Below are 206,520 nucleotides of genomic sequence, written 5' to 3'. Positions count from 1 at the left end.
CCAGAAAAGGTCGAGTCAACGGGTATTTGGCATTTGACATTGTGCACGCTGTTGAGTTCTCAAGGATCGGATGCTCCCGCTTTTCACCCTTCCGGGCTGCTCCGCAGGGCAACTTCTCTACCCTACCACATGAATCAGCCGGTAAAACCGGCCGCTCCCCGTGACATCCAGCCAGGCTGGGCATCACAAGAGTCGCCGAATTTCTTCGGTTCTTCCTGGGTGGGTTTTATATCCTAAACCTCAAGACAACGACACTCAAGAGTGACGGAGTTGAGGTGAGGATTTGGTCCCGCATGAGGCCGGCGAGCTAAGCTCAGCCGCACCTTTGGGGTGACGAGTAGTTACTCTACGTTGGCTTTCGTCACTCCGGCAAATTGCACGTGCACGCCGGGCGTGTCGCCTCCGGTGCTCGTGCAACCATCACGAAACTAGTGAGGTGTTCGCCCCGCCGGATGCGCCCGGCATCGTCGATTCCCGCACGATCAATTCGGGCTGGAACACGATGTGCTCGCGCGTGAAATCATCCGGTGCCTCCGCCTCCCTCAGGAGAAGGTCGACCGCGGTCGACCCGATGAGGGCGCTCGGTTGCCTCACTGACGTGAGGGGCACCACCGCTGCGACAGCGAAGTCGATGTCGTCGTAGCCGACGATCGCGATGTCGTCCGGTACCGACAGTGTGCCGAGCATGCTGAGCGCCTGAAGGAGGCCCATCGCCACGAGATCGTTTGCGGCAAACAGGCCGTCCGGGCGCTCAGCGACCGACCGCTCCCGTACAGTTTCTCCGACTCTTCTGCCCTGGAGGACAGTGAGGGCGTCAGTTTCGATGTACTCGAGAGTGATCCCTTCCGTCTCTGCTGCGGCGTTGCGTGCGCCGGCGAGCCGATCGGCGACCTGGCGCAGGTGAGCAGGACCACCGACGACGGCGATCCGGCGTCGTCCCGTATCAATGAGGTGCCGCACCGCGAGATACCCGCCGGCGACGTCGTCGACGGCAACCGAAGAGAACCGTTCGTCGGTGGTCGGCCTGTCGACCAGAACAGCCGGGATGCCCCTGGTGTGCAGGCGGTCGAGCCTGTCGACACTGTCGCCGACCGGCGAGATGAGGACGCCGTGGACACGCTGCTTCTCGAAGAGGTCGAGGTATGCCGCTTCACGCTCGACGTTTTCGTCGCTATTGCCGAGGAGGACCGTGAGCCCGTCTTGGGCGGCACGGTCTTCGGCGCCTCGGGCGACATCGGTAAAGAACGGGTTCGAGACATCGAGCACAATCAGCCCGATGCTGAGACTACGTCCAGCCCTGAGTTGCCGTGCCGCGTCGTTGCGCACGAACCCCAGTTCGTCGATGGCTTTTCGTACCCGCTCGACAGTCTGGGGCGATACCTTGTCCGGCCGGTTGAGCACGTTGGAGACAGTCCCCACAGACACTCCCGCACGGTTCGCTACGTCACGAACGCTCATTCCCATAACGCAATCCTCCATGGCCGGTGATGCCAGCGTATAGGCGAACCCGTGGATCGCTGCGCGTCCGGCTGGCGTGATACAAAAGATCCGGTTGAATCATTTCATCCAATTCGCGTGTTGCAGGCCCCGTCGACCCGGCCGGACCCCCAGCGCGTGTACCGACCTCACTGATCAAAGGAGCTCACAGTGTCCACCGAGATCGAACGCGTCTGCTTCCTCATGAACCTCAAGCCCGAACGGGTGGATGACTACCTCGCGGCGCACGAGACGGTCTGGCCAGAGATGCTCGAGGCGCTGAGTGCGTGCGGCTGGCGCAACTATTCCCTGTTCCTCCGCAAGGAGGATGGACTCGTCGTCGGTTACCTCGAAACCGACAACTTTGATCGCGCCAGAGCCGAAATGGACAGGACCGAGGTCAACGAACGGTGGCAGGCAACCATGGCTGGTTACTTCGCGGAGGAGACCGCCCCCGACCGGACCATGCGAACACTGCAGGAGTATTTCCACCTGGCATGATCGCGCCTGGCGAGTGCGCGGGCGCAGCCCGGGGCATCCGTCTCGCCGTGGACGCAGAAGCTACACACGGAAGGCAAGCGGGCTATGCCGGCACCGCCCTTCTCTGATAACTTGGTGCTCTGAGCTGAAACGATTCAGCAACGTGTTCCCACACATGAAATTCAGTAAGGACGAAGAACAATGACGATCGACTCCACGGCACTTGCCACGCTGGAAAAACAGGCCATCGAACTCCCCTCGTGGGCGTTCGGCAACTCCGGCACCCGGTTTAAGGTCTTCGGCACCCCCGGCACCCCGCGCACGATCCAGGAGAAGCTCTCGGATGCCGCAAAGGTGAACGAGCTCACGGGACTCGCTCCCACGGTGGCGCTCCACATCCCTTGGGACAAGGTCGATGACTACGCCGCGCTTCGTGACTACGCGGCCAACCTCAACGTGTCGCTCGGCACCGTGAACTCGAACACATTCCAGGACGACATCTACAAGTTCGGCTCGCTCACCCACACCGACCGCGCTGTCCGCCAGAAAGCCATTGACCACCACTTCGAGTGCATCGACATCATGGGCGAGACCGGCTCTCAGGATCTCAAAATCTGGCTCGCGGACGGTACCAACTACCCGGGCCAGGGTGACATCCGCGGTCGTCAGGACCGGCTCGCCGAATCGCTGCAGAAGATCTACGACCGCCTCGGCGATGACCAGCGCCTCGTGCTCGAGTACAAGTTCTTCGAGCCGGCTTTCTACCACACCGATGTTCCCGACTGGGGAACGAGCTATGCCCAGGTCAGCGCCCTCGGCGACAAGGCCCTCGTCTGCCTCGACACCGGTCACCACGCTCCAGGCACCAACATCGAGTTCATCGTCGCCCAGCTGCTTCGCCTCGGCAAACTCGGCTCGTTCGACTTCAACTCGCGCTTCTACGCCGACGACGACCTCATCGTCGGTGCGGCCGACCCGTTCCAGCTGTTCCGGATCCTCTACGAGGTCGTTCGCGGAGGCGGGCTCGACGACGACTCACCCGTCGCGTTCATGCTCGACCAGTGCCACAACGTCGAGGACAAGATCCCCGGCCAGATCCGCAGCGTACTCAACGTTCAGGAGATGACGGCGCGTGCGCTGCTCGTCGACCGCGATGCCTTGCTTGCCGCGCAGAACGCAGGCGACGTACTCGGCGCGAATGGCATCCTCATGGATGCCTTCTATACGGATGTTCGTGGCGACCTGGCCGCGTGGCGCGAGTCCCGCGGTCTTCCGGCCGACCCGATGGCCGCATACGCGGCATCCGGTTACCAGGAGCAGATCGCCGCTGAGCGTGTCGGTGGCCAGCAGGCGGGCTGGGGGGCGTAAGCGTCCGGCGCCTGTTCGCGACGGGCCCAGGTACGGGGGCTTACTACCCGACCCGATCGAGAAACTGAAGTACGCGCCCGCTGAGAAGCTCCGCGGAATCGGGTTCATAGGACGGAAGACTGGAGTCCGCGAAGAGGTGCGCGTCGCCCGGATAGATAAAGAGTTCACCGTCGTCTGCCTGCTCGATGAGCGTGCGTGCGGCATCAATGTCGCCGGAGTCCACGAACTCGGGATCCCCCTCCGTCGCGTGGATCTGCACGGGGAGCGCAGCCGGCCAGACATCGCCGAACTCGGTGACGGGCAGACAAGCGGAGAAGAACAGTGCACCGCGCCCGCCCGGTCGCGATTGGGCGAGAAGCTGGGCCGGCATCACCCCGAGGGAGAAACCGGCGTAGACGAGGTCGCTCGGCAGGTCAGCGGCCGCCGCGCTCCCCCGTCGCAGAATCTGGGTGAAGCCAATCTCGCGGGCATGGTTCACGCCCTCCTCGAGGGTTTCAAACGTCCGCCCGTCGAACAGATCGGGGAGGTGAACCTCATTACCAGCCTGCCGGAGCAGTTCGGCAAATTCGCGGATGCCCTGGGTCAGGCCTTGCGCGTGATGGAACAGCAGAACCTCGGCCATAAGAATCCCTTTCGTCCGGTTACGCACGCGGTTGGCGTGCCGTCATGGATATCAACCTGCTCGAACCGCCGCCAGTGTCAGATGCCCCCGTACCTGCGCCTGGTGAGCCCGTTGAGGAGAGAAGCAAACACGAGCACGAGACCGAGCGCGAGCAGTTGCACCTGCACACCGTCGTTCCCCGGGAACGCGAGCAGGATTCCGGCGTTGAGCCACACGATGAGGACCGTTGCGAGAACGACTCCGGACACCCGTCCGATGCCGCCGGTGATCGCGACCCCGCCGAGGACGGCGATCGTGATCGCAGGCAGCGCCATACCGTTGCCGCTGGTACCGGCATCCGGACGCGCCGACGCAAACTGCGCGACGGTGACGATCCCGACGAGTCCGGAGATCACCCCCGAGAGCACATACACGGCGAAGCGGTTCGGGCGGACGTTGATGCCAGCCCACGATGCCGCCGTGTCGTTGGTGCCGAGGGCGTACACCCGGCGCCCAAAGGTCGTCTTGTTGAGCAGCACCCAGACCACGATGACGACCGGAATGAGGAAGGTGAAGATCCCCAGCGGAATCAACGGCACGTATGCCCCGATGAGCGGCAGCTCGACAGCCTTCGCTGCGGAATAGAAGGTCTGGATTTCGGTCGAGTTCACCGGCTTCTGGCCACTCCACACGAGCGCGATCGAACGGTAGGCATAGAACGTCGCAAGCGTGGCGATCAAAGGCGGAAAACCGATATACGACACCAGTGCCCCATTGATGCCACCGAGGATGCCACCGAGCACGACGGCGAACACCATCGCGACGATGAGGTTCCAGCCCCAGAGACCGTATGACATCCCGAACGCGATACCCGTCACCGAAACCATCGAACCGACGGACAGGTCGATGCCCCCGCGTCCGGAGAGGATGACCCCGAGCTGCGCGAGACCCAGCATGGCGAGGGGAACGGCGTTGATGAGCGATGCGGCGAGGTAGTCCGGGTTGTATGACCCGCTCAGCACGCCGACACCGTCGAGAACGGTCATCACGACGAGCACGACAACGATGAGGACAGCGAGCAGGACAATGCGCTGGGTGAGGAGCGCTTCGAGCGCACGCGCACCAATGCTTCGCCTGGATTCATCGGGCCTGGTGACCGGAGCCTCGGTCGTGACACTCATGCTTTCCTCCTCCGTGCCCGCTCGCGCAGCAGGTCCGTGCCGACGGCGACGATGATGAAGACCCCGACGAACAGGTTCGCGAGCTGTGAGGGCCAGCCCAGCTGGGTCACACCCGAGTTGACCGTCTGCACAAGAATCGCGCCGAGCAGCGTGCCGATCACCGAGCCGCGGCCACCGAGAATCGAGGTTCCCCCGATCACGACGGCGGCGATGACCGCGAGCTCACGACCGGTGCCGACGCCCTGGTCGAGCGTCGACGTGCCCGCTGCGATGAAGAAGCAGGCTCCGAGGCCGACCAGGGCACCGGTGATCGCGTACGCGAGCACGACGCGCGGCTGCACCTTCACCCCGGCGAGGCGAGCCGCGTTCGCATTTCCACCGATCGCGAAGAAGTGCCTGCCCCCTGCCGTGTTCCTCAAATACCACCACGCCACAAGCACGATGAGAATCGTGATCGCGAAGCTGTGCGGCACCCCGAGCGTCCGCCCGGACTCGCCCCGCCCGAAGACGTCGAGGGTGGACGGGATGTTGTTGACCGTCGATGACCCGAAGGTCCGCAGCGCGAAGAACTGGAAAATGTTCGCGGTTCCGAAGGTGATGATGATGGCGTGCACCCGGCCGTACGCAATCAGGGTGCCGTTGATGAGACCGAGCACCGTGCCGAGGACCATGCTCACGAGCACAGCGACGACGAGCGGAACGTTCACGTCGACGAGCAGCTTTGCGGTGACGACGGCGCAGAGCGCAATTGCCCCTCCCACCGACACATCGATGCCGGCGGTGATGATGATGAACGTCATCCCGACACCGATCAGGGCGATCGGCGCAACCGACACGAACAGCGGCTGGATCGACGACGCGCTCAGGAACGACGGAGTGAACACTCCGAGCAACGCCCAGAGCACGGCGATCACGCCAACGAGAACGAACTCCTGCCCGGTGACCGGTGGCGGCAGGATGCGACGGACCATCGCCTTCTCCGCTGGTCCGGTGGCGAGCGCCGTCATGACGTCTCCTCCCTGCCCGCTTCGCCGGCCGCAGCCGCCAGGATCTCGACCTGGGTGGCATCCGGGCTGAACTCCCGCGCGATCTCGCCGCTGCGGATCACCAGAATGCGGTCGGAGATCCGCAGGACCTCACCCAGGTCGCTCGTCACCACGAGTACCGCGGTCCCCTCGCTGGCCAGGTCGTCGATGATGCGGTGGATCTCTTCCTTGGCACCGACGTCGACGCCCTGGGTCGGCTCGACGAGTACGAGGAGCTCCGGTCGGCTGACGAGTTGTCGCGCGAGAACCACCTTCTGTGCGTTACCACCTGACATGGCGCTGATCGGCTGACGCTCGCTCGGCGTCTTCACCGCGAGCCTGGTGATGAAGTCCCGCGCGATGTCACGTTCGACACGTCGCTCGACCCACCCCCGCACCCGCGACAGCAGGTGAAGCTCTCCGATCGTGATGTTGAAGGCGATGCTCTGAAAAGAGAACGCCCCCTGAGCAGAGCGATCAGCGGGGAGCAGATGGATGCCACGCTTCCTCGCTGAGGACGGACGACTGATCACGACCGGCTCACCATTCACCAGCATCCGCCCCGCTGTCGGTCGCTGCATTCCGTAGATCGTGCTGGCGATCTCGCCGGCACCTGAACCAATGAGGCCGTACAGGCCGAGGATCTCACCCGACGGGACACTGAAGCTGACGTTCTCGAACGCATTCGCGAGGCTCAGTGCGTCGAGTTCGAGCACGACGGCACCGCGAGTCGCCTCACCATCGCCACGCGGCTCGGCGAGAACCCCTCCGACCATGAGTTCCGCAATTTGCCGGACCGTGAGGTCGGCGATCGGCCGGGTTGTGATCGTCTCACCGTCGCGCATGATGGTCACCACATCGGCGATGCGAAACAGCTCGTCGAGGCGATGGGAGATGTAGATGACGGCGACCCCCGTCGCGGTCAGCCTGCGGATCACGCCGAACAGCACGTCGATCTCAGCGTCGGTGAGGATCGCTGACGGCTCGTCGAGGATGAGCACCCTCGCGTCTCCGGCGAGCGCCTTCGCTATCGACACCTGCTGCTGCTGGGCGATGGACAGACTGCCGACGGGCTGGGTCGCGATGCCGACGCTGAGTCCCACTGTGTCGAGAAGCTGACCCATCTGGTCGGCCTGCCCGGCCCAGTCGACACGAATCCCCTTCGTGAGCTCGCGCCCCACAAAGACATTCTCGGCAACGCTGAGTTCCGGAAAGAGCTGCGGCTCCTGGTAGACCGTCTGCACACCGAGCCCGATGGCATCCGTCGTTGATGAAATCGTGACGGGACGACCATCGAATTCGAGTCGACCCGCATCGGCGCGTTCCGCTCCCGCCACGATCTTGATGAGCGTCGACTTGCCCGCGCCGTTCTCGCCGACGAGGGCGTGCACCGTGCCGGGTGCCACCGCGATGTCGGCGTTCCTGATGGCCCGAACGCCGCCGTAGCTCTTTGAGACGCCCGAAAGGGCGAGGCGCGGAAGCACGGCCGCCGGGGTATCGATATTGCCGGGCATGAGATCCCTCCCGGTCGGGACGGGCGACTCTCGTCGCGCCGTCCCGACCACCGCTTCTTGCTGTCAGTAGTCGAACTCGTCGACGTTCTCCGTCGTGATGGTGAGGGGAGGCCCGAGCAGAAGAACCTTCGACTCGGAGTCGTACTCCACCTCTGGCAGGTCATCGCTCACGTTGTTCGTCGCCTCGAGTTCGTTACCTTCGGCGAGCTGCAACCCGGTCCACGCGGTGAGGTAACCGAGTGCCTCGACGTCCCAGAGGATCGACGCACTCGATGAACCGTCTTCCAGGTACGGTTTCATCGACTGGGGGGTTCCGAGGCCGACCGTGAACACCTGGCCGACCTTGCCGGCATCCGACACCGCCTGGGCAACGCCGGGGGCGCTCGACGTGCATTCGCCGACCAGCCCGGTGAGATCCGGGTGAGCATTCATGAGGTCGGTTGCCATCGAGGTCGCCATAGCCTGGTCCTCACCGGCGTAGACGATGTCCACGATTTCGGCGTCAGGGTACTCTTCGGCGGTGTACTCCTCCTGCACCTCGATCCACGCGTTCAGGTTCGCCGCCGTCTCCCCGCACGACACGATGGCGTATTTGCCTGATCCGCCCATCGCGTCGAGCAGCGCATCGGTGAGGCCCTCGCCGATGCCCTCGACCGACGCCTGGTTCACGAACACCTCGCGCACCGAGCTCGGGGCGTCGGTATCGCTCGTCGCTACCTGGATGCCGGCATCAGCGGCCTCCTGCAGCAGCGGTGCCATGGAGTCAGGATCGTTGGGCGCGACGATGAGCGCGTCGACGCCCTGCTGGATGAACGAGCGAACGATGTCTGCCTGCGCCGCGGCATCCGCTGTTGTCGGTCCCTGATAGAGCCATTCGATGCCGAGCTCCTCCGCGGCCGCCTCGCCACCGGCGTTCATCGCTTCGAAGTAGGGAATGCCCTGCAGCTTCGGCACGAATGCAACGGTGACCTGCTCGTCGCCGCCGCCTCCGCCCGCGTCGCCACCACCCGCGTCGCCACGACTCGTGCATGCGGTCATGGCGAGCGCCGCGGTCAGCGCGAGCGCGCCGACCGCCAGTGTCTTCCTTCTCATCAACACAGTTGTGCCTCTTTCTTCTCTGAACCGGGCGACATCGCCCAGACGGTCGCGACACTGCCGCCGCGAGGTGTTTCTCCTGGTTCGTGTGAGCCGCCGGTCACGCCGGTACCTCCTCGGGAATTTCGCGTGCCGGGCCAGGCGCCGGCATCGCGACCACGGTGACGTCCACCCCGGCGCCCTGCCACGCCTCCCGGAACTCCGGACCCACTGCATCGTCGGTGTACAGCGCCGTGATGTGGTCCGGGTCCACAAACGCGTGCAGGCCGAAGCCGGAGGCCTTCGCCGCGGTGAACAGACCGACCACCGAATCGCACGAGCGCGCGAGCCCCCGCTTCGCCTCGCACTCCTCCGTCGACAGCTCGAGCAGGCCCAGGCTCCGCGACACGCTCGATGCTCCAAAAAAGCCCGTCTTCACCCGACCGCGCCCCTCGAGCACATCCGAGAACGCGCCGACGACCGATCGCGATGCGCGGCGCACCACTCCCCCTGGGAGGATGACCGTGGCATCCGTACGCTCCATCAGGAGACTGGCGAGGCGGATGCCGTTGGTCACGACGACCAGGCCGGTGCGGCCGGTCAGTTCGGTCGCGAGGTAATACGTCGTCGACGACGAGTCGATCGCGATGACATCGCCATCCTGCACCAGCGCCGCGGCCGCCCGCGCGATGGCGCGCTTGGCCCCGGCATTGGCACGCAGTCGGCTCTCGAAAGCGTCTTCCTCACGTGGGACCGTTGCGACGGCGCCCCCGCGGACGCGACGGAGGAGCGATCGCTGTTGGAGCAGGTCGAGATCCTTGCGCACGGTGACCGCTGAGACTCCGAGCCGCGTCGCGAGATCGTTGACCGTGACGCGTCCCTTGGCGAGGAGGTCATCGAGAATCGCCTCTTCACGCACGAAGTCGTATCGACTCATCGCTCCTCCGTTCGGCAAGTGACGAACTCTCAGCTTTGTCTCGAAAGATAGGCCGATCGTCAGTTCACGTCAAGAAACGAAATCAAAACGTTGCGGAACGCTTGCGTTGGGGTCCTGCCCTCGCAGGGGGAGCGCGCCCCGCGATAACGCCTGGCTGTAGCATTTCAGTCCAGACCGAGGAGCGGGAACATGGCAACAACATCGACCGTCGACGCGGAGTCCCGCCGGGAGCGCCTGCTCGGCATCCTCACCGCCGACGGAATCATCCGTCTCGACGAGGCAGCGGAAAGCCTCGGCGTCTCGGCGATGACCGTGCGACGCGACCTCGCCGACCTCGAGACCGAGGGCCGCCTTCGCCGGGTCCGCGGCGGCGCGGTGCCCTCCCTCAAACCGCGCTCCTTTGTTGACCGGATGTCGACGGGCGCCGAGGCGAAGCGCGTCATCGCCGACAAGGCGCTTGCATTGATGCCCGCGACCGGTGCTGTCGCATTCGATGCGTCGTCCACCGCGGGAACCGTACTCGCGCGCATGGAGGGATCGGGCGCTGACCTCACCGTTGCCACGAACTCGTACGAGAATTTCCAGAGTGCGCGGCGCCTCGGGGGGATGCCGCTGCTCATCGGCGGTGAGGCCGAGGAACGCACCGACAGCTTCGTGGGCCTGCTCGCATGCCAGGCGGCCGGTTCGCTGCACTACTCGCACTTCTTTACCTCGGCGGGCGCGGTCGACCCCGAACGCGGAACGAGTGAGGTCACCCTCGCGGAGGCGCAGGTCAAGCTCGCGTTCGTCGCGGCGGCGGACGAAACAGTCCTCCTCGTGGACTCCACCAAACTCGGCCAGCGTGCCCTCGCCCGCGCCCTGGACTGGGAGCGGGTGAGCCTCATGGTCACCGAACTCGATCCCGCCGACGCCAGGCTCGATCCGTACAGGAACCTCGTCGAACTCGCCTGACCGGGGGCGCCTCCTTGACCGACGCAACGGCCGGTGTTACTTTCTGTAAGAGTTAACATGAACGAACAACGGGAGACGCGCATGACGAACGAGACCGCAGCGGCACTGATCGCCCGGAGCAACCGGCTGGGCGCCGACCCGAAAAACACGAACTACGCCGGCGGCAACACATCGGCCAAGGGCGTCGACACCGACCCCGTGACCGGCGACGACGTCGAGCTGCTCTGGGTCAAGGGATCCGGCGGCGACCTCGGCACCCTCACCGAGTCGGGCCTCGCCGTGCTCCGCCTCGACCGCATGCGGGCGCTCACTCACGTCTACCCCGGCGTCGAGCGCGAAGACGAAATGGTCGCGGCCTTCGACTACACGCTCCACGGTAAGGGCGGCGCTGCCCCGTCGATCGACACCGCTATGCACGGCCTCGTCGACGCCGCTCACGTCGACCACCTGCACCCCGACTCCGGCATCGCGATCGCGACAGCAGCAGACGGCGAAGAGCTCACGAAGACCATCTTCGGAGACAAGGTCGTCTGGGTTCCCTGGCGCCGTCCCGGCTTCCAGCTCGGCCTCGACATCGCCGAGATCAAGGCGAAGAACCCGGATGCCATCGGCTGCATCCTCGGCGGACACGGCATCACCGCGTGGGGAGACACCAGCGACGAGTCCGAGAAGAACTCGCTCTGGATCATCAACACCGCCGCTGAGTACATCGCGACCCACTCGCGTCCCGAGCCATTCGGCCCCGAGCTCGACGGCTACGAAGCCCTCCCCCTCGCCGAGCGTCGCGCCAAGGCTGCAGCGCTCGCGCCGACCCTCCGTGGACTCGCCTCAACAGACAAGCCGCAGGTCGGCCACTTCACGGACCACGCTGTCGTCCTCGACTTCCTCGGCAGCGCCGAGCACCCGCGTCTCGCCGCGCTCGGAACGAGCTGCCCTGACCACTTCCTCCGCACCAAGGTGAAGCCGCTTGTCGTCGACCTGCCGGCATCCGCTTCGGTGGAAGAGACGATCGAGCGCCTGCAGGTCCTCCACGAGGAGTACCGCGCGGACTACCAGTCCTACTACGACCGCAACGCGACGGCCGACTCCCCCGCGATCCGTGGAGTTGACCCGCTCATCATTCTCGTTCCAGGGGTCGGCATGTTCAGCTACGGCGCGAACAAGCAGACCGCGCGCGTTGCGAGCGAGTTCTATCTCAACGCGATCAACGTGATGCGGGGCGCCGAGGGACTCTCGACCTACGCGCCGATCGACGAAGCCGAGAAGTTCCGCATCGAGTACTGGGCGCTCGAGGAGGCCAAGCTCCAGCGCATGCCGAAGCCGAAGCCGCTCGCGACCCGCATCGCTCTCGTCACGGGCGCGGCATCCGGAATCGGCAAGGCCATCGCCACCCGCCTCGCCGCCGAGGGTGCCTGCGTCGTGATCGCCGACCTGTCGCTCGAAAAGGCACAGGCCGCTGCCGCAGAAATCGGAAACACGGATGTCGCGATCGGCATCGCGGCGGATGTCTCGAACGAGCAGGCGGTCCAGGCCGCGATTGACGCCGCTGTTCTCGCGTTCGGCGGGCTCGACCTTGTCGTGAACAACGCCGGACTGTCGCTGTCGAAGTCGCTGCTCGAGACCACCGAGGCGGACTGGGACCTGCAGCACAACGTGATGGCCAAGGGATCGTTCCTCGTGTCGAAGGCCGCTGCCCGCGTGCTCATCGAGCAGAAGCTCGGTGGAGACATCATCTACATCTCGTCGAAGAACTCGGTCTTCGCCGGACCGAACAACATCGCGTACTCGGCGACCAAGGCCGACCAGGCGCACCAGGTGCGACTGCTCGCGGCCGAACTCGGTGAGTACGGCGTGAAGGTGAACGGCATCAACCCCGACGGCGTCGTGCGCGGTTCGGGAATCTTCGCCTCGGGCTGGGGTGCCAATCGTGCGAAGACCTACGGCATCGAAGAGGAGGACCTCGGCAAGTTCTACGCCCAGCGCACCATTCTCAAGCGCGAGGTTGTCCCGGAGAACGTCGCCAACGCCGTGTTCGTGCTCTGCACGAGCGACCTGTCGCACACCACGGGCCTGCACATTCCGGTCGACGCCGGTGTTGCCGCCGCATTCCTGCGATGAGCGGGCTCGGGCGCGGGCGCGGGCGCGGCGAGAACATCACTTCCGGTCGAGAACATCGCGCGCAACTGATGTGCTCGGCCGGAACTGATGCGTTCGGCGGCACGGCAACCGAGGTGGTCGCGTGAGCGGCACCGGGGCGGCTGGCACGGTCCCGGCTGGCGCGGTCGGCACCGTCGGCACCGTCGGCACGGTCGCGGCCGTCGACCTCGGCGCGACGAGTGGCCGGGTCATGCTCGGCCACGTCGGGCCGAACGAGCTGAGGCTCGAGCCCGTGGCGCGCTTTGCGAACGGCCCGGTCGAGATCGACGGCGGGCTGCGCTGGAACATCACTGGCCTCTACGAATCGGTGCTCACCGGGCTCACCGAGGCCGCGACGCGTGCCCCGAATCTGGCGTCGATCGGCATCGACTCATGGGCCGTCGACTATGGCCTGCTCTCGGGCGGGCACCTGCTCGCCGAGCCGTTCCACTACCGCGACGGTCGCACCGAGCGTGGCGTCGAAGCGGTGCACGCGAAGGTTCCGTTCAGCGAGTTGTACGCCGAGAACGGCCTGCAGTTCCTCGCGTTCAACACGCTCTACCAGTTCGCCGCCGATGGCGATCGGCTCAACGACGCCGACACCGCGCTGCTGATCCCCGACCTGCTCGCGCACTGGCTCACCGGCGCCCGCGTCTCGGAGTCCACCAACGCGTCGACGACCGGGCTCCTCACCGTCGACGGCGAGTGGAACGAGGCACTGATGAGCCGGCTCGGCCTGCCGCGCCGGCTGTTCGCCCCACTCGTTTTCCCCGGCGACCGCATCGGTACGCTCCTGCCGCAGATCGCCGAGCGGACCGGGCTCTCACCGAGCGTGCCCGTGACCGCGGTCGGATCGCACGACACGGCATCCGCTGTTGTGGGTGTTCCGATGACGACGGGCGATGCCGCCTATATTTCGTGCGGCACCTGGGGTCTCGTCGGTCTCGAACTCGACTCACCGGTGCTCACCGAGTCGAGCCGGGAGGCCAACTTCACGAACGAGGGTGGAGTCGACGGGCGGGTGCGGTTCCTGCACAACGTCATGGGGCTGTGGCTGCTGAGCGAGTCGGTGCGCACCTGGGAGCGGGAGTCCGGAGCGCCCATCGACCTGCCGACCCTGCTCGGCCAGGCAGCTGCGGTGTCCGGACCCGTGCCGGTATTCGACGCGAACGACGCACGGCTGATGCCGCCGGGTGATATGCCCGCGCGCATCGCCGAGCTGCTGCGCGAGACCGGTCAGCCGGTCCCGCAGTCACAGGCTGAGTTCACCCGCTCGATTCTCGAGAGCCTCGCGGATGCCTTCGCGCACGCGGTGCAGACGGCGTCACGTCTCGCGGGCACGCACGTTTCGGTGATCCACATCGTCGGCGGCGGCTCGCTCAACACGTTGCTGTGCCAGCTGACAGCGGATCGGGCCGGGCTTCCGGTGCTCGCCGGCCCGGTGGAGGCGACGGCGATCGGGAACGTGCTCGTTCAGGCGCGCGCGGTCGGACTTATTGAGGGCGACCTCGAGTCGCTGCGTGCGCGAGTGGCGGCGTCGTTCGAGCCCGTTCGGTTCGAGCCGCGCGCCCGCCCGCACGGCTGACGCGGGCTCAGGCTCGGCGGCGCCGAAGCCGCACCCCGCCCACCGCTGCACTTCCATGCCCGCGCTGCAGATACTTCTGCAGCGCGGGCATGGAAGTGGCGCGCTCGACGAGGGGCGCGAGCTAGCCGACGAGGGCCGCGATCGCGACGATCGCGCTGGCGAGGGTCAGCACTCCGGCGACAACGAACAGCACGATGTGCACGGTGAGGAACTTCGTTGCCTTGCCGGCGGCATCCCGAGCCCTCGGGTCCTTCACCACGCGCCGGTAGAGCGGCGGCCAGACGATGAGGTTGAACACGACGTTGGCGAGAAGGAGCGCGACGAGAAGCGGTGAATCCATTAGTCGAATCTACCGCGCGCTGTCTACCTCCCTCCGGATGCCGCGGTGCGCACGACCGCCTTCGGTAGGCTCAGGTCATGACTGAACCGTTGCTCGTAAGCGTCCCAGGCAAAACCCTGCGTAAGGCCATCGGCGACATCGATGGCGTCAAGTTTGTCGAGTGGGACATGTCCGGCCCGGCGCCGGAGTCCTCCTTCGACATGGTCATCCTGCCCTACATGGGATCGCCGGAGACGCTGGAGGCGCTTCAGGGCGTGACGACAAAACTGGTGCAGAGCCAGTCGATCGGATACGACGGTATGGACGAGGTATTGCCACCGGGGAATGTGTTCGCCAATGCTTCTTCGGTGCACGAGACCTCGACCGCCGAGCTCACCCTGGCGCTCGTGCTCGCGGCGCAGCGCGGCATCCCGGACTTCGTTCGCGCGGCAGAGAAGGGAAAGTGGGCGCCCGCCAGGCACGCGAGCGTCGCGGACCGGACAGTTCTGCTGCTCGGCTACGGCGGAGTCGGCAAGGCGATCGAGGACCGCCTGCTCCCCTTCGAGGTCAACGTCGTTCGGGTTGCGACCCACGCGCGGAGCGATGAGCGCGGCGAGATCCACGGCATTGACGAGTTGCCCGAGCTGCTGCCCACCGCCGACATCGTCATTGTCGGGGTTCCGCTCACCGAGGAGACGACCGGCCTCGTCGACGAGAACTTCCTCTCGGCCATGCCCGATGGGGCGTTGCTGGTGAACATCGCGCGCGGCGCCGTGGCCGACACGGATGCCATCCTTCGCCACGCTGAATCGGGCCGCCTGCGGTTCGCGCTCGACGTGACCGATCCGGAGCCGCTGCCGGACGGGCATCCGCTCTTCGCCCTCGAGAACGTGCTGATCAGCCCCCATGTCGGTGGCGCATCGACGGCCATGATGCCGCGGATGGCGAAGCTCGCCCGACGCCAGATCGAACGGATGCTGCGGGGCGAAGAACCCGAGAACGTGGTGCTTCGCTCCTAGCATCTGACCCGCTTGCCGGGCGACAGCGTCGAGCTAAGGAAACAACCGTGAGATAAGGATCACCAGCCGGAATTCATCCTTATCCGGCCTCTTCTTCCTTCTCCCGGCGCGAACGCCGGCCGTCATCCGCGTGACGCGCGGACCACTCGGCGATGAGGTCGATCGCCGTCGCGAACTCCGGGAGCGCCGGACGGTTGAGGAACGCGTGGTGGGTCTCGGGGAGAACACGGCGCGTGACATCCGTGCCCGCATCACGAAGCTCAGCGGCGAACCGCTCGGCAGAGGAACGCATGACGTCCCTGTCGGCGTCGATCATCAGCGTTGGTGGGAAGCCGCCGAGGTCATGCCCGCCGGGGAATGCGAGTCGCTCCGACAGCACCGTGGCTGAGCCGGCGTAGTTCCGGTTGACGGCGTCGAGGAGAAAGGGCGCGTGCGTCAGTCTGCGGTGGCCGGTCGGCCGGGATTGCAGCTCGGGCGTGCGGGCGGGAAGAGCCGCGTGGAAGAAACCGTAGGCCAGCACCGTGCCGAGCACCGGCGAGCCCTCGTCCGTCATCCGCAGGGTGGCCGTGGCTGCAAGGCATGCGCCGGCGCTCGCCCCGCCCATGAAGATCGGGCCGCCAGCGCGCCCGCGCGCCCACCGCACGACGGCGGCAACGTCGTCACTCGGCACCGGGTGTCGCACCGCGGCGCGGCCCGCGAGCGCGCCCAGCTGCGCCAGGCCGGGAAGCGGGACCAGCCGATAATCGACGGTCACGACCGTGATGCCCCTGCCCGCGAGGGCGAGCGCAACGTCGTGCGACTCGGGCTGCTCAAGCCCACCCGTGAAGAACCCACCGCCATGAAGCCAGACCAGCACAGGACAGAACCCATCGGATGCCGCCGCCTCGTACCAGCGGACCGGAATGTCGCCGTGAGGCCCGTAAACAACCAGCCCGTCAAACCCCATCGCAGACCCCACCCTGCGCCGTACCCGAAAAACCACGTCAGCTTCCGCTTTCGGTCGCGCCCGAGCCGCTCGCCCCTGACCCGGCGTCGGTTGCGACTGGCGCGCCTGACCTGCCGTCGATCGCGCCCGGGTCGGTGTCGATCACCTCGCGGAGGAAGGCGACGTGCCCGTCGAACGCGGCCCGGCCCTCGTCGGTGAGTTCTGCCCACGTGCGGGTTCGGCCACCGAGGCCAGGCCCCTTGACCAGCTTCAGGTACCCCGCCTGCTCAAGGTGCTTGAGGTGTTTGCTCAGCGTCGGATCGCTCACACCGAGAGTGTCCCGAAGCAGCGCGAACTCGCTGCTGCCCAGGCGAGCAAGGATGCCGCAGACCCGCAGTCGCACGACGCCATGCACCGCTTCATCGAAGCGTGCTTCTGCCGCCATTACTCACCCTCCGCGATGGAGCGAGCGAGCGCGCGCTCCATCGCGATCCCGAGCGCAAGGCTCCCCCCGAAGGCCACCACCACGATCGCACCGAACAGCACGGCGGAATCGGCGAGGGTCGCCAGGAACGGGCCGAGCACCACGAGGGCAACCACGAAGACCAGTTGGGCCGTGCCAACCGTCATCGACCGCCGATACACCCACGGTTCGGCGCGGGTACCGGTGATGGCGGGCCGCAGCACCCCCAGGAGCACCATCGCCACCGCGGCGATCACGAAACCCATGGACTGCCAGTGGCCGAGGCTGAACGAGAAGACGAATCCGGCAATACAGAGCGACTGCGCGATCACATACCAGAGCGGAGCAGTGGTTCGCCCGCTGACCGTTGCACCGTCGGCCGTCAACGCATCGAGCTGCTCCTGGGCGGCCAGGGGACTGAGGGCATCGTCTCTTTCCATGTCGGCAACTCTACAGTTGCCGACATGGAAAGTCGAGAATCTTTTTCGTCGCACTCGCGCGTGAGGTGTAGGCTCTGTGGTCAGACCACACCAATGACGGGAGCAGCGTGACGGACGAACCTCGCGCCTGGCAAGTGGTGCTCGAGTCCATCGAGCGCGACCTGCTCGAGGGCCGCTTGCGGCCCGGCGACCATCTCCCCGGCGAACGCGCCCTCTCCGCCGACCTGGGCGTCGGCCGCTCGAGCGTGCGCGAAGCACTTCGGGTACTCGAGGTACTCGGGCTGATCCGCACCGCGACCGGATCCGGTCCGAACTCGGGCGCGATCATCGTCGCCCTCCCCGGCGGCGGGATGTCGGCACTCATGCGACTGCAGGTCGCGGCAACGGGATTCGCCGTGACCGACATCGTGGCAACGCGACTCGTGCTCGAGACCGCCGTAGCCGCCGACCTCGCAGGCGCGGATCCGCGGCCGAGCCTCGAGGCATCCGTGGCCCTGCTCGACGTCATGGAGTCGCGCACGCTCACCGCCGCCGAGTTTCTCGCACTCGATGCCCAGTTCCACCTGTCGCTGGCCGAAGCATCCGGCAACCAGGTGATCGCGGCGACGATGGCCGGCCTGCGCAGCTCGATCGAGAGCTATGTGCGGGCCGGAGCGGCGACCCTGCCGTCGTGGTCCGCGACGGCGGCGCGCCTCAAGGCCGAACACCGCGACATCGTCGCGGCCATCGAGACCGGTGATGCGGCGAGCGCCCGGTCGACGGTGCACGCGCACATCACGAACTACTACGCGGAGACGGACTTGCCCGCGCATCGAGCGGTTGGTTTGCCAGAAATGGTTCCGGATGCCGCTCCGCGGGGCACGTAGACAACCCTTTGTGGCAGCTCGAACACACCACCCCGACAGAAGGAGACCCCATGGTCGACAGACGAATCCCGAAGGTGCGCGACCTCGCGCCGCTCATGCAGTTCAAGAAGCCTGAGTTCAACGCGCGCACCCGCCGGCTCGCCGCGGCGACGAGCATCGCCGACCTGCGCACAATCGCCAAGCGCGTCACCCCGAAGGCACCGTTCGACTACACCGACGGCGCGGCCGAGGGCGAGATCTCGCTCACTCGTGCGCGTCAGGCGTTCCAGGACATCGAGTTCCACCCGTCGGTCCTCCGCGACGTATCGCAGGTCGACACTACCCGCGAGGTGCTCGGCAAGACGAGCGCGATGCCGTTCGGTATCGCGCCGACCGGCTTCACCCGGATGATGCAGACCGAGGGCGAGCGCGCGGGAGCGACGGCGGCCGAGGCCGCAGGCATCCCGTTCACTCTCTCCACCATGGGAACGACGTCGATCGAGGACGTCGCCGCGGCAGCACCGGGCGGACGCAACTGGTTCCAGCTCTACATGTGGACCGACCGCGACCGGTCGCTCGCGCTCGTCGACCGGGCCCAGGCTGCCGGGTACGACACCCTCATGGTCACCGTCGACACCCCGGTCGGCGGCGCCCGCCTCCGCGATGTGAAGAACGGCTTCTCGATTCCGCCGGCACTTACCCCCAAGACCGTAATCAACGCGCTGCCTCGCCCAGCCTGGTGGATCAACTTCCTCACCACGGAGCCCCTCGCCTTCGCGAGCCTCGACCGATGGTCAGGAACCGTCGCCGCGCTCATCGACACGATGTTCGACCCGACGGTCGGACCCGACGAGGTCAGGTTCATCCGCGAGCAGTGGAAGGGCAAGCTCGTCGTCAAGGGCATCCAGTCCGTCGCCGATGCGCGGCTCGCCGTCGAACTCGGTGCCGACGCGATCGTGCTGTCGAACCACGGCGGGCGCCAGCTCGACCGTGCGCCGATCCCGTTTCACCTGCTTCCCTCCGTCGTTCGCGAGGTCGGCAACGAGGTCGAGGTTCACCTCGACACCGGCATCATGAACGGTGCCGACATCGTGGCATCCGTTGCTCTGGGCGCCCAGTTCACGCTCATCGGACGCGCGTACCTCTACGGCCTCATGGCCGGTGGGCGCCAGGGTGTCGACCGCACGATCGAGATCCTCTCGGAGGAGATCACCCGCACCATGAAGCTGCTCGGTGTCGCGAGCCTCGACGAGCTCGAGCCGCGCCACGTGACCCAGCTGGCCCGACTGGTGCCGTACGCATCACCCGCTGCTGACGCCGTCGCGGCTGCCCAGCGGTAGACCCGAACCCTTCGGGAGGAAGATCCGGCGGCCCATCGTCCATGCGTGGACGGGCCCCGGATTTTCCTCCCGAAGCACCACCCGCAAGAACGCACCAGCTCAACGCTCCCACAACGGCAGGGTGCGTCAGCGCACGAACCGTCGCCGCATCCGACCAGGCAGCGCGCCGATCCCCCACAGCGTGACCCGGAACATCGCCTCCAGGACGATACCCCCGGTCATCTTGGATTCACCGAACTCCCGCTCGACGAAGGTGATCGGCACCTCGACGATCACGAGTCCCGCCCGCTGGGCATGGAACAACATGTCGACCTGGAACCCATAGCCCTGGCTGTGCACATCCTCCAGACGGATGCTGCTGAGCGCGCGAGCGGTGAACACCCGGTATCCCCCTGTGACATCGCGCTGCGGCAGGCCGAGCACGAACCGGGCGTATGCGCTGCCGCCCCGCGACAGCACTTCGCGATACCTCGGCCAGTTCTTGACGCCACCACCGGCAACCCAGCGGGATCCCAAAACGACGTCAGCGCCGGCATCCGCAGCACTCAACAACGATGGAAGCTGCTCGGGCGCGTGCGAACCGTCTGCGTCCATTTCCACGACGCGGCGGTACCCGCGGGCGAGCGCCCACCGAAACGCCTCGCCGTATGCCATGCCGAGACCGTTCTTCGCCGCACGGTGGAGGACAAACACCGCCGCATCGGATGCCGCCAGACCGTCGGCAATATCACCGGTGCCGTCGGGTGAGTTGTCGTCGACGACGAGCACGTCAACCCCTGGCGTCGCAGTGCGGACCCGACCAACGATGGCGGTGACGTTCTCGCGCTCGTTGTATGTCGGAATGACGACAAGCGTTTCGGCCACGTGCGTCCTCCCGGGGCGGCGGGCGCCGCGCGGCTTCCCAGCCTAAACCAGAGAGCGGGCGCCCACGCCGCCTACCGCACCCCGCTCATCAGCCGGAGTACCGGCCTGGCGATGACGGCGAGAATCACGCCGATCACTATCGCGATGCCGCCGAGCAGCCCGAAGTAGACCGACTCATTCACCGTGAGGTACCACTCGGCGAGCAGTCCGGAGACCGCCGATCCGAGCGCCACCGACAGGAAGAACAACGCGACCATCTGCGTACGGAAGGCTTCCGGCGCGAGCTTTGTCGCGACCGAGAGTCCGACGGGCGACAACAACAGCTCGGCGATGGTGAAGACGAGCAGGATACCGATCATGGCGAGCAACGGCGTCGAGTTGGCTGCCCCGCCCGCGAACGGCAGGAAGAACAGGAAGGCAATACCCATAATGGCGGTGCCGGCGGCGAACTTGAGCGGCGTCGATGGCTGCTTCGTACCCCACTTGGTCCAGATCGCCGCAAACACCCCGGAGAGGATGATGATGAAGATCGGGTTGATCGACTGCACCCACGACACCGGCATCACCCAGCCGAAGAGGCTCCGGTCAAGCCGCTCGTCCGAGTAGATCGTGACGACGGTGAACTGCTGCTGGTAGAGCGACCAGAAGGCCGCACTGGCGATGAACAGGGGGATGAACGCGTAAACCCTCTTGCGTTCGGTCGCCGTCACCTGCGCGCTCGTCAGGATCACGACAAAATAGGCGATAGCGGATGCCACGGTGAGCAGGATCACGATCGTCACGAGGTTTTGAGCGGTGATGACTCCGACCATCACGAGAACCACGATGAGGACCACACCGGCCGCAGCGATGAGCCCGTAGGCCAGCCAGCGTGATTTCGGCAACGGATCCGGCACCTGCCGCGCGATTGCCGGAAGCCGCTTGCGGCCGAACGAGTACTGGACGAGCCCGGCGGCCATACCGACAGCGGCGAGACCGAAGCCGAAGTGGAAGCCGAGGCTCTGCTGGAGCAGCCCGGTCAGGATCGGGCCGAAGAACGCTCCGAGATTGATGCCGAGGTAGAAGAGCGAGAAACCGGCGTCACGGCGCGGATCCTTTTCTGAATAGAGCGTTCCGACGACGCTCGTTGCGTTCGCCTTGAGACCGCCGGAGCCGACGGCGACGAGGATGAGACCGATGGCGACGCCAGGGATGCCGGGAATAAGCGCGAGAGCGATGTGGCCGACCATGATGACGACGGCGCTATAGAACAGAACACGCTCGCTGCCGAGGAGACGGTCAGCGATCCACGCTCCGAGGATGGTGGAGAGGTAGACCCCTCCGCCGTATGCTCCGACGATGCCGGCTGCGGTGACCTGCGGGATGCCAAGACCACCGTCAGCTGCGGAGTAGTACAGGTAGATAAGGAGGATGCCCTGCATCCCGTAGAAGGAGAAGCGTTCCCACATCTCGACGCCGAAGAGGTTGGCAAGCGAGCGTGGTTGCCCGAAAAAGCTGCGATCTTCACGCGCCGAGGCCGGAGTTGTGACCTGACTCATAGTTACGACGGTACCCCGCGAACGGGGGCATTGCGAACTCCCGGGCAAACCTCCGCCCTCGCTCGCACCGCGCGGGGAGGCGCTAGACGCTCCCGAGCTCCTGGAGCACCGCCTCGAGCTGATCGACGGCCCAGTCGAGGTCGGCCTCTTCCACAACGAGCGGCGGCGCAAGACGGATCGTCGATCCGTGGGTGTCTTTGGCGAGCACCCCACGCTCCATGAGCCGTTCACACACCTCACGTCCGGAAGCGAGTGCTGGGTCGATATCGATCCCGGCCCAGAGCCCTGCCCCGCGTACCTCGAGAACCCCGTGGCCGACAAGTCCGTTGAGCCTGTTGTGGAGTCGAGCCCCGAGCACCCTGGCGCGCTTCTGGTACTCGCCGCTCGCGAGCATCCGTACTACCGCGCGGCCGACCGCCGCCGCGAGTGGATTACCGCCGAAGGTCGACCCGTGCTGCCCCGGCTGGAGGACTCCGAGCACGTCGCGATTGCCGACGACAGCTGACACAGGCACGATGCCACCGCCGAGCGCTTTGCCGAGCAGATAGAGGTCAGGCACGACCCCGACGAGGTCAGAGGCGAATGTGGTTCCGGTGCGGCCGAGCCCCGACTGGATCTCATCGGCGATCAGGAGCACGTTGTTGTCGGTGCAGATCGTGCGCACCGCCGGCAGGTAGTCCGCGGGCGGCACGACGACGCCGGACTCACCCTGGATCGGTTCGACGAGCACCGCGACAGTGTTCTCATCGATGGCAGCCGCGAGCGCGTCAGCATCGCCATAGGGCACCGTACGGAACCCAGGCGTGTACGGGCCGAAGTCGGCCCGAGCATCAGGGTCGTCGGAGAAACTGATGATCGTCGTTGTCCGTCCGTGGAAATTGCCGGACATCACGATGATGTTCGCCTGACCATCGGCGACGCCCTTGACGCGGTAGCCCCACGCTCGCGCCACCTTGATCGCCGACTCCACGGCCTCGGCGCCCGTGTTCATCGGCAGCACCATCTCTTTGCGGCTGAGTTCGGCGAGCGCCTGGGCAAAGGAGCCGAGCTGGTCGTTGTAGAACGCACGGCTGGTCAGTGTCACCCGGCGCAACTGATCACGTGCTGCCTCGACCAGTGTCGGATTCGAGTGCCCGAAGTTCACTGCCGAGTACGCGGCGAGGCAGTCCAGGTAGCGCTTGCCCTCGACGTCGGTGACCCAGGCACCATCGGCGGATGCCACCACCACCTCGAGCGGGTGATAGTTGTGCGCAACGTACTCTTCTTCGCTCGCAATGGCGCGTCGCGCATCGGTCGTCATCACGTTCAGCTCTTCGTTCACGATGCTCATGCTCTCCGCAGCTCCAGTGTGCAGCACTTCACTCCGCCGCCGCCGAGCAGCAGCTCGGACAGGTCGACGCCGATGGGGTTGTAGCCGCGTTCGCGCAGCTGGCGTTCGAACCCGACAGCACGTTGTGCGATCACGACGTTGTATCCGTCGGAGATCGAGTTGAGCCCCAGGATCGAGGCATCCTCTTCGCTCACGATGATGGCATCCGGGTAACGGTCACGGAGGATCTCGAGTGAGCGGGCGTCGAACGCGCTTGGCAGGTAGGCGATGTTCGCCGGCGTCTTCCCGGCGACCGGGTCGAGAACGGCGATCGCTGTGTCGAGGTGGTAAAAGTTCGGGTTCACGAGTGTGAGCGTGACCACCTCGCGGCCGAAGATCTCGGCAACCTCGCTGTGGCTCTGTGATTCGCTTCTGAATCCGGTTCCCGCGAGGATCGTCTCCCCGACCAGGAGGAAGTCGCCCTCACCCTCGTTGACGTTCCGGGGGACCCGGACGTCGAAGCCGTTGCTGCGGAACCACTCCATGTACGCGGGGCCCTCCGGCATCCGCTCGGGGTGAGTGAAGCTCGCGCCGTACGCGATGTTGTCGATCACGAACCCGCCGTTGGCCGAGTAGACCATGTCGGGCAACCCGTCGATCGGATCGATGAGCTGTACGTCGTGGCCGAGACCGACATACGTGTCGTAGAGCACCTGCCACTGGGCGAGCGCCCTGGCGGTGTCGGTGGGCTTCGTCGGCTCCATCCACGGGTTGATCTTGTACGAGACGGTGAAGAACTCGGGTCTGCACATGAGGTAGCTGCGGGTCGTCGGCACCCGGGTCCCGGTCTGTCCTGCTGCCATGGTGTCGATGTTCGTCATGCTGATCTCCGTCACGAAGAAGCGGCGGACGGTGTCCAGGGAGGCCGGCAGCTCGCGAGAGGCGATCAGACCGGCACGCCGTAGAACCAGTGTCGCACGCAGTCCCGTGATGATGTCGACAGTTGTGCGCACGAATGCTGCGTGAGTTTCGCTCTGGACGCAAAATCCTGCCGTAGACTGCGGCAATGGACAACCTCGATCGCGGCATCATCGATCTGCTCAGACAGAACGCGCGCGCCGGGTATGGCGACATCGGAAACGAGGTCGGCCTCTCAGCTTCCGCGGTCAAACGCCGCGTCGACAGGCTCGTCGCCGACGGCGTCATCCGCAGTTTCACCATCCAGGTCGATCCAGCGGTCGACGGCCTGCACACCGAGGCATACGTCGAGATTTTCTGCCGCGGGACCGTCGCGCCCGATGACCTCCTTCGAATCCTGGCCGATGTCCCCGAGGTCATCGACGCCGGCACTGTCACCGGGAGCGCCGATGCGATAGTTCACATGCGCTCACGGGACATCCCGAGCCTGGAAGCCGCACTCGAGCGAGTCCGCCACGCCCCGCACGTCGACCACACGCGGAGCGCGATAGTCCTGTCCCGGTTGATCTCCCGCGAGGTCGACTAGCGTCGAGCCCTGTGGCACGCGTCGGTGGCTAACCCGCGGGCGTTAAAGCAGAAAGGCCACGCCCCCGAAATGCTGTGATCGGGTCCGCATTGCTGCGGTGGCGTGGCCTTGCTGTGTCGTTATATTCGGCTCAGCGAGCCGAATCAGACAGAGTATTGCTTTTGGTTAGATGTTCTTCTTGCCTGTGACTACACGGAGCAGCCAGGCGATGATTGCCAGAACCAGGAGGACGACGCCAACCCACAGCAGGAAGTTGAGGGACTGCACGAAGCCACCGGTGACAAGAAGAATGATGGCGATGATTGCGACCACTACAAGGAGAATGTTCATGGCAACGACGCTAACAGCGGGCGTCACCATCTTCCGCATCGAGGGAAGGGCCTTGACGCGGGACCCGGCTTACTGATAAAGCGGTGGGAATTGCTTGTGATTCTGCCTCAAACAACCCCGCCGACCCCGTTCCGGGAGTAGTGGACTCTTTGGTACACGCTACTCCTCAACCGTCGGCGGTGAGTGTTCTTCGAGAGGAGATCCCGTGGTCACGATTGTCAAAAGTGCCGACCTGATCGTCGGAACCGGACGCACCGGGCGATTCGAGGGAGCGTCGCACGGCGCCGGGATTTCATTCTTTCTTGTCGACAACGACCCGGGCCAGGGGCCGGTTCTGCACCGTCATCCCTACACCGAAACGTGGCTGGTCTGGTTCGGATCGGTGCGCATTACGGTGGGTTCGGAGTCAATGGATGCCGTTGCGGGCGACATCCTCACCGTCCCTGCCGAGACCACGCACAAGTTCGTGAATTCGGGCACCGGACCGCTCCGCATGGTGTGCATTCACGCTTCACCACGGATGATTCAGGAAAATCTCGAATAGATCGCTCGGAGAAACGAGTGGAAGCCGCAGGCACGGAGATGTCGTCGCACCTGCAGCATCCGCTCGCGGCTATTTCTTCGCTGCTACTTTTTCGCAAAGTTCAGCAGCGCCTCGGTCACCTCATCGGCGTGCGTCCAGAGCAGACCGTGCGGAGCACCCTCGATCTCGATGTAATCGGCGTCGGGAAGGAGCTTCGAGAACGGCCGCCCGGTCGAGTCGATCGGAAGGATCCGGTCGGCCGTGCCCTGGAGAATCAGAGTCGGCACATCGATTTTGGGGATGTCTGCACGAAAGTCGGTCAGCCAGGTGGGAACCGCAGCGGATGCAGCGAGCCAGGAGGCCGCCGCAGCGACGTTCCAGCTGCCACGAACAGCGGCCTCACTGATCCGCGATCCGCGCGTCTCGTCGAGGTTGTAGAAGTTGGCAAAGAAATCGTCGTACCAGGCGAACCTGTCGGCAGTGGCGGCCCTGGAGATGCCGTCGAAAACGTGCTGCGGCACACCGGCCGGGTTGTCCTCTGTCTGCAGCAGGAAAGGTTCGAGCGACGCGAGGAACGCGGCCTTCGCGACCCGTTCAGAGCCGTAGGTGCCGAGGTAGCGGCCCACTTCCCCCGTGCCCATCGAGAACCCGACGAGGATCACATCGGTGAGGTCGAGTGTGTCGAGAAGCGTATTGAGGTCAGCGGCATAGGTGTCGTAGTCGTGGCCGACGGCTGGCTGGCTCGACTGGCCGAAGCCCCGGCGGTCATAGGTGATGACACGATAGCCGGCGTCAAGAAGAGCCGCCGACTGCTTCTCCCAGGAGTGACCGTCGAGCGGGTAGCCATGGATGAGCACGACGGGCTGGCCCGCGCCATGGTCTTCGTAGTAGAGGTTGATGTCAGTGGAGTTCTCTGTGCCGACCGTGATGAAGCTCATTGCAATCTCCGATTCTCTAACCGCCTTACGGCGCTTGTCAGGTTATAGCGATAAGAAAACCACAGGCCACCCAACCTGTCAAGCGCTTTGATATGGTTAGAAGATGAACGGAACCACTGGCACCTCAAACACGCCCCTGCTGCTCGATCTCGTGAACTCACGACTCGAGCTTCCCGACGCCGTTTATGACGAACTTGGTGACCAGGCCGCGGCGCGGCAGTGGCTTCGTGAGCACGGCGGAACGGGAAGCCCCGCCGAGGTGGAGGGCGCGAGGCGGGCGAGGTCGGCTTTCGTGCCGTTTCTGCGCGGAGAAGCGTCGGTCGCGGTGCTTGAGCCCTGGTTGAGCGCGATGCACAAGACCGCTGCCCTGGAGCATGGCCGTCTGGTGTGGTCGCTGAGTGTCGATGATGACCTCGCGATTGGTGCCCGCGCTCTTGAGGAGTGGGACGCACTGCAGACCCCAACGGGCTCACGGATCCGACCGTGTGCGAACCCAGAGTGCCAGCACTTCCTCGTCGACCACAGCAAGGCAAATTCGCGTAAGTGGCACTCGATGGAATCGTGCGGAAATCGCATGAAGTCCAGGCGCCACTACGCTCGCACCAGGGAAATCTCGAGCTGAATCCCCGCGCCGATCTCTCGGGTGACAACCAGCGCCCGGTGGCAGACTGAACGACGGCGGACGAACCCCGCCAGTGGAAGGAACAAGCCGTCATGCCAGACGCCCCCGACCTCAGTGGCCTCCGTGCCCTGAACGGCGATTTCACGCGGTTCATGATGTCGTACAAGTTCGGCATCGACGAGGTCATGACGAAGATCAACATCCTTCGCGAAGAGTTCAGCCACCGGCACGACTACAGCCCGATCGAGAACGTGAGCTCACGGCTCAAGTCGGCGGAGAGCATTCTCGCCAAGGCGGATCGCAAGGGCTCGGAAATGACGCTCGACGGCATCCGTTCCGACGTTCAGGACATCGCGGGCATCCGAGTGACCTGCAGCTTCATCTCCGACACCTACAAGATCTTCGACATGATCGCGGCCCAGCGGGATGTCACGGTGCTGCAGGTACGCGACTACATCGCCCAGCCCAAGGCGAACGGCTACAAGAGTCTGCACATGATCATCGAGGTGCCCGTCTTCATGTCCGATCACGTCGAGCAGGTCAAAGTGGAGATCCAGATCCGCACCATCGCCACGGACTTCTGGGCGGCGCTCGAGCACAAGATCTACTACAAATACAACCGCGCGGTTCCTGAGCGACTCCTCGACGAGCTCCGTGACGCGGCGCTCACGGCGAACCGCCTCGACGTGAAGATGGAGCGGCTCCACGATGAGGTGGTCGCACTCCGCGGTGTGGTTGGCGCTGATGACGGCGTTATCGACACCCGTGATATCGGCAGGGATGCTGTTCCTGACGCGATGCTGCGGATGCTCGCGGCCGCGCGCGTGAAACAGCGGTAACCGGCGCGGAAGCGCCTAGGGTCGCAGCTCGGCCAGGAAGCCTGTTTCGAGCGCTGCCCACACGGTGCCGTCTGCGGCAACGGCAATGCCGTGCGGCTCGCTGTCCGGTGTCGGCAGGCCTGTCACGGCAATTGTGCCGTCGGCGGCGATGAACCCGATCTGGCTTGAGCCCCACATCGTGAACCAGCACCCGCCGGACGGGTCGGCGGCGATCGCGTGCGGCTTGCTGGAACGGTCGGGCAGCGGGAACTCGGTGAGGACTCCATCGCGATCGAGTCGCCCGATCTGTCCGGCGGCGATCTCGGTGAACCAGGCGGCGGCATCCGTCGCAACGGTGATTCCGACCGGGCCGGCCTTGCTGGTGGGCAGGTCAGTGACGACGACCGCAGAGTTGCCGCCGCGAATGTAACCGATGGCGTTGGCACCGTTGAGCGTGAACCACACGCTCTCACCGGAGCAGGCGATCATCGAGGGGTTGCCATGGTCGACACCGGCGGTGAACTCGGTCACTTTGCCGAGAATGTCGACCTTGCCGATCAGGTCGGTGGTCATCTCGGTGAACCACACCTCCCCCGATTCGGCGGCGGCGATACCGAACGGGCGTCCACCGACGCTCGGCACCGGAATCTCGGCCCGGATTCCCTCGGGGCCGATGCGGACGATGCGGTTGCGTGCGGCATCCGTCACCCAAATGGAGTCCTCGGTTGCCGCAGCGAGGAGTGACGGCTCGGAGCCCTCACCGAGTCCGATCGTGTCGAGTGTGCCATCGGCGTCGCGGCGCACGACCGCCTGCCCCCGGATAAGGGTTGCCCAGACGGCACCGTCGTCGGTGAGCGCAACGCCATAGGGTGCGGCCTCTGCGTCAGAAATCCTGTGCTCAGTGAGGTGCGTTCGCTCGGTCATTGTTCAAGCCTAAGCGCCGGTCGCGCTGGCAGCACCCCTCTCGGCGTTTGCTCAGACAGCTTTGTATTGCTACGTTGGGCCGCACCGCCATTGCTTCGCCGACCGTTCAGGACGAGGACACCGTGCCCCAGAAGTTCACCATCGATGCCCGCTCGGCCGTTCCGCCGTTTGAACAGTTGCGGGTACAAGTCATCAACGCCGTGCGCGACGGCACCCTCGTCCCCGGCGACAAGCTGCCGACGGTGCGGACCCTGGCCGCAGACCTCGGTATCGCCGCCAACACCGTCGCTCGCGCCTACCGTGAGCTCGAGCGTGACGACGTGATCGAGACCCGCGGTCGCAATGGCTCTTTTGTTTCGGCGGTCGGCGATCCGACCCACAAGCAGGCCCAGCTCGCCGCTGTTGCCTACGCAGACCGCGTGAAGTCGCTCGGTATCTCTCCCGATGACGCCCTGTCGATCGTGACGGCTGCACTCGGCATCCGTTCGTCCTGAACCCGCCCGAGGTTACGCGGGCGCCGACGTCCCATCGCGCACCACAGGGTTGCGGATGCCGATGAACGAGACGATCCCGCCGAGGATGAGCGCGATGGCGGTCACGCCCATTGCACGGTGGAAGCCGCCGAGATCGAGCACCGAGCCGAGGATGAGACCGGCACACGCAACGGCGACGAGCCCGGCAACCCGGGCGACCGCGTTGTTGATGGCCGATCCGATGCCGGCCTGGGACTCATCGATCGCACCGAGGATCGCGCTCGTCAGCGGTGCGACGGTGATCGAAAGACCGATGCCGAAGAGCACGAGCCCTGGCAGGAGCTGAGACCAGTAGTCGACGTCAGCGCTGACCGTGAGCATGAGGAGGAATCCGATCCCGCCGACGATCGGACCGATGGTCATGAACATCCGCGGCCCGATTTTTCCGGCGAGCGCGCCGATCCGGCTCGAGAGCGCCAGCATCACGAGGGTCGGCGGGAGCGTCGCAACGCCGGCCAGGGTAGCGGGCCAGCCGGCCACCTGCTGCAGGTAGATGGCGATGACGAAGAAGCCAAAACCGAGCGCGCCATAGATGAACACTGTGGCGATATTGCCCGCTGAGAAGTTGCGTGACCGGAACAGCGAGAGCGGCATCATCGGGTCGGTTGTGCGGCGCTCCCACCAGAGGAACGCGCCGAACGCCGCGATCCCCAGTACCAGCGGGAGCCACACCACCGGGCTCTGCCAGCCGAACCGCCCCTGTTCGATGAGCGCGAAAACCGGACCGCCGAGTCCGATCGCGCCGAGCACAGCGCCGACCAGGTCGACGCGCGGCCGGCGCGAACGCTCCGGCTGCTTCTCCATCTTCACGAGCAGCCAGAGGGTCACCGTGATCGGCAGGATGTTGATGCCGAAGACGAGCCGCCAGCTCACCGTGTCGACGAGCAGACCGCCGACGAGTGGACCGACGATCATCGCGGTACCTGTCCATGCCGTCCACGTGCCGATGGCTTTCGCCTGGGCCTGACCCGAGAAGGTCGAGATGATGATCGCGAGCGAGCTCGGAACGAGCAACGCCGCCGTCCCACCCTGCAGGGCACGCACGACGATGAGAAACTCGGCGCTCGGGGCAACCGCGCAGAGCAGGGAGGTCGCTCCGAATCCGGCCAGGCCGATTGCGAGGATGCGAACGCGACCGAAGGCATCCGACAGCGAACCGGCAAGGAGGATGAATGCACCGAGCGTCAGCAGATACGCATCGACCACCCATTGCTGAACCGACAGGCCGCCACCGAGTTCCCGCGAGATCGCCGGCAGGGCGACGTTGATGATCGTGCCATCCAGGAAAGCGACGAATGACGCGAGGATCGCGACGAGTAAAACGATTCGCTGGGTAGCGGATTCGGTGCGGGGGGCGGATGCCATGCACCCCAGTATGCGCCGGGGCACCCCGTCGCGGGAGGGGTTACGGCGCGGGTTCGGAGGGTTCGGGAATCACGCGAAGACCAGCTGGCGAGTTCGCCAACCGGACCAGCTGCTCGACCCAGGCGCGGTTGAGGCGTGGCTCCCTGCTGCCGGCGAAGTCGAACTGGAGCGGAATCGCCGGGTGGATCCAGATGGAGCTGTGTCCGCTGCCCGAGGCGACCGTGTACTCCCACGAGAACGAGAAGCTCTCACCCCGCCGAACCTTCGACAGGATGACGACCTTGAGGTGCGCGAGCACGCGGTCGTCGAAGTCGACGGAGATCGACGGCGTTCCATAGATGAACTTGCCCATGACCTACTCCCCCAGCCCGGCGTCGATGTCGTTCATGACCGCGTTGAAATCTTCGGCGGTTTTCTCGGCTGCCGTTCCTTCTTCGACCTTGCCCTTGATGCCCACCTGCGGCATCTCCGGGACCTGGAAGCGCTTGGCTTCCTCTTCGCTGCTCACGCCCCCGACGTCGGCGACGTCGAACTGACTGGCCGGGCTGAGCAGGAACTCGTGCACGGTGATCTCCCCGTTCTCCTCGAGAACAGGGATGTCCACGGTGACGCTGTGCTCTGCGTCAGCGACAGTGGTTGTGTACTTGAGAAGCGCCGCCGTGATGGCGTTGCCCGTCACGATTGATCCGCCGGAGTATGTGATGCGCTTCATAATTCGACCGTACTGCAGTCTCGAGATTCGTGAGCACCGCTGGACCGCGTGCGCCCGCCGTGATACACGCGAACGCCCGTGGATCCTCAGCTCACCGACGGCGACTAAATGACCGCTTCGCTCCACGGGTCAGGGTTGCCGAACCGGTGCGCCGTGATCGAAATAGCCTGCTCGTGCAGGAACGGCAGCAACTCGATCCGGCCAGCCGGCGTCACAGCGCCCGCGTAGATCGCGAGGTCAGGGTTGCCCTCTGCCGCTCCGGCCAGGGCCGTGTGCAACCGGCGCCGCGCCTCAGTGCTGCCGACGAGCCGCACCCGGTGAGCATCCGCATCGAGCGCGGCGGCCCGCTCGATCCACTCGGCATCCGTCTCGACAGACACGGGAACACCGAGGTCGGCAAGCACACCACGGATGGCTGCGGGCAACCCGGATGCCACGCTCAGCGTGAAACGGGACCGCGAACGCACACCGGCTATCACCACGCGAAGCACCTCACCGAGGTCCGCGTCTGCGGTGCCGCGAACGGCGACGGAAACCGGGCGGTAGCGGAAGAGGTTGCGCTCGACCTCGAGCGCCGAGGCATCCTTCACCTCGCCGTACTCGTTTCCCCAGGCGATGGCATCCGAGAGCGCAGAACGGCGGAGGACGTCGAATTCCTCGTACCCGAGCGACGGCTGGGCCGACTCGATGATGCGGGTGACGCGCGAGTCGAGGCCGCGCAGGTGGAGCGTCGTGCTGCTTGAACCGGAGTCAGGCACCCACGAGCCCAGGGTCAGCAGGTAGTTGGGGCCACCGGCCTTGGCTCCGGCGCCGACGGCGGAACGCTTCCAGCCGCCGAACGGCTGACGCTGCACGATCGCGCCCGTGATGCCGCGGTTGACGTACAGGTTGCCCGCTTCGACGGTGGCGAGCCATTCCTCGAGGTCGTCGGCGTCCTGGGTGTGCAGTCCGCTCGTCAGCCCGTAATCGATGGCATTGGTGTACCGGATCGCCTCGGCGAGCGTCGAGGCGTGCATGACGCCGAGCACAGGCCCGAAGAACTCGGTCAGGTGGAAGTACGAGCCGGGGGCGACGTCGCCGCGGATCCCCGGCGACCAGAGGCGACCGGTGTCGTCGAGCTGGCGTGGCTTGACGAGCCACTTCTCACCGACGCCGAGTTCGGTGAGCGCATGCAGCAGCTTGCCGTCGGCCGGCTCGATGATCGGGCCCATCTGGCTGGTGGGGTCGTCGGGGTAGCCGACGCGGAGCGAGGTTGCCGCGTCAATGAGCTGGCGACGGAACCGGTCGCTCTTCGCGACCGAACCGACGAGGATGACGAGGCTTGCCGCCGAGCATTTCTGGCCGGCGTGGCCGAACGCGCTCTTCACGACGTCGGCGGCCGCAAGGTCGAGGTCGGCGCTCGGAGTGACGATGATGGCGTTTTTGCCGCTGGTTTCCGCGTGCAGTGCCAGCTCCGGCCGCCAGGACCGGAAGAGCTTCGCGGTTTCCCACGCGCCAGTGAGGATCACCCGGTCGACGCTCGGGTGGGAGACGAGCTGCTGGCCGAGGCCGTCTTCGTCGAGCGAGATGAGCGTGAGAAGCTCCTGCGGGATGCCGGCTTCCCAGAGCGCTTCGGCGAGGACCGCGGCCGAGCGGCGCGCCTGCGGTGCCGGCTTGAGGATGACCGCTGAGCCCGCGGCGAGCGCTGCGAGCACTCCACCGGCCGGGATGGCGACGGGGAAGTTCCACGGTGGTGTGACGACGGTGAGCCGGGAGGGCACGAACCGTGCACCCCGGATCGCGTCGAGTTCACGGGCCTTTGCGGCGTAGTAGTGGGCGAAGTCGATGGCCTCGCTGACCTCGGGGTCGGCCTCGGCGATCGTCTTGCCGGTTTCGGATGCCATCACCTCGATCAGGCGGTCCCGGTTTGCCGCGAGCGCAAAACCGGCACGGTCGAGAAGGGCGGCGCGTTCCGCCGCCGGGGTTGCACCCCAGGCCGTACCGCGTTCCCGGACGCCGGCGACGATGAATTCGAGGGTTTCGGCATCCGTCACCGTGCACGCGGCGATCGTCGCAGCCCCGAGGTCGCTGCCGGGAACCCTGGCGAGAATGCGGCGCGCCCACGCGCGGTTCGCCGGCAGGGCCGGGTCGGTGTCGCGGGTGTTGACGAAACCCGGCGCGCCGATGTCGGTCGCCGGCACCGTGTTGAGGGTCGTTGTATCGAACACCCGAACGGTGTCGAACGGCGACTCGGTCTTCGATCCGCGGGCAAGTCCAAGCACCTGCTGGGTCATGCTCACCTCGTCGTCATCGACCGCGACAGGTCTCGTGATCGATTGATCGCCGGCCGGCGCCTTGCCCGGTACGAGTTCAGCGACTGGCGCGAGCGTCCATTCCGTTTCGCGGTTCTGCAGGCGGCGAGGCGTTGGAGCCTCGCTCGCCGTCGCATCCAGTTGCGTCACGCTCGCGAGGAAACGGCCCTTCTCCCTCTCGAACAGTGCGGCGTTGTCGTGGAGCTCGAAGACCGCCGACATGAAGTTCTCCTGCGACGCGTTCTCTTCGAGGCGGCGGATCAGGTACGAAATCGCCACATCGAACTCGCGCGGATTCACGACGGGTGTGTAGAGCAGCAGATCGCCGACGTCGCGCTTGACCGCCGCGGCCTGTCCGGTGGCCATACCGAGGAGCATTTCGAAGTCGACGGCGTCGGTAACGCCGCGGTCCTTGGCGAGGAGCCAGGCGAAGGCGACGTCGAAGAGGTTGTGACCGGCGACGCCAACGTGAACGTTTTTCGCGCGCTCGGGGGTGAGCGACCACAACAGGACTCGTTTGTAATTGACGTCGGTGTCTTGTTTCACGTCATACGGCGCTGTCGGCCAGTCGTGGAGTTTGGCTTCGACACCCTCCATCGCAAGATTGGCGCCCTTGACGAGTCGCACCTTGATCGGGGCGCCACCGGATGCCACGCGCGTGGCCGCCCAGTCCTGGAGCGTTTGCATCGCGGAGAGCGCGTCGGGCAGGTACGCCTGCAGAACGATTCCGGCCTCGAGGTTACGCAGCCGCGGGCGCTCGAGCACGCGCATAAAGACCGCGAGGGTGAGGTCGAGGTCGCGGTACTCCTCCATGTCGAGGTTGATGAACTTGGGCGTCGTGGACTCAGCCGCCAGCTCATACAGAGGCGTCAGTCGCTCGACGATGCGGTCGACAGCCTCGTCGAACGACCACATTGACAGCTGTGAGGCGATGGCGGAAACCTTGATCGAGACGTAGTCGACATCGTCGCGGACGAGGAGATCGCGGGTACCCTCGAGCCGCTTGTGTGCCTCGTTCTCGCCGAGCACTGCTTCGCCGAGCAGGTTCAGGTTGAGCTTCGAGCCACCCTCGCGGAGCGACGCGATGGCCGGTCCGAGCTTCTCCGATGTTGCGTCAACCACGAGGTGACCGACCATGTCGCGCAACACGCGGCGAGCGATGGGGATCACCACGCCAGGGATGACCGGGCCAAGCACACCACCAGCGGTGATCGCGGCGCGCAGGTACCACGGCAGGAACGCCGGGGCGAGCTTCGCGACGCGCTGCAGGTTATAGCCGGCGACGAAGAGGTCTTCCGGTCGCATGACACCGTCGACGAAGCCGACGGTAAAGGCCAGCCCATTCGGATCCTTCAGCACATCGGCGAGTCGCTGGGCGGCAGGATCCACCGGAGCGTCAGCGCTCTCGTCCACCCATTTGCGGGCGAGAACGACGGCGTCGGCTGCGAGTTGAGTGGCGCTGAGTTCGGCGCCGGCCGAAGTGTGAGGCATGATCACGAGACTATTCCCTCTGTACCTGGTGCGAAGGGAGCGGAACGCGGGTTGCGTCAACTCTCAGCTTCAGTGTGTGGGAGAACCTGAGTTCGGAAAAGCGAATGTTTCTTACCAATATTGATCAGTTTCTCCGATGAGTAGGCTGGCCCCATGCTCGACATGAGAAGACTTCGACTGCTGCGCGAGGTTCAGTTGCGGGGCACGCTCGCCGGCGTCGCCGAAGCGCTCGCATTCAGTCCGTCGTCCGTGTCGCAGCAGCTGTCACAACTCGAGCGCGAGGCGGGCGTCAAACTGCTGCAGAAGAGCGGCCGCCGGGTCCAGCTCACGCCACAGGGAGAGCTCCTGGCCACGCGCGCCGCCGAACTGCTCGACGGGCTCGAACGCGCCGAGGCCGAACTCGTCACGTCGCTCGACGCGGTGATCGGCACGGTTCGCGTCGCTGTGTTCCAGTCGGCCGCGCACGCGGTCATCCCTGAGGCGCTGTCGATCCTCCGCTCAGAGCACCCGGATCTCCGTGTGGAAATCGTTGAACGCGAGCCGGAGGCCGGCCTGTTCGACCTCGCGGCGCGTGACTTCGACCTGGTCCTGGCCGAGCAGTACCCCGGTCACACCCGGCCGCATCTGCCCGACCTGGATCGCGAGTTCCTCGCGACGGATGCCCTCCGGCTCGCTGTGCCGTCGGCATCCGCTGTTTCCTCGCTGACGGATGCCACGGACCTCCCGTTCGTGATGGAACCGGAAGGAACTGTTGCGCGGCTGTGGTCGACGCAGCTGTGCCGTGCTGCCGGTTTCGAACCGGACGTGCGGTTCGAAACGGCTGACCTCATCGCGCACATCCGGCTGATCGAGTCGGGCAACGCCGTCGGTATGCTGCCCGATCTGGTGTGGGCGGGCCGGGAGCCCGCGTTGCGATTGGTCGACCTGCCGGGGATGCCGTCACGCACGGTGTTCACCTCGGCGCGGCGCGTGAGTGCAGCGCGCCCTGCCGTCACCGCTGTGCGCGGGGCACTGGCGAGGGCGACGGGCTTCCTGGTGGCGCAGCCGGGCTGACGGTCCGCGGCACGGCATCGTCGCTACACAGATGCCCTGAGGGGCTCGAGGGCAGCCAGGACGAGGTCGAGGCCGAAGATGAACTCCTCCGCCGGGTCGTAGCCGCCAGCGACGAGCGCCGCGGCGGACTCGTTGAGGTAGGGGAACTCGTCGGGAGGTAGCTGGGGCACGTAGACGCCCTTGGCCATGTCCGCGAACTCATCGGCGGTACCGAACGGCAGGCTGGTTTCCTGCAGGGCAAAACCGTAGACATAGCTGTCGAGCAACCAGTTGGCGTGCGTCGCCATCACGACCGTGAAGCCAGCCTTCCGCAGGCAGGCGGTGACCGCTTCGTGGTGGCGGAGGTTCGCGGGCCCCGCCGACGTCCGCGATTCCATCAGACCGATCGCCCACGGGTGGCGGGCGAGAACCTGTCTGGCGGATACCGCACGCTGCCGAATCGCGGACTGCCAGTCGGCGTCTTCGCGCGGGAGCTCGATCTCCTCGAACACGATGTCGACCATGGCGTCCAGCAACTTCTCCTTGCTCGCCACGTAATGGTAGAGCGACATCGCGCCAGCGCCGAGCGCGCCAGCCAGCCGACGCATGCTCAGCCCATCGACCCCCTCGCGGTCGGCGAGTCGGACTGCCTCGGCCACCACCCGCTGCTTGCTGAGCCCCGCGTCTGACGCGACCTGGCGTTGTTCTCTCGCGGACACGGGACTCCTTGCTCGTTCGAAAAAGGCTTGACAATCGTCCAGCGTACGACGATAGTACGGTGTACGACCGTAGTACAGCGTACGAACGAGCCACAGGTCACATATGAGGAGGTTTCCGTGAGAACAGAACTGCAATCGAATGGCGTAATACGCCGAGTGGGGGGCGCGAGCCGAGCCGGGAGGGCGACGATGCGGGCCGCCGTCCAGCACCGCTACGGCCCGCCCTCAATACTCGAGTCGTCCGAGGTCGGGATGCCGTTGCCCGGTCGAGGCGATGTGCTCGTCCAGGTGCGCGCGGCCTCGGTGCACCCTGGCGACTACTTCGTCATGACCGGGGAGCCGTACATGGTGCGCCTGGTGTTCGGGCTCCGCCGGCCGCGCCACGGCATCCCCGGCAGGGATCTCGCTGGCGTGGTGACAGCGGTCGGGAAGCATGTCACCGCTCTCCGCCCCGGCGACGAGGTATTCGGGTGGAGCACCGCTGGAACGCTCGCCGAGTATGCCTCGGTCCCGGCGGACAACCTCGTGCCCGTGCCAGGCAATGTGTCGCTCGTGGACGCGGCAGCGGTGCCAACGTCGGCCCTGACGGCGTTGCAGGCGTTGCGCACGATCGCGAACGTCCAACCGGGCCAGACGGTGCTGGTCACGGGCGCGTCGGGCGGCGTTGGCTCCTTCGCCGTACAAATCGCCAAGGCTTTCGGCGCAGAGGTGACGGGGGTGTGCAGCACCCGCAACGTCGAGCTGGTCCGCTCGCTCGGCACCGACCACGTCGTCGACTACACGAAAACCGATTTCACCCGCGCCGATGAGCGCTACGACATCATCATCGACAACGTGGAGGCCCAGCCGCTGGCGGCTGTCCGCCGAGCGCTGATGCCCACCGGCACCCTGATCCCCAACAGCGGACACGGCGGCCGCTGGCTCGGCCCGCTCGGTCGGGTCGTCACAGCGCGCGTGCTGTCCGGGTTCACCCGTCAGCGGTTGAGGCCCTTCACCTCGGTCGAGAAGCGCCAGGACCTGCTCACGCTGGCCGACCTGCTCACGACGGGGCAGGTCACACCCGTCATCGACCGCACCTACCCCCTCGATAAAGCAGCGGACGCCCTCCGCTACGTCGGGGCCGGCCACACCCGGGGGAAGGTCGTGATCACCGTCTGACGACCGGACCGACGAGAACGACTCAACCCGTGCGTATGCACGCCCACACCTGCCGCCACTCCGGCGGACGGGCCCGCTCCACTCGAAAGGAAAGACCGATGACCATCCGAACGACTACCCCGAAACCGCTCGATAGCCCGCCCATCCCGGTGCAGGCCAAGATCGCCGCCGCCTGGGCCAGCTTCATGTTCCTCTACATCTGCGTCGACTTCTTCAACCTCTACAAGCCAGGCGTCGTCGACAGCATCCTGAATGGCCTCGTCTGGAGGTTCGACGTCAGTTCCACGTTGTTGACCGTGATGTTCGCGTCCGTGGCGATCCCGGCCCTGATGGTGATGCTCTCCATGGCCATGCCCGCCCGGATGAACCGCGGCACGAACCTCGTCGTGGCATCGCTCTACATCCCCTACTCGATGTTCAACGCGGCGGGGGCGACCTGGGAGTGGGCCTTCTTCTACGCCCTCTCCATCGGAATCGAGGTCCTGCTCCTGGTCTTCATCCTGCGCTCCGCCTGGACCTGGCCCCGAACTCCCGCCGCCCCAGCCGGTCCCGCGCCGATCGACCTTCGACAGGAGGCATCCGTGACAGAATCGGCCGCATGACGACTCCAGAGACCTACGACGCGATCATCGTCGGAGGGGGCCACAACGGCCTCACCGCGGCGGCCTATCTCGGCAAGGCGGGCAAGCGGGTGCTGGTACTCGAGCGGCTCGATGCCGTTGGCGGTGCCGCGGTGTCCGCCCAGGCATTCGACGGCGTCGAGGCTTGGCTGTCGCGCTACTCCTACCTCGTGAGTCTCTTCCCTCAGCGGATCATCGACGACCTCGGCCTCGACATCACGCTCGTGCGGCGACGGTTCTCGTCGTACACCCCCGACCCCGAGGATCCCACCCGCGGCCTGCTCGTCGACAACGACGATCCGGCCGCCACCGCGGCGTCGTTCCTCCGGATCGGAACCACCGACAGCGAATTCGATCTCTTCGAGCGTTTCTACGGGAACTGCCGCATCCTCACCCAGGCGCTCTGGCCGACTCTGACCGGGCCACTGCTCACCCGCTCCGAGGCGAAGCGCCTGGTGACGGATGCCGGCGGAGCGGCCGTGTGGGACGCGATGGTCGAGCGTCCGATCGGCGAGATCATCGCGCGGCACCTGCAGAACGACGTCGTGCGTGGCGTGGTCCTCACCGACGCCCTCATCGGCACCTTCTCGCGGGCGACGGATGCCGACCTGCAGCAGAACATCTGCTTCCTCTACCACATCATCGGCGGCGGGACCGGGGACTGGGACGTTCCCGTCGGCGGAATGGGCGCAGTCACCGCTGAGCTCGCGCGGGCCGCGCGGGATGCCGGCGCGACTCTTCTTACCGGAGCAGACGTGACGGCCGTCGACCCGGCCGGCGTCGTGCGATATCAGCGGGACGGCGCCGAACTCGAGGTGCACGCTGAGTGGATCCTCTCGAATGTCGCCCCCGCCGTGCTCGACAAGCTGCTCGTTGCCGGAACGAGTGTCAGCTACGGGCGCGAGCAACTCGCGGCAGGTGAACCGTCGGTCGGCGTCTTCGAGTCACGCCCATTCGGCGTGCGCTCGGCCGCCCGTGCAAACCCAAATACGTCACGCGAGGGCGCCCAGGTGAAGGTGAACCTCCTGCTCACGCGGCTGCCGAAGTTGCGGGACGCGGCCGTAACCGGTGAAGCCGCGTTCGGCGGCACCTTCCACATTAACGAGTCGTGGTCGCAACTCGACGATGCGTACCTCACCGCCGCCGAGGGCAGCATCCCGACCCCGCTGCCCTGCGAGATCTACTGCCATTCCCTCACCGATCCGACGATCCTCTCGCCCGAACTGCGCGAGGCCGGGGCGCACACGCTCACCGTGTTCGGGTTGCACACGCCAGCGCGACTCGTCACCGGCGAGAACAACGACGAGATGCGCGACAGGCTGCAGGCCGCGGTGCTGGCTTCGCTCAATTCGGTGCTCGCCGAGCCGATCGAAGACCTCATCATGACGGATGCCGTCGGCCGGCCCTGCATCGAGACCAAGACAACGCTCGACATCGAACGGGCGGTGGGGATGCCGCTCGGCAACATCTTCCACGGCGGGCTGGACTGGCCGTTCGCCGAGGATGACGCTCCGCTCGATACCCCCGCCGCTCGCTGGGGGGTCGCGACGGAGCACCCTCGCGTTCTGGTGTGCGGTTCGGGAGCGCGCCGGGGCGGAGCGGTATCGGGTCTCGGCGGACACAACGCCGCGATGGCCCTGCTCGAGTCCGAGTAGGGGTACCCGGCAGGGGCGAACCCGGCCACGCCGCACTCAGTGTCGGCGGTGATCCTGGATCGTGATCCTCGGGCCGCGCCGTGGCTTCGCAATCCCGCTCGCGAGAATGAGCCTCACAACCCGCTGCCGCTGCCCCTCCCACGGCGCAAGCAGCTCGAGCATGCCGTCGTCGTCGACCGGCGCCCCGGTGAGCGCCATCCCGACCGTCGACGCGAGGTGGTAGTCGCCGACACTGACGGCATCCGGGTTTCCGTGCGCCCTCGCGGTGACCTCCGCGGCCGTCCAGACGCCAATTCCGGGCAGGCTGCGCAGTCGAGTGGATGCCGTCGCGGACTCCTGAAGGAGATCCTCCCCCGTCGAGAGGGTGCGTTCGAGAGCGTCGGCGACCCGGCTCGCGCGGACCGCGGTGTCTGACCGTTGCGGGCCGACGCCGGCCTCGTGCCACTCCCAGCTGGGGATGAGGCGCCAGGTGTCAGGCGCTGGCGCGACGGTCATGCCCTCGGGCGCCGGACCGGGTGCCGACTCGCCGTGTCGTCGCACGAGCCGGCGCCACGCGCGCCACGCCTCGACAACGGTGACCTTCTGCTCGAGGACCGCAGGCACGAGCATCTCGAACACGAGCCGGTTGCGACTGAGCCGCAGGCCGGGATTGCGGCGGCGGACCTCGGTGAGTAGTGGACTTCGGCCCAGGTCGAGGTCGTCCCAGTCGTCGCGGCTGCCGAGCAGCTCAGGCACACCATCCATCGCCCACTCAGCGCCATCTCCCCACGCAGCGACGTCGATCTCATCCGTCCGCTGGACCAGGTGAAGGGTTGCTGGACCGGTCGGGGTGCGGAGCGTCAGCCACGAGCCGTTCGCCGTTCGCCGGAAGCACGGGCCATCGACGCCACGCGAGAGCGGGCCGAGCGTTGCGGAAATCGAGAGCGGATGCCGTGGGCGGTAACGCGAACGCAGCACGGTGTCGCTGGCCGCGAGGGTGTCCATGCGCACCACGATACGTGACGGGCACCGACACGCCGGCATTCCGAGCCCCGCCTGGCCCGGCCCGGTGCTTGTTCTGGTTTGTCCTGTGGCGGCCGGACTGTGGCTGATTTCGGGCTGGCGGCACACCGGGACGCCTGCGTAGAGTTCGCGCATGACATTTTCGACAAGCGACGTCTCGGCCCTCCGCGCTGCCGTGACCGGTGAGGTCTTCGAGCGCGGCGACGCCGGGATGGCCGAACACGTAGCCGCCCAGAACACCCTTATCGTGCACGAGCCAGAGCTCGCCGTACTCGTGGCCGATGAGGCCGACGTTTCCACCGCCGTGCGGTTCGCCGCCGAGCACAACCTCCCGGTCAGCGTGCAGTCGACGGGTCACGGCGCGTGGAAGCCGATCACGTCGGGTCTGTTGATCCTCACCTCCCGCCTCGACGCGGTGTCGATCGACTCGGACGAACGCATCGCGACGATCGGGGCGGGGGCGAGGTGGAGTGCCGTCATCGACGCGGCCGCGCCGTACGGACTCGCCCCGGTCACCGGCTCGTCACCACACGTCGGCGCCGTCGGGTACACCCTCGGCGGAGGACTCGGTCCACTCGCCCGAAGCCACGGGTTCAGTGCGGACTGGGTCCGCGGGTTCCGGGTGGTCGTCGCGGACGGCACAGTGGCGGTCGCGACAACCGCGGAAAACCCCGAGCTGTTCTGGGCATTACGCGGCGGCAAGGGCGGCCTCGGCGTCGTCACCGAGATGCGGCTCGAACTCGTGCCGCTCGTGAGTCTCTACGCCGGCAGCCTCTTCTTTGACACGCCCGACGCCGAGACTGCTCTCCGGGCGTGGGTGGACTGGACCGCGACCGCTCCCGATGACGTGACGAGTTCGGTCGCACTGTTGTCGATGCCGCCGATCGAGGAAATCCCCGAACCCTTCCGCGGCCGGTTCGTTCTGGCTTTGCGATTCGCCTACCCGGGCGACGCCGAGGTCGGGGCCCAGCTCCTGCAGCCACTCCGTCAGGCGGCACCGGTCTACGTCGACGGCGTCGCCGAGATTCCCACGACGGCGATGGGCGCCATCCACGCCGACCCCGATGACCCGAGTCCCCTGTGGGACCTCGGTGTCCTGCTGAAGCCCATCGACCAGGACTTCGTGACCGAACTCCTCGCGAGCTTCGGACCGGACGCCGACTCGCCCTTCGTCTCGGTTGAGATCCGCCAGCTGGGCGCAGCGACCCAGAACGACGTTGAGGGCGGTTCGGCGGTCGGTGGTCGCAACAGTGCGTTTACCTTGACACTGATCGGTGTCGTGCCGCCACTCTTCGAACGGATGCCCGTGGTTGCGAACGCGTTCCTCGAGCGTGCGGCGCGGTGGATCTCACCGGAGACGAACATCAACTTCTCGCCGTACGTCGAGACCCCTGAGCACTTCGCCCAGGCGTGGCCGCCCGAGACGTTCGAGCGGCTGGCCCGGGCTCGGAAGACCTACGACCCCGATGGCCTGTTCGCCTTTGGGCCGGTGGAGCCGGTGCCGCAGGCCTGACCGCGCACCTCGAGTTGCTGGTTTTGCACGGGTTAGGGCGCGCTCAACCCGTGCAAACCCAGCAACTCGCGTGGTCCGCCTACAGGTGGCGCTCGTCGGGGCCGTTGTACTCCGACAGCGGCCGGATCAACGCGTTGGACGCCGCCTGCTCCATGATGTGTGCCGTCCAGCCCACAACCCGCGCCGCCACGAACAGCGGAGTGAAGGTCAGCGTGTCGAAGCCCATCAGGTGGTAGGCGGGCCCGGACGGATAGTCGAGGTTCGGCTTGATGTTCTTGCGGCTCGTCATAGCGTCGTTGAGCGCGTCGTACAACTCGACCATGTCGTGGCGGTCGTAGTACTCGGCGAGCGTGTCGAGCGCCGCCTTCATCGTCGGCACCCGCGAGTCACCGTTCTTGTACACGCGGTGGCCAAAGCCCATGATCTTGCGCTTGGAGGCGAGCGCCTCCTCGAGCCAGGCCTCGGCCTGATCTGCAGTGCCGATCTCGTCGAAGGTGTGCATCACCGCTTCGTTTGCGCCGCCGTGCAGCGCACCCTTGAGTGCGCCGATGCCGCCGACCACAGCGGAGTACAGGTCACCCAGGGTCGAGGTGATCACGCGTGCGGTGAACGTCGAGGCGTTGAACGAGTGCTCGGCGTAGAGGATCATCGACACGTTGAACGCGTCGACAACGGCATCCGCCGGCACCTCACCGAACGTCATATAGAGGAAGTTCGCCGAGTAGCCGAGGTCGTCGCGCGGCGGGATGAGGTCTTCGCCGCGACGGCGACGCTGGTCGTACGCCACGATGGCCGGGACCTGCGCGTACAGCCGGGCCGCCTTGTTGAGGCTGGATTCCTCGGTGGCGACGTCGGCATCCGGGTCGGTGGCACCGATGGCCGAAACCGCGGTCCGCAGTACGTCCATCGGGTGAGCTGTCATCGGCAGCAGGTCGACGACGGCCTTCACACTGTCGTCGAGAGCACGCTGCCCACGCTCGACATCCTCGAATTTCTTGAGTTCGGCATCCGTCGGCAGCTCACCGTGCCAAAGCAGGTAGGCAACCTGCTCGAAGCTGCAGTTCGCGGCGAGTTCCTGCACCGGGTAGCCGCGGTACAGCAGCGAGTTGGTCTCAGGGTTGACCTTGGACACAGCCGTGTAGTCGACAACGACTCCGGCGAGGCCCTTCTTGATGTCGGTGTCTGTCATGCCGTGCTCCTTTGCGTGGGGTGGTGCGAAAGTCTGGGCGGACCAGCGGTCGGGGATGCCGCACCGCTGGTCCGAGGAACCCTACCGTTCAACGGTGAAGTTGAACACCGAGGTGTCGAACTGGTTGTAGCCCTCGTAGTCGACGAGTTCGTAGAGATCGGCGCGGTGCTGCATCTCGCCGAGCTTCGAGCTGAGGCTGCCCTCGTCGTTGAGCGTGTCGAGCGCGCGGCCCGCTGCACCCATGGCGGTGCGGAGAAGCGACACGGGCCAGATCACGATGTTGATTCCAACATCGGCGAGCTGCGCGCTCGTGAAGAGCTCGCTCTTGCCGAACTCGGTCATGTTGGCGAGGATCGGCACATCGACGGCCTTGCGAACGGCCTCAAACTCGCCGAGGTCACGCATGGCCTCGGGGAAGATGGCGTCCGCGCCGGCGTCGACGAGTTTCTTTGCCCGGTCGATCGCGGCATCCAGTCCATCAACGGCACGGATGTCGGTGCGCGCCATGATGAGGAAGTTGTCGTCGCGACGCGCATCGGCTGCCGAGCGAATCCGCTTGAGCGCTGTCGACTCATCGACGACCTGCTTGCCGTCGAGGTGACCGCAGCGCTTCGGGTTGACCTGGTCCTCGATGTGCATGCCGGCCAGGCCTGCATCCTCGAGTTCCTGGATGGTGCGGGCGACGTTCATCGGCTCGCCGAAGCCGGTGTCGGCGTCGACGAGTGCGGGCAGTTCGGTCATCCGGGCGATCTGCTTCGCACGGCCGGCCACCTCGGTGAGGGTGGTCAGGCCGATGTCGGGCAGGCCGAGGTCAGCGCTCAGGACAGCGCCGGAGATGTAGACGCCGTCGAAGCCCTTCTGCTCGATCAGCCGTGCGGAGAGGGGGTTGAACGCCCCGGGGAAACGGAGCAGTTCACCGGTGGCGAGGCGGTCACGGAAGATCCGGCGCTTCTCCTCCGGTGTGGTCTTGGCGTACAGCATTTAGAACAGTCCCTTCGGTGATTCAACTCCGGCGAGAACACCGGATGCCGCCTGGATGGTCAGCCCGCCGAGCTCGTCAGCGGTGAGTTCAGGCAGGCGCTGAACTGTGGTGAGGAAACGCTCGATCTCTTCGGGCTCGAGCACAGGCTCCGCCAGCATGCGGAACTTGGCGATGTAGTCCTCGCGCACGAACGGCCGGGCGCCGAGCGGGTGCGCATCGGCGACGGCGATCTCGTCGACGATCGTGGTTCCATCGGTGAGGGTGATCTCGACGCGCCCGCCGAAGGCCTTCTCAGCGGGGTCGATGGAGTGGTAGCGGCGCGTCCACTCGGCGTCTTCCTCCGTGCTCACCCGATTCCACAGCTCGACGGTGTCCGGTCGTGCTGCCCGCTCGGGAGAGTAGGAGTCGACGTGGTGCCAGCGGCCGTCCTGCAGCGCGACGGTGAAGATATACGGGATGGAGTGGTCGAGGGTCTCACGCGACGCCGTCGGGTCGTACTTCTGCGGGTCGTTCGCGCCTGAGCCGATGACGTAGTGCGTGTGGTGCGAGGTGTGGAGGACGACGCGGTCGATGGCGCCGGGAACGAGCAGTTCAGGGTGCTCGTTGTGCAGTTTCCGCGCGAGGTCGATCCAGGCCTGGGCCTGGTACTCGGCGGAGTGCTCCTTCGTGTAGCTGTCGAGGATGGCGCGCTTGGCCTCGCCGGCCTCGGGGAGCGGCACGTCGTACGAGGCGTTCGGTCCGTCGAGCATCCACGCGACGACACCGTCTTCGCCCTCGTAGATGGGTTCGGGCGAGGTCTGGCCGCGCATCGCACGGTCAACGGCTTCGACGGCCATCTTTCCCGCGAACGCCGGAGCGTGCGCCTTCCAGGTGGAGATCTGGCCCTTGCGGGACTGGCGGGTCGCCGTCGTGGTGTGCAGCGCCTGGCCGATGGCCTGGAAGATGGTTTCGACGTCGAGTCCGAGCATGGTGCCGATTCCGGCGGCCGCGGATGGGCCGAGGTGAGCAACGTGGTCGATCTTGTGGGCGTGCAGGCTGATCGCCTTGACGAGATCGATCTGGATCTCGTAGCCGGTCGCGATTCCTCGGACGAGGTCGTGGCCGGTCGCGCCGACGTGCTGGGCGACGGCGACGAGCGGTGGGATGTTGTCACCGGGGTGCGAGTACTCGGCAGCGAGGAACGTGTCGTGGTAGTCGAGTTCGCGCACGGCGACGCCGTTTGCCCACGCCGCCCATTCCGGGCTGACGCGACGCGCGGCATCCGGACCGAACACCGTCGACCCGTTTCCTCCCGTGGTGACGGGATGCGCGAGCGCCTGCGACCTGGCGGCGACGACGGGGCCGCGGGTGAGCGACGCCGCGGCGACAGCGGCGTTGTCGATCATCCGGTTGATGATCATGTCGGTGACCTCTTCGGTGACCTCGACCGGGTCGGCGGCAACCTCGGCGAGAGCCCAGGCGAGCTGGCCCTCGCGGGAGAGGTTCTCTTCGCTCGTGTGGACGCGCAGGTGGTGGGTCTTCATAGTGTTCCTTTCATCGAAGACTCGGGGGCGCCGGCATTCAGCGCGGCGGTGTCAAGCAGGTTGGTGAGGCTCTTGCGCAGGTGCACAGCTGTGGCCTGCGCGGCAAGGATTTCGTCGCGGTCGAGGATGGCCTGCACGATGAGCAGGTGTTCGCCGATGCTCTCGATGAGTCTGTCGGGGTTGTCCTGCGCGAGCCGGCGGGCGCGGGCGAGGTGACCGCGAAGGCCCCTGAGCGATGAGAGGAGAAACCGGTTCGCCATAGCGTCGTCGATGGCGGCGTCGAGCCGCGCCACGACGGCGTAGTAGCCCGCCGTGTCCTCGGCGACTGTGGCGCGCGCGTTCTCGAAATCGACGCGAAGTGCTTCAAAGACCGTCGCACTGCGGCGTCGGGCGGCGAGTCGGGCTGCCTGGGTTTCGAGTGCTTCGCGAAGCTCGAAGAGTTCGGCGAGGTTGGCTGCTGAGACATCGGTGACGACGCCGGCGCGGCCACGCTGGGTGTCGACGAGCCCCTCGGCGGCGAGCCGGGTGATCGCCTCGCGCAGCGGAGTCCTGGAGATGCCCAATCGCTCGGATTGCTCGGTCTCACCGAGGACAGTGCCAGGGCGGAGCTTCCACGACAGGATGTCCTCCTTGAGGACGTCGTAGGCCTTATCGCTCGCTCGCACAGGCCCAGTATACGCGGATGCCGCGCTGCGGGTATACAGAAGGCGGAGATTTCGCGCGGTTGGCGGTTGTTTTACGCTCTTCGGTATACCGATGAGGAAATGGCTCAATGCCGAGGGGGACGGTGCCCGAGCGCCGTAGCCGCAAGGGATGGCGGAACAGCGGCCAGCCTGGATGGCAGCCACTTCGGTGAGCGATCCTTGTCGACCACCTGTGCCCGAATGCCCTCCGCGAGGTCCGGCTGCTCAGCGAGCCACGCCGAGGTGCGGTATTCCTGCGCGAGAGCCTCCCGAAGGGAGCCGAGTTCACGAGCCCGGCGGAGAGCGGCGAGCGCGACGGTGAGTGCCATCGGCGACAGCGCGTCCAGTTCACCGGCCGCGTCAGCGGCTTCCGGCCCGGGTTCCGCGCGCAACCGGTCGAGGATCTCGGCAACCGAGTCCGCCGAATAACACCGGTCGATCCACTCGCGCTCGGCCTCAAGCGTCGACGTCGGCGGTTCCTCCGAGAAGCGGAGAGCCACGTCGGAGGGCGAGCCGGAGCCCGCCTGGTCACCGAGGGCCTCGATGAGCCGGGGCAGCCGGTCGGATGGCACGTAATAGTCCGCGAACCCGCAAGCGACAGCATCCGCACCGCTCATCGTCTGGCCGTTGAGGCCGAGGTAGGTGCCGAGTTCACCCGGGGCGTGCGCGAGCAGCCAGGTGCCGCCGACGTCCGGGCTGAAGCCGATGCGCGTTTCGGGCATGGCCACGCGGCTGGATTCGGTGACGATCCGGATGCTGCCGTGCGCGGAGACGCCGACGCCCCCGCCCATGGTGATTCCGGTCATGAGAGCGATGTATGGCTTGGGATACTCGTCGATCGTGGCGCAGAGCTCGTACTCGTCGCGCCAGAACCGGCGGGAGAGGTCGTTGCGTCCGTCGAGGGCGTGCTGGCGAAGGCCACGGATGTCGCCGCCGGCGCAGAGGCCGCGGTCGCCAGCGCCATCGATGAGCACCATCGCGACCTCGGGATCGGACCGCCAGCGTTCGAGCGCGTCGGCGATACCGCGAATCATCTCGTGGGTCAGGGCGTTGAGCACCTGAGGCCGGTTGAGAGTGATGCGGCCGATGCCGTTGGCCACGCGGGTGTCGAGGTCGTCCACTGCTGACTCCTTCCGTCGATCAAGGGTATGGCGCTCGGGCCCGAGTACACCCGGTGCGGGGGCGGTGGTGCCCGAACGCATCAGTTCCGGTCGAGTACATCGGTTGCGCGCGATGCTCTCGACCGGAAGTGATGCTCTCGCCGGGTCGGCTCGCGCCCTACAGGAAGATGTCGGGGAACAGGTCTTTCTCGTCGACACCCGGTGAGTACTGCGAGAAGTCGGTGACCCCAGCGGCAATCAGCACGTCCTCCACGATCAGGGACTGGCCGGTGTACTCCCGTGACGGCTTCGTCAGGACCTCATAGGCGGCATCCGCGTAGATCTCCGGCGTGCGGCTCTTCGCGAGCAGCGCCTCACCGCCGAGGATGTTGCCGACCGCGGCCGTCTTGATCGTCGTGCGCGGCCAGAGCGTGTTGGCGGCGATGCCATCGCGGGCGAATTCGGCGGCGAAACCGAGGGTCGCCATCGACATGCCGTACTTCGCGAGGGTGTATCCGGTGTGCGCGCCGAGCCACTTCGGGTCGAGGTTGATCGGCGGGCTGAGCGACAGGATGTGGGCGTTCGGCGCCTCTTTGAGGTGCGGGATCGCCGCGCGCGAGAGCATGAAGGTGCCGCGCATGTTGACGTCCTGCATGAGGTCGAAGCGCTTGGGCTCGAGCTCGAGCGTGCGGGCGAGGCTGATCACGCTCGCGTTGTTGACGACGATGTCGACACCGCCGAAGGTGTCGACCGTTTGTGCGACGGCGTCGGCGATCGAGGCATCGTCGCGCACGTCGCCGACGACGGCGAGCGCCTGCCCACCGGCCTGGCGGATGGCATCCGCTGCGGTGTGGATGGTGCCCTCGAGGCGCGGGTCTGGAGTGTCGGTCTTGGCAAGCAGCGTGATGTTGGCGCCGTCGCGAGCAGCGCGGAGGGCAATGGCGAGGCCGATGCCGCGGCTTCCGCCCGACATGAGGAGGGTCTTTCCGGCGAGTGGTGCGGTCATGGGGTCACTTTCGTTCTGAGGGGAGACGTGGTGGATACCGTTTGGCTGGATGGCGGGGTGGCGGGGTCGGGCGGTCTGTCGCGCCGAGCGCATCAGTTCCGGTCGAGAGCATCAGTTGCGCGGGATGTTCTCGACCGGAAGTGATGCTTTCGCCGGGCGTGACACGAGCGGGCGCGACGCGGCGACCGGGCGAGCGGATGCTATCGGCGGGCCGAGCGGGCAGCGAACGCGGCGATCCGCGCACGGGCCTCGTCGGTGGCTGCCGCAGCGTTGATGGTGCGTGACTCGTCGTCGAGGTTGGACTGGAAGTCGCGGAAGGCACCGTCGCGGAGAAGGCGCTTTGCCTGCCCGAACGCCGCGGTAGCGCCCGAAAGCCAGACGTTTGCGACTTCGCGCGCACGGGCATCCGTCTCGCCGTCGGCAACCACTTCGGCGACGAGTCCCCAGTCGAGGGCTTCGGCCGCGGTCAGCAGTTTGCTGCTGAGGGCGAGCTGTAGCGCCCGCCGCACGCCGATTGCCTCTGGCAGGAGGGTGGAGACGCCGCAATCTGGGGTGAGGCCGATATCGGCGTATTTCGAGACGAACTTCGACGACTCCGCGGCGACAATGTAGTCGGCGACGAGCATGAAACCGAGGCCCCCACCGGCGACGGCGCCGTGAACTGCCGCGACCATCGGCTTCGGGGTGGTGGTGAAGATCCGGTGCCCCTCGTGGATGATGTCGGCGATGCTGCCAATGGTTGAGCCGGTGTCGCCACCGAGCGCGCTCATCTCGGCGACGTCGCCGCCGGCGCAGAACGCGGGTCCTGCGGCGTCGAGGAGCACGGCGCCGATGTCGTCGCGGTCAGCGACCTGCTGGGCGATGTCACGCCAGGCGCGCGCAGCGTCCTCGTTGACGGCGTTGAGCCGGGCCGGACGGTTGAGCGTGACGTGGGCGAGCCCGTCGTCGACGGTGAGAAGGATGCTGTCTGTCATGCGATCACTTTCGTTGTGAGGTCTGTCGGTGTCTGGGGCGAGGTGTGCCTGGGAGAGATGTGTCTGGGCGAGATCATCCGTTGCGGTCGAGAACATCAGTTGCGCGGGATGTTCTCGACCGGAAGTAGTGTTCTCGGCGGGGTCCGGCGGGGTGCGCCTACTTCGGCGCCATCCGGATCGCTCCGTCGAGCCGAATGGTCTCACCGTTGAGGTAGTCGTTTTCGGCGAGGTGCTGGACGAGCGCGGAGTACTCGTCGGGGCGGCCGAGGCGCGACGGGAACGGGACCTGGGTGCCGAGCGAGTCCTGGGCTTCCTGCGGCAGGCCCATCAGCATCGGCGTCTCCATGATTCCTGGCGCAATCGTATTCACGCGGATGCCGTACCTCGCCAGTTCCCTGGCAAGCGGCAGCGTCATCGCGTGCACAGCGCCCTTCGACGCGGCGTAGGCCGGCTGGCCGATCTGCCCGTCGAAGGCAGCGACGGATGCCGTGTTCACGATGAGTCCGCGGCCTCCGTTCTCGTCCGGTGCGTTCTGAGACATCGCAGCAGCGGCGAGCCGCACGACGTTGAACGTACCGACGAGGTTGATCTGGATCACCGTGTTGAAGGTCGCGAGGGGGAGAGTCCCGTCGCGACCGAGCACCTTGCCGGGGGTAGCCACCCCCGCGCAGTTCACGACGATGCCGAGCGGGGCGAGGGCGGTGGCTGCATCGACGGCCGCCTGCACCTGGTCTTCGTTCGTCACGTCGGCGGCGACGAACCGGGCATTCTCGCCCAGCCGCGACGCGGCATCCGCACCGTTCGAACCGGGCAGATCGACGATGACGACGGCAACGCCGAGCGCCGCGAGCCTGGTCGCTGTCGCGTTGCCGAGACCTGATGCACCACCGGTGATGAGTGCCGAAATTCCGTCGAGCTTCATTGCTTGATCCTCCAGAGAACGAGTCACGTGCAGCCTATGGGTGCGCCGCCAACCGCGGTGGCCGGCTTGTCGTGGCAGGTGGCTGTCGCCGGGCGCAGGAGCGACGCCGTTGTACTGAGTCCACAACTCTCGCCGAGGCTACAACCGCTCGATGATCGTGGCGTTCGCCATGCCGCCGCCCTCGCACATCACCTGAAGCCCGTATCGGCCGTCGCCGGTCTGCAGCGCGTTGACGAGGGTCGCGAGGATCCGGGTGCCTGACGCGCCGAGCGGGTGGCCGAGTGCGATCGCTCCGCCCCAGGGGTTGAGCTTCGACTCGTCGACGTCGAACTCGCGCTGCCAGGCGATCGGCACGGACGCGAACGCCTCGTTGACCTCGAACACGTCGATGTCATCGAGGGCGATCCCTGTGCGGTCGAGGATGCGGCGGGTCGCTGGGATGATTCCGGTGAGCATCTCGAGCGGATCACTGCCGACCGCCGTGAACCCGACGAACCGTGCGCGGGGAGTGAGCCCGAGCTGTTCGGCCTTCTCCTCGCTCATGATAAGTGCCGCGGATGCTCCATCGGTAAGTGGCGACGAGTTGCCCGCCGTGATGCTCCAGCCGATTTCCGGGAATCGTTCGGCAACGGCATCCGTGTGGAATGCGGGCGGCAGCTGCGCCAGGGCATCCGCCGTCGTACTACGGCGGACCGTTTCGTCGACGCCGAAGGTCGTTGTGGATCCGTCGAGCGCCACGAGGGTGATCGGGACGACCTCGGAGCTGAACAGGCCCCGATCGAGGGCGGCCGTCGCGCGGGCGTGTGACCGCGCGGCGAACGCGTCGAGTTCGGCGCGGCTGATGTTCCAGCGGGCGGCGATGAGTTCGGCGGCGATGCCCTGCGACACCAGGCCCTCCGGGTAGCGGTGGGCGACCATGGGGCCGAGGTAGTCCTCGCCCAGGGTCGAGTAGCCGATCGGCTGCTGGCTCATCTGCTCGACACCGCACGCGATGACGATGTCGCTTGTTCCGGCGATAACCGCCTGCGCCGCGAACTGGGCGGCCTGCTGGCTCGAGCCACATTGCCTGTCGACGGTGGTGCCCGGGACCGTCTCGGGGAATCCGGCCGCGAGCACGGCGTTCCTGGCGATGTTCGTTGACTGCCGACCGGCCTGGGTCACACAGCCGGCGATGACGTCGTCGACCAGCGCCGGGTCGAGGTCGACACGCTCGACGAGGCGCTGCAGTGTCTGGGCAAGCAAATCGACGGGGTGGATTCCTCTGAGTCCTCCCCCGTGCTTCCCGCGCCCGGACGCGGTGCGAACAACATCGACAAGAACTGCTCGTGACATGGGGATCTTCTCCGATCGGCGAACGTGCCCTTCGAGCGTACGACGGATGCCTCCTGCCGGACCACCGCACGAGGGCCCGGCTTCTCGAGAGTAAGCGCGGTGAGAGCTCGTTCGCGCCAGTCGTTGGAGATGCGGTGTCGCCTGCCCGCCGTGCCTGACCGAACGCGAACTTCCTGTTCTATTTGAGGCTTTTCTTCTGCTTCAGGCTTTTCGCGTGGTCAGCGACGAAGTTGGTTTGATCGCGGGAGGGTCGTTCGTACGAGGCAGCGACCGGGCGTTCGGGGATGGTCACCTTCTCCGGCTCACGACGTTCGTACGGGATTTGATCCAGGAGATGTTTGATGGAGTTGAGGCGTGCAGCGCGCTTGTCGTCGCTCTCGATGGTCCACCACGGCGCGGAGGAGTGGTCGGTCGCCGCGAACATATCGTCTTTGGCTCGCGAGTAGTCTTCCCACCGGGTGATCGAGAAGAGGTCAGTGTCGGAGAGTTTCCAGCGGCGCATCGGGTCTTCCAGACGCGAGTGAAACCGTTGTTCTTGAATGGTGTCCGACACGGAGAACCAGTACTTCACGAGAATGATCCCGTCGTCAATCAGCATCTTTTCCACCTGGGGGACCTGCTCGAGAAAGCGGTGGTACTGCTCATCGGTGCAATACCCCATGACCCGTTCAACCCCGGCACGGTTGTACCAGGAGCGATCCATGAGGACGATTTCCCCGGTGGTGGGCAGGTGTTCGATGTACCGCTGAAAGTACCATTGCCCCTTCTCGCGTTCACTCGGCGTTGGAAGCGCGACGACCCGTGCTGAGCGTGGATTGAGGTACTGGACGATCCGTTTGATCGCGCCACCTTTACCCGCGGCGTCCCGGCCCTCGAAGATAACCAGAACACGAGCGCCGGTCTCAATGATCCATTGCTGCATGCTCACCAGCTCGGCTTGCAATCGCGCAAGTTCTTGCTCGTACAGTGGCTTGGAGACGCGTTTGATGGCACCCGACTTTTTCGACTTCGACATGGTTGTCCTTTTCGCTACACCACTGACTTTCAACACCGATCGCACGATCATAGGGTCTGCCTGACCTCTGGCGCGCGGCGAGTGAGGGTGCGGGTGCGGTCGCATGCAAAGGCCCCTGCCCGCACATGCGCGGGCAGGGGCACCTCACTGCACAAGCGGACTCAGTCGAGCGGCTGCCCGGAGCGGTCCTTCGACACTCCGACGGCGATGATCGAAACCACGGCGCACGCCATGATGAACATGCCGATCGGGACGTAACTCCCGCCGAAGCCTGCGAGCAGGGCCGTCGCGATGAGGGGCGCAGGTCCGCCGACGAGCGCCGCACCGATCTGGTAGCCCAGTGAGACGCCCGTGTAGCGCACATCGGCCGTGTAGCTCTCGGCGAAGAAGGTGCCGAGCACCGCGCCGTACATCGACCAGATGAAGCTGAAACCGACAACCACCGCGAGGGTGAGAAGGAGGAACGAGCCCTGGTTGACCAGCCAGAAGTACGGGACGATGTAGATCATCACGAGAACCGAGCCGATGATGAACATCTTCTTGCGGCCAAGACGGTCTGACAGGCTGCCGACGCCGAGCATCACCGGGATGGCGACGACGGCCGCAATCAGAACGGCGTTGAGCGCTTCACTGCGCTCATAGCCGAGGCCAACGGCATACGACACGGTGAACGTCGCAAAGATGAAGAACGTCGAGGTCTCGATGAACTTCGCACCGATCGTGATGAGCACGGCCCGCCAGTGGTGACGCAGCGTCGTGAGCAGTGGCACCTTAGCCGTTGTGTTGGTCGCGACCACGTTCTTGAACGACGGCGTCTCGGCGACGCTGTGACGGATCCAGAGTCCAATGGCGACGAGAACAATCGAGAACAGGAACGGAATGCGCCAGCCGAAAGCGAGGAAATCTTCGTTACTGAAGATCGAACTGGTTGCGGATGCCGCGAGGTTTCCGAGCGCCAGACCGAACAACGCACCGGTCTGCGGCACTGCACCGTAGAGTCCGCGCTTGTTTCGTGGCGCGTACTCGACCGCCATGAGGAGTCCGCCACCCCACTCACCGCCGAGGGCCAGGCCCTGCAGCAGCCGGAGCACCGTGAGCAGAATCGGTGCCCACATTCCGATCATGTCGAACGTCGGCATGAGGCCGATGGCGACTGTGGCAACACCCATGATGGTCAGCGTGATGACCAGCGTCTTCTTCCGGCCGATCCGGTCGCCGATGTGGCTGAACAGGATGCCGCCGATCGGGCGGATCAGGAACGCAAGCGCGAAGGACGCGAGAGCGAGCATCTGGCTCGCCACTGGGTCATCCGACGGGAAAAAGAGAGGCCCGAAGACGAGTGCGGACATGGTGCCGTAGAGGAAGTAGTCGTACCACTCGACGGCGCTGCCGACCGCGCTGCCGAAGAGCGCGCGCCTCCTGGTCGGTCCGTCGATCAACTCGGATCTGTCAAGCGGGGCCGGGTTCTCCGCAATGGTCGTCATAGTTCTGGCCTTTCATCGTTGAAGGGTACTGCGTGAAAAGTCGCCGACGCGTTGCCGGCGAGGAAGGAAACATCTGTGCCGATGAGCAGCAGGCGCACTCCGCGGTCCCGGAATCGCGCGGCTTCGTCGGCATCCGCACAGTGGATGGCGGTCTGGCGCCCAGCGGAAAGGGCTGCCTGCAGGATCCGCGAGACGGCATCCGAGTGCTCCTCGCTGCCGATCGGCGCGCCCAGGCTCGACGCGAGGTCGGCCGGGCCGACCATGATCACGTCGATACCGTCGACCGACACGATCTCGTCGAGCGCGGCGAGCCCGGCACGTGTTTCGATCATCACAACGACGAGGAGGTCGTCGTTCGCGCGGTCGCGGTGGGTGACGAGGTCGAGACCGAACGTCGTGGCCCGGGCTGGGCCGAGCCCCCGCGCCCCAAGCGGCGGAAACCGGGTGGCACGAACGATCGCACGGGCGTCATCCGCGCTCTCGACCCTGGGAACGACAATTCCCGCTGCACCCGTGTCGAGCGCGCGGCTGTGGTCAGCGCCGACTCCTGGTACGCGGATGAGAACGGGGGTTCCGTGCGCATCGCCCGCGCGGACGAGCTCCTCCAGGCCAGACGGGTTCAGCGCGGCATGCTCGGCGTCAGCGACAATGACACCGGCACCCGTCGCCGCGAGGACCTCGGTGACCGTTGCGCTCGCGATGACCTGAAAGGTGCCGACGACGCTCGTCTCCCTGAGTCGTGCGCGCAGCGTCCCGGAACCACCCCCCGATGCCTGAGGCAGCGAGCCGTATGACATGGCTAGGCGGCCTTCTGCTTGAGCAGGTCGAGGGCGACGTCGACGATCATGTCTTCCTGCCCGCCGACCATCTTGCGGCGGCCGAGTTCGAGCAGGATTTCGATGGTGGGGATGCCGTACTTGGCCGATGCCGTCTCGGCGTGCAGCAGGAAGGAGGAATAAACGTTCGCGTACCCGAGCCCCAGAGTCTCACGGTCCACCTGCACCGGGCGGACCTGGAGGGGCCGGACGATGTCGTCTGCGGCGTTCATCAGCGCCATGACATCGGTACCGTGGTTCCAGCCGAGCTTGTCAGCGACGGCGATGAAGACCTCGAGCGGTGCGTTTCCCGCACCAGCGCCCATTCCGGTGAGGCTCGCGTCGACCCGGTTTGCCCCGGCCTTGACCGCGGCAATCGAGTTGGCGACGCCGAGCGACAGGTTGTGGTGAGCGTGGATACCGATCTCGGTGTCCGGCTCCAGGACGTCGCGGAGGGCGTTCACACGGTCGGTCACGTCGTCCATCGTCTGGGCGCCGGAAGAATCGACGACATAGATGCACTGGGCACCGTAGCTCTCCATGAGCTTGGCCTGCCCGCCGAGCTCTGACGGCGTTGTCAGCGCGCTCATCATGAGAAAGCCCGTCGTGTTCAGACCAAGCTCGCGAGCCGTGCCGATGTGCTGCGCCGAAGTATCCGCCTCAGTGCAGTGGGTGGCAACGCGCACGTAGCTGACGCCAGCGGATGCCGCTCGCTTCAGGTCGGAGATGGTGCCGACACCCGGAAGCAGGAGCGTGGCGATGGCGATATTGGATGCCGTCTCTGCCGCCGCTTCGATCAGTTCGACATCGGAGTGGCGCGAGAACCCGAAGGCAACGCTCGACCCGTTGAGGCCGTCGCCGTGAGCAACTTCGACGCTGTCGACGCCAGCGGCATCCAGTGCCGAGACGATATCGCGGACGTTCTGCACCGTGTACTGGTGGCGGACCGCGTGGCTGCCGTCACGAAGGGTGACGTCTGAGATGAAGAGCTTGTCCGGGACGAGTGAATCGGTCATGGCTTATGCCACCTCCAGTGCGAGCGCGTGCGTTGCGATTGTCTCGGCGGTGCGGAGCGCGGCCGAGGTCATGATGTCGAGGTTGCCCGCGTAGGAGGGCAGGTAGTGCGCTGCGCCCTCCACCTCGAGGAACACGCTTGTCTTGAGGCCGGTGAACTCACCGACACCCGGCACGTTCACTGGCTCGGTGATGTCATCGAACTGGACCCGCTGCTTGAGCCGGTACCCGGGGACGTAGGCGTTGACCTTCTCCACCATTTCAATGACGGATGCTTCGATCGCGTCGCGGTCGGCGGCATCCGTCAGGACGTACACGGTATCGCGCATCATCAGGGGAGGCTCGGCGGGGTTCAGGATGATGAGGGCTTTGCTGGATGTGGCGCCGCCGACGGTCTGCAGGGCCTGGGCGGTGGTCTCGGTGAACTCGTCGATGTTCGCGCGGGTACCTGGCCCTGCCGAACGGCTCGAGATAGAGGCGACGATCTCGGCGTAGTGCACCGGCGTGACCGCTGACACCGCCGCGACGATCGGAATGGTCGCCTGCCCGCCGCAGGTCACCATGTTGACGTTGGGTGCATCGAGGTGCTGCTCGAGGTTCACGACGGGGACACAATACGGCCCGATCGCCGCTGGAGTGAGGTCGATGAGCCGGATACCCGGCTTGGCGGCACGCAGCTTTTCGGCGTTGTGCCGGTGGGCACCGGCTGAGGTCGCGTCGAACACGATCTCGATGTCGGTGAACTCGGCCGACGCGATGAGTCCGTCCACCCCTGTCGAGATCGCGGTGACCCCGAGGCGGGCGGCGCGCGCGAGCCCGTCGGATTCCGGATCGATTCCCACCATCGCCGAAACGGAGAGGATGCCGCTTCCCCGGAGGATCTTGATCATGAGGTCGGTGCCGATGTTGCCTGACCCGATGATGGCTGCGGGAACGCCCTGTGGCATTGTCCGCTCCTTTCACTGCGCTGTGGAGCGCCTCCGTTTCGCTGTTCGAAACTTCGACGCTTGTTCTAGATATCGAACACGCTGAGGGGGAGTTTGTCAACCGGCCGGGTTTCGCAATTTGCGCCCCTCAGGTTTCACGGGTATTCATAAGGCATGCCCCGACTCACCCCGGCCGTTCTGCGAACCCTCGATATCCTCGAGCTGTTCCTCGAGGATGACGCGCCGCTCACCGCGCCGGATGTCGTGAAGCGGACGGGCCTTCCCCGCACGTCGGTGCACGAGCTTCTCGCGACCCTCGTGGCGCGCGAATACCTGCAGAAAGACGAGGCAACCGGGACATTCCGGCTGGGCGTTCGACTGCTTCAGCTCGGCAACGCCTATTCAGCGCGGTTCGACATGCTGAGCGCCGCCAACGATGTGGCCAGGCAGGTGGCTGCCGAAAGCGGTGAGACCGTCAGCGTTGCACTCCTCGAGGGCGGCGACGTGTTCTACCTGGCCAAGATCGAGAGCCGCGACAACCTCCGGCTGCCGTCGAGCATCGGACAGAGGCTGCCCGCGAACGTGACCGGGCTGGGCAAAGCGCTCCTCGCCTACGCGTCGCCGGCATCCCTCGCCAGCCGGTTCGAAGACCCGGAGAACCTCCCCAGGATGACGGAGCACAGTATCGGCACGTTGTCCGAGCTCGAGGATCAACTGGCACAGGTGCGCCAGACGGGTGTGGCCTTCGAGAATCAGGAGTCGACGCCCAACATTCGCTGTGCCGCCGCTCCCGTGCGCGATGGCACAGGAGCCGTTGTCGCTGCGATCAGCGTCTCGGTTCCGACAACGCGGTGGGAGCAGCATCCCGAAAGTCACTGGGTCAACCTCGTCCGTGCCGGCGCCGCGCAGTTCTCTTCCCGGCTGGGCTTTGCGGCCTGACCTGACCCACGGGCCGACGCCCAGCGAACCACGGGTAAAATCGGCGAGTGGCCATTTCGAAGATCCTCCTCTACTACGTCTTCACTCCCCTGGCCGACCCTGACGCGATCCGCCTCTGGCAGCGGGACCTCTGCGAATCGCTGAACCTGCGTGGCCGCATCCTCATCTCGAAGGACGGCCTCAACGGAACGGTCGGCGGCGAACTCAACGCGGTCAAGAAGTACCTGCGGAAGACGCGCGAGTACCCGGCGTTCAAGAACCTCGACATCAAGTGGTCGGAGGGAACCGGGCTCGACGACACCGGCGCGAGCGTCGACTTCCCGCGCCTCGTCGTGAAGGTGCGCGAGGAGATTGTGTCGTTCGGCGCTCCCGGTGAACTCGAAGTGGATGAGAACGGCGTGGTTGGCGGCGGGACGAAGCTGCAGCCGGCCGAGCTCCATGAACTCGTCGCCGAGCGGGGCGATGACGTCGTCTTCTTCGACGGGCGCAACGCCTTCGAAGCGGAGATCGGTCACTTCAAGAACGCTGTCGTTCCTGATGTATCAAACACCCGCGAATTCGTCGCCGAGCTGGAGAGCGGCAAATACGACCACCTCAAGGACAAACCGGTCGTGACCTACTGCACCGGCGGCATCCGTTGTGAAGTTCTCTCCGGCCTGATGAAGAGCCGTGGCTTCGGTGAGGTCTACCAGCTCGACGGTGGCATCGTTCGCTATGGCGAAACGTTCGGCGATGAAGGGCTCTGGGAGGGCTCGCTCTACGTGTTCGACAACCGGCTGTCGATCGACTTTACGGACTCGGCCGTCGTCGTCGGCGAGTGTGCCGTGTGCGGCACGCCGAGCAAGCGAATGCAGAACTGTGCGGATGCCTCCTGCCGCGTACAGATGGTGCTGTGCGATGAGCACGCTGCCGCTGCCCCGCTCTGCGAGGAGCACGCCGCCGCGAGCGGCGTCAGCGCGTAGGTTCGCCGGGATTTGTGCTCGGGAGGCCGCATCAGGCCGACGCGTTCAGCCGCCGGGTAACGCACAACGCCGCCGTGGCCAGCCCTGTAAAAGGCATGCCACGGCGGCGAATGGCGTGAGCAACCTGACCGAATAATCGGGGCGGCTCAGCGGGTTTCCTAGCCGTCGGTGCGTCCGTCGATCTGCTCATCGAGGATCTCGTCGGCAGCCTCAGGATCGGCATCCGAGTTGTTGTAGTGCTCCTTGAGGACCGGGTTGTCACCCTCGTAGTCCTGCGCACGGATCTCGGGCGAGGAGACAATGTCCTCGCTGTATCCCTGTTCGACGAACTGAGCGTCAACGACCTCGGGGGTCGCGGCCAGGCCGTCGGGAAGGGCGTTCTTCGGCGATTCTGCGTCAGTCATGCGTATCTCCTTCGTGTTGCGTTACATCGACCGTATGCCGGAGCCGTATAACGCAGCAAGGGCCTTGCGAGCACGGCCCGAGTACGACAGGGGTCAGCGCAGCACCGACTCCGGGCGGCCACGGGCCACGGGCCACGGGCCACGCCTAGCCTGAGCGGTGCCAGCTCTCCAGTTGTTCGATGTCCCTGATGCGGCCAAACGCAGTCATCAAGGGAATCGGCGACAGCACCATCAGTCCGCCGGCGACAAAGAGCGTGCCGCGCAGTCCAATGAGCTCCCCGAGCACTCCCCCGACCACAGCGCCGAGAGGGAACAATCCCATGATGAGCACTCGCATCGTCGCATTGACCCGACTCAGCATCGCGTCCGGACAGAGCCGCTGCCTCAGGCTGACGTTCGTCACCGCGTAGATGATCTGTCCCAGTTCTCCCACCGACATCCCGACCACGGCGAACAACACCAGCCACCCCGGCTGAGAAAGCGGCGTCAGAAGCGCGAACGGACCGGTGACCACGAGCGAGAGCCAGATGATACGGACGCTCCCCGCCCGGCGGGAGAGCCGCGGCGTGAACGCTGCGCCGATCATTGCCAGGACCGAGCCCACCGACACGATCACCCCGATGGCAAGCGGCGAGAGCTGGAGTGTCCGGGACGCGAAGATAAATGTCACCGCCGATGCGATGGCGAACGAGAAGTTCCCCGCGGCACTCGCGAGCGCCGTCGCCCTGAGTATGCGGTTGCGTGCGACGAAGACGAGCCCCTCGCGGATTTGCGCGCCGAGCCTGGGGCGGTCACCTCGAACCGGAATCGGCGTCTCCCGGGTGCGGATGGCGAGAAGGCAGACGGCAGAGATCGCGAATGTGACCGCCTGGGTGAGCACGACGTTCGCCGCGCCGATCAGTCCGACAAGCCCACCCCCCAGGCCGGGACCGATCACCTGCCCGGACGCCCGGATGGCCTCCATCGACGAGTTCCCGGCGAGAATGCGGTCTTTGCCGAGCACGACCGGAAGGTAGCTCTGGTAACCGACGTCGAAAAACACCCGGGCAAATCCCGTGAGCACGGAGACGACCACGAGGTGGGTGATGGTCAGGATGCCGGCCAGTGCGGCGAGGGGAATGGTCGCGAGCAGGAGCGCCCGCGCGATGTCGCTCGCCACGAGCACGGGGAGTTTGACCCAGCGATCCAGCCACGCTCCCGCTGGCAGACCGATGAGCGCGAAGGCAAGCGTCGACGACGCGGTGACGAAGCCCAGCTCGATCGGCGAAGCGTCGAGCGTGAGAACCGCGAGCAGAGGGATGGCGACGCCGCTGACCTGGGAGCCCAGCTGACTCGTCGTCTGGCCGATCAGAAGCAACCGGAAGTCCCGGCTCCGGAACAACCGCGCATCCGACATGGGCCCCTATTGTGCTCGCGAGCGGTAAACCTCACAACCGCCGTTCTGCTGTCGCTGGTGCATCCGCCGGCTGGTCCCGCAGCGGGCACTCCGCGGCTCAAGTGACACCTGACGTGGGTGCGGCACCCGAACACCCGCACGAACTGTCACCCGAGCATCCGGGCATCCGGGCGTCGGTCGCCTCCTTCACGGGCACTCCGCGGCTCAAGTGACACCTGACGTGGGTGCGGCACCCGGACACCCACAACAACTGTCACTCGAGCGGCCGGGCGTCCGCGCATCCGACCACCGGCGGGCATTACCGCCGCGCGGCGACCTCGGCGCCGGCGGAGGCAGACATCCGCCACGCCTCGACGGCGGGAACGAGCAGCAGCACGGCCAGCACGGCAAACGCCCACCGATACCCCAGCCCGACAGCACCAGCATCGACGAGTGCAGCGCCGGCGGTCGTCGCGCGCACAACGAGTGCTGCGACCGCGATCCCGAGCCCGACGGCCACCTGCTGCAGCGTTGACGCGAGCGTGTTCGCCCCCGAGGTGAGCGCAGCGGGCACGTCGGCGAACTGCACCGAGTTGTAACCGCTGAACCCGATCGACCGGAACACCCCGCTCGCAAAGAGCAGTGCGGCAATGAGAACGACCGGGGTCGACGGCTGGACAAACGCGCACAGTCCGAAGACGACGGCGCCGCACAGGTTGCTCCCGATGATCACCGTTCGGAACCCGAACCGGCGAATGAGCGGACTCGTCGCCGGCTTGATCACGACGTTGCCCACGAAGACGGCCATCACCAGGAGACCGGCCTGGGAGGCGCTCCAGCCAAACCCCGACTGAAAGAGCAGCACGAAGAGGAACGGCGCGGCGCCGATGAGCAGCCGGTAGAGGTTTCCGCCGACGTTACCGACCCGGAAGGTCGAGATCCGAAGCGCCGACAGGTCGAGCAGCGGGTGCGCCGCCCGCCGAAGCCGCACGAGGGCAGTGATTCCGGCGACGACAGCGAGAACGAGCAGCCCCGCCGCCCAGAGCCACTCGGTCTGGCTCGCCCCGAGCTGCTCCATACCGAGAACGAGCGCGGCAAGCGCCACTCCGACGAGGGCAAACCCGGCCCAGTCCAGCGGATTCCGTGCGGTCGGTTCAATGAGGGGCACGAGCTTCAGCGCCGCCACAAACGCGACAATGCCGATCGGAACATTGATCAGGAAGATCCAGTGCCACCCGACCGTGTCGGACAGAACCCCACCGATGACGGGCGCGAGCACCGGCGCAAGCAGCGCCGGCCAGGTGAGGTACGCCATGGCATCCAGCAGGTCTCGCTTCTCAATACTGCGCAGCACGGCGAGGCGTCCGACCGGCACCATCATCGCGCCGCCGACGGCCTGCAGCACCCGCATGGCCACGAGCATGGGCAGCGTCGTGCTCAGTGCACACAGCACCGACGCGAGAGTAAAAATGACGATCGCGAGCAGGAAGATGCGTCGCGTCCCGAATCGATCGGCCAGCCAGCCGCTCACCGGAATGCCGACGGCGAGGGTCAGCAGGTACGCCGTCATGGCGATGTTGATGTCGACGGCGCGAACACCGAGATCGATGGCCATGGCCGGAGCGGCGGTCTGAATGATTGTGCCGTCGAGGTTTTCCATAAAGTACGTCGCGGCGACGAGAAGGGCGAGGGGCCTGTTGAGCGTCGCCGATCGGGTCATCGTCCCATTCTGCACGACGGGCATCTTCGACCGGTCATCGCAAAACCACCTGAACCGGGCACACTCTAGGCTTGGTCGCATGACAACGACGTTCCGCGCCTGGCTGGTCGAGAAGCACACGGATGCCTCCGGCTCCGCTTCGCAGACAGCATCCGTTTCAGATCTCACCGACGATGACCTGATGCCGGGCGACGTCACCCTCGACGTGTTGTGGTCGAGCATCAACTACAAGGACGGCCTCGCGCTGCGTGGCAGGCCGGGAGTGGTTCGGACCTGGCCGCTCGTTGCCGGGATCGACGCTGTGGGAACGGTGACCGCGAGTGAGACCGACCGGTTCTCGGTGGGCGATGAGGTGCTGCTCAACGGTGCCGGACTCGGCGAGACTCACCACGGCGGTCTCGCAGAACGGGCGAGGGTCGACAGCGCGTCACTGGTTCGCGTTCCCGGTTCTCTCGGGGCCCGACGGGCCGCAGCGATCGGCACAGCGGGGTTCACGGCGATGCTCTCGGTCCTCGCGGTCGAACGGCACGGGGTGACCCCATCGGAAGGGCCGGTGCTCGTCACCGGGGCGGCCGGAGGAGTCGGGTCGATCGCCGTCACCCTGCTGTCACGGCTCGGCTTCGACGTCGTCGCCTCCACGGGGCGGGTCGACAGTAAGGGCGACTTCCTCCGCCGCCTTGGTGCAGCAACGGTGATCGACCGTGCAGAGCTGAGCGAGCCGGGCAAACCGCTGCAGTCGCAGAAGTACGCGGCTGTCGTCGATCCCGTCGGAAGCACCACCCTCGTCAACGCGATCGCGCAACTCAACTACGGCGGTATCGCGGCGGCGAGCGGCATGGCGCAGGGCACTGACCTGCCCGGGACGGTGATGCCGTTCATCCTGCGCGGGGTAACGCTCGCCGGCATCAACTCGGTCGACGCGCCGCTCGCGCTGCGGGAGGAAGCGTGGTCACGACTCGCCACCGACCTCGACACGGAACTTCTCGACGGGCTGACCACCGAGATCCCGCTCACCCAGGCGCAGGCTGCCGCCTCCTCGATCCTCGACGGCCAGCTGTCCGGGCGTACCGTCGTCAACGTGCGGGCTTAGTCGGTTCGAACGGCTTTATCCGCGAGCTCAGCCAGAGTGGGTCGACTGCCTTCGGCGGGGCCGCACGCGTCAGTTGGTTGCGGCCGCTTCGGTGGGCGGTTCGAACGACTCTGGCTGTTCGGTCGCTTCCGACAGCTCAGCTGCCTCAGTCGCCTCAGCCGCTGCTTTCGCGGGGGTCACTGCCGCCGCGGTCTTGCTGCGGCTGGTCGTTTTCCGGGGTGCGGCCGGGGCCTTGCGGGCCGACGCGGCCGGCTTCCTGGCTGCAGCGGCCTTTGCGGGAGTGACGGATGCCTCGGCACCCGACGCGTCGACAGCGGACGCTGCCGTCTCTGCCGGTGAGACGCCCTCACTCCCCGGCGCCGGAGCATCCGTCGCCAGCTTCGCAGCCCGCTTCGGCTTCGGCGTCACCTGCGGCGTCGTCTTGCGAGCCCTCGGCTGCTTCTTGGCCGGCTTCACGTCGACCTGGAGCTTGGCCACGAGCTCGAGCCCGTGCTTCGTCGTGATGATGACGCGTGAGAATTCCTCGTCGGCAATGTCGATCACGACAGAGGGCTTCGTGCCCTTGAGTACGAGAAAGTCCTTACCGCCGTGGAACTTCCACTGCCCGACGGCAAGAGTGAGCGGAATGGCGGCCCCTGGAGCACGGATGCCGCGGACCCAGATCCATGGATCGTCGGTCAGCGTCGCCGAGCGAATGGCCGAGCGCGGGATGACGATGTTGTCTTTGCGTAGCGCGAGCGTCTTCTCAGCCGTCGACAGTGCGATCTCAAGTCGGTCAGGGTGAAGGTGAAGACGAGCCATGTGTCCAGTCTGCCGGTAGGGGTGGCGAATTCGGGTGGTGAAACCTCACAAAGAGGTAACAGCGGCGTTGTTTTGCGGGCGCGGAGCCGCGAGCGCGCCAGATCCATGCTCGCGCTGCAGATACTTCTGCAGCGCGAGCATGGATGTGCAGCGGTCGGCGAACGGATGCTGCCGCGCCGGCGCGGTAACCGGTTAGTTCGGTTTCGCGGCTGCGGCAGCCCGCGCTGCCGCGGGAAGCGCCTCGATGATGCGCCCAAGCACCGCGTCGTCGTGCACGGCTGAGACGAACCACGCCTCGAAAACGCTCGGCGGCAACGACACCCCGCCGTCCAGCATGGCGTGGAAGAACGGCGCGTAGCGCCAGGTCTCCTGCGCCTGAACATCGACGTAGTTGCGCGGTGCGTCGGCGGCAAAGACGAAGCTGAACAGGTTGCCGGCGCGCTGCACAACGTGGGCAACACCCTCCCGTGCGAACGCATCGGAGACAGCGTTCGAGAGGGTGACGGATGCCGCGTCAAGGCGCGCATACACGTCGGGTGTCGCGCGTTCGAGGGTCGCGATTCCCGCGGCGACAGCGACAGGGTTCCCCGACAGCGTGCCGGCCTGGTAGACCGGGCCAGCCGGCGCGAGGTAGTCCATAATCTCGGCACGGCCGCCGAGCGCTGCGAGCGGCATGCCACCGCCGATGACCTTGCCGAAGGTGAAGAGGTCGGGCTGGTACGCGGGACCGTCGGTCACCGAGAGACCCCAGTAGCCGGCGGCGCTCACACGGAACCCGGTCAGGACCTCGTCGAGAATGACAAGGGCGCCGTACTGGTGCGCGAGCTCGACGAGCGCGGCATTGAAGCCGGGAAGCGGTGCGAGAACTCCCATGTTGGCCGCGGCCGATTCTGTGATGACAGCGGCGATCTGGTCGCCGCGCTCCTCGAACACGACCCTGAGCGCGTCGAGGTCGTTGTACGGCAGCACGAGGGTCTGCCCGGCGGTCGCCTCGGTGACGCCGGCCGAGCCCGGGAGCGCGAGCGTTGCGAGGCCGGACCCTGCCTGGGCAAGCAGGCCGTCGGAGTGACCGTGGTAGTGGCCAGCGAACTTCACGAGCAGGTCACGACCGGTGTAGCCGCGGGCAAGCCGGATGGCCGTCATGGTGGCCTCGGTGCCCGTTGACACGAGCCGGAGCTTCTCGATCGGGGCGATTCCGCCAGCGACGACCCGCGACTTCACGAGCTCGGCAAGCTCGGTCTCGGCGGGAGTCGACGCACCGAAGGAGAGTCCGAGCGCCGCGGCATCCTGCACCGCACGCACGACATCAGGCTGGGCGTGACCGAGGATGGCGGGACCCCACGAACCGACGAGGTCCACGTATTCGGTGCCATCGGCATCCGTCACGTATGCCCCTGACGCCTTCACCAGGAACCGCGGTGTTCCACCGACCGACCCGAAGGCGCGAACCGGCGAGTTCACGCCGCCGGGAATGGACGCTTTCGCGCGGGCGAAGAGTTCGTCGTTGTTCACTTGAGCCACCCTGCAGCCTCGGTTGCCCAGTAGGTGAGAACGGCGTCGGCACCGGCACGGCGGATGCTGACGAGCGATTCCTCGATCGCCCGACGGCGGTCGATCCATCCGTTTGCGGCGGCGGCCTCGATCATCGCGTATTCACCGGAGACCTGGTACGCCCAGACCGGGATATCGCTCATCGCGGCGACGTCCGCGAGCACATCGAGGTAGCTCATCGCCGGCTTCACCATCACGACGTCTGCACCCTCAGACATGTCGAGGGTCGCTTCGCGCATACCCTCGCGACGGTTGCCTGGGTCAAGCTGGTAGCTGCGGCGGTCACCGGTAAGCTGCGAGTCCACGGCCTCACGGAACGGTCCGTAGAACGCGGAGGCGTACTTCGCCGAGTAGGCGAGGATCGCGGTCTCGGTGAAACCTTCCTCATCGAGGGCGGCGCGGACGGCGTCAACCTGGCCGTCCATCATTCCGGACAGACCGAGCATGGCCGAACCGGCGTTCGCCTGCGACAGTGCCATGTCGACGTACCGCTCGAGGGTCGCGTCGTTGTCGACCGCACCGCGGGAGTCGAGCACGCCGCAGTGGCCGTGGTCGGTGAATTCGTCGAGGCAGAGGTCGGTCTGCACGACAAGCGCGTCACCCACCTCAGCGACGAGCGCCTCGGTCGCGACATTGAGGATGCCGTCGGGAGCGGATGCCTGTGAGCCCGTCGCGTCGCGCCTGAGCGGAACTCCGAAGAGCATGACCCCGCCGACGCCAGCCTCGGCGGCCTCGGTTGCGGCCCGCTTCAGCGAGTCGAGAGTGTGGTGCATGACGCCGGGCATCGAGCCGATGGGCGTTGGCGCTGTCGCGCCCTCACGGACGAACAGCGGAAGAATCAGTTCGGCTGGATGCACCCGCGTCTCGGAGACGAGGCGGCGCATTGCCGGGGATGAACGAAGTCTGCGGGGGCGGATTACGGGAGCATTCACACAGTTCAGCCTACGCTTTCGAGGCTGGGACCTCGCCGGGTGCAGGCGCGCTCCCGCCAGAGAAATGCGCTGCTAGTAGTCGGTGTCCTGCGGCTGCGCTGCCTCGACCGTGGCGACAATCGAGTCGAGGAGAGCGGACACCGTCTGGTGCCCGGAGACGATGTCGACGGTCAGGCCGTAGCTCGTGGCATCCTTCGCCGTTCGCGGGCCGATCGCGGCGACGAGCGTTGCATCGGGCAGCTCGCCGAACTGCTGAACGACCTGCTCGGCCACCGAACCACTCGTGACGAGGATCGCGTTGATGCGGCCGGACCTGACGTCGGCGATCACGTTCTCGGCGACCGGTTCACCGATGGTGCGGTACGCGACGACGGATTGCACGTCGTGCCCGGCGGCGGCGAGCCCCTCGCTGAGCAGCGGTTTCGCGATCTCCGATCGAAGGGTGAGGAAGCGCTTGGGTTTCGGTTCGAGCTGCATGAGCTCGGTGACCATTCCGCGCGCGGAGTTGTCCCTGGCCGGAACGAGGTCGACGCGATACCCGACGGCCTGAAGCGCCGCAGCGGTTGTCTCACCGACAGCGGCGACGCGGGTGCGCTCGGGGATCTTCACGCCCTGCGAGTACATCACGTCAACTGTCGTCGCGCTCGTCACGGTGAGCCAGTCAAATTCGCCGTTCGCGAGAGCCGCGAGCGCCCGTGTGAGGTTCTCAGGATCCTCGGTCGGGGCGAAATTGATCATCGGTGCGACAACCGGCGTCGCACCACGGGCGCGCAGGTCGGCTGCAACACTGTCACCCCACGGGCCTCCGCGCGGGACGAGAATGCGCCACCCTTTCAGGGGCTTGGGTGTCTGTACTGCAGGCTTCATCGCGTCCTCAGTCTTGCGTCAGGGGGGCAAGTTGAGCTGCTCCCCCTGCCAGCAACTCGTCGGCAAGAGTGCTGCCGACGAACTCGGCAGTCTCTATGATCCTCGATTGGGCGGGACCGGAGAAATCGTCCGCGTCGCCAGCCGCGGGGTGACTGGCGTCGAGGTTTCCCGAACCGGTCAGAACAAGCTGGCCAGAACCGTCGGGTGCATAGACGGCACCGAGCAGGGTGATGGCGCTCTCGCTCACCGTCGCGTGCGCACCGATCGGTGCCGCACAACCGGCTTCGAGCCGGAACAGGATGCTGCGCTCGGCGACGGCCGCAGCCTGGGCCGACGTGTCGTGAATGGCCTCGAGCGCCCGGAGAAGGTCGTCGTCGTGTTCTTCGTCGCGAACTTCGATCGCAAGCGCGCCCTGCGCAGGGGCCGTCGGCCACGACTCGAGATCGAAGTACTCGGTCACCTTCTCGGTCCTGCCAAGTCGGCCGAGGCCGGCCGCGGCGAGAACCACGGCGTCGAGCTCGCCGGAGGCGACGAAACCGAGTCGTGTGTCGACGTTGCCCCGGATATCGATGATCGCGAGGTCTGGACGGCGGGCGGCGAGCTGCGCGGCACGTCGCGGCGAACCGGTTCCGACCCGAGCACCCTCCGGCAGGGTGTCGAGGGTGAGTCCGTCACGGGCACACAGGGTGTCCCTGGCATCGGCGCGGGGCGGTACGGCACCGATCCTGAGCCCGTCGTACTTCTGGGTGGGCAGGTCCTTCATCGAGTGCACGACCAGGTCGCACTTACCCGCGAGCAGGAACTCGCGCAGCGCAGACGCAAATACGCCGGTGCCGCCGAGGCTCGAGAGAGACTCCCGTGACACGTCGCCGTGCGTCGTCACGGGCACGAGCTCGGTCGCGACTCCCGTGCGCTCGGTGATTTCCCGCGCGATGTCTCCCGCCTGCGCAAGCGCGAGAGCGCTTCCGCGCGTCCCAATGCGAAGTGTCACGGCTTGAGGCCCGCAACCGCCGGCTTGAAACCGAGCCTCGCATTTTCGCAGCAACCGGGACGACACACGTCGTACCAGGGGCCAAGGTCGGTCATCGCCGGCCGCTCGGCAACCGGCACGCCGTCGCGGCGCTCGAGCACGAGGTCAACGAGGCCGGTGACGTACGCCTTGTGGGTGCCAGGGGTCGGAACCCGCACCGAGTACAGCCCCGCTTCCTGCGCGGATTCCGCGGCCTCGTTGTCGAGGTCCCAGAGGACCTCCATGTGGTCGCTGACGAAACCGAGTGGAACGATGATCACCGCGCGGATGCCCTTCGCCGGCAGTTCAGCGATGGTGTCGTTGATGTCGGGCTCGAGCCACGGCATGCTCGGCGGGCCGGACCGGGACTGGTACACCAGCTGCCAGGCGAGTTCGGCCTCGAGGCCGAGTTCCCGCTTAACCGATTCGATAACCACCTCGGCGACCGCGTTGTGCTGGGCCGCATAGGCGCCGCCCTCGCCGAAGCCGCGTTCGGCAGGACCGGACCTGGCGGCATCCGTCGAAGGAATTGAGTGCGTGGAGAAGAGGATCTCAACCTCTGTGGCGAGGTCGATGCCAGGGTTGTCGTTCTGGATCTGCAGGAGACCGTCGCGCACTCCGTCGATGAACGGCGTAACAAATCCGGGGTGGTCGAAGAACTGGCGCACCTTGTCGATGGCGATGTGCCCGAACAGGCTGGTCTCGTCGAGCGCGATGGCGAAGTCCTCGCGGTACTGCCTGCAGCTCGAGTACGAGGAGTACGCGCTTGTCGCGATAGCGATGAGCTTGGTATAGCCGCGGTCGTTCGCCTCAACCAGCGCGTCGCGCAGGTACGGGTCCCAGTTGCGGTTGCCCCAGAGGACGGGAAGGTCGATGCCACGGGATGCCAGCTCGGCCTCGAGTGCTGCCTTCAGCTGTCGGTTCTGGTCATTGATCGGGCTGACGCCGCCGAAGTGACGGTAGTGGTGCGCGACCTCCTCGAGTCGCTCCTCGGGAATGCCCCTGCCACGGGTGACATTACGCAGGAACGGGATGACGTCGTCCTGTCCCTCAGGGCCGCCGAAACCGGCGAGCAGAATCGCGTCATACGCGACGGGCTCGGTGATGTGCGGCTCGCCGGATGCTGCAGCCGGCGTTGCGCCGAGAACGAGATCGGTCACTGGATTACCTCGGGGATTTCTGCCGTCGAGATGCGACGGCCTGTGTAGAACGGAACTTCCTCGCGGACGTGGCGACGGGCATCAGTGGCACGAAGGTCACGCATGAGGTCGACGAGTTCGGTGAGGTCGTCCGATTCGATCGGAAGAATCCACTCGTAGTCGCCGAGGGCAAATGCGGACACCGTGTTTGCGATGGCTCCGCGGAACGCCGCGCCCTTGCGTCCGTGGTCGGCGAGCATTTTGCTGCGCTCGGCGTCCGGCAGCAGGTACCACTCGAAGCTGCGCACGAATGGGTAGACCGTGAGCCAGTTCTTCGCCTCGATGCCACGGAGGAAGCCGGGCACGTGGCGCTTGTTGAACTCAGCCTCACGGTGGACGCCCATCGCGTTCCACGTCGGAAGAAGGCCGCGGAGGATGCTGGTGCGGCGCAGTTCTCGCAGCGCCCGCTGGAGCGCATCGGCCGTGTCACCGTGCAGCCAGATCATGATGTCAGCGTCGGCCTTGAGGCCGGAGACGTCATAGAAGCCGCGGACGGTCACGCCGTCGCTCTCGACCCGCTTCACAGCGGAGTCCAACTCGAAGACAGCGTGGTCGCTGAGTGCGATCGGCGCCTGGGGTCGACGCAGAACCGCCCAGAGCGCAAATCCTGTCGGGTTCTCTTCGGGTTCGGAAATGTTGTGGGGCAGGGATGCCTCGGCAGAGGCCGGGTGAGTCATACCTAACATCATCACCCCTTAATCTCTCCGCGCCAAATGAGCGTGAGTTCCGCTGTGCATTGGCTCAACGCTCTTCCCTCCGCGACCGATTCCGGCGCAGCAGGGGATATACGTGATCGAATCCGCTAGCGGTTCGCGATGCCGCGGACGATGGCCCATGCGGCAAGGCCCGCCACGGATGCCACTGCAGCGATTCCGGCATAGATCGCCGTGGGGTTCTCGCGCTGAAGCGTCGCGACCTGCTTCTTCCCCTGCACAACGAGGCGATTGAACTTGCGGGGAACATTGAGCTTGTCTTCGATCGCGTTGAGAGTCGCTACGAGCTCAGCCCGTGCTGCTGCCGGCGATCCTGGGTTCGCTCCTGGGTTAGTAACGGTCATATTCGCCCTCCCCCTTTACCGCACGGATGTCTTTCTTGACGCTCTCGACCGGGTTCGGGTCATCGCCGAGCTTCTTGAAGTACTTGAGCCCGATCAACGCCAGAATCACGGCGATCAGCACGAACACGACAAACACGATGAGCGCACTCAGCCATGCCGGAAGAACCAGCGCGAGCGCCAGAATGGCAACGGCGACAGCTGTGCCGATGGCGAAGAACAGGAAGATCAGCGCGAGCACCATGAAAATGGCGCCCTTACCCGCATAGCTTCCGAGGTGCTTGGCCTTGGTCTTGACCTGCTCGATCTCCGCCTGGATCAGGTTAGTGATCAGGTTGGGGAGGTCAGCGAGCAACTCAAAGAGCGATTCGCGGCTCTTATCGCTGAGATTTCGGTCCGTCATGGTCAGACGCTCCAGGTGCTACTTCGAGGGTGTTCCGGTTGACGGGTTCGACGGCTCGTCGTGCGGGAGGACCCGCTCAGCGACATCGTCGACAGCGTCCTTGGTCTTCGCGATCGTGCGGTCGAGCTTCTGGCCGGGGGTGCCTTCACCGCCGACAGCGGTGGATACCTTCTTGACTCCGGCGAACACTGCTCCGGGGACCTCGCTCAGGCGTGCCTTCGCGAAACCCTGCACAACCTCGACCTTGTCCTGAACCACGTCGGTGTTCCAGACCTTCAGCCAGTTCTTCTTGATCTGGTTGTACCGCTCGCGGCCCGCACGGGATCCGAGCACGTATCCAGTGGCAATTCCTGCCACAAAAACCAGCTTGCCCCTCATGGGTAACTCCGTTCGATCGGCCGTCAGTGGCTCAAGCGTAGTACCTATGACGGGTTCTCGTCCGGGCTGGTGTCGTTTATGCCTGTTCTGGTATGCGGATCGACCACAACACCGTCCGCGAGATAGCTTGCGGCGACGAGGTGACGAATCCGCGCTGAGGCCGCAAGCGCATCCGGGATTACGGAGGCAAGCCCCGTTCCCGAGAGCCAGCCGCCCGTCACATCGAGATCCCCGATCGCCACGGCGGCGTCGCGGATCCGTTCGGCGCGTTCCCGCTGTCCGATTGCCGCTCCTGGAAGGGTCCCGACCCACGCGGTTCGGGTGAATCCGACCACCTGCGAGGCGTCGAGGGGCACGCCGAGAATCTCGGACGCGTCAGCGACGGCGAGTGCGAGAAGCTCATCGTCATCGAGCCCCAGCGTCGGGTTGGCCTGGCCAAGCCTTCCGTAGGAAAGCCGGACGACGTGACGGTGCGGATGCTCACGACTTGCCTCGTCGGCGAGCCACTGCCACTTGGCCGTCGAGTGCGTCAAAGCCTTGGCCGTGATCGGACGTCCGGCTGGCTTCGAGCCTTCTTCTCGGTCGGCAATGAGCACGCCGGTACCACGGGGCTTGACGTCGAGGGATGCGGCATCGACAACGAGCGTCGCGAGTTCGACGGTCGGTGTCTGGATCGGCTTCTCTGCGGCGAGTTCCGCCGAGAGCGGTGCGAGCAGCCGGAGCGCTTCGGCTTCCGGTGTTGCGACGATGACGTAGTCGGCCTCGATGGTGGTCTCGTCATCGAGGATGGCTCGCCAGGTTGCCGGCTGCGCGCTGGCCGCTGCCTCGGCGCCGTCGACCGACGCGTCCGGTCGCTGCAGCTCGGTGACTGTCCTGCCGAGGAGCACCGTCGCCTCGCGGCGCGTGAGGTCGGCGAGCATCGCCTCAACCAGCGTGTACATGCCGCCGGCGAGGCCTTCGACGTTTGATCCGGCCGGGGCCGCGGCCCTGAGCAGTGCGACAGCGCCCGAGAGCGAGCCGGCCGTGGTCAGCGCCTTATTGAGGCCGGGCGCGGCACGCGTCACGTCGAGGTCAGCCGGATCTGCCGAGTACACGCCCCGGGTCACCGGAGCGACGAGTGAGTCGAGAACGGCCTTACCCATGCGCCGCTCGACCAGGTCGCCGAGGTTGTGCTCGCGGCCGATCGTGAGCACAGGGCGGATCCGGTCGAGGTAGGCGCGGATCGCTCCGCTCCACCCGATCACCCGGCGCACGTCATCCGCGAGCGGGTTCGATGGGATGCCGAGAAGGCCGGCCTTCGGGAGCGGCGCACTGACGCCGTTCGGCAGCCGCACCCAGGCACCGGCCGAAGCCGGGGTGACAACCGCGTCAGCGAGGCCGAGCTCGTCGACGAGCTTCCGCACCGTGCCTTGCCGTGTTGCGTAGCTCTCCGCGCCTGTGTCGACACGGATGCCGGCGACGGTTTCGGTCGCGACGGAACCACCGGCCCGTTCGGCGGCCTCAACGAGCGTGACCCGGATGCCTACGCGAGCGCAGTCGAGCGCCGCGACGAGCCCGGCGATGCCACCGCCGATGACGAGAACGTGGCGCGGCTCGATCACTGTGCGTGCACGAATTCGACGAGCCGGGTGAGCACGGCGGGGTCGGTCTCCGGCGGCACGCCGTGACCGAGGTTCAGGACGTGGGATGGCGCCGTCTTGCCGCGATCGAGGACGTCGAGCACGTGCGCCTCGAGCACCGGCCACGGTGCCGCGAGGAGCGCAGGGTCGATGTTGCCCTGAACGGGAACGAGTCCGCCGAGCCGGCGCGACGCCTCATCGAGCGGGACGCGGTAGTCAACGCCGACCACGTCAGCGCCGATGTCGTGCATGGCCTTGAGCAGTTCGCCGGTCCCAACACCGAAGTGGACGATCGGCACCGTGCGAACGTCGCGGGAATCCGCCTCGCCGGCAACCGTATAGCTGAGGTCGCGCACGTGTTCGAGAGCGCGAGCGGATGCCGGCGCAACGTAGCGCACGTAATCATCGAGCGAGAGCGCACCGGCCCACGAATCGAACAGTTGCGCTGCCGACGCGCCCGCGAGCACCTGGGCACGGAGGAAACGGCCGGTAACCTCGGCAACCCACTCCATCAGGCGTGCCCATGCTTCGGGTTCCGCGTGCATCAGTGTGCGGGCGTGGATATGGTCCTTCGATGGGCCACCCTCGACGAGGTAGGCCGCGAGCGTGAACGGTGCTCCTGCGAAGCCGATCAGCGGGGTTTCTCCGAGCTGGGCGACGGTGAGCGCAACTGCATCACGGACCGGCGCGAGTGTCTCGTCGAGCACAGACGGATCGTGCGCGATGAGTTCGTCGACATCGGCGGCGGTGCGGACGGCCTTGCCGAGCACAGGTCCCTTGCCGGGAACGATGTCGACCTCGACACCGACCTGCTTGAGCGGGACGACGATGTCGCTGAAGAAGATGCCGGCGTCGACACCGTGGCGGCGCACGGGCTGCAGGGTGATCTCGCTCGCGAGTTCGGGGTTGAGGCACGCGTCGAGCATTGCGGTCCCGACGCGCAGGTCGCGGTACTCGGGCAGCGACCGGCCGGCCTGCCGCATGAACCAGACGGGTGTGGTCTCGGGGCGCTCACCCCGGTAGGCGGTGATCAACCGTGACGAGGGGGTCAGTCCTGCTTCAAGCGGGTGGTTCTGAGAAAGCTGCACCAGACAATCCTCTCAAATGAAGCGCTCGTTCGAGACTTTTGCACAAATGCTCACGGCCGCACCACTACCCTCGACACGGAGCAGCTCCAGCACAGCTCCAGCAGACGAGACAGAGAGACGGGTACCGCGGGGTGGAGACAGTCGAGGAACGCAGGACTGGCCTGCGGACGCATGCACTCACGGCTCGAGTGAAGCGACGAGAAATCCGCGCGTTCTATCGGGCGTTTGCCGTACAGCATCCGTCAGTCCACAACCCCGTCGAGGCCGCACGGCGCATCATGCTGCCGCTCGGCGCCCTCTCCATTCCGATCGGGCTGCTCGCCCTGTCCTTCGGGATCAGCGAGGAGATCGAGGAGGCCAATCCCGACATGGTGAGTGAGCTCGTCGCGCAGTTCGCCATCCTCGGGTTGTTTCTTTATGCCGGGGTACTGCTCTGCTGGGCAAGTTTTCGGCACCGGGCGCAGCGCGGAAGCCCCGAGCGGCACTACCGCCTCGCGCAGTTCGGGTTCGAGAACGGAATGGCCTACCTCCCCGGCCCTCTTCCCGGCACTCACCTGACGCCGTGGAAAGAGCGGGGGCAGCTCATGCTCACGCGCGTAATGCGACCGGTCTCTCCGCGAGCGGTCGAGTTCGCGAACTACGTCCTCACCACGGAGACCAGCGGCAGCCGCAACTCCGGCTTCGGTGGCATCGTCTCACTGAAGCTTCCGAACAGCCTTCCCCACATCCTGCTGGTGGCGAAGAATGACCGCCGCGTCCTGCCATACGCGGTACCCGCACGGGCGCAGGTGCTCTCACTCGAGGGCAATTTCGACGATCACTTCACGCTGTACTGCCCACAGGGCTATGAGCAGGACGCCCTCTACCTGTTCACCCCCGACGTCATGGCCGAACTGATCGACCGGGTGAACAGCTTCGACGTTGAGATCATCGACGACTGGCTCTTCCTCGAGTCGAGCCGCGACGTGGTCACCCTGGATCCCGGGACGTGGCACACCGTCGTCACCGCGACGGCCGCCATCACCGCGAAGATCGACCGCTGGGCACAGTGGCGCGACGACCGGCTGTCAGCGGGACCTCTCCCCCGGGGCGACGCGCGAGCGAGGATGCTGCCGGGCGGAAAACAAGTGGCTCCACGCGGCCGTCGACTGAAAATGGTCGCCGGCAACGGCGCAATCCTGACCGGTATTTTCGTCGCCGCCTACGTTGCCGCAGTTGTCATCGCCAATAGTGTCCTCTGACCCTGGCCTTCAGCGCCGTGGTGATCCCGAACTCGTTCCACTGGAGCGGCTTGCACAACAACCGTACGGATTCAACACCCAGAATCCAGCGGTACTCTTAAGCGGTGCTCATGTGTCTGACGGCGAGTCACAAAAACGCCTCCTTCGATCTGCTCGAGCGACTCTCAACGGGTTCCGAGAGCGTCGGCCGACGCATCACCGAACACTCGGAGTGCGTCGCCGGTGCCATTGTCATTGCCACCTGCAACCGGTTCGAGGCGTACATCGATCTCGATGAGCCGGTCACCGCCGGTGCCCAGGTCGCACTTCAGGCTGCGACGGATGCCGTCAGTGCGGCCACAGGAATCCCCACGGACACGCTGCACCAGACCTGGCAAACGCACACGGACGAAGAAGCTGCCCGCCACCTGTTCGCCGTTTCTGCCGGGCTCGAATCCGTCGTTGTCGGCGAGGGTGAGATCGCCGGTCAGGTGCGCCGGTCGCTGCAACTCGCCCGCGAATCAGGGACGACCACAAGCGACCTTGAACGGCTCTTTCAGCGCGCCTCCCAAACCTCACGCGGCGTCAAGAACAACACACCGCTCGGCCGCGCAGGTCGCTCGATCGTGCGGCTCGGCCTCGATCTCGCCGAGAGCCGCATCACCGACTGGTCAGCGGTCAGGGTTCTGCTCATCGGAACCGGCGCATACGCTGGCGCCAGCCTCGCCGCACTCCGCGACCGCGGCGTCACCGACGTCGCCGTGTACTCGCCGTCAGGTCGCGCGGCGAAGTTCGCCGCTGGCCATGACATCCGGGCCGTCGACGCTGATATGTTCCCGCGGGAGGCCGCAGAGGCGACCATCATCGTGACGTGCACAACGGCATCCGGCTTTGTGGTCGATGCCGAGGTCATTGCGGCAGGGCGTCGCGACCTCGAGGCGGCACTGCCCGCCTTCCCGTTCGACGGCACGCCCGGCTGCCCCGTCGACCACTCTGCCGGCCAGCTCGTCATCGACCTCGGTCTGCCGCGCAATGTAGACCCTGACGTCGCCACCCTCGCCGGTGTCGACCTGCTCGACCTTGAGACCATCCGCATCCACGCCCCACTGGAAGAGCTTCAGGCCACAGATCACGCACGTCAGATCGTCAACAAGGCAGCGCGCAAGTTCGCCTCGGTCACCGACGAGCAGAGCCTTGCGCCCGCTGTCGTTGCTCTCCGGTCTCGCGCATCTGAAGTGCTCGAGCAGGAGATCGCCCGGGCAGCTCCCCGCGATTCCGACGGGAGCGTGGAACGCGCGCTCCGCCACATGATGGGCCGGCTCCTGCACACGCCGACGGTACGAGCGCGGGACCACGCCAGGGCCGGCGACCACGACCGTTACGTCGAGGCGCTCGACACCCTGTTCGGCATCACGCTCGACGAGGAAGCGGTATCCGCCCCGGATCTTCCCGCGCCGACCGCCGAAACCGCGGATATTACCCGGGCGCGCGGGGCTGCACCCCACCTCGACGACGACCTCGAGCTGGACGCAGAAGCCTCCTAGACCAGCAGGCCGCGGGCATCCCCTGCGCGAAGAAACCCGCTTGCACGAAGAAGCCCGCCCCACGAATTCGTGGAGCGGGCTTCTCTCATCTCCGGCGGATGCCGGATCAGGACGTGCTAGCCATACATGTACGGGTCGCTGTTCAGCAGCGCGATGAACGTGATGATCGCGATGATGTAGCCGATGGTGGCGAGTGCGCCGATCACGATTCCGACGATGGCGAGAACCTTGCCCTGCTCGCCGGTCTTCTTGATCTGGTTGAGCGAGATGAATCCGAGAACGATCGAGATGATCGAGAACCCGAGAACCGAGCTCACCAGGGTGATGATCGACAGAACATTCCACTTCGCCGGCTGGCCCTGCGGAGCTCCGTACTGGCCCTGCGGAGCTCCGTACTGGGCCTGCGGGGCTGAGTACTGCGGCGCCTGCTGGCCGTAAGGCTGATTGGAGCCAGCGTTGGGCACTGGCGGGGTGTTGCTGTAATTGTCGTTCGACATGGTGCTCCTTCGTAAGCCGGATTACAGACTGGCAGCCTGCTGAATGAGAGTCAATTACACGCGCCGCTCGCGCTATGGGGAGAAGTCCCCCCTTTCGCGGCACTTCGGAGAGTACGACAACGGCCGCCCCTGCAGCAGAGGCGGCCGTTTGTCACGACGGGAACGACAGGGGTCAGGCGCCCTTGAGCCGCTCCGCGAGGTAGATGTAGAGCTCGTCGATCGGCACGCGCTCCTGGGCCATCGTGTCGCGATCGCGAACCGTCACCGCGTTGTCCTCGAGCGAGTCGAAGTCGACGGTGATGCAGAACGGGGTTCCGATCTCGTCCTGGCGGCGGTAGCGGCGGCCAATGGCGCCGGCGTCGTCGAAGTCGATGTTCCACGATTCGCGGAGGTCTGCCGCGACCTTGCGCGCGAGCGGCGAGAGGGCCTCGTTGCGGCTGAGCGGAAGCACGGCCACCTTCACCGGCGCGAGGCGCGGGTCGAGCTTGAGCACTGTGCGCTTGTCGGTGCCGCCCTTCGCGTTAGGCACTTCCTCCTCGTGGTACGCGTCGACGAGGAACGCCATGAGCGAGCGGGTAAGCCCCGCCGCTGGCTCGATGACGTACGGCACCCAGCGCTCGTTCTTACCCTGGTCGAAGAACGAGAGGTCCTTGCCCGAGTGCTCGGCATGGGTGGTGAGGTCGAAGTCGGTGCGGTTCGCAACGCCCTCGAGCTCGCCCCAGTCGCCGCCGGTGAAGCCGAACTTGTACTCGATGTCGACGGTGCGCTTCGAGTAGTGCGAGAGCTTCTCCGCCGGGTGCTCGAACAGGCGCAGGTTGTCGGGGTTGATGCCGAGGTCCGTGTACCAGTTGAAGCGGTAGTCGATCCAGTACTGGTGCCACTCTTCGTCCGTGCCCGGCTCGACGAAGAACTCGAGTTCCATCTGCTCGAACTCGCGGGTACGGAAGATGAAGTTTCCCGGAGTGATCTCGTTGCGGAAGCTCTTGCCGATCTGGCCGACACCGAACGGAGGCTTGACGCGCGCGGCCTGGAGGACATTGGCAAAGTTGACGAAGATGCCCTGGGCGGTCTCGGGGCGCAGGTAGTGCATGCCTGACTCATCCTCGACCGGGCCGAGGTACGTCTTGAGCATCATGTTGAAGTCGCGGGGCGGGGTCCACTCACCGCGGGTGCCGCAGTTCGGGCACGCGATCTCGAGCATGCCGGTCTCGGGCGCACGGCCCTTCTTCTCCTCGAATGCCTCGAGGAGGTGGTCTTCACGGAACCGCTTGTGGCAGTGCAGGCACTCGACGAGCGGGTCGGTGAAGACGCCGACGTGGCCGGATGCTTCCCAGATCTTCTTGGGGAGGATGACGCTGGAGTCGAGGCCGACAACGTCGTCTCGACGGGTGACCATGTACTTCCACCACTGGCGCTTGATGTTCTCTTTGAGCTCGACGCCGAGGGGCCCGTAGTCCCAGGCGGATCGCGATCCTCCGTAGATCTCACCGGCCTGGAAGACGAATCCGCGGTGGCGGGCGAGGGCGATGACTGAGTCGAGACGGCTGGATGCGGCCACTGTGGCTCCTGATGCGAAAGGGGTACCGTGCCGGCTGCACGGACCATTCAAGCTTAGCCGCGCCTGTCTGGGCGCCCGGCCAGAGCGCACGTCCGTGCAACGTCCCGTCGCAGGATCGCGCAGCATCCGTTCATCCGGCGCAAATGCCGAGAACCGCGACGGAAACCCGACACGTGCGACGGATGACCGCGCGAACCGCGTGCGGACCTCCGTTCATCCGGCGCAAATGCCGAGCAACGCGACGGAAACCCGACACGTGCGACGGATGACGGTGCGAACCGCGTGCGGACCTCCGTTCATCCGGCGCAAATGCCGAGAGACGTCGCACACACCAGGCATCCGCGACGGATGACGGCGCGAACCGCGTGCGGACCTCCGTTCATCCGGCGCAAATGCCAACAAACGCGACGAAAACCCGACACGTGCGACGGATGACGGCGCGAACCGGCTGCGAACCTCCGTTCACCCGGCGCAAATGCCAAGAAACGTCGCACACACCAGGCATCCGCGACGGATGACGGACCAGAGTCGGAAGCCCGCCCGAGCGCACAGGCGGCGTCCGTAGACTTGCCGCATGCCCACACCCCGCGCCCAGGAGTTTCGAACGCGCGAGCGAGTGACGGTGGTCGCCGAGAGCGGCCTCCACACCGGACCGTCGTTCATCCTGCTGCACGGGATCGGCATGGGCAGGCGATACTGGGGCACCCTCACCGACACGCTCGGCGCCCATGGCCGGGTGTACGCACTCGACCTCCCGGGATTCGGCGATGCACCCGAACCGGAAGCCCCGCTCACCATGGCGCAATCGGGCGACCTCATCGCCGAACTCGTCGAACGCATGCGGCTCGAGCGGGTCGTGCTCGTCGGCCACTCCATGGGTTCGCAGGTCGCCGCCGAAGCTGCCGCGCGGCATCCGGATCTCTTCGAATCGCTCGTGCTCATCAGCCCGACGGTGAACCCCGATGAACGTCGGGTCTCGACCCAGGCCAGGCGACTCGCGCAGGACCTGTGGGGTGCAAAGCGGCGGGTGCTCGGGTTCGGGGTGGTGTATTACCTCAAGGCCGGGCCGCGCTGGTACACCAGGACGCTCCGGATGATGATGCGGCACGAGGTCGAGAAGATCATGCCGCAGATCCGCGCGAACACGCTGATTGTCCGCGGCAGCGACGACAGGTTGTGCCCCCGCAGCTGGGTTGACCGCATCGTGGCGGCCATCCCGCGCTCGCGCTACGTGGAGGTGCCGGGAACAGGACACGAGGTGATGATGACGAACGGCAAAACCGTCGGCGCGCTCATCGTCCGTCACGCGGAAGGGCGAGTGTGAATCTTCTCGAGAAGGCTGGGATCTGGGCTGTCGACTATGTCGACGCCGCTCAACTGCACATGCGTGCCATTGCAGGGGGCTGGCGTGTGCCGGAACACTACGCGCACGGTGAGCCGGGCAAACCGACCGTCGTGCTCATCCCCGGTGTCTACGAGCGCTGGAACTTCCTCAAGCCCATCGCCGATCGCCTGTGGGAAGACGGCTACCCGATCAGTATCGTGCACGGACTCGGCTACAACCTCCGGCCGATCATCGACACCTCCGACCGGCTGGCCGCCGCGCTCTCGCGGGTACGGGCAAACCCGGCGGGACGCATCATCGTCGCGCACAGCAAGGGCGGACTCGTCGGCAAGCACCTCATGCTGACCCACCGCGAGAGCCTCGGTATCCGTGGGCTGGTCGCCGTTTGCACCCCGTTCGCCGGCTCGCGTTATGCCAAATACGTGCTCGGCCAGACCCTGCGCGCGTTCTCCCCGACCGACGACACGATCGTGCTGCTCGGCCGTGACTCGAGCGTCAACTCCGAGATCGTCTCCATCTTCGGCCCGTTCGACCCGCACGTGCCCGACGGCAGTGTGCTCGTCGGTGCGACCAACGTTCAGGTCCCGGTGAGCGGCCACTTCCGCATCCTGCACGCGCCGGACACCATCGATGCGGCAGCGGATGCCGTGGGGTTGCTGGCAAGCCGACCGCCGGGCCACGGCGATGATCCGGTTGCGAGCGCCGATGACGCGTCCGGTTTCGATGACCGCACAACCGTTATCGACGACAGCCCTTCCTCCGACGCAGCTCCGGCCTCCGTCTCGACACCGACCAATGCCCACGCCGGCGCACCGCCCCTCGCTCAGGAGCACCCCGACATTCTCGTGTCAGCTGTCGCTCTCGTGCGCGACCGCCGCGTGCTCATGGTGCGCGCACGCGGCCGTGATGTGCTGTACATGCCCGGCGGAAAGATCGACGATGGCGAGACCGCCATGGATGCTGCGGTGCGCGAAGCGCGCGAAGAGGTCGCGGTCGGCCTGGTTCCCGGCACCGTGCACCAGCTCTTCACTGTTGTGACCCAGGCGCACGGCGAACCCGACGGCAGGCAGGTGCGCATGGTCGTGTTTTCGGGTGAGCCTGACGCCGAACCGCGACCGAGTGCCGAGGTCAGCGAGGTGCACTGGGTGACAACGGCAGACGCATACCGCTGCCCGCCGGCCGGCACCGAAGTGCTCAAGCAGCTCGCCGCACTCGACCTGATCGACTAGCGGCTCTCAACCGTGGCGCGGTTGTTCACCATCTGAATCTGCTGTTCCTTGACCAGCGGGTAATCGGCGAGCTCGTCTGAATCGAGGTCTTCGTTGTGCATGTCGACCGCGGTGACCTGGCTGTTCTCGTAGGTCGTGTAGTAGTAGATCCCCTTGTCGGTGTTGCAGCACGAGGAATAGATCGTGATCTCGAACTTCCCAGGGGACACCTCGACACATCCTCTTTGCTGCGCGACGGAGCCGAGGATCTGGAAGAACTGGCTGATCGATTCCGACTCGGAGTCCCCGGAAACCGAGTTCATCTTCGTGAACACGGCCTTCACAAAGCGTGAAGCGGATGACAGATCTCCGGGAAGGCCGATGGCGCCCATTCCGCGGCTGTAGACGTCGAACTCGAGTTCATCCGAGAAGAGCGGTGTCGGCGGATTCTTCGACAGGTGCATGAAGTTGTTGAGGTTGAAGGACTGGATATCGAAAGTGGGGTTGTTGGTGAGGACCCCGACCGGGTTGTCGTAGACCTTGAGTCCCTCGCGCACGCTCTCCACGGTGATGGAGGTCTCTCTGTCCGAGATGATCCAGTGCAACGGCGACAGCGGGAATGACTCACTGAAGTTGATCTTCACGAGGTTCAGCGTTTCGAGAGCGGTCCTCACCTCGGCGACGGTCTCGAACTGTCCCAGCACCCACGGGATGAATTCAAACGGCGTGATGTTCGTCTTGCCTTCAGCCTCCGGCTTGTAGTCGGCGTTCTCCGGGAAGTTGAGCCCGGCCATGCTGAGCCCTTTTTCGTTGGTCGCGTCGTAGTACAGGGGATATCCGTCGGCGATGGTTGCCATCCCGATAATGGCGTGGTGGGTCTGGAGGGTGTCCTCCTTGCGAAACTCGAACGCAAAGTTCCTCGGCGTGACGGTCACCGTCTCGTTATAGGAGAACTCCAGATCAAGATTGCGACCGAAGTAGTGATCCCGCGTGGTGTAGTTCGCTCCCGTGCACATACGACTTGCCTCCGTTACGACGATGTCCAACCCGCTTGGTGACGCGAGGTTGGATCAGTGACGCGAGGCTAGACCGGGAACAGAAACGGCAATGAGTGCCAAAGGTCCTGTACGCGGGACCTTTGGCACGGCTCGACTCGACTAGCTGGTCGGGCCGGGCCGGGTTCGCGCGGCGTCGCCGAGTTCCTCGAAGAGCGTGACCTGCAGGCCCGCAGGCGCATCGAGGCGCGAGTTGAGGGAGTTCCACGGCGTCACCGTCGGCGACGCCACCAGCTCAGCGCCTTGCCCGGTGAGGTGCGCTGTCTGCTCGTCGGCATCCGTCACCTCGAAGGCAACACGCAGCCGCGGCGCGACCTGCCTGCCGACTTCAACCTCGTCGATCATGCGCTTCTGGGCGGGATTCGCGAGTTCGAGGGTGGCGCGACCGGCGTCGAGGATCATCACCCTCGCGTCGCCGTCGCCCTCGAACGCCGCCTCCTCCGGGAGGCCGAGTGCGTCCCGGTAGAACGCAACGGCCGCGTCGAAGTCCTCGGCTTCGACGACGAGTCTCATCTGCAGGACTTTGCCCATGGTGTCTCCTCCGGTGTCGTGCAGGGTGTAACCGCGGGGTGGGGCGCACTCTTCCCGCCGGTCGCTACCGCTGGTCGGAGCTACGGCCCGGCCACAGATCGGCCTCGAGGCCCTGCTCGAGCCTGGCCACCGTGTACAGATCGGGCCACGTCCGCCCCTGCAGGATCGCCTGGATCGTGCTGTGGTCCACCCCGGCAACCTCTGCGGCCGCGCGGAGACTCCGATTGCCGATGGCTGCGCGAAGGTTCAGGGCGAGCTGGCGTGCGACCTCGCCGACCGGATCAGCCGATCGAGAATCGGGCCATCCCTCGGCGAGTTCTCTCGGTGATGGTCGCGACGGTCGAGGCATATGTCGAGGGTAGATGACGCTCGATTCATCCGCACTCGAACTAGTGCACGTACTCCACGAGGTCGAGCCCGATGGTGTGCATCGCATCGAGCACGGCGAGCCGCGGCGGCAGGCCAGAGTCGGTGAACGACGCTGACACCGCGTAAGCGACACCAGCCCGCGGGCCGCGCACGGCTCCGACGTCGGTGCGCACGCCGACATCCGTGCCCGTCTTGTTGAAGATGTGGATGCCGTGATCACCGCCGCGATGGGCCAGCGGGTCGAGGCCGAACGCCGACGCGACCATCGAGAGGTCGGTGTTGAGCGAGAGCCAGCTGGCCACCCGCTGGCTCGTCGCCTGGTCGACGACCTCGCCGCGGGCAAGCGCGGAGAACAACCAGGTGAGCTCCTTCATGGAGCCAACGGAGAGGTGGGGCGCGTCGTCAGGTCCGCGGCTGTCGCGCACCTTGTCGAGGAGGGCGAGCCGCTTGAGGCCGATCGACTCGGCTCGGTGTCGCACAGCGTCCAGGCCGACGAGGCGAAGGAGCACGTTCGTGGCGAGGTTGTCGCTCGTCGCGGCGACGAGGGCAGCGAGGTCGGCGACCGGGAATGACGGCGCCTGGAGGTGCTGCCACAGGCCCGAGTCTCCGACCGAGTCGTCTGATTCACGGTCGAGAATGGTCAGCGCTGCGAAATCGTCGTCGGAGAGCCTGGCCGCGACATCGATGAGCAGCAGGACTTTGCCGATCGATGCGGTCGGCATGACGACATAGTCGTCGACGCTCAGGAGCTCAGCACCGCTCGCGAGGTCTGTGACCCGAGCCGACACCTGAACACCGTTCCTGGCGAGGTAACCGAGCGCCTTGAAGCTGCGCGTGAACGTGTCGCTCGGCTCTGCCGAGCTGTGCTTCGCCCGCCGACGATCCCGCGCGCGCAGCCTGTCATGAGACTTCGGCGCTTGGGGGGTCGGCGGTACCACGGTTCTCCATCACAAGGGTCGACGCATCCGTGACCACTCTCTCCCTGGGCCGCGGACAGTGCATCGACGTCGATATCGGTCGAGTACTGCAATGCAACCCGCCTGACGAGCGGCTCGACCGCTTCAACGGTACCTCAATTGCATCGTCGGTGACGGAAAAACTGACCCTCTCCCGTCAGGCCAACCCACCGCGAGAGCACCACTTCCGGTCGAGAACATCGCGCGGAACTGATGTGCTCGACCGGAACTGATGGTTTCGGTGACGGATGCCGCGCGCTGGGCGCGGGCGCGCGGCTACCAGATCGTGACGCGGTCACCCTCGTCGAGCCACAGCGCGTCAGACGGCGTCACACCGAACGTCTCGTAGAACTCGTCGATGTTGCGCACGATCTGGTTGCAGCGGAACTCGTTCGGCGAGTGTGGGTCGATGGCGAGCAGGCGAATCGCCTCAGCATCGCGGCTCTTCTGCTGCCAGGCCTGCGCCCAGGAGAGGAAGAACCGCTCAGCACCGGTCAGCCCGTCGATCACCGGGGGCTCCTGGCCGCCGAGCGAGAGCAGGTACGCCTTCCACGCGATCGACAGGCCACCGAGGTCGCCGATGTTCTCACCGATGGTGAGCGCACCGTTGACGTGGTGGTCGGGAATCTGCGCGGGCGCGAGCGCATTGAACTGCTCGATGAGGGATGCCGTCCGCGATTCGAACGCGGATCGATCCTCCTCGGTCCACCAGTCGGTGAGCCGGCCGTCGCCGTCGTACTTCGAGCCCTGGTCGTCGAAGCCGTGCCCGATCTCGTGCCCGATAACCGCACCGATCGCGCCGTAGTTGGCCGCGGCATCCCGCTTCTCGTCGAAGAACGGGTACTGCAGGATGGCCGCGGGGAACACGATCTCGTTGAAACCCGGGTTGTAGTACGCGTTGATCGTCTGCGGGGTCATGAACCACTCGTCGCGGTCGAGCGGCTTGCCGATCTTGCCGAGTTCGCGGTTGAACTCGAACTCGCTCGCCCTGCGTACGTTGCCGAGCAGGTCGCGCTTGTCGACGGTGAGTGTGGAGTAGTCGCGCCACTTCACCGGGAACCCGATCTTCGGAGTGAACTTGTCGAGCTTCTCGAGTGCACGGGCACGGGTGGCCTCGCTCATCCAGTCGAGGGTCGAGATCGACTCGCGGTACGCTTCGACGAGGTAGTCGACGAGCACGTCCATCTGCTCCTTGGCCTGTGGCGGGAAGAATCGCTCGACGTAGATCTTGCCGACAGCCTCACCCATGACGCCCTCGACGAGCGAGACGCCGCGCTTCCAGCGTTCGCGAAGCTCGGGTGTGCCGGAGAGGGTACGGCCGTAGAAGTCGAAGTTCTCGTCGACGAACTCGCCGGACAGGTACGGCGCCGCGCCATGGACGACCTTCCAGGCGAGCCAGTCCTTCCACGCCTCGAGGCGCGAGGGGACCAGGAGCGGCGCGAGCTCCTCGAAGAAGCTGGGTTCGCGAACCACGACCTCGTCGAGCGCGTGCTCGGGAGCGCCGAGCGCGGTGCGCCAGGTTTCGAGGATGCCGGCGGCCGAGCGTGCGACGTCACGTTCGTCGCTGACGTCGACGGCGGTCCCCGCGAACAGGGCAGCGGCATCCGCCCACGAATACAGGTTGTAGGTTGCCTCGCTGTCGCGGGTGCGCACGTTGTCCCAGTGCGCGGCCGCGATGCTGGTCTCAAGCTCGAAGACCCGCTGCGCACGCACGTCGGCTGCGGTGAACTCGTCACCATCGGCGATGCCGTCAGCGGCGAGCTGGAACATGCGCTGGACGTGGGCGAGGTAGGCCTCGCGCACCGACGCGAAGGAGTCCTCGCGGTAGTAGCTCTCGTCTGGCAGCGAGATGCCGCCCTGCTCGATGAGCACGAGGTAACGCTCGGGGTTGCCCGGGTCGTTGTCGACGTAGAGCTGGAAGAAGCCACTGACACCAACGCGTTCAAATGCGGCAACAGCCGACACGAACTCCTCGATCGTCTCGATGGAGTCGATCGAGGCGAGCTGCTGGGCGATCGGCGCTGCACCGAGCGCCTCGATGAGTTCGTCGTCCATGAAGCTCGCGTAGAGGTCGCCGACCTTGCGCTGCTCGACGGCCGTCTCGCCCGTCGTCTCGGTGGCGCCCTGCGCCTCGAGGATGATGTCCTTCACCGCTTTCTCGGCCTCTTCGGCGAGCTGGTGGAACGATCCCCAGCGGGCCTTGTCTGCAGGAATTTCGGTGCGGTCGAGCCACTTGCCGTTGACGTGGCGGTAGAGGTCGTCCTGCGGACGCACCTCCGGGTCGAGTTCGTCGAGTGCGATGCCGGAGTGGAGCGCTGCGTCAGTCATGGTTCCACCCTAGTTCCGCTGCCCGCCGTTCAGACAGGAATGGGTGCTCTCGCGACTGCGGATGCCGTCGGCCGGCGCTGCGCATTCCCACCGGTTCAGGATGCGGCAGTCTCCACCGCGAACGTGCGGGCGAATCCGACGACGAGTTCCCGGTAGGTGAGCTCATGGTCGCGATCGTTCTCCTGTGCGCTCGAGTGCCACCGTTCGCAGAGCGCGATGATCGCCTCGACGATCGTCGTGGCATCCCACCGCGTCGTCACCCGGCCGGCGTCCTGCAGGCCGGCCACCACCGAAATCGGAGTACGACCATTCGCGCGGGTTCCCATCAGGCGGAAGAACTCGTCCTCACGTTCGAGCCGCGCCCAGATCATCGTGCGGGTGCTGTCGGGGTTCTGCGTGACGTAGTCAAACACCGCTGTCGCGAATGCGGTCAGGTCGGCGGGTGAACCGATCGCAGTGACGAGGTCGTCTGCGGCATCCTCAACGACAGCATCGAACAGGCCCTGCTTGTCCGTGAAATACGCGTAGATGCGCTGCACATTCGCGCCCGCCAGTTTCGCAATGCGGTCGACCCGCGCGCCAGCGAGGCCGTGTGCCGCAAACTCACTCCGCGCGGCGTCGAGAATGACAGCTTTGGTGCGAACGGATGCCACGGTCATGCCATCATATTAGAGCTAAAAGCAAATACTTATTTGGAAAAGGTAATCCCTGTGTCACTTCCGTCCGAAGCTCCGCTCTCCAACAAACGCCGCTGGTGGGTGCTCGCCATCGTTGCGCTCACCCAGCTGGTGGTCGTCCTCGACGGAACCATCGTCAACATCGCCCTGCCAGAGGCGCAGGCCGACCTTGGCCTCACCGACGTCGAACGCCAGTGGGTCGTCACCGCCTACGCCCTCGCGTTCGGCGCCCTGCTCCTCCTGGGCGGCCGCATTGCCGACTACTGGGGACGCAAGCGCTCGTTCATCGTCGGCATGATCGGGTTCGGCATCGCCAGCGCATACGGCGGGCTGATCGGCACGGGAATCGAGCTGATCGTCGCGCGTGGGCTGCAGGGCGCGTTCGCGGCACTCATGGCGCCAGCCGCACTCGCCATCCTCACCACAACCTTCCCGTCCGGCCGCGAGCGCAACACGGCGTTCGCCGTGTTCGGTTCGATCGGTGGCGCGGGAGCTGCCGTCGGCCTCGTTCTCGGCGGAGTGCTCACCGAGTTCTTCAGCTGGCGCTGGTGCCTGCTCGTCAACGTCCCGGTGGTTCTCATCGCGATCGTCGCGGCGATCTACCTCCTCCGCGAGAGCAAGGCCGACGGCGACAACAAATACGACTTCCTCGGCACCGTCCTCGTCGCACTGGGTCTTGGCTCGCTCGTCTACGGCTTCACGCTCGCCGAACAGGGCTGGGATTCGCTCGGGGCCTGGGCGTGCCTTGCTGCGGGCGTCGTGCTGATGGCGCTGTTCTTCTACTCTCAGTCGAGGGTCGCGCAGCCGTTGCTCCCGCTCCGCGTCATCGCGAACCGGGTCCGTGGGGGTTCTCTGCTGCTTCAGATGGTGTCGGGCAGCGTCATGATCGGCATGATGCTCTACCTGACATTCCACCTCCAGATCGTGCTCGGGTTCTCACCGCTTCTCGCCGGGCTCGCGTCGCTGCCGATGACCATCGTGATCAGCATCGTCGCCCCGATCGCCACCAAGCTGCTGCCGAGGATCGGCCCCAAGCCCCTCATGGTTGTCGGACCACTCATCGCCGCCGCGGGAATGCTCTGGCTGAGCCGACTCTCCGTGACGGGTAACTACTGGACCGAGATCGTGCCAGGGGTTGTTCTGCTCGGCATCGGAATGGCCATGCTCTTCGTGCCGTTGCAGAACCTTGCCCTGCTCGGCGTCGAACCCCACGATGCCGGTGCGGCGAGCGCGGCCAACACTGCCGCGATGCAGATTGGCGGATCGATCGGACTCGGCATCTACACAGCGCTGTACACGGCGGGCAGTGCGACTGGCACGGGCTTCGAGGCCTTTGTCTCGGGATACTCCGCGGTATTCATCGGCACAGCGGTTGCGCTCGTGATCGGCTCGATCATCGCCGCCACGTTCATCCGCGGGTCGAAGGAAGACCTCATGCCGATGGGCGACAAGGCGGAGAAGGCACTCCACCTGGGCTAAGTGGCTGTGGCCACGGCCAGGACACGGCCACGAGAAAAGCGGGAGGGGTTCGCCCCTCCCGCTTTTCTGTGCCGTCGTCTCGATTTTGTCGGCGCGATTAGTCGTCGCTGTCGGGGTCGTCGTAGTCGGGACCGTCGCGATCCAGCGTGCCGATCGGCACACCCTCACCGTTGAGGAAGGCCAGTTCGTCGTCATCATCCGGCTCGACGACGGCTGTAGCTGCTGTGCTCAGCCAGGTGTTGACGCCAGCGCACGCGACGAGGGTCGTGGCGAGCTCGGAAAACACTATCGCCTCGTCTTCGATCGTCCAGGTCCCCGCGAGGTCGTTGCATCCGTCGCTGCCGGTCACGGTTCCGTCCTGGGCAAATTCGAGGTACGGGTCATCGGCGTCGTCGGGGTCGCCCCACGTACCGACAACAAACTCTTCGGTGAGGGTGGGTATGCGACCGCTGTCCTTCGGGCTCCCGGTATCACGAGTGCCACCGCCGGCACCGCCGTCGCGCGGCGGTGCTCCGTTGTCCGGGCCCCCTCCGCACCCCGTCAATGCGAGCGCGAGCGCAAAGACCGCGACGATCGCAGAGATGCCTCTTCTGTTGTGAGTCTGGCTGATCATGACACCCCTCCAATAGCCAGTGCGCGGGCTGGCACCGGGTTGATTATGGCGAGGTTAAGCCGGGCATCGGGCGCCGACCAGAGTCGTCCGACCCCGCAGGAAGAACCACCCCACGATGTGCCACGTGAAGAGGGCGCCGCGATCCGACCCGGGTTGTGGCCGCAGGTCACGCCGCTGCCAGGTCTCGCCGGTTCAGAACGACGGATGCCGCGATCCCCGCTGCGATCGCGAGCGCGAGCATCCCGAATCCACCGCTCCAGTCTGTCTCGCTCCCGAGGGCGATCGGGGTGTGAGAAAACGGTGAGAGGTTCTCGGCCCACTCGGGCAGGCCAACGAGCTTGCCGAAGAGCCCGAGGAACGCGCCGGCCACGAGAAGCGCCCAGCCGATCGGGCCGGTGAACCGGGGCAGGAGCACGAACACGAGGGCGACGACGCCCAGATAGAGCAGTGCGGCGGGAAGCTGGGCAGCACCAGCGGCGAGCGCGTCAGCCGTCGTGACATTCTCCGCTCCGACCAGGGCAGCGGAGAGGGCGGCTGCCACCACCGAGGCGGCGAGCACGAGCACAACGGCGACAGTGCCAACGAGAAGATAGTCGGCGAGCCATTTCACGCGGTGCACCGGGGTCGCGAGGACGAGTTCGGCGGTCGTGAGCGCCTCTTCCTGCCGAGCACGGACGACCGCCTGGACAGCACAGCCCGCGGCGAGAATCCCGACGACGGTGAAGATCACCGACAGGAAAGCCTGGCTCAGCGATTCCCCCTCACCCGACAGTCGGCGCAACTGCTCGGCGACCGGGTTGCTCGCTACGTCATTGTTCCCGGCGATACTGCCGAGCGCGCCGCCGAACACGCCGAGCAGAACCCCGCCGGCCGCCCAGCCGATCACCGACGGCCAGTGCAGGCGCCAGGCCAGGCCGAGCGAACCCGACAGGGTTGCCCGCGCCCGCGGCCGCCCCACGCCTGCCCCGAACACGCTTGCCCCGCTGTCCCTCGCCACCTGCAGCAGGCAGGCGGATGCCGTCAGCACGGCCGCGAGGGCGACGTTCAGCAGCAACGGGGTTGCGTCATCCGCCGTGAACGGGTGTGTCGCCAGCCCCCAGCCGATCGGCGACAGCCAGCTCGGCCACGCACTGTCGACCCTGAGTCCGTCCTCGGAGACCGCCCCGAACGCATCGCCGATTCCGCGAGCGAGATAAGCGAGGAGCACGAGACCGGCCGCCGTGCCGTTCGCCGCCCGAGAGGTGAGCATGAGTTCCGAGGCGACCAGACCGACGGCCAGGAAGCTGACGCCAACGGCCGCGAGCGACAGACCGGTGAGCCAGGAACCTGCCGCGTCCAGGCCTGCGGCCAGCAGGCATCCGCTCACCACGATGACGAGCAGAAGATTGACGATCACTCCCCAGGCAAGTGTGGCGCTGAGCGGAAGCAAGCGCGGAATCGGGGTCGCCGCCACCAGCTCGGCCCGGCCGGTCTCCTCCTCGGCGCGGGAGTGACGGACGGCGAGGAAGGTGTTGACGAGGCCGACGAGCAGGCCGAGGAAGGCGAAGATCGTGAAGATGAAGAGGGCGTCGACCGCAGCGCCCTGCGGTGGCCCGCGCAGGATAAGGATGGCCGGGTTCGCCGTCGCCAGCCTCAGCAGCGCGGCCCGCTGCGTCTCGTCGCCGAAATTGTCGCCGAGCGCCGCCGCCGTGAAGAAGACCAGTGCACCGATCGCGGCGAGCCAGCTCAGCGTCTGGACCCGATCCCGCCTCGCCCGCTGCCCGAGCAGCGCGACAAACTCGGTCATCGTCGGTCTCGGGCGTGGCGGGCCGGCGGGTGAACCACGGCCGGGTCTGCGGGGACCGCGCCTCGGGCGACGGCGGCCTTCCGCGGCGGTCCAGGGGTGGCCGCGTCACGCCCCGGCCGAGGGGGTGACGCAAGCGCCGACGCTGCCTCGGCGCCTGCCCCATCGCCGTAGTGCCGGAGGAAGAGCTCTTCGAGGGAGGGTGGCGTAATCGTCAGCCCCGTCACCCCGAGCGCCGCCAACGCGGGCAGGAGATCCGTGACCGAGGCGGTCTCCGCGGTGAACGCGACCCTGCCGTGCTCGATCCGAAGGTCTTCGACGCCGGGAAGGGCCGGGAGATCAGCGTCGCTGAGGCCGGACGCAGCGAAGCTGATCTCGGTGCGGGTGAGGCGCCGGAGATCGCTGAGCGTTCCCTCTTCGACCCGCCGACCCGAGCGGATGATGCTGACGCGGGTGCAGAGCTCTTCGACTTCGCTCAGGATATGACTCGACAACAGCACTGTGGCACCGTCGGCGACCCGGTCGGTGAGTTCCGCCCGGAACACGGCCTCCATGAGGGGATCGAGCCCGGACGTCGGCTCATCGAGCAGGTACAACTCGGCGGGCACGGCGAAGGCGGCGACCAGCGCCACTTTCTGCCGGTTCCCCTTGGAGTAGGTGCGCCCCTTCTTCGTGGGATCCAGCTCGAAAACATCGAGGAGACGCTTTCTACTCCGCTCGTACTCGGTGCGGTCACGGATGCCGCGGAGCCGGCTGAGCAGATCGATCGCCTCGCCGCCGGTGAGGTTGGGCCACAGGCTCACGTCGCCGGGAACGTAAGCCAGCCGCCTGTGGATGGCGACGGCATCCGCCCGGGGATCCAGCCCGAACACGGTCGCGCTTCCGGAGGTCAGCCGCGCGAGGCCGAGCAGGATGCGGATCGTCGTCGACTTTCCCGCCCCATTTGGCCCGAGAAAACCGTGGATCTCGCCGGCTTCGACGTCGAGGTCGAGGCCATCGAGTGCGTGCACCTGGCCAAAGTGCTTGCGGAGATCACGAGCCTGAATCACGGTGCTCATACTGCGGAGGCTACGCTTCGCGGGGCGCGTTGACCAGACGGGAGCGCAATCTCAGCGCGGACGAGGACAAGGACAAGGGAAGTCTCTACCGGCGGTCTCCCCTCCTTGCTATACCTAGCCCGATGAGGCGATACACGACGAAGCGACTGGCAGGAATGGCGATTGTGGCCGGAACGGTTGGCGTTCTGGCGGCCGCCACAGTTCTTGCTGCGGGGTCTCTGCCCGCTGAGGGAGCGACCATCACGGTCGGACCCGTCAACCCTGTCACCGTGACGGTGAGCGGGCATCCGGCGAATAGCGGTTTCACCGTGTTTGTTGAAGGCGACGTTGCTTTGAACGCCGACGAGACCGAAGGGACAGTCGCCTTGGGTGGTGATCTGAGCTTCGGCGCTAGCTATTCAATCGCCGGTGCCGGGATATTTCCCAACACCTTCACAGCACCCGGTGACACTCAACCGACGTACCTCTACGTCGGAGGAGGGGTCGACTTCGCAGCGAGTGGCGCCAACGTGCTCAGGGTGCTCAACAACGGCTTCACGAAGATCGCCGACGCATCGACATATCTGGCCCTGGACCGCGACAACAACAACGCGACGGTCAACTACAACATTGTCGAGCCCGGAGCAGCATACGGTTCCGTTCCCCGAATCGAGGGAACGGTTATTGAGACACCCGCCCAGGTCTCCGCGCCGGTTAGCGCCGACCTGATCGACATCCCGGGAGCGTTCACCGCATATCGCGGGCTCACCACTCAACTCGCCCAATGCACCCCGAACGCCACACTGACCGACGACGCGGGCACGCCTCTCACCTCGCCCATCGCTCCGGGGACCCGGGGTCACCTCTCGCTTACTCCCGGCGTGACGAACGTACTGAACATCCCGGCATCCGACCTCGAAGCGCTGAGCGAACTCGTTGTCGACTCACAGCCCGCCGAAGATACTCCCGTGCTCGTGAACATCAGCGGGCAAACGTTCAACGGCTCCATTCCGAATCTGCCGGGTGCGACCTCGGCCCAGGCACCGTACATCCTGTGGAACTTCCCAGAGGCGACATCTGTGACCGTCGCCGGCGGTGACAGCCTCGAAGGCACGATTTACGCCCCAAACGCCAACCTGAGCTGGCAAGTCACGCAGAACATCGAAGGAAACGTGATCGCGGCGCAGTTCACGCACGGCACGCCAGCCATTCCGGGCGGGGCACCGAGGGAAGTGCACAGCTTCCCGTTCAATACCGAACTCACGTGCACCTACGAGGACGGGTCGACGCCAACGCCGACGCCAACGGACACCCCTACGCCCACACCAACGGACACGCCAACGCCAACTCCAACGCCAACGCCAACGCCAACGCCAACCGTTACGCCGGACCCGACTCCCACTCCGACGGATACCCCAACCGCACCCGCGCCAGGTCCCGGCTCGGATCCGACACCGGATTCTCAGACGGGGACATCGTGGGGAGATGACCGGGACCGTTTGCCGGGCACAGGAGGGGACGTTTCCCTCGCAGCGACACTCACCGGCATTGCGACTGCTGCCGCCGTGGGTGGCGCGCTCCTTCTCTTCGGACGGCGTCGCACGAGCAAGGACTGAGACCGGGTCGGGTCCCTCCCGACGTGGCGGACAGCGTGATGGGTCAGTGGCACCAGGACCGCCCAGCGCTGGGCCGTGCTTAACTCACGAGACAGAACGGGTGACCGGCCGGATCGAGGTACACCCGGAAATCGTCCTCCCGGCTCCCGGCGTCACGCGCCCCGATCGCGAGTACTTTTGCCTCCCCTGCGTCGAGGTCGGCGACTCGAATGTCGAAGTGTGACTGCTGCGGGACCACCTGGCCCGGCCACTGCGGGGGCGTGTAATCGTCGACCTGCTGGAAGGCGACCCTGATTCCGCCGCCGGGCTTCTGCAGGGCTACCCAGTCGTCCTCATTGATGATGCGCTCCATGCCAAGGAGCTGCTCATAGAACGAGGCAAGGGAGTCGGGGTCAGGGCAGTCGAGCACAACGCTTCGAAGTTCACCAATCATGTCCGTGAGGATACGACGAGAGTTCGGGCAGCGAAAGCCCTCCCCTTGCTCGCCTGGTGTCGGGAAACATCCGGTGAGGAATATCTGGACCCACAATAGTTGTTCGGCATAGTATTGCCCATCAACCGCTGCACAGGCGGCAAGCCGGCGCTCACCCGAGAGGAGTGCACCACAATGTCATTCAACGACCGGATCATCACCGAATTCAGAACAAACAACGGAGTCGTCGCCTCTGCGGGGTTCGGATCGAGCCTCGTCCTGATTCATAGCGTCGGCGCCAGGACACGGGAGCCCCGGGTCAACCCCGCCCTGTCACTCCGCGACCCAGGCACGTGGCTCGTTGTGGCATCCGCGATGGGGGCAGCACGAGACCCCGCTTGGGCCGTGAACCTCAGGGCGGAGCCCGAGGTCGAGATCGAAGCGTCCGTTGCAGGCGATGTCAGGACGTTCCCCGTAACGGCGGAGGAACTCGACGGACCAGAGCGCCAGGCGGCATTCGCGCGCTTTACCGAGCGAGCGCCATCGTTCGCGGCCTATCAACAGCGCACGGCACGCCTGCTCCCCGTATTCCGCTTCACCCCGCGATGAAACGCGTGGCCAGGCACGATCCACCTTCCGATAATCAAGGAGACACCATGACAGATCCATCCACCGCCAACGCTGTGCCACCGGATGACCTCAGCAGGTCGCTGAGGATCCGGCGGCCGGACACGGACGAAACTCTGCCCCACTACGGAGTCGTGGGTGACAACTACACAATCCTGCTCACGGGCGCGGACACCGACGGCAGGTACGGGCTCATCGACATGCATGTGCCACCCGGCGGCGGGCCGCCCCCGCACCGGCACAATTTCGAGGAGATGTTCCACGTGCTCGAGGGCGAAGTGGAGATCACGTTCCGCGGACAAACGACAGGGGTCCGGGCGGGGGAAACGGTTAATATCCCCGCTGGGGCACCCCACCGATTCCATAACGCCTCTGACAGTGACGCACGGATGCTCTGCATGATTTCGCCGCCAGGGCTCGAAGAGTACTTCACGCTGTGGGGAAAGCCGCTCCCGACGCGGACTGCCCGGCTCGAACTCTCCGATGACGAGGCGCAGGATGCCATCGGCAAGGCTATCGAGCTCGGTCCCCGCTACGCGATCGAGAACCTACCCCCGAGCTGATTGCGCGGCGGCGGTCAGGTTCTGCTCCAGCGACGTCAACGAGGCAAGGACCTGTGCCCGCTCGTCTTCCGAGAGCGAACCGACCGTCGCCGCCTCCAGCTCCGACCAGATTCGGTGCACAGCTTTTCTCAGCGGCATACTCGCGCGCGTGGCCTCGACCACGGTCGCCCTCTTGTCCGTCGGGCTGACGCTGATCCGGACGAACCCTGCTCGCTCCAACCGTCGAACGGTGCGCGCAACGGTCGGAGCGTCTGTCTCCAGATGGCGAACCAGATCCACCTGCCGCTGCGGCCCCTCGTCCCAGAGTCGCATCATCAGGAGTTCCTGGTTGGGATAGAGACCGGTCTCCCGGAGCAATTGCCCCGCCATCGTCTTGTGCAGTCGAGCAACCCGAAAGATCGCGTGGCTCACCGGGCCCTGCCCGGCAACCGTGCCCGCAGCATCGTCCGCATTGCTCATGAAACACCCCTTCACCATCGTCACTCAATGGTAGTTGTTCGAGCAACGTTATGACCCGACCGTGGGCATACCCGAGGTCGGGGGGTGTCCATCGACGCTGATTCGCGCTGGGCGTCAGCTGTCCACGACGAGGCAGAACGGGTGGCCTGCCGGGTCGAGGAAGACGCGGAAGTCGTCTTCGCGGTAGCCGGCGTCGGTGGCCCCGATCGCGAGCACGCGCTGCTCGGCGGCGTCCATGTCGTCGACGGTCACATCGATGTGCAACTGCTGCGGAACGAGCTGGCCCGGCCACTTCGGCGGGTTGTAGTCCTCGATCTGCTGGAACGACACCCGCGGGCCGCCCTCGCGTTTCTGCAGGGCAACCCAGTCGTCACGGTCGATGATGCGCTCCATACCGAGCAGCTCCTCGTAGAAGGACGCCAGGGAGCGTGCGTCGGGGCAGTCGAGCACGACGCTTCGAAAATCTCCGATCATGTCGGCGAGGATACGACGAGGGGCCCGGCATCGAAAGCCCTCCCGTTGCCCTGCCCTGCTCGGCCTCCCTTAGGCTCGAGAAGTGAAAACGGTTGACCGCGACATCCTGCGCCTCGCCGTCCCCGCGCTCGGCGCCCTCGTCGCCGAACCGCTCTTCCTCCTCGCCGACTCCGCCATGATCGGCCACCTCGGCGTGACCCCGCTCGCCGGCCTTGGCCTCGCCGGCGCCGTACTGCAGACCATCATCGGCCTCATGGTCTTCCTCGCCTACGCGACGACCCCCGCCGTTGCCCGCCGTCTCGGCGCGGGCGACGAGCGCGGCGCGGTGTCCGTCGGCATCGACGGGCTGTGGCTCTCACTCGGCCTCGGCGCTGTGCTCGGTCTCGCCGGAGTGGCCGCGACACCCACCCTGCTCTCCTGGTTCGGTGCGTCGACGGATGTCACGCAGCAGGCATCCGTCTATCTCTCGATTTCGATGGCCGGCATCCCCGCGATGCTCCTCGTCTTCGCCGCGACCGGGCTGCTCCGCGGCCTGCAGGACACGAGGACCCCGCTCTTCGTCGCCGGCATCGGGTTCGCCGCGAACATCGCGCTCAACTTCGTCTTCATCTATCTGCTTGGCCTCGGCATTGCCGGCTCGGCGATCGGCACCGTCGTCGCGCAATGGGGCATGGCCGCTGTCTACCTCGTCGTTGTGCTGAGCCACGCCCGCCGCACCGGCGCCAGCATCCGGCCCCACCGCGAGGGCATCTCGGGCTCGGCAATGTCGGGGGGCTGGCTCTTCGTACGCACCGCGAGCCTCCGCGCCGCGATCCTTCTCGCCACCTTCGTCGCGACGGGGCTCGGCACGAAGGAGCTCGCGGGGTTCCAGGTGGTCATGACGATGTTCACCCTCACCGCGTTTGTGCTCGACGCCCTCGCGATCGCCGCCCAGGCCCTCATCGGTAAAGGACTTGGCGCGGCGGACACAGCGGGAGTGCGCGCCGTTCTCACCCGCTGCCTGACCTGGGGCGTCGGCTCCGGCGTCGTGCTCGGACTCGTCATCGTCGCCACGTCCGGCGTCACCGGCCTGCTCTTCACGAGCGACCCCGACCTCGCGGCCCTGCTCGTGCCGAGCCTCATCGTGCTCGGCATCAGCGCCCCGCTCGCCGGATTCGTCTTCGTGCTCGACGGCGTGCTGATCGGCGCCGGCGACGCGCGCTATCTCGCGCTCACCGGCATCCTGAACCTCGCCTGTTTCGTTCCGCTGGCACTCTGGGTTCAGCTCTCGGCGCCGACGGATGCCGCTGGCCTGGCATTCCTGACCGCCGCGTTCACGCTCGGTTACCTCGCGGCGCGCGCACTCACCCTGGGGCTGCGGGCACGAACGACGGCCTGGATGCGCACCGGGGTCTGAGTTCGCCGCAGTCGGAGACTGGACACGAATCGTCCCTCGTACACGTCTGGCGCGACAAAGTGCGCCACCCCAGCCGGCGGCACCAGCCGGAATGCCAGAATCGTCGCATGGCACCCCGCATCGTCGTCGCTCATGGATACAACGCTGCCCCCGACCGGCACTGGTTCCCGTGGCTGGTCGACCAGTTTGACCCCGGCGTTGTGAGCGTTGCCGCACTGCCAAACCCCACGGAGCCTGAACCCGAAGCCTGGCTCGACGCCCTCGCGGTGACGGTCGGCGGGGTCGACGACGAGACGATCCTCATCGGTCACAGCCTCGGCTGCATCACGACGCTGCGTTACCTCGAACGGATGCCGCGGCCGTGGCGGCTCGGCGGCCTCATCCTGGTCGCCGGGTTCGTGTCACCCCTACCGAACCTGCCGCAGCTCGACGGGTTCACCGCCCCTCCCATCGACGTGCCATCCCTCGCCGGAACCATCGAGCACCGCCACGTGTTCGGCTCGGACAATGACACGACAGTCGCTCCGGAGTTCACCGCCGAACTGGCCCGCGAGCTCGACGCACCGCTCACCATCGTCCCCGGCGCGGGTCACTTCGTCGACCGTTTAGGCTGCTTCTCCATACCCGAACTGCTTCCCGTGGTCAACGGGATGATGCATTCCCGCGAGCCCTGACACCATCGAGGGACGGCGCTGAATTCTCGCGCCGTTCCACGATCAAGCAGGAGAGGTCACCATGTCGCCCGACCAGCACTCGTTCGAAGATCCAAGCAAGAAGTACGCAGACATCGACACCAAGGCACAGTCGCAGGACGGGCCGGGCCTCGACGCGGACCTCGTCCAGAAGGCCGACCGCGGCGAGAAGAGCTACAAGGGTTCGGGCCGACTCGAGGGCCGGAAGGCGCTCATCACCGGCGCTGACTCCGGAATCGGTGCAGCGGTCGCCATCGCCTTCGCCCGCGAGGGCGCCGACGTCGCCATCGCCTACCTCCCGGAGGAAGAAGAGGATGCCCAGGGTGTCGTCGCACTCATCGAGGAGGCCGGTCGCACCGCGGTTGCCATCCCCGGCGACCTGACGGACGTCAACTACTGCCGTGAGCTCGTCGAGCGCGCGGTCACCGAACTCGGCGGCCTCGACATCCTCGTGAACAACGCGGCGAAGCAGCAGCACGTCGAGGACCTCCTCGACCTCACCGACGAGCAGTTCGACGAGACCTTCAAGACCAACGTCTACGCGACGTTCTGGGTCACCAAGGCCGCGCTCAAGCACATGGGCCCGGGTTCGACGATTATCAACACCTCGTCGATCCAGGCCTACCAGCCGTCGGAGAACCTCGTCGACTACGCGACAACGAAGGCAGCGATCAACACGTTCTCGAAGGCGCTCGCCCAGCAGCTCGCGCCCAAGGGCATCCGGGTCAATGTCGTCGCGCCAGGCCCGATCTGGACCCCGCTCCAGACCGCCGGCGGCCAGCCGACAGAGGCACTGCCCGACTTCGGTACTGATACGCCGCTCGGTCGCCCAGGCCAGCCGGCCGAACTCGCACCGGCCTTCGTGTTCCTGGCATCGGGCGAGTCCAGCTACGTGTCTGGTGAAACCCTCCACGTCAATGGCGGGATGCCGACGCCGTAACCCACGTGCCGCCCACCAACCGGTGGGCGGCACCTCTGTGTGAGGCAGGCGTTCGATTTCGGGAGCGGCAGGGGAATCGGAGAGACAGTGCGAGAACACCAGTCCACCGGGCGGGGAGCGCTGGCCGACCGCGCTGGCGCGCTCGATCGCCAGAACGGCTACGCCGACCTCCGCGGTTACGCCGGCATTGGTGACGGCCGCACCGTCGCGCTCATCGCCCGCGACGGCGACGTCGACTGGCTGCCCATCCCGGCGCTCGACTCGGTCCCGGTGTTCGCCGCGCTGCTCGACGCCGAAGACGGTGGACGGATCAGGCTCTCGCCGGTCGAGCCGTTCACGACAACGCGCTCCTACGTCTCGGGAACCAACGTGCTGCAGACGACGTTCGAGACGGCATCCGGTGTCGTCCGCGTCACAGACGCGCTCGTCACCGGTGTGGCTGGGCGGCTGCCGTGGACCGAACTGGCCAGGCGGATCGACGGCGTTCGGGGAACGGTCGCCATGACCTGGTCGGTCGAACCCGGTCGTGCTCTCCGGACCGCGATGCCGTGGGTAGACCAGACCGTGCACGGCCCGGTGATCAGGATCGACGGAGTGATGCTGTCGGTCACGGGCTTCGAGCACGGGCCGAACGAGCCCGGCACCCACAGCCTCGACGGAGCGTTCACCACCAGCCAGGACTCCCGCCACCTCTTCGCGGTCTCCGGCACGTCACGCGAACCGGTGCACCCGCCCAACCCGAGGAACGTCGACCGGGGCATCGACCGCACTGTGGAGAACTGGCGGGCGTGGTCCCGCGAATTCTCCTGGGAGGGCCCGTGGTCGGATGCCGTCGAGCGCAGCGCTCTCGCGCTCAAGCTCCTCATTCACAGCCCGACCGGTGCCATCGCCGCCGCGGCGACAACGAGCCTTCCCGAGACGATCAACGGCGGCAAGAACTGGGACTATCGGTTCGCCTGGGTTCGCGACGTGGCCTACACGCTGCAGGCCATGATCCGCTTCGGCCTGCGCGAGGAGAGCCAGGCGGCCGTGTCGTGGATGCTCACCACCATCCGCAGGCACGGCCCCGAGCTCGAGATCTTCTATACCCTCGATGGCCGGATTCCCGATGACATCGTCCATACCCAAGCGCCGGGCTGGCGCGAACTGGGCCCGGTCGTCTGCGGCAACGATGCCAAACACCAGTTGCAGCTCGGACCGTACGGTGACCTCTTCGACGTCATGCGCAGCTACGTCGACGCGGGCAATATCCTCGACGCAGAGACCGGGCGGTCGCTCGCGGCGGTTGCCGACCAGGCCTGCGACGACTGGCAGAAGCCCGATTCCGGCATCTGGGAACTCGAGGGAGCGCGCCACTACACTACCTCGAAGCTCGGCTGCTGGCAGGCGCTCTCGAGCGCCGTTCACCTGGCTGGCCTCGGGCAGATCCCGGGCGATCCGGCGCGCTGGGAGGCAGAACGCGACAGGATCGCCGAGTGGGTGAACGAGAACTGCTGGTCGGACGACCGGCAGGCGTACACGATGTATCCCGGCTCGGACGAGCTGGACGCGTCGATCCTGCTCCACGCGCCGAGCGGATTCGATCGGGGCGAACGGATGTCACGGACCATCGATGCAATCACGGCCGAGCTGGGCAGCGGTCCGCTCGTTTACCGGTACTCGGGCATGCGCGAAGAGGAGGCCACCTTTGTCGCGTGTGCCTTCTGGCGTGCCGGGGCGCTGGCGTGCGTCGGCAGGATGGACGAGGCGAAAGCTCTCATGGACGAGCTCGTTGAGCTGTCGAACGACGTCGGAATGTACTCGGAAATGATCGAGGCCGACACCCTGGACTTTGCGGGCAACCTGCCACAGGGACTCAGCCACCTGTCGCTCATCTATACGGCCATCCTGATCAGCGAACTCGACGGCTGACGTTCGCTCGCATCAACCGGTCGGTTGACCTGTGAATCAGCCGAACCACCTCTGTTGCGGGGATGATTACGGCGCGATCCTGTAGTCATGACATTTTCGACGAGCCCGCCACCGGCATCCGCAGAACCGTCGGGCCCGCCCGTCGTCGAGGTTCGTGACCTCATCAAGCGCTACCCCGCACACACCGCCGTCAACGGCGTCAGCTTCGACATTCAGCGCGGAGAGACCTTTGCCCTGCTCGGACCGAACGGCGCGGGCAAGTCGACCACGATCGAGATCCTCGAGGGATACCGCGACCGAACCAGCGGCGAGGTGCGCGTGCTCGGCGTCGACCCGCACAAGGGCGACCTGGCGTGGAAGGCCCAGCTGGGCATCGTCCTGCAGTCGAGTGCTGAGGCCGCACACGTCACCGTGCGTGAACAGGTGGAACAGTTCGCGGCGTACTACCCGTCGCCACGGGACGTCGACGAGGTCATCGCCGCCGTGGGTCTCACCGACAAGGCGAAGACCCGCATCGGCAAACTCTCCGGCGGCCAGCGCCGCCGGGTCGACGTCGCGCTCGGCGTCATCGGGCGCCCTCAGCTGCTTTTCCTGGACGAGCCAACGACGGGTTTCGACCCCGAAGCGCGCCGCCACTTCTGGGACCTGATCCGGTCGCTCAAGGCCGAGGGCACCACGATCCTCCTCACCACCCACTACCTGGACGAGGCAGCCCAGCTCGCCGATCGCGTGGCTGTGATCGCCGCAGGACGGCTCGTCGAGATCGGCCCGGTCGGCTCGATCGGCGGCGCCGACGCCCGAGTACCGGTCGTCCGCTGGCGCGACGGGGCCGGGCTCCACGAGGAGCGAACCACACAACCCGCCGCATTTGTCACGGCGCTGACACAACGCACGGGCGGCGAGCCCCAGGGCCTCGAGGTCATCCGGCCGAGCCTCGAAGACATCTATCTCGGCCTCGTCGCAACGGCCAATGCCGAGGCGACGGAACAGGCCGAACCGACAGGAGCAGCGCATGTCTGAATCAACCCTCACGAGGCCGACGGTCGCGAACCCGGTCCCGGCGCTCCCGGCGGGGCGCGGCATCCGCCTGGGCATCAAGCGCATCGGATACGAGGTCAAGACCTACTTCCGGGTCGGCGACCAGGTGTTCTTCACCTTCCTGTTCCCCGTGGTGATGCTGGCGATCTTCGCAACAGCCTTCAGCACGTCGGGGAACATCGGGACGAACCCCGACGGTAGCGGCGGCATCACCCAGGGCGCGTATTACCTGCCGGGCATGATCGCGGCGGGCATCCTGCTCTCGGGAGTGCAGAACCTCGCGACCGACATCGCGACGGAGAAAAGCGACGGAACGCTCAAACGGCTCGGCGGCTCGCCGCTGCCGGTGATCAGCTACTTCATCGGCAAAATCGGCCAGGTCTTCGTCACGTCACTCGCACAGATCGCACTGCTTCTCGTGGTCGCTCGCGTCGTTTTCTCGATCGAGCTGCCCACGGAGCCGGAACTCTGGGCCCGCTTCGCGTGGCTGTACCTGCTCGGCATCATCACGTCGGCCGTCCTCGGCATTGCGCTCTCCGCGGTGCCACGAACCGGCAAGAGTGCGACGGCCGTCGTCATCCCCATCGTGCTCGTCCTTCAGTTCATCTCCGGCGTCTACCTCATGTTCACGATGCTGCCCGAGTGGTTGCAGAACATCGCGAGCGTGTTCCCGCTCAAGTGGCTGGCCCAGGGCATGCGCTCGGTGTTCCTGCCCGAGAACTTCGCCAGCCTCGAACAGAACGGCGGCTGGGAACTCGACTGGGTTGCCATCATCATGCTGATCTGGTGCGTCGTCGGGCTGCTGCTCTGCCGGTTCACCTTCCGCTGGATCCGCAAGGACAGCTGAACCCGAACCGTCGCGCGACGGGAGGAAAATCGTGCGGGTCGTCGCCCTGGTGGCAACGGACCCCATGTTTTTCCTCCCCAAACCACTGTCAGCGGCCCCGGTCGCGATGCGAGAGAGTAGTCCAGTGAACAATCCGAAGTGGTGGGACATCGCGGTTGCCGCCACCGCGGTGGTCGTGGGGATCACCGTCGTGTACACCTCCGACGGCTTCCACGGGTGGGCCGCCCTGGTCTCGCTCGCACTGCTGTGCGCCGCGTATTACCTGTTCGGCCGTCGGCTCGTTGGCGCCGGCCACCGCGGACGGCCGACACTGACACTGGCGCCGAGCCTCGCTTTTCAGGCGCTGCTCGCCGTCATCGTCGGGGTCGGTGCCGCATTCGAACCCAACGTCATCACCGCGCAAACCATCGCGTTTCCGCTGATCTGGGTGGTGTCGCTGACCACGACGCAGGCCGTTCTCGCCAACGTCGGTGCCGCCGCCGTGATGGCGTTCGGCTTCGGTCTCGGCCTCGGCGGTGGGGCGGATGGAGTGATCCAGACACTCTTCGTCGGCGGTCTCTCGCTCGCGTTCAGCCTCGCTCTCGGCCTCTGGATCACGAGCATCGCGAGTTACGGCGACGAACGCCAGCGACTGCTCGCGGAACTCCAGTCGGCACAGGGCGAACTCGAACTGCTCCACCGGGATGCCGGGGGCACGGCCGAGCGCGAACGCATCGCTCGCGACATCCACGACACCATCGCGCAGAGCCTCACGAGCATCGTCATGCTCGCCCAGCGGGCCCGCCGCGAGCAGCCCGCCCACGAGTCGACCCTCGAGCTCATCGAGTCCACCGCACGCGACGCACTCAGCGAGGCGCGAGCGCTCGTGACGGCCAACGCCGGCCTTCCCGCGAGCGACGCCTCACTCGCCGTCACCCTCGCCCGCCTCGGCGAGCGCTTCTCGCGCGAGACCGGTGTCGCTGTCACCACGAACGTCACCCTCGGCGAACTCCCCCGTGACATCGAGGTGGTGCTGCTGCGGTGCGCACAGGAAGGCCTCGCCAACGTGCGGAAGCACGCCTTCGCGCGCACAGCATCCGTCACCGTGATCCAGGATGACGACGGCGTCAGCCTGCGGGTCAGCGACGACGGGCGGGGCCTCGACGGTTACCAGCCGGACGATGAACGCGGCTTCGGCCTCAGCGGCATGCGGGACCGGGTCGGGCTCGTCGGCGGGTCGCTCGTCGTGACGGATGCCGGAACAGCGACGGGCACGGGCACGGGCACGGAGCTCACCGTCACCATCCCCCTCGCGAAGGAGAGAACCGCATGACCGATGCTCCGATCAGGGTCGTCGTTGCCGACGACCACCCCATCGTGCGATCGGGGATCTCTTCGCTGCTCTCTCTCGCCGACGATATCGAGGTCGTCGGCGAAGCCGCGAGCGGCGCCGAAGCCGTAGCGCTGGCCCTCGAGCTCGAACCCGACCTCGTATTGATGGACCTGCGGATGCCGGTCGCGAGCGGTCCGGAGGTGGACGGTGCGGCGGCGACCGCGCAGATCGTGGCGACGCTGCCGGGCACTCGGGTGCTCATTCTCACCACTTACGAGTCGGACGACCACATCCTCGGCGCGATCGAGGCCGGCGCGAGCGGTTACCTGCTCAAGGCGGCGCCGGAGGGCGAGATCATTGCCGGAGTGCGCTCGGTGGTCGGCGGCCAGACCGTGCTCGCGCCCGCCATCGCGGCCAAGCTCGTGGACAGGATGCGACAGGGCGCCGCACGCGCCGGACCCAGGCTCAGCCCGAGAGAGCTCGATGTGCTCAGGCTCGTTGCGGCTGGGCACAGCAACCCGTCGATCGCGAATCAGCTGTTCATCAGCGAGGCAACGGTGAAAACGCACCTCATCCATGTCTTCGAGAAGCTGGGGGTCTCTGACCGCACCCGCGCCGTCACGCTCGCGCTGGAGCTCGGGCTGCTCTGAGCGCGGATGCTGAGAACCCGGCACTGGCCGACCGAACCGGTGCTGGTTAGCATGAGGCATGCGCGCGACCGAGTTCACCCGCCCTATCCAGACCGAGCGGCTCACCCTGCGGCTGCCCATCATGGACGACGTCGACCCGATCCATGCGTTCCAGTCCCGTGAGGATGTCTGCACCTATCTCCTCTACGAGCCGCGCGACCGAGCCACCATCGAGGAGAAGATCGCCGAAGCGTCGACGAAATTGCGACTGGAGAATTCGGGCGACTGGATTCAGCCCACCATGGAGCGACGGGACGACCAGCAGGTCATCGGCCTGATCTACCTGAACATCGACGACGCCGAGAACCAGAGTGTCGAGGTCGGCTGGATCCTGCACCCCGACTACTCGGGCCAGGGCTACGCGACGGAGGCCGCGACCGCCGCTGTCGACTTCGCCTTCCGCAGGATGGGCGCCCACCGGGTGATCGCGAAGCTCGACCCCGCCAACGACGCCTCGGTGCGCCTGTGCCGTCGACTCGGCATGCGCAAGGAGGCGCACTACCTGGAGGACATCTGGGTCAAGGGCGAGTGGGGCGACACGGGCGTCTACGCCGTGCTCGACCGGGAATGGGCAGCCCAGAATCGCTGACGCGCCAGCCGCGACGGGGCGCGAGTGAACCGGCGCCGTCCTGGCTGGCGCGACCCTAAGGCGACAGGGCAGCCCGCCGCCTTCCCAGCGGGGTTTGTGATGATGAACCAATGACGTCAGCAACACGCACCGCGGTGCAGACAACCGGTGCGCGCCTGAGAGCCTGGCTCAGACACCCCAGGTTCCTGCTCGCCGTGAAGACCTCGATCGCTGTCGCCATCGCCTGGCTGGTCGCTCCCCTGGTGCCAGGGGTCGCGGAAGAGTACCCGTACTACGCACCGCTCGGCGCGCTCATCAGCATGTATCCCACGCTCATGAGCTCCCTGCGAACGAGCGTCGAGACACTCGCATCGCTCGCCATCGGCATCCTGCTCGCCGCCATAGTGCTCATCGTCGCGGCACCGAACGTCGTCACGATTTCGCTCGTGATCGGCATCGGCGTGCTCATCGCCGGCAGCAAGTGGCTCACGACCGGCGGCGATTACGTTCCCGTTGCTGCATTGTTCGTGCTCATCGTCGGTGGCCCGAACGCTGATTCATACTCGATCGGCTATATCGTCCAGATGAGTGTCGGCGTTGCCGTCGGTCTCCTCGTCAACTTCCTCATCCTGCCACCGCTCAACTTCAACGGCGCCGTCGTCAAGCTCGCCCAGTTCCGCAGCCTGCTCGCGAAGCACCTCGAGGAGGTCGGTGATGCCCTCGTCGAGAACTGGCCGCCAGAGCACGAGGGGTGGGCGAGCCGCAGCAATACACTCGCCGAGACGGCAACCGCCGTTCGGGTGGCCGTCGGTGAGGCGGACGAGAGCAGGAAGGGCAATCCCCGCGCACGCCGCCACAAACGGAACCTCGACGACGACTACCGCGACCTCGCCGACCTCGAGCGCATCACCTTCCACGTGCGCGACCTGACCGAGGTGCTCGCCGCCGCGATCTGGGATGCTCCGTTCCACTCCGAGGTCCCTGAACCGCTGCGCGAGCCGTTGTCCGAGGCGCTCCACGCCGTCGCCGACCCCCTCAAGAAACGGAACTCCGACCGTGATGTGGCGGATGCCGTCGAGGCGGCGCGCGCGGCGGTCGACGCGCTCACCGATCGCATCGATCAGCAGACCGAAAGCGCACCATCGGCGCTCACGCCCGTTGCCGCTGTGGCGATGGACCTCAACCGGATCCTCGCGGTGATGGTGCAGGACGGCGAGCGGGCCTAGACCACGCGGTCAGTGCGGTGCCGGGCCCGTCGTGTCGCCCGGCTGGAATCGCACGTCGAACGCAACGGGGTCCGCCGGCCGACCCGCGAGCATCTCGACGACTGCCCTCCCCGCGGCCGCGCCCTTGTCCTGGGACGGCTGCCAGATCGTTGTGAGCCGTCGTTCGAGTCCGTCAACCCGGATGCCGTCAAAGCCGACAACGCTGAGATCGTCTGGCACGCGAAGGCCGAGTTCCTCTGCCGCTGCGATCACCCCCGCGGCGAGCACGTCGCTCTGGGCGATGATCGCGGTTGGCCGTTTCCCCGGGTCGACATCCAGCAGGGCGAGAGCCGCTTCACGCCCGGCGTCACTGCGACTGCCGCCGGCAGTCATCCCCGAGACCTCCGGATAGACGTCGCGGACCCCTGCGATCCTGTCGACGGTCGTCGTGACCGTGGCGCGAGCCTCACGCTCGGGCGTCAGCGGCGCCGGCGTGGAATCCCGGTCAAGCCCGAGGGTGACCAGCGCGACTCGTGAATGACCGAGGTCCTTGAGGTGCTGTGCCAGCTGTCTCGACCCGCCCCGGTTGTCGACGCTCACCGTGAGGACGCCATTGTCACCGGGGCCCTCGATTTGAACGATCGGGATATTGCGGCGACGAAGCACATCGAGCGTTTCGACGGCATCCGCGTTGCACCCGACGAGAACCACCGCGTCGACCGGTGCCGTGGTGACGCTGACAACCCCATCACCGAGGTCCGGCATCAGGAGGAGACCGGCACCGATGCTCGAAATTTCCTCGGCGAGGCCGTCAAGCGTCTGGATCAGAACGGGGTCACGGAAGGAGACACCGATTCGCGCGGGGATGAGGGCGCCAACGATGCCGCTCCTGCCGCGGCGCAGCGACTGGGCGAGTGGATCAGGCCCGCCGTAGTGCAGCTCGCGGGCGGCCGTCAGCACCTTCTCCCGCGTGGCATCCGACACCGGCCCCTGACCGCTGAAAGCGAGTGACGCCGTCGAGGGCGACACGCCGGCACGTGCCGCGACCGCGGCGAGCGTCGGGCGCCCTCCGTGTGGAACCGAAGCGGATGCCGCTGGCTGGTTGGTCATTCGTCCTCGCGATCGCCGGGCCGAACGGTGTGGGCACTGCGGCCTTGACCGGGCGGTGTTGTCTGGGGTTAGCTTAGGCGAAGCGGATGGTCGAATCGATTCGATTCCATTCACCGGTTCTCCCGCTTTCTCACCCGCACACACCCCACTGGATCTGCATGTCGCCCCACGCACCCGCCCTCCGCCCGCGCTCTGAGCTCGTTGCCTGGCGCAACGCGATCTTCGTGATCTTCACGCTCTCCGGGCTCAGTATCGCCACCTGGGCGGCCCGGCTGCCTGAGATCAAGCAGAACCTCGACGTCACAACCGGGTCGATCGGCATCCTGATCCTCGGGATGAGTGCCGGATCGATCCTCGGGCTCATGGCCTCAGCGTGGCTGATGGCCCGTTTCGGCGCCCGCACGGGAATGGTGTTCTCGCTCGGCTGCGTCGCGGTCGGACTCGCGGTCATCGGCGTCGGCGCTGGAGTGGTGTTCTCACCGGTGCTGGTCTTCGTGGGGCTGGCGCTGTTCGGCTTCGGCAACGGCAGCGTCGACGTGATGATGAACGTCGAGGGCGCCGCTGCCGAGACCGAACTCGGCAAGACAGTGCTGCCGCTCATGCACGCGTTCTTCAGCGTCGGAACCGTTCTCGGCGCGGGAATCGGCGCAGCGGCATCCGCCCTGGAAATCGGGCTGGTCTGGCACGCCATCGCCATGGCGGCGATCATCGCTCTGGCCGTTGTGGTCGCTGTGAGGTACGTGCCCGTTCGTGAGGACCTCGGCGACTCCACCCAGGCACACGCGCACAAGCAGGACTGGAAGGCCAGGCTGCGGTCGAGCCTCGCGGTCTGGGCCGACCTGCGGCTCATCCTCATCGGCGTCATCATGCTGGGCATGGCGTTCGCGGAGGGCAGCGCGAACGACTGGCTCGCCCTGGCGAGCGTGGAGGGTCACGGTCTGACGGAGCCCACCGGAGCGCTCGTCTTCGGCGTCTTCGTGTCGGCGATGACCGTCGGCCGGGTGGCGGGAGGCCCGCTCATCGATCGCTTTGGTCGCGTGCGCGTGCTGCAGGTCTCCGCGGTCTCTGCGGTGGTCGGCCTGCTCGCCTTCATCCTCGGTGCTGACCTGTGGATCGTCATCGGTGGCACCATCCTCTGGGGCCTCGGCAGCGCCCTTGGCTTCCCGCTCGGGATGTCAGCGGCAGCGGAGGGCGCAAACGCCGCGGCGCGGGTCAGCGCCGTCGCCATGATCGGATACCTCGCCTTCCTCGTCGGACCGCCGCTCATCGGCCTGCTCGGCGATCAGGTCGGACTGCTCAACGCGCTCTTCGTCGTGCTTGTGCTCGTCGTGCTCTCCGGCCTTGCCTCGCCCGCAGCCCGCGAGCGCCACGCGGAGCCGGCGGCACCGGTGCACTCCGCCTGAGAATCGGCTTCGCCTGCGCCGGGTTTTCTGCCCAGCCCCGACACTCGCGGCGGTCGAGCGCGCAAACCGGCCTCCGGGCCGGGCTACACTTCTCGAGTGCGTTTGGTGATTGCGAAGTGTTCCGTTGACTATGCCGGACGACTCTCGGCGCACCTTCCGCTCGCCACCCGCCTGCTCATGGTGAAGAGCGACGGCAGCCTCCTCGTCCACTCGGACGGCGGCAGCTACAAGCCGCTCAACTGGATGAGCCCGCCGTGCACGCTCGCCATCGGCGAGCCCGATTCCGACCAGGCGGATGCCGGCGTGACGGAGACATGGAAGGTCACCCACGCGAAGACCGGCGACATGCTCATCGTCTCGATTTACGAGGTGCTGCACGATTCGGCCCACGAACTCGGCATCGACCCCGGCCTGCAGAAGGACGGCGTCGAAGCACACCTGCAAAAGCTCCTGGCCGAGCAGATTGAGCTCCTCGGCGACGGACACACCCTCGTCCGCCGCGAGTACATGACAGCCATCGGCCCCGTGGACATCCTCGCGCGCGACGAGAAGGGCGCATCGGTTGCTGTCGAGCTCAAACGCCGCGGTGACATCGACGGTGTTGAACAACTCACCCGCTACCTCGAACTGATGAACCGCGACCCGCACCTCGCCCCGGTTTCGGGCGTCTTTGCCGCGCAGGAGATCAAGCCGCAGGCCCGCACGCTCGCCGAAGACCGCGGCATCCGCTGCCTCGTCCTCGACTACGACGCGATGCGCGGACTCGACAACGCCGACGGCCGGCTGTTCTAGCTCTTCCAGCTGGGAATCAGGCAATTGTTGTGATGATCGACAGAGTGCCTATCATGGAGTCCCTATGTCTATTACCTCACCCGAACTGACGAGCACTGGCTCGATCATCACCCGCAACTGGTCGTGCGTCCTCTTCGACCTTGACGGAACGATCACCGATTCCGCCCCCGGAATCGTCGCGCGACTGGTCAAGACCTTCGAAGAGCTTGGCCGGCCGGTGCCATCGGAAGCGGAGCTGCTCGGGTGGGTGGGCCCGCCCATGCTCGAGTCACTCGAACAACGCGCGGGCATGACCCCTGACGAGGCGCAGAACGCCCTCATGGTCTACCGCGCGATTTCAGCGGTCGAGGGGCCGTGGACCGGTTCGGCGGTGTACCCGGGGATTGCCGGGATCATCAAGGCTCTCTCTGCCCAGGGCATTCCTCTCGCCATCACGAGCAGCAAGCCGGAGTCGCAGGTCCAGGCGGTCCTCGACCACTTCGCGCTCAGCCGGTACTTCACCGTGCTGTGCGGTGCTTCCGAAGACGAGGTTCGCAGTTCAAAGGCTGACGTCATCGAGGAGGCACTCAAGAGGCTGACGGCGAAGGATGTCGACCTCTCGAAGGTCGTCCTCGTCGGTGACCGCCACCACGACGTCGAAGGGGCGGCCGCTCACGGGATCCCCACGATCCTCGTGGAGTGGGGTTACGGCTCGCCGGCCGAGGCTGAGCACGCGCTTGCCGTTGTACATTCGACGGACCAGCTCGCCAAGCTCCTCATCGGCTAGCACCGGAGCGCGCCGGTTCTCGGCTGGCTCCCACCGGCCGCAACTACACTCGGGACATGCTCAACGGACTCTGGTGGCTCCCGTCCCTCATTGTCTTCGGCACCGCCGCGATCGCGGTGATTCTCGCGGCTCGGGTGATGCGTGCGCGGCAACGCAAGCGCGGTATCGATCCGGTCTCCACCCTTCGGGCGATCGAACAATCGGCGGCGGTCGAACTCGTTCGAGCGGATGATCTCCTGCGAGAGGCCGAGGATGAGGCCGAGTTTGCACGCGCCCAGTTCGGTGACAGTGCCGCCGCCGAGCTTCAGCGAGCGGTGACGAGTGGCCGGGCACAGCTCCGCGAAGCATTCGAGCTCCACCAGCAACTTCACGACGCTATTCCCGACAGCGAGTCCCAGCGGCGCCGCTGGTCCCAGCGCATCATTGAATTGTGCGGGCTCATCACCGAGTCCGTCGGCGGGCAGACGGCGACACTCGACGGCATGCGGGCCCTTGAGCGTTCCGCTCCTGAGCAGTTGGCCGAGCTCGAGGTCGCGGTTGCCGCCGCAGAAGCACAGGTACCGGAGGCCGAGGCCACACTCGACAGGCTCAGCGAGACCTATGCTCCCGGAACATATGCCGGCGTCGAGGGCGCCGTCGAGAGCGCCAGCGGATCTCTTGCCGAAGCGCGAACGTCGCTCGAGACGGCCCGCACCCGGGTCGCGGCAAACGAGCCGGCCACGGCTGACATCGAACGCGCATCGGGACACCTTGTCACGGCGAGGCACGCCCTCGAATCGGTGGCCAGAACGGCATCAGGTCTGGATGCAGCGAGCGCCGAACTCGCGACCGCCGTTGCGAAGACCCGCCGGGCGGTGAGCGAGGCGACGGCCAGGCGCGATCAAGCGCCGCTTCCGGAATCCGCCGACGAGATCTCGCGCGCGCTGGATGTCGTGACGGCGACGATCGCGCTCGTCACCGACCGCAGGCAGTTGCCTGACCCGCTCGCCCGCCTCGACGAACTCCGCGACGCCGTCTCGCGCCTCGACGCCGCACTCGCCTCAGCCCGGAGCAGAGAGCAACGCATCGAGAACGCCAGGGAAGCCCTGCGCGGTGCGCTCTTTTCGGCGAGGAGTCACCTCGACGTGGCGGGCGGCTTCATCGAAGACAATCGCGGACGGGTCGGGGCGGATGCTCGGACCCGACTGGCCGAGGCGCAACGGCAACTCGCGCTGGCCGAGGCCGCCGACGATCCGGTCGAAGCGCTCGACACCGCGCGCAGGGCCTCCCGCCTCGCCCAGGATGCCGACGCCCTCGCCCGTTACGACGCAGGACCGCGCACAGCCCCGCTCAAGCGCTGATCAGACTCGGGTTCTGAGGAGACCGGTGCCGCAGGGTATCTCGCGCACCGGACCTAACCCGCCGGGGCCGACCCCTGGCCCACTGGCGTGAACGATTCGAAAACGCCATACGCGATGATGCGCTCCGCCGTGGAGAATAACGGGTTGCACGCGACAAAGGTGATGACCTTTTCCTGGTCGACGGATGCCTCCTGCCGCGGGACCGGATACGTCACGTCAATCGCGGACGGCGGCACATATTCGGACGATCGGAATCGGTAGAGGTACTGGCCGTCCGCGGTCTCGACCACGATCGGATCCCCGATCACGAGGCTCCCGATCAGGTGAAACGGCTTGCCGTGGGTGACGCGATGCCCGGCGAGAGCAAAGTTGCCCGGCTCGCCGGGCAGAGCGGTCTCCGGAAAATGGCCGATCATCGAGTTGAGCACCCTGGACTCACTGACGCCTTCGCCGATCGGTTCGGCATAGTCCGCACCGAACCGCGGAATGCGCAGGGTGGCGATAACCGTTCCCGTCGCGGGAGCGGCCGGAACGGACGTGGTGGCGCTGGTCGCCGGCAGTACGTCCGCCGTTGCACTCGCAGCATCCGAGGGCAACAACACGGCCGCGGAAAGTGTGGCGGTCAGCACGGCGAGCGGCAGACGCCAGGCGCGCACGCCCGATGGAACTCCGGCGATTACGGCTGACCATGGCATGTGCTCAGGCTAGGCCAGCGGGCTCACGATATCGAGAGGCTCGCGCTCATGAGCAGCTCACGATATCGAGCCACTCACGACATCCAACTAGAGCTGAAGGCCCCGGTTCGCGAGGAAGGGTACGGGGTTCGTGAAGCTGCCGTTGACGCGGATCTTGAGGTCAAGGTGGCATCCGGTGACAACGCCGGTGGCACCGATCCCGGCAACAACCGTTCCCGGGTCGACCATGTCGCCAACCGACACGCGGTATGACCCGCCCTGCAGGTGGCCGTAAACCGACTCGACTCCGCCGCCGTGGTCGACAATCACGCGGTTACCGTAGCTGCCGGCAGCACCAACGAACGTGACACGTCCCGCAGACACGGCCTTCACCGGGGTGCCGCAGCTACCGCTGAAGTCGACGCCGTCGTGGAACGAGTTGGAGCATCCGGCACCGTTGCAGATGAGTCCGCGGGGGCCGTATGACGATGAGATCTTTCCGCCGACCGGGCGCACCCAGGCGCCTGCCGGGCCGGTGTATGGCTCGACACTGATCGAGTTCGAACTCGAGTTCGAGCTTGTCTTGTTCGCGGCCCTGGCTGCTGCTGCAGCCGCCTCGGCAGCCGCGGCGGCGAGCGCGGCCTTGGTCGCCTGAAGCTCCTCAGGCGAGGTCGCCGAGTAGCTGTCGCGGCTCACGGTCTCTGCGGTCCAGTCGTTGACGATGAGCGACTGAGCGCCGGTGTCATGGACCGGAGCGACAGTGGCGTCCGGTGTCGTCTCAAACGCATATGCGGGCAGTGCCATCGTTCCGAAAATACCGGGAACGACGAGCGCCATGATGACGGTCGACCTGATGTTGCGCCAGCGTGATCCGCTCACAGCCGGCTTCTTCGCGGCCGGCGTTGCGGTTGTCGCTGCGCGAGGTGCTGGCTTTCCGCCAACCTCGCGCATCGCTGGTCGGGGTTCGCTCGAAACGGGCGCTGCTGCCTGAAGCCCTGCTGCCTTGCGGAGGCTCGCCCTGGTCGGGAAGGAGCCAGCTGAGCCAGCGGGGTCACCCGTGCCGCCCTGTGGGGCGAGGTCGGGGTTCTGGTCACTCATGTAGTCTCCAGCCGCACAACGGGCACAGAGGTAACGTGCGCGCCGGGGCAGTGTTGATTCGATCGGACGACCGGATAGGGCCGAAGTCGTCATACGGGTCCAACCCACACTAACGGCCAAGGCTGGGAAATTCATTGCCGCCGCCCCAACTGTGGATAAATCGGTAACCGTGGAGAGGCGCCAACGGCCACCGATTATCATTAAGCGACATGGTTACACGCAGAGAAGCCGCACAGCGACTGGACATTCCGCTTGAAATGGCGGTGCGCCACGGCATCCCCTCGCGAATGAGCGAGCAGGAGCTCGACGAGCTCGACGCGACCCCACCGGCCTGGCTTGCCCAGTCCCGCGCCAACCGCACCGGCAAGAAGGCGGTCTGGGTGGAACTCAGGTGTGACGTCTGTGGCTTCACCGAGACGGCACGGCCGAAGAAGTGGTGGCCGACGTTCAGCTACCTCACCTGTTCGCACCACGATCCGGACGAACTGCCGGAACCGGGCCATGGCATGAGCAGGTCGGAGATCGACGGGATCGGCAGCGGATTCATCGGCATTGTCGACGAGGCGCCGTCGACCAGCTGACACGGCAAGCGCTGCCCCATCCGGCGCACACCGAGCGCAAAACCCCACTACCACGGATGCGGTGGCACAATGTCGGACACGTGTCCGAGAAGTGGTAGACTGGTCTGATGTTGCGCGCAGAGACCCCGATGGAGTCCCTGCGCGTTCTCAATTCTGAGCGCATTCTCAAATCGGAACGCATGAGCAAATCCGACCCCCGCGCCGAGAAAACCAGGCGGGCGATCTTCTCGGCCGTCGAGTCACTCGCCACCGCCAGAACCTCACCACTCACCGTCAGTGACATCGTCAGGGCCGCGGCCATCAGCCGCAGTTCCTTCTACGCCCACTTCAGCGGCCTCGATGACCTGGCCCGTGAATACCTGCACGTGCAACTCGCGGAGGTGCGGGCATCCGTCACCGATGTGATCCGAACGGACGCCACCAGCCGGCACGACGCCGCGCGAGACGGATACCGTCGGCTCCTCACACACATGGTCAAGCACTACCCGGTCTACGCGAGTGTCCTCGACCTGTCGTTGTCCCGTCGGGCGTACGACGAGGTTGTGAACGGTTATGCGAGCCTCTGGCTTGACTCGATCGACACGCTCGGGGGCCTTACCGGACCACGACCGGAGCTCACCGCGACATTCGTGGCGGGCGGAGCGCTCACCCTTATCGGTTCGACGATGAAAGGCCGCGTCTCGATCTCCGACGACGACCTGGTGGATGAGCTCGTGCGGCTCCTGCCGGAAACACTCGTCGAACCCCAGTTTTGCTGAATCCCCGACCGGTCGCTCACCGCGCCGACCGGCATCCACGTTGTCCTTCGTTGAAGGACCGATTGAAAAAAGAGGTACACCGGAAATGAATTTCACCGTCGGAGAAACACTCGTCTACCCTCACCACGGCGCGGTCACCATCACCGAAATCTCAACCAGGCTGATCAAGGGTGTTGAGAAGAAGGTCATGACCCTCAGCGCTCACACCAGCGAGCTCGTCATCAAGCTGCCCATCGACAACACCGAACTCGTTGGAGTCCGTGACGTCATCGACGCCGCCGGTGTACAGGCCGTTTCTGACGTCCTGCGCGAGCCGTTCGTCGAAGAACCGGGCAACTGGTCACGCCGCTACAAGGCCAACCAGGAGAAGATGGCCAGTGGCAGCGTGTACCGCGTCGCCGAGGTCGTCCGTGACCTGTGGCGCCGCGACCAGGACCACGGAGTCTCGGCCGGTGAAAAGCGACTGCTGATGAAGGCCCGCCAGATCCTCGAGTCCGAACTCGCCCTCGCACAGAAGTTCACCCCGGAAGAGGCATCCGCCGCCCTCGAGAAGGTTCTCGCGAGCGCACACGCCGAGGCCGCTGTTCCTCAGGCGTAGAGCCACCCACGCACAGGAGCAGATCGGCAGACCCTCGGTATTCGGCGAGCCGATAGGTTCCTGGCGTGCGGTGAGGCACGATTGACTTAGAAAGCGCCACTTTCCGGTATCTCGCCGGGTGCCGTGGCGCGGGGGGCAGGGAACCATGCGTAGAACGCGCCAGCAGTCGATTCGGAAGACCCCGGATTCGAGCGACCTGAAACCCGATATCGCCATTCAAACCGGCGGTGGCGCGCCCGGCTTCAGCATCAATGCGTTCAGGATCGGCCTCGTCGGGGGGCTCGGCGTCCTCACTGCCCTGCTCATCGGTGGCGTGATCAGCCAGCTCAGCACCGTCCTCATCTACATCGGTGTTGCCCTGTTCCTCGCGCTCGGACTTGACCCGCTTGTGACCTGGCTCGAAAAGCGGATTCCGCGTGCCCTGGCTATCCTCCTCGTTGTTATCGCCGTGCTCGGCGTGTTCGCAGGATTGCTCTTCGCGGTGATCCCCGTGCTCATCAACCAGGGCACGAACCTGATCAACGACCTGCCGAAGCTCGAGAAGGACCTGACCAACAGTTCCCTCATCAAGGACCTCGAGAACACTTTTGGCGGCACGTTCAGCATCCAGAGCGGCATCTCGGGCGCGATCGACTTCATCAGTGACCCCAAGAACCTCGTCGCCATCGGTGGCGGAATCGCCGCGGTCGGTGCCGGCGTCGCGAGCGGCGTCACCGGCGCCACCATCGTCCTCATCCTCACCCTGTATTTCCTCGCATCGCTCCGCTCGATGAAGGGCATCACCTACCGGTTCGTGCCCGCGTACCGCCGCGTGAACTTCGCACAGATCACCGAGGAGATCACCGGCGCTGTCGGCCGCTACGTCGTCGGCCAGGTCTCGCTCGCCCTCGTCAACGGCATCCTGAGCCTGATCTTCCTGTCCATCATCGGTGCGCCGCTGCCGTTCCTGCTGGCCGTCATCGCGTTCCTCGGCTCGCTCATTCCCCTCGTCGGAACCCTGACCGCGTCGATCATCAACACGCTCATCTGCCTCTTCGTCTCCCCCCTGACCGCGCTCATCGCCGGAATCTGGTACCTCGTCTACATGCAGATAGAGGCATACGTGCTGAGCCCGCGGATCATGAACCGCGCCGTCGCCGTGCCGGGAGCAATCGTCGTGATCGCGGCGGTGGGTGGCGGGGCCATCGGCGGCATCCTCGGTGCGCTCGTGGCGATTCCGGTCGCCGCTTCGGCCATCATCATCGTGCAGAAGGTCGTGTTCCCGCTGCAGGACGCGAAAGAGACTCCGGCAGGGCCTGGCGCAACAGCGCGCTAAGCGCTTTCCCGTTCGGAACGCTCCATCGAGGTTGGCAGAAACGCGCCGAAAACCAGCGTCTGAGCCCTTGACGCCTCGCGGCGTGAGGAGAAAACTCGACCGAAATCCTGACGCTGTGGAGCGCAATCATGACGACGGTCGACTCTTCTTCCCTGCACCCTGACGCTATCGCCGACCTCGCCCAGGCCGTTGCCGGACGCGTGGTTGTGCCAGCCGACCCCGACTATGAGGCGGCAAGCGCTACCTACGGCAACGTTTATGGCCGGGTTGGCGCGCCCGCCGTCGTGGTGCAGGTCTCTGACGCGGATGATGTCGCTGTGACCGTCGCATTCGCGCGGTCGCACCAACTCGAGCTTTCGATCCGCAGCGGCGGCCACAGCTCGAGCGGGTTCAGTTCGAACGAGGGTGGCCTCGTCATCGACCTTCGGCGCCTCAACCGGGTCGAGGTGCTCGACCCCTCTCGGGGGCTCGTGCGAATCGGTTCCGGTGCCGTGTGGGGGGATGTCGCGACGGCGCTGGGAGCCGAGGGGCTGGCGCTCAGCTCGGGCGACACGGTGTCGGTCGGAGTCGGCGGCCTCGGTGTCGGCGGAGGAATCGGCTGGCTGGTTCGCACGGTCGGCCTTACCGTGGACAGCCTGGTGGAGGCATCCGTCGTCACCGCCGGAAGCGAACAGGTGCGGGCGAGCGCCGACGAGAACCCCGACCTGTACTGGGCCATCCGGGGCGGAGGAGGCAACTTCGGCGTGGTCACGAGCTTTACCTTCACAGCCGAGCCGATCAGCCGCGTCTTTGCAGGAACGCTCCGGTTCTCCGGAGGAGATCTCGCCGAACTGCTGGCCCGGTGGAGCGACATTATGCGCGAGGCGCCGGAGGCCCTCAACTCGACCTTCCTCGCGATGCCGGACTTTCCGGGAATGCCCGGCGGCGTGCAGATTCTCGTTTGCTACGCAGGCGACGACGCACCAGAGGCCGAGGCGGCGATCGCTCCCCTCCGCGCGCTACCCGGCCTGAACGGCGATGACATCGCGCCGCAGCCCTATGCCGCCGTACTCGAAGAGGCGCACCCGCCCGAGGGAATGACGATCGTCACCCACAACGCTTTCGCGCGGGAGTTGAGCGACGAGTTCATCGGCCCGCTGGCCGCTGTGTACACCGAGCTCGGCGGTTCGGTGCTCATGGTCAGGAGCCTGACCGGCGCCTTCAACCGGGTCCCGAACGACGCCACCGCCTTTGCCTTCCGTGACAGCGAGGCACTCATCATCTCCGCGGCGTTCCTGCCGCCTGACGCGCCCGCTGACGCCATCGAGCGCACCCATCAGCTCTGGGGCGGGCTGGAACCTCACCTCCAGGGCACGTATGGTGGCTTCTCGACCGCGCCCAAGGGTGAGCATCCGTCTCGGCTGTACCCACCGGAGACCCTCGCCCGGCTCGTGACGATCAAGCGGAAGTACGATCCGGAGAACCTGTTCAGGCGAAACCACAACATCCCACCAGACCTGTCGCTCTGACACGTCATCACCGCTCGGGCGGGACGAACCTCAGGATGCCGGATCGCCGGCGTCGCCCGACTCGTCGCGGAGCCGGCGCTCTCGCCTGGTCAGGGGTTCGTCGTCAGCTGGCGGCGCGTCCGACGCGTCGAGAAGGCCGGTCGACCTGACAACACCGGGCGCGGTGACAATCGATGATTCGAACGGTGACACAGAGACCGTCGTCGACACATGTGACCTGCCGGTGGTGCCAGCCGCCTGCGCCTGGTGACCTTCGGATACCGCGGTGCCAGCGGCATCCGTCGTCACAGGCATCGGCGAGGGGGTCTGTGAAGCCGCCGATGAACCGGCCTGTGGAGCCGCCTGTGAACCGACGGCCTTGACCACGAGAACCGCGATGCCCGTCGTGACCGGGATGGCGAGAACGAGCCCGATGGAGCCGACGAGGGTGCGCACGATCTCCTCAGCGAGCTCGCCGCTCGAGATCGTCTCGAGGAACGGCCGGTCCTGCAGCGACAACAGGATGAGCAGCGGGAGCGCAGCACCCGCATAAGCGAAGACGATCGTGTAGACGGTCGAGGCGATGTGGTCGCGGCCCACCCGCATCGCACCGGCGAAGAGGCGCCTGGCACTCGACTCGGGCGCCAGCTCGTGCATTTCCCAGACCGCCGACGACTGGGTGATCGTCACGTCGTTGAGCACACCGAGGCCGGAGATGATGAGCCCGCATAACAGGATGCCCGACAGCGAGATCGAGTCTGTGGCGTACGACAGTGTGTAGTCGGCCTCGTCGTTGAGCCCGGTGAGGTTCGCGGCGCCGGTTGCCCAGGCCGCGACGAGCGACGTGATCACCAGCCCGAAGATCGTGCCGAGGAGCGCGGTCGATGTCCGCGCCGAGAACCCGTGCGCGAAGTACAGCACGGCGATCATGATGAGGCTCGACCCGACGAGGCCGAGCAGGAGCGGTGGTTTGCCCTCGACGAGTCCGGGCAGGATGAAGTTCGCCACAACGAGGTAGGCGCCGAACAACCCGAGCAGCGCCCGGAACCCGCGCCATCGGGCCACAACGATCACGACGAGGGCGTAGACCGCCGCGAGAAGTGCCATCGGAACGCTGCGCACGAAGTCGACGAATGAGTAGCGCGCGGCCGGGTCGTCGACGCGTTCGCCCAGATCCAGGTAACGGATGCGGTCACCGGCGGACAGGTCGACCTCACGGCCCACCTCCGGCGGCACTTCGACGGAGACGGTGCCGTCGCCTGCTGTGGCGCCCTGGTCGGCATCCGCATCATCGGGTATGAGGCTGACGACGATGCATTGCTGCCCCTCCGGTGCGTTCGCTGAGGGATACAGGCAGGGCGCGACACTCATACTTTCCACGGTTCCCGTTGAAAAACCGGTGCCTCCCGCTACCGAGTATGGGTTGCCGACCTCGACGTCGTCGCTCGAGCCGTTCGGCCAGAGCAGCGCCATCCCGAGGATGGTCAGGAGGGTGAGCGGGATCAGGATCGCGGCGAGGAGGCGATTGGCGCGGCGGCGGGTCGCGATGGCGTCCGAAGTGGGCGCGGCGGATGAATGCGAGTGCGAGTGAGTCACGTGAATCCCGGGTTTCAGACGGTGAGGGGCCGACGCGCGCGGGCAGCGCGAATGGCGTCACTTCCCACGAGCAGAAGGAAGCCGACGGCGATGAAGATGACGTGGGCAATGGGAAGTGATTGCAGGCCCCTGGTGTCGAGCAGGAACCCGCCGATGAGCGCCCCTCCGCCGATACCGATGTTGAACGCTGTGGTCTGCAGGGCTGCTGCGAGGTCGCGCGTGCGGAACGAGGCGGTGTGCAGCATCCGGGTCTGGAGCATGGCGGGGATCCCGCCGAAAGCGACACCCCAGACCACGAACGCAACCACGACGACGACGGGGTGCGTTGACCACAGAGCGAGCACGAGAACCGCTGCCATGATCGCGATGAGCGCCACGGCGAAGCCACGCTTCGGGAACCGGTCAGAGGCAAAGCCAGCGAGGACGAGCCCCACCGCACCCGCACCACCGAAGATGAAGAGCAGGAAGGCAACCGAGGTCTCCGGGAACCCGGCAGCGTCGATCAGCCACGGCGCGATGTAGGTGTAGTAGATGTTCTGCCCGGTGATGATGATGACGATGACGGCGCAGAGCAGTGCAATGCCCCGGATGCTGCGATCCTTGCGCAGCGGCACCGGGATCTCACCCGTCTTGACGACGACGTGGTGGTTCACCGGTGGCAGGAACTTGATGACGGCCAGAGCGAGGATCACGATGATCACCGCGATGATGCCGAACGCCATCCGCCAGCCGAGGGAGTGGCCGAGCGCGGTCCCGACCGGGACGCCGAGGACGAAGGCGGCCGATCCGCCGCCGGCCGTGATGGCGACGGCTTTGCCGAGCTGGTGCCGGGGAACCAGATGGGCGGAGTATGCGGCGACGACCGCCCAGAACAACCCGTGGGCGAGACCGCCGAGAATTCGCGCTCCGACGAGGATCTCGTAGGTCGGCGCGAGGGCGGCGAGCACGTTACCGAGCGCGAGCACGAGGAGCACGACGACGACGAGGCTTTTGCGTGAGTACTTCCTCGTGAGTGCGGCGAGCGGTGTTGTCGCGATCACGACGGTTCCGGCGAACACCGTGACGAGGAACCCGGCCGTCGAGAGGCCGACGTTGAGGTCGCTGGCCATCTCGGGCAGAAGGCCCGTCGGCAGGAATTCGCTCGTCACCGACACGAATATCGCCCCGGCGAGGGTCAGCAATCCGATCCAGGGGAAGGCCGGGCTGTCAGTCGGTGCTGTCGTTGGTGAGGACACAGGCGTCGCCGATCGAGGTATGTGGGAGTGAGTGGCCGACGGCAGTGTGCGGCGCGCGATTTGCCCAGCCTATGCGACACGGCGCGATGGGTCAGAATTCGAGAAGCGGATGCCGCGCTCGGTTCCTAGCATGGAGCGAGGCACACAACCCGGGAAGGAACCCCCGCACATGAGCAACACAGAGAAGGCAGCGCCAGGCGGCACGACGGGCGAGGGATTCTCGGCCGAAGAGCGCGAGGCGATGAAGGAACGCGCGCGCGAACTCAAGGCCGAGGCGCGACGGGACGAACGCGATGCCAAAGCTCGGGAAAAGGGCGAGGCGGAGCTGCGTGCGAAAATCGCCGAAATGTCAGACGCTGATCGCGCCATTGCGGAGCGGGTGCACGCGATCATCGTCGAGCACGCGCCGGAGCTCCTGCCGAAGACCTGGTACGGCATGCCCGCGTACGCCAGGGACGGAAACGTGCTCTGCTTCCTCCAGCCGGCCGACAAATTCAACACGCGCTACGCCACGCTCGGCTTCAACGACAGTGCGGCGCTCGACGACGGCACCATGTGGCCGTCGGCCTTCGCGATCACATCGCTGACGCCGGCGGATGAGAAGCGGATCGCCGAGCTCGTGACGCGCGCGATCGGCTGAGTACCGCGTGGCGGCCAGCGAGCGGATGCCGCACGCACCGTTATCAGGAGACCGCACGGTTAAGTGAGCGGATGCCGCACGCGCGGTTAACAGGAGATCGCACGGTTATCAGGACCAAACTGCCCACAGCATCCTGTAACTCGTGCCATCTCCTGATGATCGTGCGAGCCGAGCCAGGGCAATAGCGCCCGGACAAGGATGGAATCGGAGCTTTCGTCCTTGCCTCGGGCCGATGTCCTTCTGTCGCGCAGCCCGGGTGAGCGACTTCGCAGCGCTCACGCGCCGGCCGTCACGCCCCGGACGGCGGCTCCGCGAGCAGCTCGACCCGGTCATCGAGGTACGACGCGAAGTCCACGGCATCCGCACCGGTACTGCTCCAGCGCACCAGCGCCCGGCCTCCCTCAAGAAACAGCCGCCCGGAAGAGCTCGCGAGCACATCGGCATCGAGCTCGACGGGAACCGCGTCGAAGTTCACCGTCTCGCCGTTGGCGAACCGGCCACGGGATGCTGCGGCGCGATATGCCCGGCGCTGCTCGGCCGACTGCGACTGGTAGGCCGGGCGACCCGGCTCGAGTGCGCGCGTCGTCAGCCCCGTTTCGTAAAGGGTGCCATCGGTACCGAGCAAAAACACCCCGAGCCGCCAGACGCGTCCGAGCGAGCGCAGCACCGGCGGTCGCGGAATGAGCAGGACCCGGTGCTCGGGCACCCACTCGGCGAGCGCTTCATCCCGAGCCCCAGCAGCACTCAACCGCTCGACGGCGCGGTCGAGAACCGCGCGAATCTCGGCGACGATTGCGTCGTTGTCAGCGGGCGGCATCCGTCATCGTCCTGATGCGAGGAGCTTAACGACCCTCTCGGGGTCGGCGAGTAGTTGGCGCGCCTCCGGGTCAGTGCCGAGCCGGTTCAAGAGGGCGGTCGCTGCCCGCACGCTCTTCGCCCAGTAGCCACCGACGTGGTGCCGGGTGATCGGCATTTCGACGGGGTCTGCGCCCGTAACCGACACGTGCAGTGTGCCGTCGTCGATCTCGCCCGCGACGCCCATGTCACCGGTCACCCCGCCAAGCACCGCAAGCCCGACGGTGCCGACCAAACCCGGCAGCCGAAATCGAGTCTCTGGCACCGAAAGGGTTATCCGCTCGACGCGAGACCAGTCGATCGAGACGGGCTCCCCCTGGAATTCGCGCAGCACAAGAGCGGATGCCGTCAGTTCGGCGTGGTGACCGCCTGCGTCACCGAGAACGAGGGTGCTTCCGCGGGCTTCGAGGGGACCGAATCGGGTCATGATTCTCAGCCTAGCGAGCGCCAGTGCCTGACTCGGGCCGCACGGTTAACAGGAGATCGCGCGCTTTACAGGACGAAGTCGCCCACTGCATCCTGACAACGGTGCGATCTCCTGCACGAGGCGCGCGGAGGAGTTCCCTGCTGAGGGTGTGGCCGGGCGCCCATGGGCGCCGGCAGGGAACTCCGCCGCTCGCCGGCCCGAGGAGCTGGCTCATGCAGCCCATCAGGCGCGCGGTGGCATCGTGTGCCGAGGGTGTGGTCGGGCGCCCTTGGGCGCCGGTGCACGATGCCGCCGCTCGCCGGCCCGAGTACCCGCCTATAGCTCGCCGCCCCGGACGAGACAACCCCCTGTCACCGATCCAGCACTGATGTGAACCTAGCTGTCACAGACAACGACGGGAGATCTGATGAGGGCGATGGTGTACCGCGGACCATACAAGGTTCGAGTCGAGGAAAAAGCGATGCCGCCGATCGAGCATCCGAATGACGCCATCATCCGTGTGACTCTCGCGGCCATCTGCGGCTCCGACCTGCACCTCTATCACGGCATGATGCCCGACACCCGGGTCGGGATGACGTTCGGGCACGAGTTCATCGGCGTCGTCGAGCAGGTTGGATCGTCCGTCCAGAACCTCAAGGTCGGCGACCGCGTCATGGTGCCGTTCAATGTCTACTGCGGCTCCTGTTACTTCTGTGTGCGCGGCCTCTACTCGAACTGCCACAACGTGAACCCCAACGCCACGGCCGTCGGCGGCATCTACGGCTACTCACACACCTGCGGCGGATACGACGGCGGACAGTCCGAGTACGTTCGGGTCCCATTCGCGGATGTCGGGCCCTCGGTCATTCCTGACTGGCTCGAAGACGAAGACGCCCTCATGTGCACCGACGCACTGGCGACCGGCTACTTCGGTGCCCAGCTCGGCGACATCAGCGAGGGCGACACCGTCGCCGTCTTCGGAGCGGGCCCCGTCGGCCTCTTCGCCGCAAAGTCCGCGTGGCTCATGGGCGCCGGCCGGGTGATCGTGATCGACCACCTCGAGTACCGCCTCGAGAAGGCACGCACCTTTGCCCACGCCGAAACCCGCAACTTCGCCGAGTACGACGACATCGTCGTTGAGATGAAGAAGGCAACGGACTTCCTCGGCGCAGACGTCGTGATCGACGCCGTCGGTGCTGAAGCCGACGGCAACTTCACCCAGCACGTGACGGCAGCGAAGCTCAAGCTGCAGGGTGGCTCTCCCGTCGCCCTGAACTGGGCGATCGACTCGGTCCGCAAGGGTGGGACGGTCTCGGTGATGGGTGCATACGGCCCGATGTTCAGTGCCGTGAAATTCGGCGATGCGATGAACAAGGGGCTCACCCTCCGCATGAACCAGGCGCCTGCGAAGCGCCAGTGGCCGCGCCTGTTCGAGCACATCCAGAACGGATACCTCAAGCCGAACGACATCGTCACCCACCGCATCCCGCTCGAGCACATCGCCGAGGGGTACCACATGTTCTCCGCGAAACTCGATGACTGCATCAAGCCCGTCATCGTTCCTGGCGCCTGAGAGGAAAACGAGAATGCCGTACACAGCTGAGCACCCCACGCCTCCCGAATCGAGCGACGAACTCCGCGCCCGCATCCCCGGCTGGGGTGCCGACCTCGACCCGAAGGACCGCCCGTCTGTTCCACGCGAGCGATTCGACCCGGGCGCGACCGGCGCCCACTGGGACTTCCCCGACCGTCAGGAGGAGAAAGTGCCGCGCGAACGCTCGATTGAGCACAAGTTCCTGACCCCGGTCTTCGGCACGTCGGCGCCGCTGCACGGACTGTCGGGCGTGCTCCGGCGGTTCGCGTACGCCAAATACAGCGAGGGTCGTGCCGCGCACTGGCTGATCCTTCTCGGAGCGGACCGGGTGGATGCCGTCGGGAGCCACCTGCGTTCACTCGCGACCCTGCATCCAGACAACCCGATCACCGAGACCGGGGTGCTGAGCGAGTTCACCCGCGGCGGCATTTCATCGCGCTTCGGTAAAAAACGGGTTGACCTCAACCACCAGTGGATCGACCCGATCCTCGTCGCCGGTCCGTGGATTGCCGCGGCGGGCGCTGTCATCTGGGGCGTCAAGGCAATCGCCAAACGCTGAAACTCCCGTACGCAATCGCGTACGGGAGTTGGTTCTGCCCGGCTGGCCGGAGTGCCGAAGGCATTCGGCCAGCCGGAGGGGGGCGTTACGCCCCCGGGATGAGCCGGTCGGCCCGGTAGCGGTCGAAGAGCGCGGTGAACGAATCGACGGTGCGGTGGTGCACCCCGAACCCGGCCAGCCGTGACTTGCTGATGTCGGTGACGACCTCGATCTCGCGGCCAAGGTCAGCGTCGGTGTGCCACCAGGAGGCGATCCGGCCGAGGTCCGGTTCGACGAGCCCGTTCTTCTCCACGATCCGCTGCCAGACGTCCTGAGCGTCGACCATCTGCTGCTCAAGCGGGTTGGGCTCTGCGACGGGCCCAACGGGCTCGACTCCGAAGTACTCGGCGAGACGCGTCCACATCCAGCGCCAGCGGAAGACATCGCCGTTGACGACGTTGAAGGGTTCATTGCGCCCCGCGGGCGAGGTCGATGCCCAGAGCATCTGCTCGGCGAGCACCGTGGCATCCGTCATGTCGGTGAGGCCGTTCCACTGCGTGAGCGATCCGGGGAACACGAATGGGGTGCCGAGTTCGCGACAAATTGACGCGTAGACGGCGAGGGTGAGTCCCATGTTCATTGCGTTGCCGACGGCGTGACCAATGACCGTGTGCGAACGGTGCACCGACCAGGTGAAGTCGTCTCGCTCAGCCGCGGCAAAGAGTTCGTCCTCCTGCGCGTAGTAGAAGTTCGGGGCGTCGAGTCGCGCCTCCTCCTCGTGGAACGGAGTGTCGGGCATGTTCCCCTGCCCGTAGGCCTCGAACGGGCCGAGGTAGTGCTTGAGTCCGGTGACGAGGGCGACATGCTCGAGCGGCGCGTGAGACAGCGCCGCGAGCAGGTCGCGAACCATTCCGCCGTTGACGGCGATGTTCTCTTCCTCGGTCGCCTGCCGGGACCAGGCGGTGAAGAAGACGTGAGTCGGCCGCTCATCGGCCAGTACGCGAGCAAGGTCGTCGGCGGAGCGAAGATCGGCGGACAGCGGGCGGACACCCTCACGTTCAGCGCCGGGGCGCCGCGAGAGTGCCGTGACCGGCCAGCCCTGCTCCGTGAGCAGATCGACCAGTGCGGATCCTCCGATCCCGGTCGCGCCGACCACGAGCGCGCTGCGTCCTTCGGTGGCGGTGCGGTCAGAGGAAGCGGGCTGCGGGGTAATCGAAGTCATTCAGAGGGATAACGCCGACCTCCCCCGCGCTATTCCCCGGCCGGCGACACTCGGGCCGCCGAACGCCCATCCCCACCTGACGAGACCTGTCGAATTGACCAACCCGCGCGATCAGGCGCTCAGCGCCCTCGGGGTTTTCACCGCTCGGTTTCTCCCCCAGAGCACCAGGGGATGCATCAGGGTGATGAGCCTTCGACCATCCTCTGTCGGGGTGTAACTGATCATCACTGGCGTAGTCGGAGTGACGTCCCGCTCGATCAGGCCCTCGAGTTCGAGTTCGCGAAGGCGAGCCGAGAGCAGGCGGTCAGAGATGCCATCGATACTCTCGCGGTACTCCGAGAAGCGCCGCGCCCCGCGCGCACCCGCGAGCAGGATCGCTGCGTTCCATTTGCGTCCGGCGAGTTCGACGGCATCCTGAAACTGTCGGCACTCGTCGTCATTGATGTGTTCAATATTCATTGCTCGCATGATCCCCACTTACTTGAGGTAAGTAGCTTACCTGCTGTTGGTGGCGATGTCCATGGTCCGTCAGAGTATGACCATGAATTACGGCCACCCCCTTATCTTCGGCGTCGCCCTCGCAACCGAGAGCGACGGCCCCGACTCGCTGGTCAACCGTGCCCGGCTCGCGGAGCGCCTCGGATTCGACCTCCTTGCACTCGACGATTCGGTGTCCGACGATCCCGCGCCCGACGATTCGTCACCCAGGACCGCCGGTCTCGATCGAGCGACGCTCCTGGCCTGGATCGCCGGAACCACAGACCGGATCGGCCTGCTCGCGCAGCTCGAGGTCGATCCCTCCGGCTTTCCGGCGGTTGCCGCGCGGGCTGCCGCAAGCCTCGACCTCCTGTCCAGCGGCAGAGTCACGGTGGCTCTCGGCGACGAGAACACAGCGGATGCCGCCGAATCGGCAGAGAGCGCAGAGGTCGCCGGGGAGACACTGGACATCATCCGGCGCATGTGGGCCGTCGGCGAGCGCGGCACTGTTCGGTACACGGGGGACGTCTTCCGGGTCGACGGAGCACAGCCCGGCCCCGCGCCAGCGCACGACGTACCGATCCTGATCCGCGGCGGGACCCCGCAGCTGGTACGACTCGCGGCAGAGAGAGCCGACGGCTGGCTTTCCGAGGTCGACGGCTCGGGCCTCGACGGCTTTGCGGCACGCAACCGGCTCCTCGACGAGACGGCGAGCGCTGCTGGTCGCGATCCGCGGGAGGTGCGCAGGCTCGTGACGATCCGCGGAACATTCGGAAACACCAACGACGGCTTCCTCTCCGGAACCGCCTCGGACTGGGTGAACGACCTGCTTCCCCTGGTGGTCGACCAGGGCGCGAGCGCCATTCTCCTGGCGTCGAACGACGACGCCGTGCTGCAGCGATTCGCGAGCGAGGTCGTCCCCGCCCTGCGCGAGGCCGTGACCTCGGCGCTGCCCCGGCCCGCCAGTACCGCCCGCGTCCGCGGGTCGGCGGCGATCGCGAAACGGCGTGAGGGCATCCGTTATGACGCTGTCCCACGGATCCTCGCCGACGCCGCCATCGAGCCGGGTGACTTCGCCTATGCCCGGGTGAAGTCGACCTACCTGCGCGGCGGGTCCCCCGGACTCGTCCTGCCGGTTCACACCCCGGCTGAGATCGCCGCGGCCCTCGAGTTCGCGCGCGAACACCCCGAACTCCCGCTGTCGATCCGGAGCGGTGGGCACGGCATCAGCGGCAGGTCGACCAACGACGGCGGCATCGTCATCAACCTCTCGGGAATGAACCGCATCGACGTCCTCGATGAGAAGACGCGGCGGGTCCGCATAGAGCCGGGTGCGCGCTGGATGGATGTCGCCGCTGCGCTGGCGCCGCACGGCTGGGCGCTGAGCTCGGGTGACTACGGCGGCGTCGGTGTCGGCGGGCTGGCCACTGCGGGCGGTGTCGGCTTCCTCGGACGCGAACACGGGCTCACCATCGACCACCTCCGCTCAGTGGAGATGGTGCTCGCGGACGGCTCGCTCGTCCGCGCGAGCGACACCGAAAACCCCGACCTGTTCTGGGCCGTCCGCGGTGCCGGGGCGAACTTCGGCATCGTAACCGCCTTCGAGTTCGAGGTGGACGAGGTCGGAGACGTCGGCTGGGCGCAACTCGGGCTCGACGCGACAGACACCGCCGGCTTCCTCGAGACCTGGGGCCACCTGAGCGAGACCGCCCCCCGCGACACCACGAGCTTCCTGATCATGGGCCCTCCCCGCTCCGGCCAGCCCGCCGTCGCCCAGATCATGGCGATGGTCGACTCCAGTGACCCAGACACCATCGTCGAGCGGCTCCAGCCCTTCGCGAACATCTCCCCGCTCTACAGCCAGTCCGTTCAGCTGACGCCATACGCGGCGGTGATGGCCAACGCCCAGGGTGAATCCAACGGCGGCCAGGGCCAGCCCGTGGCACGCACCGGCCTTCTGGAACACATCACCCCGGAATTCGCCGCGGCGGCAGCACGGCTCATCTCCAGCGGAATCGTGTACTTCTTCCAGATCCGGGCGGTTGGCGGAGCGATTTCCGACATCCATCCGGATGCCACAGCGTACGCACATCGGAACGCCAACTTCTCGGTTGTCGCGCTCGGCTCGAACCGGCAACGGCTCGACTCCGCCTGGGAGGCCCTGTACCCGTTCTTTGACGGCATCTACCTGAGCTTCGAGACCGACACGAGGCCCGAACGCCTGGCCGACGCATTCCCGCCGAAGACGCTCGCCCGGCTTCGTGAGCTCAAGGCACGCTTCGACCCTGACCACGTCTTCCGGGACAACTTCCCGATCACCGCGGCGACCTCGCCGACCCACAGCAACGCGACTCTCACGGAGGCGACCTCATGACCGACTACGGACACGACCTGCTCTTTGGCACGTTCATCACACCCACGAACAACCCGCCGATGCACGCCGTGGAGATGGCGGTGGTATCCGATCGAGCCGGACTCGACCTGGCGACCTTCCAGGACCACCCGTATCAGCCGGGTTTCCACGACACCTGGACCCTCATGTCATACGCAGCGGCCAGGACCGAGAACATTTCCCTGAGCGCCAACGTGCTCAACCTGCCGCTTCGCCAGCCGGCGGTGCTCGCGAGGAGCGCCGCGAGTCTCGACCTGCTCAGCGGCGGCCGGGTCGAGCTCGGCATCGGCGCCGGTGGCTTCTGGGACCCCATCGTCGCGATGGGTGGAACCAGGCTCACCCCGGGTGAGTCGATCGAGGCCCTCGAAGAGGCGATCGAGATCATCCGGGGAATCTGGGCGACGGATGCTCCGGGCCGGCTGGTCGTCGACGGTTCCTTCCATCGCGTCGACGGCGCCAAACGTGGCCCGAAGCCCGCTCACGACATCGGCATCTGGGTCGGAGCGCTCAAGCCGAGAATCCTCCGCATGACGGGCCGCGCCGCCGACGGCTGGCTGCCCTCTCTCGCTTACCTCCCAGGCGGGCCGCGCGATCTCACAGCGATGAACGCACACATCGACGACGGTGCGACCCGTGCCGGGCGGGATCCGAGAGCCATTCGCCGCCTGCTCAACGTCGCGGGCCGGTTCACCGCCGCGGGACAGGGTCTGCTCGTCGGACCGCCCAACCAGTGGATCGATCAGCTCGCAGGCATCGCGCTTGAGTACGGGACCTCGGGCTTCATTCTCGTCACGGACGACGCGTACACCATCGAAGTCTTCGCCGAGGTGGCAGCGGGCGTCCGCGAGCAGGTCGCGCGCGAGCGCTCGGCACGCGGGGTCAGCGCGGGGAAAACGCCAGCGTAAACAGGCTCACGGCTCGGCGCCCGGCGGCTGGTCGATCATCGGCATCCGTTCGGGCGAGAACCCCGGCGAGCATCGACACAGCCAGCAGCACGTCCTCGGGCTCGACGTGTGCTCCGATCCTCCCCGCCTCCTTCTCGCGGGTGAGCTCACGGTCCACCATGCTCCGAAGCCGATCGCCCAGGTGAAGCACCCGCGCGTCGTGTGAGTTCGCCCAGATCAGGTCGATGAACGCCGTCGACACGACGGCCTGCTCGATGACCAGGGTGAGCAGGGCACCGAGCGTCGAACCCGGGTTGTCGACAAACGCCTCGAGCTCGGTGAGGTTCTCGTCGAAGACGGCAACGGCGAGGTCCATCCGCTCCGGGAAGTGCCGGTACAGGCTGCCCTGGCCGACGCCGGCCCTGCGGGCGACGGCGCTGAGTGGCGCCGAGAGCCCGTCGGTCGCGAAAACCTCGCGCGCCGCAGCGATGAGGGCCCGACGATTCTCGGGTCCTGCGCTTGGTCCGCGGTTCGCTTTTGCTGTCGGTGGCACGGGTGTAGCCTACAACCGGACACAGTTGTCCGGTATGTACCTCCGACAGGAAGAAGCACATGACAAACACGGCCACTCCCCTTACCGCCGACTCCGCGATCGGCACCTGGATCGACCACCCCGTCGGCGGCGCCATCCTCCGCGACATGCTCGCCCAGGGCGGACAGACCCCCGAGGTCATGCGCCCCGTCCGTCGCCTCGCCATCAAGCGCCTCGTCAAGCTCAGCAAGGGCTCATTCACCCAGGAGATGCTCGATGACCTCGTCGAGCGCGCCGCCGCTGGTGACGTATCCCAGTCCGCACCGGGAACGGATGCCGCACCGGCAGCGGCCGGGTCAGCCGCGCCGGCAGCAGCACCGGATGAGCGCCCGCAGTGGGTCGAACGCATCAGCACTGGTCGCTTCACCGGAAAGACCGTCATCGTGACCGGCGCTGGTTCCGGCATCGGTCGCGCAACCGCGTCGCGCGTTGCCCGCGAGGGCGGACGGGTTATCGCCGTCGATATCTCCAGCGAGCGCCTGGACGAGCTCGTCGCTGAACTGCCCGATGCCGAGGTCGTGCCCGTCGTTGCCGACATCACCGACGATGCCGCGATCGCCTCGATCATCGAGGCGGCCGGCGGAACCATCGACGCCCTCGCCAACGTTGCGGGAATCATGGACGACATGACGCCCGTGCACGAGATCTCCGATTCGGTCTGGAAGCGCGTTTTCGCGATCAACGTCGACGGAACAATGAAGCTCATGCGGGCCGTTGCACCGTTCATGCTCGCTCGCGAGTACGGCTCGATCGTCAACGTTGCGTCGGAGGCCGGCCTTCGCGGCTCGGCTGCGGGCGCGGCGTACACGGCGTCGAAGCACGCCGTCGTCGGCCTGACCAAGAGCAGCGCGTTCATGTACGGGCCGAGCGGCCTGCGCGTCAACGCTGTTGCACCAGGACCGACGATCACGAACATCGAGGCCACGTTCGCGTCAGAGCTCGGCGCGCAGCGGGTTCGCGCAGGAATGGCGGTCATGCCGGATGCTGTCGAGAGCGACGCTCTCGCGGCGTCGATCACCTTCCTCCTCAGTGATGACGGCGTGAATGTCAACGGTGTCATCCTCGCGAGCGACGGTGGCTGGTCCGCCGCGTAAGCACAGCGTGATGTGAGCATCGGCCCGCGGGAAACCGCGGGCCGATGCTGTTCCTGAGGTTTCGATGGGAGCCGCGTATGGATTCTGGCGCTCTGTGTGTAAGCTCGACCCTCGTGTTCGGGAAAGTCAGGTCAGCAACCATCGCTCGCGACGGGTCAGGCGGAGTCGACTCCGATTCACCGGCTGTCGACTGGGAAGCGTTCCGCGTGAACATCGAAGCTCCCGCTCGCGCCAGGCCCGGCTCGTCGTACGCCGAGGCAACGCCTCGCGTCATGGTGCTCGGTGACGAGGGCGGCGCGTTCGAGGCCATCGTGTCTGAACTCTCTGACCACGGCGTCGACACCATCCGCGCCCGAGAGATCTCTGCCTGCGCCGCGTCGCTCCATGAGAACGAGGCAACGGGAGTGGTTCTCACCGTCGATACGGCGGGACTCGCCGATCGCCGGGCCCGCAAGGAATTCGCGGCGACACTCTCAGCGACCCTCCACACCCTCCTTCCTCTCCTCGCGCAGCCCGCGCAGGTACTCGTGCTCGCGCGTGGTTCCGACGTCTCGCTCAAGGCGAGCCTCGATCGCGAGGTCGTGTCGGTGATCACCAGGACCAGTCGCCAGGCCACCAACGAGTACGGCATGAACCTCAGCATCAACGCTGTGGACATCACCGGTGACGTCGACGCGGCGCTGGTTGCCCACCGTGCCGCCGAACTGTTCGGTGCCCGCGAGGAAGTGTCGACCGGCGAGGTGCTGGACTACGCCGAGATCGAGTCGCAGTCCATCGCCTGTGCACTCGCCCTCAGATTCGTCTACTGAGCGACACCCGGCTCGAACGCTCCCGGGTACTTCGCACGCGCTAACAGATGCCCGGCCGGATGGGAACGCCTTTCTTTTCCGTCGGCAGCGAGCGAGGGTGGAAGCTCCCCAAATGACCCGAAGGATTTCCCATGGCATCCGCCCCCCTGACAGCGAACAAGCCTGACGCCCGTGAGGCCCGTGCGGCCCGCTCGGCCCAGAACGCCTGGTCCGGGGTTCTGTTCGGCGTGGGGATCGTTGCCTTCATCGACGAAGCGGTGTTCCACCAGTTGCTTCACTGGCACCATTTTTACGATCTCGGCACACCGGACGTCGGCCTCGTCTCCGACGGCATCTTCCACGCCATCAGCTGGTTCGCCACGATCGCCGGACTCTTCCTCTTCGCCGACCTCAGGCGCCGGAATGCGCTCTGGCCACGGCGGTGGTTGGGTGGCATCCTCGTCGGTGCCGGTGCATTCCAGTTGTACGACGGCACGGTCCAGCACAAGCTGTTCGGTATCCACCAGATCCGGTACGTCCCCGACGTCTTCATCTATGACCTGGTCTGGAACGTCACCGCAATCCTGATGCTCGTCGCCGGAATCGTGCTTCTCGTGATGACCCGGCGCGGGACAGCTCGCTCGACGTGACAGTGCACGGCCACGGCGAACCAGGCATCGCGGCTCTCGATCTCGCCGTTGCCCTCGTCATAACGGCCGCGGCGGGACTGTATCTCGGCGGCATCCGTGCTGCACGGCGTCAGGGCCGGAGCTGGCCGCTCTGGCGCACGATCTGCTGGGTCGCGGGACTTCTCGTTGTAACGGCCTCCCTGATCGGACCGCTCGCGACCGCCGGACACGAGAGCTTCACCGCCCACATGCTTGGCCACCTCCTCGCCGGCATGGTCGCACCGCTTTTTCTCGTCGTTGCCGCCCCGGTGACCCTCGCGCTGCGAGCCCTCGATGTTCGACAGGCGCGCCGCCTGTCGCGGCTGCTCCGGAGCCGCCCGGCCAGGTTCCTGGTGCACCCGGTGACGGCGGCGGTGATCAATGTGGGCAGCCTCTGGCTGCTTTACACAACACAGCTGTACGAGCTGATGCAATCGAGCTCGTTCTTCCACCTCCTGGTCACAGCGCACTTCGTCATCGCCGGTTATCTCCTGGTCGCGTCACTCATCGGCGTCGACCCGAACCCCCACCGGGCGAGCTACCCGTTACGAGCCGTGGTCCTGGTGGCCGCCCTCGCCGGTCACGGCATCCTCTCCAAGTATCTGTACGCGCATCCGCCGGCCGGGGTTTCCGCCGCCGAAGCCCAGTCAGGCAGCGTGCTGATGTATTACGGCGGTGATGTGGCGGATGCCGCACTCATCGTGATCCTGTGTCTGCAGTGGTATCGCGCGGCCGGAAAGGCGCGGGCGCTCGAGCCCGGAATGCGGGGCTCCGGCTAGTTCCGGGCGGAGCTACCCACCGCTCCGGTCGCACGAGGGGCGGTGGACAAGCCGAATCGGACGTGGCACGATCGGGCGTGTGACCAGCAGTGCCGCCGAGAAGCAGCGCATCGCCGACCTCGCAATTCTGCGTCGTGTGCGGGACCGGATCGATCGTGAGTACGCGAAGCCGCTCGATGTCGAGGGGCTCGCGAGGGGTGCGCACCTCTCGACCGGGCACCTGAGCCGCCAATTCCGCCTCGCCTATGGCGTCTCCCCATACTCCTACCTCATGACCCGGCGCATCGAACGGGCCATGGCGCTGCTGCGCAACAGCACCCTGAGCGTCACCGAGGTGTGCTTCAGCGTCGGTTGCTCCTCGCTGGGCACCTTCAGCACCCGGTTCACCGAACTGGTTGGGGTTCCTCCGAGTGTCTACCGGCGAGAGCCCATCCACCCATCGACGGGCCTGGCACCGTGTGTGGCGAAACAGGTGACGAGACCGGTCAGGAATCGAGAAGCACGAGCACGACAGCCGGAGCTAGCGTGACGATCATGAACATCACAATCCACCAATCATTTCTTCCCCAGACCGACCCTGACGCCTCGCTCGCCTTCTATCGTGACGTCCTCGGCTTCGAGGTTCGCAACGATGTCGGCTATGAGGATATGCGCTGGATCACTGTCGGACCGCCGAACCAGCCGGATACCTCGATCGTCCTGATGCCGCCGATCGCATCTCCTGACTTCACCGAAGACGAACGCCGGATGATCCTCGATCTCATTGCCAAGGGGAGCTACTTCGGCGTGAACCTCGCCACCACCGACCTGGATGACGCCTTCGCGGCTCTCGAGGCTCGCGGCGCCGAAATCGTCCAGGAACCGACCGACCAGCCATACGGCATCCGTGACTGCGCATTCCGTGACCCGGCGGGTAACCTGATTCGCCTGCAGGAGCTTCGCTAGTGGCCGAGGATCAACACCTCGCCGACGGGCACACCAGGATCCGGGTGCAGGGAGCCCGCGAGAACAACCTCAGGGACATCAGTCTCGACCTGCCGAAACGTCGGCTCACGGTGTTCACCGGGGTCTCCGGCTCCGGAAAGAGTTCGCTGGTCTTCAGCACCATCGCCGCGGAGTCGCAGCGGATGATCAACGAAACCTACAGCGCCTTTCTCCAGGGCTTCATGCCAAACCTCGCCCGGCCGGACGTCGACGTGCTCGAGGGACTCACGACCGCGATCATCGTCGACCAGGAACGAATGGGCGCGAACGTCCGCTCCACGGTCGGCACAGCGACGGACGCGAACGCCCTGCTGCGGATTCTGTTCAGCAAGGTGGGCCAGCCGCATGTCGGCCCACCTCAGGCGTTCTCCTTCAACGTCGCCTCGATTTCGGGCGCGGGCGCTGTGACGCTCGAGCGCGGCGGCAAGACCATCAAGGAACGCCGTGACTTCGCCATCACCGGCGGCATGTGCCCGCGCTGTGAGGGCATGGGCACGGTCAACGACATCGACCTGACCCAGCTGTTCGACGACTCCAAATCGCTGGCCGATGGCGCGCTGACCATTCCCGGATACACGGCAGACGGCTGGATGGTGCGAATCTACTCAGAGTCGGGATTCGTCGATCCCCACAAGCCAATCCGTGATTACACCGCGAAGGAGCGCGACAACTTTCTGTACAAGGAGCAGACGAAGATCTCGCTCCAGTCGATGAATATGACCTACGAGGGCCTGATCCCGAAGATCAAGAAGTCGCTCCTTTCGAAGGACCGGGAGGCGATGCAGCCCCACATCCGTGCGTTTGTCGACAGGGCCGTCACGTTCACCACCTGCCCCGATTGTGGAGGCACACGGCTCAACGAGGGCGCACGGTCGTCGCGCATCGACGGCGTCAACATCGCCGAGGCGTGTGCGATGCAGATCAGTGACCTCGCCGGCTGGGTGCGGTCACTCGACGAGCCGTCCGTGGCCCCGTTGCTCGGCGCTCTCCAGCACATCTTCGACTCCTTCGTGGAGATCGGCCTCGGCTATCTGTCGCTCGATCGTCCCGCCGGCACGCTTTCGGGCGGTGAGGCGCAGCGCACCAAGATGATTCGCCACCTGGGTTCGTCACTCACCGACGTCACCTATGTCTTCGACGAGCCGACCATCGGGTTGCACCCCCACGACATCCAGCGAATGAATGAGTTGTTGCTGCGGCTCCGCGACAAGGGGAACACCGTGCTCGTGGTCGAGCACAAACCCGAGATGATCGCGATCGCCGATCACATCGTCGATCTCGGCCCTGGAGCGGGGACCGCGGGCGGAACCGTCTGCTTCGAGGGCACTCTCGCTGAGTTGCGCGCGAGCGACACCCTCACCGGCCGTCACCTCTCCGACCGGGTCGCGCTCAAGGACGAGGTGCGAAGCCCGACGGGCGCACTGGAGATCAGAGGGGCGACCAGGCACAACCTCAGGAACGTCGACGTCGACATTCCCCTCGGCGTGCTGGTCGTGATGACCGGGGTTGCCGGTTCGGGCAAGAGTTCGCTTGTGCACGGCTCGATTCCGCCCGGCGCCGGTGTGGTGGCAATCGACCAGGGCGCCATCAGGGGTTCGCGCCGTAGTAACCCGGCAACCTATACCGGGATGCTCGACCCGATCCGCAAGGCATTCGCGAAGGCCAACGGAGTGAAGCCCGCCCTGTTCAGTTCGAACTCGGAGGGCGCGTGCCCGAACTGCAATGGTGCCGGTGTGATCTATACCGATCTCGGCATGATGGCGACCGTCGAATCGCCCTGCGAAGTGTGCGAGGGGAAACGGTTCATGGCATCCGTTCTCGAATACACACTCGGCGGGCGTGACATCAGCGAGGTGCTCGCGATGAGTGTGCTCGAGGCCGAGGAGTTCTTCGGCTCGGGTGATGCGAAGACACCGGCGGCACATGTGATCCTCGAGCGGTTGTCCGACGTGGGCCTGGGGTACCTCAGTCTGGGCCAGCCACTGACGACGCTGTCGGGTGGAGAACGGCAGCGAATCAAGCTCGCCACCCAGATGGGCGAGAAGGGCGGGATCTACGTGCTCGACGAGCCGACGACCGGGTTGCACCTCGCCGATGTCGAGAATCTGCTCGGCCTGCTCGACCGGCTCGTCGACTCGGGCAAGAGCGTCATCGTCGTGGAACACCACCAGGCGGTGATGGCGCACGCCGACTGGATCATCGATCTCGGCCCCGGCGCGGGTCACGACGGCGGGCGGATCGTGTTCGAGGGCACGCCAGCTGACCTCGTCGCTCACCGGTCGACCCTCACGGGCGAGCACCTCGCGACCTACGTCGGCGGCTGAACCGTTCGAACAGCCAGTGTGCTGTTGACTGGAGGCATGACACCACATCGAGAGGTCTCAGTCATCAGGGACACCACCGCGTGGAGAGCAGAGTCACGCCCGCGGATCACAGTCACCGTGCAGAACTGCATCGAACGAAGCGACTGGCTCGCGGATGCCCCGTCGGTATTCGACGTCGAACACGACGAGACCGCTCGCCTGTACGCGACGAACCGAGGGGTGACGCCCAGCATTCTCGGTGACATCGACCCGGAGAAACCCTGGGAGACGATTCCGATGGGTTACACCACCCTGATGCTGCTCGAGAAGCGCGCTGTCGTCGCCGACGGCGCTCTCGTCCGTCTGTGGCCCCGGCGGTATGGGGCCACGGACGAATTCCGGGTCGACTCGTTCGACGCCATCATGGCCGGCGTCGGGGCCTCCCGATTGCATGTGGGCCTGGGACATCCGCTCGGCTCTGCCATCGAAACCGCCAAGGCCCTGTCGCAGAAGATGAATGGCGAACCGATCGTCGTCACCCGCGCCCTGTCGAACATCAACTGGCACTGACCACTCGCCGCAACATGCCCGAGCGGCGGCGATAGAGTTCGTCTGCACCGCTGTCGTCGCCCAACGGAGGGAACAGTCATGAGTGTCATCGGTTATGCCATCGCCGCACTGTCGAGCATCTTCCTCGCGAACGCCGTTCCGCACCTCACGCGGGGCAGCGCCGGGTACCTGCACCGCGTCCCCTGGCGAGTGCCGGCATCGGCAGCCGAGAACGTGCTCTGGGCCTCGATCAACCTGCTGGTCGGCGTGTGGCTCGCATGGTGGGCTGCGACGTACGACCTCTTCGTCCCGGTTGCGCTGACTGTCGGGATCATCGTCGGCGGCGCGTTCCTCGCCCTCATCGGTACCCGTTTTGCGAACAACCCCGCCGAGCGCGGGCAAACAGAGCCGGGTCAACAGGAGCGCTGAGCCCGCGCGCCGGGTCGACCAACGGCACGTCCGGTCCGTTTTTGCGTGGCGTCTCGCCAGGCGGTGGCGCCAGCCTGACTGGAACCGGACCGGGGCCCGGTGGTGGTTGCGCTATCTTTCCTGAGGATGCTTCAGTCTATTTTCTTTGATTATGTGCGCCTTCACGGTAGTGTTAGCGCAAACATTCAATAGCTCGGCAGCGAGGCGAAGCACGAAGCGCTTGGGGCCGGCATTCGATCCGTCTCGCCAGCCGGGGCGGTATCACTCAAAGAGGAGCGACAGATGACACCCAGGACTCGCTTCGCGCGTTTCACAGCCGTAACGGCTGTGGCGGCGATTTCCGCCTTCGGGCTTGCGGCCTGCAGCACCGAGGGTTCGAACACATCGGCAGGCTCTGACGGGCCCGTCGAGATCGAATACCTTCACCGCCTGCCCGATGGCGAAGGAATGACCCCGGTCAATGAGATCGTCGACAGGTGGAACGAAGAGAACCCCGACATCCAGGTGAAGGCGACCAAGTTCGACGGCCAGGCCACCGACATGATCCTGAAGCTCGAGACCGACGTCAAGGCCGGCAACGCGAGCTGCCTCGCCCAGGTGGGCTACTCCGAAGTACCGCAGATGTTCGTCAAGGGCCTCGTCGAAGACGTCGCGGAGGAAGCTGATAAGTACGCCGACGATTTCTCCGCCGGCGCATACGCGATGATGACCGTCGGTGACGCGGTAGTCGGACTCCCGCAGGACACCGGCCCCCTCGTTTACTACTACAACGAAACGGCATTTACCGAGCTCGGACTCACCGTGCCCGCGACGCTCGAAGAGCTCGGCGCCCAGGCTGCAACCGCGGCGGGTGCGGGGAAGTTCGCTGCAGCGTTCACGCCTGACGAAGCGCTCTCCTGGCTGTCCGCCCAGTCTGCTGCTGCCGGCGACGTTTGGTTCGGTTCGACGGATGAGGGCTGGACCGTCGACTCAGAGGGTCCGGGAAGCCAGAAGGTTGCCGCATTCTGGCAGGGCCTCATCGACAACGACCAGGCCCTCGTGACCGAGCGCTGGGGCGAAGGGTTCACCCAGGCAATGAACGACGGATCCCTCATCGGTCACGTCGGAGCAGCGTGGGAGGCAGGCTTCCTGCTCGACTCGCTCGACGGAACACCCGCTGAGGGCCAGTGGCGCGTTGCGCAGCTCCCGGACTTCGGCGCAGGAGAGGTCACCGGCCCCGACGGCGGCTCGGGCGTCGCCGTCATGAAGGGCTGCGAGCACCCGCAGGAAGCGATGGCTTTCAACGCCTGGTTCAACACCCAGACTGACGACCTCGCTTCGCAGGGTCTCGTCATCGCCGCCAACGGCACACCCGAGACGAGCGAGAAGATGCTCCGCCAGTTCGGTGGGCAGGATGTTCTCGCGGAGCTGGCAACGGCATCCGCGAACCTGAACCCCGAATTCGTCTACGCACCGGGGTTCGCCTCGCTGACCAAGATGAACGAGACAGCCTCGAACGTCGCGAGTGGATCGGCGACGGTCGCTGACATCTTTACGACAGCGAAGACCACGGCACTCGAGACTCTCGAAGACCTCGGGCTTCCGACCGCCAAGTGACGCAAACGACAGTATGAACACCGCGCCGGCGGGCCACACATCGATGTGGTCCGCCGGCCGTTCCTGGTTGAAGGAGACCACAGCTGATGACCATGACCACCCGCACCGTACCGGACAGCTCTCCACCCGAACCCGCTGCCAGGGCCCCGCGGCCGTCCGCGGTGAAACGCAAGCGCCGTCTCGGCTCCCAGGCGACAACCGGCTGGCTGTTCATGGCGCCATTCGCTGTTCTGTTCGTCGTCGTCTTCCTCGTTCCGATCGGAGTGTCGATCCGATCGGCGCTTTTCTCGCAGAAACCAGGCGGGGACGGCCTGTACGGCGGTGGTGAAGTCGTCGACACGTTCGTCGGATTCGATAACTTCGCCCTCGCACTGGGGAGCGAGGTCTTCTGGCTGGGAATGGGGAGGGTGACGCTCTACGCACTCTTCCAAATTCCGGTGATGATCGTGGCTGCGCTTGCCCTCGCGCTCCTCCTCGACTCCTTCATCGTTCGCCGGCCCACGGTGTTCCGTCTGGCCTTCTTTTTGCCGTACGCGATCCCCGGCGTCATCGCCGCCATGATGTGGCTCTACCTCTACACCCCTGAGGTTTCCCCCTTCATGCAGTTGCTGCCCGAAGGCACCGACCTCATGGGTCCAGGCACTGTTCTGCTCTCGATGTCGAACATGACCACCTGGACGTACACGGGCTACAACATGCTCATCTTCCTCGCCGCGCTGCAGACGGTTCCACGCGAGCTGTACGAAGCAGCCCGCCTCGACGGTGCGAGCGGCTGGCAGATCGCAATGAGGATCAAGGTTCCGCTCGTCCGCTCGGCGGCGCTCCTCGCCGTGCTTCTCTCGATCATCGGCACCGTGCAGTTGTTCAACGAGCCGGTCGTCATGGAAGCCGCCAACCCATGGATGGGTAAGGCGTACACGCCGATGATGCTGACGTACAACTCGATGATGGGTGCGATCTCCCCATCGGGCACTGGTCCAGCCTCGGCATACTCGCTGCTCATGGCCGCTATCGCAGGAGCCCTCGCCATCGTCTACGCGCTGCTGCAGCGCCGGAAGGGAGCAAGCGCGTGAGCGCCCTCGTCACCACCCGGAAACCCCGCCGAAAGGCACCCGTCGTCGATCTCCCCCCGAAGTCCGTGCTCCCTGGCCCGGTCGCACGGATAGCCGGTATCAGCGCCCTTGTCGTCGCAACGCTGTACTTCGTCGCCCCTGTGGTGTGGGTGATGTTTGCCGCGACGAAGAACAACCGAGACCTGTCGTCGACGTTCGGCTTCTGGTTCGCCGACTGGAACCTCGTCACCAACTACGAGAGTCTGATGAGCTGGACCCAGGGCATGTTCTGGCAGTGGGTGGGCAACTCCGTCTTCTACTCGTTGTCTGCCGGCCTGATCGGAACCCTGTTCGCTGTCATGGCTGGATACGCCATCGCCAAGTTCGATTTCCCCGGCAAGCGGGTGGCGGTCGGTTTCATCATGGGCGGGCTGCTCCTCCCCGTCGCGCTGTTGACGGTGCCCCTGTATCTCGAGTTCCAGGCGCTGGGCCTCGTCGATACGGCCTGGGCGATCATCATCCCGTCAGCGGTCTCACCGTTCGGAGTCTTCCTGGCGATGGTCTACGCGGAGTCCTCCGTGCCCTCAGAGCTGCTTGAGGCCGCTCGCATCGACGGGGCAGGTGAAGCGCGTATCTTCTTCACCATCGTCCTGCGGCTCCTCGGACCGGCAATGGTGACGATCTTCCTGTTCGTCTTCGTCGCCACGTGGAACAACTTCCTGCTTCCGCTGTTGATGGTGTCATCGCAGGAGCTCAAGCCCGTGACCCTGGGGCTGTTCGGTATGGTCAGCTATTTTGCTCCGGACAAGGGCGCGGTCATGCTCGGCGCCCTGCTTGGGGTCGTCCCGCTCATCCTGCTCTTCTTCAGCCTGCAGCGGTTCTTCCAGTCGGGACTCGCCGCCGGAGCGGTGAAGGGCTGACCCAATCAACGAGAGAGGCCCCGCGGCGCTACGCCGCGGGGCCTCTCTCGTTTTGTCTGTCAGAGGTGGTTGCCACCAGGAATGATCAGGATCCGATGAACTCCTCGACCTCACCCAGCGAAGCACGGTCACGGATCTCGACCGCGGTGCCGAGCTGGTCGAGATCGAGGACGCGCACTTCGTTGCGTCCTTCGCGCCACAGCGGTGCCGGTGCGTAGAGCGTCTCCTGTGGCCCGATCGCAGAGTAGCGCCCGATGAGGAAGCCATTCACCCAGACCATGCCCCGGACGCCGCCGGGGAAGGCAAGCCAGGCGTCTGCGGCCTCGTCGAGGTCGAACTGGGCGCTGGCGAATCCGTCAGCACCTGACACGCCTCCGACGGCGCTGCCGTCAAGCGGAAGCACACGGTGGGTCCACCCGTGTACCAGCCGTCGACCGACGAGGACTCCACCCAGGATGCCCTTGCGTTCACCAAGCTTCGCGCCATAGTTGATGCGACCCAGGCTCTCAACGACGATGGTGAGCACCGCTGACCGTGCTGGCCCCTCGAGAGCCACGCTCGTTTGACCGTCGCGCTCGAGAACGGCGATACGTTCACCGTCGAGGAAGACGACAGCCCGATCGTGCAGGCCGTCGATCGCGAGGATCGTCTCGCCAGGCAGATCCACCGCGCTTTCGTAGGCCACAAGCCCATCGGCGACGCTGAGCTCCTCAAAGGTCAGCGGCCGCGGGGTCACCGGACCGGCCGCCACCGAGCGCACGACAGCCAGGAGGGATGCTTCCGGCACCAGCGGTGCGGATGCCGCGGGCTGGAAACGCGGTTCGGCGGGCGGCTCAGGGAGCGGGCCGTCGTGGAACGGTGCGAACAACGCCCGGAGCGCGTCAAACTTGGCGGTCAGGCGGCCGTCCTCCGCAATGGGTGCGTCGGAGTCGTAGCTCGTGATCGTCGGCTGGAGCACCCCATCCCAGTTTGCTCCGCTCCACAGCCCGAAGTTCGTGCCACCGTGAGCCATGTACAGGCTGACCGACCCGCCGGCTGCGAGAAGCTCTTCGACGGTTCCCGCCGTGCTCGAGGCCTTCCGTACGTGGTGCTTCTCGCCCCAGTGGTCGAACCATCCACCCCAGAGCTCGCTGCACAGGAGAGGTGTTGCTGCGGGAAGGAGCTCCCGGGCGGCCGCGACGCCGGTGCCGAAGGTGAACGTTGGCATGGCTCCGTCAATCGAGCCATTACGCACCATGTCGGATGTGGTTCCATCGGCCGTCGTGAGCAGTTCGACGATGCCGTGATCGCGAATCACATCGCGAAGATGTTCGAGATAGCCGCGATCGGAGCCGTACGAACCGTATTCGTTCTCCACCTGAATGGCGACGATGGGTCCGCCGTGCACCGCCTGCAGCGGCGCAAGGCGAGGCAGAAGTTCGTCATACCAGGCGTCGACCGCTCGCAGAAATTCAGGGTCGCTCGTTCGGAGGGCACGCGTGCGAGCCGTGAGCCACGTCGGCAGCCCACCGTTCGACCACTCGGCACAGATGTAGGGGCTCGGGCGCACGTACACATCGAGGCCGACCTCGGCCGCGAGCCGGATGTAGCTCTCGACGTCGCGCCAGCCGTCGAAATCTGGCTCGCCCTCCACTTGCTCATGGAAGTTCCATGGAATGTAGGTGTCGACCGTATTCGCGCCCATGGCGGCCAGGCGCCGCAGCCGGTCCTCCCACTGGGCCGGGTGCACGCGGAAGTAGTGGACCGAGCCGGAGAGCATCCGGTGTGGCCGACCTCCCCGTAAAAGGACGCTGTCGTTGTACGTGAGGGCAGCTGTCGAGACAGTGACATCCCGGGTGGTGTTCGCACTCATGTACGTCGGTCCTCCGATCGCGGGCAGGATCGCCCTCAGGAAATGTTTGCGTTAACATTACCGTGGTTGCTCAGCTCCCCGGTTGAGCGACGTCGGCGGAGTGAACGCTCACTACGATGGTGGGCATGCCACGTCGTTCACCCGAGGATCGGTCGCCAAGTCAGGTCGATGTCGCGCGCGCGGCCGGGGTCTCCGCCCAGACGGTGTCACGGGTGATTTCCGGTCATTCGAACGTGCGACCTGAAACCGCGCGTCGGGTAATGACCGCCGTCGACGCCGTCGGTTATCGCCTCCACGCGGCGGCCGCGTCGCTCGCGTCTGGCCGGACCCGCACCCTCGGGGTCATCCTCGTCTCGTCCGGACGCTATTCGACAAGCGCCATTCTGCTCGGCGTCGAAGCTGTCGCGGCAGAATCGGGGTACACGGTTACCACCGCAAGCGTTCCACAACACTCTGCGCCTGCTGCGTTCGTGGAGGCGTTCGAACGGCTGGAGCGCCAGGGCTCTGAAGGGATCGTTATTCTCGCGCCGGTCGGTTACCTCGCGGAAGCCCTTGGTACCCGCACCGAGCGAACGCCCACCGTCGGACACCGCCAGTTCGACAGCACAGGGATCGACGCGCTCGTCGATCAACGCGCCATCGCGCGCCTGGCAACCGAGCACCTGCTCGAGCTTGGTCACCGCTCGGTGTGGCACGTCTCCGGAGCTGAGTTCTGGCAGGAGTCAAAGGCCCGCCGCGAAGAGTGGGAGGCAGTGCTCGAAGAGCACGGCATAACCCCACCGCCGGTCATTCCGGCCGACTGGTCGCCTGAGTCCGGCTATCGCGCAGGACGGACCCTCGCGGCGATCCCCGACGCGTCTGCTGTCTTCGTCTCCAGCGATGAGATGGCCTTCGGTGTAATTCGGGCCCTGCACGAAGCGGGTCGTACGGTGCCTAACGAGATCTCCGTGGTCAGCGTCGACGACATAGCCCTCGCGGCATACGCTGCACCCGCGCTCACCACTGTTCGGCAGCCGTTCGAGAAAGTCGGTCGGGCAACGGCAACACGTGTCATCGACATGATCGAGAAACGCGCGCCGGTTGCCATAGAACCGCTCTTTCCGGAACTCGTCGTTCGGACATCGACGGCGCCGCCGAAGACGCCGCGCAATAAGGGTTCCCTGTCAAAGTAGTCACAGTTCCCGCGTGGATTTTGTATACCCCCTGGGGTATCTTACCGTTGGCTTCGGGTACCCCGTCGGGCGCCCGAATACCGAGGGAGAATTCAAACGATGTGCCGAGCTGTGACCTGCAGGACCTGTGGAAAAACGACATGGGCGGGCTGCGGGCAGCACGTCGATGCGGTCATGGTGGGCGTGCCGCGCGCTGACCGATGCCAGGGTCACGAGAACACGCCAAGCTCAGGCGGGTTCTTCTCGCGTCTTTTCGGCCGCTAAGCGGAACGGGACCGTTGTGAAGATTGTCATCATCGGAGGTGTCGCGGGCGGGATGTCCGCGGCAACCCGCCTGCGCCGTCTCGACGAGAGCGCGGAGATCGTCGTGTTCGAGCGCGGGCCATACGTCTCGTTCGCGAACTGCGGCCTGCCGTATTACGTCGGTGGAATCATCGAGGATCGGGAGAGCCTCCTCCTCCAGACTCCCGCCTCACTCGCCGCACGTTTTCGCCTCGATGCGCGGGTACTCCAGGAGGTCACTCGCATCAACCGCGAATCCAGAACGGTAGAGGTCACCGGCGTCCGCGACGGCATCACGCACACGGAGCCGTACGACGTCCTGATCCTGGCCGCTGGAGCAACGGTAACCGGCACTCTCCCCGGAAATGGCGTCCCGATCCACACCCTGCGAACCGTCGACGACGTGGATGCCATCGCCACGGTTCTCGATAAGGTCGGCGACAGCGCGCGCGCTGTCGTCATGGGAGCCGGATTCATCGGGCTCGAAGCGGTCGAGAACCTCGTCGCCAGGGGACTCGCCGTGACGCTCGTCCAGCGCGGACCCCGTCCGCTGTCCCCCCTGGATCCCGAGATGGCTGCCCCGGTCATCGACGCGCTCCTCGACCACGGTGTCGACCTTCGCGTTCACACCACGGTCACCGATATCCGCGCCGGCAAAGTGCACCTCGACGACGGAACCGTCGTCGCCGCCGACCTCATCATCGACGCACGCGGCGTGCGACCCGACTCCTCCCTCGCTCGCGACGCTGGCCTTGCCATCGGGGCCAGCGGCGGCATCGTCGTCGATGAATTCCAGCGCACGAGTGACCCCTCGATTTACGCGGTCGGCGACGCGGTTGAGAAAACTGACGCCATCGACCATGGCGCGACGCTCGTGACGATGGCCGGCCTCGCCAACCGCCACGGCAGGACAGCCGCAGATGCCATCGTCGGCATCGCTGAGCCGAGCGTGCCCGCGTTCGGCGCATCGATCGTCGGACTCTTCGGCCTTGCCATCGCGATGATCGGTTGGAGCGAGGCCCGGCTGCTCGCCGCTGGCCGGCCACACCGCGTCATCCACACGCATCCGTCATCGCACGCCGGTTACTATCCCGGCGCCGAACAAATGTCGATGAAGCTCCTCGTCGACACTGAAACGGATGCCATCCTCGGCGCCCAGATCGTCGGCGGGTCCGGCGTCGACAAGCGAATCGACGTCATCGCCACGGCGATGGCCGGCGGTCTGACAGCATCCCAGCTGTCGCGACTGGAGCTCGCGTATGCGCCCCAGTTCGGCTCGGCGAAGGATGCCGTCAACATGGCGGGCTACGTCGCCGACAACCTCGCAACGGGGGCAAGCCGCAGCGTCCAGTGGCACGAACTCGATGACGCGATTTCGGCCGGGGCGATCCTGATCGACGTTCGTTCCGCGGGTGAATTCGACAGGGGCACGATCCCGGGGGCGATCAACCTGCCTCTCGACGAGATCCGTGAACGCGACGCTGAACTGCCGGACGCTCCGCTCATCGTCCACTGCCAGGTCGGGCAGCGCGGGCACACCGCCTCGCGGCTCCTCGCCCAGCTTGGGCACGACGTACGCAACCTCGATGGTGGCTACCGCACCTGGCTCGCCGGAACGGCAGCCACGTCGCCGAAGACCGGCGCCCACCGCACACCTCCCGCTACCTCACTCGCGTAAGGACGCCCATGTCGACACCCACCGCACCCGTTCCCGCTGAACCTGCCGCCGAAACTCCCGACGACAACCAGAAAAAGGTACTGAATCGGCTGAAGCGCGCGCAGGGACAGCTGTCATCGGTCATCGCTGCCGTCGAGTCCGGGGCCGAGTGCCGTGACGTTGTCATCCAGCTCGCCGCCGTCTCAAAAGCTCTCGACCGTGCGGGCTTCACCATCGTGTCATCGGCGATGAAGGATTGCGTCAGTGGCACGGGCGAGAAGAGCGACCCGATGACGGTCGATGAGCTGGAGAAGCTCTTTCTGACGCTCGCCTGACCGGCATCCGGGAATGCACGAAGCGCCGGGCGGGTGTTGACCCGACCGGCGCTTCGTTCGCGTGTAGTCCTAGTTGTACTGCTTCCAGACCGTTGCGATGAGGATGTTGGCGACGGCCAGGCCGCCGAGTGCGGGGATGACCCAGCTGGCGAGCACATCGCGCTTCTTATTCATGAAAGCGATCACGAAGATGGCGATGAGCACGACGAGCTTGACGGTGATCTTGAGGTTGTTGACCTCGTGTCCGAGCGGGTACTGGAGTCCGACGAGGAGAACACCGGTGATGAGGAGCAGCCAGGCACCGTGCATGATGGCGGGGACGATACGCGTCTTTCCGAGCTTGATCTGAGAGATCTGCACCAGGACACCACCGAGCAGACTGGCTATGCCGATGATGTGGAATGCGAGTATGACGTTCTTCAGAATCTCCATGGTCCCGATGTTATCGACAGTGTGTCGATAACACGAATCCGGCGAGCGCGGACCTCAGCCAACTGTGACGGATGCCGTCGTCAGGCGTGAATACCGGAATCGAGCATCGCGTTGATGGAGGTGGTGACCTCCTCGGCCGGGACGCCGTGGCCGACCAGCTGAACGCCCGAGTTGATCATGCCCTGGACGAGCATGGCCGCCGTCGCGGCATCCGGAATCTGCATCTCCTCGAGCAGGGTCCTGAGCGGCGCCAGCAGCATGTCGTGCATCGCAATGATGGCGTCCCGGCTCTTCGGTGAGAGATCGGCGTCGCGAAGTCCGGTTGCCAGGGAGTGCTTGCCGTCCGCCGTCATGCGCATCGTCGCATCGACATAGGCGTGGAGGCGGTCAGGTCCGGGAGACACCGCTGCGGTCGCGGTCTCGAGCTCCGCGACCCACTCCTCGAACGCCTGAATGGCAATCGCGGCGAGGAGGTCGTCTTTCGAGGGGAAGTACTCGTAGAAACTCGAGCGGGACAACCCGGCGCGTTCTCCGACCGATCGCGGGGTAACGCTGGCGACCCCCTGGTCAGCGATGATCGACTCCGCGGCGTCGAGGAGCGCACGACGCTGAAGAATGCGGTGTTCCGCAACGGTCGGGGCCGTGATCTTGGGCATGGGGCCATTATCCCTGTGCCCGCGCCCGGGCCGGACTCCATCGCGTGCAGCTTGCGCGCCCAGCCTGCACCGGTTTCCCCCGTCACAGCACAGCGCTTCGACCTCCCATCACCGTACGACGTGCGGTCCGCACGATAACGCGCCTCGGCAGCAGTGATTTGGCACCCGCTTGTTTCGCATGCTGGCGCAGTAAATCTGGCTCTGGAGGAATATTTTGGCAATCGGTTGACAAAAGGCCCAGCCCGGCGTTGAATGGTCGCCAAGCACTACCCCGGTGCCGTCACCGATGACGGACGCCCATCGATTGCATCTTCAGACAAAGGAGTTCGGATGCGTGCCTTGCAGTTACAGTTCCCTGGCGCGGAGGTGCTGCGGTGAGCACGCCTCTCGACAAGTCGGTGGACAAGCCCCTCGACGCTACGCAGGCCCAGGCCACGCACGGGACGAATACGGCCGCCATGCCGGTCCCGAAGAAGCCCAAGGGACGAGGTCGCGGCCTGCTCGCTCTTGGCTTTGCCAGCATCGTCGACGGGTTCGAGGGCGGACTCGTCAACACGCTCTTCCCCGTCATCCGCGACGCCCTGGGCCTGCAGACCAGCGCGCTGGGTATCCTCACGGCGATCAGCCGGTTCGCGCGGATGCTGTTTGGCCCGATCTGGGCCTCCCTCGCCGACCGCTACGGCCGGAAGAAGATCCTCTTCATCGCGACCGGACTGTGGGGCTTGTGGACGATCGCCGCCGGCTTCGCGCAGGACTCCACGCAACTCTTCGTCCTGTACACGATCGGCGTCCTGGGCACGGTGGCGTCAGAGCCCATCGTCAACGGCCTCGTCGTCGACATGTACTCATCCAGGGAGCGGGGCAAGGCGTTCGGCATGCTGCGCACGATCGCAACCCTCGCCTCGGTCATTGCAACACCGATCATCGGGCAGTTTGCCAACATCGACGACGGCTGGCGCTACGGAATGTTCGTGATGGGCGGAATCAGCGTCCTCTCCGGTGTCTTCATTCTGCTCTTCGTCCACGAACCGCTGAAGCACACCCCTGTCGGTGCGATCGATCCGGATGCCATGAAGTTCAACTTCCGCGCCGCGAGGGACCTGCTGCGCACGAAGACGATCCTCTTCATGGCCGTGCAGGTTATCCTGACCACGAGCCTCGTCCTGTTCGCATTCTTCATCACCTACTTCGTCGACGAACGCGGCTGGAGCACGGCGGACGCCGCGATCCTCATGTCGGTATACATGCTCGGCGCTGTCATCAGCGGCCTGGCCGGTGGGTTCCTCGGCGACTGGTTCGAACGACGCTTCGGCCCGCGAGGCCGGGTCATGATGATGCAGGGATACCTCGTCCTCTTCGCAGTCTCGACCGCTCTGCTGTTCCAGATCGACTGGGGCACGGGTGTCGCGATCTACATCGTGATCTTCCTCACCGGCCTGGTCAGTTCGATCGGCCACCCGGGTGCCGTGCTTCCCATCGTGGGCTCGGTCGTGTCGAAGAAGGTCGTTGCCACCGCATACGCGCTCATCTTCTCCTTCGTCCAGGGCCTGTTCGCTGCACTGTTCAGCCTCGCGTTCGGTTTCCTCGCCGACGCGCTCGGGCTGGAGACGTTGATGTTCTGGCTCATCTCGGTGCCGTACCTGATCAACGCGGTGCTGTGGACCCTGATGTACCGCATTTACCCGAAGGACGCCGCTCGGCAGGCTGCCCGTGAGGAGGCCGAGCTCGCACCCGCAGCAGACCGCGCCTGACCCTGGAAGAGGACGGATGCTGGCAACCGCTTGCCAGCATCCGTCCTCTTCTGCTTTGATGATCACAACGGGACACAGTCCCGCTCGCCCAGCAATGTCGCTCAAGGAGATTTCCCCCATGCTGAAGCCCCGCTCCACCGCCACTCGCGAACTCGTCCGCCTCGACGGCCTGTGGCGGTTCGCCCTGGACACGACAGCGGGTGACGCGCCGTGGTCGACCACACTCGATACGCCGCGCGAGGCTCCCGTTCCCGCGAGCTACAACGACCTTTTCGTTGATGCAAACATCCGCGACCACGTCGGGTGGGTCTGGTACCAGCGCACAGTCCGCGTGCCGCGGGGCTGGGCCGGCGAGCGCATCTTCGTTCGTTTCGACGCAGCGACGCACGAGGGCCGGGTCTACGTGAACGACGACCTCGTCGTCGAGCACATCGGCGGCTACACCCCGTTCGAAGCCGACATCACCGACCAGGTGACCCCCGGCGGCGAGTTTCGCCTCACCGTCGGAGTGAGCAACATGCTCTCCAACGTCACGATCCCGCCGGGCAACGTCACGGTCGGCGACGACGGCCGCAAACGCCAAACCTACCTGCATGACTTCTACAACTACGCCGGCCTTGCCCGCTCGGTGTGGTTGTACAGCGCCCCAGCGGTCCGGGTCGACGACGTCACAATCGACACTCGGCTTGAGGGCGCCGACGGCCTCGTCACCTACGACGTCGTCACGACATCCGACGCCGATGTACGCGTGCGGATCACGGATGCCTCCGGCACCATCGTTGGCGAGGCGGACGGCGCGACCGGCACTGTTCACATCTCGAACGTCCAACTCTGGCAACCCGGCGCTGCCTACCTCTATGACTTCGTCGCCGAGGTGCTCCAGGACGGTGAGGTCGTCGACAGCTATCCCCTCGCGATCGGCGTTCGCACGGTCGAGGTGCGTGGCAACCAGTTCCTCATCAACGGTGAGCCGTTCTACTTCACCGGCTTCGGCAAGCACGAGGACACAGCGGTCCGCGGCAAAGGCCACGACGACGCCTACCTCGTGCACGACTTCGAGCTGATGACGTGGATCGGGGCGAACTCGTTCCGCACGTCGCACTACCCATACGCCGAAGAGGTTCTCGAATACGCCGACAGGCACGGCATCGTCGTCATCGACGAGACCGCGGCCGTCGGACTGAATTTTTCCGTGATCGGCGGCTTCCTGGGCGGCCCCGTTGTGCCCACCTTCGGGCCAGATACCGTCAACGACGAGACTCGGGAGGCACACGCCCAGGCACTGCGCGAACTCATCGCGCGCGACAAGAACCACCCGAGCGTCGTGATGTGGTCGATCGCCAACGAGCCTGACTCCGGCTCTGATGGCGCCCGCGAGTACTTTGAGCCACTCGCAACGCTCACCCGGGAGCTCGATCCGACCCGCCCGATCACCTTCGTCAACGTGATGCTCGCCACCTTCGAGCAGGACCGCATCGCCGACCTCTTCGACGTGCTCTGCCTCAACCGCTATTACGGCTGGTACATCGACCACGCCGACCTCGCCTCGGCCGAGAAGCACCTCGAGGGCGAGTTGCGAGGCTGGGAAGAGAAGTACGGCAAGCCCATGATCATGACCGAATACGGTGCCGACACCGTGACAGGACTGCACTCGGTATTTGATCAGCCATGGACCGAGGAATACCAGGCCGCCTACCTCGAGATGAACCACCGAGTGTTCGACCGCATCGAGTCTTTCGTCGGTGAGCAAGTGTGGAACTTCGCTGACTTCCAAACCGCGGCTGGCATCATCCGCGTGGACGGCAACAAGAAGGGTGTGTTCACTCGGGACCGTAAACCGAAGGCAGCGGCACACGCCCTCCGCGCGCGCTGGACCAACCTCGAAACCCACCCACGGGGCTAACTCCACAGCACCGACGCACCACAGGAGATCACCCGCGAATCACGCGGTGATCTCCTGTGGTGTTTGCGGTGTGTGAGGTGACACCACTTTTCTCTTGACCTGACACCATCGTGGTGTCACACTGATGTCATGGAACTTGGGCCGTACGTCACTGACCTCCAACGCCAGCTGGTGGATGCCGCCGCGAACGGCGCGGAAGACACCCGCGCCGTGGCCGAGCGGCTCGCAGCCGGTCTGGACTCCGCGACGCGACTCGTGCTCCTCGAGGCGCTGTCCGCCGCCGTCGGTGAAATCACCCGCGATCTCGCCCCCGGATCGGTTGACTTGCGCCTGCGCGGGCGCGACGTTGAATTCGTCGTCACGCAGCCCACGCCGGAGCTCGACACCGACGATCGCGCACTCGCGGCGGTCGATCTCGATGACACAAGCACCTCACGCACCACTCTTCGCCTGCCAGACGCTCTCAAGGCGCGGGTAGACGAGGCGGCAGCCGCCGACGGCCTGTCGGTCAACACCTGGCTGGTCCGAGCGGTTGCCGCCGCCCTCGCCCCCAAGCAACGACGAAACGCACAGCGAACGCTGCGCACCGGCGACAACTTCGCCGGCTGGGCGCGGTAAAAGCCCGGCTCACCACATTACGAGCCCCGTGACACCACGGGGTCGGTCAAGCACGCCCAGAGAAAGGGAGGCGCACGCATGCCCAGATTCACCACACCACACCCCATAGACCTCGCCATCAAGCTGCCGGTCGGGGAAATCACCGTCGTCGCGAGCGACCGCGAAGACACCGTCGTGACGGCGTCACCGACCAACCCCGCCAAGGCCGTTGACCGCCGGGGCGCCGAGGAGACAAAGATCGATTTCGACGGGCAACGCCTGACGGTGACCGGTCCGAAGCCCAGACTCAGCTTCATCGGGCCGTCCGAGTCTGTCGACCTGACCGTCGAACTGCCGACGGGGTCACGGCTCACCGCCGACATCTCGGTCGGGAACCTGAATTCACGGGGCCGCCTCGGCGCCACCCGGATCAAAGCATCGACAGGTGCCGTTGACCTGGAGCAGACGGGCGACCTGTGGCTCCGCGCCGGTCACGGCAATACAACAGTGGGAACCGCGAACGGCGGTGCCGAGATCACCGCGGATCACGGCCAGATCCGCGTCGGCACCGTGACCGGCGACGCGTTGCTCAAGTCGTCCCACGGCAACATCAGGGTCGCTGAATCCGGCGGTGAACTCGAGGCGAAGCTCTCGTACGGTGACCTCGAGATCGAGAGGGCACTCGGGTCGGTGACCGCGAAGACTGCGTACGGCGCTATCGAATTGCGCGAGGTCTCGAGTGGCTCGATCCAGGTCGAGAGCGGATTCGGCCAGATCTCCATCGGCGTCCGTGACGGCATCCCCGCCTGGCTTGATGCGTCATCCAGGGACGGACGCGTGCGCAACGACCTCGAGGGTGGCGCCGCACCCGACACATCCGAACAAACCGTCGCGGTGCGTGCGCGGACCCAGTTCGGCAACATCACCATTCAACGCGCCCGATGAAGCCGGGCTGATTCGAAGGGAACACCCCAATGAGCACCGCAGGGAACACCGCAGGAAACACGCCAGCTATCCACGTCACCGGACTCCGAAAGTCCTACGGCGACAAGGTCGTCCTCGACGACGTCAGCCTCTCCGTCCAGGCGGGTACCGTCACCGCGCTCCTTGGTCCCAACGGGGCGGGCAAGACAACGGCGATACACATCCTGTCGACACTCATCCGTCCGGATGGCGGCTCGGCATCCGTCAACGGATTCGACATCCTTCGTCAGCAGGATGGCGTCCGTGCATCGATCGGCCTGACCGGGCAGTTCTCCGCCGTCGATGGGCTGCTCACCGGCGAGGAAAACCTGCTGCTGATGGCCCGCCTCCGCCACCTCGGCCCGACACGCTCGAAGGCCCGGGTGGCCGAGCTGCTCGAGCAGTTCGATCTGGTCGACGCGGCACGCAAGCCTCTCGCCACCTACTCGGGAGGGATGCGGCGGCGGCTTGACCTCGCCATGACCCTGGTCTCGACCCCGAGCGTGATCTTCCTCGACGAGCCAACGACCGGCCTCGACCCCCGGAGTCGCCACACCATGTGGGACATTGTCAGAGCGCTGGTGGCGGAGGGCACGACAGTACTGCTCACCACCCAGTACCTCGATGAGGCCGACGAGCTGGCACACAGAATCGCAGTACTCGACGATGGCCGGATCGTCGCCGATGGAACCCCGGAGGAGCTCAAGCGCCTCGTCCCCGGCGGACGCGTCCAGCTTCGATTCGCGGATGCCGCTGCACTGGATGCCGCTTCCGGCATATTGGCGGGAGCGGAACGCGATGATGCCGCCCTGGCGCTGAGTGTGCCAAGTGCCGGCGGAATACGAACGCTGCGAACCATCCTGGACCGCCTCGATGCGGCTCACGTCGACGTCGACGACCTCAGTATCACTACCCCCGACCTCGATGACGTGTTCTTTGCCCTGACAGGGAAGAGGGAACAGGCCAGCCGGGCCACGTCGAAAGGAACAGTCTCATGACCACAGTCACCGCACCGCGCCCGGCCACCGGCCCAGCCACGGGCATCCGCCGCCAATCGCACATCATCGCCGATTCGGTGACGATGCTGCGGCGCAACCTGCTGCACATGGTTCGCTACCCGGGCCTGTCGCTGTTCACCATCCTTGGGCCGGTCATTGCCCTGCTGCTCGTCGTGTTCGTCTTCGGCGGCACGCTCGGAGCCGGCCTGCCCGGAGCTGACCCCGCTACGGCTCGCGAGGCATACACCGCCTACGTCATGCCGGGCATCCTGCTGATCACGATCAGCGGAGCGATAACGGGAGCCGCCATCACTGTCTCGATGGACATGATCGAGGGAATCACGGCGCGCTTCCGCACCATGGCGATCTCGCGCGCGGCGGTCCTCGCCGGGCATGTGCTCGGCAACACCATCCAGGCGATCATCGCCGTTGCGCTCGTGCTCGGGGTCGGCGTGCTGATCGGGTTCCGGCCGACGGCGGGTCCAATCGAATGGCTGGCAGCCGCTGGCCTGATCGCCCTCATCTCCTATGCACTCTGCTGGCTCGGAGTGGCGATGGGGATGCAGGCGAAGTCGGTTGAGACCGCGAGCAACCTGCCACTCATCCTGACCATCCTGCCGCTGCTCGGAAGCGGCTTTGTCCCGACGGACTCAATGCCGGCCGGGCTGCGGTGGTTTGCCGAGTACCAGCCGTTCACACCGTTCATTGAGACGGTGCGAGGCCTGCTGCTCGGCACTCCGCTCGGCTGGAACCCGGCGCTGGCGATCGGGTGGTGCGTTGTCATCGCGGTCGTCGGGTACGTCTGGTCGATGGCGATCTATGAGCGGAAGTCGGTGCGCTGACGCGGGCCGGAAACGACAAAGGCCACCGGGATCCGGTGGCCTTTTGCCGATCAAACTCACTGTGCGCGAGGGGGGACTTGAACCCCCACGCCCTTTCGAGCACTGGCACCTGAAGCCAGCGCGTCTGCCAATTCCGCCACTCGCGCAGTGTTGCGACATGCACGCATGTCAACTCAGCGAGATTAGCATGGCACGCGCTCGAACTCCATTCGAGGCCAGGGCCAGGACGAGCGAACCGTACTGTAATCGGCGCGAATGCGCCAGCGAATGCTGGCATGACGCCCGTTCCGGTGCCACTCTCAGCCCCGACCACTAACATGTGCATAGCTATTTCACGCGATCGGGAGACCTGTGGGCATTCTGGACAACTTCGAGAAAGGTCTCGAACGCGCCGTAAACGGTGCGTTCGCCAAGACCTTCCGTTCGGGGCTTCAGCCGGTCGAGATCACGTCCGCTCTCAAGCGGGAACTCGACACCAAGGCTGCCGTCGTGAGCCGCGAGCGCATCCTCGCGCCCAACCAGTTCGTCGTGAGCATGTCGCCATCCGACTACGAACGGATGACCGGAATCGGGCCGGCTCTCATCGACGAACTCACGAGCCTCGTCCAGAAGCACGCGAAAAACCAGGGCTATCAATTTGCCGGTGGTGTCAGCATCCGTTTGACAGCCGATTCATCACTCAGCGACGGGATGCTCCAGGTCGACTCGGTCAACGTCAAAGGCCAGGTGTCGTGGACGCCGGTCCTCGACATCGGCGGCAAGCGGTACCCGATCGAGAAAAGCCGCACCATCATTGGGCGCGGAAGCGACGCCGACATCACCGTCGATGATTCGGGGACGAGCCGCAAACACGTCGAAATCCTCTGGGACGGTGAGCGAGCGCAGGCCCGTGACCTCGGCTCGACGAACGGTTCGACCCTCAACGGTCAGGCCTTCAGCCAGGCCGTGCTCGAACCAGACTCGGTCGTACAGATCGGCCGAACGCGTATTGTGTTCCGAGTGTTGGCACAGGCTACGACCCGAAACTCAGCGATGGAACCCGAAGATTCAACGCGGGCTTACGACGCCGGCGACGGATTTTGGGGGCCTGCACGGTGAGTGAACTCACTCTGCTGGTCCTTCGGATCGGCTTCCTTGTGCTGCTTTGGCTGTTCGTCTTCGCCATCGTCTACGCACTGCGCTCCGATCTCTTCGGGCAGACCCCGCGCAAGACGCCCGCGGCAGCCGCCGCCGCGTCACCCGCTCCCGTGCAGAACATTGCTCCTCGAGCTCCCGTTGTTCCGCCACGGGCGGCCGCGGCACCACCCTCGCTGCCTCCCCAGCCGCGCAAGAACGAGAAAGCGACAATCCACAACGTCAGTCGGCTGGTCATCACCGCCGGCCCCAAGGAGGGTCTCGAGGTCTCCCTCGGCCGCGACCCGCTCACCATCGGTCGTGCGCCGGACTCCGGCCTCGTGATCCGCGACGACTACACCTCAACCCACCACGCCAAACTCCTGCTCTGGAATGAAGACTGGATGATCCAGGACCTGGACTCAACCAACGGCACATTCCTCGGCGGCAAGCGCATCAGTGCACCGACGCAGATCACTCTCGGCACCCCGATCAAGGTCGGCGCGACCAGTTTCGAACTGCGGCGGTAAACGATGACGAAAGCGGGCGACTCCGCGGCCATCTCCCACGTCGGGAAGATCAGGTCGAACAACCAGGACTCCGGCTACGCCGGGAAGCACCTGTTTGTTGTCGCCGACGGCATGGGCGGTCACGCGGGCGGTGACGTGGCATCCGCGATCGCGCTTCAACGCATCATCGAAGCGGATGCCGATTACACCAGCGCGCAGGACGCCGAAGCGGCACTCCAGTCGGCCATCATCTCGGCGAACAACGAGCTCGCCGACGCCGTGTTCGAGCACCCCGAACTGGCCGGCATGGGCACAACGGTCGACGCCATTGCCGCTGTCGGCGACGAAATCGCGATTGCCCACATCGGTGACTCCCGCATCTACCTCCTCCGTGACGGTGAACTGAGCCAGATCACCACAGACCACACCTTCGTGCAGCGCCTCGTAGATTCCGGCCGCATCACCGAGGAAGAAGCCATGGTGCATCCGCGCCGCTCCGTGCTCATGCGGGTGCTCGGCGACGTCGACTCCAACCCCGAGATCGACACGATGATCATGGGCACCCACCCCGGCGACCGCTGGATGCTCTGTTCCGATGGCCTCTCCGGCGTCGTGGACAAGGATGCGATCGAGGCGACCCTCGCGCAGGAGCTGCCCGCGCGACAGGTCGGCGAACAGCTGGTCCGCAAGGCTCTCGATGGCGGGGCGCCAGACAACGTCACTGTGGTCATCTACGACGTCGGCGTCGAACGATCCGCGAACGCCCAGACACCGGTCATCGTCGGGTCCGCTTCCCGGCCCCTCGCCTTCCAGAACGAAGCGCCGAAGCGAGCCGGCCTGCTTCCCTCGCTGCGGCTTCACGCGGCACGCGCCAACCCGCTTGCATCGAGCCACTTCGAACCAGCGTCGGAGGATTACCTCGATGAGCTTATCGAGGAGGACGCCCGCCGGGCCAGGCGGCGGCGCCTCACCTGGCTCGTCGGGACCATTGCCCTCGGACTCGCCATCGTGCTCGCCGCCCTCCTCGGCTACGCGTGGACCCAGTCGCGCTATTTCGTGGGCGCCGACGACAACACGGTCGTCATCTACCAGGGGATCCAGCAGGACATCGGGCCGTTCAGTCTCTCGCACGAGCACAAGGACACCGGGATCCCGCTGTCCCTTCTCTCGACGTATGACCGCCAGCAAGTGGAACAGACCCTGAGCGCCGCGTCGCTCGAGGAAGCGGAAGAGATCGTGTCGCGACTGAGGACGACGACGTCCCAGGACGAGGACGGTGGCTGATGGCAAACGCCTCGAATCTGACGAAACCGGCAGACGGTTCCGCGCTGCGGCCGGACACCAGTGTGTTGCGCACCATGCGCAAGCTCCACCTGCCCCAGAAACTCCGTAACCGCGAGCTCGCCCTTCTGCTCTTCGCGTGCGTCATCAACTCCGTCGCCATCCTGCTCGTGCAGCTTGGCGCAACCGGAGTGATCGACCTCGAGCTCCTCTACCTCGGTGCGGGGCTCTCGGTGCTTGTCATCGGCCTGCACATCTGCCTCCGCTACGTGGCACCCAAGGCTGACCCGCTTCTCCTGCCGATCGTCACCGTGCTCAATGGCCTCGGCATCGCCATGATTTACCGGATCGACCTCGCCAAGAATCTCTCCGGGTGGGAGGCTGCGTCCACGCGGCAGATCACCTGGTCGGCCGTCGCGATCATCGCTGCCATCGTGGTCACCCTTGTCATCCGCAATTACCGGGTGCTGTTCCGTTACACCTACCTGTTCGGCGCTCTCGCCTTCGTCCTCCTGCTCCTCCCCCTGGTTCCGGGTCTGGGTCGCGAGGTTAGCGGTGCGAGGGTCTGGATCAGCCTCGGCGGCTTCGGCAGCTTCCAGCCCGGTGAGATCGCGAAGATCGCACTTGCCATCTTCTTCGCCGGGTATCTGGTGCGTACGCGCGACAGCCTCTCGATGGTCGGCAAGAAAATCCTCGGCATCCGATTCCCCCGCCTCCGCGACCTCGGGCCGATTCTCGTCGTCTGGGCCCTGTCGATGCTCATCATCGTGTTCCAGCACGACATGGGGACCGCGCTCCTGTACTTCGGCCTGTTCACCGTGATGCTCTACATCTCCACGGGCCGGCTCAGCTGGATCCTTATCGGCATCGGCCTGTTCGGTGGAGGCGCTTTCTTCGCGTCGCAGACGCTGACCTACGTCCAGGGCCGATTCCAGAACTGGCTGGATGCCTTCAGCCCGCAGGTCTACGACGCCACCGGTGGCAGCTACCAGCTGGTGCAGGGCATCTTCGGGCTCGCCCACGGTGGTCTCATCGGTACGGGACTCGGCCAGGGCCGGCCACAACTCACGCCGCTGTCGCAGAGCGACTACATCATCGCGAGCCTCGGTGAAGAACTCGGCCTCGCCGGACTGTTCGCCATCCTCGGCCTCTACCTCCTGTTCGTGTCACGCGGCATCCGGATCGGGTTCGCCGGCCAGGACGATTTCGGCAAGCTGCTCGCCATCGGCCTCGCGTTCACCGTGGCCCTTCAGGTGTTCATCATGGTCGGCGGCGTCACCCGCGTCATCCCGCTCACCGGCCTCACCACCCCCTTCCTCGCGGCGGGTGGCTCGTCACTCGTGGCGAACTGGATCATCGTCGCGCTGCTGCTCAGGGTGAGTGACAGCGTTCGAACCGGACCGGCATCGGAGGTGTCAGCATGAATCGAGAACTCAAACGAGTGAGCTTCGTGGTGCTCGCGATGTTCGCCGCACTATTTGTCTCCACCACCTTCATCCAGGTCGTGCAGGCGGATGCCCTCCGCCTGGACCCGAGGAACACGCGCGCCCTCTACGACAGCTACGACACCGAACGCGGACCGATCCTCGCCGGAGGAACCGTCATCGCCCAGTCGGTGCCGACCGGTGATCAGTACGCGTTCCAGCGTGAGTACCCGCAGGGTGAGCTTTATGCACCGGTTACCGGCTACTACAACCCGACCCAGGGGTCGGCCGGCATCGAGCAGTACATGAACGATTACCTCTCGGGAACATCAAACACGCAGTTCCTCGACACCATCAACAGGATCGTGGCGGGTCAGGCGCCCAAGGGCGCCGCCGTCGAGGTGACCATCGACCCCGTCGTCCAGCAGGCCGCGTTCGACGCGCTCGGTGACAGACAGGGCGGCGTCGTCGCGATCGAACCAGCGACCGGTCGCATCCTCGCCATGGTCTCCTCGCCGACGTATGACCCGAACGTCCTCGCGAGCCATGACTCGAAGGCCGTTGTCGCAGCATACGCCGCGCTGGAAGACGACCCGCTCAAGCCCCTCACGAACCGTGCAACGAGCGGTGACATGAACCCTCCCGGCTCGTCGTTCAAGATCATCGTTGCCGCCGCCGCGCTCGAGAGCGGTAAGTACACTCCGGAGAGCACATTCCCCAACCCGGTGAGCTTCCAGCTGCCCGGCAGCACGTCCGAGGTCTTCAACTGGACGCGCGCCGCGTGTGGACCTGGCGAAACGGTCACCCTCAAGGAAGCGCTCCGCCAGAGCTGCAACGTCCCGATGGCAGAACTCGCCATCGAACTCGGAGACGACGCGATTCGCGAGCAGGCCGAAAAGTTCGGGTTCAACTCTGAAATGCTCCTGCCATTCCCATCTGGCAAGAGCTTCTACCCCACGAACCTCGACGATGCCCAGACCGGTTTGACGGGATTTGGGCAGTACGAAGTTCGGGCGACCCCACTGCAGATGGCGATGACATCCGCTGCCATCGGGAATGACGGCGACCTGATGGCGCCGAACCTGATTGACCGGGTTACCGGGAGAAACCTTGAAGTTCTGCAAAGCTTCGAACCTGAGCTCATGAGCGAAACTCTCGACGAGGAGAGTTGCGTCCAGCTGACGGACATGATGATCAGCGCCGTCTCAGAGGGCCAATCCAACGGTGCAAGAATAGAGGGGGTCGATGTGGCTGGGAAGACTGGAACAGCGCAGAACGGCACAGGCGAACCATATTCACTCTGGTTCACCGGCTTCGCGCCAGCGGAAAACCCGGAAGTAGCAGTCGCGGTCGTTGTCGAGAATGACGGCAACCTGGGGCATCACAGCTCCGGCAACATCGTGGCCGCTCCCATAGCCAAGAAAGTCATAGAGGCGGTGCTGAACAAATGAGACCCACAGCAGGGGTCACCTTCGGGGGGCGCTACGAGCTCGAATCCCGCATCGCCATCGGCGGTATGGGTGAAGTGTGGAACGCCACGGACCTGGTCATCGGCCGAAGCGTCGCCATCAAGATCCTCAAGGATGAGTACCTCGGCGATCCCAACTTCCTCGAGCGTTTCCGCACGGAGGCACGCCACGCAGCACTCGTGAACCACGAGGGCATCGCCAATGTCTTTGACTACGGTGAGGAGGACGGCAGTGCCTTCCTGGTGATGGAACTCGTTCCGGGCGAGGCGCTCTCGACGATGCTCGAGCGGGAACACGTGTTGTCGACCGACAAGGTCCTCGACATCGTCGCGCAGACCGCGGCGGCACTTCAGGCCGCTCACGCCGCCGGGCTCGTTCACCGTGACATCAAACCGGGCAACCTCCTGATCACACCGGATGGCCGCGTCAAGATCACCGACTTCGGCATCGCCCGCATCGCCGATCAGGTACCGCTGACCGCTACCGGACAGGTGATGGGCACCGTCCAGTACCTGTCGCCGGAACAGGCGTCAGGCCACGCCGCGTCGCCGACAACCGACATCTACTCGCTCGGCATCGTCGCCTACGAGTGCCTCGCCGGAAAGCGTCCGTTCACCGGTGAGTCGCAGGTAGCGATCGCCATGGCGCAGATCAACGAGACTCCGCCACCACTCCCCGTGACCGTTTCGGAACCGGTTCGCAATTTCGTGCTGTCGATGATCGCCAAGAACCCGGCAGACCGTCCGGCATCGGCTGCGCACGTGGCTCGCGCGGCGCAGGCTCTGCGCCAGGGCAACGTGTCAGCTGCGACCGTCGCGGTTCCTGCCATCGCAGGGGACTCGACGCCGACAGCAGCGACGATGCTTCTTGGTTCGGATGCCGAAACCGCTCTTCTCGGAACGGCGGCGGCCGGCGCGACCGACCTCCCCACCACAACGGCCGAGGTGCCCACCTCGGAAAAGAAGAAGAAGCGCAGCCCGTGGACCTGGCCGCTCATCGCCCTGATCGCGATTCTTGCCGTTGTCCTCACCGGAACGGTCATCGCCCTGGTCAACCAGGAGGAGACACCGGCGCCGGTTGAGACGACGACGAGCGCACCGGTTGAGACCACGGAACCGCCCGAGGAAACGCCGACGCCGGAACCCACGCAAAGCCTCATCGCCGTGAGCCAGTCAGACTTCATCGGCCTCACCTATGACCAGGCCGCGACGAAGCTCAGGTCGCTCGGACTAGCGTCCGAGCGCGTTGACGGCAATGCCGCGAGCTCGCAGGACGAAGTCGGCACTGTCTACGCGATCAACCCCGAAGGCAACCTCGAAAGGGGTCGCGTCGTCAAGGTCACCGTGTACAGCCCGATGGCGGAGATCCCGACGCCGACCGCAACGCCGACGCTCTCGGGTGCCGCCTGCGTCGACGCAAGCTGCACAACGCTGGAGGCCGGGGCGGAGGTCACGGTCAACTGGGCTGCGTTCACCCGGTGCCCTGCCGGGATGTCGCTTCTCGGCTACCGCATCACGGTGACCGGTGGCACGTCACAGGCCGCCGGTGGTGAAGTCTCGTCGAACACCGCGAGGGTCACCGTCAACACGTCGCCGGGCCCGTTCAGCGTGAGTTACAGCGCACACTGCGGCCAGGAGGAGACCGGCCAGTCCCCGACGGCGACCGCGACGATTCAGGCACCGACCGAGGGCGAGAACACTCCCGGCGGTTGAACATCGGCCAACGGCTATGATGTACCCGACTGACTTGCGATTGCTGAAGGAGCTAATGAGTGGCTGACGAACAACGCCTGCTCGCGGGGCGCTATCTCGTCGGTGACCTTATCGGCCGCGGTGGAATGGCCAACGTTTATCGCGGCACCGACACCAAGCTCGGACGTACCGTCGCGATCAAGATACTCAAGGCCGATCTCGCCACTGATCCCGCGTTCAGAACCCGCTTCCGACAGGAAGCCCAGGCCGCGTCACGCATGGCCCACCCGACGATAGTCCGGGTGTTCGACGCCGGTGAAGAAACCGTGAGACATGACGGCCGCATCACGCGCGAGCCGTTCATCGTCATGGAGTACGTCCAGGGCGAGACGCTCAAGACCGTGATCGCCGACGGGCCCCTCGATTCCACGCGCGCCGTAGCGATCGCCGAGGGCATCCTCACAGCTCTCGAATACTCCCACCGGGCAGGTGTCGTCCACCGCGACATCAAACCGGGCAACATCATGATCACGCCAGAGGGCAAGGTCAAGGTGATGGACTTCGGAATCGCCAGGGCCGTCAGCGACTCCTCCTCCACCGTCGCGCAGACCACGGCAATCCTCGGCACCGCCTCGTACTTCTCGCCAGAGCAGGCGAAGGGCGAAACTGTCGACGCTCGCACCGACCTGTACTCAACCGGCGTCGTGCTCTTTGAAATGCTCACGGGGCGCGCGCCGTTCCGGGGAGACACCGCGGTTGCGGTTGCGTACCAGCACGTAAGCGAGACCCCGGTCAAGCCGTCCAGCGTCAACCCGAAGGTCTCACCCGCGCTCGACTACGTCGTCATGCGGGCGCTGAAGAAGGATCGTTTCGAGCGGTACCAGACGGCTGCCGAGTTCCGTGATGACGTCGAGCTCGCCGGCCGGGGCCAGATCCCCACCCAGCGAGACAATGAGGACGTTGCAACCGCGCTCTTCGGACAGTCACCCCACGTCCCCTCGAGCACGGAGCAGGCGCTCCGCCAACTCACGAGCGATGACTCCGTAACCCGCACCCAGCGCCGTCCGCCCGTCGTGTGGATCTGGGCCGGAATCGCGTCTATCGTCGTGGTCCTCGCGGCGGTCATGATCTGGGTAATGACGTTGAGCAGCGTCGAACCGCCGCCAGCGGCATCCCGTACTGTGCCCGACCTCGTCGGCGTCAGCGAGCAAAGCGCGGTCAACACGCTCACCGAACTCGACCTCGTCGCGAGCGTCGTCAACGAACTGAACTCCGAGGTCGAAGCGGGAACCGTCATCCGAACGGATCCGGGGACAGACAGCCGGGTTCCGCCGAAAACTGTCGTCCGCGTTGTTGTTTCGACCGGTGCTCCCACGATCGGGGTGCCGGAAGTCACCAATAAGACAACCGAGCAGGCCGAGGCAGACCTGGTTGCCGCCGGCCTCACCACGGGTGCCATCAGCCGTGAAAACTCCCCTGACTTATCGGCGGGCACCGTCATCAGCACCGACCCTGCCTCTGGCACCCAGGTCGCCCCCGGCTCGACAGTGAACCTGATCGTATCGAGCGGCATGGTGACCATTCAGGACGTTCGGGGACAGAGCCTGAGCGTTGCAACCGATCTGATGGAAGATCCGGCGGTCGGCCTTACCGTGGAACCTCAGCCTGACCCCACGTGTCCTGCGGAGCCCGGCAACCCGGTCACGAGCCAGTCACTCGCCCCAGGCGATGTACCCCAGCAGTCGACCATCGAGCTCACCTACTGCACCGGATAGCTGTCGTCGCCAGCCGTGTGAACGGATGCCACGACAAACGAAAGCGGTGGCTGGGACCGTAAGTCCCAGCCACCGCTTCGTTGTTAGACGGATCTACCGCAGCGTGTCATCGCGCGAGTAGTCGGTCGTCGGGGGCACTCCGCCACCGTCCGGCGACACGTAACCCTCGGTGGAGTACGTGGCCGTGTCCGACTGTGCGTCGGTTGACGAGTCGTCAGAACCGCCACGGATGTCGTCGGTCTGCGACTGCGCATCGCCCTTGACGTTGGAAACAGCGTCTGTGGCCGCTCCCTTGACCGACTGGGCAGCATCCATTGCGGGTTCCTTGAGGTCCTCGGCGACGCCCTTTGCGGTCTCCTTGAGGTCGTCAACGAGCGGCCCGGCCTTGTCCTTGGCGGTCTGGGCAAGCTGCTTCTCCGCGCTCGACGCCGGAATCAGCGAAGCGATGAGCAGCCCGGCACCGAAGGCAATGACGCCAACGGCAAGAGGGTTGCCCTTTGCCTTGTTCACTGCGGCGGACGGCATGTTGCCTGCGCTGGAGGCTGCGCCGCCGACCTGTGAAGCCGCGTCGCTGAAGTGTGAGCTGGCGCTGTCAGCTACACCCATGACATTGTCCTTGACGCGGCGGCCGAAGCCCTTGACCTTTTCGGTCTGACGCTGGGCAATGCTCGATGGGCTGACCTTGTCAGCGAGGGCGTCGACGTCGTTGCCGAGCTCTCGGCGTGTTTCCTCAATGTCCTGACGGATTGCTTCGGGATCGTTGGTCATCTCTGGTCCTCACTTGTCTTGAATGCATCTGGCACTTTTTTCAGTGTTTCTGCGGTCTTGGGCGCACCCTGGATTTCTTCGACTTCCTTCTTGCCGCGCATCGCGAGGACCGCCGCAACGATTCCCCAGATTGCCGCGACAATCAGAGCCGACCAGACGTTGCCCATCAGGTAGCCGAGGCCCCACCACAGCGCAATGGACAGGAACATCAGGGTCAGGAAGCCGGCGACGCCTGCGCCGCCGAACATTCCGGCGCCCTTTCCAGCCTTCTTGGCTGAGTCGGAGAGTTCCGCCTTCGCGAGTTCAACTTCCTGGCGGAAGAGAGTCGAGATGTCCTTCGACACCTCACCAAGCAACTGGCCGAGGGACTCAGTCTTCCCGTCGGGATCCGGCACGTATGGTTCGCTCATCGGACGTCACCGGTATCGCCGTATTCGTTTGCGGTGTCGGCGTACGTCGGAGTGTCGCTGTATGCGGGCGGTGCCACGTAGCCCAGGTCGGTCGCGGGCGGCGCAGCGTCAAACGTCTGCGTCGATGCCTGCGGCGTCACTGTGGATGCTGAACCCGTTGTGGAGGTCGAGTCGTCGTTTCCGGCGGCGAGCGACTTGGCAAGCCGACCAACGACGATTCCCGCGCCAGCGGCAATAGCAATGAATACTCCTGGGCGTCGGCGAGCGAAGCTCTTCACGTCGTCGACAATTCCAGCGGGGTCGCGGCTCTCGAGCCATCCCGCAACGCCTTCCGCGCGGGAAGCCGCCTGTGAAACGAGGCTCGTTGCAACGCCGCTGGTCTCGGACGAGTCGGCCATCGAACGGAGCTGCTCGCTCATCGTCCGGATGCCGCCAGCGGCACGCTCCTGCTGAGTGCTGGCCTGTGAGGTCAGCTGAGTGCGGACCTCACCGAGGAGGTTCTTTGCCTGGGTGCCGACCTCCTGCTTGACGTTCGACGCCTCGTCGGCGGCGACCGAAGCAACGTGGCCTCCGGCCTCGCGAACCCGGTCGGTCGTGGATGCGTCTTCAGTACCGGTTGAGGTTTGTGTCATGATTCTTCCTCCTAGGAGGAGACCGAGCCGCGGTTCAGAGTGAAAAGCGGCGTTAGGGTCTCGAGTCGTGTGACAAGAATCCTGACTGCAGCGCCGCCGAACGGCAAGGTTAAGGGCCGGGGTTGACACCCCGCGGACAGGGGAGTATCGCGCGACCAAAAACCGCGAAATCCCGGGGAACTTAACGCCCGGGATCAGGCAGCGGACTCCGTCGGAACGAGGGGAGTCAGACCCTTTGCTGTCTCAGCAGCCTCCGCCAGGCCCGCCGTGGCGAGCCAGTTCCCGAGCATCAGATACCCGCCCTCAGTGAGCACGCTTTCCGGGTGGAATTGAACGCCGTAAATCGGAGCATCGACGTGCCTGAGCCCCATAATGACACCACCCTCGGTTTGGCTGGTGACGACGAGTTCGTCCGGCACTGTGCCGTTCACGACCGCGAGCGAGTGGTAGCGCGTGGCAGTGAACGGTTGCGGCACGCCAGAGTAGAAGCTGCTGTCGTCGTGCTCAATCAGCGACGTTTTGCCGTGCATGAGCTCATCGGCGTTCGTCACCGTGGCGCCGAAGGCTTCAGCGATCGCCTGGTGGCCGAGGCAGACGCCGAGCAGGGGCGTGCCGGCGCGGAGTGCAGCTTTCACCACAGGGATCGACACTCCTGCATCCGCGGGAGTGCCAGGGCCGGGTGACACCAGAACGCCGTCATACTCAGCGATACGCCGAGCGGCATCCTCCGGCCGGAACTTATCGTTGCGGATCACGTCAGTTTCGGCGCCGAGCTGGAGGAGATACCCGTTCAGCGTGTAGACAAAGCTGTCGTAGTTGTCGATCACCAATACGCGCGTCACGTCACTCCTACTCTTCAACGGTTACTTCCTGCGTGTCGACGATGCTCTGCACCCAGGGGAAGACCCAGGTCGCCAACACATACAAAACTACAGCGATCAGAATGATCACGATGAGAAGTCGCACCCACACCGGTCCGGGGAGTGCGCGCCAGAGCGCGGCATACATGTTCAGCCCTCCAGGGATTCGGTGAGTGCAGCGGGCGGGCCCGCTGACAGGGGAGTCCAGGATTCGAACACTCCGTAGGCGATGATGCGCTCAGCCTGGGAGAACACGGGATTGCAACTTGTCAGCGTGATGATCGAATCGGTTGCGACCACACCGTCGGACTGAGGCACCGGGTCGAGGACCCCGACGCCCGATGGCTTCACGTACTCCGTGGTGCGATACCGGTAGGTGTACCAGCCGTCCTGAACCTGGATGACTATCGCGTCACCGACCCGGAGCGATCCGATCGCGTTCAGTGGCTTGCCGTGGGTGTTTCGGTGACCGGCAACGGCAAAGTTCCCTACTTCTCCCGGCATCTGCGTATCGGGGTAATGCCCAATTCCCAGTGGGTCGAGAGTCCGTGACTTGGAGACTCCGCCGGCGATCTTTGCCGCATAGTCAGGCCCGAAGCGCGGAACATGCATGATGGCGAATGTTTCGGCGTCTCCGGGCTGCGGAAGGATGACCGGCTCTCCGTAATCCACAGGTTGTGGATTACTCGCGGGCGGACTCGGCACTGTTGTCGGCATGCTCGACGCCCACTGCCTGCTCAGCTCAGCCGCCTCGCTGTCCTGCGCCGCGCGCTCGATGGCATCGTTCAGCCACAACTGCCAGACGAGGAAGAGCATGACCAAAACTCCGCCTGTGATCAGGAGTTCTCCGATCACGCCGACGATACTGATCCGCGATCGAGTTCGCGTCGGTTTCGCTCGCGCACGCAACCGGCGGCCAGCCGCGGTGTCGGGCAGTGCTGGCTCGGTCGAAGGCATGCGGGCAATTCTATCCGCAGGAGATGACAGCTCACCTTCGCGCTTTCCACGGGTTGTCCACACAGTTATCCACAGGCTGGGGATAATTACACCGGTGTAATTGTCCACAGTGTTAATAAGGGTGTTAATAACTTTTGACCCGGGATTTTTGGCGGAATCGACGGGTTAAACGCACAATCACCCGAGACCACGGCACAACGCCGGGTGTCGGGTGACAGTGAAGAGAAGCTGGTTAGCGCCAGCGCGTCGTCATCAGGAAGCCGATGAAGGCGATTCCGAAACCGACGACGATGTTCCAGGACTCGAGGGCTGCGATCGGCAGGGCGCCCTGGCTGACGTAGAACACGATGATCCAGATGAGGCCGACGAGCATGAAGCCGAACATCACAGGCTTGAACCAGACCGGGTTCGGGGCCTGCTCGCCGGATCGCTGCGCGCTCGTGGGCGTTTGGGTGCTCTTCGTCTTCTCGCGTGCCATAGGCATGATTCTACCCGTAAAGGTACGACGCTGCAGAGCCGCCGGTCAGATCACAAAACGGACGAGGCTGAGTGCAACCAGAACCACAGAAAGGGCGACAATGAGGGCAATCTGAAGCCCCTTCTGTCGCGGGCCACGGGTTGAGGCAAAGATCAGTCCGACCAGCGCGCCGCCGATGAGTCCGCCGACATGCGCCTGCCAGGCAACGTTGGTTCCGGGGATGAACCCGATGACGAGGTTGATCCCGACGAGAACCAGGAGACCGTTCATGTTTCCGCCCAGCTTGCGCTGAATGACGAGGAACGCACCCATCAGACCGAAGATTGCACCGGATGCGCCCACGACAGCCTGGTTGGGCACAGAGAGAAACAGCACTCCGAGAGATCCCGCGAAAGCCGAGATCAGGTACAGCGTAAGGAAGCGTGCCCGTCCGAGCACGGGCTCGAGCGCCTGGCCGAACAACCAGAGCGAGTACATGTTGAGACCGACATGGAGGATGAAGTTCTGCGAGTGCACAAGTGCCGTCGTCAGCATCCGCCAGGGTTCGAAGGCGAGCGGAGATGAATAGACGCCGGCGTACAGCAGTCGTTCGGTGATTCCGAGGCCGGGGATCAGCTGGAGCAGGAACACGAGAGCCGTCACAGCGAGGATGGCGTATGTCACCACCGGCTTGTCGTTCGACCTGCGGACGAACCCGGCGCGACCTCGAGTACGCGGAGCGCTCTTACGCTGCTCGTTCATGCACTCGGGGCAGATGACCCCGACGGCGCCGGGAGTCTGACACTCGCCGCACACCGTTCGCCCGCACCGCTGGCAGAGCACGAAGCTCTGGCGGTCAGGATGCCGGTAGCAATAGTTGTTGCCTCGCACCGGCGGAGCAGAATTCGAGGTCATCGAGCGACCGGAGTCGTGCGGGTCTTAGGCGTCGGTAACCGTGACGCTCTCGATGACGATGTCGTCGAGAGGACGGTCCCGAGCGTCGCGCGGAACCTCGGCAAGCTTGTCGACGACCTTGCGGCTCGCCTCATCTTCGACGGCACCGAAGATGGTGTGCTTGCCCTGGAGCCAGCTGGTTGCACCAACGGTGATGAAGAACTGCGAACCGTTCGTGCCCTTGCCACCGATGGTTCCGGCGTTTGCCATGGCGAGCATGTACGGCTCGTTGAAGTTGAGTTCCGGGTTGATCTCATCGTCGAACTTGTAGCCGGGGCCACCGGTTCCGTTGCCGAGCGGGTCGCCGCCCTGGATCATGAATCCCGGGATGATGCGGTGGAAGATCACACCGTTGTAGAGCGGTGTGCCCTTCCTGGACTCACCGGTCTTTTCATCGGTCCAGTCAATCTCACCGGTCGCGAGGCCAACGAAGTTCTTAACCGTCTTGGGGGCGTGGTCACCGAAGAGGTTGACCTTGATATCTCCGTAGTTGGTGTGAAGGGTGGCGACAGCGGTGTGCTTTGACATGCCCCAATTCTTACACATCCACTGAGCCTGTCAGGTGGCGTTCAGGCCATTCGGTGGCAAGATGGAGTCCTGTCGCGTACGAACGAGATAAATGGAGGTCAGCGGTGAGCCTGTCACGCAAGCGTAAGAAGGAACTCAAGCGGCTCAAGGGGGACGCCAACGATCTGTGGCGCTCACAGCAGGAGATCCTTGACCACGCCAACCACGTCGCCCGCGAAGCGTCGAGGCAACTGGCTGCATACGGTCGTGAGCAGGTAGTGCCGACCGTGGTGAACACCTACGAACACCGCGTTCAGCCCGTCGTCGACCGCGGGTACGCGGCATCACGCGGAATCGTCGATACCGCCAAGCACGGCCTGGACAAGGCTGTCCTGCCGGCAATCGGTGGGGTCGTTGGTTCTGTGCTGTCGATCAGCGACATCGCCAAGGACACTCGCGTCCGTTCCGCACTGGAGCGGCTGCAGAAGGCCACGGCGCCTGCTCCGAAGAAGAAGACCACGAGCGCCGGCAACGTCATCGCCGTTGGTGTTGGCGTTCTGGCCGCTGCGGGTGTCGCATACGCCGTCTGGCAGACATTCCGTGCGGACGATGAACTCTGGGTCGCCGACGAAGAGCCGGCTCTGCCCAACCTCTAACGTCTCTAACAACAATGGCCGGTCCCCCTGGGGCCGGCCATTGTTGCGTTAACCCCTGTCGCATTGCCAACGCATGGGTGACAATGGCGGCCACGCCGAGTTCATTGAGGGAGTCAGAATGCCGACCACGGAATTGACCGAAGACCAATCCATGCAGTTGGTGGCAGGTGCGCTGGTGGGCAGGATTGTGACAGCGGTCGGGAGCGTGGCCAGCATTCACCCGGTATCGCACACGGTGATCGACGGCTCGATTTACTTCCGCACCATCCCCGGCGACAAGCTTGCCGCCCTCACGGTGAATGCCGCCGTGCTCTTCGAAGTCGATGAGATCGGGGCTGGATCGGCCTGGAGCGTCATCATCCATGGCCGCGCCCGGAGAATCGATGACGAGCCGGGAGAACTCGCGAGGATTGCCCCTCAGCTTCGTGACCCCTTCATCCGCGGCAGGAGGGAAGCGGTTGTCCAGATCATTCCCGAGTCCATCAGCGGTCTCCGGTTCGAACCGACCGAGGATGACGACGACGAGATAGTGATCGAACCGACCGACTAGCTCCGGACGGTCTTCTGGCCCCCGGTCTGCGGCTGTCGAAGCAACTCGAGGGCAACAGCCACGAGTCCGACTGTGTCCAGCTCGCCGAGGCTGGCGAGCGGAAACCATTCCGCCCGATCGGTGGAACCGCCGATCTCGTAGGCGAGCTCTCCACCGGTCACATGGGCCGTGTACACCACCCTGAGCGCGTGGAGGGGCACCCCCGCCGTTGGATCGGAACGCTGCTCTGCCGGGACGAGGAGTGAGTCCACACCGAGCAGCCGATCAAGTTCGGCGGTGTACCCCGTCTCTTCGCGAATTTCCCGCACAGCGGCATCCGCAGGATCCTCGCCGGGATGTATGCCCCCGCCTGGCAGCGTCCACCCACTCCGCCCTGAAGCATTCCAGTGCGCGAGCAGGATGTCGCCGTCTCGAATAATCACGCCATACGCGGCGACCCGGATGTCCATCGCCCCAATCTACACAGCGCGGTTTTCGGGGAGCTGTTCGCGATCTTCGAATACTCACAATTAATTGTGAATAACTCACAGGACGTTAACGCCGGGCGATCTGCGAATCTATCCACAGGTGTGGATAGTGCTGTGGATAACTACACGCGCGTAATTCGGCTCCGCCTTTGGCGGATTTACGTGGTTTTCGAAGCTTAATTCGAGACGTCCGGATGCCATCCAGTCACGGCGGCCCTGCGTGCGACTCAGGGCCTCGAACGGTCGGCGCCGATGGAGGCGTCACCGTGCGGTTGCAGACGGCGAGAGAAGCCGTCAGGGCCCGTGTGGCAGCACGGCAGCCACCGCGGGAGCAACCCCTGTCGTCCACGCAAGCGGAGGAGCGATCCCGGGCGCCGAGCAGCTGATGGCGGCAGCGCGATGAAAACAGAAATGCCCCGGCACGTGGCCGGGGCATTTTCATGTTGTGTTGTGGAGCCTAGGGGAATCGAACCCCTGACCTCCTGCTTGCAAAGCAGGCGCTCTACCAATTGAGCTAAGGCCCCGATTAGGGAGAAAACTTGTGAAAATTGTCTCCCGAGTGGGGATACCAGGACTTGAACCTGGGACCTCTTCGTTATCAGCGAAGCGCTCTAACCGCCTGAGCTATATCCCCGTTTGGGCAGGTTCGAGACTACCCGAGATCTGCCGATTTCTATAATCGAGTGGCTTGCCACCCGATTCTGGACGTTTAGTTGTTGGTGAAGCCGACGAGAAGGCCGCCGGTGATCTTCACGCTGAGGTTGTACAGCGCTGCGCAGAGCGCACCGAGTGCGGTCACGACGATGAGATCGAGGATGGCAACAACTACGGCGAAGCCCATGACCCGGCCGAGGTTGAAGATGGCCGTGAGGTCATCGCCAACGCCAGCGACGTCTTTGTACAGTCCGTTGATGTTCGCGAAGATCCCCGTGGTGTCGAGAACCGTGTACACGAGGAAGAACAGCACGATGGTGATGATTGCCAGGGCAATCGCGACGAGGAACGACAGTTTGACCGCCGACCAGAAGTCAATATAGACGAGCTTTAGTCGCACCTGCTTTGTTGTGGTGCGTTTCGTCGACTTCTTCGCGAGTTTCTCGGCAACGCTACTCATGCTTACTCTTTCTGCTCCGACTCGCCCTCGGCAGCTGCGGATTCCGCGTCCACCTCGGCGACAAGATTACGGTCACTGTTCCTGGCCAGGGCGATGATGCGGTCGTCGTCTGCGAATCGTGCAAATACGACACCCATCGTGTCCCTGCCCTTGGCCGGAACTTCGGCCACGGCAGACCTTACCACCTTGCCGCTCGCAAGAACCACAAGCACCTCGTCGTCCTCGCCGACGATCAAAGCCCCGGCGAGATCACCGCGATCTTCGTTGTACTTGGCGACCTTGATGCCGAGTCCGCCGCGGTTTTGCAGTCGGTACTGCTCGATCGCGGTGCGCTTTGCATAGCCGCCCTCCGTCGCAATGAAGACGAAGGCATCCGAATCCGGATCCGAAGGAAGAACGGATGCCGACAGCAGTTCGTCGTCGTCACGGAAGTGCATTCCGATCACACCGGAGGTCGAGCGTCCCATCGGGCGCAACGCCTCGTCACTCGCTGTGAAGCGAATGGACATACCGCGGCGGGACACCAGGAAGATGTCGCTGTCGTCTTCAACCAGAAGCGCGTCGACGAGCTCGTCGCCCTCACGCAGGTTGATCGCGATGATGCCGCCCGTGCGGTTGGTGTCGTACTCGCTCAGCGCCGTCTTCTTGACGAGGCCGTTTCGCGTGGCCAGGACGAGGTATTTCGCTGCCTCGTAGTCCCGGATGTCGAGAATCTCGGCGATCTCCTCGTCGGGCTGCATGGCGAGGAGGTTGGCGACGTGCTGGCCCTTGGCGTCGCGGCCGGCCTCCTGCACCTCGTAGGCCTTTGCCCGGTAGACCCGACCCTTGTTCGTGAAGAACAGGAGCCAGTGGTGGGTCGTTGTGACGAAGAAGTGGTCGACGACGTCATCCGCACGCAGCTGGGCACCCTTGACTCCCTTGCCACCACGGTGCTGCTGGCGGTAGTTGTCGCTGCGGGTCCGCTTGATGTAGCCGCCACGGGTGACGGAAATGACCATCTCTTCCTCGGGAATGAGGTCTTCGATACTCATGTCGCCGTCGTAGCCGAACATGATCTCTGTGCGGCGGTCGTCGCCGTACTTGTCGACGATCTCGGTCAGCTCTTCGCTCACGATGCTGCGCTGGCGCTCGGGGTCGGCCAGGATCGCCTTGAACTCGGTGATCTGGAGCTCGATCTCGTCGTGCTCGTCAATGATCTTCTGGCGCTCGAGGGCAGCGAGTCGACGCAACTGCATGTCGAGGATCGCGCGGGCCTGGAGTTCATCGATGTCGAGCAGGTCCATCAGGCCGTCACGGGCATCCTCAACCGTCTTCGACCGGCGGATGAGCGCGATGACCTCGTCGAGAGCGTCGAGAGCCTTGAGGTAACCACGCAGGATGTGCGCGCGCTCTTCGGCCTTGGCCAGACGGTGCTTGGTCCGACGCACGATGACGTCGATCTGGTGCGCGGTCCAGGCGGTGATGAATCCATCGATGGCGAGGGTGCGCGGGATGCCGTCAACGATCGCCAGCATGTTGGCGCCGAAGTTCTCCTGAAGCTGCGTGTGCTTGTAGAGGTTATTGAGCACGACCTTGGCAACGGCGTCGCGCTTGAGCACGATGACGAGGCGCTGTCCGGTGCGGCCGGAGGTTTCGTCGCGGATGTCGGCGATGCCGGAGATCTTGCCGTCCTTGACCATGTCGGCGATCTTGATCGCCAGGTTGTCGGGGTTGACCTGGTACGGCAGTTCGGTGACGACGAGGCAGGTACGACCCTGGATCTCCTCAACACTGACAACAGCGCGCATCGTGATCGAGCCACGGCCGGTGCTGTAGGCATCGTGGATGCCCTTGGTGCCGAGAATCTGGGCTCCGGTCGGGAAGTCGGGGCCCTTGATGCGCTGCATGAGCGCTTCGAGGAGTTCTTCGCGGGTTGCCTCGGGGTTGGCGAGGTGCCACAGCGCACCGGCCGAAACCTCGCGGAGGTTGTGCGGAGGGATGTTCGTGGCCATACCGACGGCGATACCGACGGATCCGTTGACCAGGAGGTTGGGGAAACGCGCCGGCAGAACAGCGGGTTCCTGGGTTCGACCGTCGTAGTTGTCCTGGAAATTGACGGTGTCTTCGTCGATGTCCCGAACCATCTCCATGGCGAGCGGGGCCATCTTGGTCTCGGTGTATCGGGGAGCCGCGGCGCCGTCGTTACCGGGAGAACCGAAGTTTCCCTGGCCGAGCGCGAGCGGGTAGCGGAGGCTCCACGGCTGAACCAGGCGGACCAGGGCGTCGTAGATGGCGGAGTCACCGTGGGGGTGGAACTGCCCCATCACGTCACCGACGACACGAGCGCACTTCGAGAATGCCTTATCGGGCCGGTATCCACCGTCATACATCGCGTAGATCACGCGACGGTGCACGGGCTTCATGCCGTCGCGAACCTCGGGAAGCGCGCGACCGACGATGACGCTCATCGCGTAGTCGAGGTATGAGCGCTGCATCTCGAGCTGAAGGTCGACCTGATCGATGCGACCGTGCACACCGTGGTCGATGGGTACAACAGCGGCCGTGGTCTCCGCAGCAGTCTCGTCGCTGTTGTTGGTTTCGTCTGCCATCAGTCTTCTCTACTTGTCAGTCGGCGTTTCTCGGCTCATCCGGCGTCGGATGCTTCTCGGGCGTGGCCCGATCAGATGTCGAGGAAGCGCACATCCTTGGCGTTCTTCTGGATGAAGTTACGGCGGGACTCAACGTCTTCGCCCATGAGTGTCGAAAAAATCTCGTCGGCCGCGGCAGCGTCGTCGAGGTTGACCTGCATCAGTGTGCGGGTCTCGGGAGCCATCGTCGTTTCCCACAGCTCCTTGTAGTCCATCTCACCGAGACCCTTGTAACGCTGGATGCCGTTGTCCTTCGGAATCCGGCGGCCGGCGGCGGCTCCAGCGGCGAGTCGAGCGTCGCGCTCGTCGTCGCTGTAGACGTATTCGTGCGCAGCGTTCGACCACTTGAGCTTGAACAGTGGCGGCTGCGCGAGATAGACGTAACCGGAGTCGATCAGGGGACGCATGTATCGGAACAGAAGGGTCAGCAGCAGCGTGGTGATGTGCTGTCCGTCGACGTCGGCATCCGCCATCAAAACAATCTTGTGATAGCGAGCCTTTTCCGGGTTGAAGTCCTCACCGATGCCGGCACCGAATGCCGTGATCATCGCCTGGACCTCAGCGTTGCCGAGTGCGCGGTCAAGCCGCGCCTTCTCGACGTTGAGGATCTTGCCCCGAAGCGGCAGGATCGCCTGGGTCTCGGGGTTTCGGCCCTGCACAGCGGAACCGCCTGCCGAGTCACCCTCGACGATGAAGATCTCGGAGAGCGAAGGATCCTTTGACTGGCAGTCCTTGAGCTTGCCCGGCATTCCGCCACCCTCGAGGAGTCCCTTGCGGCGTGCGGTTTCGCGGGCCTTGCGTGCGGCCATCCGGGCGGTCGCTGCCTGGAACGCCTTACGGATGATCTCTTTCGCCTGGGCGGGGTTGCGCCCGAACCAGTCACCGAGCTGGTCGCCGACGACCTTCTGAACGAAGGCCTTGGCCTCGGTGTTTCCCAGCTTGGTCTTGGTCTGGCCCTCGAACTGCGGTTCGGCGAGTTTGACCGAGATGACGGCGGTCAGGCCCTCGCGAACATCGTCACCGGAGAGATTGTCGTCCTTCTCCTTGAGCAGGCCTTTTTCCCTGGCGTACTTGTTGACGAGAGTCGTCAGCGCCGCGCGGAAGCCTTCTTCGTGGGTTCCACCCTCGTGGGTGTTGATGGTGTTTGCGTAGGTGTGGACGCTCTCCGTGTATGCGGTCGTCCACTGCATCGCCACTTCGAGCGCAATCTTGCGGTTGTCGTCTTCGGTCTCGAACGAGATGATCTCGTCGTTGACGAGCTCAGCCTTGCGGGCGTGGTTGAGGTACTCGACGTAGTCGACAAGGCCACGCTCATAGAGGAAGACGTTCGACTGGTGCACGAGCTCGGGAGCAGCGCCGTCGACGGCGGGAGCCTCGACCAGGTGGTCGTCACGCTCATCGGTCAGAGCGATCCGAAGACCCTTGTTGAGGAACGCCATCTGCTGGAAGCGCATCTTGAGCGTGTCGTAATCGAACTCGGTCGTCTCGAAGATCTCGGCGCTCGGCCAGAACGTGATCGTCGTGCCCGTCTCGTCGGAGTCCTCGTCCTGGGACAGTGGCGCATCAGCAACACCGTCGTGGAATGTGGCACGCCACACCGACCCCTGCCTGCGAACCTCGACATCGAGTCGCGTGGAAAGAGCGTTCACCACCGAGCTGCCGACACCGTGAAGTCCACCGGAAACGGCGTAACCGCCGCCGCCGAACTTTCCGCCGGCGTGCAGGATGGTCAGAACAACCTCGACGGTCGACTTTCCCTCCGCGGGGTGAATGTCGACGGGGATGCCGCGGCCATTGTCCGTAACCCGGACGGCACCGTCCTTGAGAATGGTGACCTCGATGTTGTCGCAGTATCCTGCGAGGGCCTCATCGACAGCGTTATCGACGATCTCATACACGAGGTGATGCAATCCGCGGGGACCGGTTGAACCGATGTACATTCCGGGGCGCTTGCGTACGGCTTCGAGACCTTCGAGAACCTGAATCTGGCTTGCACCGTAGCTACTGTTGTCCACGGACCTGTCCGGTTCTGATGACATATGAAATTAGGCTCCAAACCGTGTTCTAACTCGACATGTCATTCTATCAAGAAGAACAGTGGTTCGGGGCAGAATCGCCTGTCTGAGCCGCTTTTATCAGCCAGTCCACCTGTTTTGACTGCCTAACCGTAGGTATCGCGCACGCCACGCCCCTGAACCGATCTGGGGCCGCGTTTGAAGCTTGGAACGTTGGGGCCTAGAAAACGGATGCTCTCGATGCCGGCTTGCGGGTACCGAACGGCGATGTGCGTCATGATCTCGACCCGCATAATCCGCAACTGCGTTGCCCACGCGGTCGACTCGCACTGCACGGTCAGGACACCGTTGTCGATTCCGACGGGGGTGGAGTGATTGGCCGTTTCTTCACCGGCGAGCGACGTCCAGTTGGCGACGAGTTCGGACTGAGCGAGGGGCGAATCCCAGCCGAGCTGGCTGGTAAGCGCCCCAACGATGTCGCCGAGCCCCTTCGGATCGCGCCCGGCACCGAATGGAACGCTCTCAGCGGCATCCGTTCGGCTCTTTCGCTTGGAGCGGGCGTAGTGCTTGTGGCCACCGAACAGCTCTTTGAACCGCACGTAAACCCGCGCTGCTTCGGCCCCTTTGTCGGAACCTGGCGTCGCATCAGACCCTCGCGTCACATCAGACACTGTCGCGCTCGCTCTCGGTCGCACTGATAACGGGACTGTCAATAATCCGTCCCGCCTCGATATGAACGGTATGGGCAGCGAGCTCCGCGGGCACGTCGTCGAGAACGGCGGCGGTGATGAGAACCTGTTCGAAGGTCGAGACCGACGACGCGAGGCGAGCACGCCTGTGTGAATCGAGTTCGGCGAACACGTCGTCGAGGATGAGCACCGGATCTCCGAGGCTGGAATCACGACGGAGGAGTTCAGCGGATGCCAGCTTCAGGGCGAGAGCGAACGACCAGGATTCGCCGTGGCTGGCATAACCCTTCACCGGCAGTGAATTGAGTTCGAAGAGAATGTCATCCCGATGCGGGCCGACCAGTGTGAGACCGCGCTCGACCTCACTCTTCCTCCGGGAGGCGAGGGCAGAGCGGAAGAGATCTGCCGTGGACAAATCACCTGGCTCGGCACGGGTTTCGGTCGCTGCCGCGCCGGTTTCCTCGGCATCGACACCGTTGATGGAGAGTAGTGGGGTCAGCGATGGGCGGTGGTCGTCACCGACAACCGAGGCATAAGCATCCCGGATTGGCTGGGACAGGGCTTCGACCAGACGCACCCGTTCGTCGATGATTTCGGAGCCGAAAACCACGAGGCGGTCATCCCAGATCTCGAGGGTCGTCAGCTGGTTCGCTTTCAGCCCCGAAGATCGCGCCGATTTGAGCAGGGAGTTGCGCTGTTTGAGTGTGCGCTCATAATCGCTCATCACGCCGGCGAGCCTGGGGGTGTGCAGCACGAGCAGTTGGTCGATGAACCGTCGCCTGGCTGACGGATCTCCGCGCACGATGCCGAGGTCTTCCGGGGCAAAGAGCACACTCGAGAAGTAACGGGGCAGTTCCCGCGGTTTGATCTGGCTTCGGTTGACCTGCGCGCGGTTGGCGCCGCTGCGATTGATCTGCACTTCCGCGAGGAGGTCACGACCGTTGTGCTGCAGGCGAGCCCTGATCACCGCGGCATCGGCGCCCGCGCGAATCAAAGCCTGATCGGTGGAAACCCGGTGCGATCCGAGTGTTGACAGGTACCCGAGAGCCTCGACGAGGTTCGTCTTCCCCTGGCCGTTTCGGCCGACGAAGAGGTTTGCCCCCGGTGCGAACGCCACGTCAGCTACCGCGTAGTTGCGGTATTCGCTGAGGTTGAGGTGGGTAACGATCACTGAGACAGGCTACCTGTGAACCACTGACGCGACTATTCGTCGCTCTTCTTCACGGCGTGACCGCCGAACTGATTGCGGAGAGCGGCAACCGCCTTCATAGCCGGTGAATCGTCCTGCCTCGAGACGAAGCGGGCGAAGATCGATGCGGAAATTGTGGGAACCGGAACCGCATTGGCCACCGCTTCTTCGATGGTCCACCTGCCCTCGCCCGAATCTTCCACATAGCCCTCGATTTCGGAGAGATCATCGTCTTCGTCCAGTGCACGGACGAGAAGCTCAAGCAGCCAGGACCGGACAACTGTGCCGCGCTGCCACGCTTTGAACGTGCCCGGAACATCCCGAATGATGTCCTCGCGCTTCTCGAGCAGCTCAAATCCCTCGGCGTATGCCTGCATGAGGGCGTACTCGATGCCGTTGTGGACCATCTTGGCGTAGTGGCCGGCACCGACTTCGCCGACGTGAACGAAGCCCTCTTCGCGAGGACCTTCGGGGCGAAGCGCATCGAAAACGGGCATTACCCGTTCAACCTGGGCCGCGGATCCGCCGACCATCAGGCCATAACCGTTCTCGAGACCCCACACTCCGCCGGAGACGCCCGCGTCGATGTAGTCGATTCCGTTGCCGGCGAGAAGTTCTGCGTGCTTGAAGTCTTCCGTGAAACGGCTGTTTCCGCCGTCGATCACGAGGTCACCCTCGTCCAGCAGGTTATTGAGTTCGCCGATGACATCGTCGGTGATTTTTCCGGCGGGAACCATGACCCACACCGTGCGTGGTGACGGTAGCACGGCCACCAGCTCGTCAACCGTCGCAACGTCCGTGACATCCGGATTACGGTCGAAACCTGTTACTTCGACACCGGCGGCGCGCAACCGCGTGCGCATGTTGCCGCCCATCTTGCCGAGTCCGATGAGACCGATATGCATGGTCAGCCCTTTCGTGAGGCGGGATGTCGCGGATTACGCAGCCAGGTCTGCTGTCGGTGTCTACCGGAGGAGGAGGTTGGGCTGAAGGAGGTACTTGAAGCTGTCAGCGCCCGGCTGGTCCTTGGACGACTGGCTCGTGATGAGCATCGGACCCGGCTTGTTCGTGTTCTCGCTCTTCGTGAAGGAGAATCGCACGAATTCGCTGCGAACGGCGGTCAGACCGTCGATGAGGAACTGTGGCTTGAGACTGAGCACGATGTCATCGCCGGTCAGCAGAGCGTCGAGCGATTCGGATGCCTGGGCGTGCTCGGATCCCACGGCTTCCATCGTGAGTCCATCGATCGTGAAGGTGAACCGAAGTGCTGCCTCGCGTTCGAGGACCAGTGAGACACGGCGAACAGCTTCGATCAGTTCGCCCGTGTTGATCACCGCGTAGTTGTCGGTGTTGTCGGGGAAAAGGCGCCGGACCGGGGGGAAAGATCCCTTGATCAGGAGCGACGTCACTGTCTTGTTGTCCGCGGTGAACGCGATGAGTTCCCGGTCGTCCTTGGCGGTGAATGACACCGAGATCGTCGCGGAGTGGCCGAAGGTCTTGCCGACCTCCTGCAGAGTTTTCGCCGGCACCAGTGCGGTGAGGCCTTCCGGGTTCGTGTTCTCGCCGTTGTCCCAGTCGATTTCACGGACAGCGACGCGATAGCGGTCGGTGGCGACCAGGCCGAGGCGGTTATCGGTGACCTGGAGCTGGACACCGGTGATGACCGGTGTCACGTCGTCCCGCGAAGCGGCAACTGCAACCTGGGCGACCGCTGCGGCGAAGTCTTCGCCCGGAACCAGGCCGGTCTGACCGCTGATCTGGGGAATGCTCGGATATTCCTCGACCGGCATGGAGAGGAGCGTGAAGTTGGCGGAGCCACAGCTGACCACGATGCGGTTCTCGTTTGTCGAAAAGACCACTGGTGCGTTGGGAAGCCGGCTTGCAATGTCGGCGAGAAGTCGGCCGGAAACCAGGACGGTCCCTGGCTCTTCGACCTGGGCGTTGATCTCGGTCTGGGCTGAAACCTCATAGTCGAAGCTTGAAAGCACAAGTCCTGTGTCGGTTGCTTCGATGAGCACACCGCTGAGGATCGGCAGAGTGGTTCGTTGGGGCAGAAGCTTCACGGCGAACGAAACCGCTTCGCTGAAGACATCGCGATTGACGCTAAACCGCACGGTGGATCCCCTGTCATTTCAAGGTACGAGTGGATCACCATGTTAGCCGGGTCTGAGAGAGCACGTCACACCCTCGTTGGGGCGAGGCTCGTCTCGCCAAAAGGTTATTGGCGGATTAAAAGTTTAAGAATTCTTTAATGGTCTTAACCGTTGTGGAAACTGTGGATAACTTTCTCGATGCGAGTAAATCAAAGGGAACCACACGGTTGTTACTTGTTGGCGCGTTGTGGAGTTGAGCAGGACAGAGATCCTTGCCGTTACTGGCATGTAGGCCGGTTGTGCACATTAAGAGCGGGTTCACTCACAGGCTCAGGCGAGTTATTCGAATTTCTTCCACAGGGTTATCCACACTGTGTAAGACTGCGACATCCTGTGGACTTTAACCGCGCCTGAGCACCGCTTTAACGGTTGAAGCGGTGGCCCTGCTTGATGCGACTGGTCAGTTCTGTGACCTGGTTGTAAATCGAGCGACGTTCCTGCATGAGGTCGGAAATCTTCTTATTCGCGTACATCACAGTGGTGTGATCGCGGTTTCCGAAGAGCTGGCCGATCTTGGGAAGCGAGAGATTCGTCAGTTCGCGGCACAGGTACATCGCGATTTGCCTCGACGTGGCGATCGCCTGTGACCGGCTGGATCCATAGAGGTCGTCGACGCTCAGCTTGAAGTAGGCGGCCACGATGTTGATGATGTCCACCGGCGAGATGACGTTGTCGTCGTCGAGGGTGATCAGGTCCTTGAGAACCGTCTGCACGAGGTTCATGTCGACGGGCGTACGGTTCAGGCTCGCGAATGCCGTCACCCGAATCAGGGTTCCTTCGAGTTCACGGATGTTGGATGAGACCTTGGACGCGATGAATTCGAGTACCTCGTCAGGAATTTGAAGCTTTTCGCTCTGCGCCTTCTTTCGGAGGATGGCGATGCGCGTCTCGAGGTCCGGAACCTGGACGTCGGTGATGAGGCCCCACTCGAAGCGCGACCGCATGCGGTCTTCGAACCCCGTGAGCGCCTTCGGAGGAAGGTCGCTCGTGATGGCGACCTGTTTGTTGTGGTCGTGCAGGGTGTTGAAGGTGTGGAAGAACGCTTCCTGCGTTTCGGCCTTGCCCTGGAGAAACTGGATGTCATCGATCAGCAGGATGTCGATGTCGCGATATCTCGACTGAAAGACGGAGCCCCTGTTGTTCGCGATCGAGTTGATGAAGTCGTTGGTGAATTCCTCGCTCGATACATAGCGAACGCGGATGCCCGGATACAGGCTCATCGCGTAGTGACCGATGGCGTGGAGGAGGTGGGTTTTACCGAGTCCTGAGTCGCCATAGATAAAGAGCGGGTTGTACGCCTTGGCGGGAGCTTCAGCGACAGCGACGGCCGCGGCGTGGGAGAACCTGTTGGATTGACCGATCACGAAGTTGTCGAAGGAGTACTTCGAGTTCAGCCGGGTGTCGTTCTGTCGCGCAGGAAGTGCTGTGTCGTGCATGGCCGGAGCTGTCGGACTCGGCAGGTAATTAGGTTGTTGCTGCTGCACGGGCGCCTGGGGAAGAGGTTCGTACTCTTCGTCGATGATCTCCGGATTCACGACCACCGCGAATGTTGATGCGCCGTGAGTTTCCTGCAGAGTGCCGATGGCGTTGAGGAGCGGTGCCCGCATCCGCATGTTGAGCTGGCCTGCGGTGAACTCGTTGGGAACCTCAAGATAGAAGGTCCCCGCCATGATGCCCTTGGGAACCACCAGGTTGAGGAACCCGTGGAGTGGGGGCGTGATTCGCTCGTCTGTAGCAAGTACATCGAGCACGGTCTGCCACGTTTGCGTGATGGACTCTTGCTCGTTTGACATGATTCCCTTACGAAGTTATTCACAGAGTTATCCACCGGACGTGCCAAAACGCGCGGATCTGTGGGGAACCGCATCGGTTGGGCTGGGGATAACTATTCCCTCACGGTAACGAATCAGCGTGAAAGGCCCAAATTTACAGCACAAAATGGCCCGCGTGTCAGAGAGTCCCGCCTGTGGAAACTGTGGATAATTGTTCTTTTGCGCTTCGCCGGTTTGACCACAGGAGTCGCAGGACGTAGGTTTAATCAGTTGACTTCTGCCCTCGGGCACCCAATTCTCCCTGCGTGCGATCAGCTGCAGCGGAAATTCCAAACGTGGAGTGAGAAATTATGAGCAAGAGAACTTTCCAGCCGAACAACCGTCGTCGCGCCAAGGTGCACGGTTTCCGTCTGCGCATGCGTACCCGTGCCGGCCGCGCCATTCTCGGCGCCCGTCGCCGCAAGGGCCGTACCGAGCTCTCCGCCTAGTCCAACCGCTTCTCCCCTGTTGTCATCGTGCTCGCCCAAGCGCAACGCATAACGAGCGCGGATGACTACAAACGGGTAGTCCGCAGGGGTCGACGGGCTGTGAGCGCGAACTGCGTCACGTACCAACTGATGAACCCGAACGGCGGTACTCCGCGGTTCGGGTTCATTGTTGCAAAAACTGTAGGAAACGCGGTGGTTCGCAATCGCACTCGTCGCAGGTTGAAGGCTATTGTGCACGACCTTGCACCGGAGCTGCCGGAGGGCGCTGAGTTTGTCTTCCGCGCTCTCCCGCCAGCTGCGACCAGCGACTTTTCCGGTTTGAAAGCGGAGATCCAGCACAGTACGGCGAAGCTGGTGGCGCGATCATGACCGGTGTGGTTGTCGACGAGTCCAACGTTTCGGGCCTGGCCCACGGCATCCTGTTGCTGCCGCGTAATGCTGCTGTCGCTGCGTTGATCGCTTACCGCACAGTCATTTCACCGCTTTATGGGGAAGTCTGCAGGTACTATCCCTCTTGTTCGGCCTACGCGATGCATGCCATACAGCAGCACGGCGTGACGGTCGGTTCCGGGCTTGCCGCTCTGCGGATCGCCCGGTGCCATCCCTGGGCCGCAGGTGGCGTCGATGATGCACCACAGAAAAAGAACTTCCGATACTCCGTGACCCCGCGTGGTTTCGTTGTAACAGCCAGCCACCGAAAGGGCTAACCCCGCATGGATCTCCTGTCGATCATCCTCTGGCCGCTGAAGTGGGTAGTGGAACTCATCCTCGTGGGCTGGCACTCGCTGTTCGCCTTCCTGGGGATGGCGCCGGAAGACGGCCTCACGTGGGTCCTCTCGATTGTCGGCCTGACGGTTGTTGTTCGTGCGGCGTTGATCCCGCTGTTCGTCAAGCAGATCAAGAACCAGCGACGGATGATGGAAGTCGCCCCCAAGCTGAAGAAGATCCAGGACAAGTACAAGGGAAAGAAAGACCAGTTCAGTCGCGAGGCCATGAGCCGCGAGACGATGGAGCTATACAAGAAGACCGGTACGAACCCGCTCGGGTCATGTCTCCCGCTGCTCGTTCAGATGCCCATCTTCTTTGCGCTGTTCTCGGTACTGAATGACTCACAGACCGGTAAATCCGGTGTCGGGCCCCTGAACGAGGCGCTGTCTGAGGAGTTCGGCTCCTCGTCGCTGTTCGACTTCGCGCCGCTGCACATGAGCTTCTCCTCGGCAATGAACGCTCCTGGTGGCCCTGAAGTCGGCGTGATGATTGTCGCGGCGATCATGGTCGTCCTGATGACGGCATCCCAGTTCATCACCCAGCTGCAGATCGTGTCGAAGAACATCTCGGAAGAGACCAAGGCGAGCCCGATGTTCAAGCAGCAGCGGATCCTGCTGTACATCCTGCCGTTCGTCTTCCTGTTCTCCGGCTTCGCGTTCCCGCTCGGTGTCATGTTCTACTGGCTGGTCTCGAACTTCTGGACCATGGTGCAGCAGTTCATCATCATCAGGCAGATGCCGATGCCAGGCACCGAAGCCGCCAAGGAGCGCGAAGAGCGCCTCGCTCGCAAGGGAAAGCTGAAGCCGTCCGAGTCCGGTGATGGTGACACCCTGGTCATCGAAGAGAAGCGACCGGCGCAGCGTCAGCAGCCCATGGGCAAGAACCGGGCGAAGAAGGTTGCGGCCAAGCCAGGCGCCGCCGGAGCGAAGCCGGCTAATCCCGCGAAGTCCGGCAATCCTGCCAAGGCGGCAGGGGCAACCCCCCAGGCCCAGGTGCCACCGAAGGCGCAGGCTTCGCCGGCCAAATCAGCGGGTTCCGTGGACCCGGCATCCGGAAATCAGTCCCCCAAGAACAACGGAAAGTAGTCCGATGAGCGACGTTATTCACGACCCGGCAGAGCTCGAGGTTGCACGGAACGACTCCCCCACGGCATCGCAACTCGAGGAAGAGGGCGACGTTGCGGCTGATTACATCGAGGAATTTCTCGACATCGCTGACCTCGACGGCGACATCGACATCGACGTTCGCAATGGGCGGGCGTATGTCGCAGTGACCGCGAGCGAAGGCAGCAACATCCGTTCGCTGTCGAAGCCTGACGTGGTCAGCGCCCTGCAGGAGCTGACCCGCCTCGCCGTACAGAGCAAGACCGGACAGTTCTCCCGCCTCATCCTCGACATCGGTGGCTCTCGCGATGCGCGTCAGGCGGAACTTACCGTTCTGGTCGACAGTGCCATTGCCCAGATCGAGGCCGGTGCAAGTTCCGCGGCTCTGCCCCCGATGTCGAGCTATGAGCGCAAACTCGTGCACGATGTGGTCTCCGAGCGGGGCTTCACGTCCAACTCCCACGGTGAAGGTCGCGACCGGCACACGGTGATCACCCGCGCCTGAGAGTGAGTCCATGTCGGGCTTGCGGCACCACACGGGGTCGGCTGGTCGTCGATGAGCGGACCGTCGCGCGGCACGATACGCGCCGGCCGTGGCTGCCAGCCCTCGAGAAAACGAAGAAATAGAGCACATGTCTGAACCGCAGCTCGAGCAGGAACCCGCATTTGCCGTCGATGTACTCGGCGCTCGACTCGAGGTAGCCCGCCAGTTCACGCAGAACCTCGCGGAGCACGGCGAAGAGCTCGGGTTGATTGGGCCGCTGGAGCTTCCCCGGCTGTGGTCACGTCACATCCTGAACAGCGCTCTCGTCGCTCCGCTCTTGCGGCCCGGCCTGGTCGGCGATGTGGGGTCCGGGGCCGGTCTGCCCGGGATCGTACTCGGTATTGCCCGACCGGATGTGCAGTTTGTTCTCATTGAGCCAATGGAGCGCCGCGTTGCTTGGCTAAATGATCAAGTCGGCCGGCTCGGACTGAGCAATGTGTCTGTTCTCCGTGCACGGGCTGAAGAGGTCAAGCTCGAGACGCCGTTGGACCAGGTGACGGCCAGGGCTGTCAGCGCATTCCGCAAACTGCTTCCACTGACCGCTCCCCTGCTGCGGGACGGCGGTGAACTGGTCCTGATGAAAGGCGCGAACGCCGAGGCGGAGATTGCTGCCGCACAGAAGGAAATGCGCAAGTACAAGGTGTCCAATGCCCGGGTTGAGGTCCTTGGTGAAGGACTGACTGACGATGTCACGCGTGTGATCCTCGGAACCGTTCGCGGTTAGGGCCCACATGGCCGGTCTCTCGGTGAGACCGAGCCGGAGAGCAACGTTGTGCGTGTCCTGAACCGGCCCGGTTCAGCTCTCTCAGAGCGATCCTAAGCCATGTCCGCGGCGTGCGGCCGCGGCATATTTGCCGTTTATCGGCCGGATCCTCCTGAAACCAGGCCCCGTTTCACGTGAAACATTTCTTGCGCAGACGTCGGGCGGATGATTCGGTCTCGGTCTCGGTCTCGGTCTCGGTCTCGGTCTCGGTCTCGGTCTCAGTCTCAGTCTCAGTATGAGTATCGGCGTCTGGTTGGCAGCGGCTTGTAATGCGCGCCGTCGACCTGAGGCTTCGCCGCACGTGCCCCGCAGCTGTGCGTGGGCATTTCCCGGAACAGAGTGCGCGGGCAGAACCTCGAACTCACGGGCGCTGGCTGTGAATGCAACGGCTGTTACATACGCGAAGCGAAAATCCGGCGCGATCGATATACCCGCCTTCCTGTCTTATAGTCGTGTAGTCGTGGCGCCCAAGCTGGCCGCGACGACACAGACGTAGCCCGTCGTGGTTTCACGTGAAACACCGCGGTTGCGGGTCGGCGTACTGGTGTGCCTTCTCGTTTGTCTAGGGGATCCGGTGCACCGCGGCGGGCGAACAACAGGATTGCCTGGTGGGGCATCCTGCTGATACACCGCTCCCCCGGGCCGGGGGCCGGCCGCAACCGCTGATGCTGCCCGTCGCAGTTGCCGAACGTGGGTCTTGCAACGGGTGCAGGATCCGTCCTCCGTTCTCCGTTCTCCGTGTTTCAGAGTTTCACGTGAAACTTCGCCCCCCCACGACAAGGCTGGCCGGTAGCCTGACGGGATTCGGCGCGCACCGTAGGTGGCGCCGGACGTTCCGGCAGCGTCCACCGGGCAGATCTCGTGTCCCCTCGTTGCCTCGTTGCCTCGCTGTCTCGTTGCCTCGTCGGCTCGTGGCATAGCCGCAAGTGTCGGTCCTGGTGGTCGAACGCGACAGTTTCACGTGAAACATCGGCTGTTCGCCCAGCGAGTTCGTGTCGGCGGCGTCGTGGCAATCACTCCCGCGCCGGGTCAGTGTGAAGCTTCCTCCTCGCAGCACCCGCGCGTTGATCATCGCTCCACCCCGCCATCGGCCACCAATGAATGACCACACGGCTCATGTCGGACCGGCACGACGCGGTTCGTCGCAGATCGGTAACCCAGTGGGCGTATCCCCGTGCGCCTTGTCGCGGCCGATTTGGGTCAAAAAGGTCGGGAAACAGGGTGTTTCAGCCCTGTGGGAGCCATCCTAAGCGCGTTTCACGGATCACCGGTGGGCCGTTTTTCGCCCCTTTTCACCTCTTTTGCTGCGAAAAGTCGGGCCTACTTTTCCCGAGGCACGTACAGTCACACACCCTCGCCTGGCTTGGGCCCGGCCATTCCCGCGCGCCGTGTTCAGTTGTGAACCTGACTCCGGACGGGCGAACGGCGGGCGAGCGGCAGCTTCCGACTGCGGCGCCCTCCGACTGCGGCGCCCTCCGACTGCGGCACCGGTCGACAGGTTGCGGCTGGTTTCACGTGAAACATCCAGAGCCTTGCGGGGTTCAGTTGCAGTGGTGCATGCCGGGCGGGAGGCTGCATCGCCACTCTGCGCATCACCCACTCGAATTGGGCAGGTCGTGCTGAGTATTCACATCCAGCTTGCGGTCCCATCCAGAGGCAGGGTTTCACGTGAAACAGTGCCGCTGTGGACGGCGTCGTTGAACCGGATCTGGCGCGCTTGTGGGTGCACGGGCGCAAGTGATTCGACCCCGTCGTGTCCGTCGATCCTGCAGCTGCATCAGTCAGACCGACGCAGGGGTTTCACGTGAAACATCCGTTGCACGCTGCGAAAGTCCCACCCCGAGGGCGGCGACCACGAGCCTATTTTCCGCCCGAAAGCGCGACAGGCGCACGCACAAACCTGCCGGATCGACATGGTCAGGTACGGTGGAAATTACGACAGGACGGAGCACGTTTCACGTGAAACATCCCCACACAGAAGGAGAGTCGGTGACGCAATCGCCCACCGCAGATGACTCATCGCCGCTCATGAGAGAGATCCTCGATCTCACTCACCGACGCAGGAATCTGGCAGAAATAACCGTCCCAAAGCCCGAAAAGACGCGGATCTTCACGGTTTCAAACCAAAAAGGCGGCGTGGGTAAAACCACGACGACCGTGAACATCGCGGCATCCCTGGCAAAGCTCGGAGCTCGGGTTCTGGTCATCGACCTCGACCCGCAGGGCAACGCGTCGACTGCCCTCGGCGTCGACCACCATGCTGATATCCCGAGCATCTACGACGTGCTCATCGACGACTTTCCCCTGGCAGATGTCGTGCAGCAGAGTCCGGAGTTCGACACACTTTTCTGTGCACCGTCGACGATCCACCTCGCCGGCGCGGAGATTGAGCTGGTGTCGCAGGTGGCCCGCGAGCACAGGCTCCGCACGGCGCTCGAGCAGTTCGTGCGGGAGTCCGAGGAGACGTATCACTACGTCTTCATTGACTGCCCACCCTCGCTGGGTCTGCTGACCATCAACGCATTCGTCGCTGCACGCGAGGTACTCATCCCCATTCAGGCCGAGTACTACGCCCTGGAGGGTCTCAGTCAACTGCTGAACAGCATCCGGATGATTCAAAAGCACCTGAATCCCCCACTCACGGTCAGCACCATCCTGCTGACGATGTTCGACACCCGAACGAACCTGGCACATCAGGTCGCCGACGATGTGCGCGCCCACTTCCCCGCTGAGGTACTCAAGACCATCATTCCGCGGGCGGTCCGCATCTCTGAGGCGCCCAGCTTCGGCCAGAGCGTGATTAGCCACGATCCCAGCGGCGTCGGCGCGATCTCGTACCTCGAGGCGGCCACCGAAATTGCGACGCGGGAGGCCGAGCGCGAGCGCGCGGCCCGTGAGACCGCGGACGAGAACACAAACGAACTGCTTACTGAAGGAGCACCACGCTAATGGCCGTGAAAAGAACTGGCCTCGGCCGCGGGATCGGATCCCTCATTCCCACGACGACACAGGAGATGACCGACAACGGTCGCCCCGTCGACGTCTTTTTCCCGCAGGCCAACCCGGCACGGACCACAGAAGACCCGGATCTCGTTGCGGTGCCCGGTGCCCGACTCGTTAATCTGGACCCGGCGGACATCATCCCCAACGCCGCACAGCCGCGCATCAATTTTGATGCAGACGATCTCGCCGAACTGGTGCACAGCATCCGCGAGGTGGGTGTCCTCCAGCCGATCGTGGTGCGGCCGCACCAGTCGAAGCGTGGCAAGTTCGAACTCATCATGGGCGAGCGTCGCCTCAGGGCCACAAAGGAAGTCGGCCTCGCCACCATTCCTGCTGTGGTCAAGGACACCGCCAACGAGGACATGCTGCGCGATGCGTTGCTGGAGAACCTCCACCGATCCAACCTCAACCCGCTGGAAGAGGCATCCGCCTACCAACAGCTGCTGGCGGACTTCGGCATCACCCAGGACGAGCTCGCAACGCGAATTGGCCGGTCACGGCCACAAATCACTAATACGATCCGCTTGCTCAAGCTCCCAGAATCGGTCCAGTCCCGCGTCGCTGCAGGAGTTCTGAGTGCGGGTCACGCCCGCGCGATCCTCTCGCTGGTCGAGCCGGAGCTGATGCTTCGGCTGGCGGAGAAGATCATCAACGAGGATCTGTCGGTGCGCGCGGCGGAGGCTGCTGCGGCGCAGATTCAGGGGCAGGCTCCCAAAAAGCCGAAGGCTGTTGGCGGAACTCGCCACGCCCACCTCGAAGAGGTCGCGGATCGACTGGGCGACCGGTTGAATACCCGGGTCAAAGTGAACCTCGGGGCGAGAAAAGGCCAGGTTACGATCGAATTCGCGACGATTGGAGACCTCAACCGCATCCTCGCAGAGATCGGCGAGCCCAGCTACGGAGCGTGACGTGGGCGCTGCCGGGGGCTACTCCCCGGCAGCCGCCATGGCCAGGGCGCTGTAGGTCGACGCGAGTGTTAGGCCGGCCGCCTCGATGGCCTGGGGCACCAGTGAGGTCTCGGTGAGACCCGGCAGCATGTTGGCTTCAAGGAACCACACAACGCCGCTCTCGTCGACGATGAGGTCGATGCGCGAGATGTGGCGAAGGCCGAGCAACTCGTGCACCGCAACGGCCGTCTCGCCTGCGCGCCTGGCGACGTCATCCGACACGCGTGCCGGGGCGTAGAACGTCGTCTCCCCCGCGTTGTAGCGCGCCTCGAAGCTGTAAACGCCGGAGCGCGGCTGAATCTCGACGGCGGGAAGCGCGACAGGGCCGTGACCCGAATCGATCACGGCGATCGCGAGTTCGGTACCCTCGATCTTCTTCTCGATCAGGGCAACGTCGGAGTAGGTGTAGGCGTCGACCATCGCTCGTGGCAGGTCACCGGCATCCGTCACGATCGTCACACCCTGCGCCGAACCGCCCTGAGCGGGCTTCACGACGGCTGCGGGGCCAATACCGTGCACGATCTCCGCGAGTACGCCGTTGGCGCCCAGCTCGCGGAATGTCTCGGTCGGCAGCGTCAGCCACTCCGGCGTGGCAATGCCGGCACGTGAAACCAGGACCTTCGCGGTTGGCTTGAACCAGGCGAGGCCGGCGCCCTCAGCGTGCGAACCGACATAACGGATGCCGCGGGCACGGAGCAGCGCCTGGAGCGCGCCATCCTCGCCACTGGCGCCGTGGAGGGCAGGCCAGACGACGTCCGGGGCCTGCTCCGTGAGTGCCGGCAGCAGGGAGGCATCCGGATCGCGAACCGTCACCGTGTGACCTGCGGCCTGCAGTTCCTCGGCGACGCGCCGCCCTGACCGAAGGGACACGTCTCGCTCGTGCGAGATCCCACCCGAGAGCACGACGATGTTAAGCTTCTTGAAATCAGTCATGATCAGGCCTTTTCTGTGGGTCTGGGTGTGCGGGTCATCGCAGTGGGTGCTCAGGACATGTTGGGTGGTGGGGCCGCGAATCTGCCTCGCGACTTCCCTCCGGTCAGTCGACCGGTGCCGGCGAAGGTGTCGAGCAGATCGATTTCGCCGTTGATGACCGTTGCGAGGCGCCTGATCCCAACTCGAATGCTCTCCGGCGTCGGGTAACAGAACGAGAGCCGGATGTTCTGGCGCCCGTCGCCATCGGCGTAGAAGGCGGTACCCGGTGTGTACGCCACGAGTTCCTTTACGGCCCTCGGCAGCATCGCCTTGGAGTCCAGCTGCTCAGGCAGGGTCAGCCAGACGTAGAACCCACCAGTGGGGTTCGTCCAGGTGAGGTCGGGCAGGTACTCCCCCAGAGCGGAGAGCATGGTCTCCTTCCGTTCCTGGTAGACGCCACGGAAGGTGTTGATCTGGCCCTTCCAGTCGGCCTGATCGAGATACTGGGAGATCACCAGCTGGCTGAACGACGACGGGCACAGGATCGCAGCCTCATTGGCGAGGATGAGCTTCTCGCGGATGGCGTGCGGTGCGAGTGCCCACCCGACCCGGAAGCCGGGCGCGAGCGTCTTCGAGAAAGTGCCGAGGTAGACAACGCCGTCCGACTCGAGCGAACGGAGGGCGGCAGGAGGCTTCTGGTCGAAGTACAAGAGCCCGTACGGGTTGTCTTCGAGCACGAGGATGTCGTTTTCGCGCGCAATCTCGAGGATCTCGGTGCGGCGGGCCTCGGAGAGCGTGACACCGGCCGGGTTGTGGAACGTCGGGATCGTGTAGAGGAACTTGATCTTCTTGCCCGCGGCCTTGATGCTGGCGATGTGCTCGCGGAGCGCCTCGGGGATGAGACCGTTCTCGTCCATGGGGACGTGGTCGACCTCGGCCTGGTAGCTCTTGAAGATCACCATCGCGGTGACGTAGCTCGGCCCTTCGGCGATAACAACGTCGCCCGGATCGATGAAGAGCTTGCTGAACAGCTCGAGCGCGTGCTGGCTGCCGGTCGTGATCACGACGTCGGAGGCGCTGCCCTGGATCCCCTCGAGCGCCATCACCTCGAGTGTCTGCTCACGCAGCTTCTCGACGCCCTGCCCTGAACCGTACTGGAGCGCTGTTGGACCTTGTTCCCGCATGACGCGGTTCATGGCATCCGTCACCAGGTCCTCGGGCAGAGCGGAGACGAACGGCATCCCACCGGCCAAAGAGACGACCTCTGGGCGGCTTGCGACGGCGAACAGGGCGCGGACCTCACTGGCGGCCAACCCGGCCGTACGGGCGGCGTATGAGCCGTACCACGGGTCGAGGTTGTTTCCGGATGAGTGGCGAGAGCCGAGTTCTGACACTGTCTGTTCCGTTCCTGGTCTTTCATCGATGTTAGCCGCCCAGTGGGGATGCCAATTGACCACCGGTGGCTTGCACTGGGAGTTAACGACATCGACCCGCCCGGCATGAGCCGGACGGGTCGATTGTGGAGCCGGACTGGCTAGGCCAGGAAGGCGGACAGATCGTTCTCGAGAGCTGCCTTCGGCTTGGCGCCGATGATGGTCTGAGCGACCTCGCCACCCTTGAAGACCTTCATCGCGGGGATGGAGGTGATCTGGTACTGCATGGCGAGCTGCGGGTTCTCGTCGACGTTGACCTTGACGATGTCGATCTTGTCGCTGTGCTCGGACGCGATCTGGTCGAGGATCGGCGAGACCATGCGGCAGGGGCCGCACCACTCAGCCCAGAAGTCGACGAGGATCGGCTTGTCGCTCTTCAGAACTTCGGCGTCGAAAGTGGCTTCAGATACTGCACGTGCTGACATTGTTGCTCCTTGTGGATAGGTAGAAATTAAACGGATGCCGCGACTGCGGATGCGATCTCGGGGTTGTGGTGCGCTTCCTGCTCGAGACTCGCGAGGTAGTGCTCGGCGTCAAGCGCGGCAACGGTTCCGGATGCGGCCGCGGTGATGGCCTGCCGGTAGTTTGGGTCGATGACATCGCCGGCGGCGAAAACGCCGGGGAGGTTGGTCCTGGACGAGCGGCCGTCGACGGCGATGGTGCCGTCGCTGGTGAGTTCGAGCTGGCCGTGGAACAGGTGGGTGCGCGGGTCGTTGCCGATCGCGATGAACAGGCCGCCGAGCTCGAGGTGGCTCTCGGTGCCATCGACAGTGTTGCGGAGAGTCACGCCGTTGACGGCGTTCTCACCGGAGATGCCCACGACTTCGGAGTTCCAGACGAACTCGATCTTGTCGTTGGCGAAGGCGCGGTCCTGCATGATCTTCGACGCGCGGAGGGTGTCCTTGCGGTGGATGACGTAGACCTTCGAGGCGAAGCGAGTGAGGAACGTGGCCTCTTCCATCGCCGAGTCGCCGCCGCCGACGACGGCGATCGTCTTCTCCTTGAAGAAGAACCCATCGCAGGTGGCGCACCAGGAGATACCGCGGCCTGACAGGCGCTCTTCGTCGGCGAGGCCGAGCTTGCGGTAGGCGCTTCCCGTCGCGACGATGACGCTCGACGCCTCGAAGTCGCCGGAGTAACCGGTCTTGATGGTTTTGACTTCTCCACCGAGGGACACCTCGGTGACGTCATCGAGAATGATCTCGGTCCCGAAGCGTTCTGCCTGCTCCTGGAACTTGCTCATGAGCTCTGGGCCCTGGATTCCCTCGGGGAATCCCGGGTAGTTCTCGACCTCTGTCGTGTTCATCAACTCACCGCCGGCCTCAACGCTCGACGCGAGAAGCAGTGGGTTCAGGTTCGCGCGGGCCGCGTAAATTGCCGCTGTGTAGCCGGCAGGCCCTGACCCGATGATGATGACATTGCGCACGGTATTGCTCCTCAAAAGTTCGCTCGACCAGTCCAACACATCTTAGTTGGGCGCTATTCCAGAGGCCCTGTGGTGGCTGTGAGGGGACTGTGAGCCGGGGGTTCAGCGCCCGGTGCCGAGCGCATCAGTTGCGGTCGAGAACATCAGGCGGAACGGGTGTTCTCGACCGGAAGTGGTGTTCTCGGCGTGAAGCCTAGCGGCGACGCAGGCGGCGCTTGACCGGCGCGATGGCTTCCCGGAGTTCCTCGGAACGCATCAGCGCGAGTGCGCCGACGTAGAGGGCCAGCATGACGACACCGATGAGTGCCATGGTGAGCACCGCGTTGAGGGGCGAGGCAAGCGCCCAGCCGCTGGTGTACCCGCCAAGCACGAAGATCAGGACGACTCCAGCGAGCACGGACGGGATGGCGGCGACCGTGTAGACGGTGAGGCTGCGGATGATGCGGGCCATGTCGAGTCCGTGAATCCGCTTCGCGAGCAGGATGCCGGCGGTGATCATCTGCACGACGATCGATACCGACATCGAGACGGCAAGGCCGATACCGATGAACTCGCGCGGCAGCTGCGCGCAGGCCAGCGCGAGAGCGATGTACACGGCCGTCTGAACCAGCGTGAAGAAGAAGGGTGTGCGGGTGTCGCCGAGGGCGTAGAAGGTCCGCTGGAAGACGAAGAGCACGGCGAACGGGACAAGGCTGACGAGGTAGCCCATCAGCACGAAGCCCATCGCGGCGGTGTCGGCGAACTGGTCGGTGAACAGGCTTGCGAAGGGGAACGCCACGACGAGGAGAACGGCCGTCGCCAGCACGATCAGCAGCGTGATCTGCCGAACCGCAGCCGAGACATCCGTTTTCAGGTTCTCGATCCGGTTCTCACGCACGTGTTCGGCCAGGCGGGTGAAGTAGGCGGTGGCGACCGACAGGGTGATCACCGAGTGCGGCAGCATGAAGATCAGCCAGGCGTTCTGCAGCGTGGCCGGTCCTGCGCCGTACCCGGAGGCGATGAAGGCGACGTTGGTCTGGATGACACCGCCGAGGGTGGTGAGTCCGAGCATCGCGAATGACCAGCCTGCGAGCTTGCCGGTCGCGCCGAGCCCCACTCCCCGCCAGGCGAAGTCGGGCCGGTAGCTGAGTCCGATCCGCTTCCAGAAGAAGAACAGGACGATCGCCTGCGCTGCAACACCGATGGTCGCTGTGCCGGCGAGGACGGCGATCATGCTCGGTGTCCAGTCGGTGACGAGTCGATCACCGTTGGGGTCGGCCCCGAAGGCGATTATGAAGACGACAAGGCCAGCCATCGCCACGATGTTGTTGATCACGGGTGACCAGGTGAACGGGCCGAATACCTTGTGCGCGTTGAGGATCTCGCCAAGCACCGAGTACAGGCCGTAGAAGAAGATCTGCGGCAGGCACCAGTAGGCAAATGCGATCGCGAGCGCGCGCGTCTCCTCGTCCAGCCTCACCGTGTAAATGCTCACGAGTGCCGGCGCGAGCAGGACGGCCGCGACCGTCGCGCCGAGCAGCACGACGAAAGTGAGCGTCAGCAGCTTGTTCATGTACGCCTTGCCGCCGTCGGCGTGCACGATCGAGCGCACGATCGACGGAACGAGCACCGCACTCAGAACACCACCGGCGATGATGACGTAGAGGGTGTTTGGCAACTGGTTAGCGGCGCCGAACGCGTCGGCGCTGCGTGAGCCGACGAGGCCGATGGTGGATGCCAGGAGCATCGCCTTCACGAAACCGAGCAAACGGGACACGAGGGTCCCGGATGCCAGGAACAAGCTTGCCCGGCCGATGCTGCCTTCGTCTGTTGATTTAGTCATTGCCGCTTTCAGTGGACATGTTCTGGGCCTTTGCGGGGCGGCGTTTACGGATCGTGCGGATGAGTCCGCCGAGGAACAGCGCGAGGATGAGGCCACCGATCACGGCGGCCCCGATTCCTTCCCAGTCAGCGCGGACGCTGACCGGGACCTGGACGCTGCCACCGATGACGGCGTTCTGCGGCGAGTAGAGCTGCACCCGAACCAGGACATCTCCGTTGCCGAGCCGCGCCTGAACGGGTACGAGAACCGTTTCACGGGAGTTCGCTGGAATGGTCTGGGTCACCGCCGCGTCGACACTGAGCTTGAGGCTCGAGGTGGACGCCTGGAGCACGACGGTAACGGGCTGGTCGAAGTCATTGCGCACGGAGAACGGCAGCGAGGTCTGGTTGCTCACCATGTTGATCTGGGTGGTGGCCGTGATCGACACTGAGTCGAGGATGGCGGTGGTCTGGTCGTCGTGTTCCTGGACGGCAGCGTCCCAGTCAGCGGCGTTGTCACGCCACGAGACGGCGAGCAGGGCCAGAATTTCGGCTCGCTCCTCGCCCGTGAGGATGGTGGGGTCGTCGAGGACGGTGGCGAAGGACGCTATCTCCGCCTCACGGGCGCTGAATCGCGCCACGGTAGCTGTTCGCCCGGAGTCCTCCGGTTCGTCAACGATCGTCACCGTTTCCGGCTTGGCGGAAGCCGCGGTGCTGAGTGACGTACTCGACACCAGCGGCAGGGTAGCCAGCGCCGACAGCGCCTCACTCAACCGGGCTGACGACGGCGGCCACCCGCGGTCAAGGGCGAGCACCAGCGTCCGCTCCGGTGCGGAGCGTTCGGCGCCGACGACCATGAGCTGGGCGGCGAGGTCCGCGAGGGCGTCCTGCTGGTCGTCGGTGCTGATTGCCGTGACCGCGTCCTGGAGCGCCTCTGACGCCGCGGCATCCGACACGATGAGCGCAGCGTCACCGACCCTCGACGCCGCTCCAGGCGTGTATGAGGCAGTCGTTGCGACGTTGCCGGAGGAGACGATCGTCGACGTTGCGCCGGATGCCGCGAAAATGGGCAGGTCGGTGGACACCACTGTGTCGTCGGCGGGCCAGACGACACCGGTTGTTGTGTACGGCCACTCGGTGAGTTCGGCGAGGGTCGGGAGCGGTGTCTCATCGGGACCCGGATCTGCCGGCGGTGCTTCCGTCTCGCCGGGGACCGGCTCGCTGTCTGGAACGTCGGCCGACGGGGCGGCGAAGTTGTCGGGATCGAGGCCGAACAGCAGTGACGTCGGACTCAGGAGGTTCGGGATACCGGCCTGTGCCTGCACGGCGGGGTCCGCATCCGCAAACTGGAGCGGGAAGGTTTCGTTTGTGGCGCGTGAGAGGGTGTCGAGCCAGGCGACCGCCGATGCCGGCGCTGCGTCACCGAGTGCGCGGATCGACGCGATGATCATCGGGTCGATTCCGAGCGCCACAGGGCGGTCGATGACCCCGTCGAGCTGTTTCGTGAGTACGCCATTGGGGGAGGTATAGAAAGCAAGGGCATCGGCCGTCAGCAGGCCGGTCGTTCCCGGCGGAGCTGTAATGGGCATCACGACGGCGACGCCGAGCGGCGACGCCGCAGGATCTGGGCTGTAGACAACCGTGTCCCGCGCCTCTACGACAGTCTCCGCGCTCGTGTAGACGGCATCGATGGGGTACACGCCCCCGGTGGCCAGCGCGAGCGACTCGGCGGTGACCTGGATGGGGGTGAGGGTGTGGCTGGCGCCAGGTCCAAGGGCCGGTACCGGGACCTGGGCGACCGTGTGTTCGGTGCCGGAGGCTGTGGACAGGTCCAGCCACTCGGTGAGCTCGGCGCGGGAGTCGATGGCGCCCGTGTTGGACTGAAGGACCAGAGTGCCGTCGGCGACGGAGACTGCCGTGGTGTTCTCAACGGTCACGGTGACAGCCATCGTTCCGCCGGCGCCGAGGAAGCTGGCGGACTGGCGGATCGATACGGAGACATCCTCAACACTCGGAGCGGCAGCTGGAGCGCTGAGCGCCGTGGTGGCGGCTGCCGGTTCACTGGCGATGGCGGGTGAGGTTGCGCCGCCGAGGGACAACAAACCGACCACGGTGGCAAGAAGCACACGCATGGTCAACGGCGGTCGTTTCTGTGTCATAGGCGTTCGCCGGCGCGGAGGATCCACGTTCCAGCATCGATCGATTCTAGAGGTGGACGCTGGGGGGATGCTTTCAGCGCGCGGGAGACGGCGGACCCTGCCCCAAATGCGCGGGTCGCTCGCCGTCGCCGTCCGCCTCGATCAGCGCGTACTTTTGCCAGTGCTTCCAGCCGTGAATCTGCCGCTCACGGTAGTAGGCCTCATCGATCCGTTCGTGCCACTCGACATAAACGAGTGCCAGCGATGTCGCTGCACCGTCGTCATCCGCTCCGATGCCGTGCTGCCACAAGCGGTGCGAGAGGTTCCAGGTGCTCCCGGTGAGGAAGGCACCGTCGGCGCGACGAAGGATGTACACGTACGGCATCGACCAAGAGTGCGGCCGACGAGGAGCGAGCAGACCGGATTACCGGGTGCTGTCGGGTGCCACAGGTCTCTCCCTGCCTGTGGAGGACCAGACGACGATGGGCGACACGGCCGGTCGGACGATTACTCGCTGACGGAGTCCAGCAGGGTCCAAACGGTGCGCGTGAGGTCGGGATGCTCGAGCGCGATGCTTCGCAATAGTTCATATTCCAGTTGAGCTATATTCTTGCGGTGGACAGCGGCATCCGCCAGATCGCTTCGTGCAGCGTGCTTCGCCATCGCATATTGCGCGGTCATCCCGCTCGCGTCCAGTGCGTCGGCCCGCAGCTCGAAGACAACGAGTTCGTCGACCGTTGGAAGGTCGTGGATAAAGTCGTATGGGTCTTCACCGGCACGGCAGCGGTGCTCGATGAGAACGTCGAGTTCATACCGGGCATAGCGGCGCAACTCGTCGAGGTCCATCCTGGCCATGGTCATCGCGCCTCCTTCGCTTGTTCGACGTTGGGTGTTTTGTGAGCCCGGTTTAAAGGGTACGCGAGGATTCTCAGGTGCCAAATAATGGATGCCGCGTGCCGGTCCCGGTGGAATCCACCACGGCCGTGCGACGATGGGGCATGGACCAGAAACCGCTCGCGAGCAGCACACTGCGGCACTTCCGCGAGACCCTCGAGGCTGAACGCGCAGAACTCCTCGCCCAGCAGGAGCACGTGGCGGCATCCCTCACCGAAGTACGCGACGCGCGTGACGGCGAACAGGACGACGAACACGACCCTGAGGGGCCAACTCTTACCGCCGAGTGGTCGCGCCTGACCGGGCTGCAGGACGACGCGGTGCGCCAGCTCAAGGACCTCGATCGTGCGCTCGCCCGAGTCGATGACCGCAGCTACGGAATTTGCACCCGCTGCGGCAAGCCGATCGGTCGGGCCAGACTCGATGCCCGCCCGGTCGCTGAGCTGTGCATCGAGTGCGCGCGGCTCGCTGAAACCGGTCGATAGGGTTACCTGCCCTGAGTTGGCCGTCGATGCACCCGGCACGTAACCTCGCCGTATGACCGAGAACCCCGCTGACTTGCCCGAAGTCTGCGTCTGTTACATCCTCGATGAAACCGACGAAGACGGTTACCGGGTCCTGCTCGGTGAAAAGAAGAAGGGCCTTGGCCTTGGCAAGCTCGTTGGCCCCGGCGGCAAGCTCGAGCCGGGCGAGACGCCCGCGCAGGCGGCGGTCCGCGAGGTCTTCGAGGAGTCGGGACTTCGGGTTCTCGAAGACGATCTCGTGTTGCTCGGTCGCATCAGGTACGAGTTTCCGACGCGTGAGGCGTGGAGCCAGATCTCGTGGGTCTTCGCCACGCGATCGTGGCAGGGCGACATTGTCGAGTCCGACGAGCTGCTTCTCGGTTGGCGTCCGGTCGACGCGATCCCGTTCGATCGGATGTGGGATGACGCCAGGTACTGGCTGCCGGGAGTGCTCGCCTCACCTGATTCTGGCGACGTCATCGAGCGGAGGTTCGTGTTCGGCGCCGATCTGTCGACGGTGATCGAGTCGGACGGTCCGCTCCCGGCGGGTGCCGCTACGCCTGGATCGCGAGCGTAAACGGAAGAACGGCGGATGCTCCCGCCTGCCGCAGCACGCGGCCAGCGACGGTGATCGTCCACCGGCTGTCGGTGAGGTCGTCAACCAGCAGCACAGGGCGACCAGCGTAACCGTTCAGAGCGGTTACCAGTTCCGGCCCGACGCTGAAACGGTCCCACACGCTCGACAACCGGTAGGCGCTGTTGCCCCCGGGTTCGCCCGATGGTCCCCCGTTTGCCAGCTCGAGCGCGCCGAGGTACGGCAGCCGGCCGACATCGGAGAGGGCGCGCGCCACCGAGTCCACCAGGAGAGGGCGTCGGCGGGACGGCATGCTGATGACCGCCGCCGGGCGTTCGTCCCAGTCCCACTGGCTCAGCACCCGAATGCAGGCGTCGACCATGGCACGGCTCGCCGGTGCATCGGTGCCGCCAGCGGCAAAGAGGTCGCGGAGGGTGCCGCCCCAACCCAGGTCGGTAAGCCGCGCGAGGGCGCGGCCTGGCTCTACCCGGTCCGCCGGCGCGATCTTGCCCTTCACAGGCACGCCGAGCTGATCCGCGCCCGTTGGCCACTGGGCCCGCGGTTCGATGACGACCCCGACGCGGTTGAGGGACTGCGAGGCCTGCCCTGATGCGTCCTCCCGGATATCGGTTGGGTACCAGGCGGCCTCCCCCGCTGCCGCTGCACAGTTGTCGCAGCGACCGCACGGCACAGCTGTATCGTCATCGAGGGCACGCTGGAGGAACTCCATCCGGCACCCGGTGGTGCGCTCGTACTCGATCATCGAGTTCTGTTCGGCCACGCGCGCCGCGGCGATGCGGGCGTATCGCTCGGCGTCGTAGACCCAGGGCTGACCGGTTGCGACCCAGCCGCCGGTGACCCGCTGCACGGCGCCATCGACGTCGAGCACCTTGAGTAGAAGCTCGAGCGGGCTGCGCTTGAGGTTGACCCGAGCTTCGAGCGCGGGGGTCGACAGCGGAGCACCGTTGAACGCGAGCTCGTCGATGACCGCCGTGGCCTTCGCCTCGTCGGGCATCGACGAGGTGGCGAAATACTGCCAGATCGCTTCGTCTTCGGTGCCGGGCAGCAGCAGCACGTCTGCGCTGGCCCGTTTGCCGTCGATCATTGCGGCGCGCCCGGCGCGACCGACCTGCTGGTAGTACGCAACAGGCGACGACGGAGCGCCGAGGTGGATCACAAACCCCAGGTCGGGCTTGTCGAACCCCATGCCGAGGGCGCTCGTCGCGACGAGCGCCTTGACCTGGTTGTTCTTGAGCGCTTGTTCCAGGCCTTCGCGGTCGCCGGCATCCGTTCGCCCGGTGTATGCCTGCACCTCGTGGCCAGCCTCACGGAGGAGCCGGGCGGTGTCGTCGGCTGCAGACACGGTGAGCGCGTAGATGATGCCTGAGCCGGGCAGGTCACCGAGGTGGGTGAGCAGCCAGGCGAGCCGCGTGCCGGCGTCGGGCAGGCGGAGCACGCCGAGTCGCAGGGATGCCCTGGCGAGCGGGCCTCGGATCGTCACGACCTCGGTGTGGCCGGCAGATTCGAGTTGCTCGGCGACGTCGGTGACGACGCGGGAGTTGGCGGTCGCGGTTGTGGCGAGCACGGGGACGCCCGTCGGCATCTCGGCGATGAGGTCGCGCAGGCGACGGTAGTCGGGGCGGAAGTCGTGGCCCCAGTCGGAGATGCAGTGGGCCTCGTCGACGACGAGGAGGCCGGTGCGCTTCACGAGGCTGGGCAGCTGCTCTTCGCGGAAACGCGGGTTGTTGAGGCGCTCGGGCGAGACGAGCAACACGTCGACCTCGTCGCGCTCAAGCTTCTGCAGAACATCGCCCCACTCGTGCGGGTTGGCCGAGTTGATGGCGACGGCACGGACACCGGCGCGCGCTGCCGCTTCGACCTGGTCGCGCATGAGGGCGAGCAGCGGGGACACGAGGAGGGTTGGCCCGGCGCCCTGACGGCGGAGCAGAAGGGTTGCGACGAAATACACAGCCGACTTGCCCCAGCCCGTGCGCTGCACCACGAGGGCACGACGGCGCTCATCGACGAGAGTGGCGATGGCCTCGTACTGCCCCTCGTGGAAGTCAGCGTCGGGGGAACCGACCAACGTTCGCAGGATTTCGAGGGCGTCGGCACGGGTATTCGTCATGACCCCAGCTTCGCAGGTGCGGCTGACAGCCCTGTGCGTGCCCGGGGTGTGCGAGAGCGCGGGCCTGCGGGCGCTGGCGCCGAGCGCTGCACATCCATGTCCAGGCTGCAGAAGCTTCTGCAGCGCGAGCATGCAACTGCAGCGCGAGCATGCAACTGCAGCGCTCGCTCGGGTGGGGCGGTCTGCAGCGCTCGAGTGGGCGGAAGGGCGGGGCCGGGTCCGATCAGCGCCGCGGCATCCGCTCTGACGAATCGACGATCTGCTTGCCGAGCGGGAGAAGCGCGACGGGCACCATCTTGAAGTTGGCCCAGCCGAACGGGATCCCGATGATGGTGACGCACAACAGAACACCGCTGACGATGTGTTCGAGCGCGATCCACCAGCCGGCGAGCAGCACCCAGACCACGTTGCCGATCGTCGAGCCAACACCGGCCGTTGGCTTGTCGACCACTTCCTTGCCGAACGGCCAGAGTGCGTAGAGGCCGATCCGGGCAGCGGCGATCCCCCAGGGGATGGTGACGATGAAAATGCACATGATTGCCGCGGCGAGCATATAGCCGAGGAACAGCCAGAAACCCGACAGCACCACCCAGATGATGTTCAGAAGTGTCTTCATAGTGCGCTCAGTCTGACAGCCGACCCTGAGCGTCGGTGACACACTGGTAACCGTGACTTCAGCGCTCGTGCAACTCCTCCGGTTAGACCTCGAATCCGCCCGCTTCACGGTGACGACACTCACAGAGCTCTGGGGAGCCGAAGCGGATGCCGCGCTCCACCGCAATGAGAGGGTGCCGGCGCTCCGCGCGCTCGCGGCGAGGCGCAGGGATGCAGCGCCGGAGGCATCCGCCACGCTCGCAACCCTGTTCGTGCTCGGACTGCCCGTCACGCACGATGACCTGGTCGCTGCTCTGCCGAATCTCGGCGCCGATGGCGCTGTCGAGCTCGGGCTGGTCGACGTCACGGGCACCGAGGCCAGGCCGCTGATCGACCTGAGGCCGTACAGCTTCGTCGACGCCCACGGCGCGGGCAGCTGGTGGATCGCATCCGACCTCGGCGAACTGGTGCTCGGGCGTCCCCTCGGCGAAGAACACGTGCTCGGTGTCGGCGGTGCATCGACGACGCTCAGCGGGCTGATGATGCAGACCCCCGTCGGACGGGTGCTCGACCTGGGTACCGGTTGCGGCATCCAGGCCATGCACGCCGCCCGCCACGCCACGCACGTGGTCGCGACGGACATCTCGGCTCGGGCGCTCGAGCTCGCCGCCCTCAACGCGGAACTCAATTCGATCCACAACATCGAGTTCCGGCTCGGGAGCCTGTTCGAACCCGTGCGCGGAGAGCGATTCGACCAGATCGTGTCGAATCCCCCGTTTGTGATCACCCCGAGGGCCGACGGTGTTCCTGCCTACGAGTACCGCGACGGCGGTATGGAGGGCGACGCTCTCGTCGAGGCCGTTCTCCGCGGTGCCGCCGCACACCTCACCCCCGGCGGCGTTGCTCAGCTCCTCGGCAACTGGGAGTATCGCGTCGGGCAGGATGCCTTCAGGCGCGTCGGTGGCTGGATCGACGGCACCGGCCTCGATGCCTGGATCATCGAGCGCGACACCCAGGATCCGGCGCAGTACGCCGAGACCTGGATCCGCGACGGCGGAACGAA

The 206,520-nt window shown here is 65.3% G+C and carries 202 protein-coding genes, 3 tRNA genes and 1 pseudogene (1 of these 206 only partly in view); 95 read left to right on the top strand and 111 right to left on the bottom strand.

What is annotated here, in order from left to right:
- Window positions 1-420 precede the first annotated feature (420 nt).
- Window positions 421-1,464 (bottom strand): LacI family DNA-binding transcriptional regulator, encoded by a 1,044-nt coding sequence (locus AC1X6S_RS15805; protein ID WP_483406699.1) that lies wholly within the window; start codon window positions 1,462-1,464, stop codon window positions 421-423.
- Window positions 1,465-1,647: 183 nt separating this feature from the next.
- Here AC1X6S_RS15805 and AC1X6S_RS15800 point away from each other — a divergent pair, with 183 nt between their 5' ends.
- Both AC1X6S_RS15800 and rhaI read left to right on the top strand, forming a co-directional pair.
- Entirely contained in the window at window positions 1,648-1,977 is a 330-nt protein-coding gene (locus AC1X6S_RS15800; RefSeq protein WP_483406698.1) for an L-rhamnose mutarotase, read from the top strand.
- A 180-nt stretch (window positions 1,978-2,157) separates the two neighbouring features.
- A complete protein-coding gene (gene rhaI, locus AC1X6S_RS15795) occupies window positions 2,158-3,324 on the top strand; it encodes an L-rhamnose isomerase (RefSeq protein ID WP_483406697.1) in 1,167 nt (388 codons plus the stop codon).
- A gap of 43 nt (window positions 3,325-3,367) precedes the next feature.
- Here the strand turns inward: rhaI and AC1X6S_RS15790 are convergent, their stop codons facing one another.
- The 6 genes from AC1X6S_RS15790 to AC1X6S_RS15765 all read right to left on the bottom strand — a co-directional run bounded on the left by AC1X6S_RS15790 (window position 3,368) and on the right by AC1X6S_RS15765 (window position 9,656).
- Window positions 3,368-3,946, bottom strand: a complete 579-nt coding sequence (locus AC1X6S_RS15790; protein ID WP_483406696.1) for a dienelactone hydrolase family protein — start codon at window positions 3,944-3,946, stop codon at window positions 3,368-3,370.
- A 77-nt stretch (window positions 3,947-4,023) separates the two neighbouring features.
- Window positions 4,024-5,106: an ABC transporter permease gene (locus AC1X6S_RS15785; RefSeq protein WP_483406695.1), complete on the bottom strand. Its 1,083-nt coding sequence runs from the start codon at window positions 5,104-5,106 to the stop codon at window positions 4,024-4,026.
- Window positions 5,103-6,113 (bottom strand): ABC transporter permease, encoded by a 1,011-nt coding sequence (locus tag AC1X6S_RS15780; RefSeq protein WP_483406694.1) that lies wholly within the window; start codon window positions 6,111-6,113, stop codon window positions 5,103-5,105. Before AC1X6S_RS15780 ends, AC1X6S_RS15785 begins: the two co-directional genes overlap by 4 nt.
- Entirely contained in the window at window positions 6,110-7,645 is a 1,536-nt protein-coding gene (locus AC1X6S_RS15775; RefSeq protein WP_483406693.1) for a sugar ABC transporter ATP-binding protein, read from the bottom strand. Before AC1X6S_RS15775 ends, AC1X6S_RS15780 begins: the two co-directional genes overlap by 4 nt.
- Window positions 7,646-7,708: 63 nt before the next feature.
- On the bottom strand, window positions 7,709-8,737 hold the full coding sequence (locus tag AC1X6S_RS15770; protein WP_483406692.1) for an autoinducer 2 ABC transporter substrate-binding protein: 1,029 nt from the start codon (window positions 8,735-8,737) through the stop codon (window positions 7,709-7,711).
- A 103-nt stretch (window positions 8,738-8,840) separates the two neighbouring features.
- Entirely contained in the window at window positions 8,841-9,656 is an 816-nt protein-coding gene (locus AC1X6S_RS15765; protein ID WP_483406691.1) for a DeoR/GlpR family DNA-binding transcription regulator, read from the bottom strand.
- 189 nt (window positions 9,657-9,845) lie between these two features.
- Here AC1X6S_RS15765 and AC1X6S_RS15760 point away from each other — a divergent pair, with 189 nt between their 5' ends.
- The 3 genes from AC1X6S_RS15760 (at window position 9,846) to AC1X6S_RS15750 (ending at window position 14,328) form a co-directional block, all read left to right on the top strand.
- Window positions 9,846-10,607, top strand: coding sequence for a DeoR/GlpR family DNA-binding transcription regulator (locus AC1X6S_RS15760; RefSeq protein ID WP_483406690.1), 762 nt, complete (start codon window positions 9,846-9,848; stop codon window positions 10,605-10,607).
- 81 nt (window positions 10,608-10,688) lie between these two features.
- Window positions 10,689-12,725 (top strand): bifunctional aldolase/short-chain dehydrogenase, encoded by a 2,037-nt coding sequence (locus AC1X6S_RS15755; RefSeq protein WP_483406689.1) that lies wholly within the window; start codon window positions 10,689-10,691, stop codon window positions 12,723-12,725.
- Between the two features lie 121 nt (window positions 12,726-12,846).
- Window positions 12,847-14,328, top strand: a complete 1,482-nt coding sequence (locus AC1X6S_RS15750; protein ID WP_483406688.1) for a rhamnulokinase — start codon at window positions 12,847-12,849, stop codon at window positions 14,326-14,328.
- Between the two features lie 121 nt (window positions 14,329-14,449).
- Here AC1X6S_RS15750 and AC1X6S_RS15745 read toward each other — a convergent pair whose 3' ends face one another.
- Complete coding sequence (locus AC1X6S_RS15745) at window positions 14,450-14,668, bottom strand: SCO4848 family membrane protein (protein ID WP_483406687.1); 219 nt, start codon at window positions 14,666-14,668, stop codon at window positions 14,450-14,452.
- 77 nt (window positions 14,669-14,745) lie between these two features.
- Between AC1X6S_RS15745 and AC1X6S_RS15740 the strand changes: the two genes are divergently transcribed.
- Window positions 14,746-15,666, top strand: coding sequence for a 2-hydroxyacid dehydrogenase (locus AC1X6S_RS15740; protein ID WP_483406686.1), 921 nt, complete (start codon window positions 14,746-14,748; stop codon window positions 15,664-15,666).
- 79 nt (window positions 15,667-15,745) lie between these two features.
- Here the strand turns inward: AC1X6S_RS15740 and AC1X6S_RS15735 are convergent, their stop codons facing one another.
- The 3 genes from AC1X6S_RS15735 to AC1X6S_RS15725 are packed head-to-tail and all read right to left on the bottom strand — an operon-like array spanning window position 15,746 to window position 17,494.
- Window positions 15,746-16,612, bottom strand: coding sequence for an alpha/beta hydrolase (locus tag AC1X6S_RS15735; RefSeq protein WP_483406685.1), 867 nt, complete (start codon window positions 16,610-16,612; stop codon window positions 15,746-15,748).
- A 37-nt stretch (window positions 16,613-16,649) separates the two neighbouring features.
- Entirely contained in the window at window positions 16,650-17,036 is a 387-nt protein-coding gene (locus AC1X6S_RS15730) for a transcriptional regulator (protein ID WP_483406684.1), read from the bottom strand.
- Window positions 17,036-17,494, bottom strand: a complete 459-nt coding sequence (locus AC1X6S_RS15725) for a hypothetical protein (protein WP_483406683.1) — start codon at window positions 17,492-17,494, stop codon at window positions 17,036-17,038. The genes AC1X6S_RS15730 and AC1X6S_RS15725 overlap by 1 nt, the downstream gene beginning before the upstream one ends.
- Before the next feature lie 107 nt (window positions 17,495-17,601).
- On the opposite strand from AC1X6S_RS15725, the gene AC1X6S_RS15720 reads away from it, so the two are divergent.
- Together AC1X6S_RS15720 and AC1X6S_RS15715 are read left to right on the top strand one after the other, a co-directional pair.
- Entirely contained in the window at window positions 17,602-18,360 is a 759-nt protein-coding gene (locus tag AC1X6S_RS15720) for a FadR/GntR family transcriptional regulator (RefSeq protein ID WP_483406682.1), read from the top strand.
- 50 nt (window positions 18,361-18,410) lie between these two features.
- Window positions 18,411-19,679 carry an alpha-hydroxy acid oxidase gene (locus AC1X6S_RS15715; protein ID WP_483406681.1) on the top strand — a complete coding sequence of 423 codons (1,269 nt, stop codon included), beginning with the start codon at window positions 18,411-18,413 and terminating at the stop codon, window positions 19,677-19,679.
- A gap of 126 nt (window positions 19,680-19,805) precedes the next feature.
- Here the strand turns inward: AC1X6S_RS15715 and AC1X6S_RS15710 are convergent, their stop codons facing one another.
- From AC1X6S_RS15710 to ddaH, 4 genes are all read right to left on the bottom strand, one after another.
- A complete protein-coding gene (locus tag AC1X6S_RS15710) occupies window positions 19,806-20,543 on the bottom strand; it encodes a polyprenol monophosphomannose synthase (RefSeq protein ID WP_483406680.1) in 738 nt (245 codons plus the stop codon).
- Window positions 20,544-20,614: 71 nt separating this feature from the next.
- Entirely contained in the window at window positions 20,615-22,081 is a 1,467-nt protein-coding gene (locus AC1X6S_RS15705; RefSeq protein ID WP_483406679.1) for a peptide MFS transporter, read from the bottom strand.
- 82 nt (window positions 22,082-22,163) lie between these two features.
- A complete protein-coding gene (rocD, locus tag AC1X6S_RS15700) occupies window positions 22,164-23,411 on the bottom strand; it encodes an ornithine--oxo-acid transaminase (protein ID WP_483406678.1) in 1,248 nt (415 codons plus the stop codon).
- On the bottom strand, window positions 23,408-24,271 hold the full coding sequence (gene ddaH, locus AC1X6S_RS15695) for a dimethylargininase (RefSeq protein WP_483406723.1): 864 nt from the start codon (window positions 24,269-24,271) through the stop codon (window positions 23,408-23,410). Before ddaH ends, rocD begins: the two co-directional genes overlap by 4 nt.
- Before the next feature lie 185 nt (window positions 24,272-24,456).
- Here ddaH and AC1X6S_RS15690 point away from each other — a divergent pair, with 185 nt between their 5' ends.
- Window positions 24,457-24,894 carry an Lrp/AsnC family transcriptional regulator gene (locus tag AC1X6S_RS15690; RefSeq protein ID WP_483406677.1) on the top strand — a complete coding sequence of 146 codons (438 nt, stop codon included), beginning with the start codon at window positions 24,457-24,459 and terminating at the stop codon, window positions 24,892-24,894.
- Between the two features lie 165 nt (window positions 24,895-25,059).
- Here AC1X6S_RS15690 and AC1X6S_RS15685 read toward each other — a convergent pair whose 3' ends face one another.
- On the bottom strand, window positions 25,060-25,224 hold the full coding sequence (locus AC1X6S_RS15685) for a hypothetical protein (protein ID WP_162924865.1): 165 nt from the start codon (window positions 25,222-25,224) through the stop codon (window positions 25,060-25,062).
- Window positions 25,225-25,429: 205 nt separating this feature from the next.
- On the opposite strand from AC1X6S_RS15685, the gene AC1X6S_RS15680 reads away from it, so the two are divergent.
- Complete coding sequence (locus AC1X6S_RS15680; protein ID WP_483406676.1) at window positions 25,430-25,768, top strand: cupin domain-containing protein; 339 nt, start codon at window positions 25,430-25,432, stop codon at window positions 25,766-25,768.
- Window positions 25,769-25,851: 83 nt separating this feature from the next.
- Here the strand turns inward: AC1X6S_RS15680 and AC1X6S_RS15675 are convergent, their stop codons facing one another.
- The gene (locus AC1X6S_RS15675; RefSeq protein ID WP_483406675.1) at window positions 25,852-26,685 is read right to left on the bottom strand and encodes an alpha/beta fold hydrolase; all 834 of its coding nucleotides are present in this window, start codon (window positions 26,683-26,685) and stop codon (window positions 25,852-25,854) included.
- Between the two features lie 103 nt (window positions 26,686-26,788).
- Here AC1X6S_RS15675 and AC1X6S_RS15670 point away from each other — a divergent pair, with 103 nt between their 5' ends.
- Both AC1X6S_RS15670 and AC1X6S_RS15665 read left to right on the top strand, forming a co-directional pair.
- Entirely contained in the window at window positions 26,789-27,307 is a 519-nt protein-coding gene (locus AC1X6S_RS15670) for a CGNR zinc finger domain-containing protein (RefSeq protein ID WP_483406674.1), read from the top strand.
- A gap of 92 nt (window positions 27,308-27,399) precedes the next feature.
- Window positions 27,400-28,146 carry a GTP pyrophosphokinase gene (locus tag AC1X6S_RS15665; RefSeq protein ID WP_483406673.1) on the top strand — a complete coding sequence of 249 codons (747 nt, stop codon included), beginning with the start codon at window positions 27,400-27,402 and terminating at the stop codon, window positions 28,144-28,146.
- A 15-nt stretch (window positions 28,147-28,161) separates the two neighbouring features.
- Here the strand turns inward: AC1X6S_RS15665 and AC1X6S_RS15660 are convergent, their stop codons facing one another.
- Window positions 28,162-29,049: a Vgb family protein gene (locus AC1X6S_RS15660; RefSeq protein ID WP_483406672.1), complete on the bottom strand. Its 888-nt coding sequence runs from the start codon at window positions 29,047-29,049 to the stop codon at window positions 28,162-28,164.
- Window positions 29,050-29,123: 74 nt separating this feature from the next.
- Between AC1X6S_RS15660 and AC1X6S_RS15655 the strand changes: the two genes are divergently transcribed.
- On the top strand, window positions 29,124-29,543 hold the full coding sequence (locus AC1X6S_RS15655) for a GntR family transcriptional regulator (protein WP_483406671.1): 420 nt from the start codon (window positions 29,124-29,126) through the stop codon (window positions 29,541-29,543).
- Between the two features lie 12 nt (window positions 29,544-29,555).
- On the opposite strand, the gene AC1X6S_RS15650 is transcribed toward AC1X6S_RS15655, so the two are convergent.
- The 4 genes from AC1X6S_RS15650 to AC1X6S_RS15635 form a co-directional block, all read right to left on the bottom strand.
- The gene (locus tag AC1X6S_RS15650) at window positions 29,556-30,947 is read right to left on the bottom strand and encodes an MFS transporter (protein ID WP_483406670.1); all 1,392 of its coding nucleotides are present in this window, start codon (window positions 30,945-30,947) and stop codon (window positions 29,556-29,558) included.
- Window positions 30,948-30,987: 40 nt separating this feature from the next.
- A complete protein-coding gene (locus tag AC1X6S_RS15645) occupies window positions 30,988-31,299 on the bottom strand; it encodes a DUF7882 family protein (protein ID WP_483406669.1) in 312 nt (103 codons plus the stop codon).
- A 3-nt stretch (window positions 31,300-31,302) separates the two neighbouring features.
- Window positions 31,303-31,659 carry a hypothetical protein gene (locus tag AC1X6S_RS15640; protein WP_483406668.1) on the bottom strand — a complete coding sequence of 119 codons (357 nt, stop codon included), beginning with the start codon at window positions 31,657-31,659 and terminating at the stop codon, window positions 31,303-31,305.
- 104 nt (window positions 31,660-31,763) lie between these two features.
- Complete coding sequence (locus tag AC1X6S_RS15635; protein ID WP_483406667.1) at window positions 31,764-35,441, bottom strand: proline dehydrogenase family protein; 3,678 nt, start codon at window positions 35,439-35,441, stop codon at window positions 31,764-31,766.
- Between the two features lie 153 nt (window positions 35,442-35,594).
- Between AC1X6S_RS15635 and AC1X6S_RS15630 the strand changes: the two genes are divergently transcribed.
- Window positions 35,595-36,494: a LysR family transcriptional regulator gene (locus AC1X6S_RS15630; protein WP_483406666.1), complete on the top strand. Its 900-nt coding sequence runs from the start codon at window positions 35,595-35,597 to the stop codon at window positions 36,492-36,494.
- Window positions 36,495-36,517: 23 nt separating this feature from the next.
- On the opposite strand, the gene AC1X6S_RS15625 is transcribed toward AC1X6S_RS15630, so the two are convergent.
- A complete protein-coding gene (locus AC1X6S_RS15625; protein ID WP_483406665.1) occupies window positions 36,518-37,192 on the bottom strand; it encodes a TetR/AcrR family transcriptional regulator in 675 nt (224 codons plus the stop codon).
- Window positions 37,193-37,381: 189 nt separating this feature from the next.
- Between AC1X6S_RS15625 and AC1X6S_RS15620 the strand changes: the two genes are divergently transcribed.
- From AC1X6S_RS15620 to AC1X6S_RS15610, 3 genes are all read left to right on the top strand, one after another.
- Window positions 37,382-38,350: an NAD(P)-dependent alcohol dehydrogenase gene (locus AC1X6S_RS15620; RefSeq protein WP_483406664.1), complete on the top strand. Its 969-nt coding sequence runs from the start codon at window positions 37,382-37,384 to the stop codon at window positions 38,348-38,350.
- Between the two features lie 98 nt (window positions 38,351-38,448).
- Window positions 38,449-38,952 carry a DUF6326 family protein gene (locus AC1X6S_RS15615; RefSeq protein ID WP_483406663.1) on the top strand — a complete coding sequence of 168 codons (504 nt, stop codon included), beginning with the start codon at window positions 38,449-38,451 and terminating at the stop codon, window positions 38,950-38,952.
- On the top strand, window positions 38,949-40,625 hold the full coding sequence (locus AC1X6S_RS15610) for a phytoene desaturase family protein (protein WP_483406662.1): 1,677 nt from the start codon (window positions 38,949-38,951) through the stop codon (window positions 40,623-40,625). The genes AC1X6S_RS15615 and AC1X6S_RS15610 overlap by 4 nt, the downstream gene beginning before the upstream one ends.
- 36 nt (window positions 40,626-40,661) lie before the next feature.
- On the opposite strand, the gene AC1X6S_RS15605 is transcribed toward AC1X6S_RS15610, so the two are convergent.
- Complete coding sequence (locus AC1X6S_RS15605) at window positions 40,662-41,609, bottom strand: DNA-3-methyladenine glycosylase family protein (RefSeq protein WP_483406661.1); 948 nt, start codon at window positions 41,607-41,609, stop codon at window positions 40,662-40,664.
- Between the two features lie 151 nt (window positions 41,610-41,760).
- Here AC1X6S_RS15605 and AC1X6S_RS15600 point away from each other — a divergent pair, with 151 nt between their 5' ends.
- Complete coding sequence (locus tag AC1X6S_RS15600) at window positions 41,761-43,140, top strand: FAD-binding oxidoreductase (RefSeq protein ID WP_483406660.1); 1,380 nt, start codon at window positions 41,761-41,763, stop codon at window positions 43,138-43,140.
- 79 nt (window positions 43,141-43,219) lie between these two features.
- Here the strand turns inward: AC1X6S_RS15600 and AC1X6S_RS15595 are convergent, their stop codons facing one another.
- From AC1X6S_RS15595 to AC1X6S_RS15530, 14 genes are all read right to left on the bottom strand, one after another.
- The gene (locus AC1X6S_RS15595) at window positions 43,220-44,329 is read right to left on the bottom strand and encodes a bifunctional 2-methylcitrate synthase/citrate synthase (RefSeq protein ID WP_483406659.1); all 1,110 of its coding nucleotides are present in this window, start codon (window positions 44,327-44,329) and stop codon (window positions 43,220-43,222) included.
- Window positions 44,330-44,410: 81 nt separating this feature from the next.
- Complete coding sequence (gene prpB, locus AC1X6S_RS15590) at window positions 44,411-45,310, bottom strand: methylisocitrate lyase (RefSeq protein WP_483406658.1); 900 nt, start codon at window positions 45,308-45,310, stop codon at window positions 44,411-44,413.
- Window positions 45,311-46,834 (bottom strand): MmgE/PrpD family protein, encoded by a 1,524-nt coding sequence (locus AC1X6S_RS15585; RefSeq protein WP_483406657.1) that lies wholly within the window; start codon window positions 46,832-46,834, stop codon window positions 45,311-45,313.
- Window positions 46,831-47,499 carry a GntR family transcriptional regulator gene (locus AC1X6S_RS15580; protein ID WP_483406656.1) on the bottom strand — a complete coding sequence of 223 codons (669 nt, stop codon included), beginning with the start codon at window positions 47,497-47,499 and terminating at the stop codon, window positions 46,831-46,833. Before AC1X6S_RS15580 ends, AC1X6S_RS15585 begins: the two co-directional genes overlap by 4 nt.
- Window positions 47,500-47,603: 104 nt before the next feature.
- Window positions 47,604-48,638: an enoyl-CoA hydratase/isomerase family protein gene (locus tag AC1X6S_RS15575; protein WP_483406655.1), complete on the bottom strand. Its 1,035-nt coding sequence runs from the start codon at window positions 48,636-48,638 to the stop codon at window positions 47,604-47,606.
- 157 nt (window positions 48,639-48,795) lie between these two features.
- A complete protein-coding gene (locus AC1X6S_RS15570) occupies window positions 48,796-49,623 on the bottom strand; it encodes an SDR family oxidoreductase (protein WP_483406654.1) in 828 nt (275 codons plus the stop codon).
- A 200-nt stretch (window positions 49,624-49,823) separates the two neighbouring features.
- A complete protein-coding gene (locus AC1X6S_RS15565; RefSeq protein ID WP_483406653.1) occupies window positions 49,824-50,597 on the bottom strand; it encodes an enoyl-CoA hydratase/isomerase family protein in 774 nt (257 codons plus the stop codon).
- A 157-nt stretch (window positions 50,598-50,754) separates the two neighbouring features.
- Window positions 50,755-51,519 (bottom strand): SDR family NAD(P)-dependent oxidoreductase, encoded by a 765-nt coding sequence (locus tag AC1X6S_RS15560; RefSeq protein ID WP_483406652.1) that lies wholly within the window; start codon window positions 51,517-51,519, stop codon window positions 50,755-50,757.
- Window positions 51,520-51,657: 138 nt separating this feature from the next.
- On the bottom strand, window positions 51,658-52,851 hold the full coding sequence (locus tag AC1X6S_RS15555; protein WP_483406651.1) for a thiolase family protein: 1,194 nt from the start codon (window positions 52,849-52,851) through the stop codon (window positions 51,658-51,660).
- A 178-nt stretch (window positions 52,852-53,029) separates the two neighbouring features.
- Entirely contained in the window at window positions 53,030-53,866 is an 837-nt protein-coding gene (gene ppk2 / locus AC1X6S_RS15550) for a polyphosphate kinase 2 (protein ID WP_483406722.1), read from the bottom strand.
- Window positions 53,867-54,027: 161 nt separating this feature from the next.
- Window positions 54,028-55,350 (bottom strand): MFS transporter, encoded by a 1,323-nt coding sequence (locus AC1X6S_RS15545; RefSeq protein WP_483406650.1) that lies wholly within the window; start codon window positions 55,348-55,350, stop codon window positions 54,028-54,030.
- Window positions 55,347-56,147 (bottom strand): HpcH/HpaI aldolase family protein, encoded by an 801-nt coding sequence (locus AC1X6S_RS15540; protein ID WP_483406649.1) that lies wholly within the window; start codon window positions 56,145-56,147, stop codon window positions 55,347-55,349. Before AC1X6S_RS15540 ends, AC1X6S_RS15545 begins: the two co-directional genes overlap by 4 nt.
- A gap of 2 nt (window positions 56,148-56,149) precedes the next feature.
- On the bottom strand, window positions 56,150-57,181 hold the full coding sequence (gene dmpG / locus AC1X6S_RS15535) for a 4-hydroxy-2-oxovalerate aldolase (protein ID WP_483406648.1): 1,032 nt from the start codon (window positions 57,179-57,181) through the stop codon (window positions 56,150-56,152).
- 3 nt (window positions 57,182-57,184) lie between these two features.
- Window positions 57,185-58,126, bottom strand: coding sequence for an acetaldehyde dehydrogenase (acetylating) (locus AC1X6S_RS15530; RefSeq protein WP_483406647.1), 942 nt, complete (start codon window positions 58,124-58,126; stop codon window positions 57,185-57,187).
- Between the two features lie 153 nt (window positions 58,127-58,279).
- Between AC1X6S_RS15530 and AC1X6S_RS15525 the strand changes: the two genes are divergently transcribed.
- Together AC1X6S_RS15525 and trhO are read left to right on the top strand one after the other, a co-directional pair.
- Window positions 58,280-59,044 carry an IclR family transcriptional regulator gene (locus AC1X6S_RS15525; RefSeq protein ID WP_483406646.1) on the top strand — a complete coding sequence of 255 codons (765 nt, stop codon included), beginning with the start codon at window positions 58,280-58,282 and terminating at the stop codon, window positions 59,042-59,044.
- 47 nt (window positions 59,045-59,091) lie between these two features.
- Complete coding sequence (trhO, locus tag AC1X6S_RS15520) at window positions 59,092-60,006, top strand: oxygen-dependent tRNA uridine(34) hydroxylase TrhO (RefSeq protein ID WP_483406645.1); 915 nt, start codon at window positions 59,092-59,094, stop codon at window positions 60,004-60,006.
- A gap of 158 nt (window positions 60,007-60,164) precedes the next feature.
- Here trhO and AC1X6S_RS15515 read toward each other — a convergent pair whose 3' ends face one another.
- From AC1X6S_RS15515 to AC1X6S_RS15505, 3 genes are all read right to left on the bottom strand, one after another.
- The gene (locus AC1X6S_RS15515; protein ID WP_108389876.1) at window positions 60,165-60,410 is read right to left on the bottom strand and encodes a hypothetical protein; all 246 of its coding nucleotides are present in this window, start codon (window positions 60,408-60,410) and stop codon (window positions 60,165-60,167) included.
- A gap of 145 nt (window positions 60,411-60,555) precedes the next feature.
- Window positions 60,556-61,806 (bottom strand): MFS transporter, encoded by a 1,251-nt coding sequence (locus tag AC1X6S_RS15510; RefSeq protein ID WP_483406644.1) that lies wholly within the window; start codon window positions 61,804-61,806, stop codon window positions 60,556-60,558.
- 298 nt (window positions 61,807-62,104) lie between these two features.
- On the bottom strand, window positions 62,105-63,505 hold the full coding sequence (locus tag AC1X6S_RS15505) for an MFS transporter (RefSeq protein ID WP_483406643.1): 1,401 nt from the start codon (window positions 63,503-63,505) through the stop codon (window positions 62,105-62,107).
- A gap of 79 nt (window positions 63,506-63,584) precedes the next feature.
- On the opposite strand from AC1X6S_RS15505, the gene AC1X6S_RS15500 reads away from it, so the two are divergent.
- Window positions 63,585-64,595 carry an MDR family oxidoreductase gene (locus AC1X6S_RS15500; RefSeq protein ID WP_483406642.1) on the top strand — a complete coding sequence of 337 codons (1,011 nt, stop codon included), beginning with the start codon at window positions 63,585-63,587 and terminating at the stop codon, window positions 64,593-64,595.
- Between the two features lie 69 nt (window positions 64,596-64,664).
- Here AC1X6S_RS15500 and AC1X6S_RS15495 read toward each other — a convergent pair whose 3' ends face one another.
- The 12 genes from AC1X6S_RS15495 to hemE form a co-directional block, all read right to left on the bottom strand.
- Complete coding sequence (locus tag AC1X6S_RS15495) at window positions 64,665-65,396, bottom strand: hypothetical protein (RefSeq protein ID WP_483406641.1); 732 nt, start codon at window positions 65,394-65,396, stop codon at window positions 64,665-64,667.
- A 192-nt stretch (window positions 65,397-65,588) separates the two neighbouring features.
- Window positions 65,589-66,908, bottom strand: coding sequence for a glutamate-1-semialdehyde 2,1-aminomutase (gene hemL / locus AC1X6S_RS15490; protein WP_483406640.1), 1,320 nt, complete (start codon window positions 66,906-66,908; stop codon window positions 65,589-65,591).
- The gene (gene hemB, locus AC1X6S_RS15485; protein WP_483406721.1) at window positions 66,905-67,831 is read right to left on the bottom strand and encodes a porphobilinogen synthase; all 927 of its coding nucleotides are present in this window, start codon (window positions 67,829-67,831) and stop codon (window positions 66,905-66,907) included. Before hemB ends, hemL begins: the two co-directional genes overlap by 4 nt.
- A 120-nt stretch (window positions 67,832-67,951) precedes the next feature.
- Window positions 67,952-68,746, bottom strand: a complete 795-nt coding sequence (locus AC1X6S_RS15480; protein ID WP_483406639.1) for a uroporphyrinogen-III synthase — start codon at window positions 68,744-68,746, stop codon at window positions 67,952-67,954.
- A gap of 7 nt (window positions 68,747-68,753) precedes the next feature.
- Entirely contained in the window at window positions 68,754-69,737 is a 984-nt protein-coding gene (hemC, locus tag AC1X6S_RS15475; RefSeq protein ID WP_483406638.1) for a hydroxymethylbilane synthase, read from the bottom strand.
- Window positions 69,734-70,915 carry a ferrochelatase gene (locus tag AC1X6S_RS15470; protein ID WP_483406637.1) on the bottom strand — a complete coding sequence of 394 codons (1,182 nt, stop codon included), beginning with the start codon at window positions 70,913-70,915 and terminating at the stop codon, window positions 69,734-69,736. The genes hemC and AC1X6S_RS15470 overlap by 4 nt, the downstream gene beginning before the upstream one ends.
- The gene (hemQ, locus tag AC1X6S_RS15465; protein WP_483406636.1) at window positions 70,912-71,631 is read right to left on the bottom strand and encodes a hydrogen peroxide-dependent heme synthase; all 720 of its coding nucleotides are present in this window, start codon (window positions 71,629-71,631) and stop codon (window positions 70,912-70,914) included. Before hemQ ends, AC1X6S_RS15470 begins: the two co-directional genes overlap by 4 nt.
- 125 nt (window positions 71,632-71,756) lie before the next feature.
- Window positions 71,757-72,011, bottom strand: coding sequence for a hypothetical protein (locus AC1X6S_RS15460; RefSeq protein WP_483406635.1), 255 nt, complete (start codon window positions 72,009-72,011; stop codon window positions 71,757-71,759).
- On the bottom strand, window positions 71,998-72,411 hold the full coding sequence (locus tag AC1X6S_RS15455) for a phage holin family protein (RefSeq protein ID WP_108389865.1): 414 nt from the start codon (window positions 72,409-72,411) through the stop codon (window positions 71,998-72,000). The genes AC1X6S_RS15460 and AC1X6S_RS15455 overlap by 14 nt, the downstream gene beginning before the upstream one ends.
- Before the next feature lie 18 nt (window positions 72,412-72,429).
- Window positions 72,430-72,789, bottom strand: a complete 360-nt coding sequence (locus AC1X6S_RS15450) for a hypothetical protein (RefSeq protein ID WP_108389864.1) — start codon at window positions 72,787-72,789, stop codon at window positions 72,430-72,432.
- 44 nt (window positions 72,790-72,833) lie between these two features.
- Window positions 72,834-74,390: a protoporphyrinogen oxidase gene (gene hemG, locus AC1X6S_RS15445; RefSeq protein ID WP_483406634.1), complete on the bottom strand. Its 1,557-nt coding sequence runs from the start codon at window positions 74,388-74,390 to the stop codon at window positions 72,834-72,836.
- Entirely contained in the window at window positions 74,387-75,496 is a 1,110-nt protein-coding gene (hemE, locus tag AC1X6S_RS15440) for a uroporphyrinogen decarboxylase (RefSeq protein WP_483406633.1), read from the bottom strand. Before hemE ends, hemG begins: the two co-directional genes overlap by 4 nt.
- A gap of 188 nt (window positions 75,497-75,684) precedes the next feature.
- Between hemE and AC1X6S_RS15435 the strand changes: the two genes are divergently transcribed.
- Entirely contained in the window at window positions 75,685-76,737 is a 1,053-nt protein-coding gene (locus tag AC1X6S_RS15435) for a hypothetical protein (RefSeq protein ID WP_483406632.1), read from the top strand.
- Between the two features lie 104 nt (window positions 76,738-76,841).
- Window positions 76,842-78,260 (top strand): glutamyl-tRNA reductase, encoded by a 1,419-nt coding sequence (locus tag AC1X6S_RS15430; RefSeq protein ID WP_483406631.1) that lies wholly within the window; start codon window positions 76,842-76,844, stop codon window positions 78,258-78,260.
- 116 nt (window positions 78,261-78,376) lie between these two features.
- Here the strand turns inward: AC1X6S_RS15430 and AC1X6S_RS15425 are convergent, their stop codons facing one another.
- Window positions 78,377-78,757 carry a DUF4190 domain-containing protein gene (locus AC1X6S_RS15425; protein ID WP_483406630.1) on the bottom strand — a complete coding sequence of 127 codons (381 nt, stop codon included), beginning with the start codon at window positions 78,755-78,757 and terminating at the stop codon, window positions 78,377-78,379.
- A gap of 172 nt (window positions 78,758-78,929) precedes the next feature.
- Window positions 78,930-80,315 (bottom strand): glycine--tRNA ligase, encoded by a 1,386-nt coding sequence (locus AC1X6S_RS15420; RefSeq protein WP_483406629.1) that lies wholly within the window; start codon window positions 80,313-80,315, stop codon window positions 78,930-78,932.
- 574 nt (window positions 80,316-80,889) lie between these two features.
- On the opposite strand from AC1X6S_RS15420, the gene AC1X6S_RS15415 reads away from it, so the two are divergent.
- Together AC1X6S_RS15415 and AC1X6S_RS15410 are read left to right on the top strand one after the other, a co-directional pair.
- Window positions 80,890-81,639 (top strand): alpha/beta fold hydrolase, encoded by a 750-nt coding sequence (locus tag AC1X6S_RS15415; protein ID WP_483406628.1) that lies wholly within the window; start codon window positions 80,890-80,892, stop codon window positions 81,637-81,639.
- Entirely contained in the window at window positions 81,636-82,889 is a 1,254-nt protein-coding gene (locus tag AC1X6S_RS15410) for an NUDIX domain-containing protein (protein ID WP_483406627.1), read from the top strand. The genes AC1X6S_RS15415 and AC1X6S_RS15410 overlap by 4 nt, the downstream gene beginning before the upstream one ends.
- Here the strand turns inward: AC1X6S_RS15410 and bsh are convergent.
- The 4 genes from bsh to AC1X6S_RS15390 form a co-directional block, all read right to left on the bottom strand.
- A complete protein-coding gene (gene bsh / locus AC1X6S_RS15405; RefSeq protein WP_483406626.1) occupies window positions 82,886-83,884 on the bottom strand; it encodes a choloylglycine hydrolase in 999 nt (332 codons plus the stop codon). The genes AC1X6S_RS15410 and bsh overlap by 4 nt on opposite strands.
- A 141-nt stretch (window positions 83,885-84,025) precedes the next feature.
- A complete protein-coding gene (locus tag AC1X6S_RS15400) occupies window positions 84,026-84,454 on the bottom strand; it encodes a VOC family protein (protein ID WP_483406625.1) in 429 nt (142 codons plus the stop codon).
- A 64-nt stretch (window positions 84,455-84,518) separates the two neighbouring features.
- Window positions 84,519-84,803, bottom strand: a complete 285-nt coding sequence (locus tag AC1X6S_RS15395) for a helix-turn-helix domain-containing protein (protein ID WP_483406624.1) — start codon at window positions 84,801-84,803, stop codon at window positions 84,519-84,521.
- Between the two features lie 40 nt (window positions 84,804-84,843).
- Entirely contained in the window at window positions 84,844-85,761 is a 918-nt protein-coding gene (locus tag AC1X6S_RS15390; protein ID WP_483406623.1) for a serine hydrolase, read from the bottom strand.
- Window positions 85,762-85,790: 29 nt separating this feature from the next.
- Between AC1X6S_RS15390 and AC1X6S_RS15385 the strand changes: the two genes are divergently transcribed.
- Window positions 85,791-86,012 carry a hypothetical protein gene (locus AC1X6S_RS15385; RefSeq protein WP_483406622.1) on the top strand — a complete coding sequence of 74 codons (222 nt, stop codon included), beginning with the start codon at window positions 85,791-85,793 and terminating at the stop codon, window positions 86,010-86,012.
- Between the two features lie 43 nt (window positions 86,013-86,055).
- On the opposite strand, the gene AC1X6S_RS15380 is transcribed toward AC1X6S_RS15385, so the two are convergent.
- A complete protein-coding gene (locus tag AC1X6S_RS15380; protein WP_483406621.1) occupies window positions 86,056-88,107 on the bottom strand; it encodes a M13 family metallopeptidase in 2,052 nt (683 codons plus the stop codon).
- 95 nt (window positions 88,108-88,202) lie between these two features.
- Window positions 88,203-88,766: a TetR/AcrR family transcriptional regulator gene (locus AC1X6S_RS15375; protein WP_483406620.1), complete on the bottom strand. Its 564-nt coding sequence runs from the start codon at window positions 88,764-88,766 to the stop codon at window positions 88,203-88,205.
- A 51-nt stretch (window positions 88,767-88,817) separates the two neighbouring features.
- Here AC1X6S_RS15375 and AC1X6S_RS15370 point away from each other — a divergent pair, with 51 nt between their 5' ends.
- A complete protein-coding gene (locus tag AC1X6S_RS15370) occupies window positions 88,818-90,263 on the top strand; it encodes an MFS transporter (RefSeq protein WP_483406619.1) in 1,446 nt (481 codons plus the stop codon).
- A gap of 97 nt (window positions 90,264-90,360) precedes the next feature.
- On the opposite strand, the gene AC1X6S_RS15365 is transcribed toward AC1X6S_RS15370, so the two are convergent.
- From AC1X6S_RS15365 to AC1X6S_RS15355, 3 genes are all read right to left on the bottom strand, one after another.
- Entirely contained in the window at window positions 90,361-90,876 is a 516-nt protein-coding gene (locus AC1X6S_RS15365) for an META domain-containing protein (protein ID WP_483406618.1), read from the bottom strand.
- A gap of 166 nt (window positions 90,877-91,042) precedes the next feature.
- Window positions 91,043-92,662: an ABC transporter permease gene (locus tag AC1X6S_RS15360; protein ID WP_483406617.1), complete on the bottom strand. Its 1,620-nt coding sequence runs from the start codon at window positions 92,660-92,662 to the stop codon at window positions 91,043-91,045.
- Window positions 92,659-93,717 (bottom strand): ABC transporter ATP-binding protein, encoded by a 1,059-nt coding sequence (locus tag AC1X6S_RS15355; RefSeq protein WP_483406616.1) that lies wholly within the window; start codon window positions 93,715-93,717, stop codon window positions 92,659-92,661. The genes AC1X6S_RS15360 and AC1X6S_RS15355 overlap by 4 nt, the downstream gene beginning before the upstream one ends.
- Window positions 93,718-93,839: 122 nt before the next feature.
- Between AC1X6S_RS15355 and AC1X6S_RS15350 the strand changes: the two genes are divergently transcribed.
- Complete coding sequence (locus AC1X6S_RS15350) at window positions 93,840-95,312, top strand: collagen-binding domain-containing protein (protein ID WP_483406615.1); 1,473 nt, start codon at window positions 93,840-93,842, stop codon at window positions 95,310-95,312.
- Between the two features lie 79 nt (window positions 95,313-95,391).
- Here AC1X6S_RS15350 and AC1X6S_RS15345 read toward each other — a convergent pair whose 3' ends face one another.
- The gene (locus tag AC1X6S_RS15345) at window positions 95,392-95,745 is read right to left on the bottom strand and encodes a VOC family protein (RefSeq protein WP_483406614.1); all 354 of its coding nucleotides are present in this window, start codon (window positions 95,743-95,745) and stop codon (window positions 95,392-95,394) included.
- A gap of 174 nt (window positions 95,746-95,919) precedes the next feature.
- On the opposite strand from AC1X6S_RS15345, the gene AC1X6S_RS15340 reads away from it, so the two are divergent.
- A complete protein-coding gene (locus AC1X6S_RS15340; RefSeq protein ID WP_483406613.1) occupies window positions 95,920-96,333 on the top strand; it encodes a nitroreductase/quinone reductase family protein in 414 nt (137 codons plus the stop codon).
- Between the two features lie 47 nt (window positions 96,334-96,380).
- A complete protein-coding gene (locus tag AC1X6S_RS15335; RefSeq protein WP_483406612.1) occupies window positions 96,381-96,914 on the top strand; it encodes a cupin domain-containing protein in 534 nt (177 codons plus the stop codon).
- Here AC1X6S_RS15335 and AC1X6S_RS15330 read toward each other — a convergent pair.
- Window positions 96,900-97,373 (bottom strand): MarR family winged helix-turn-helix transcriptional regulator, encoded by a 474-nt coding sequence (locus tag AC1X6S_RS15330; protein ID WP_483406611.1) that lies wholly within the window; start codon window positions 97,371-97,373, stop codon window positions 96,900-96,902. The genes AC1X6S_RS15335 and AC1X6S_RS15330 overlap by 15 nt on opposite strands.
- Window positions 97,374-97,487: 114 nt before the next feature.
- Window positions 97,488-97,847 carry a VOC family protein gene (locus AC1X6S_RS15325; RefSeq protein WP_483406610.1) on the bottom strand — a complete coding sequence of 120 codons (360 nt, stop codon included), beginning with the start codon at window positions 97,845-97,847 and terminating at the stop codon, window positions 97,488-97,490.
- An 82-nt stretch (window positions 97,848-97,929) separates the two neighbouring features.
- On the opposite strand from AC1X6S_RS15325, the gene AC1X6S_RS15320 reads away from it, so the two are divergent.
- The 10 genes from AC1X6S_RS15320 to AC1X6S_RS15275 all read left to right on the top strand — a co-directional run bounded on the left by AC1X6S_RS15320 (window position 97,930) and on the right by AC1X6S_RS15275 (window position 108,466).
- Window positions 97,930-99,243, top strand: a complete 1,314-nt coding sequence (locus AC1X6S_RS15320) for an MATE family efflux transporter (RefSeq protein WP_483406609.1) — start codon at window positions 97,930-97,932, stop codon at window positions 99,241-99,243.
- 107 nt (window positions 99,244-99,350) lie between these two features.
- Window positions 99,351-99,917 carry an RBBP9/YdeN family alpha/beta hydrolase gene (locus AC1X6S_RS15315; RefSeq protein ID WP_483406608.1) on the top strand — a complete coding sequence of 189 codons (567 nt, stop codon included), beginning with the start codon at window positions 99,351-99,353 and terminating at the stop codon, window positions 99,915-99,917.
- 61 nt (window positions 99,918-99,978) lie between these two features.
- Complete coding sequence (locus AC1X6S_RS15310; RefSeq protein ID WP_483406607.1) at window positions 99,979-100,875, top strand: glucose 1-dehydrogenase; 897 nt, start codon at window positions 99,979-99,981, stop codon at window positions 100,873-100,875.
- An 87-nt stretch (window positions 100,876-100,962) separates the two neighbouring features.
- A complete protein-coding gene (locus AC1X6S_RS15305; RefSeq protein ID WP_483406606.1) occupies window positions 100,963-102,786 on the top strand; it encodes a glycoside hydrolase family 15 protein in 1,824 nt (607 codons plus the stop codon).
- Window positions 102,787-102,873: 87 nt separating this feature from the next.
- A complete protein-coding gene (locus AC1X6S_RS15300; protein WP_483406605.1) occupies window positions 102,874-103,806 on the top strand; it encodes an ABC transporter ATP-binding protein in 933 nt (310 codons plus the stop codon).
- On the top strand, window positions 103,799-104,671 hold the full coding sequence (locus tag AC1X6S_RS15295) for an ABC transporter permease (RefSeq protein WP_483406604.1): 873 nt from the start codon (window positions 103,799-103,801) through the stop codon (window positions 104,669-104,671). The genes AC1X6S_RS15300 and AC1X6S_RS15295 overlap by 8 nt, the downstream gene beginning before the upstream one ends.
- Before the next feature lie 124 nt (window positions 104,672-104,795).
- On the top strand, window positions 104,796-105,983 hold the full coding sequence (locus tag AC1X6S_RS15290; RefSeq protein ID WP_483406603.1) for a sensor histidine kinase: 1,188 nt from the start codon (window positions 104,796-104,798) through the stop codon (window positions 105,981-105,983).
- Window positions 105,980-106,633, top strand: coding sequence for a response regulator (locus tag AC1X6S_RS15285; protein WP_483406602.1), 654 nt, complete (start codon window positions 105,980-105,982; stop codon window positions 106,631-106,633). The genes AC1X6S_RS15290 and AC1X6S_RS15285 overlap by 4 nt, the downstream gene beginning before the upstream one ends.
- Window positions 106,634-106,691: 58 nt before the next feature.
- Complete coding sequence (locus AC1X6S_RS15280; protein ID WP_483406601.1) at window positions 106,692-107,261, top strand: GNAT family N-acetyltransferase; 570 nt, start codon at window positions 106,692-106,694, stop codon at window positions 107,259-107,261.
- Between the two features lie 110 nt (window positions 107,262-107,371).
- Window positions 107,372-108,466: an FUSC family protein gene (locus tag AC1X6S_RS15275; protein ID WP_483406600.1), complete on the top strand. Its 1,095-nt coding sequence runs from the start codon at window positions 107,372-107,374 to the stop codon at window positions 108,464-108,466.
- Window positions 108,467-108,475: 9 nt separating this feature from the next.
- On the opposite strand, the gene AC1X6S_RS15270 is transcribed toward AC1X6S_RS15275, so the two are convergent.
- Complete coding sequence (locus tag AC1X6S_RS15270; protein WP_483406599.1) at window positions 108,476-109,555, bottom strand: LacI family DNA-binding transcriptional regulator; 1,080 nt, start codon at window positions 109,553-109,555, stop codon at window positions 108,476-108,478.
- A gap of 158 nt (window positions 109,556-109,713) precedes the next feature.
- Between AC1X6S_RS15270 and AC1X6S_RS15265 the strand changes: the two genes are divergently transcribed.
- The 4 genes from AC1X6S_RS15265 to AC1X6S_RS15250 all read left to right on the top strand — a co-directional run bounded on the left by AC1X6S_RS15265 (window position 109,714) and on the right by AC1X6S_RS15250 (window position 113,856).
- On the top strand, window positions 109,714-110,958 hold the full coding sequence (locus AC1X6S_RS15265; RefSeq protein ID WP_483406598.1) for an MFS transporter: 1,245 nt from the start codon (window positions 109,714-109,716) through the stop codon (window positions 110,956-110,958).
- Window positions 110,959-111,054: 96 nt separating this feature from the next.
- Window positions 111,055-111,750: an endonuclease NucS gene (gene nucS, locus AC1X6S_RS15260; RefSeq protein WP_483406597.1), complete on the top strand. Its 696-nt coding sequence runs from the start codon at window positions 111,055-111,057 to the stop codon at window positions 111,748-111,750.
- A 64-nt stretch (window positions 111,751-111,814) separates the two neighbouring features.
- A complete protein-coding gene (locus AC1X6S_RS15255; RefSeq protein WP_483406596.1) occupies window positions 111,815-112,516 on the top strand; it encodes an HAD hydrolase-like protein in 702 nt (233 codons plus the stop codon).
- 56 nt (window positions 112,517-112,572) lie between these two features.
- Window positions 112,573-113,856, top strand: a complete 1,284-nt coding sequence (locus AC1X6S_RS15250) for a coiled-coil domain-containing protein (protein WP_483406595.1) — start codon at window positions 112,573-112,575, stop codon at window positions 113,854-113,856.
- Window positions 113,857-113,909: 53 nt separating this feature from the next.
- On the opposite strand, the gene AC1X6S_RS15245 is transcribed toward AC1X6S_RS15250, so the two are convergent.
- Together AC1X6S_RS15245 and AC1X6S_RS15240 are read right to left on the bottom strand one after the other, a co-directional pair.
- A complete protein-coding gene (locus AC1X6S_RS15245) occupies window positions 113,910-114,551 on the bottom strand; it encodes a class E sortase (protein ID WP_483406594.1) in 642 nt (213 codons plus the stop codon).
- Window positions 114,552-114,638: 87 nt separating this feature from the next.
- Complete coding sequence (locus AC1X6S_RS15240; protein ID WP_483406593.1) at window positions 114,639-115,628, bottom strand: M23 family metallopeptidase; 990 nt, start codon at window positions 115,626-115,628, stop codon at window positions 114,639-114,641.
- Between the two features lie 209 nt (window positions 115,629-115,837).
- Between AC1X6S_RS15240 and AC1X6S_RS15235 the strand changes: the two genes are divergently transcribed.
- The 5 genes from AC1X6S_RS15235 to AC1X6S_RS15215 all read left to right on the top strand — a co-directional run bounded on the left by AC1X6S_RS15235 (window position 115,838) and on the right by AC1X6S_RS15215 (window position 120,388).
- A complete protein-coding gene (locus AC1X6S_RS15235; protein WP_483406592.1) occupies window positions 115,838-116,209 on the top strand; it encodes a hypothetical protein in 372 nt (123 codons plus the stop codon).
- 107 nt (window positions 116,210-116,316) lie between these two features.
- Complete coding sequence (locus AC1X6S_RS15230) at window positions 116,317-116,967, top strand: TetR/AcrR family transcriptional regulator (RefSeq protein ID WP_483406591.1); 651 nt, start codon at window positions 116,317-116,319, stop codon at window positions 116,965-116,967.
- A gap of 85 nt (window positions 116,968-117,052) precedes the next feature.
- Window positions 117,053-117,565, top strand: a complete 513-nt coding sequence (locus AC1X6S_RS15225; protein WP_108389832.1) for a CarD family transcriptional regulator — start codon at window positions 117,053-117,055, stop codon at window positions 117,563-117,565.
- 145 nt (window positions 117,566-117,710) lie between these two features.
- On the top strand, window positions 117,711-118,880 hold the full coding sequence (locus AC1X6S_RS15220) for an AI-2E family transporter (protein WP_483406590.1): 1,170 nt from the start codon (window positions 117,711-117,713) through the stop codon (window positions 118,878-118,880).
- 128 nt (window positions 118,881-119,008) lie between these two features.
- Window positions 119,009-120,388 carry an FAD-binding oxidoreductase gene (locus AC1X6S_RS15215; protein WP_483406589.1) on the top strand — a complete coding sequence of 460 codons (1,380 nt, stop codon included), beginning with the start codon at window positions 119,009-119,011 and terminating at the stop codon, window positions 120,386-120,388.
- Between the two features lie 30 nt (window positions 120,389-120,418).
- On the opposite strand, the gene AC1X6S_RS15210 is transcribed toward AC1X6S_RS15215, so the two are convergent.
- Together AC1X6S_RS15210 and AC1X6S_RS15205 are read right to left on the bottom strand one after the other, a co-directional pair.
- Entirely contained in the window at window positions 120,419-121,963 is a 1,545-nt protein-coding gene (locus AC1X6S_RS15210) for a YibE/F family protein (RefSeq protein WP_483406588.1), read from the bottom strand.
- 14 nt (window positions 121,964-121,977) lie between these two features.
- The gene (locus AC1X6S_RS15205; protein WP_483406587.1) at window positions 121,978-123,198 is read right to left on the bottom strand and encodes an MFS transporter; all 1,221 of its coding nucleotides are present in this window, start codon (window positions 123,196-123,198) and stop codon (window positions 121,978-121,980) included.
- A 169-nt stretch (window positions 123,199-123,367) separates the two neighbouring features.
- Here AC1X6S_RS15205 and AC1X6S_RS15200 point away from each other — a divergent pair, with 169 nt between their 5' ends.
- Window positions 123,368-123,838: an iron chaperone gene (locus AC1X6S_RS15200; RefSeq protein WP_483406586.1), complete on the top strand. Its 471-nt coding sequence runs from the start codon at window positions 123,368-123,370 to the stop codon at window positions 123,836-123,838.
- Between the two features lie 289 nt (window positions 123,839-124,127).
- On the opposite strand, the gene AC1X6S_RS15195 is transcribed toward AC1X6S_RS15200, so the two are convergent.
- Both AC1X6S_RS15195 and AC1X6S_RS15190 read right to left on the bottom strand, forming a co-directional pair.
- Entirely contained in the window at window positions 124,128-124,655 is a 528-nt protein-coding gene (locus tag AC1X6S_RS15195) for a hypothetical protein (RefSeq protein ID WP_483406585.1), read from the bottom strand.
- A gap of 3 nt (window positions 124,656-124,658) precedes the next feature.
- Complete coding sequence (locus tag AC1X6S_RS15190) at window positions 124,659-125,120, bottom strand: hypothetical protein (protein ID WP_483406584.1); 462 nt, start codon at window positions 125,118-125,120, stop codon at window positions 124,659-124,661.
- 406 nt (window positions 125,121-125,526) lie between these two features.
- Between AC1X6S_RS15190 and AC1X6S_RS15185 the strand changes: the two genes are divergently transcribed.
- Together AC1X6S_RS15185 and AC1X6S_RS15180 are read left to right on the top strand one after the other, a co-directional pair.
- Window positions 125,527-126,672, top strand: a complete 1,146-nt coding sequence (locus AC1X6S_RS15185; RefSeq protein ID WP_483406583.1) for a zinc-dependent alcohol dehydrogenase — start codon at window positions 125,527-125,529, stop codon at window positions 126,670-126,672.
- A gap of 13 nt (window positions 126,673-126,685) precedes the next feature.
- Window positions 126,686-127,252, top strand: coding sequence for a hypothetical protein (locus AC1X6S_RS15180; RefSeq protein WP_483406582.1), 567 nt, complete (start codon window positions 126,686-126,688; stop codon window positions 127,250-127,252).
- Window positions 127,253-127,337: 85 nt separating this feature from the next.
- Here the strand turns inward: AC1X6S_RS15180 and AC1X6S_RS15175 are convergent, their stop codons facing one another.
- Together AC1X6S_RS15175 and AC1X6S_RS15170 are read right to left on the bottom strand one after the other, a co-directional pair.
- Complete coding sequence (locus AC1X6S_RS15175) at window positions 127,338-128,453, bottom strand: SDR family oxidoreductase (RefSeq protein WP_483406581.1); 1,116 nt, start codon at window positions 128,451-128,453, stop codon at window positions 127,338-127,340.
- Between the two features lie 111 nt (window positions 128,454-128,564).
- On the bottom strand, window positions 128,565-128,912 hold the full coding sequence (locus tag AC1X6S_RS15170) for a winged helix-turn-helix transcriptional regulator (protein WP_483406580.1): 348 nt from the start codon (window positions 128,910-128,912) through the stop codon (window positions 128,565-128,567).
- A gap of 82 nt (window positions 128,913-128,994) precedes the next feature.
- Here AC1X6S_RS15170 and AC1X6S_RS15165 point away from each other — a divergent pair, with 82 nt between their 5' ends.
- Entirely contained in the window at window positions 128,995-131,304 is a 2,310-nt protein-coding gene (locus AC1X6S_RS15165) for an LLM class flavin-dependent oxidoreductase (RefSeq protein ID WP_483406579.1), read from the top strand.
- The gene (locus AC1X6S_RS15160; RefSeq protein ID WP_483406578.1) at window positions 131,301-132,227 is read left to right on the top strand and encodes an LLM class flavin-dependent oxidoreductase; all 927 of its coding nucleotides are present in this window, start codon (window positions 131,301-131,303) and stop codon (window positions 132,225-132,227) included. Before AC1X6S_RS15165 ends, AC1X6S_RS15160 begins: the two co-directional genes overlap by 4 nt.
- Here the strand turns inward: AC1X6S_RS15160 and AC1X6S_RS15155 are convergent.
- The gene (locus AC1X6S_RS15155; RefSeq protein ID WP_483406577.1) at window positions 132,202-132,759 is read right to left on the bottom strand and encodes a TetR/AcrR family transcriptional regulator; all 558 of its coding nucleotides are present in this window, start codon (window positions 132,757-132,759) and stop codon (window positions 132,202-132,204) included. The two genes, AC1X6S_RS15160 and AC1X6S_RS15155, sit on opposite strands and share 26 nt — an antisense overlap.
- Window positions 132,760-132,818: 59 nt before the next feature.
- Here AC1X6S_RS15155 and AC1X6S_RS15150 point away from each other — a divergent pair, with 59 nt between their 5' ends.
- The 12 genes from AC1X6S_RS15150 to AC1X6S_RS15095 all read left to right on the top strand — a co-directional run bounded on the left by AC1X6S_RS15150 (window position 132,819) and on the right by AC1X6S_RS15095 (window position 143,960).
- The gene (locus tag AC1X6S_RS15150) at window positions 132,819-133,892 is read left to right on the top strand and encodes an SDR family NAD(P)-dependent oxidoreductase (protein WP_483406576.1); all 1,074 of its coding nucleotides are present in this window, start codon (window positions 132,819-132,821) and stop codon (window positions 133,890-133,892) included.
- A gap of 113 nt (window positions 133,893-134,005) precedes the next feature.
- Window positions 134,006-134,701, top strand: a complete 696-nt coding sequence (locus tag AC1X6S_RS15145; protein WP_483406575.1) for a hypothetical protein — start codon at window positions 134,006-134,008, stop codon at window positions 134,699-134,701.
- Between the two features lie 131 nt (window positions 134,702-134,832).
- Window positions 134,833-135,330 carry a DUF2243 domain-containing protein gene (locus tag AC1X6S_RS15140; protein WP_483406574.1) on the top strand — a complete coding sequence of 166 codons (498 nt, stop codon included), beginning with the start codon at window positions 134,833-134,835 and terminating at the stop codon, window positions 135,328-135,330.
- Entirely contained in the window at window positions 135,327-136,127 is an 801-nt protein-coding gene (locus AC1X6S_RS15135) for a cytochrome c oxidase assembly protein (protein ID WP_483406573.1), read from the top strand. Before AC1X6S_RS15140 ends, AC1X6S_RS15135 begins: the two co-directional genes overlap by 4 nt.
- A 79-nt stretch (window positions 136,128-136,206) precedes the next feature.
- Window positions 136,207-136,656, top strand: a complete 450-nt coding sequence (locus AC1X6S_RS15130) for a helix-turn-helix transcriptional regulator (protein WP_483406572.1) — start codon at window positions 136,207-136,209, stop codon at window positions 136,654-136,656.
- 5 nt (window positions 136,657-136,661) lie between these two features.
- The gene (locus AC1X6S_RS15125; protein WP_483406571.1) at window positions 136,662-137,072 is read left to right on the top strand and encodes a VOC family protein; all 411 of its coding nucleotides are present in this window, start codon (window positions 136,662-136,664) and stop codon (window positions 137,070-137,072) included.
- A complete protein-coding gene (locus AC1X6S_RS15120; RefSeq protein ID WP_483406570.1) occupies window positions 137,072-139,435 on the top strand; it encodes an ATP-binding cassette domain-containing protein in 2,364 nt (787 codons plus the stop codon). The genes AC1X6S_RS15125 and AC1X6S_RS15120 overlap by 1 nt, the downstream gene beginning before the upstream one ends.
- A gap of 36 nt (window positions 139,436-139,471) precedes the next feature.
- Window positions 139,472-139,984, top strand: coding sequence for a hypothetical protein (locus AC1X6S_RS15115; protein ID WP_483406569.1), 513 nt, complete (start codon window positions 139,472-139,474; stop codon window positions 139,982-139,984).
- Between the two features lie 78 nt (window positions 139,985-140,062).
- Window positions 140,063-140,392 (top strand): hypothetical protein, encoded by a 330-nt coding sequence (locus tag AC1X6S_RS15110; RefSeq protein WP_483406568.1) that lies wholly within the window; start codon window positions 140,063-140,065, stop codon window positions 140,390-140,392.
- Window positions 140,393-140,674: 282 nt separating this feature from the next.
- On the top strand, window positions 140,675-141,988 hold the full coding sequence (locus tag AC1X6S_RS15105) for an ABC transporter substrate-binding protein (RefSeq protein ID WP_483406567.1): 1,314 nt from the start codon (window positions 140,675-140,677) through the stop codon (window positions 141,986-141,988).
- 86 nt (window positions 141,989-142,074) lie between these two features.
- Window positions 142,075-143,061, top strand: coding sequence for a carbohydrate ABC transporter permease (locus AC1X6S_RS15100; protein ID WP_483406566.1), 987 nt, complete (start codon window positions 142,075-142,077; stop codon window positions 143,059-143,061).
- Window positions 143,058-143,960 (top strand): carbohydrate ABC transporter permease, encoded by a 903-nt coding sequence (locus AC1X6S_RS15095; RefSeq protein WP_483406565.1) that lies wholly within the window; start codon window positions 143,058-143,060, stop codon window positions 143,958-143,960. Before AC1X6S_RS15100 ends, AC1X6S_RS15095 begins: the two co-directional genes overlap by 4 nt.
- 85 nt (window positions 143,961-144,045) lie before the next feature.
- Here AC1X6S_RS15095 and AC1X6S_RS15090 read toward each other — a convergent pair whose 3' ends face one another.
- The gene (locus AC1X6S_RS15090) at window positions 144,046-145,812 is read right to left on the bottom strand and encodes a glycoside hydrolase family 35 protein (RefSeq protein ID WP_483406564.1); all 1,767 of its coding nucleotides are present in this window, start codon (window positions 145,810-145,812) and stop codon (window positions 144,046-144,048) included.
- Between the two features lie 125 nt (window positions 145,813-145,937).
- Between AC1X6S_RS15090 and AC1X6S_RS15085 the strand changes: the two genes are divergently transcribed.
- From AC1X6S_RS15085 to AC1X6S_RS15075, 3 genes are all read left to right on the top strand, one after another.
- Window positions 145,938-146,984 carry a LacI family DNA-binding transcriptional regulator gene (locus AC1X6S_RS15085; RefSeq protein WP_483406563.1) on the top strand — a complete coding sequence of 349 codons (1,047 nt, stop codon included), beginning with the start codon at window positions 145,938-145,940 and terminating at the stop codon, window positions 146,982-146,984.
- A gap of 280 nt (window positions 146,985-147,264) precedes the next feature.
- On the top strand, window positions 147,265-148,944 hold the full coding sequence (locus AC1X6S_RS15080) for an FAD-dependent oxidoreductase (protein WP_483406562.1): 1,680 nt from the start codon (window positions 147,265-147,267) through the stop codon (window positions 148,942-148,944).
- Window positions 148,945-148,952: 8 nt separating this feature from the next.
- Window positions 148,953-149,258: a metal-sensitive transcriptional regulator gene (locus AC1X6S_RS15075; RefSeq protein WP_483406561.1), complete on the top strand. Its 306-nt coding sequence runs from the start codon at window positions 148,953-148,955 to the stop codon at window positions 149,256-149,258.
- Window positions 149,259-149,327: 69 nt separating this feature from the next.
- Here the strand turns inward: AC1X6S_RS15075 and AC1X6S_RS15070 are convergent, their stop codons facing one another.
- Window positions 149,328-149,690: a hypothetical protein gene (locus tag AC1X6S_RS15070; RefSeq protein WP_483406560.1), complete on the bottom strand. Its 363-nt coding sequence runs from the start codon at window positions 149,688-149,690 to the stop codon at window positions 149,328-149,330.
- 80 nt (window positions 149,691-149,770) lie between these two features.
- The gene (locus AC1X6S_RS15065) at window positions 149,771-150,346 is read right to left on the bottom strand and encodes a TetR/AcrR family transcriptional regulator (protein WP_483406559.1); all 576 of its coding nucleotides are present in this window, start codon (window positions 150,344-150,346) and stop codon (window positions 149,771-149,773) included.
- Between the two features lie 374 nt (window positions 150,347-150,720).
- On the opposite strand from AC1X6S_RS15065, the gene AC1X6S_RS15060 reads away from it, so the two are divergent.
- From AC1X6S_RS15060 to AC1X6S_RS15035, 6 genes are all read left to right on the top strand, one after another.
- Entirely contained in the window at window positions 150,721-152,097 is a 1,377-nt protein-coding gene (locus tag AC1X6S_RS15060; RefSeq protein WP_483406558.1) for an MFS transporter, read from the top strand.
- Between the two features lie 118 nt (window positions 152,098-152,215).
- Window positions 152,216-154,000, top strand: a complete 1,785-nt coding sequence (gene uidA, locus AC1X6S_RS15055) for a beta-glucuronidase (RefSeq protein WP_483406557.1) — start codon at window positions 152,216-152,218, stop codon at window positions 153,998-154,000.
- A 129-nt stretch (window positions 154,001-154,129) separates the two neighbouring features.
- The gene (locus AC1X6S_RS15050; RefSeq protein ID WP_483406556.1) at window positions 154,130-154,618 is read left to right on the top strand and encodes a histidine kinase; all 489 of its coding nucleotides are present in this window, start codon (window positions 154,130-154,132) and stop codon (window positions 154,616-154,618) included.
- Between the two features lie 78 nt (window positions 154,619-154,696).
- On the top strand, window positions 154,697-155,542 hold the full coding sequence (locus AC1X6S_RS15045) for a DUF4097 family beta strand repeat-containing protein (protein WP_483406555.1): 846 nt from the start codon (window positions 154,697-154,699) through the stop codon (window positions 155,540-155,542).
- A 29-nt stretch (window positions 155,543-155,571) separates the two neighbouring features.
- Complete coding sequence (locus AC1X6S_RS15040; protein ID WP_483406554.1) at window positions 155,572-156,558, top strand: ATP-binding cassette domain-containing protein; 987 nt, start codon at window positions 155,572-155,574, stop codon at window positions 156,556-156,558.
- Complete coding sequence (locus tag AC1X6S_RS15035) at window positions 156,555-157,400, top strand: ABC transporter permease (protein WP_483406553.1); 846 nt, start codon at window positions 156,555-156,557, stop codon at window positions 157,398-157,400. Before AC1X6S_RS15040 ends, AC1X6S_RS15035 begins: the two co-directional genes overlap by 4 nt.
- 62 nt (window positions 157,401-157,462) lie before the next feature.
- Here the strand turns inward: AC1X6S_RS15035 and AC1X6S_RS15030 are convergent.
- Window positions 157,463-157,546: transfer RNA gene (locus AC1X6S_RS15030), tRNA-Leu, on the bottom strand.
- A 205-nt stretch (window positions 157,547-157,751) separates the two neighbouring features.
- Between AC1X6S_RS15030 and AC1X6S_RS15025 the strand changes: the two genes are divergently transcribed.
- Genes AC1X6S_RS15025 through pknB form a run of 7 tightly spaced genes read left to right on the top strand, consistent with a single transcriptional unit; the run spans window position 157,752 to window position 166,662 of the window.
- Entirely contained in the window at window positions 157,752-158,498 is a 747-nt protein-coding gene (locus AC1X6S_RS15025) for an FhaA domain-containing protein (RefSeq protein WP_483406552.1), read from the top strand.
- The gene (locus tag AC1X6S_RS15020) at window positions 158,495-159,043 is read left to right on the top strand and encodes an FHA domain-containing protein FhaB/FipA (protein ID WP_483406551.1); all 549 of its coding nucleotides are present in this window, start codon (window positions 158,495-158,497) and stop codon (window positions 159,041-159,043) included. Before AC1X6S_RS15025 ends, AC1X6S_RS15020 begins: the two co-directional genes overlap by 4 nt.
- Before the next feature lie 3 nt (window positions 159,044-159,046).
- On the top strand, window positions 159,047-160,306 hold the full coding sequence (locus AC1X6S_RS15015) for a Stp1/IreP family PP2C-type Ser/Thr phosphatase (RefSeq protein ID WP_483406550.1): 1,260 nt from the start codon (window positions 159,047-159,049) through the stop codon (window positions 160,304-160,306).
- A complete protein-coding gene (locus AC1X6S_RS15010; RefSeq protein WP_483406549.1) occupies window positions 160,306-161,727 on the top strand; it encodes an FtsW/RodA/SpoVE family cell cycle protein in 1,422 nt (473 codons plus the stop codon). The genes AC1X6S_RS15015 and AC1X6S_RS15010 overlap by 1 nt, the downstream gene beginning before the upstream one ends.
- Complete coding sequence (locus AC1X6S_RS15005) at window positions 161,724-163,178, top strand: peptidoglycan D,D-transpeptidase FtsI family protein (protein WP_483406548.1); 1,455 nt, start codon at window positions 161,724-161,726, stop codon at window positions 163,176-163,178. Before AC1X6S_RS15010 ends, AC1X6S_RS15005 begins: the two co-directional genes overlap by 4 nt.
- Window positions 163,175-164,908 (top strand): protein kinase domain-containing protein, encoded by a 1,734-nt coding sequence (locus AC1X6S_RS15000; RefSeq protein ID WP_483406547.1) that lies wholly within the window; start codon window positions 163,175-163,177, stop codon window positions 164,906-164,908. The genes AC1X6S_RS15005 and AC1X6S_RS15000 overlap by 4 nt, the downstream gene beginning before the upstream one ends.
- A 59-nt stretch (window positions 164,909-164,967) precedes the next feature.
- Window positions 164,968-166,662 (top strand): Stk1 family PASTA domain-containing Ser/Thr kinase, encoded by a 1,695-nt coding sequence (gene pknB, locus AC1X6S_RS14995; RefSeq protein ID WP_483406546.1) that lies wholly within the window; start codon window positions 164,968-164,970, stop codon window positions 166,660-166,662.
- A gap of 93 nt (window positions 166,663-166,755) precedes the next feature.
- Here pknB and AC1X6S_RS14990 read toward each other — a convergent pair whose 3' ends face one another.
- The 9 genes from AC1X6S_RS14990 to AC1X6S_RS14950 form a co-directional block, all read right to left on the bottom strand.
- The gene (locus AC1X6S_RS14990; RefSeq protein ID WP_483406545.1) at window positions 166,756-167,430 is read right to left on the bottom strand and encodes a DUF3618 domain-containing protein; all 675 of its coding nucleotides are present in this window, start codon (window positions 167,428-167,430) and stop codon (window positions 166,756-166,758) included.
- Window positions 167,427-167,840 (bottom strand): phage holin family protein, encoded by a 414-nt coding sequence (locus tag AC1X6S_RS14985; RefSeq protein ID WP_483406544.1) that lies wholly within the window; start codon window positions 167,838-167,840, stop codon window positions 167,427-167,429. Before AC1X6S_RS14985 ends, AC1X6S_RS14990 begins: the two co-directional genes overlap by 4 nt.
- Window positions 167,837-168,472, bottom strand: coding sequence for a hypothetical protein (locus AC1X6S_RS14980; protein ID WP_483406543.1), 636 nt, complete (start codon window positions 168,470-168,472; stop codon window positions 167,837-167,839). Before AC1X6S_RS14980 ends, AC1X6S_RS14985 begins: the two co-directional genes overlap by 4 nt.
- 194 nt (window positions 168,473-168,666) lie before the next feature.
- On the bottom strand, window positions 168,667-169,314 hold the full coding sequence (locus AC1X6S_RS14975) for an anthranilate synthase component II (protein ID WP_483406542.1): 648 nt from the start codon (window positions 169,312-169,314) through the stop codon (window positions 168,667-168,669).
- 7 nt (window positions 169,315-169,321) lie between these two features.
- Window positions 169,322-169,480: a hypothetical protein gene (locus AC1X6S_RS14970; protein ID WP_483406541.1), complete on the bottom strand. Its 159-nt coding sequence runs from the start codon at window positions 169,478-169,480 to the stop codon at window positions 169,322-169,324.
- A 2-nt stretch (window positions 169,481-169,482) separates the two neighbouring features.
- Complete coding sequence (locus AC1X6S_RS14965) at window positions 169,483-170,289, bottom strand: class E sortase (protein WP_483406540.1); 807 nt, start codon at window positions 170,287-170,289, stop codon at window positions 169,483-169,485.
- Window positions 170,290-170,521: 232 nt separating this feature from the next.
- Window positions 170,522-170,767 (bottom strand): cell division protein CrgA, encoded by a 246-nt coding sequence (locus AC1X6S_RS14960; protein ID WP_108389788.1) that lies wholly within the window; start codon window positions 170,765-170,767, stop codon window positions 170,522-170,524.
- A gap of 45 nt (window positions 170,768-170,812) precedes the next feature.
- Complete coding sequence (locus AC1X6S_RS14955) at window positions 170,813-171,661, bottom strand: rhomboid family intramembrane serine protease (protein WP_483406539.1); 849 nt, start codon at window positions 171,659-171,661, stop codon at window positions 170,813-170,815.
- 24 nt (window positions 171,662-171,685) lie between these two features.
- Complete coding sequence (locus tag AC1X6S_RS14950; RefSeq protein WP_483406538.1) at window positions 171,686-172,228, bottom strand: peptidylprolyl isomerase; 543 nt, start codon at window positions 172,226-172,228, stop codon at window positions 171,686-171,688.
- 104 nt (window positions 172,229-172,332) lie between these two features.
- Between AC1X6S_RS14950 and AC1X6S_RS14945 the strand changes: the two genes are divergently transcribed.
- On the top strand, window positions 172,333-172,863 hold the full coding sequence (locus tag AC1X6S_RS14945; protein WP_483406537.1) for a DNA helicase: 531 nt from the start codon (window positions 172,333-172,335) through the stop codon (window positions 172,861-172,863).
- A 118-nt stretch (window positions 172,864-172,981) separates the two neighbouring features.
- Window positions 172,982-173,413, top strand: coding sequence for a pyridoxamine 5'-phosphate oxidase family protein (locus tag AC1X6S_RS14940; RefSeq protein ID WP_483406536.1), 432 nt, complete (start codon window positions 172,982-172,984; stop codon window positions 173,411-173,413).
- Here the strand turns inward: AC1X6S_RS14940 and AC1X6S_RS14935 are convergent.
- The 11 genes from AC1X6S_RS14935 to dnaA form a co-directional block, all read right to left on the bottom strand.
- On the bottom strand, window positions 173,410-173,862 hold the full coding sequence (locus tag AC1X6S_RS14935) for an NUDIX hydrolase (protein ID WP_483406535.1): 453 nt from the start codon (window positions 173,860-173,862) through the stop codon (window positions 173,410-173,412). The two genes, AC1X6S_RS14940 and AC1X6S_RS14935, sit on opposite strands and share 4 nt — an antisense overlap.
- 469 nt (window positions 173,863-174,331) lie before the next feature.
- A tRNA-Ala gene (locus tag AC1X6S_RS14930) sits at window positions 174,332-174,404 on the bottom strand.
- Window positions 174,405-174,440: 36 nt separating this feature from the next.
- Window positions 174,441-174,514 (bottom strand) — tRNA-Ile (locus AC1X6S_RS14925).
- A 75-nt stretch (window positions 174,515-174,589) separates the two neighbouring features.
- The gene (locus AC1X6S_RS14920; RefSeq protein ID WP_483406534.1) at window positions 174,590-174,994 is read right to left on the bottom strand and encodes a DUF3566 domain-containing protein; all 405 of its coding nucleotides are present in this window, start codon (window positions 174,992-174,994) and stop codon (window positions 174,590-174,592) included.
- A 2-nt stretch (window positions 174,995-174,996) separates the two neighbouring features.
- Window positions 174,997-177,582 carry a DNA gyrase subunit A gene (gene gyrA, locus AC1X6S_RS14915; protein WP_483406533.1) on the bottom strand — a complete coding sequence of 862 codons (2,586 nt, stop codon included), beginning with the start codon at window positions 177,580-177,582 and terminating at the stop codon, window positions 174,997-174,999.
- A 71-nt stretch (window positions 177,583-177,653) separates the two neighbouring features.
- Window positions 177,654-179,660 carry a DNA topoisomerase (ATP-hydrolyzing) subunit B gene (gyrB, locus tag AC1X6S_RS14910; RefSeq protein ID WP_108389780.1) on the bottom strand — a complete coding sequence of 669 codons (2,007 nt, stop codon included), beginning with the start codon at window positions 179,658-179,660 and terminating at the stop codon, window positions 177,654-177,656.
- A 122-nt stretch (window positions 179,661-179,782) separates the two neighbouring features.
- On the bottom strand, window positions 179,783-180,298 hold the full coding sequence (locus AC1X6S_RS14905; RefSeq protein WP_483406532.1) for a DciA family protein: 516 nt from the start codon (window positions 180,296-180,298) through the stop codon (window positions 179,783-179,785).
- Between the two features lies 1 nt (window position 180,299).
- The gene (gene recF, locus AC1X6S_RS14900) at window positions 180,300-181,496 is read right to left on the bottom strand and encodes a DNA replication/repair protein RecF (RefSeq protein WP_483406531.1); all 1,197 of its coding nucleotides are present in this window, start codon (window positions 181,494-181,496) and stop codon (window positions 180,300-180,302) included.
- 32 nt (window positions 181,497-181,528) lie between these two features.
- On the bottom strand, window positions 181,529-182,419 hold the full coding sequence (gene gnd / locus AC1X6S_RS14895) for a phosphogluconate dehydrogenase (NAD(+)-dependent, decarboxylating) (protein WP_483406530.1): 891 nt from the start codon (window positions 182,417-182,419) through the stop codon (window positions 181,529-181,531).
- A 60-nt stretch (window positions 182,420-182,479) separates the two neighbouring features.
- Complete coding sequence (dnaN, locus tag AC1X6S_RS14890) at window positions 182,480-183,628, bottom strand: DNA polymerase III subunit beta (RefSeq protein ID WP_483406529.1); 1,149 nt, start codon at window positions 183,626-183,628, stop codon at window positions 182,480-182,482.
- A 401-nt stretch (window positions 183,629-184,029) separates the two neighbouring features.
- Window positions 184,030-185,337, bottom strand: a complete 1,308-nt coding sequence (gene dnaA, locus AC1X6S_RS14885) for a chromosomal replication initiator protein DnaA (protein WP_483406720.1) — start codon at window positions 185,335-185,337, stop codon at window positions 184,030-184,032.
- A gap of 452 nt (window positions 185,338-185,789) precedes the next feature.
- Here dnaA and rpmH point away from each other — a divergent pair, with 452 nt between their 5' ends.
- The 8 genes and pseudogenes from rpmH to AC1X6S_RS14845 all read left to right on the top strand — a co-directional run bounded on the left by rpmH (window position 185,790) and on the right by AC1X6S_RS14845 (window position 193,016).
- Complete coding sequence (rpmH, locus tag AC1X6S_RS14880) at window positions 185,790-185,927, top strand: 50S ribosomal protein L34 (RefSeq protein WP_010204566.1); 138 nt, start codon at window positions 185,790-185,792, stop codon at window positions 185,925-185,927.
- A 27-nt stretch (window positions 185,928-185,954) separates the two neighbouring features.
- Window positions 185,955-186,296 (top strand): ribonuclease P protein component, encoded by a 342-nt coding sequence (gene rnpA, locus AC1X6S_RS14875; protein ID WP_483406528.1) that lies wholly within the window; start codon window positions 185,955-185,957, stop codon window positions 186,294-186,296.
- A complete protein-coding gene (gene yidD / locus AC1X6S_RS14870) occupies window positions 186,293-186,634 on the top strand; it encodes a membrane protein insertion efficiency factor YidD (protein WP_483406527.1) in 342 nt (113 codons plus the stop codon). Before rnpA ends, yidD begins: the two co-directional genes overlap by 4 nt.
- 6 nt (window positions 186,635-186,640) lie before the next feature.
- Window positions 186,641-187,597, top strand: a pseudogene (gene yidC, locus AC1X6S_RS14865) (membrane protein insertase YidC); the annotation flags it as partial.
- 187 nt (window positions 187,598-187,784) lie between these two features.
- Window positions 187,785-188,303: a Jag family protein gene (locus tag AC1X6S_RS14860; protein WP_483406526.1), complete on the top strand. Its 519-nt coding sequence runs from the start codon at window positions 187,785-187,787 to the stop codon at window positions 188,301-188,303.
- 127 nt (window positions 188,304-188,430) lie between these two features.
- On the top strand, window positions 188,431-189,066 hold the full coding sequence (gene rsmG, locus AC1X6S_RS14855) for a 16S rRNA (guanine(527)-N(7))-methyltransferase RsmG (RefSeq protein ID WP_483406525.1): 636 nt from the start codon (window positions 188,431-188,433) through the stop codon (window positions 189,064-189,066).
- 2,067 nt (window positions 189,067-191,133) lie between these two features.
- A complete protein-coding gene (locus AC1X6S_RS14850; protein ID WP_483406719.1) occupies window positions 191,134-192,054 on the top strand; it encodes a ParA family protein in 921 nt (306 codons plus the stop codon).
- Window positions 192,054-193,016, top strand: a complete 963-nt coding sequence (locus tag AC1X6S_RS14845) for a ParB/RepB/Spo0J family partition protein (protein ID WP_483406524.1) — start codon at window positions 192,054-192,056, stop codon at window positions 193,014-193,016. The genes AC1X6S_RS14850 and AC1X6S_RS14845 overlap by 1 nt, the downstream gene beginning before the upstream one ends.
- Before the next feature lie 18 nt (window positions 193,017-193,034).
- Here AC1X6S_RS14845 and AC1X6S_RS14840 read toward each other — a convergent pair whose 3' ends face one another.
- The 8 genes from AC1X6S_RS14840 to AC1X6S_RS14805 all read right to left on the bottom strand — a co-directional run bounded on the left by AC1X6S_RS14840 (window position 193,035) and on the right by AC1X6S_RS14805 (window position 201,625).
- The gene (locus tag AC1X6S_RS14840; RefSeq protein WP_483406523.1) at window positions 193,035-193,988 is read right to left on the bottom strand and encodes a D-alanine--D-alanine ligase family protein; all 954 of its coding nucleotides are present in this window, start codon (window positions 193,986-193,988) and stop codon (window positions 193,035-193,037) included.
- Window positions 193,989-194,038: 50 nt separating this feature from the next.
- Entirely contained in the window at window positions 194,039-195,361 is a 1,323-nt protein-coding gene (locus AC1X6S_RS14835; RefSeq protein WP_483406522.1) for an aminotransferase-like domain-containing protein, read from the bottom strand.
- 140 nt (window positions 195,362-195,501) lie between these two features.
- Complete coding sequence (trxA, locus tag AC1X6S_RS14830) at window positions 195,502-195,825, bottom strand: thioredoxin (protein WP_108392818.1); 324 nt, start codon at window positions 195,823-195,825, stop codon at window positions 195,502-195,504.
- A gap of 26 nt (window positions 195,826-195,851) precedes the next feature.
- Window positions 195,852-196,826, bottom strand: a complete 975-nt coding sequence (gene trxB, locus AC1X6S_RS14825) for a thioredoxin-disulfide reductase (protein WP_108392816.1) — start codon at window positions 196,824-196,826, stop codon at window positions 195,852-195,854.
- 193 nt (window positions 196,827-197,019) lie between these two features.
- Window positions 197,020-198,648, bottom strand: a complete 1,629-nt coding sequence (murJ, locus tag AC1X6S_RS14820) for a murein biosynthesis integral membrane protein MurJ (RefSeq protein WP_483406521.1) — start codon at window positions 198,646-198,648, stop codon at window positions 197,020-197,022.
- Window positions 198,641-200,785 carry a DUF6049 family protein gene (locus tag AC1X6S_RS14815; RefSeq protein WP_483406520.1) on the bottom strand — a complete coding sequence of 715 codons (2,145 nt, stop codon included), beginning with the start codon at window positions 200,783-200,785 and terminating at the stop codon, window positions 198,641-198,643. Before AC1X6S_RS14815 ends, murJ begins: the two co-directional genes overlap by 8 nt.
- A 73-nt stretch (window positions 200,786-200,858) precedes the next feature.
- Window positions 200,859-201,149, bottom strand: coding sequence for a GIY-YIG nuclease family protein (locus tag AC1X6S_RS14810; protein WP_483406519.1), 291 nt, complete (start codon window positions 201,147-201,149; stop codon window positions 200,859-200,861).
- Between the two features lie 122 nt (window positions 201,150-201,271).
- The gene (locus AC1X6S_RS14805) at window positions 201,272-201,625 is read right to left on the bottom strand and encodes a hypothetical protein (RefSeq protein WP_483406518.1); all 354 of its coding nucleotides are present in this window, start codon (window positions 201,623-201,625) and stop codon (window positions 201,272-201,274) included.
- A 137-nt stretch (window positions 201,626-201,762) separates the two neighbouring features.
- On the opposite strand from AC1X6S_RS14805, the gene AC1X6S_RS14800 reads away from it, so the two are divergent.
- The gene (locus AC1X6S_RS14800; protein WP_483406517.1) at window positions 201,763-202,143 is read left to right on the top strand and encodes a TraR/DksA family transcriptional regulator; all 381 of its coding nucleotides are present in this window, start codon (window positions 201,763-201,765) and stop codon (window positions 202,141-202,143) included.
- A gap of 52 nt (window positions 202,144-202,195) precedes the next feature.
- The gene (locus tag AC1X6S_RS14795; protein ID WP_483406516.1) at window positions 202,196-202,738 is read left to right on the top strand and encodes an 8-oxo-dGTP diphosphatase; all 543 of its coding nucleotides are present in this window, start codon (window positions 202,196-202,198) and stop codon (window positions 202,736-202,738) included.
- On the opposite strand, the gene AC1X6S_RS14790 is transcribed toward AC1X6S_RS14795, so the two are convergent.
- On the bottom strand, window positions 202,716-204,863 hold the full coding sequence (locus tag AC1X6S_RS14790) for a DEAD/DEAH box helicase (protein WP_483406515.1): 2,148 nt from the start codon (window positions 204,861-204,863) through the stop codon (window positions 202,716-202,718). The two genes, AC1X6S_RS14795 and AC1X6S_RS14790, sit on opposite strands and share 23 nt — an antisense overlap.
- 223 nt (window positions 204,864-205,086) lie before the next feature.
- Window positions 205,087-205,479 (bottom strand): YccF domain-containing protein, encoded by a 393-nt coding sequence (locus AC1X6S_RS14785; protein WP_483406514.1) that lies wholly within the window; start codon window positions 205,477-205,479, stop codon window positions 205,087-205,089.
- 52 nt (window positions 205,480-205,531) lie between these two features.
- Between AC1X6S_RS14785 and AC1X6S_RS14780 the strand changes: the two genes are divergently transcribed.
- Window positions 205,532-206,520: the 5' portion of a class I SAM-dependent methyltransferase gene (locus tag AC1X6S_RS14780; RefSeq protein ID WP_483406513.1), read on the top strand. The gene runs 547 nt beyond the window's last position; the window shows 989 of its 1,536 coding nt (coding positions 1-989); the start codon lies at window positions 205,532-205,534; its stop codon lies beyond the right edge, outside the window.

The organism is Mycetocola sp. Y442, assembly GCF_056898615.1.
The sequence above is the reverse complement of the archived record's forward strand: the minus strand, read 5'-3'. Positions and strand labels throughout refer to the sequence as shown.

Coding starts and splice junctions, on each gene's coding strand:
- AC1X6S_RS15805 (WP_483406699.1), bottom strand. CDS start 1,464: ATGGGAATGAGCGTTCGTGACGTAGCGAACCGTGCGGGAGTGTCTGTG.
- rhaI (WP_483406697.1), top strand. CDS start 2,158: ATGACGATCGACTCCACGGCACTTGCCACGCTGGAAAAACAGGCCATC.
- AC1X6S_RS15790 (WP_483406696.1), bottom strand. CDS start 3,946: ATGGCCGAGGTTCTGCTGTTCCATCACGCGCAAGGCCTGACCCAGGGC.
- AC1X6S_RS15785 (WP_483406695.1), bottom strand. CDS start 5,106: ATGAGTGTCACGACCGAGGCTCCGGTCACCAGGCCCGATGAATCCAGG.
- AC1X6S_RS15780 (WP_483406694.1), bottom strand. CDS start 6,113: ATGACGGCGCTCGCCACCGGACCAGCGGAGAAGGCGATGGTCCGTCGC.
- AC1X6S_RS15775 (WP_483406693.1), bottom strand. CDS start 7,645: ATGCCCGGCAATATCGATACCCCGGCGGCCGTGCTTCCGCGCCTCGCC.
- AC1X6S_RS15770 (WP_483406692.1), bottom strand. CDS start 8,737: ATGAGAAGGAAGACACTGGCGGTCGGCGCGCTCGCGCTGACCGCGGCG.
- AC1X6S_RS15765 (WP_483406691.1), bottom strand. CDS start 9,656: ATGAGTCGATACGACTTCGTGCGTGAAGAGGCGATTCTCGATGACCTC.
- AC1X6S_RS15760 (WP_483406690.1), top strand. CDS start 9,846: ATGGCAACAACATCGACCGTCGACGCGGAGTCCCGCCGGGAGCGCCTG.
- AC1X6S_RS15755 (WP_483406689.1), top strand. CDS start 10,689: ATGACGAACGAGACCGCAGCGGCACTGATCGCCCGGAGCAACCGGCTG.
- AC1X6S_RS15745 (WP_483406687.1), bottom strand. CDS start 14,668: ATGGATTCACCGCTTCTCGTCGCGCTCCTTCTCGCCAACGTCGTGTTC.
- AC1X6S_RS15740 (WP_483406686.1), top strand. CDS start 14,746: ATGACTGAACCGTTGCTCGTAAGCGTCCCAGGCAAAACCCTGCGTAAG.
- AC1X6S_RS15735 (WP_483406685.1), bottom strand. CDS start 16,612: ATGGGGTTTGACGGGCTGGTTGTTTACGGGCCTCACGGCGACATTCCG.
- AC1X6S_RS15730 (WP_483406684.1), bottom strand. CDS start 17,036: ATGGCGGCAGAAGCACGCTTCGATGAAGCGGTGCATGGCGTCGTGCGA.
- AC1X6S_RS15725 (WP_483406683.1), bottom strand. CDS start 17,494: ATGGAAAGAGACGATGCCCTCAGTCCCCTGGCCGCCCAGGAGCAGCTC.
- AC1X6S_RS15715 (WP_483406681.1), top strand. CDS start 18,411: ATGGTCGACAGACGAATCCCGAAGGTGCGCGACCTCGCGCCGCTCATG.
- AC1X6S_RS15705 (WP_483406679.1), bottom strand. CDS start 22,081: ATGAGTCAGGTCACAACTCCGGCCTCGGCGCGTGAAGATCGCAGCTTT.
- rocD (WP_483406678.1), bottom strand. CDS start 23,411: ATGAGCATCGTGAACGAAGAGCTGAACGTGATGACGACCGATGCGCGA.
- ddaH (WP_483406723.1), bottom strand. CDS start 24,271: ATGACGAACATCGACACCATGGCAGCAGGACAGACCGGGACCCGGGTG.
- AC1X6S_RS15690 (WP_483406677.1), top strand. CDS start 24,457: ATGGACAACCTCGATCGCGGCATCATCGATCTGCTCAGACAGAACGCG.
- AC1X6S_RS15685 (WP_162924865.1), bottom strand. CDS start 25,224: ATGAACATTCTCCTTGTAGTGGTCGCAATCATCGCCATCATTCTTCTT.
- AC1X6S_RS15675 (WP_483406675.1), bottom strand. CDS start 26,685: ATGAGCTTCATCACGGTCGGCACAGAGAACTCCACTGACATCAACCTC.
- AC1X6S_RS15670 (WP_483406674.1), top strand. CDS start 26,789: ATGAACGGAACCACTGGCACCTCAAACACGCCCCTGCTGCTCGATCTC.
- AC1X6S_RS15665 (WP_483406673.1), top strand. CDS start 27,400: ATGCCAGACGCCCCCGACCTCAGTGGCCTCCGTGCCCTGAACGGCGAT.
- AC1X6S_RS15660 (WP_483406672.1), bottom strand. CDS start 29,049: ATGACCGAGCGAACGCACCTCACTGAGCACAGGATTTCTGACGCAGAG.
- AC1X6S_RS15650 (WP_483406670.1), bottom strand. CDS start 30,947: ATGGCATCCGCCCCCCGCACCGAATCCGCTACCCAGCGAATCGTTTTA.
- AC1X6S_RS15645 (WP_483406669.1), bottom strand. CDS start 31,299: ATGGGCAAGTTCATCTATGGAACGCCGTCGATCTCCGTCGACTTCGAC.
- AC1X6S_RS15640 (WP_483406668.1), bottom strand. CDS start 31,659: ATGAAGCGCATCACATACTCCGGCGGATCAATCGTGACGGGCAACGCC.
- AC1X6S_RS15635 (WP_483406667.1), bottom strand. CDS start 35,441: ATGCCTCACACTTCGGCCGGCGCCGAACTCAGCGCCACTCAACTCGCA.
- AC1X6S_RS15630 (WP_483406666.1), top strand. CDS start 35,595: ATGCTCGACATGAGAAGACTTCGACTGCTGCGCGAGGTTCAGTTGCGG.
- AC1X6S_RS15620 (WP_483406664.1), top strand. CDS start 37,382: ATGCGGGCCGCCGTCCAGCACCGCTACGGCCCGCCCTCAATACTCGAG.
- AC1X6S_RS15615 (WP_483406663.1), top strand. CDS start 38,449: ATGACCATCCGAACGACTACCCCGAAACCGCTCGATAGCCCGCCCATC.
- AC1X6S_RS15610 (WP_483406662.1), top strand. CDS start 38,949: ATGACGACTCCAGAGACCTACGACGCGATCATCGTCGGAGGGGGCCAC.
- AC1X6S_RS15605 (WP_483406661.1), bottom strand. CDS start 41,609: ATGGACACCCTCGCGGCCAGCGACACCGTGCTGCGTTCGCGTTACCGC.
- AC1X6S_RS15600 (WP_483406660.1), top strand. CDS start 41,761: ATGACATTTTCGACAAGCGACGTCTCGGCCCTCCGCGCTGCCGTGACC.
- AC1X6S_RS15595 (WP_483406659.1), bottom strand. CDS start 44,329: ATGACAGACACCGACATCAAGAAGGGCCTCGCCGGAGTCGTTGTCGAC.
- prpB (WP_483406658.1), bottom strand. CDS start 45,310: ATGCTGTACGCCAAGACCACACCGGAGGAGAAGCGCCGGATCTTCCGT.
- AC1X6S_RS15585 (WP_483406657.1), bottom strand. CDS start 46,834: ATGAAGACCCACCACCTGCGCGTCCACACGAGCGAAGAGAACCTCTCC.
- AC1X6S_RS15570 (WP_483406654.1), bottom strand. CDS start 49,623: ATGACCGCACCACTCGCCGGAAAGACCCTCCTCATGTCGGGCGGAAGC.
- AC1X6S_RS15565 (WP_483406653.1), bottom strand. CDS start 50,597: ATGACAGACAGCATCCTTCTCACCGTCGACGACGGGCTCGCCCACGTC.
- AC1X6S_RS15560 (WP_483406652.1), bottom strand. CDS start 51,519: ATGAAGCTCGACGGAATTTCGGCACTCATCACCGGTGGTGCATCAGGT.
- AC1X6S_RS15555 (WP_483406651.1), bottom strand. CDS start 52,851: ATGTCACGAGCAGTTCTTGTCGATGTTGTTCGCACCGCGTCCGGGCGC.
- ppk2 (WP_483406722.1), bottom strand. CDS start 53,866: ATGTCGAAGTCGAAAAAGTCGGGTGCCATCAAACGCGTCTCCAAGCCA.
- AC1X6S_RS15545 (WP_483406650.1), bottom strand. CDS start 55,350: ATGACGACCATTGCGGAGAACCCGGCCCCGCTTGACAGATCCGAGTTG.
- AC1X6S_RS15540 (WP_483406649.1), bottom strand. CDS start 56,147: ATGTCATACGGCTCGCTGCCTCAGGCATCGGGGGGTGGTTCCGGGACG.
- dmpG (WP_483406648.1), bottom strand. CDS start 57,181: ATGACCGATTCACTCGTCCCGGACAAGCTCTTCATCTCAGACGTCACC.
- AC1X6S_RS15530 (WP_483406647.1), bottom strand. CDS start 58,126: ATGCCACAGGGCGTTCCCGCAGCCATCATCGGGTCAGGCAACATCGGC.
- AC1X6S_RS15525 (WP_483406646.1), top strand. CDS start 58,280: ATGCCCCGACTCACCCCGGCCGTTCTGCGAACCCTCGATATCCTCGAG.
- AC1X6S_RS15515 (WP_108389876.1), bottom strand. CDS start 60,410: ATGACTGACGCAGAATCGCCGAAGAACGCCCTTCCCGACGGCCTGGCC.
- AC1X6S_RS15510 (WP_483406644.1), bottom strand. CDS start 61,806: ATGTCGGATGCGCGGTTGTTCCGGAGCCGGGACTTCCGGTTGCTTCTG.
- AC1X6S_RS15505 (WP_483406643.1), bottom strand. CDS start 63,505: ATGACCCGATCGGCGACGCTCAACAGGCCCCTCGCCCTTCTCGTCGCC.
- AC1X6S_RS15500 (WP_483406642.1), top strand. CDS start 63,585: ATGACAACGACGTTCCGCGCCTGGCTGGTCGAGAAGCACACGGATGCC.
- AC1X6S_RS15495 (WP_483406641.1), bottom strand. CDS start 65,396: ATGGCTCGTCTTCACCTTCACCCTGACCGACTTGAGATCGCACTGTCG.
- hemB (WP_483406721.1), bottom strand. CDS start 67,831: ATGCGCCGCCTCGTCTCCGAGACGCGGGTGCATCCAGCCGAACTGATT.
- AC1X6S_RS15480 (WP_483406639.1), bottom strand. CDS start 68,746: ATGAAGCCTGCAGTACAGACACCCAAGCCCCTGAAAGGGTGGCGCATT.
- hemQ (WP_483406636.1), bottom strand. CDS start 71,631: ATGACTCACCCGGCCTCTGCCGAGGCATCCCTGCCCCACAACATTTCC.
- AC1X6S_RS15460 (WP_483406635.1), bottom strand. CDS start 72,011: ATGACCGTTACTAACCCAGGAGCGAACCCAGGATCGCCGGCAGCAGCA.
- AC1X6S_RS15455 (WP_108389865.1), bottom strand. CDS start 72,411: ATGACGGACCGAAATCTCAGCGATAAGAGCCGCGAATCGCTCTTTGAG.
- AC1X6S_RS15450 (WP_108389864.1), bottom strand. CDS start 72,789: ATGAGGGGCAAGCTGGTTTTTGTGGCAGGAATTGCCACTGGATACGTG.
- AC1X6S_RS15425 (WP_483406630.1), bottom strand. CDS start 78,757: ATGTCGAACGACAATTACAGCAACACCCCGCCAGTGCCCAACGCTGGC.
- AC1X6S_RS15415 (WP_483406628.1), top strand. CDS start 80,890: ATGCCCACACCCCGCGCCCAGGAGTTTCGAACGCGCGAGCGAGTGACG.
- bsh (WP_483406626.1), bottom strand. CDS start 83,884: ATGTGCACGGGAGCGAACTACACCACGCGGGATCACTACTTCGGTCGC.
- AC1X6S_RS15400 (WP_483406625.1), bottom strand. CDS start 84,454: ATGGGCAAAGTCCTGCAGATGAGACTCGTCGTCGAAGCCGAGGACTTC.
- AC1X6S_RS15395 (WP_483406624.1), bottom strand. CDS start 84,803: ATGCCTCGACCGTCGCGACCATCACCGAGAGAACTCGCCGAGGGATGG.
- AC1X6S_RS15380 (WP_483406621.1), bottom strand. CDS start 88,107: ATGACTGACGCAGCGCTCCACTCCGGCATCGCACTCGACGAACTCGAC.
- AC1X6S_RS15375 (WP_483406620.1), bottom strand. CDS start 88,766: ATGACCGTGGCATCCGTTCGCACCAAAGCTGTCATTCTCGACGCCGCG.
- AC1X6S_RS15365 (WP_483406618.1), bottom strand. CDS start 90,876: ATGATCAGCCAGACTCACAACAGAAGAGGCATCTCTGCGATCGTCGCG.
- AC1X6S_RS15360 (WP_483406617.1), bottom strand. CDS start 92,662: ATGACCGAGTTTGTCGCGCTGCTCGGGCAGCGGGCGAGGCGGGATCGG.
- AC1X6S_RS15355 (WP_483406616.1), bottom strand. CDS start 93,717: ATGAGCACCGTGATTCAGGCTCGTGATCTCCGCAAGCACTTTGGCCAG.
- AC1X6S_RS15350 (WP_483406615.1), top strand. CDS start 93,840: ATGAGGCGATACACGACGAAGCGACTGGCAGGAATGGCGATTGTGGCC.
- AC1X6S_RS15345 (WP_483406614.1), bottom strand. CDS start 95,745: ATGATTGGTGAACTTCGAAGCGTTGTGCTCGACTGCCCTGACCCCGAC.
- AC1X6S_RS15340 (WP_483406613.1), top strand. CDS start 95,920: ATGTCATTCAACGACCGGATCATCACCGAATTCAGAACAAACAACGGA.
- AC1X6S_RS15335 (WP_483406612.1), top strand. CDS start 96,381: ATGACAGATCCATCCACCGCCAACGCTGTGCCACCGGATGACCTCAGC.
- AC1X6S_RS15330 (WP_483406611.1), bottom strand. CDS start 97,373: ATGAGCAATGCGGACGATGCTGCGGGCACGGTTGCCGGGCAGGGCCCG.
- AC1X6S_RS15325 (WP_483406610.1), bottom strand. CDS start 97,847: ATGATCGGAGATTTTCGAAGCGTCGTGCTCGACTGCCCCGACGCACGC.
- AC1X6S_RS15315 (WP_483406608.1), top strand. CDS start 99,351: ATGGCACCCCGCATCGTCGTCGCTCATGGATACAACGCTGCCCCCGAC.
- AC1X6S_RS15310 (WP_483406607.1), top strand. CDS start 99,979: ATGTCGCCCGACCAGCACTCGTTCGAAGATCCAAGCAAGAAGTACGCA.
- AC1X6S_RS15300 (WP_483406605.1), top strand. CDS start 102,874: ATGACATTTTCGACGAGCCCGCCACCGGCATCCGCAGAACCGTCGGGC.
- AC1X6S_RS15295 (WP_483406604.1), top strand. CDS start 103,799: ATGTCTGAATCAACCCTCACGAGGCCGACGGTCGCGAACCCGGTCCCG.
- AC1X6S_RS15285 (WP_483406602.1), top strand. CDS start 105,980: ATGACCGATGCTCCGATCAGGGTCGTCGTTGCCGACGACCACCCCATC.
- AC1X6S_RS15280 (WP_483406601.1), top strand. CDS start 106,692: ATGCGCGCGACCGAGTTCACCCGCCCTATCCAGACCGAGCGGCTCACC.
- AC1X6S_RS15275 (WP_483406600.1), top strand. CDS start 107,372: ATGACGTCAGCAACACGCACCGCGGTGCAGACAACCGGTGCGCGCCTG.
- AC1X6S_RS15270 (WP_483406599.1), bottom strand. CDS start 109,555: ATGACCAACCAGCCAGCGGCATCCGCTTCGGTTCCACACGGAGGGCGC.
- AC1X6S_RS15265 (WP_483406598.1), top strand. CDS start 109,714: ATGTCGCCCCACGCACCCGCCCTCCGCCCGCGCTCTGAGCTCGTTGCC.
- AC1X6S_RS15255 (WP_483406596.1), top strand. CDS start 111,815: ATGTCTATTACCTCACCCGAACTGACGAGCACTGGCTCGATCATCACC.
- AC1X6S_RS15250 (WP_483406595.1), top strand. CDS start 112,573: ATGCTCAACGGACTCTGGTGGCTCCCGTCCCTCATTGTCTTCGGCACC.
- AC1X6S_RS15245 (WP_483406594.1), bottom strand. CDS start 114,551: ATGCCATGGTCAGCCGTAATCGCCGGAGTTCCATCGGGCGTGCGCGCC.
- AC1X6S_RS15240 (WP_483406593.1), bottom strand. CDS start 115,628: ATGAGTGACCAGAACCCCGACCTCGCCCCACAGGGCGGCACGGGTGAC.
- AC1X6S_RS15235 (WP_483406592.1), top strand. CDS start 115,838: ATGGTTACACGCAGAGAAGCCGCACAGCGACTGGACATTCCGCTTGAA.
- AC1X6S_RS15230 (WP_483406591.1), top strand. CDS start 116,317: ATGTTGCGCGCAGAGACCCCGATGGAGTCCCTGCGCGTTCTCAATTCT.
- AC1X6S_RS15225 (WP_108389832.1), top strand. CDS start 117,053: ATGAATTTCACCGTCGGAGAAACACTCGTCTACCCTCACCACGGCGCG.
- AC1X6S_RS15220 (WP_483406590.1), top strand. CDS start 117,711: ATGCGTAGAACGCGCCAGCAGTCGATTCGGAAGACCCCGGATTCGAGC.
- AC1X6S_RS15215 (WP_483406589.1), top strand. CDS start 119,009: ATGACGACGGTCGACTCTTCTTCCCTGCACCCTGACGCTATCGCCGAC.
- AC1X6S_RS15200 (WP_483406586.1), top strand. CDS start 123,368: ATGAGCAACACAGAGAAGGCAGCGCCAGGCGGCACGACGGGCGAGGGA.
- AC1X6S_RS15195 (WP_483406585.1), bottom strand. CDS start 124,655: ATGCCGCCCGCTGACAACGACGCAATCGTCGCCGAGATTCGCGCGGTT.
- AC1X6S_RS15190 (WP_483406584.1), bottom strand. CDS start 125,120: ATGACCCGATTCGGTCCCCTCGAAGCCCGCGGAAGCACCCTCGTTCTC.
- AC1X6S_RS15185 (WP_483406583.1), top strand. CDS start 125,527: ATGAGGGCGATGGTGTACCGCGGACCATACAAGGTTCGAGTCGAGGAA.
- AC1X6S_RS15180 (WP_483406582.1), top strand. CDS start 126,686: ATGCCGTACACAGCTGAGCACCCCACGCCTCCCGAATCGAGCGACGAA.
- AC1X6S_RS15175 (WP_483406581.1), bottom strand. CDS start 128,453: ATGACTTCGATTACCCCGCAGCCCGCTTCCTCTGACCGCACCGCCACC.
- AC1X6S_RS15170 (WP_483406580.1), bottom strand. CDS start 128,912: ATGAATATTGAACACATCAATGACGACGAGTGCCGACAGTTTCAGGAT.
- AC1X6S_RS15165 (WP_483406579.1), top strand. CDS start 128,995: ATGAATTACGGCCACCCCCTTATCTTCGGCGTCGCCCTCGCAACCGAG.
- AC1X6S_RS15160 (WP_483406578.1), top strand. CDS start 131,301: ATGACCGACTACGGACACGACCTGCTCTTTGGCACGTTCATCACACCC.
- AC1X6S_RS15150 (WP_483406576.1), top strand. CDS start 132,819: ATGACAAACACGGCCACTCCCCTTACCGCCGACTCCGCGATCGGCACC.
- AC1X6S_RS15140 (WP_483406574.1), top strand. CDS start 134,833: ATGGCATCCGCCCCCCTGACAGCGAACAAGCCTGACGCCCGTGAGGCC.
- AC1X6S_RS15125 (WP_483406571.1), top strand. CDS start 136,662: ATGAACATCACAATCCACCAATCATTTCTTCCCCAGACCGACCCTGAC.
- AC1X6S_RS15115 (WP_483406569.1), top strand. CDS start 139,472: ATGACACCACATCGAGAGGTCTCAGTCATCAGGGACACCACCGCGTGG.
- AC1X6S_RS15110 (WP_483406568.1), top strand. CDS start 140,063: ATGAGTGTCATCGGTTATGCCATCGCCGCACTGTCGAGCATCTTCCTC.
- AC1X6S_RS15105 (WP_483406567.1), top strand. CDS start 140,675: ATGACACCCAGGACTCGCTTCGCGCGTTTCACAGCCGTAACGGCTGTG.
- AC1X6S_RS15100 (WP_483406566.1), top strand. CDS start 142,075: ATGACCATGACCACCCGCACCGTACCGGACAGCTCTCCACCCGAACCC.
- AC1X6S_RS15090 (WP_483406564.1), bottom strand. CDS start 145,812: ATGAGTGCGAACACCACCCGGGATGTCACTGTCTCGACAGCTGCCCTC.
- AC1X6S_RS15085 (WP_483406563.1), top strand. CDS start 145,938: ATGCCACGTCGTTCACCCGAGGATCGGTCGCCAAGTCAGGTCGATGTC.
- AC1X6S_RS15075 (WP_483406561.1), top strand. CDS start 148,953: ATGTCGACACCCACCGCACCCGTTCCCGCTGAACCTGCCGCCGAAACT.
- AC1X6S_RS15070 (WP_483406560.1), bottom strand. CDS start 149,690: ATGGAGATTCTGAAGAACGTCATACTCGCATTCCACATCATCGGCATA.
- AC1X6S_RS15065 (WP_483406559.1), bottom strand. CDS start 150,346: ATGCCCAAGATCACGGCCCCGACCGTTGCGGAACACCGCATTCTTCAG.
- uidA (WP_483406557.1), top strand. CDS start 152,216: ATGCTGAAGCCCCGCTCCACCGCCACTCGCGAACTCGTCCGCCTCGAC.
- AC1X6S_RS15050 (WP_483406556.1), top strand. CDS start 154,130: ATGGAACTTGGGCCGTACGTCACTGACCTCCAACGCCAGCTGGTGGAT.
- AC1X6S_RS15045 (WP_483406555.1), top strand. CDS start 154,697: ATGCCCAGATTCACCACACCACACCCCATAGACCTCGCCATCAAGCTG.
- AC1X6S_RS15040 (WP_483406554.1), top strand. CDS start 155,572: ATGAGCACCGCAGGGAACACCGCAGGAAACACGCCAGCTATCCACGTC.
- AC1X6S_RS15035 (WP_483406553.1), top strand. CDS start 156,555: ATGACCACAGTCACCGCACCGCGCCCGGCCACCGGCCCAGCCACGGGC.
- AC1X6S_RS15015 (WP_483406550.1), top strand. CDS start 159,047: ATGACGAAAGCGGGCGACTCCGCGGCCATCTCCCACGTCGGGAAGATC.
- AC1X6S_RS15010 (WP_483406549.1), top strand. CDS start 160,306: ATGGCAAACGCCTCGAATCTGACGAAACCGGCAGACGGTTCCGCGCTG.
- AC1X6S_RS15005 (WP_483406548.1), top strand. CDS start 161,724: ATGAATCGAGAACTCAAACGAGTGAGCTTCGTGGTGCTCGCGATGTTC.
- AC1X6S_RS15000 (WP_483406547.1), top strand. CDS start 163,175: ATGAGACCCACAGCAGGGGTCACCTTCGGGGGGCGCTACGAGCTCGAA.
- AC1X6S_RS14990 (WP_483406545.1), bottom strand. CDS start 167,430: ATGACCAACGATCCCGAAGCAATCCGTCAGGACATTGAGGAAACACGC.
- AC1X6S_RS14985 (WP_483406544.1), bottom strand. CDS start 167,840: ATGAGCGAACCATACGTGCCGGATCCCGACGGGAAGACTGAGTCCCTC.
- AC1X6S_RS14980 (WP_483406543.1), bottom strand. CDS start 168,472: ATGACACAAACCTCAACCGGTACTGAAGACGCATCCACGACCGACCGG.
- AC1X6S_RS14970 (WP_483406541.1), bottom strand. CDS start 169,480: ATGTATGCCGCGCTCTGGCGCGCACTCCCCGGACCGGTGTGGGTGCGA.
- AC1X6S_RS14965 (WP_483406540.1), bottom strand. CDS start 170,289: ATGCCTTCGACCGAGCCAGCACTGCCCGACACCGCGGCTGGCCGCCGG.
- AC1X6S_RS14960 (WP_108389788.1), bottom strand. CDS start 170,767: ATGGCACGCGAGAAGACGAAGAGCACCCAAACGCCCACGAGCGCGCAG.
- AC1X6S_RS14955 (WP_483406539.1), bottom strand. CDS start 171,661: ATGACCTCGAATTCTGCTCCGCCGGTGCGAGGCAACAACTATTGCTAC.
- AC1X6S_RS14950 (WP_483406538.1), bottom strand. CDS start 172,228: ATGTCAAAGCACACCGCTGTCGCCACCCTTCACACCAACTACGGAGAT.
- AC1X6S_RS14940 (WP_483406536.1), top strand. CDS start 172,982: ATGCCGACCACGGAATTGACCGAAGACCAATCCATGCAGTTGGTGGCA.
- AC1X6S_RS14935 (WP_483406535.1), bottom strand. CDS start 173,862: ATGGACATCCGGGTCGCCGCGTATGGCGTGATTATTCGAGACGGCGAC.
- AC1X6S_RS14920 (WP_483406534.1), bottom strand. CDS start 174,994: ATGAGTAGCGTTGCCGAGAAACTCGCGAAGAAGTCGACGAAACGCACC.
- gyrA (WP_483406533.1), bottom strand. CDS start 177,582: ATGGCAGACGAAACCAACAACAGCGACGAGACTGCTGCGGAGACCACG.
- gyrB (WP_108389780.1), bottom strand. CDS start 179,660: ATGTCATCAGAACCGGACAGGTCCGTGGACAACAGTAGCTACGGTGCA.
- gnd (WP_483406530.1), bottom strand. CDS start 182,419: ATGCATATCGGTCTCATCGGACTCGGCAAGATGGGCGGCAACATGCGC.
- dnaA (WP_483406720.1), bottom strand. CDS start 185,337: ATGGCGGGGACCTTCTATCTTGAGGTTCCCAACGAGTTCACCGCAGGC.
- rpmH (WP_010204566.1), top strand. CDS start 185,790: ATGAGCAAGAGAACTTTCCAGCCGAACAACCGTCGTCGCGCCAAGGTG.
- yidD (WP_483406527.1), top strand. CDS start 186,293: ATGACCGGTGTGGTTGTCGACGAGTCCAACGTTTCGGGCCTGGCCCAC.
- AC1X6S_RS14860 (WP_483406526.1), top strand. CDS start 187,785: ATGAGCGACGTTATTCACGACCCGGCAGAGCTCGAGGTTGCACGGAAC.
- rsmG (WP_483406525.1), top strand. CDS start 188,431: ATGTCTGAACCGCAGCTCGAGCAGGAACCCGCATTTGCCGTCGATGTA.
- AC1X6S_RS14850 (WP_483406719.1), top strand. CDS start 191,134: ATGAGAGAGATCCTCGATCTCACTCACCGACGCAGGAATCTGGCAGAA.
- AC1X6S_RS14845 (WP_483406524.1), top strand. CDS start 192,054: ATGGCCGTGAAAAGAACTGGCCTCGGCCGCGGGATCGGATCCCTCATT.
- AC1X6S_RS14840 (WP_483406523.1), bottom strand. CDS start 193,988: ATGACTGATTTCAAGAAGCTTAACATCGTCGTGCTCTCGGGTGGGATC.
- trxA (WP_108392818.1), bottom strand. CDS start 195,825: ATGTCAGCACGTGCAGTATCTGAAGCCACTTTCGACGCCGAAGTTCTG.
- murJ (WP_483406521.1), bottom strand. CDS start 198,648: ATGACTAAATCAACAGACGAAGGCAGCATCGGCCGGGCAAGCTTGTTC.
- AC1X6S_RS14815 (WP_483406520.1), bottom strand. CDS start 200,785: ATGACACAGAAACGACCGCCGTTGACCATGCGTGTGCTTCTTGCCACC.
- AC1X6S_RS14810 (WP_483406519.1), bottom strand. CDS start 201,149: ATGCCGTACGTGTACATCCTTCGTCGCGCCGACGGTGCCTTCCTCACC.
- AC1X6S_RS14805 (WP_483406518.1), bottom strand. CDS start 201,625: ATGACCATGGCCAGGATGGACCTCGACGAGTTGCGCCGCTATGCCCGG.
- AC1X6S_RS14800 (WP_483406517.1), top strand. CDS start 201,763: ATGGACCAGAAACCGCTCGCGAGCAGCACACTGCGGCACTTCCGCGAG.
- AC1X6S_RS14795 (WP_483406516.1), top strand. CDS start 202,196: ATGACCGAGAACCCCGCTGACTTGCCCGAAGTCTGCGTCTGTTACATC.
- AC1X6S_RS14790 (WP_483406515.1), bottom strand. CDS start 204,863: ATGACGAATACCCGTGCCGACGCCCTCGAAATCCTGCGAACGTTGGTC.
- AC1X6S_RS14785 (WP_483406514.1), bottom strand. CDS start 205,479: ATGAAGACACTTCTGAACATCATCTGGGTGGTGCTGTCGGGTTTCTGG.